Genomic DNA, 194,566 nt, shown 5'->3' with positions numbered 1-194,566 from the left:
CTCAGCCGTGAAACAGACCAGCGCCGATGGTAGTGTGGCTTCTGCCCATGTGAGAGTAGGTCATCGTCAGGCTCTTAATACTAAAAACCCCCTCCGGCTTTGCCGGTGGGGGTTTTTTATTTATGCTGGCACATTTACCAGGCGAAATTGAATGAAATCCAGAGCGTTACTCGGCCTTCTTGCTGATGGGCAGGTCCATTCCGGAGAATCTCTCGCTGCCGCCCTCGGGGTCAGTCGCACAGCCGTCTGGAAACAGGTCAGGCGGGCCATCGAGGACGGTTACTCCATCGATACAATCAAGGGTAAAGGGTATCGGTTGATGACGCCGCTGGATCTGCTAGATGCTGACGCCATTCTTGATCAGTTGCCTGACAACCTGGTTTCCAGCATTTCCAGCCTCCAGGTTCACGACCAACTCGACTCCACCAACGCCGAAGTTATTCGCCAGCGGGCTCTGAAGCGTAATAGTGGCGTTCTGGTCTGCCTAGCAGAGCATCAGACCGCTGGCCGGGGTCGCCGTGGCCGCCAGTGGCAGAGCCCTCGTGGTGAGAATCTGTATCTGAGTCTTGGTCTGACCTTCCGGGGTGGCTTTGCGATACTCGACGGCCTGAGCCTGGCGCTTGGTCTGGCTGTTGCCGAGGCTCTTGATAGGCAAGGTGCGAAACGTGTTGGTCTCAAATGGCCAAACGACCTGTTTATCGACGACTGCAAACTGGCGGGCATTCTTGTGGAATTGCAGGGAGAGCTCGAAGAAGGGCTGATTGAAGTGGTCGCCGGCATTGGTATTAATGTCCACATGTCGCAGGCTGACGGCGTGGAACAGGCCTGGACGAGTCTGTCTCGCTCGATGCCCGACCTCACCTGGCAGCGGAATGAAATTGCAGCAGGTGTGATTGAGTCTGTGCTTCAGTTCTCAGAAGAATTTGCCGCGAACGGTTTTGAGAGTTTTCGTTCGCGGTGGCAGGATCGCGATATATTCAGAGGGCAGCCACTAGCAACCGCCGATGGCAGCCTACTGGGCAAGGGATCTGGAGTGGATCAACAGGGAAACTATCTGATCGATGTGGACGGAGAGATTGAAAAAGTCCGCGCAGGTGAAATCAGTTTGCGAGCTTCTCCATGAGACTGTTGATTGACGCCGGGAATACAAGGCTGAAATGGCGGCTCGATCAACAGGGCGATGTCGTGACCGGAGGTGCCTGTCTGTTCGATAGTCGGCAGTGGTTAGACGAGCTGTCGCCCTTTGGCGCCCGAATTGAGAGTATATCTGTCTCGACGGTTATTTCCGAGGCCAGGCGTTCGGTGCTGGTCAGTCAGTTAGTCGACTTGTCCGGTGCGCCGATATCTTTTTATTGGGCCGAAAGTCTTCGTGGTGGTCTTCGTAATGCCTATTCAGACGTTGAAAAAATGGGTGCGGATCGTTGGCACGCCATGTACGCGGCGTGGCAGCAGGGGCTCGATGGTTTTGCGGTGGTAGACGCCGGTAGTGCCATTACCGTGGATTATGTTACCGGTGACGGTGACCATCTCGGTGGCTATATTCTTCCGGGTAAGCAGATGATGCTGCGCTCTCTACAGCAGGACGCCGCCAGAATAGGATTTGAGTCAATTGATGCAGGTGCTGGAGACCCTGGCAGGTCGACGACTGAGTGTGTGCAGCATGGGCTGGTCTGGCTCTGGGAGGGGCTGATTCGCCATCTTGTCGCCGACTGTGAGCGCTACCGTCTCCAGCGTATCGTCTGTACGGGTGGAGACGCCGTGGCCCTTCTGGCGGCTGGACTTCCGGGGCAGCATGAGCCGGACCTCGTGCTCTCAGGTCTGGCCGCAATTGACTCAGAGGCGGCCGGTTCATGAAATGGCTGCTGCTGGTGATCCTGGCTGCGAACGCACTGGTGTGGCTTGCGGGTGATTTCTGGATACCTGCGAGGACGAATATAGTCGCCGAAAACCAGACCCTGCCCCGGGTCTCTACTTTAAAGGTCGATGGTGACTCAGGAATTCCAGCGGACGATCAGCCTGTCGAGCCTAAAGCGCCAATGACGCCTTTGAAAGCAATGAGTGAGCCGGACACTGAGGCTAGGGCTGAGGCTGCAAACGTACCTGTTGTCGAGCTGGATGCTTCAGTGGCGGATGGGCAATCCGGCGACCCGGTGGTGCCGACCTGCGTCCGGCTCGGATGGTTTGAAACCGCAGAAGCGGCTCGTAATGCATACCAGTCCCTTGGTAGTCCGGGTGCCGTCTACGCTGTCACGGAACAGGAGCGGGCGCTTGAACCCCTGCACTGGGTGATCATCCCTCCCCAGCCTGAAGATCGGGCTCTGAGCCTGTTCCGGGACTTGCAGCAGCGGGGCATTGACTCCTACCTCGTGACCCAGGGAGAAAACCGGAACGCCATTTCGTTGGGGCTGTTTCAGTCCGAAGACGCCGCAAAAAGAGTGTTGGCGGCAAAAAAACGCCAGAATCTCAATGCAGTACTGGCCAACTTCCCGCGTAATCAGCTAAGCTACGCCCTCGTTTTTGAAGTACCCCCGGCAGATGGAGAGGATGCTGGGGATGGGTTGGTCAGAGATTATCCGGGGGATTTCGAAATGGTCGAAATCAGCCGTTGTGAAGGTATTGCAACGACTCCCGAAAATCCGTAGTATACCGCCCTCGCTGAAGAGGCGAATGTGGGCTGGCGTAGCTCAGTTGGTAGAGCAGCTGACTTGTAATCAGCAGGTCGGGGGTTCGATTCCGTCCGCCAGCTCCATTTTTAGTTTTAGCGGGTGCGCCAAGTGGCGTGCTCGTACGGGAGGGGTTCCCGAGTGGCCAAAGGGATCAGACTGTAAATCTGACGCGAAAGCTTCGCAGGTTCGAATCCTGCCCCCTCCACCACTTATTGCTCGCGGGCATCGTATAGTGGCTATTACCTCAGCCTTCCAAGCTGATGACGCGGGTTCGATTCCCGCTGCCCGCTCCAATTTGAAGTGTTGAATCGCTCATGTAGCTCAGTCGGTAGAGCACATCCTTGGTAAGGATGAGGTCACCGGTTCAATTCCGGTCATGAGCTCCATTATTTGTCCGGTCAACGTTTCGGTCCAGTTGATTAGGGAGATAGGTCGAATGTCTAAAGCAAAATTTGAGCGTAATAAGCCACACGTAAACGTGGGCACCATTGGTCACGTAGACCATGGCAAGACCACGCTGACAGCCGCACTGACTCGTGTATGTCACGAAGTGTGGGGAACGGGTAGCGCGAGCGCATTCGACTCGATCGATAACGCGCCGGAAGAAAGGGCTCGTGGTATTACTATCGCGACGTCTCACGTTGAGTATGATTCGCCGGCGCGTCACTACGCGCACGTAGACTGCCCGGGCCACGCTGACTATGTGAAGAACATGATCACGGGTGCGGCGCAGATGGACGGCGCTATTCTGGTTTGCTCCGCTGCAGACGGCCCCATGCCGCAGACCCGTGAGCACATTCTGCTGTCCCGTCAGGTTGGCGTACCGTTCATCGTCGTGTTCCTGAACAAGGCGGACATGGTCGATGACGAAGAGTTGCTTGAGCTGGTTGAAATGGAAGTTCGTGAACTGCTGAGCCAGTACGACTTCCCGGGCGACGATACCCCGATCATTACCGGTTCTGCGCTGATGGCGCTGGAAGGTAAGGATGACAACGAGATGGGTACTACCGCTGTCAAGAAGCTGGTAGAAGCCCTGGACGAGTACATCCCGGATCCTGAGCGTGCGATTGATCAGCCGTTCCTGATGCCGATCGAGGACGTCTTCTCTATCTCGGGTCGTGGTACTGTTGTGACCGGTCGTGTTGAGCGTGGTGTTATCAAGACTGGCGAAGAGATCGAGATTGTTGGTATTAAAGATACCGTCAAGACGGTCTGTACCGGTGTTGAGATGTTCCGCAAGCTGCTGGACGAAGGTCGTGCAGGTGAGAACATTGGCGCGCTTCTGCGTGGTACCAAGCGCGAAGACGTCGAGCGTGGTCAGGTTCTGTGTAAGCCGGGCTCGATCAAGCCGCACACCAAGTTTGAGTGTGAAGTGTACGTTCTGTCCAAGGAAGAAGGTGGTCGTCATACGCCGTTCTTCAAGGGCTATCGTCCACAGTTCTATTTCCGTACCACCGACGTCACAGGTTCCTGTGAGCTGCCGGACGGTGTGGAAATGGTTATGCCGGGTGACAACGTCAAGATGAGTGTTACCCTGATCGCTCCGATCGCCATGGAAGATGGCCTGCGCTTCGCGATTCGTGAAGGCGGCCGTACCGTTGGTGCCGGCGTGGTTTCAAAGATCATCGAGTAATTTGCTCGAAGTAAGTGCGCTGAGTTGTTTCGGTGCAGGCCAGTAGCTCAATTGGCAGAGCAGCGGTCTCCAAAACCGCAGGTTGGGGGTTCGATTCCCTCCTGGCCTGCCATTTTTTAACATCCGGATAAAGCTGATTCCTATGGAGTCAAAAGCCGAACGTTCAACCAGTAGCTTCGATACCATCAAGTGGCTGGTCGTATTTGTTCTGATTGCCGTCGGTGTTGTAGGCAATCAGTATTTCAGTGCCGAGTCATTACTGTATCGGGTGCTGGGTCTTGTTGTGCTCGCGCTGTTGGCGACACTTGTTGCGCTGCAGACGGACCGCGGTCGTCGGTTTGCGGCACTCCTGAAAGAAGCACGGGTTGAAATCCGGAAAGTCGTATGGCCCACCCGGCCAGAGCTGATTCAGACCACGGCCATCGTAGTGGTGTTCGTGTTGTTTGTAGCTCTTGTGCTGTGGGGTATGGATTCGTTGATCAGTTGGCTGGTCTCCGGAGTTATCGGGTAACAGGAGTGGGCAATGGCTAAGCGCTGGTACGTCGTACATGCGTATTCTGGCTTTGAAAAGCACGTAATGCGCACTCTGGGTGAGCGCGTTGCGCTCAACGGAATGGAAGACAAGTTCGGCGAAATTCTGGTTCCGACCGAAGAAGTCGTCGAGATGCGCGACGGTAAGAAGCGCAAGAGCGAGCGTAAGTTCTATCCTGGCTATGTTCTGGTTCAGATGGAAATGGACGACGCCACTTGGCACCTGGTGAAGAACACGCCGCGGGTTCTGGGCTTTATTGGTGGAACCAAGGACAAGCCGGCGCCGATCACCGAGCGCGAAGCCGAAGCAATTCTGCGCCGCGTGGAAAGCGGTGCTGATAAGCCCAAGCCGAAGACTCTGTTCGAGCCTGGCGAAGTTGTTCGCGTCACTGAAGGTCCGTTTGCTGACTTCAATGGCGTTGTTGAAGAAGTTGACTACGACAAGAGTCGGGTCAAGGTTGCCGTACTGATTTTCGGCCGTTCAACTCCAGTAGAGCTGGAGTTCGGGCAGGTCGAAAAGGACTGACCGGCGATCTCGAGTGCTCTAAGCTCGCGCGCTATGGCGACGCGGGCTTTTTGTGTCTGCAATTGGCAGTCTTAAAAACCGGGGAGCCGAAAGGCGTTTGCACCCACAGGAGACGTAATCATGGCTAAGAAGATTGACGCTTATATCAAGCTTCAGGTTGCTGCCGGTAAGGCCAACCCGAGTCCTCCCGTTGGCCCTGCACTGGGTCAGCGTGGCGTAAACATCATGGAATTCTGTAAGGCATTCAATGCCCAGACTCAGGACATGGAACCTGGTCTGCCGATTCCGACTGTGATCACAGTCTACAGTGATCGCAGCTTTACGTTTATTACAAAGACCCCGCCGGCGCCGGTTCTGCTGAAAAAAGCAGCTGGCATCAAGAGTGGTTCCGGTCGTCCGAATACCGAAAAAGTCGGCACGGTTACCCGTGAGCAGCTCGAAGAGATCGTCAAGACTAAAGAGCCCGACCTGACAGCTGCCAACATGGACGCAGCTGTTCGTACCATTGCCGGAACTGCCCGTAGCATGGGCCTCAACGTGGAGGGCCTGTAACATGGCAAAGCTTAGCAAGCGTCAGAAGCTGATTCGTGAAAAAGTTGATGCCACTCGTACCTATTCGGTTGATGAGGCCGTTGCGCTGCTCGTTGAACTCGGCGGAACCGTCAAGTTCAAGGAGTCTGTAGACGTTGCGATCAACCTTGGTGTTGACGCCCGGAAATCTGACCAGGTTGTCCGTAGCAGCACCGTTCTGCCCCACGGCACTGGCAAGACCGTTCGTGTCGCTGTATTCACGCAGGGTGCCAACGCCGAGAAGGCAACCGCTGCTGGTGCCGACATCGTCGGCATGGACGATCTGGCAGAACAGGTCAAAAAAGGCGTGATGGATTTTGACGTGGTTATCGCCACTCCGGATGCCATGCGCGTTGTCGGTCAGCTGGGCCAGATTCTTGGTCCCCGTGGCCTGATGCCAAACCCGAAAGTCGGCACTGTTACGCCGGACGTTGAGACTGCCGTTAAGAATGCCAAGGCAGGTCAGGTTCGCTACCGTACTGATAAGAACGGTATTATCCATGCGCCAATGGGTAATGTTGAGTTCTCTGCGCAGAACATCAAGGAAAACATTGAGGCTCTGATTGCAGATCTGAAAAAGGCCAAGCCCTCTTCTTCGAAAGGCGTTTACCTCAAGAAGGTAACCCTGTCGTCGACGATGGGTCCTGGTCTGGCTATCGACCAGAGTGCTTTGAGCATTTAAGTCTTTGGTTGGTAGTGCTTTGTAGTCTAGGCGGAAGCCAAGGCTGTCAAAGACCGCAGGCCCCCGAGGCTGCCTTTTGAGGTGGCCGGAAGGGTTAAAGCAACGCCTGCGCAGACGGTGTGAAGACGTTCTCTCTGAACCCAAACACCGTTAGGAGCCCCGCGAGGGGTATATGTGGGTTTGCCGGGATGAGCCCGGCGAAATCGAGGAGAAATCCAGTGGCAATTAGACTCGAAGGCAAGAAAGCGATCGTCGCTGAAGTCAACGAGACTGCCGGTGGTGCTCTGTCAGTGGTTATGGCTGATTACCGTGGTGTCACCTCTGGTGATATGACGGCGCTTCGTGCCAAGGCTCGCGCTGAGAATGTAATCCTGAAGGTTGTTCGTAACAACCTTGCCAAGATTGCGATTCGCGGTACCGAGTACGAGTGCATTGATGAAGTATTGGTCGGCCCAACCATTCTGGCGTTCTCAATGGAAGATCCGGGTGCGGCTGCACGCCTGCTGAAGGATTTTGCCAAAGAGAAAGAGGCGTTCGAGATCAAAGGCCTGGCTGTCGGCGGTGAGCTGATGGGCGCGGACCAGATTGATCGCCTTGCCAAGCTGCCAACGCGTCACGAGGCGTTGACTATGCTGGCTATCGTCACACAGGCACCGATTACCAAGCTTGCGCGGACACTGAACGAAGTTCCAACCAAAGTGACCCGTGCAGTAGCGGCAGTTCGAGACCAGAAGCAAGAAGCTGCTTGATTCTGTTGAACACCATTTTTAAACATTTCGGAGAAAGTCATGGCTCTGTCTAACGAAGACATTTTGAACGCAATTGCAGAAATGAGCGTAATGGACGTTGTTGCTCTTGTTGAAGCAATGGAAGAGAAGTTTGGCGTATCTGCCGCAGCAGCCGTTGCCGCTGCGCCAGCCGCTGCCGGCGAAGCCGCAGCTGCTGAAGAGCAGACTGAATTTGACGTTGTTCTGACCGGTCCTGGTGAGAAGAAAGTCAACGTGATCAAGGCCGTTCGTGAATTGACTGGCCTGGGTCTGAAAGAAGCCAAAGAAATGGTCGACAGCGCTCCTTCCGTTGTTAAAGAAGGCGCGAGCAAAGACGACGCCGAAGCAGCCAAGAAGAAGCTTGAGGAAGCAGGCGCTTCTGTTGAGCTCAAGTAAGCGTTGGTTGTTGATTGAAACCGTGCAATAAGCATGGATAGGCTGGTGGCCGAGTGCCACCGGCCTTTTTCTGTTGTATATGCTGCAGGTTCGGAACGTCAGGACCAAAGTGCTGTCGGAACCCTGAACCTACAGCAACGGTCGTGCTCAAGACGGCGCAGTAAGCCGAGCAATTCGGCCCCGAAGCAGAAAAATGGTTGCTTCTTGATACCAGGTATCAGGTCTAAAGCTGGGGAATGCAGATGACTTACTCCTATACTGAGAAAAAGCGGATTCGCAAAGATTTTAGTAAATTGCCGTCCGTGATGGATGTTCCCTATTTGCTGTCTATACAGCTGGATTCGTTCCGGGACTTCCTCCAAAGTGAAGCCGAACCCGATAGTCGTCGGGAAACCGGTCTCCACGCAGCATTCAAATCCGTATTCCCGATTGTCAGTTATTCTGGCAACGCCGCGCTCGAATACGTGAGTTACCGCATCGGCGAGCCGGTATTTGACGTCAAGGAATGCCAGCTTAGGGGCGTAACCTACGCAGCACCGCTGCGGGTCAAAGTAAGACTTATCATTTATGATAAGGAATCGTCGAACAAGGCGATCAAGGATATTAAAGAGCAGGAAGTCTACATGGGCGAAATGCCCCTGATGACCGAGAACGGTACCTTCGTCATCAACGGTACTGAGCGGGTTATCGTTTCCCAGCTCCATCGTTCACCGGGTGTGTTCTTCGATCATGACAAGGGCAAGACCCACTCTTCAGGCAAGCTGCTGTATTCGGCGCGGGTTATTCCTTACCGTGGCTCATGGCTCGACTTCGAGTTCGATGCCAAGGATTCCGTGTTTGTCCGTATCGACCGTCGTCGTAAGCTGCCGGCATCTATCCTGCTTCGTGCCCTGGGGTATACCTCCGAGCAGATGCTGGAAATGTTCTTTGATACCAGTAAGTTCAGCATTGGCCCTGAAGTCTGCAAACTGGAGCTGGTGCCTAGCCGCCTGCGCGGTGACATCGCAACCTTCGACATCAAGGACAAGAAGGGCACCGTCATTGTTGAAGAAGGTCGCCGCATTACCGCCCGTCACATCAAGCAGCTTGAAAAGGCTGGCCTGACTGAGCTGGAAGTGCCGACTGAGTACCTGTACGGGCGAGTTCTGGCCAAAGACATGGTCGACAAGAAATCCGGCGAAGTGCTGGTTGAATGTAACTCCGAGCTGACCGAAGAAGTGGTCACCAAGATTCTGGATTCCGGTGTAAAGGATATTGAAACGCTTTACACGAACGATCTGGACTGTGGTCCGTTCATGTCGGACACCCTGCGCATTGATCCGACCCGCAGCCCGCTTGAGGCGCTGGTCGAAATCTATCGCATGATGCGTCCTGGCGAGCCGCCCACCAAGGAATCTGCCGAGAACCTGTTCAACAACCTGTTCTTCTCCGAAGAGCGGTATGACCTGTCCTCTGTTGGCCGGATGAAGCTGAACCGTCGTCTGCGTCGGGAAGAAAGCACCGGCGAAGGCACCTTGACCCATGACGACATCATCGACGTCCTGAAGACGCTGATCGATATCCGTAACGGTGAAGGCAATGTCGATGACATCGACAACCTGGGTAACCGTCGCGTCCGTTGTGTGGGCGAGATGGCCGAGAACCAGTTCCGTGTTGGCCTGGTGCGTGTTGAGCGTGCCGTCCGTGAGCGTCTGAGCCTGGCCGAAAGCGAAGGCCTGATGCCGCAGGACCTGATAAATGCCAAGCCGGTTGCGGCGGCAGTAAAAGAGTTCTTCGGCTCCAGCCAGCTGTCCCAGTTTATGGACCAGAACAACCCGCTGTCGGAAGTGACCCACAAGCGCCGTATCTCGGCTCTTGGCCCAGGTGGTCTGACCCGTGAGCGTGCCGGTTTTGAGGTTCGTGACGTTCACCCGACTCACTATGGTCGGGTCTGTCCCATCGAGACGCCGGAAGGTCCGAACATCGGTCTGATCAACTCGCTGGCAACCTATGCCCGCTCTAATTCCTACGGCTTCCTTGAGAGCCCGTACCGGAAAGTGGTTGAAGGCAAGGTCACCGACGAAGTGGTCTATCTTTCGGCAATCGAGGAAAGTAATTACATCATCGCCCAGGCCAGCGCGGCGATGGATGACAATAACCGCCTGTCTGACGAACTGGTTACTGTTCGCCACCAGAACGAATTCACGGTTACGCCACCGGAAAACGTCAATTTCATGGATGTGTCACCGCGCCAGGTTGTGTCGGTAGCGGCTTCCCTGATTCCGTTCCTGGAACACGACGACGCCAACCGCGCACTGATGGGCTCGAACATGCAGCGCCAGGCAGTTCCGACTCTGCGTTCTCAGGTGCCGCTGGTCGGTACCGGTGTTGAGCGGACGGTTGCCCAGGATTCGGGTGTCTGTGTATCTGCCCGTCGCGGTGGTGTCATCGAGAGCGTCGATGCGGCCCGTATCGTGGTTCGTGTGAATGACGGCGAAACCGAAGCCGGTGATGCTGGTGTGGATATCTATAACCTCACCAAGTACACCCGTTCTAACCAGAACACCTGTATCAACCAGCGTTCCATTGTGAACGAAGGTGATCTGGTGGCGCGCGGTGACGTGCTGGCCGACGGTCCTTCGGTGGATCTGGGTGAACTGGCTCTGGGTCAGAACATGCGCATCGCGTTTATGCCCTGGAACGGCTACAACTTTGAGGATTCCATCCTTATCTCGGAAAAAGTGGTCCAGGAAGATCGCCTGACCACCATACACATCCAGGAACTGACCTGTGTGGCCCGGGATACCAAGCTGGGCAGCGAAGAAATTACGGCGGATATTCCGAACGTCGGCGAGAGCGCGCTGTCCAAGCTGGATGAGTCCGGTATTGTCTACATTGGTGCAGAAGTTGGTGCCGGTGACATCCTGGTCGGCAAGGTTACACCGAAAGGTGAAACCCAGCTGACGCCTGAGGAGAAGCTCCTGAGGGCTATCTTTGGCGAGAAGGCTTCGGACGTAAAAGACACGTCCTCACGTGTGCCCACCGGCACCCGTGGCACGGTTATCGACGTACAGGTCTTTACCCGTGATGGTATCGAGAAAGACACTCGTGCCCAGGCCATCGAAAAAGAACAGCTGGACGAGTACCGTAAGGATCTGAAAGACGAGTACCGCATTGTTGAAGGCGCCACCTATGAGCGTCTGACCAGTGCGTTGAACGGTCAGGAAGTGATCAGCGGTCCGGGCCTGAAGAAAGGCGCCAAGCTTGACGAAGCCTACCTGGCAGAACTGCCACGGGATGACTGGTTCAAGCTGCGGATGAAAGACGAAGCGCTGAACGAGCTGCTGGAGAAATCCGAGCAGGGTCTTGAGGATCGCAAGAAAGAGCACGAAGCTCGCTTTGATGACAAGAAAGGCAAGCTTCAGCAGGGTGATGACCTTGCTCCCGGTGTTCTCAAGATCGTCAAGGTTTACCTCGCGATCAAGCGTCGGATTCAGCCAGGCGACAAGATGGCTGGCCGTCACGGTAACAAGGGTGTTATCTCGGCGGTTATGCCGATCGAAGACATGCCTTACGACGAGTTCGGCAACACCGTTGATATCGTGCTGAACCCCCTGGGTGTTCCGTCGCGGATGAACGTAGGTCAGGTTCTTGAGACTCACCTGGGTGCTGCCGCCAAGGGGCTGGGCGAGCGTATCAGCCAGATGCTGGACGAGCAGCGTAAAGTTGCCGAGCTGCGCAAGCTGCTGGACGAGATCTACAACCACTCGGACGAGGTCACCCAGGTTGACCTGGATTCGCTGAGTGACAAGGAGATCTTTGCCCTGGCCAACAACCTGCGTACAGGTGTTCCCATGGCGACGCCGGTATTCGACGGTGCCAAGGAAGCCGAGGTCAAGCATATGCTTGAGCTGGCAGGCCTCAGCACGACAGGTCAGACAGTGTTGTACGACGGCCGTACCGGCGATGAATTCGATCGACCGGTGACTGTTGGCTATATGTACATCCTCAAGCTGAACCACCTGATCGACGACAAGATGCACGCTCGTTCCACCGGTTCGTACAGCCTGGTTACCCAGCAGCCGCTGGGTGGTAAGGCGCAGTTCGGTGGTCAGCGCTTCGGTGAGATGGAAGTGTGGGCCCTTGAGGCTTACGGTGCAGCGTATACGTTGCAGGAAATGCTCACCGTTAAGTCTGATGACGTGAATGGTCGGACCAAGATGTACAAGAACATTGTCGATGGCGATCATCGTATGGAGCCGGGCATGCCCGAATCCTTCAATGTTCTGGTCAAGGAAATCCGCTCGTTGGGTATCGACATCGAGCTGGAATCCGAGTGAGCCGAATTGTTTTTGGCAGCGAGAGCGGGCACCGTCGGTGCCCGCCCGAGAATAACGCCATCCGGAGCTGTTACTGATGAAAGATTTGCTGAATCTTCTCAAAAACCAGAACCAGAAGCAGGAATTTGACGCCATCCGTATTGGATTGGCGTCGCCTGACATGATCCGATCATGGTCTTTTGGTGAGGTCAAAAAGCCTGAGACCATTAACTACCGTACGTTCAAGCCTGAGCGTGACGGTCTGTTCTGCGCCAAGATCTTCGGCCCGATCAAGGATTACGAGTGTCTGTGCGGCAAGTACAAGCGCCTCAAGCACCGTGGTGTAATCTGCGAAAAGTGCGGTGTTGAAGTCGCACTGGCCAGTGTGCGCCGTGAGCGCATGGGCCATATCGAGCTTGCCAGCCCGGTTGCCCACATCTGGTTCCTGAAATCACTGCCGTCTCGCATCGGCCTGATGCTGGACATGACCCTGCGCGACATTGAACGGGTTCTGTACTTCGAATCCTTCATCGTGATCGAGCCTGGCATGACCACCCTCGAGAAAGGTCAGCTGCTGAACGACGAGCAGTATTACGAGGCACTGGAAGAGTTCGGTGACGAGTTCGACGCCCGCATGGGTGCCGAAGCCGTTCAGGAACTGCTGGAAGGTATTGATCTGCAGGCCGAGGTTGAAGCCCTGCGGGAAGAAATTCCCCAGACCAACTCCGAAACCAAGATCAAGAAATTCAGCAAGCGTCTGAAAATTCTTGAGGCGTTCCTGTATTCGGGCAACAAGCCGGGCGACATGGTCATGACCGTGCTGCCGGTGCTGCCGCCGGATCTGCGTCCGCTGGTACCGTTGGACGGTGGCCGTTTCGCAACGTCCGACCTGAACGATCTGTATCGTCGGGTGATCAACCGGAACAACCGTCTCAAGCGCCTGCTGGAGCTCAATGCTCCGGATATCATTGTGCGTAACGAGAAGCGGATGCTGCAGGAAGCTGTGGACGCACTGCTGGACAATGGCCGTCGTGGTCGCGCCATTACCGGCACCAACAAGCGCCCGCTGAAGTCCCTGGCTGACATGATTAAGGGTAAGCAGGGCCGCTTCCGTCAGAACCTGCTCGGTAAGCGCGTAGACTACTCTGGCCGTTCGGTCATCGTGGTAGGTCCATACCTGCGTCTGCATCAGTGTGGTCTTCCCAAGAAGATGGCATTGGAGCTGTTCAAGCCGTTTATTTTCTCCAAGCTTGAGCATCGTGGTCTGGCGACGACGATCAAGGCCGCCAAGAAGATGGTCGAGCGCGAGGAAGGCGTGGTCTGGGACATCCTGGACGAAGTCATCCGCGAGCACCCGATCATGCTGAACCGGGCGCCCACGCTTCACCGTCTGGGAATACAGGCGTTTGAGCCAGTGCTGATTGAAGGTAAGGCCATCCAGCTTCACCCGCTGGTCTGTGCCGCCTACAACGCCGACTTCGACGGTGACCAGATGGCGGTTCACGTACCGCTGACACTGGAAGCGCAGCTCGAAGCTCGTGCGTTGATGATGTCCACCAACAACGTGCTGTCGCCGGCGAATGGCGAGCCAATCATCGTTCCCTCGCAGGACGTGGTTCTGGGTCTTTACTACATGACCCGTGACCGCAAGAGTGCGAAAGGTGAGGGCATGGTGTTTGCCGACGTTAAAGAGGCGCACCGCGCCTATGGTGCCGGCAAGGTTGATCTTCAGGCCATGGTCAAGGTCCGTGTCAAGGAAGTGACCTATGACGAAAATGGCGAGAAAGTAGAAGTGCAGAAGATCGTGGACACCACGGTCGGCCGTGCTCTGCTGTTTGATATCGTGCCTGACGGCCTGTCTTACGACATCGTCAACAAGCCGATGGTCAAGAAGGCAATTTCCAACCTTATCAACACCTGCTACCGCGATGCGGGTCTGAAAGACACCGTTATCTTTGCGGACCAGTTGATGTATATGGGCTATCACTTCGCAACGGTTTCCGGCATCTCAATCGGCTTTAACGATTTCGAGATTCCTCCGGAGAAGTACGAGCTGGTAGATGCTGCTTCTGAAGAAGTAAAAGATATCGAGACCCAGTACGCGTCCGGTCTGCTGACCCAGGGCGAGAAGTACAACAAGGTTATCGATATCTGGTCCCGCGCCAACGACAAAGTCTCCAAGGCGATGATGGACCGGCTGTCCCAGGAACAGGTTATCGGCCCTGACGGCAAGCCCGTCAAAGGCGAGGATGGCAAGTTCCTGATGCAGGAATCTTTTAACTCCGTCTACATGATGGCCGACTCTGGCGCCCGGGGGTCCCCCGCGCAGATTCGTCAGCTGGCTGGTATGCGTGGTCTGATGGCGAAGCCGGACGGCTCCATCATCGAGACGCCGATCACCGCCAACTTCCGTGAGGGTCTGAACGTACTCCAGTACTTCATCTCTACCCACGGTGCCCGTAAAGGTCTGGCAGATACGGCTCTGAAGACCGCGAACTCCGGTTACCTGACCCGTCGTCTGGTAGACGTTTCCCAGGATCTGGTCGTGACCGAGGAAGATTGCGGTACCGACGACGGCCTGCTGATGACGCCGCACATCGAAGGTGGCGACGTGGTAGTGCCGCTGGGTGATCGTGTACTGGGCCGTGTAACTGCACGCGCTGCCTACACGCCGACGGATAAAGACAACGCTGTTGTGGAAGTGGGCACACTGCTCGACGAGAAAGCCGTCGAAGCGCTTGAGCGTGCCGGTGTGGACGAAGTCTGGGTTCGCTCTGCGATCACCTGTGAAACCCGCCACGGCATCTGCTCCAAGTGTTACGGTCGTGACCTTGCCCGCGGGCACCAGGTCAACGTCGGTGAGGCTGTGGGCGTTATTGCAGCCCAGTCTATCGGTGAGCCGGGCACCCAGCTGACCATGCGTACCTTCCACATTGGTGGTGCGGCCAGCCGGGCGTCTGCGGTCGACAATATCCAGGTCAAGCACGGCGGCACTGTTCGTCTGCACAACCTCAAGTCTATCGAGAAGACCGACGGTTCCCTGGTTGTGGTTTCCCGTTCCTCCGCACTGGCCATTGCCGACGAGCAGGGCCGTGAGCGTGAGTGGTACAAGCTGCCTTATGGCGCAGTGCTGTCCGTGAAGCACGGTGACACGGTTGAGGCCGGTGTCGCGGTTGCCAAGTGGGACCCGCACACTCACCCGATCATTGCCGAAGCGGAAGGTACCGCCAAGTTTGTCAACATGGATCAGGGCATTACTGTCCGCACCCAGACTGACGAGCTGACCGGTCTGTCGACCATGGAAGTGATCGATCCGAAAGAGCGCCCCGCTGCTGGTAAGGACATCCGTCCGGCGATCCAGCTGGTGAACGACAAGGGCGAAGAAGTGGAGCTGCCGGGTGGTGGCACCGCAATCTTCTTCCTGCCGGCCAACGCTCTGGTGACCATGGCCAACAGTGCCAAGATCGAGCTGGGTGACGTAGTTGCCCGTATTCCGCAGGAAAGCTCGAAAACACGGGACATCACCGGTGGTCTGCCACGGGTTGCTGACCTGTTCGAAGCCCGTCGTCCGAAAGAATCCTCCATCCTGGCTGAGATCAGTGGTGTGGTTTCCTTCGGTAAAGAGACCAAGGGCAAGAAGCGTCTGGTGATTACGCCGAAGGATGCAGATCCCTATGAGGTTCTGATTCCCAAGCACCGTCAGATGAACGTGTTCGAAGGTGAAACGGTCGAGAAGGGTGAGGTTATCTCCGATGGTCCGTCCAACCCCCACGACATCCTGCGCCTGCTGGGCGTGGTAGCACTGGCGAAGTACATCACCAACGAAATTCAGGACGTGTATCGTCTGCAGGGTGTTGTCATCAACGATAAACACATCGAGGTTATCGTTCGCCAGATGCTGCGCAAGGTCGAGATCACCGACGCCGGCGATACCAGCCTGCTGGGCGGCGATCAGGTCGAGATCACCCAGTTCATGGAAGAGAACGAGAAAGCGGAAGCGGCGGACAAGGAACCGGCACGGTGCGAGCGCCTGTTGCTGGGTATCACAAAGGCCTCGCTGGCAACCGAATCGTTCATTTCTGCGGCGTCGTTCCAGGAAACCACGCGGGTACTCACCGAAGGTGCGGTTACCGGCAAGCGTGATTACCTGCGCGGCCTGAAAGAGAACGTTGTGGTTGGTCGTCTGATTCCCGCGGGTACCGGCCTCGCTTACCACGCCGAGCGCAAGCGCAAGCGTGAGCTTGGCGAGCAGGGTGTGACTGCAGCCGATGTGGAAGAAGCGCTGAGCGCAGAGCTTAACCGCGAGAGTTAATTCGCGGAAAAGCAGCCACCCGCCGGAAGATACCTATCCGGCAGGTGGTCAAAAAGAGATCAGTCATCTTGACTGTTCGGGGGTGCAGGCTTAAACTTGCGACCCTCAAATTTTACCCCCGCATGTCGGGGGTAAGTTTCATTGATACGGTTTTTTGGAGTTTGCTTACATGGCAACGATTAATCAGTTGGTGCGTAAGCCTCGTAAACGCAAAGCGGCCAAGAGCGACGTTCCTGCTCTGCAGGCTTGCCCGCAGCGCCGTGGTGTGTGCACTCGTGTATATACCACTACGCCGAAGAAGCCGAACTCAGCACTGCGTAAAGTGTGCCGTGTTCGTCTGACCAACGGCTTCGAGGTTTCCTCATACATTGGTGGTGAAGGTCACAACCTTCAGGAGCACAGTGTTGTGCTGATCCGTGGCGGTCGAGTAAAAGACCTTCCGGGTGTGCGCTATCACACTGTTCGCGGAACGCTGGACACCCAGGGTGTGCAGAACCGTAAGCAGGGTCGCTCCAAGTACGGTGCAAAACGACCCAAGTCCTGATGTCCCAAGTGGGTGTCTTTTATCGTTGCTATTGAAAACAGCGGTAAGAGTAAGGCTGAGTAGCTGGTGCTATCTCAGGGGTTCCTGAAGACCTTTTAACAGATAAGGGCTTATCGATGCCTAGAAGAAGAGTTGCTGCAAAACGGGAAATCATCCCGGATCCGAAGTTCCACAGTGCGCGACTGGCCAAGTTCATCAACCACGTTATGGAAAGTGGTAAGAAGGCCGTTGCAGAGCGCATTGTTTACGGCGCGCTTGATATCGTCGCCGACAAATCCAAGGAAGAGCCGATCGAGATGTTCGAGAAGGCCCTGGAAAACATCCAGCCGATGGTGGAAGTTAAATCCCGTCGTGTGGGTGGTGCTACCTACCAGGTGCCGGTCGAAGTGCGGCCTTCACGTCAAAACGCGCTGGCCATGCGCTGGCTCGTAGAATTTTCACGGAAGCGTGGTGAAAAGTCCATGGCGCAGCGTCTGGCAGGAGAAATCCTGGATGCCGCTGATAGCAAGGGCTCCGCTGTTAAGAAGCGCGAAGACGTTCATCGCATGGCAGAAGCCAACAAGGCGTTCTCTCACTTCCGTTTCTAATCAGCCGAGGTTCAAACAGTGGCACGTAAGACTCCGATCAAGAGATACAGAAACATTGGTATTTGTGCGCACGTTGATGCGGGCAAGACCACAACCACCGAGCGGGTCCTGTTCTACACAGGTATTTCCCACAAGATCGGTGAAGTTCACGATGGCGCGGCCACCATGGACTGGATGGAGCAGGAGCAGGAACGTGGTATTACCATTACCTCTGCTGCTACCACCTGCTTCTGGCAGGGCATGGACAAGCAGTATCCGGAACACCGGATCAACATCATCGACACCCCGGGTCACGTTGACTTCACCATCGAAGTAGAGCGCTCGCTGCGCGTACTCGACGGTGCGGTTGTCGTGTTCTGTGGTTCGTCAGGTGTTGAGCCCCAGTCCGAAACAGTATGGCGTCAGGCCAACAAGTATGAAGTTCCCCGCATGGTATTCGTCAACAAGATGGACCGTGCCGGCGCCAACTTCATTCGTGTGGTTGAGCAGATCAAGAAGCGCCTTGGCGCAACGGCTGTTCCGATTCAGCTGCCTATCGGCTCTGAAGAAGATTTCGCCGGTGTAATCGACCTGATTCGTAACAAGGCCATCTACTGGAACGAAGACGATGCCGGTGCAACCTATGACCAGCGCGATGTTCCGGAAAACATGGTTGAAGAAGTGGCCAAGTACCGCGAAGAGATGGTGGAAGCGGCGGCTGAAGCCAACGAAGAGCTGATGGAGCGCTACCTCGAAGAAGGCGAGCTGAGCATTGAAGACATCAAGAAGGGTCTTCGTATGCGCACACTGGCCAACGAAATCGTGGTTGCAACCTGTGGTTCTGCGTTCAAGAACAAGGGTGTTCAGGCGGTGCTGGATTCGGTGATCGAATTCCTGCCGGCACCGGATGAAGTCAAGGCTATCCGCGGTGAAGTCGACGAGGACGGTACCGAAGAGACTCGTGTGGCTGATGATGACGCACCCTTCTCGGCGCTTGCTTTCAAGATCGCAACGGATCCGTTCGTTGGGACACTGACCTTCTTCCGTGTTTACTCGGGCAAGCTTGAGTCTGGTAGCGCTGTGTACAACTCGGTCAAACAGAAGAAAGAGCGTGTCGGCCGTATGGTTCAGATGCACTCCAAAGACCGTCAGGAAATCAAAGAAGTTCTGGCCGGCGACATTGCTGCCGCCATCGGTCTGAAGAGCGTGACTACGGGTGACACCCTCTGTGACGAGAACCACAAGATCATCCTCGAGCGCATGGAATTCCCGGAGCCGGTAATTTCGGTCGCCGTGGAGCCCAAGTCCAAGGCGGATCAGGAAAAGATGGGTGTTGCTCTGGGCAAGCTGGCTCAGGAAGATCCTTCGTTCCAGGTGCGTACCGATGAAGAATCCGGCCAGACGATCATTTCTGGTATGGGTGAGCTTCACCTTGACATCATCGTTGACCGCATGCGTCGCGAGTTCAAGGTAGAGGCCAACATTGGTAAGCCTCAGGTGGCCTACCGAGAGTGCATCCGCAAGAACGTGGATGTTGAAGGTAAGTTCGTTCGACAGTCTGGTGGTCGTGGTCAGTATGGTCACGTCAAACTGAAGCTTGAGCCGCTACCTCTCGATGAGGAAGATGGCGAGAACTTTATCTTCGTCAACGAAATCGTTGGTGGTGTGGTTCCGAAGGAATACATTCCGGCGGTCCAGCAGGGCATTGAAGAGCAGATGAAAAACGGCTGTCTGGCCGGTTACCCACTGCTGCGGATCAAGGCCACGCTGTACGACGGTTCTTACCACGACGTTGACTCCAACGAGATGGCGTTCAAGGTTGCCGGTTCCATGGCAATGAAGAAAGGCGCTCTGGAGGCCAGTCCGGCACTGCTCGAGCCGCTGATGCGGGTCGAAGTTGTCACTCCGGAAGATTATATGGGTGACGTTGTCGGCGACCTCAACCGTCGTCGTGGCCTGGTTCAGGGCATGGAAGACGGCCCGTCGGGCAAGACGATCAATGCTGAGGTTCCGTTGTCGGAAATGTTCGGTTATGCCACCGATCTGCGTTCCGCAACACAGGGTCGGGCGTCCTATTCGATGGAGTTTTCCCGCTATATGGAAGCGCCATCGAACATTGCCGACGCGATCATTAAAAAGGGTTGATCCCCAGGACTTAAGAAACAGGAAGAGGTGTAACCGTGTCTAAAGCAAAATTTGAGCGTAATAAGCCACACGTAAACGTGGGCACCATTGGTCACGTAGACCATGGCAAGACCACGCTGACAGCCGCACTGACTCGTGTATGTCACGAAGTGTGGGGAACGGGTAGCGCGAGCGCATTCGACTCGATCGATAACGCGCCGGAAGAAAGGGCTCGTGGTATTACTATCGCGACGTCTCACGTTGAGTATGATTCGCCGGCGCGTCACTACGCGCACGTAGACTGCCCGGGCCACGCTGACTATGTGAAGAACATGATCACGGGTGCGGCGCAGATGGACGGCGCTATTCTGGTTTGCTCCGCTGCAGACGGCCCCATGCCGCAGACCCGTGAGCACATTCTGCTGTCCCGTCAGGTTGGCGTACCGTTCATCGTCGTGTTCCTGAACAAGGCGGACATGGTCGATGACGAAGAGTTGCTTGAGCTGGTTGAAATGGAAGTTCGTGAACTGCTGAGCCAGTACGACTTCCCGGGCGACGATACCCCGATCATTACCGGTTCTGCGCTGATGGCGCTGGAAGGTAAGGATGACAACGAGATGGGTACTACCGCTGTCAAGAAGCTGGTAGAAGCCCTGGACGAGTACATCCCGGATCCTGAGCGTGCGATTGATCAGCCGTTCCTGATGCCGATCGAGGACGTCTTCTCTATCTCGGGTCGTGGTACTGTTGTGACCGGTCGTGTTGAGCGTGGTGTTATCAAGACTGGCGAAGAGATCGAGATTGTTGGTATTAAAGATACCGTCAAGACGGTCTGTACCGGTGTTGAGATGTTCCGCAAGCTGCTGGACGAAGGTCGTGCAGGTGAGAACATTGGCGCGCTTCTGCGTGGTACCAAGCGCGAAGACGTCGAGCGTGGTCAGGTTCTGTGTAAGCCGGGCTCGATCAAGCCGCACACCAAGTTTGAGTGTGAAGTGTACGTTCTGTCCAAGGAAGAAGGTGGTCGTCATACGCCGTTCTTCAAGGGCTATCGTCCACAGTTCTATTTCCGTACCACCGACGTCACAGGTTCCTGTGAGCTGCCGGACGGTGTGGAAATGGTTATGCCGGGTGACAACGTCAAGATGAGTGTTACCCTGATCGCTCCGATCGCCATGGAAGATGGCCTGCGCTTCGCGATTCGTGAAGGCGGCCGTACCGTTGGTGCCGGCGTGGTTTCAAAGATCATCGAGTAACTCTCGTTCGATCCAGCAAAAAGGGGCTGAAACTCAGCCCCTTTTTCTGTTTTTGTCGCAGAATCTGTCCCACGCGAGTGACTGCTGAACGCAGTTGACACTACTGGGTATTATGCATACAATGCGGCTCCTTTTTTTGAAGGTCGGCTAGCTAGCTAGCTGCTACGTACGAGTGGAGTTTGGTGCATCATGCAAAGCCAAAAAATTCGAATTCGGTTGAAGGCGTTCGACTATCGCCTGATCGACCAGTCAACGCAGGAAATCGTCGATACCGCCAAGCGGACCGGCGCCCAAGTGCGTGGACCAATCCCTCTGCCGACGCGGAAGGAAAAGTACACCATTCTGATTTCACCGCACGTCAACAAGGACGCGCGCGATCAGTATGAGATTCGTACACACAAGCGTTTGCTGGACATCGTCGAGCCGACGGAAAAGACAGTAGATGCTTTGATGAAGCTGGATCTGGCAGCAGGTGTAGACGTTCAGATCAGCCTCGGCTAACGCTCGGCGTTAGTCTGTGTAACTGTCATAAGGCCATAGAGGGTGAGAGCCCCGTACACACTAAGAGGTGAAACATGGCAATTGGTATTGTCGGTCGCAAGGCCGGTATGACCCGTATTTTTACGGAAGATGGGCAAGCAGTGCCCGTCACGGTAGTTGAGGTTGAACCCAACCGCATTACCCAGCTTAAAACTCTTGAAAGCGATGGCTATCGTGCGGTTCAGGTAACCGTGGGTAAGCGTCGTTCCTCTCGTGTGACCAAAAGCGCAGCAGGCCATTTCGCGAAAGCCGGTGTTGAGGCTGGTCGTGGACTGTGGGAATTCCGCCTCGCCGATGGCGAAGGCGATGACCTGGCCGCTGGCGGCGAAATTACCGCCTCTATCTTTGAGGATGGCCAGGTTGTTGACGCCACTGGTCAGTCTAAGGGTAAGGGCTTCCAGGGCGGCGTAAAGCGCTGGAATTTCTCCATGCAGGACGCCACACACGGCAACTCCCTTTCTCATCGTGCTCCGGGTTCCATTGGTCAGAACCAGACTCCGGGTAAGGTATTCAAGGGCAAGAAAATGGCGGGCCAGATGGGTAACGCGCAGGTGACTGTGCAGAACCTTCAGGTTGTCCGTGTTGACGCCGAACGCAACCTTCTGCTGATTCGTGGCGCCGTTCCCGGTGCGACCGGTGGAAACGTTGTCATCAAGCCTGCAGTCAAAGCCTGAGGAGCGGTGCGATGGAATTAACAATTACAGGTAGCGGCAAGGGAATCTCTGTTTCCGACGTTGCCTTTGCCAAAGAATTTAACGAGTCGCTGGTTCACCAGGTCGTTACTGCCTATATGGCAGGCGGTCGTCAGGGTACCAAGGCTCAGAAAACTCGCTCTGAGGTGTCCGGTGGCGGTAAGAAGCCCTGGCGCCAGAAGGGCACAGGCCGTGCACGTGCCGGTACCATCCGGAGCCCGATCTGGCGCGCCGGTGGTGTTACTTTCGCTGCCAAGCCGCGCAGCTACGAACAAAAAGTAAACCGCAAGATGTATCGCTCGGCCATGCAGTCCATTTTTTCCGAGCTGGTGCGTCAGGAGCGTCTGGTGGTGGTTGATGACATGACTGTCGAAACTCCCAAAACCAAGGCCTTCACCGCCAAGCTGAAAGATCTCGGTGTCAGTAACGCGCTGATTCTGTCCGACAGTGTTGAGCAGAACCTGCATCTGGCATCCCGCAACATTCCTCACGTCGATGTGCGTGATGTTGCCGGCCTGGATCCGGTCAGCCTGGTCGCCTTCGAAAGCGTTGTGGTGACTGTTCCCGCTCTTAAGAAGATTGAGGAGATGCTGGGATGAATCAGGAACGTATTTATCAGGTTCTTCTTGGGCCGCACGTATCAGAGAAAGCTTCAATGGTTGGCGAAAAAGGCCAGGTGGTTTTCAAGGTTGCGTCCGACGCGACCAAGCCCGAGATCAAGAAAGCCGTTGAACAGCTGTTCAACGTCACCGTCGAAGGTGTTCAGGTTCTGAACCGTAAGGGTAAGCTCAAGCGTACCGCTCGCGGCTTCGGCAAGCGTAATGATCTTCGCAAGGCTTATGTGAAGCTTGCTGAAGGTCAGGACATCGATTTTCTGGATGTGGAATAAGGTAAAGGGGTCGTAAAATGCCGATCGTCAAAACCAAACCAACATCTGCCGGCCGCCGTCACGTTGTTAAGCTCTTTAACCCTGATCTTCACAGGGGGCGCCCTCACGAGCCGTTGGTAGAAGTACTGAAAAAATCTGGTGGCCGTAATAATGTTGGTCGCATTACTACGCGTCACATCGGTGGTGGTCACAAGCAGCACTACCGTGTAATCGACTTTAAGCGGACCAAAGATGGTATCCCGGCGACAATCGAGCGCCTGGAATACGATCCTAACCGCTCGGCGCACATTGCGCTGATCAAGTACGCCGATGGCGAGCGTCGTTACATCATCGCTCCCAAAGGAATGCAGATCGGTGATCCTGTGCGCTCCGGCATCGACGCGCCGATTAAAGTAGGAAGCACGCTTCCGCTCCGGAACATTCCGGTCGGTTCTGTGATTCACTGCGTCGAAATCAAGCCTGGCAAAGGTGCTCAGCTGGCTCGCTCTGCGGGCGCATCCGTACAGCTGGTTGCTCGGGAAGGGGCTTATGCCACTATCCGCCTGCGCTCAGGTGAAATGCGTAAGGTGCTTGTGGACTGTCGTGCAACGTTGGGCGAAGTGTCCAACAGCGAACACAGCCTCAAGCAGCTTGGTAAAGCGGGTGCATCACGTTGGCGCGGTAAACGTCCAACAGTACGTGGTGTTGCTATGAACCCAGTTGACCACCCACATGGTGGTGGTGAAGGGCGTACCTCTGGCGGGCGTCACCCGGTTACTCCGTGGGGTGTTCCGACCAAAGGGCATAAGACTCGTAAGAACAAACGTACTGACAAGATGATAGTACGTCGTCGTTCAGCCAAGTAAACGACTACATAGAGGTAATTGCTGTGCCACGTTCTTTGAAGAAAGGTCCTTTTATAGACCTGCATCTGTTGAAGAAGGTCGAGGCAGCTCTGGAAGCGAACGACAAGCGACCGATCAAGACCTGGTCGCGCCGTTCCACGATTTTTCCGGAGTTCGTAGGCCTGACCATTGCAGTCCACAACGGCAAGCAGCACGTGCCGGTTTATGTCACCGAAGATATGGTTGGACATAAACTGGGTGAGTTCGCGGCAACGCGTACTTATCGTGGTCATGCGGCCGACAAGAAAGCTAAACGCTGATTTGAGGTAATAAAAATGGAAGTAGCAGCCAAGTACAAGGGCGCTCGCCTCTCAGCTCAGAAAGCACGTCTTGTCGCTGACCAAGTACGCGGCAAGGCTGTTGAGGACGCCCTGAATATTCTGACTTTCAGCCCTAAGAAGGCAGCGGTCATTCTCAAGAAAGCGCTTGAGTCTGCCATTGCCAACGCTGAGCACAACGAAGGTCTGGACGTAGATGATCTGCGGGTATCCACCGTGATGGTGGATGAAGGTCCGACGCTCAAGCGAATCAAAGCTCGAGCCAAGGGGCGCGCTGATAGAATTTTCAAGCGCACCTGTCATATCACCGTCAAGGTCGCCGACAAGTAGGAGATGCTCAGATGGGTCATAAAGTAAATCCAACCGGCATGCGCCTGGGTGTGATCAAAGAGCACAACTCAGTGTGGTACGCCGAAAAAGCGGAATACGCGAACAACCTGTTGAACGATATTCAGGTTCGCGAATTCCTCGACAAGCGTCTGGTAAAGGCGTCTGTCAGCAAGATTGTGATCGAGCGCCCAGCTCAGAACGCCCGTATCACGATCCATACCGCCCGCCCCGGTATCGTTATCGGTAAGAAGGGTGAGGATGTTGACCGTCTTCGTCGCGAAGTTAGCGACATGATGGGTGTGCCTGTGCACATCAACATCGAAGAAGTCCGCAAGCCGGATCTGGATGCCCGCCTGGTAGCGCAAAACGTTGCCGGCCAGCTTGAACGTCGTGTCATGTTCCGTCGTGCCATGAAGCGCGCGGTACAGAACGCCATGCGTCAGGGTGCCAAGGGTATCAAGATCCAGGTAGGCGGTCGTCTCGGGGGCGCTGAAATTGCCCGTTCCGAGTGGTATCGCGAAGGTCGCGTTCCGCTGCACACACTGCGTGCAGATATCGATTACTCGACCTACGAAGCGAAAACCACCTACGGCATCATCGGCGTCAAGGTATGGATCTTCAAAGGTGAGATTCTTGGTGGTATGGAGCAGGTCCGTGCTGACAAGAAAGCCTCTGGGAAGAAAGGTTCTAAGTAAAGGGGCACTCTTATGCTGCAACCAAAACGCACCAAATTTCGCAAGGTAATGAAAGGCCGTAACACCGGTCTTGCACACCGCTCGAACAAGGTGAGCTTCGGTGAATACGGATTGAAGGCGACAACTCGTGGACGTATAACTGCGCGCCAGATTGAGGCAGCGCGTCGTACCATGACACGTCGCATCAAGCGGGGCGGGAAGATCTGGATCCGGATTTTCCCGGACAAGCCGATCTCCAGCAAGCCGCTGGAAGTACGAATGGGTAAAGGTAAGGGTTCTGTCGAGTATTGGGTGGCTGAAATTCAGCCAGGCCGTATGCTCTACGAGATGGAAGGTGTTTCTGAGGAAATTGCTCGCGAAGCCTTCACTCTCGCTGCGGCGAAACTGCCCGTACAGACCACCTTTGTAACGAGGAAGGTGATGTGATGAAAGCAACAGAGCTGCGTGAAAAGTCAGTCGAGGAGCTGAACCAAGAGCTGATCGACCTCCTGAAGGAGCAGTTCAACCTGCGCATGCGTAAAGCGACAGGTCAGCTGAATCAGTCTCACCTTCTTCCGAAGGTGAAACGCGACATTGCTCGTGTGAAGACAGTTATGAACGAAAAGGCAGGACAGTAACATGACTGAAGCTACCCAAACTGCCAGAACCCTGAGCGGCAAGGTCGTGAGCAACAAGATGGAGAAATCCATTGTGGTTCTGGTTGAGCGCCAGGTGAAGCATCCTCTGTACGGTAAGTACATGAAGCGCTCGTCCAAGATCCATGCTCACGATGAAAGCAATCAGTGCAACATTGGTGACACCGTTACAATCCAGGAAACCCGTCCGGTCTCCAAGACCAAGAGCTGGGCTCTGGTTGAGGTCACCGAGCGTGCATCCAAGGTGTAATTCGCCCGGAGAACAACCATGATTCAGACTCAAACAATGCTTGAAGTCGCGGACAACAGCGGTGCACGGCAAGTTATGTGCATCAAGGTCCTGGGCGGTTCACACAGGCGTTACGCCAGCGTCGGGGACATCATTAAGGTGACCGTTAAGGAAGCCATACCCCGCGGCAAAGTGAAGAAAGGCCAGGTCCTGAAAGCTGTTGTAGTACGTACCCGCAAGGGTGTGCGTCGTCCCGACGGGTCGCTGATCCGTTTTGACGGAAACGCGGCAGTACTTCTGAACAATCAGGACGCTCCCATTGGTACCCGTATCTTCGGACCGGTTACCCGTGAACTGCGAAATGAGAAGTTCATGAAAATTATTTCACTGGCACCCGAAGTACTTTAAGGACCAGAGGCCGGTTATGAAAAAGATCAAACGAGATGACGAAGTTATCGTCACTACGGGTAAAGACCAAGGCAAACGTGGTAAAGTCCTGAAAGTTCAGGACGATGGTCGAGTGCTTGTTTCAGGGATCAACATGATCAAGAAGCACACGAAACCAAACCCGATGCTTGGCACCCAGGGTGGCATCGTCGAGAAAGAAGCACCTATCCAGGCTTCCAACGTGGCTATTTTTAATCCGCAGACCGGCAAAGCCGATCGCGTAGGCTTCCAGATCAAGGAAGACGGCGCCAAAGTGCGGATTTTCAAGTCCACGAAAGAAGTCGTCGATAACCAGTAAGCGGTGGTGGTTACGATGCTTAATATGAAAGAGCAGTACAGTCAGGAAGTGGTACCCGCCCTGCAGAAAGAGTTCAGCTACAAGAACATCATGCAGGTGCCGCGTATCGAGAAAATCACCCTGAACATGGGTGTCGGCGAAGCGGTCGGTGACAAGAAGCTTATTGAGAATGCTGTGGCGGATCTAGAGCGCCTGGCAGGTCAGAAAGCAGTTGTCACCCTGGCACGTAAATCCGTTGCGGGTTTCAAGATCCGTGAAGGTTGGCCGATTGGTTGCAAGGTTACCCTGCGCGGTGAGCGTATGTGGGATTTCTTTGATCGCCTGGTTCACATTGCGGTTCCCCGCATTCGTGACTTCCGCGGCCTGAATCCCAAGTCCTTCGATGGTCGTGGTAACTACAGCATGGGCGTGCGTGAGCAAATCATATTCCCCGAGATCGAGTACGACAGAGTCGACAAGATCCGCGGTCTTGATATCACCATTACCACCACTGCCGGTACCGACGATGAAGGTCGCGAACTGTTGAAAGCGTTCGGCTTTCCGTTCAAGAAATAAGGAACGAGTGTAATGGCTAAGGTTTCCATGAAGAACCGGGAGTTCAAGCGCGAAGCGACGGTTGCGAAGTTTGCAGCCAAGCGTGCTGAACTCAAGGCGATTATCAAAAACCCGAATACCAGCGATGATGACCGTTGGGATGCCCAGGTGAAGCTGCAAAAGCTTCCCCGCAATGCAAGCCCGTCGCGTCTTCGTAATCGTTGCCAGGTGACAGGTCGTCCCCACGGCGTTCTGCGCAAGTTCAAGCTGTCTCGCATTAAATTGCGTGAAGCTGGTATGCGCGGTGACGTACCGGGTCTGACCAAAGCAAGCTGGTAAGGCAGGTATCAGGCCATAGGCCCGATACCCGTTGGTAAGCGGTGTAGCGCACCGCTGCACAACTAAAAAGAGCAGGAGTCTCATACCGATGAGTATGCAAGATACGCTTGCGGATATGTTCACACGTATTCGTAATGCACAGATGGCACAGAAGGTCGACGTGGCCATGCCATCTTCAAAAATGAAGATCTCCGTAGCCCAGGTCCTGAAGGACGAAGGTTACGTGTCAGATTTTTCCGTTTCAGCTGATGCCAAGCCCCAGTTGACGATTAATCTCAAGTATTTCGGCGGCAAGCCGGTCATTGAGAAAATCACGCGGGTAAGTCGTCCAAGTCTGCGCCAGTACAAGGGCACAGGGGAACTGCCGAAGGTTTCCGGTGGTTTGGGAGTCGCGATTGTTTCTACGTCGAAGGGCGTTATGACAGATCGCGCTGCACGTGCTGCCGGCGTAGGTGGCGAAGTCATCTGCACCGTATTTTAGGAGAACACTATGTCCAGGGTTGCCAATAATCCTGTCGTTCTGCCTTCCGGTGTTGAAGTTAAGCTGAACGGACAGGAAATCAATGTGAAGGGTTCCAAAGGAGCGCTTCAGATTACTATCCATCAGGCGGTCGAGGTAAAGCAGGAAGAGAACGTCCTGCGTTTCGCAGCTCGTGATGGCGCCAAACAGTCCCGCGCTCTTGCTGGTACGACCCGTGCGCTGGTGAACAACATGGTTACCGGTGTCACGACAGGTTGGGAGCGCAAGCTCGCACTGACGGGCGTAGGTTACCGAGCCCAGGCGCAAGGTAAGAAGCTCAATCTGACACTGGGTTTTTCGCACCCGGTTGAATACGAGCTGCCCGAGGGGATTACCGCTGAAACTCCGTCCAATACGGAAGTTGTGATTCGCGGAATCGACAAGCAACAGGTTGGCCAGGTCGCTGCTGAAGTCCGCGCGTTCCGTCCGCCCGAGCCTTATAAGGGCAAGGGTGTTCGTTATGCGGATGAGCAGGTCAGACGCAAAGAAGCCAAGAAGAAATAAGGCGGGACTATGAGCGCGAATAACGAAAGATTGCGTCGCGCACGTAAAGTGCGCATGAAAATCCGTAGGCTGGGTACTGACCGTCTGTGCGTTCACCGCACGCCGCGTCATATGTACGCCCAGGTTACGACTGCAGACGGCAGCAAAGTGATTGCCGCTGCCTCCACGTTGGATAAGGACCTGCGCCAGGGTGCAACCGGTAACGTGGACGCCGCCAAGAAAGTCGGTCAGCTGATTGCTGAGCGTGCCAAGGCGGCAGGAGTGGAGCGGGTTGCTTTTGACCGTTCCGGTTACCGTTATCACGGTCGTGTACAGGCTCTGGCCGACGCAGCCCGTGAAGCTGGCTTGCAATTCTAAGAGGTGGAGAAGATGAGCGTTAACGAACAGAAGGCGCCTGAGCTCCAGGAGAAGCTGGTCCAGGTCAATCGCGTTGCCAAGGTGGTCAAGGGTGGTCGTATCTTTGCGTTTACCGCACTGACTGTTGTCGGCGATGGCAAAGGTCGCGTTGGTTTTGGTCGTGGCAAGGCGCGTGAAGTGCCGGTTGCGATCCAGAAAGCGATGGAAGCTGCGCGAAAGAATATGGTTGATGTTCCGCTGGACGGAAATACCCTGCAATACGCCGTCAAGGCGCAGCACGGTGGTTCCAAGGTCTACATGCAGCCTGCATCCGAAGGTACCGGTATTATCGCCGGTGGCGCCATGCGCGCCGTACTGGAAGTTGCCGGTGTGCAGAACGTACTGTCCAAGTGTTACGGGTCAACCAACCCGGTGAACGTGGTACGTTCCACCATCAAGGGTCTCCAGGCAACTCAAGCGCCTGAAGATATTGCAGCCAAGCGCGGTAAATCCGTGGAAGAGATTCTGGGTTGAAGTCATGGCGAACGCAAAAATGATCAAAGTAACTCTGACCCGCAGCCCGATCGGCTGTCAGCCCAAGCACAAGCTTTGTGTGAAGGGCCTGGGTCTTCGCAAAATCGGTCACACCGTTGAAGTGGAAGATACACCTTCCGTTCGCGGCATGATCAACCGGGTTAACTACCTGGTTCGGGTAGAGGAGAACTAGGATGCGTCTGAACGAACTTAGTCCAGAGCCCGGTTCACGCCCCGCCGCAAGGCGAGTAGGTCGTGGTATCGGTAGCGGTCTCGGTAAGACCGGTGGCCGTGGTCACAAAGGTCTGAAAGCCCGGTCCGGTGGCAGTGTAGCTCCCGGTTTCGAGGGTGGTCAGCAGCCGTTGGCCCGTCGTCTGCCGAAGTTCGGCTTTACATCGCGTCAACAGCGCTATGTGGCTGAAATTCGTCTGAACGAACTGGCGAAAGTGGATGGCGACGTTGCCGATCTGGAAGCTCTGAAGAAAGCAGACATCATTCGCGACGAAATTCGTGAAGCCAAGGTCATCCTGTCCGGCGAGCTGGACCGTGCGGTGACTGTCAAGGGTCTGAAAGTGACCAAAGGCGCACGCGAGGCGATTACTGCCGCGGGCGGTAAAGTCGAAGACTAAGGCGAGTCGAGGACTAAATGGCCAAGACAGCATCATTGCCTGCGGGCGGGGGAAAAGGACTGGCAGAGCTGCGTTCGCGGCTCTGGTTTGTCTTCCTGGCACTGTTGGTGTACCGGATCGGTGCCCATATACCAGTTCCGGGCATCAACCCTGAGCGCCTGGCAGCACTGTTTGAGCAGAATCAGGGCACAATCCTGAGCATGTTCAACATGTTTTCCGGTGGTGCGCTTGAGCGCATGAGTATCTTCGCGCTTGGCATCATGCCGTACATCTCTGCCTCTATTATCATGCAGCTCATGACGGCGGTCAGTCCGACGCTTGAGCAACTGAAGAAAGAGGGCGAAGCTGGTCGCAGGAAAATCAGCCAGTACACTCGCTACGGCACAGTGATCCTTGCGCTTGTTCAGGGTACTGGTATTTCGGTAGGGCTTGCGTCCCAGGGCGTAACTTTTAACGATAGTTTCAGCTTCCACTTTGTGGCGGTTGTGTCCTTTGTCAGCGGTGCCGTGTTCATGATGTGGCTCGGTGAGCAGATCACCGAGCGCGGCGTTGGTAACGGGATTTCGTTGCTGATTTTCGCGGGTATTGTGGCAGGTCTGCCCGGTGCGATCGGCCAGACCCTTGAGCAGGCCCGCAATGGCGAAATGAGCCTTTTGCTTGTTCTGGGCATTGGTATCCTGGCGGTTGCGGTCATTGGATTCGTGGTCTTCATGGAGCGCGGGCAACGACGGCTTACGATCAACTATGCCAAGCGACAGCAAGGTCGACGGGTTTTCGCCCAGCAGTCCAGCCATCTGCCGCTGAAGGTGAACATGGCGGGGGTTATTCCGCCGATCTTTGCCTCTTCCATCCTTCTGTTCCCGGCTTCGCTGGGTCAGTGGTTTGGCCAAGGCGAGGGTATGGAGTGGCTGAGCGATGTGTCTCAGGCACTGGCGCCAAGCCAGCCTCTGTACATCATTCTGTTCGCTGCGGCCGTCGTGTTTTTCTGCTTCTTCTATACGGCGTTGATGTATAACCCGAAAGAAGTTGCCGACAATCTCAAGCGCTCAGGCGCCTTTATTCCGGGCATTCGTCCGGGCGATCAGACCGCCAAGTATATTGACGGTGTGCTGACCCGCCTGACCCTGTTCGGTGCAATGTACATTGCAGCAGTGTCCCTGTTCCCACAGTTTCTGATGGTGGCGGGTAATGTGCCCTTCTATCTGGGCGGCACGTCACTGCTGATTGTTGTAGTCGTGGTGATGGATTTCATGGCTCAGGTTCAGTCGCATCTGATGTCGCATCAATATGATTCGTTGATGAAGAAATCCAATCTCAAGGGCTATGGTCGGAACGGTTAAAGCCGTTCCCCTTGAAAACTGGAGTCGACAATGAAAGTACGCGCTTCGGTAAAGAAAATTTGCCGTAACTGCAAAGTAATTCGTCGCAATGGCTCAGTACGGGTCATTTGCTCGGAGCCTCGTCACAAGCAGCGCCAGGGTTAAATCCGCAAGGGTTCAGCACTGACATTGCAGAGGGTACGAATAATAGCGCTTGACCTCGCACGGGGTCAGGCGCTATTATTTCGCGCCCTTTTATAGTGGCGGAAAATTCACACAGCAAAGCTTTGAACGCGGAGTAATTTGGATGGCACGTATAGCCGGTGTCAATATACCCGATCACAAACATGCTGTTATCTCACTGACTTATATTTTCGGAGTCGGTAAGACAGCAGCCCAGAAGGTTTGCGATGCAACCGGCGTCAAGCCGGACGTCAAGGTCAAAGACCTGTCCGACGAGCAGCTTGAGTCACTTCGTACAGAAGTAGGCAAGCTGGCTGTCGAAGGCGATCTGCGTCGTGAACTTCAGATGAACATTAAGCGTTTGAAGGATCTCGGTTGCCACCGTGGTCTGCGTCATCGTCATGGGCTTCCCGTCCGTGGCCAGCGCACCAAGACCAACGCACGCACCCGTAAAGGTCCTCGCAAACCGATTCGTAAGTAACAGGTAGGCAAACATGGCAAAGCCAGGTACACGTACCCGTAAAAAGGTGAAGAAGACGGTTGTTGATGGCGTCGCGCACATTCACGCGTCCTTCAACAACACTATCGTGACCATTTCTGACCGTCAGGGCAATGTATTGTCCTGGGCCACCTCTGGTGGTTCCGGTTTTCGTGGGTCGCGTAAAAGCACACCTTTTGCTGCGCAGGTAGCAGCTGAAAGAGCCGGTAATGCGGCTGCTGAATACGGCCTTAAAAACCTGGACGTAGAGGTTAAAGGTCCGGGGCCCGGACGTGAATCCGCTGTACGCGCGCTTAACGGCTGCGGGTACAAGATCACCAACATCACTGATGTGACGCCGATTCCCCATAACGGTTGTCGTCCGCCCAAAAAGCGCCGCGTCTAACACAGGAGACAGTGAATTATGGCTCGTTATATAGGCCCGAAGTGCAAGCTGTCTCGTCGTGAAGGGACAGATCTTTTTCTGAAGAGCGGTGTTCGCGCGCTCGATACGAAGTGCAACATCGAGACTCCGCCGGGTATGCACGGCGCGCGTCGCGGTCGTCTGTCCGAATATGGCGTACAGCTTCGTGAAAAACAGAAAGTCCGTCGTATCTACGGCGTTCTGGAAAAGCAATTCCGCAACTATTACAAAGAGGCCGCCCGCGGCAAAGGTGCAACGGGTGAAAACCTGCTGCAGCTGCTGGAAGGTCGTCTGGATAACGTTGTTTATCGCATGGGCTTTGGTTCCACCCGTGCAGAGTCCCGTCAGCTCGTTTCGCACAAGGCGATTCTGGTGAACGATAAGCTGGTGAACATCCCGTCTTATCAGGTCAAGCCAGGTGATGTCGTGAGCGTACGTGAGAAGGCAAAAAACCAGCTGCGCGTCAAAGGCGCTCTGGATCTGTCTTCCAGCCGCGCACCGGTGAGCTGGGTAGAGGTCGACGCCAGCAAGATGTCCGGCGTTTACAGTTCAGTACCTGAGCGTACTGAGTTGCCGGCCGACATCAACGAGAACCTCATCGTCGAGCTTTACTCCAAGTAAAGCCTGATTTGCAACGATAGCAATAGGGGCGTCTATGCAGCGTTCAGTACATGAGTTATTGACACCTCGTACCATTGACGTGAAAGAGTCCAGCGCAATGCGCGCCAAGGTGACGCTTGAGCCTCTCGAGAGAGGCTTTGGCCACACCCTGGGCAGTGCCCTGCGTCGCATTCTTTTGTCTTCAATGCCGGGCTGCGCGATCACCGAGGCACAGATTGACGGTGTTCTGCACGAATACAGCGCGATTGAAGGTGTCCAGGAAGACGTCATCGAGATTCTTCTGAATCTCAAGGGCGTTGCGGTAAAAATGGGCAGCCGTGATGATGCCGAGGTCACTCTGAACAAGAAGGGCCCGGGTGTTGTCACCGCAGGCGATATCACACTGGATCACGACGTTGAGATTACCAACCCGGATCATGTGATCTGTCACCTCAGCGCCAAAGGCGAGATCAACATTCGTCTTAAGGTCGCTCGCGGTCGTGGCTATGAGCCAGCGGATCAGCGTGGCCTTGAAGAAGACGAGACTCGCGCTATCGGGCGCCTGCAGCTGGACGCCACCTTCAGTCCTGTTCGCCGCGTCGCCTACGCCGTAGAGAGCGCGCGTGTTGAGCAGCGCACTGACCTGGACAAGCTGGTTATTGATCTGGAAACCAATGGCACCATCGATCCGGAAGAAGCGATTCGCCGGGCCGCGACTATTCTCCAGCAGCAACTGGCAGTATTTGTCGATTTTGATCATGAGAAAGAGCCAGAGCGCGTTGAGGAAGAGGAAGAAATTGATCCGATCCTCCTGCGCCCGGTTGATGATCTGGAACTGACAGTGCGTTCAGCGAATTGCCTGAAAGCTGAAAATATTTACTACATCGGCGATCTGATCCAGCGCACAGAAGTTGAGCTGCTTAAGACGCCTAACCTTGGTAAGAAGTCGCTCACTGAGATCAAGGACGTACTGGCCTCACGTGGTCTGTCCCTGGGTATGCGTCTTGATAACTGGCCGCCGGCTAGCCTTCGTGGCGATGACCGGGTACTGGGCGGTTAATCGCCGATTAGTTTAAGGTAAGGAATTAGAGCAATGCGTCATCGTAAGAGTGGTCGTAAGTTCAGCAGGACCAGTGCGCATCGTAAAGCCATGTTCCGTAACATGACTTCGTCACTGGTTGAACACGAGCTGATCAAAACTACTTTGCCCAAAGCGAAAGAGCTTCGCCGAGTAGCAGAGCCTTTGATCACGCTGTCAAAGAATGATTCGGTCGCGAATCGTCGTCTGGCGTTCTCACGCCTGCGTGACGATGCCGCCGTAGCCAAGCTGTTCAATGAGCTTGGCCCGCGGTTTAGTGAGCGTCCGGGTGGATACCTCCGTATCCTGAAGTGTGGCTTCCGTGCAGGCGACAATGCCCCAATGGCATATGTCGAAGTGATCGGTCGTCCGCTGGATGTGGAAGTAGAAGAAGTTGAGGAAGGCGAAGGGTAAGAATCTTTGCCGGAATTAGAAAAACCGGAGGCTAAGGCCTCCGGTTTTTTTATGCCTGTTTGCTTTACCTTGTCAGCAGGGGCTTCAGGTAGTGGCCGGTATGGGAAGCGCTGTTCCGAGCAACCTCTTCCGGCGTACCTTCGGCAATAATCCTGCCGCCGCCGGAACCACCTTCGGGACCCAGGTCCACGATCCAGTCAGCCGTTTTGATCACATCCAGGTTATGCTCGATCACGATCACGGTATTGCCGTGGTCCCGAAGACGCTGCAATACGTTCAGCAGTTGCTGGATGTCATAGAAGTGCAGACCCGTGGTGGGCTCATCCAGGATGTAAAGTGTCTTACCCGTGTCGCGCTTGGAAAGCTCTTTGGCCAGTTTCACCCGCTGGGCTTCGCCTCCGGACAGGGTAACGGCGCTCTGGCCCAGGCGTATATAAGATAGCCCCACGTCCATCAGGGTCTGTAGCTTGCGCGCCAGAAAGGGCACCGGCTCGAAGAACTCTCGAGCTTCTTCCACGGTCATTTCCAGAACCTCGTGGATGTTTTTGCCCTTGTATCTGACCTCCAGGGTTTCGCGGTTGTAACGCCGGGCCTTACAGACATCGCAGGGCACATACACATCTGGGAGGAAGTGCATTTCCACCTTGATGACGCCGTCACCCTGACACGCTTCACAGCGCCCGCCTTTGACGTTAAAAGAAAAACGTCCCGGCTTATACCCTCTTGATCGGGCCTCCTGGGTGCCCGCAAACAGCTCCCGGATCGGCGTGAAGAGTCCGGTATAGGTTGCCGGGTTGGATCTCGGAGTCCGTCCAATGGGGCTCTGATCGATATCGATGACCTTGTCCAGATGCTCCAGCCCTTTCAGGTGTTCATAGGGCGCGTGGCTCAGGCTGGTCGCCTTGTTCAGCTTGGCAGCGCAGACAGGGTAAAGTGTGGCGTTGATCAACGTCGATTTGCCAGAGCCGGAAACGCCTGTAACGCAGGTCATGACACCCAGTGGAATGGACAAGGATACATTCTGAAGATTGTTGCCTGTGGCACCGGTCAGCGTCAGGTGCTTGCCGTTACCTTTCTGGCGAACGCCCGGAATGGCAATTTTCTTGGTGCCGTTCAGGTACTGCCCGGTCAGTGAGTTTGCGTTGGCAATGATTTCTTCCGGCGTTCCCTGGGCGATTACATGGCCGCCGTGGACACCGGCCCCCGGCCCGATGTCGATTACGTGGTCCGCTGCGCGAATCGCATCCTCGTCATGCTCGACTACGATGACGGTATTGCCGAGGTCACGGAGATGGGTCAGGGTAGCGAGCAGTCGGTCATTGTCCCGCTGATGCAGGCCAATTGATGGCTCATCCAGAATATACATAACCCCGACCAGCCCAGCACCAATCTGGCTAGCAAGGCGGATACGCTGGGCCTCACCGCCGGATAGAGTGTCGGCGCTGCGCTCGAGGGTCAGGTACTCCAGGCCTACGTTCACCAGAAATTGCAGGCGCTGGCGAACTTCTTTCAGAATTTTCTCGGCGATTTCACCTTTGCGCCCGGGCAATGCCAGGGTCTGGAAATAATCGTAAGCCTCGCCCACCGGCAGATGGGTCAGGTTGGAAATATTGTTCTGCTCAATGAATACGTGCCGTGCGCTTTCCCGCAGGCGTGAGCCGGAGCAGGTCTTGCACCATTGCTGGCTCAGGTGCCGCGCAAGTTCTTCCCGCATGCTTTGGGAGTCAGTCTCACGGTAGCGGCGTTCAAGATTTGGCAGAATGCCTTCAAATGGATGCGCTTTTTCCATGATGTGACCGCGAGAGTTTACGTAGCGGAAGGGCACGTCTTCGTCAGTCCCATAAAGCAGGACCTCGCGAAAGTCTTCTGGAAGTTCCTGCCAGGGCGTATCCATATCAATGCTGAAATGGTCCGCAACGCTGGCCAGCATCTGGAAATAATAAACCGCACGTCTGTCCCAGCCCTTGATGGCGCCTTCGGCCAGGGTGGCTTCCGGGTGCTGAACAATTTTCTCTGGATCGAAAAACTGCTTCACTCCCAGCCCGTCGCAGGTTGGGCAGGCGCCAGCGGGGTTGTTGAAGGAGAACAGTTTGGGTTCCAGTTCGCTAAGCGCGTAGCCGCACTGGGTGCAGGCATAGCGGGCAGAAAAAGTGTGTTCCTCTCCTGCGGGTTCACCGTCCATGGGCGCCACCAGGGCAATGCCATCGGCAAGGCCGAGGGAGGTTTCGAAGCTTTCCGCCAGGCGCTGCTCCAGACCGGCTTTGACCTTGAAGCGGTCCACCACCACATCAATCTGGTGTTTGCGTTTCTTGTCCAGGGCGGGCACGTCATCAATGTCGTAAACAGTACCGTCGACCCTTATTCGGATAAAGCCCTGGCTTTTCATGGAATCGATGACGTGCTGGTGTTCGCCTTTACGGTCCCGGATCACCGGAGCCAGAATCATCAGCTTGCTGCCTTCCGGCATCGCCAGGACCTGATCCACCATCTGGCTGACCGTCTGGGCTTCCAATGGCTGGCCGTGCTTGGGGCATCTTGGTTCCCCGGCCCTGGCAAACAGCAACCGCAGGTAGTCGTAGATTTCGGTGATCGTGCCGACGGTGGAGCGGGGGTTATGAGAGGTGCTTTTCTGCTCAATGGAGATGGCAGGCGACAGACCTTCAATATGATCCACATCAGGCTTTTCCATCATCGACAGAAACTGACGGGCGTAAGTGGACAGGGATTCAACGTAGCGCCGCTGACCCTCGGCGTAGAGCGTATCGAACGCCAGAGAGGATTTTCCCGAGCCGGACAGGCCGGTAATCACGATCAGCTTGTCCCTCGGCATATCCAGGTCAATATTTTTCAGATTGTGGGTTCTGGCCCCTTTGATCTGGATATGATCCATAACACTCCTCGGCAAAGAAAAACGATAAGTATACCGCGTTTGGGCCCCGGGCTGCTAAAGCTCTAACCGGCAGGCAGAACTGCCCCGGGTTCATCGGTTCTGGTACAATGCGCGGCCGGAAGACGCACCACTGGTGCCGAACTCATCCTTTAAAAGGCAAACCATGAATTCTCTCGAAAGGCGCTCGGTAGCGGCACTGGCATCGGTTTACGCCATGCGTATGCTCGGGCTTTTCATGGTAATGCCGGTGTTTGTACTGCTGGGTGATGACCTTGACGGTGCCACTCCCATGTTGATTGGCCTGGCCATCGGCATTTACGGCCTGGGCCAGGCGCTGCTACAAATTCCATTCGGCATGCTGTCTGACCGCTTCGGCCGTAAGCGGATGATCTATATTGGTCTTGCACTGTTCGCCATGGGCAGCCTGCTGGCTGCTTCCGCTGATTCGATATACGTTGTAATCGCGGGTCGGATTCTTCAGGGTGCCGGCGCCATCGCCAGTGTGCTGATGGCACTGCTCAGTGATCTGACCCGGGAGGAAGAACGCACCAAAGCGATGGCGACGGTGGGCGTGTCCATCGGGCTTTCTTTCTCGCTCTCTCTGGTGGTTGGTCCTTTGCTGGGCTCGGCTTTCGGCCTTGCGGGCATTTTCTATGTCACCGCGGGGCTGGCGCTGATCGCAATGCTGATTGTGTCAAGGCTGGTCCCTACACCTCATCTGCACACCGTCAGTGCAGATACCCAGCCGGCCAGGAAAATGCTGGGCCGGGTAATGGCAGACCCCCGGCTGTTGCGGCTTGATTTTGGCATTTTTGCGCTGCATCTGGTGCTGACTGCAATATTCCTGGTTTTCCCAACCCTGCTTCAGGACCAGTTCAACCTGCCCTCAGCTTCGCACTGGTGGTTTTATCTGACGGTTATGGTCACCTCCTTTTTTGCCATGGTTCCTTTCATCATCATTGGCGAGAAAAAGCGCAAGATGAAGCCGGTCCTCTGTGGTGCGATTGTCATGCTTACCCTGAGCACTGCCGCTATCGGTTACCTGTCCAGTTCCCTGATGGCCGCGTGGGCGGTGCTGTTCTTCTTCTTCATGGCATTCAACCTGTTGGAGGCGAGCCTGCCGTCCCTGGTGAGCAAGGAGTCGCCGGCCGCTGCCAAAGGCACGGCCATGGGCGTCTATTCCACGGCCCAGTTCATGGGAGCGTTTCTGGGCGGTTCGTTGGGTGGCATATTGCTTGAACAGGCCGGATTACAGGGCGTGGTCTGGCTGATGGTTGGGGTGCTTATGTTGTGGTTGTTGGTGGCGCTCACCATGCCCGCCCCGGGCCATACCGCCAGTTTCGTGGTACAGTTGCGACACGAAGCGCCGACGCAGTTCGATGATATCGACGAGAGCCTGCGACGGCTGCCGGGCGTGCAGGATGTTGTTATTCTGGAAGGCGCTGACACAGCCTATCTGAAGGTTGACCGGCGGCAGTTTGATGCAATGCGGCTTGCGGACTTTCCTTTTGTCCTGCCAGTAAACGAAACTTGAACTCAGGTGGCCCGAAGGGATGACGGGCTGACCAAAGACGCACAATCAGGAGTGAATCATGGCACGAGGCGTAAACAAGGTTATTCTGATCGGTAATCTGGGCCAGGATCCGGACACCCGTTACACCCCGAATGGCAATGCGGTGGTGAACCTGAACCTTGCAACCGACGAAAGCTACAAGGACAGACAGACCGGCCAGCTGGTGCCGAAAACTGAATGGCACCGGGTTGTGATGTTCGGCAAGATTGCCGAGGTTGCCGGCCAGTATCTGCGCAAGGGCTCGAAGGTCTACATCGAAGGCAAACTGCAGACCCGCAAATGGCAGAACAAGGAAGGTCAGGACGTCTATACCACTGAGGTTGTGGTGGATATCAACGGCCAGATGCAGATGCTGGACAGCCGCGGCGGCGACGGTGGTGGTGCCAGCCAGGGTGCGCCAGCAGGTCGTCCCCAGCAATCAGGCGCGGCGCCGGCACAGAATCAGGCGCCTCAGCAACAGCCATCCCAGGGAAGCATGCCCGAGCCGATCGACGACTTCGACGACGACATTCCATTCTGAAGGTAACCTTGCCCGCCAACCAGGCTCCGAATAATCGGAGCCTGGTTGTGTTACCGACTTGCAAAAAGTGAGTTAAATCGAACGAAAAACATGGAATTAGAGTGAATAGTTCAACTACTATTCAAGAGGAATCCATAATTGCTCATTTTTTGACTCCCGAGGCTGGCGAGTGATCCGTGGCTTTATAACAAAAATAACTGGTCGTTCTAGTCGTCGACAGCGGCTCTTTCTCGAGATCCGCCCTGACGGTATTGCCTGGGCGACAGCCGGGGCAGAGACTGGTTTTATAGAGTGCCCGTCCGCCAGGCGAGAGCAGGAATTAAGCTCGGTTGTCGATCAGATGGGCTGGGCCGGCGCCCGGGCCACACTGGTGCTGCCACTGGATCAGTACCAGGTTTTCCAGCTTGAGCGCCCCGACGGCGTTGATCAGTCTGAGTTGGGCGATGCGCTCAAGTGGAAACTCAAGGACCTCCTGGACTACAGCCCGTCTGAAGCCGTTTCCGACGTTTTCCCATTCCCTGAAGATGCCTCTCGCGGTCGTGGCGACCTGGTCAACGTGGTCGCGGCCCGCAAATCGCTGGTTCGAGACCTGGTCGACCTGGTCAGCGCCTGCGACCTGGAACTTGTTTCCATTGATATCGCCGAGCTGGCGCTGAGCCATCTCGTCGCGCTGCTGGATGAAAATCAGCGTGGCGCTGCACTGGTTCACATGCGTGGCCGATATGGCCAGATGGTGGTGGGAAAGGGCAACACCCTGTATCTCTCCCGCCGGCTGGATGTTTCGGTTGATGATCTGCACGATGCCTCGCAGCAGGAGAATGCGGTTCAGTCACTCGCACTGGAAATGCAGCGCTCACTGGACTATTACGAGAGCCAGTTGGGGCAGGTGCCACCGACGAAAATCCGGTTTGTGACCCGTGATACCTCGTTACCCTTGTCTTCCATGCTTGGCTCCTATGTGGCCAGCACTGTCGAAACTCTGGACTGGGCTGATCTGGGCCATGACGATTCCATTGACAAACGTTGTCTGTCTGTCTGGAGCGCCCGCCTGGGCGAGGCTGACCCGAAGCTCGCTTCGCAGAAGCATCAGCACATCAATCTGTATACCGATGAACTTCGGCCGGTTAAAGAACACCTGCAGGCTGGGACCGCTGCAGCGGCGTTGACACTGGTGCTTGTCGGGCTGGTGTTTGCCGCAGGATTCGTACGCTACCAGAACGCTGAACTGGATAACCTGCTGCTGCAGCGCCAGCAGCAGGTAGACCGGCTGGAGCAGTCGGTTGCCCAACTGACTCAGGAGGCCCAGTCGCGGCAGCCAGACCCACAGGTCGAAGCCGCCCTGGACCGGGTGAGTGAGACTCTGGTTCGCCGTGAACGGCTGCTTGCGCAGGTCGAGGGTTTGATGTCGGAAGACACGACAGGCTTTGCAGAACCTCTGTCAGCCTTGGCCCGCCAGGTCCCCGGTGGGCTCTGGCTGACACGGATCCGGCTGAATGCCCAGAATGGTGATGTCGCTCTGGATGGGCAGGCCCAGTCGGGAAGGCTGGTGCCTTCCTATCTCGAAGCGCTGGGGGAAGAACCGGCGTTTCAGGGCAAAACCTTTGGCGCCTTCCGGATGGACCGGAGTGAACAGGGCAACTGGATCGAGTTCCGGGTAGCGACGGATGAAAGCACCGGGGAGGACTCATGAGCCAGGGTCTGAAGCAGTCCTGGGAAAAAGGCGCGGTCTGGTTCAACCAGCGACCCATTCGTGAGCGGGTATTGATTACCCTCACCGGAGTCGTGCTGCTGTTGGTGATTGTGTGGGAGCTTGCAGTTACGCCCGTGGTGGTCAGCAATAACGGACTCAAGATTCAACTGAAGAATCTGGATCAGCAACAGCAGGCGCTGCTTGATCAGCAACAAGCGCTCATTGAGCGCCTGTCGTCGGATCCTTCCCGGGAGCTGAGGGAGCGTCTGGCCTCCCGTCAGTCCAGGCTGGACCGCCTGGATGCAGAGCTGGCGGAAACCACCGGGAAACTGATTGCACCCCGCGCCATGGTCAGGCTGCTTCAGGAGATTCTGGTTGCCCAGAAAGGGCTTGAGCTGGTGACTGTAGAGCTGTTGTCACCGACGCCCATTTTTGATCAGCAGGCAGAATCAGACGGCACCAACGCCCCGGCCGACGATTCCGGAACCACAACCGGGCCGCTGCTTTACGCCCACGATGTCGAGCTGGTAATCCGGGGCGGTTATCTGGATGTGCTCAGCTACCTTGAAACACTGGAAGGCATGGATAACCGTCTGGGCTGGGTGTCGCTGGACTACCGGATGCTCGACTACCCGAACAATGAAATCCGCATTCGGGTTCGCACGCTGAGCCTTGACCGGGCCTGGTTAGGAGTCTGATATGGCAAGCCATGGTTACCGTTTTTGCTGGATACCTGTGGTTGTCAGTCTGATGCTGCTGGGTGCCGATGTTCATGCCCTGCAGGATCCTACCCGGCCGAATGGTTTCAGGGTGCCGCAGGCAGAACCGGCACAGCAAAGGTCCTTTGATCTGGCGTCGATTATTATCGGCACTGATCGCAGGATTGCAGTTATCGACGGTCAGGCCCGTCGGGAAGGCCAGACCTTTGACGGGGTCCGCCTCCGGCGGATACACCCGGACCGGGTAGAGCTGGTCGATCAGGGACGAGTACGTATTTTAAGGCTTGATACCCTTCCGCAAGTGCGGAGTTCTCAATGAGCTGGAAACTGAGAAACAGACGAGCAGCTATGACACTCAATCAGACAATGATCAGCCTGTTGCTGGCAGGCGTCCTGGTGGGCTGCAGCAGCAACCCGCTGATGCGAACCAGCCAGGCCACATCGACCGACGCCGCTCAGGCCATCGATGATGAGCTGGCAGAAGCAGAGGGCAACGCCCCTGACTCCCAACCTGAACCGGACAGTCGGGCAGGCATGGACGAATCCCTGAGCCAGGCACTTCTGCCGCCGCTAGCTCCCAGTGCCAGCAGCGATGACCGGTTCGACATTAATGCCAGTGGCGTGGCGGCCGCGCCTTTCTTCCAGGCTCTGGTTGAGGGCAGCCGGTACAACGTGGTGGTGTATCCCGAGGTGGACGCGCTAATTGATCTGCGCCTGAGGGATGTTACCGTGCCTGAGGTGATGGCCATCGCCGGCGACCTTTATGATCTTGATATAGAGCGCCAGGGGCGTCTGTTTCAGGTCAAGGTCAACGGCATCCAGACCCGGATCTTTCCCATTGATTACCTGAACTTCAAACGCCGCGGGGGCTCCGAAACACGGGTCAGTTCGGGTCAGGTGAGCAGTTCCCGGGATAATTCCAGTGGTGCTGGCAGCTCCGGGCGTGCATCCCGGGATGGCGGGGAAACCGCCAATCTTGTGGGCACCCGGATCTCCACCGAGACCCAGTCCGATTTCTGGCAGGACATTGAAAGAGCGCTAGCGATGATTGCCGGCACAGATTCAGCCAGCCAGGTCATTGTGAACCCGGGGGCCGGTCTGGTGATGGTACGTGCCAACAGTCAGGCGATGGGACAGGTGGAAGAATATCTGCGCCGTACCCAGTTGATCATGCAGCGCCAGGTGGTGCTGGAGGCCAAGATTCTTGAAATCGAGCTGAACGAGGGCTACCAGCAGGGCATCAACTGGGCGGATGTGCAGCGGGGGTCCAGAATCACGGCGGCTGACGGTCTGCCTGAGGATTTCACCGCCCAGGCACTGGCCGGGCAGGCCATCCAGACGTCCGATATTGGCGGGCTTTTCTCGGCCAGTGTCCGCGCCGGTGATTTTACCGGGCTGATTGAGCTTCTGGGTGAACAGGGCAATGTACAGATTCTGTCCAGCCCGCGTATCGCGACCGTGAATAACCAGAAGGCGGTGATCAAGGTCGGAACGGACGAGTTCTTCGTGACCGACATCGATTTTCAGGACGACAACAACGTAAACAGCGCGTCCGACAGCACCTCGACGTCCGTCGAACTGACCCCGTTTTTCTCTGGCATTTCTCTGGATGTGACGCCTCAGATCGCTGAGGACGGCACCATCATCCTGCACGTTCATCCGTCAGTCAGTGAAGTGAATGACCAGGAAAAACTGATCACCGTTGGCAACCAGGATGTCACCCTGCCACTGGCCAGAAGCACGGTGCGGGAAACCGACAGCGTGATTCGCGCGGAGAGCGGGCAGATCGTGGTGATCGGCGGCCTGATCCAGAACAGCAGCGAGGACAACAATTCCGCGGTGCCGTTTTTCAGTGAGATACCGGTGTTGGGCGAGCTGTTCAAGCAGCGCCGCTTCCAGTCCACCAAAAGCGAGCTGGTGATCCTGCTTCGCCCGGTTGTCGCCGGTGCTGAGGAAATGAAGGCCGACGTCTCTGCAAGCCGGGAACGCATGAACGTGCTGCGTGACGTACTGGAATCATCACAATCCACCATCCCCCAGGCGGAGAAAGCCGACCGATAGCATGTACGAATCCCATTTCGGACTGCAGGAAGCACCGTTTGCATTGACGCCCAATACCCGCTATTTCCTGCGGGCGCGCAGCCATAATGATGCGCTGGAATTACTGCTGGTTGCCCTGCGGGAGCGGGAAGGCTTTATCAAGATCACCGGCGAGGTTGGCACCGGTAAAACCCTGCTTTGCCGCCTGTTGCTGAACGAGCTGGAGCAGGAAGCGTTCACCGCCTATATTCCCAACCCGCATTTGAGCCCGGAAACCCTCTACGCCGCAGTTGCTGAAGAGCTCGGCGTTGATGTAAACGCCTGCGCCAATACCCATCAGATCCTCAAGGCCCTGAACGAGCGGCTGATTGCCCTGGCGATGGAGCAGCGCCCGGTTGTGCTGGTGATTGATGAAGCTCAGGCCATGCCCGAGGAAACCATCGAAGCGTTGCGACTGCTGACCAATCTTGAAACCGAGAGTATCCGCCTGTTGCAGGTGGTGCTGTTTGGTCAGCCGGAACTGGATCAGCTATTAAAGCGGGACAGCCTTCGTCAGCTGCGCCAGCGCATCACCTTTCAGTATCGCCTGGCACCGCTGGACAAAGTGCTTGTGGCCCAGTATCTGCGTCATCGCCTTGCCCAGGCGGGCTACAACGGCGGAGATCTGTTTTCGCCGCCGGCACTGCGCCTGATCACCCGTTCGTCCGGTGGTATTCCCCGGTTGGTGAATATCCTGGCCCACAAGTCGCTGCTGGCGGCCTGGGGCAAGGGCGACCGGCAGATCAGCCGTGGCCACGTAATCGCTGCTATTCGGGACACCGACAGCGCTGAACTGCCTAACCTGCTGGTGAGGTGGCTATGAGCCTGCTTAATAATGCCCTCCGTGAAGCCGAACAGCGTCAGCGCCGACCGGGTGTCAGCAGTGCCTATACAGGGGCTGTTCAGGAAAGCCGTTCTGGCAAAGGCTGGCTTCTTGTTCTGTTGGCAGTGCTGTTGATCGGGTTGCTGGCGGCGGGTATTTACTACGCCTTCATGATGAGCCCGACAACTCCGGATCTGACTGGCGACAGTGTCCTGGCCAGCGTGGAAAACGGTCAGGTCGACCGGCCCCAGCCCGAGCCGGAAGTTTTGCCGCCGCCCTCGATTGAACCCGAACCGGAACCTGTTCAGGCCCAGAGAACTCCCGAACCAAAAGCCCCGGCGCCGGAATTCGCCAGAACAGAGCCCTCTGAGCCCGTGGCCGCGACAAAGCCTGAAATCAGGCCTGAGCCTAAACCGGAACCCAGGCCTGAGTCAGCATCCAGCCCAGAGCCACCGCCAGAGCCAGAGCCCGAACCAGCTGCGCCAGTTGTGAAAACCGCGCCCCAGAGCCCCGATGCGATTGACCGGACGACTGCAAAAGAACTTGAAACCCTGATCGCCAGCGGCCGTATGGTTGAGGCAGAGGGCCGTCTGAAAAATCTTGCCCAGACTCAGCCTGCGCCTCGCAGCCGTTTCACCGTGGCGCGGGCGTTACTGGTGGGTGGCGAAGTGCAGCGGGCCCTGGACTGGCTGCCGGAAGCCGCAGCGGCGAAGGATCCAACACTGAGAATGTTGCGCGCCAGGGCACAGCACGCCGATGGCAGGCTGGATGCCGCCGTAGCAACCCTGGCATCAAGCGTGCCGCCAGTAGCAGACCAGCCGGAGTACCGGGTTACTCTGGCGACCCTGCTGCAACAGCAGGGGCAGAGCCGGGAAGCAGCTGCCCACTGGGCTGAGCTGATTGCCTGGAACGATAGCCGTGCGCCCTGGTGGGTCGGCCTGGCCGTAGCGCTGGAAGAGCAGGGTGAAACCCGAAGCGCGGTGCGGGCTTATGAACAGGCAGTGGCGTTGCCGGGCCTGCCGCCGTCGCTTGCGGATTACGTGCAGCGCCGGTTGCAGTCACTGAGGGCAGGATGATTCATGGCTGAAGCAAAGAAAAAGATCCGGATTGGCGACCTGCTGGTGCAGAACGAGGTCATCACAGAGCAACAGTTGATGACGGCACTGAAAGAACAGAAGAATACCGGCCGCAAACTGGGCCGCACGCTGATCGATCTGGGCTATGTGGAGGAGGATAATCTCCTCAATATTCTCTCGCGCCAGCTTGAAGTGCCCTTCGTGCAGCTCCGCAATTACCAGTTCAATAACGAGCTGGTAAAAAAGCTTCCAGAGGCCCTGGCCCGGAGGTTCCGAAGCATTGTGCTTGCGGAACAGAAAGGCGAACTGCTGGTAGGCATGGCGGACCCGCTGGATATCTTTGCTTACGACGAGCTGGTGCGGGTGTTGAAGCAGCCCATCAAGCAGGCCGTTGTGCGGGAAAGCGAACTGCTCAGCACCCTGGACCTGGTTTACCGACGGACCGATGAAATTGCGTCGCTGGCAGAAGAGCTCGAAGACGAGCTGGGCGACGATGCCTTTGACCTGGCAGATCTGTCTGCCGAATCCGAAAGCGCGGAAGCGCCGGTGGTCAAACTGCTGCAGACCCTGTTTGAAGATGCCGTTCAGGCGCGGAGCTCGGACATCCACATCGAGCCGGACGAGACCGTTGTGCGGATTCGTCAGCGGGTCGACGGTGTGCTGCAGGAACAGGTAATGAAAGAAAAGCGGGTGAACTCCGCGCTGGTGCTGCGCCTGAAGCTGATGGCGGGGCTGAACATTTCTGAAAAACGTATTCCCCAGGACGGTCGCTTCAACGTGCGCGTTAAAGGCCGCAGCATCGACGTGCGGGTATCCACCATGCCGGTGCAGTACGGCGAATCGGTGGTGATGCGTCTGCTGGACCAGAGCCAGGGCATGCTGAACCTGGATGGCACCGGCATGCCGCCTTTGCTGCTGGAGCACTTCCGCCGAATGATCAAGAAGCCCCACGGCATGATTCTGGTCACTGGGCCTACCGGTAGTGGTAAAACAACCACACTTTACGGCGCGCTGACCGAGCTCAACCGCCCGGAAGTGAAAATCATTACCGCAGAAGACCCGGTGGAATACCGCCTGCCAAGGATTACCCAGGTACAGGTGAATCCCAGAATCGGCCTGGAGTTCGCTACGGTACTGCGAGCCGCCCTGCGTCAGGACCCGGACGTGATCCTGGTAGGCGAGATGCGGGACCACGAAACCGCCGAAATTGGCCTGCGGGCGGCGATGACTGGCCATATGGTGCTCTCTACATTGCACACCAACGATTCAATCAGCAGCGCCATGCGGCTGATTGATATGGGCGTTGAACCTTTTCTGGTAGCAAGTTCGCTGCTGGGTGTTGTGGCCCAACGGCTGGTCCGCAGGGTCTGCGAGAACTGCGTCGAAGCCTATGAACCATCAGATCAGGAAAAAGCCTGGCTTCGCGGATTCGATCTCGACCCGCTGGATCTGGAGGCGGGTTTCGTGCACGGGCGAGGTTGTTATCAGTGCGGCAACAGTGGTTATCGTGGGCGCCTGGGCGTGTATGAAATGCTTGAAATGAACGAAAGCATGCTTGATGCCTTGCGGCGCCAGGACATCTCCCTGTTCACCCGGGAAGCACGGAAAAGCCCGCTGTATCGACCGCTGGGACTGTGTGCCATGGACTTTGCGTTGCAGGGCGTTACTACCCTTGAGGAAGTGTCGCGGGTAGCGGCGACCTCGGAGGGCGATGTCTCGCTTGAAGACATCCCGGAACTGACCGAAGAAACCCATGAGCAGTTCATTCCCGGAGGTAACGCCTGATGCAGTTTTCCTATCGGGGCAAAGACAGCCGGGGTGCGGTCCAGCAGGGGGCACTGGCGGCTCCGAACGCGGATGCAGCGGCATCCGACCTGATGCGGCGGGGCATAACCCCGCTTTCCATTCAGGAAGTCCAGCAGAACAACACCCTGGGAGATCGGCTGTCGAAGTCGCCTCTGTTCAGAAAGAAGATCGCCCTGGATGAGCTGATTGTTTTCTGCCGGCAGATGTACGCGCTGACCAAGGCCGGCATTCCCCTGATCCGCACCATGCGTGGCCTGGCAGATACCACCCGGTCGCCGGAACTGGGGGAAGTGCTGGATGACGTCACCTCGCGCCTCGAGGGTGGCTCTACCATGGCGACGGCCATGCAGGCACACCCGAAAGTGTTTTCGGACCTGTTCATCGCGATGATTCACGTGGGTGAAAACACCGGCCAGCTGGACGACGCCTTCAAGCGGCTTTCGGAAATCCTGGAACTGGAGAGGGACACCAAGCGGCGGCTGAAGCAGGCCCTGCGGTATCCCACCTTCGTCATCATCGCGCTGTTTGCCGCCCTGATGGTGGTGAATTTCCTGGTGATTCCCAAGTTTTCTGCGGTTTTCAGTAAGCTGGGCGCGGACCTGCCGTTTCTGACCCAGGTACTTGTAGGAACGTCCAATTTTCTGCTGACCTACTGGTATTTTCTGCTGGGCGTGGTCATTGCCGGCACCCTAGCGCTCAAGCAGTGGAAGAACACGGAGCAGGGGCGACTGATCTGGGACAGGTACAAGCTGAAAATCCCCATTATCGGCCCGCTGGTGGAACTGATCACCCTGAGCCGGTTCGCGCGGAATTTTGCCAGCATGTTGTCGGCAGGGATGCCGGTCACCAATGCCTTGACCGTGGTTGCCGATGCCACCGATAACGCCTGGATATCGAAACACATAAAGGACATGCGCCTGGGTATCGAGCGGGGCGAAAGCCTGCTGCGTACCGCCAGGAACAGCAATATGTTTACCCCCCTGATTCTGCAGATGATCGCGGTGGGGGAAGAAACCGGTTCGGTCGACGACATGCTGAACAATGTCGCGGATTTTTACGATGAAGATGTGGATTACGGCCTGAAACGGCTGGCGGAATCCATCGAACCCATACTGATTGTCGCCATGGGCATACTGGTGCTGATTCTGGCACTGGGCGTGTTCCTGCCGATCTGGGATCTGGGTGCGGCAGCCATGGGGCGGGGATAGTCCGTGACCGGGCGGCCACTGTCGGATGCCAGCAGCATCAGCAATGCCCGCTGGCTCCGGAACAGTGTGGCGGTGCTCCTGCTGCTTATCTTCCTGTGGTTCCTGCTGGACGCACTTGAGCGGGAGTTGCAGAGGGCTGAACAGCAGGCGGTTAACACGGTGCTGAGCCAGCTGCGGTCAGCGCTGGTGATCAAAGGGGCGGAAGTCATGCTGGACCGGCGGTCCAGCCTGGAAAGTCAGGAAGGGATCAACCCGTTTGAGCTGATGGACCATCAATGGGGCCGTTATTCCGGGCCATGTACCGGGGCCAAACCTGAGCCAGGCAACTGGTGCTTCAGGGAAAGGTCACAAAAAGAAACAGTAAAGCCGGGCAGGGGGTGGTTAATTTATAACCCAAGGCAGCCGATAAGCGCACAGAACCATACGGTAGATGCGGCTGAGCCCCTGGCCTGGAGAGTGACAACTGAATTTGCAGACCGCAACGGAAACGGAGAGCGGGAGCAGGACGAACGGTCGACTGGCCTCAAACTTGTGCCAGTGCCGTTAACAGAAGAATCAGCGGATGCGCAAAGCCCATCACGCTGACGCAACACAATCAGAAACCAGGAAAGAGGCTCAGTATGAAAGAACGTAACCGCACACAGAAGCAGCAGGGCTTCACGCTGATTGAGCTGGTGGTGGTGATTGCCATCCTGGCCATTCTGGCGGCTTTTGCCTTGCCAAGATTTGCACAGCTTTCCGAGCAGGCGCATCAGTCCACTATCCGGGCCACGGCTGGCGCGCTGGCGGCCGGTGTGGCGCTGACTAAAACCCAGTGGGTGTCCAACGGGTTTACTGCCGCGACTACGGATGTTGAGGGGTTCGGTAATGACGATGTGGATGTCAGCGACGACGGCTGGCCCACTGCGACCAACGACATCACCAGTGCCGATATGACGGTTGCCCGCTGCCAGCAGGTATGGGCCGGCGTTCTGCAATCGAACGCTCCCACAATTGTAGGCGCGAATGCCGATTACACGGTTACTGTACAGCCAGATGCTGACGGCGACCCCGGCGCTGACTGCGTGTTCACCTACGAGCTGGATGGGCAGGGCAGCACCATTGAATACGATGCCGACACCGGCGAAATCACATCAACGATCATTTGATAGCACACACTTAAACGGTAAAACGGAGAAACATCATGAACGCGATGACGGCAATTTCAGCAAGAAAAGAAAAAGGTTTCACCCTGATTGAACTGGTTATGGTGATTGTAATTCTCGGCATTCTGGCGGCGTTTGCGTTGCCGCGGTTTGCGGACTTGAGTGGCGAGGCTGAAGTCGCCTCGGTTGAAGGTGCGCGGGGCAGTGTGAAGTCGGCTCTTGGGATTGTTCGATCCAAAGCGCTCGCGACTGATACCACTACGGGCGCGGGAACAGTGTCTCTTGAAGGTGTGGATGTCACCGTAAGTGATGGGTATCTCGCGGGTAGCTCGCTAAACGAGGCTGCGCAACTGGATGATTTTGAGATTATTGGGGCTGCTTCACCATACATCGTCACTATTTCGGATGAAGAAGGTAAGCCCTGTTTTGTGTTCACAGACGCAGATACATCTACCGACCCTACTACTCCGGCTAATGTTTCCGCCATTCAGACCATGGATGCTTCCTCCAACTGTGGGACGACAGCAGCAGGGTAAATTCGGTCTTAATATGCAGGTCGGATGACGGCTTCGCCTGATCCGACCTACGTTTTACGGTTCGGGTGGGAATCTGGGAGGGGGCATGAAAACAGTGAGCGCCCCGCGGTCGTCGGGGTTTACCCTGGTTGAGCTGGTCATGGTCATCATTCTGATTGGTGTCCTGTCTGTGCTTGGTATCGGCCTGTTCGCAGGCCGTTCTGCGTTTTCCCCCATTCTTGCCACCCAACAACTGGCTTCCGCCACGTTGCTTGCCCAGCAGGCGGCGCTGGCGGGTAATGCTGGCGGGTCACTGACCATCTCCCAGGATTCTGAAAACTTCACCTTCACGGTGGGGGCGGGCGCCCTGCGGGTGTTTTCCATGCCGAGAGAGGGCACGTCTCTGGCGGTGGCGGGTGGTCTTCCCTTCACAATTGATTTCGATGCCTCGGGCGCACCCGTGTCCGGCACCAACACCAGCCTGACGTTTTCAGGTGAAAGCAGCTTCCAGACCTGCATCAGTTCCCTGGGTGCGGTCTATCGTGGGAGCTGTCAGTAATGATGGGTTTTCAGCGCGGGGCAACACTGGTTGAACTGGTGATGACGATTGTGATCATCAGCGTTGCGATTGCCGGTGTCACCGGTGCTTTTGCACTGATCTCCGGCCGCAGCGCGGACCCGCTCAACCAGACCCGTGCGGTCGAGCTGGCTCAGCTTTACATGGATGAAATCATTGCCAAGAAATACGACGAAGCGACGCCCCCGGGGGGCCAGCCACCTTATTCCGGCGCTACCTGCAACATTGGGCCAGACGCCGGTGAAAGCCGCGCTACCTTTGATGACGTCGACGACTATAACGGCGTAAGCGATAGCCCCCCGGCCAATGTCGACGGCGCGCTTGACGGCTACAACGGGTTTACGGTGGACGTGGCCGTCGCCTGTGCCGGTGACGACCCGGATATTGGGTTGCCCTCCACGGAAGCAAAGCGGATCGACCTGACAATCACCGTCCCCGGCGGTCAGTCGTTTGTATTCTCCGCCTACAAGGCGAATTTCTGATGCGGCGCCTGAGCGGGTTTACCCTGATCGAGCTGATTATCGTGATTGTGCTGCTGGGCGTCGTGGCCACGGTGTCGGTCAGGTTTGTGGCCCTGTCTACCCAGGGTGCCATCGACGTGAGTTCCCGACAGCAACGGGCGCTTGCGGGGGTGGTCATCAGCGAACAGATCAGCCGGCAGCTGCGGGAAGCCCTGCCAACGTCGGTGCGGCCTAATGGGGATGGCAGCTGTATTGAGTTTATTCCCATTGTGGCCGCCTCCAACTATCTCACGCTGCCATCCGGCTCGGCGCCCACCTCGTTTGAGGCGGTGCCGCTGCCGGATGGCCAGTCTGCCAGTGGCCGCGTTGTGGTGTATGGCTACGGCAGCAGCGTTTACAACCTGACCAGCCCGGGGCCAATGTCGCCGCCGGCAAGCATGCCTGCGTCCGCCACCGCACCGGTCACCGTTACTTTCGATAGTGGCACTACCCACCGATTCTCGGCAAAGTCGCCGGAAAAGCGTTTCTACGTTGTCAGCGACCCGGTGACTCTGTGCCAGGCCGGGCGTTTTCTCTACCGCTATCGAAACTACGGTGTTAAGCCAACCATTGGCGCTGATCTGCCCGGCCCCGGCCCGGATCGCGAGGTGCTGGCAGCAAGCCTGTTGCCCGACTCGCTGGAATTTGACGTGATACCGCCCAATTTCCGGCGTGGTGCCGTGGTGTCTTTCAGAATGGTCCTTGGAGATACCGATTTGGAAGAAACCACCGCAATCAGCCAGGAGGTACAGATCCGCAATGTTCCCTGACCACCCACTGATTCCACAAAAAGGCGCAGGCCTGCCGGTGGCGCTGTTCATTATCACGGTGCTGGCACTGATCGTGTTCGGCATGGCCCAGCTGCAGGATTCCAGCAGCCAGTCCATCAGCCTGCAGATACAGTCCCAGCGGGCATTCTATGCGGCGGAAAGCGGGGCACAGGTGGGGGTGCGAAATGCGCTGGTTTCGGGTACCTGCGCGGCTGCAACAATCGAATTTGAACGGCCCGGCCTGTCATCCTGCAGCGCGTCACTGACCTGTGAATCCGTCACCGCCAATATCGGCGGCGGGGGCAATACCGTCTATTCCATTGAAAGCACCGGCCAGTGCGGCGACGGGGCTGATCAGGCCGCCCGGGTAATCGAGGTACGTGTGCGATGAAAGGCTCCAGACACTTTGCCGTCTTGCTGATACTCGTCATTCTGATGGGTGCGCCAACGCTTGCGGTGGCGGGTCTCTGCTCGGCCATTTTTAGCCAGCCCTCCGGCATCAATGAAAACCTTACAGGTACTGGAAACGTCCTGAATCCGGATGCCCTGCAATTTCAGGGGGGCGCCTGGCCGGCTTCCGGCGTGCCCGTAGACTCAGAGCAACCGGTGACTGTCTCGGATCCATTGCCCGATGATTATCGGCTCAACATCAGCCCGGGTGAAGAAGTGGTGATCTATGTCAGTGGCAACCTCACTATTCCCAGAGGCACCCGGCTCAATGAAGATGGGTCCCCGGGCCAGCTGCTGATCATCGTAGAGGGCAATCTGACAATCGAAGGCGGCGGTAATAACCAGGCCGATCAGATTCTGATTAACGGCTTCCTTTATGCCGGCGGCGATACCAGTGGAAATATTGATGTTGGCAATAATGTGTTTATCGACGGTGCCCTGGCTTCGGGTGGCAATACCGAAGAAGGAAACCGGTCTGTCCAGTTTTCGCCGGCAGACCTGAACCCGGATCTGTTCGATGGTCTGTGCGATGTGGGCGTTTCGATCTCGGTCAATGGCGATTCGTTTGGGCCGGTTGACGTTGATGTGGATCAGCCCAGCACTCTCAGCGCTTCTTCGGCCAGTTGCATGGATGCGGGTTTTTTACAAACGCGGTTCTGGCGGGAAGTCTGGACCATCGATGGTCAGGTGATCGTTGCCAGTGATTTCCAGACCACCTCAAGCTGTGATCGATCTCCGGTTGACCTGCCATGGACGTTCGACACAGCCGGCCTATTTGAGGTCGGCGTGGACGTACAGTACGTCGACTGTAATTTGTTTTTGGGCCAGCCCTTTAACTGCAGCGAACTTCAATCCTTTGGCTCTGACGTGATTGAGGTCAATGTTGAAAGTGCACTGACCTGTTTCTCAGACGACTACGCAGAAGGCACTCTCAACCCCGATGACTGGGTAGCTTCAGTGGCCCGTGGTTCCTTTACTCCCAGCGTGGTGCAGGGCAGGCTGCGAATGACCGAAGCCTCCTCAAACCAGTCCACTGCCCTTACCCTGCAGCGGGAAATACCGGGGGCAGACAATCTGGTGATTCTGCAGTTTGACTATTACGCCTACGGCGGCAGCGGGGCGGATGGCGTTTCGGTGGTGCTGTCAGACGCCTTGATAACACCCCAGCCCGGCAGCTTCGGTGGGTCGCTAGGCTATGCCCAGAGAAACAATGGTGACCCTGGGTTTGCCGGTGGTTGGCTGGGAATTGGTCTTGATGAGTACGGCAATTTCTCAAACCCCAGTGAAGGCCGTCAGGGTGGCCCGGGTCGGATTCAGCAATCGGTTTCCATTCGAGGATCAGGTTCAGGAGCGTCAGGGTATAAATATCTTGAGGGTACAACCGGCCTGACTCCGGGGGTCGACTCAACCGGCGCCAGCAACCCTCATCGCTACAGGATTACGGTTGATTCCAGATCCGCGGGGCAGGCGATGGTTTCTGTTGAGCGGGATACTGGCTCCGGGTCGGGGTTTGAGATGCTTATCGATCCGTTCAATGTCCTGGCTGATGCTGACCAGGCCGCTGTGCCGGAGAATTTCCTGCTTTCGTTGACCGGTTCAACCGGCGGTTCCAACAACATCCACGAACTGGATGACCTGGAACTGTGCGCGTTGCAGTTGAACCCGATTGGCGAACAGGTCGACCATTTCGAGATCGTTCACGATGGCGTTGCGCTGACCTGCCAGCCGGAAACCGTGACCATACGTGCCTGCGCCAACGCCGACTGCAGTGACCTGTTCACCGACCCGGTCGAAGCGACACTGTCACCAACTGACGGCTGGGTAGGTGGCAATGTAGTAAGCATCAGCGGCGGCACTGGCCAGGCCAGTCTGCAGAACACCACGGCGGGCGATGTTGAGCTGGACGTGATTGGCTCCCAGCCATCGGCACGGCCCCAGTCTGTCACCCTTTGTGAAGAGGCTGGTAGCAATCCCTCTGCCGCCAACTGCGTGCTGAGCTTCCTGGATGCCGGGCTTGCTTTCGATATACCGGACATGATTTCCCATCGAGAGGAACAGAGTATTCAGGTCAGGGCGGTTGAGCGTGATGCTGAAACGGATCAATGCGTACCGGCGTTCGAGAATGTGGATCGCACCGTTGGTTTCTGGTCGACCTACATTGACCCTGACAGTTCGGGCCGGCCGGCGAGTCGGCCCGTATCGGTAGACGGAACAGAGGTCAGTGGCAGTGCGTCATCACCCACACTGCTGACGCTGAACTTTGGTGCGGGCGGCGTTGCCGAGATTGATGTGCGCTATCCGGACGCCGGCCATATACAGCTGGGTGCGCTCTATCAGGGTTCTGTCACCAATGAAGATGAGGGCTTGATGATGCCCGGAGCGGACATCTTTACCAGCCGCCCGGCCGGGCTCTGCGTGGCGACAGCAGGAGCATGCGCGGCCGCGGATGCTTCCTGCCCGACTTTTGTGAAAGCCGGTGAATCTTTCGATCTATCGGTGACTGCGGTGGGCTGGCAGAGCGATTCAGATACAGACTTCTGCGCCGGCAACCCGACGACGCCCAATTTCGCCATGCCGGATATAGCACTGGCTTCGCAGCTGGTCGCGCCTTCGGCCGGTGTGTCGGGTACGCTTGATCCGCTGGATTATGATCATCTGCCATCAGCGGATGCCACCACGGTTGTTCCATCCACAATGTCCGAAGTGGGAGTCTTTCGTTTCAATGCCACACCCGTGGCCGGGGGATATTTCGGACAGACTGTGCCACCGGGTACCAGCTTACCGGCCGGGCGCTTCTACCCAGACCGTTTTATTGTGAGCGTTGACCCTGGTGAATTCGAATCAGAATGCGTTGGACCTCCATCATTTACCTATACCGGGCAGGATTTCGGGTGGCTGATGGCGCCAAGCCTGCTGATCGAACCGGTGTCGGTGTCCGGAAACCGCACCCGGAACTACGCCAACCCGGCGTTTACGGACCCGGCGGACAGGGCATTCCAGAAGCTCTCTCTGGCCGACATTTCAAGCACCGTGCCCGCAGCTGACCGCGCGGCTGTCAATGCAAACGGGGATCCGCTGGCTGTGACGATTTCATCCGGCACAGGCACCCTGAGCGCCGTTGGCCCGGGACTGCTGGAATTCGTATACAGTGCTGGCGTCACAGCTAGCTATGACAAAGTGGTTGAGGCGAAGGTGGCGCCAGTGGCCAACCCGACGCTCGATTTTGTGATCGACAGTATTGAAGATTCAGACAATGTGGCTGGGGTGGGCGCGCCCTACACGGTTTCCCCAGTGATGGATTTTGAACTGCGTTACGGCCGTCTGGAGATGGACAACGTTTATGGGCCAGAGAACCTGACGTCCAATGGCGTCAATAACAGCCTGTTCATGCCGTTCCGGGTGGAATACTGGAATGGCAGCCGGTTCATACTCAACCAGGCGGACAACAACTGCACCACCTGGGATACGGCGACTATTACCGATACCGAGAATTTTCATGCTTTGCAGGCGGCCAACGGCAGCTTTTCCGCTGGCGAGGGCGGGCCACTGGCGCTTGACCCCAATGGCACCCCTGGTGAGGATACCCTGACCTGGGCTCTTCCCCTCTGGTTGTGGGACGACCAGGACGGTGACGGCACTCTGGAGCAACCTTCCGCCCTCGCAACCTTTGGCGTATACCGGGGCAACGACCGCGTCATCTACTGGCAAGAGCGCTAGCGCTCTGAAAAGGCGCTAGTCCTCCTCGGTCTCCGGGTGGTCCATGTCCAGCTCGTTGATCTTCCGGGTCAGAGTGTTTCGGCCCCATCCCAGAAGAATTGAGGCATCCCGGCGGCGACCGCCGGTGTGTTTCAGGGCTGTCTCGATCATGATGCGCTCGAATTCCGGCACGGCGGTGTCGAGAATGCCTTTGCGTCCCCGTTTTAATTCCTGATCGGCCCAGTTGCGCAGGCCATCCTGCCAGGTCTGGCCGGTGGCCGGGGCTTCTGCCTGCTGCATCAACTCCGGCGGCAGGTCATCAATGTGCACTTCCCGGCCACTGGCCATTACTGTTAGCCAGCGACAGGTATTTTCCAGCTGGCGGACGTTGCCCGGCCAGGGCAGGGTAGTGAGGTATTCTTCCGCTTCCGGGCGTAGCAGTTTGGTTTCCACCGCCAGTTCTTTGGCCGCCCGTTTGAGGAAATGCTGCATCAGGCGGGGAATGTCTTCCCGGCGTTCGGCCAGTTTTGGCAGGTGAACCCGGATGACATTCAGGCGGTGAAACAGGTCCTCCCTGAAGCTGCCGGCCTGCACCAGTTTTTCCAGGTCCTGGTGCGTGGCGGCAATGATCCGCACGTCTACCTTGATCGCGGTTGTACCGCCTACCCGGTAGAACTCACCATCGGCCAGTACCCTTAAAAGTCGGGTCTGGGTATCGGCGGGCATATCGCCTATTTCATCCAGGAACAGGGTGCCACCGTTGGCCTGCTCAAAGCGGCCCTGGCGAGCTGCGCCGGCGCCAGTGAAGGCGCCTTTTTCGTGGCCGAAAAGCTCCGATTCAATCAGGTCTTTGGGAATGGCCGCCATGTTCAGGGCGATAAACGGGTGGTTGGCTCTGGGGCTGTGATTGTGCAGCGCCTGGGCCACCAGCTCTTTACCGGTGCCGCTTTCGCCGTTGATCAGTACCGTGATGTTGGAGTGGGAAAGTCGGCCAATGGCCCGGAAGACCTCCTGCATGGCCGGCGCTTCGCCTATGATTTCGGCATTGCGCTGGGCGCTGTCGGGCTGAGGCTCGCTGGTTGCCCGGCGTTCATGGCTGTGGGCTACCGCGCGTTTGGCCAGCGCGACGGCGTCATCAACGTCAAAGGGCTTGGGCAGGTACTCAAAGGCCCCGCTCTGGTAACTGGTCACGGCGCTTTCGAGGTCGGAATGCGCAGTCATGATGATCACCGGCAGGTCCGGCAGTTTTTCCACAATCTGGGCAAGCAGGGTGATGCCGTCAACGCCCGGCATGCGGATATCACTGATAATGGCGTCCGGTTGCTCGTGGTCCAGCCGCATCATGATGCTTTCGCCGCTGTCAAAAACCCGGGGCTGCATACCGGCCTGGTTCAGGGCGCGCTCCAGCACCCAGCGAATACTGCGGTCGTCGTCGATGATCCAGACGTTTGCCGGTTGGCTCATTAGCTGTCCTCCAGGGGCAGGAAGATGATGAAGTCGGTTCGGCCGGGCTCGCTTTCGCATTCAACAAGCCCGTGATGTTGGCCGATGATGCTCTGGGTGATTGACAGGCCCAGGCCGGTGCCGCTCGCCCGGCCACTGATCATCGGGTAAAAGACGTTCTGCAGCAGTTCCGGGGGAATGCCGGGGCCGTTGTCGATGACTTCCACGCGGCCGACCAGGCGATGGCGCTTGTGGCCAATGGTGAACTGGCGCAGTGCCCGGGTCCGGAACGTAATAGTGGGCGGTTCTTTGGCGTCGTGTTCGGAGCGGTTTTCGAACGCCGCTTCCATGGCGTTGCGGGCAATATTCAGAAACGCCTGGATAAGCTGCTCCTTGTCGACCTGGAACTCCGGCAGGCTGGGGTCGTAGTCCCGGTGAAAACTCAGCCGGCCCCGGCTCTCGGCCTCCAGCAGGGTTCTCACCCGCTCGAGCACCTCGTGAATATTGGTGGCGGCCAGTTTTGGTGCCTTATTGGGGCCGAGCATCCGGTCTACCAGCGAGCGTAGCCGATCAGCTTCATCAATGATCACCTGGGTGTATTCCCGCTGGTCCTCGTCGTTCAGTTCCCTATCCAGAAGCTGTGCGGCGCCACGGATGCCGCCCAGTGGATTCTTGATCTCATGGGCCATGCCCCGCACCAGGATGCGGGTGGTTTCCTGCTGGGAAATAATGTCTTCTTCACGGCTGATGCGAAGCAGACGATCCCGGGGCTGGATCTCGATGATGACCTCAGAAGGGTCAAGATTAACGGTGGTGACTGAGTAATCAACGGTCAGGCGGGAGCCGCTGGCCAGGACAAATTCTGCTTCGCGGCGGGTATAGCTGTGGCCGGTATCGGCCGCCGCGTAAAGGGTTTTAAGTGCGTCTTCCGAATCAATCAGGATGTCTTTGATCGGCTGTCCTTTGCTTCGGGTGATGCTGGTTTCAAAAAGACTTTCCGCCGCCGGGTTCAGGTATTCCACTCGCAGGCCGTCCCTCAGCACCAATATGGCCGTTGTCAGGCTATCGAGTATGTTCTTGTATTCGGCCGGCACCGCCATGCTTCTTCCTTTTGAGATTGGCATCCCAGATCATTCTTGAATTGCAAAAACCGAACCACATTCAGCAATTGGCAGTTCGGGAGTGCGCGTTTTACGGGCATTTGGGCTGCAGGGCGGATCTTGACGCCGTTCGGTAGTGCAAATGACCGCCCGAATGGGTGGAGGACGGCGGAATCCGCCCTGCGAAAGAACAGAGTATCGCCAGTTTATGGTGCGCTTGCACCAAAATAAAGCACATGTCGGTTTTGGGGTTTCGCAGGTCGAGAGAAACGCAGGAGTGATCGGGCCTCAGACGGGGGAGCAATCGAGGCTCCCCCTCACGGACTAATTCAGTACGCTGGGCCGATGGATGGTGAAGGTGATAGTGTCGCCGGTTTTGATGGTGACGCCACTGCTATCGACAATGTTGACACCGGCACGGTGGGTACCGCGGTCAATATTACGCACTGAGACGGTGCCGGATGTTGATTGGCCCACCGGCTGGCCATCCAGAGTCACTTCGTATTTGTGGCCGTTTTTCAGCCCGGGAGAACTCGCAACCTGAAAGGCAACATCACCACTGCCGCTGTGAAATGCCTGATCGTCTTCGGGTGCAGTGAAGCGTAGATCAGAATAAGCGGCGCCTTCTTTTTCAACTTTCTCGCGCAATTGTTCAGGTTCGCGAACGGCCTCAGGTTTGGGAAGAGTCACTGTGGTGACTGGCTTTATCCTGACCGTTTCAGCCGGTGCCTGATCCGACGGTTCATCGGTGTAGGTCACGTTGCCCTGGGCGTCTACCTGCCGGTAGATTTCGGCAGCGACGGGGAAAGACAGCAACGCAGTGATGCCGGTTACAAGAATGAGCTTGCGCGTCATATGGCCTACCTTTTGCGGATTTCTTCCGATTATCTGCGCGCTGGTGCTGTATTTCAATCCTGCCATAACAAAAAGCCCCGCACTGGGCGGGGCTTCAGGCTGCTGGTCCCGGCGAACCGGGTCAGCAGAGCACTACTTATCAATACTGTTCAACTGAAACAGTAGCTTAGCATGAATAGTAGAGGTCGAACTCAACCGGATGGGTTGTCATATTCAGGCGCTGAACTTCTGAACGCTTCAGCTCCACATAACCGGCGATCATGTCTTCAGTGAAGACGCCACCACGGGTCAGGAACTCGTGATCCTTCTCGAGAGAATCCAGGGCTTCCGCCAGGGTTTCTGCAACGGTCGGGATGTTGAGCGCCTCTTCTTTCGGCAGATCGTACAGGTCCTTATCCATGGCATCGCCAGGATGGATCTTGTTCTGGATGCCGTCCAGGCCAGCCATCATCAGGGCAGCGAATGCCAGGTACGGGTTCGCAGACGGGTCCGGGAAGCGAACTTCGATACGACGTGCCTTGGCGCTGTTAACCCACGGGATCCGGATCGAAGCTGAACGGTTACGGGCCGAGTAGGCCAGCATGACCGGGGCCTCGAAGCCCGGAACCAGGCGCTTGTAGGAGTTGGTCGACGCGTTAGTAAAGGCGTTGATTGCGGTCGCATGCTTGATGATACCGCCGATGTAGTACAGGGCAGTTTCGCTCAGACCAGCGTAGCTGTCGCCGGCGAACACGTTCTTGCCGTCTTTGGCCAGGGACATGTGAACGTGCATGCCTGAACCGTTGTCACCAACCACTGGCTTGGGCATGAAAGTCGCCGTCTTGCCGTAAGCGTGAGCAACATTGTGAACGCAGTACTTGAGGATCTGAACTTCGTCCGCTTTCTTGGTCAGGGTGTTGGCGCCAACGCCGATTTCACACTGGCCGGCGGTGCCCACTTCGTGGTGGTGTACTTCAATTTCCAGCCCCATGGATTCCATGGCCGCACACATGGCGCCACGCAGGTCGTGCAGGCTGTCTACCGGTGGAACCGGGAAGTAACCGCCTTTAACACCCGGACGGTGGCCGATGTTGTTGCGCTCAAAGTCGTCGCCGGATACCCAGGCAGCTTCTTCAGAGTGAATTTCGTACATGGCGCCCTGCATGTCGACTTTCCACTTCATGGAGTCGAATACAAAGAACTCGGGCTCCGGGCCGAACAGCGCGCTGTCGGCAATACCGGTGGACTTGAGGTATTCTTCCGCGCGACGTGCAACAGAGCGTGGGTCACGCTCGTAGCCCTGCATGGTGGAGGGCTCAACGATGTCACAAGTCAGGTTCAGGGTGGTTTCTTCGGTAAACGGGTCCAGAACAGAAGTGCTGTCGTCCGGCATGAGGATCATGTCGGATTCATTGATGCCTTTCCAGCCGGCAATTGAAGAGCCATCAAACATCTTGCCGTCGGTGAAGAAATCTTCGTCAACCTCGGAGGCGGGCAGGGTCACATGCTGCTCTTTGCCGCGGCTGTCAGTGAATCGAAGATCGACCCATTTGACTTCGTGTTCTTTAATAAGATCAGTTGTTTTGGACATTGTGCATGCTCCGTTTGTTATCCCGCTGCGCGGGCCATTTCTGTGTAGATGCTTGCCGGATCGATCAGCGTGGCTGACACCCGATCTTGTTCAGGTCTGGCAGCTTAACAAAAGCTATCGCCGGTTACCTAGAATTTCGGCTGATAGTGTCAAAGCAATAGGCTTGCCAGTTTTTCGGGCAGTCGGGGCTGATGCGCCAGAACTGCGCAGTTCAAGGGGTTTCGAGCTTTTTTGGCGCGGACGCACCGGTTTGTGGCTGATGCCCGCCCTGTTGTGGTGCGTTAATTTGGTGCGAACTCCCATTTATTGCACCAAAACAAGGCGTCGCCAAAAAGCCTGAGGCATCGGGCTGGCAGACGCGATTGGTCATATAAACGTCAGCACTATTGCTATATACTGCGCGCCACCAATTTCCACCACTATTTTCGCCCCAACGGTTTTCGCGCCGGTGGTGCATTTTTCAGGATTAAAGTTGTGATTGAGAAACTACGTAACGTCGCCATTATCGCCCACGTCGACCATGGCAAAACCACACTGGTTGACCAGCTGCTGCGCCAGTCTGGCACTCTTGACCGCAAAGAGCTCGAGAACGAGCGGGTCATGGACTCCAATGACCAGGAGAAGGAACGGGGCATTACCATCCTCGCCAAAAACACGGCGCTGAAATGGCACGACTACAACATCAACATCGTTGACACCCCCGGCCACGCGGATTTTGGTGGTGAAGTCGAGCGGGTTATGAGCATGGTTGATTGTGTGCTGCTGGTGGTGGACTCCATCGACGGCCCCATGCCGCAGACCCGTTTCGTCACCCAAAAAGCGTTTGCGGCCGGATTGCGCCCGATACTGGTGGTGAACAAGATTGACCGCCCCGGCGCCCGCCCTGACTGGGTTGTGGATCAGGTTTTCGATCTGTTTGATAATCTTGGCGCTACTGATGAACAACTGGACTTCCCCATTGTATTCGCCAGCGCCCTGAACGGCATTGCCGGACTGGACCATGAAAAGCTTGACGACAACATGGATGCGGTCTTTCAGTCCATCGTGGATCACGTGCCAGCGCCTGACGTTGATCCAAACGGCCCCTTCCAGATGCAGATTTCCCAGCTGGATTACAGCAGCTTCCTGGGTGTGATCGGTATTGGCCGGATTGCCCGGGGCAAGGTAAAAACTAACTCGCCGGTCACTGCGATTGGGGCTGATGGCAAGAAGCGTAATGGCCGGATCCTGAAAATCATGGGCCATTCCGGCCTTCATCGCGTGGAAGTCGAAGAAGCCCAGGCAGGCGATATCGTCTGCGTCAGCGGTATGGACTCACTGTTTATCTCTGACACGCTGTGCGACCAGTCCAACGTTGAAGCGCTGCCTCCTTTGACCGTTGACGAGCCCACCGTATCCATGACGTTCCAGGTCAACGATTCACCCTTCGCCGGTAAAGAAGGCAAGTTCGTGACCAGCCGTAACATCAAGGAACGACTTGAAAAAGAATTGCTGCACAACGTAGCCCTGCGGGTTGAGGAAGGCGAATCGGCAGACAAGTTCAAGGTATCCGGCCGTGGCGAGCTTCACCTGTCGGTACTGATTGAGAACATGCGTCGCGAGAACTTCGAGCTGGCTGTCGGTCGTCCGGAAGTGGTTATCCGTGAGATCGATGGCGTAAAGCAGGAGCCCTACGAAAACGTGATCGTGGATATCGAAGAGCAGCACCAGGGCGCCGTTATGGACCAGATGGGCCTGCGCCGTGGCGATATGACCAACATGGTTCCGGATGGAAAGGGCCGTATGCGCCTGGACTACACCATCCCGGCCCGTGGTCTGATCGGTTTCCGGAACACCTTCCTGACGATGACGTCGGGTAGCGGTATCCTGACGTCAACGTTCAGCCACTATGGCCCGATCAAGGTGGGTGACGTCACCAGCCGCCAGAATGGCGTGCTGGTCTCCATGGCAACGGGTACAGCCCTGACTTACTCGCTGGAAACCCTGCAGAGTCGCGGCAAGCTCTTCCTCGATCCCGGCCAGGAAATCTACGAAGGTCAGCTTTGCGGTATCCACAGCCGTGAAAACGATCTTGTGGTCAACCCGACCAAGGGCAAGAAGCTCGATAACATGCGCGCATCCGGTAAAGACGAGGTGATTGCTCTGGTTCCGCCGATCAAGCACACCCTTGAGCAGGCGCTTGAGTTCATTGACGACGATGAGCTGGTGGAAGTCACGCCCAAGTCGCTTCGACTGCGTAAGAAGCTGCTGACAGAGAACGAGCGTAAACGCGCGCACAAGAAATAAAGCCTGATTGGCCCCGGTAAAAGGGGGTCTGACCCCGAACGGGGTCAGACCCCAACCTGCCTCCCGAATCTCAGCTAGACTTTCGTTACCCCCGAAACGGAGTTTGCCATGCTGACCCTCTACCCCGAAATCAAGCCTAACGCTCAGCACCGCATTGCGGTAGATCCGCCACATGAACTCTACGTGGAGGAAAGCGGCAACCCTGACGGCATTCCGGTGCTGGTGGTGCACGGCGGCCCTGGCGGCGGCTGCGAGGATTATCATCGGCGGTTTTTCGATGCGGAGCGCTACCGGATCATTCTGATGGACCAGCGCGGGGCCGGGCGTTCCCAGCCGCTGGCGGAACTGGAGGGCAATACCACCCAGACCCTGGTCGCGGATATCGAGGTGATTCGCAATTTCCTCGGCATTGACCGCTGGATGCTGTTTGGCGGTAGTTGGGGATCGACCCTGTCCCTGGTTTACGCGCAGACGTATCCGGAGCATGTGTCTGGCCTTGTGTTGCGCGGCATTTTCCTGTGTCGACCGGAGGATATTGAGTGGTTTTATCAGTACGGGGCAAGCCGCGTTTTTCCGGATTACTGGCAGGATTTTCTGGCCCAGATTCCGGAGCCGGAGCAGTCCGACATGGTCAGCGCCTATTATCAAAGATTGACCAGCGCCAATGAGCTTGAGCAGATTCAGGCCGCCAAAGCCTGGTCAATCTGGGAAGGCCGCTGCGCAACCCTGCACCCAAATCCGAGAGTGGTTGAGCATTTTGGTCATCCCCATGTGGCCATTGCCCTGGCACGGATAGAATGCCACTACTTCATGAATCATGCGTTTCTCGAGCCGGATCAGATTATCCGGAATGCACAGAAGCTGAAGGACATCCCGGGCATTATTGTCCATGGCCGGTATGACATGGTGTGCCCGCTGGATAACGCACTTGCCCTCAGCAAGGCCTGGCCGGAAGCAGAGCTGCAGATTATTCGGGATGCCGGGCATTCGGCGTCAGAGCCGGCGATTGTGGATGCGCTGGTGCGGGCGGTTGATGAAGTTGCAGAACGCATCAAAAACCTTGCGAACCGGAGCTGACCCGCCTACACTCTCGGGCGCAAAGTTTAGACCCCCTCTGAATAGGGAAGTTAATGAAAGGACTGATCCAGCGAGTAACCAGCGCAGACGTTAGCGTTGACGGTGTCCGGATAAGTCAGATTGAGCAGGGACTGCTTCTGTTTCTCGGTGTTGAAAAGAACGACAACAGTGAAAGCGCAAAGCGTCTGTGCAGGCGGATTGTTCGCTATCGCGTGTTCCCCGATGACGCTGGCCGCATGAACCTAAGTGTTGCCGATGCCGGCGGCTCACTTCTTGTCGTGCCTCAATTTACACTGGCTGCCGACACCCGTTCCGGAAACCGTCCTGGTTTTTCCGCCGCGGCAGCACCGGATGAAGCACGATCTCTCTACGAGCAGTTTATTGACGATGCGCAATCGCTTCTGGGTGAGTCTCGTGTGGCCGCTGGTCAGTTTGGTGCGGATATGCAGGTTTCCCTGACGAATAACGGGCCTGTAACTTTTATGCTGGAGTCAGCTGAGTGAGACGATGGTCGGATGGTTGCACTGCGATGATGCGCTATGGTTTCTTGCGTTCGCTTCTGGTGCGTGAACCGCAGTGCCAGCCAGAGCTCAGAACCCGTGGCACAAAGGTTTTTCTTCGCAAAATGCTGTTTTTAAAAGAATTAACTCAAACTGGCCCCGGATTTGTAAGATTAGCCCCAAGTTTGGGCGCTGGCTGTCTTGCGAGCTGTAATGTCATAAAGCATTGCATTATTGCTTCAAAATGAGCTAAAAAGGCCGTAATGGAAATTTGCATTAGCAAAGGTCCTGTATTACAAAGAGCGTAACGCAGTTTGTGAACAACAAGCTGTAAGTATTTGACAGAAAAAGGCGCAGTGCGCTCGATGTTCAATCAGAAAACGATGAACACAAAAACGAAAAAGACTGGTGAACGGCATGTCATGGAAATGTCATGCTTTTCGCACAGGATAGGGTTCATCCAGCACGCCTGGTGAAGTCTGAAGACCGGGAAAATGACCCGTCGCTCAAACCTGAGTTAACTCAAAAAGGAAGACGCAACATGAAAAAATCGCTCCTCGCTTCTGCAATTGCCGCCGCAACCTTCTCAGGCGCTGCTGTTGCTCAAGATATGAACATGCCTACCTTCTACGGTAACATTCAGTACGTTTACAACTACAACGATTCTGATATCGATCAGCCCAACGCTGACGGACGCGGTGGATCGTCCAGCCAGCACGCTGACAACGGCACCACCGTTGGTCTGACTCACCAGCACGCTATTACGCCGGGCGTCGAAGCTTTCTTGAAGATCGAGATGGAAGTTGCTGCAGCAGACGAGAAAGGCGCTGGTAACGGCCTGACCGATCTGGATGAAGCCTACATTGGTGTTCGCGGCGACAGCTTTGGTCAGGTGTGGATCGGTTCTGACGATTCCATCTACGAATCACAGCTGGGTGACTACGGTAACTGGGTGTTCGAGTACGCTGGTCTGAACCCCTACGCCAGCTACACCACCGGTGAAGGCGACCTGATCCAGTACATGTCTCCAAGCTTCGGCGGCCTGACCTTCAGCGGCGCTGTTCAGATCCAGGGCGACGGCGATAGCTCCTACGGAACCAACGACGAAGAGCGTCCTTACCAGCTCGGCGTAAGCTACAGCGCTGCAGGCCTGACTGCGTCACTGGTCATGGACTCCAACGACGGCAATGCCGACACCAGCAACGAGAACAGCTACGGTGTTGCGCTTGAGTACGCCATCGATGCGCTGGTACTTGACGCCTATTACGACACCCGTGCTGGTCTGGACGGCGCTGAAAACGGCGACTTTGAACTGGACGGCGAAGAAGGTCGTGATCAGTTCGGTGTAATGGCTACCTACAACCTGGGTGCCAATACCTTCCGTGCAGCTTACGAAATCGCTGAAGCGGACACTTCCGATCTGGAAGTTGACGTAATCACCCTGCAGGCTCTGCACAACGTGTCTGACAACCTTTACGTCTACACCGAAGCGGTCCGTCGTAACAACGACAACAGCTCTGCGAACATCGCCACTACTGGCGGTGACGACGAAGAAATCAACGAACTGAACGTTGGTGCTGTTTACTACTTCTGATCTCTGAATCAGATAAAGTAAGCTGAAAACCGGCTCCTTCGGGAGCCGGTTTTTTTATGCCTTTTTGAAACACACACTACCGTTTCGGAGTAGAAAGCCGATGGCACAGGATGCAAACGTCGAGCTGGAAGTAAAACTGACCCTTGATCCACAAGACCTGGGGCGGGCGAAGGCTGCCCTGGAAACACTGACAGGCTGTGAAACGGCACCTCCCGTGGTGCTTCGCAACATCTACTACGATACGCCAGGCTTCACCCTGAATCGCGAACGCATGGCTTTACGGGTTCGCCAGAAGGGCTCGCGTTTTATCCAGACCCTCAAAACCCGAGGGGATTTCGTTGACGGCGGCCATCGCCGGATGGAGTGGGAGTGGCTGTTGGAATCCGCAGAACTGGATCTGGCGCTGCTGGCGGAAACGCCGCTTGGCGACCAGGTGAGCCTTGATCAGTTGAAACCGGTGTTTGAGACCAACTTTGAGCGTCAGGTGCTGATGGCGACCGAGTCGGGATCGGATAGAGACACGCTAGTGGAAGTGGCGATTGATCAGGGCCGTATTCTGAGTGGCGATCAGCTTAGTGCATTGAGTGAAATAGAGTTCGAACTGAAGTCAGGCAATCCCTCGGCGCTGAGAGATATGGCGGTGAAGCTCGCCGAGTCGGTGCCGGTGTTTCTCAACGTGATCAGTAAGGCGGAGCAGGGCTACCACCTGGCAGGCGTTGAATCGCCGTTCCCTGAAAGCACTGGCGACTTGAATGTATATGGATTCTTCCATTGCCTGAGTGCCTGCTGGTTGCGCCGGGTCGCTTTCCCCTCCGTTGCAGACATTTCAAGGTTGCGCCGGGCGGCTGTAACAGCTGGTGTATCTGAAGACTTTGAGCGTTTATTCACCCAGTTGCACTCAGGCAGACCGGTCAATGAGCTGGTTGCAGATGGGCTGATGGGTCGAGTCCAGCTAGCCCTCGCCGGTGTCCAGGGCTTTTAGTGTCCCGGCGCCGGTGAGATTTCTTTTCCTTTTTGTTCCACCTGGTCCCGCGCGGCCTGTTCATCCTGTAATACATGCCATTTATGGATGAACTCCCGGTAGTTCTGGAGGGCATCTTCAACGACCTCTACTGCCGGTGTGTCGCTGGATTTCACCAGCACGATCAGGCCTTTTCCTTCCACTTCTCTGTCTGCAGCTGGGTGGCAGACGACTTCATTGTTTTCATCGATGTAGGCCAGTGCGGTGCCAATCCCATGGCGTATCAGGGCACTGACAATATCCGCCCAGGTAAGATCGTCCAGCGTGAGTTCGTACCGGTGGGGGTGGTCGTGCTGATAGTTGAACAGGTCCTCGAGCACCTGCTCTGTTCCCGGAGCCACCACCGAGCGCACCATGATCTCCGGGTAAGTCCGAACCGGTCTGATGATTGTCCTGACCCCGACGGACTTGAACCTTGGCCGGTTCTCATCGCTCACGCATTCAACGGTCACGTGGTGGCCAAGGTTGGACTCGCTTAACCGGTGGGCAATATCAAACGTCAGGCTGTCGGAAGCAGGGTCTGCTTCATCTGCCGAGAGCACAATAATGTGGCGTGCACTGCCTGCGTGTACCGCTTTCAGCGCGACCGGGTCGCTACCGGAGCCGTGAAAATGCACCAGCCCGTTGTCGGACAGGTCCGGCGGCAGGCCGTTGGGAAACTGTCGGGTAAGGATCATGATCGGTACGGCTTCATAGCCGGGCACGGCCCTGACCTGCGAAGCGAAACGGGCGAAGTACTGCTCACCCCCGGTTTGAGGGGTATTGATGATCACTATGTGGTCTTGCATTTTGTATATCCAGCGTCCGGTTAAAATGCGTTCCCGGCGGTAGAACCGGTACTCGATGTAGTCACTGACGATCAGCGTCATCACGGTAATCGCCGAAATGAACATCAGCACGATGGTGCTGAGGCGACCGACGGTGGTTTCCGGTGCGAAGTCGCCGTAGCCGACGGTGACCAGGGTCGTCATGGTCATCCAGGCAGATTCAAACAGGGTGAGGTCTTCAACGGTCCAGATCAGCAGAATCTGGAACACCAGCAGGCCAGCGAGAACAGCGAACAGCCGCTGTATCCGGGCCCGGATCATGCCTGACATTGGCAGATGGGACAGCTGGTGTTCCGGGTTCAGTGGCCGGCGGTTTCTCTGCATGGAGTTTCCTGTGGCGGTTCAGTCGGCGGAGCGTTCGTTATACAGTACGCGAAATATAACAGACACACAGGGGTTTGCATTATGTCCGAGCCATGGCGCGCTTTACCACAACCGTTGGCGCAAGAGGTTGCCGGTATCTGGCCATCGGTTTTCCCCACGGGTGTGCCTGAGTTCCTGTCGGCCGACGGTGGCGTTTCCGAGCGGGATGCGGCCCAGGCCATTGCCCGCAGTATTTTTCTGCGCCGCACGATTGAGGCCCATGGCGAAACGGTTCAGGCCCTGTGTCAGTCGCAACCGCTGACCGAACGCACAACCGAACAGTACCTCCGGCAGCGGTGGGCGGAGTTTCTGGAACAGGTGAGCAGCGAACAGGAACTTCACAGCGCACTGCGGAAGTTTCGAATGGAGATCCAGTTCCGGATTATCTGGCGGGATCTGATGCGCTGGTCCGACCTGGCCGAGACTATGGCAGCGACCAGTGATTTTGCCGATGTCTGCCTTCAGGGGGCGCTGGACTGGCTTTACGACGATTGCTGCTCCCAGTACGGCACGCCCTGGGGGGTGAGCCCGGCGACCGGTCAGGAAGGCCCGCAGCCGCTGATTGTGCTGGGCATGGGCAAGCTGGGCGGCCACGAGCTTAATGTGTCTTCTGACATCGACCTGATTTTCGCCTATCCGGGGAAAGGAGAAACCCGGGGGGCCAAACGTACCATCGATAACCAGCAGTTCTTCACCCGCCTGGGCCAGAAGTTGATTCAGGCGCTAGATCAGATCACCGCCGATGGCTTTGTGTTCCGGGTGGATATGCGCCTGCGGCCATACGGCCAGAGCGGTGCCCTGGCGTTGAGTTTTTCTGCTCTGGAAACCTATTACCAGGATCAGGGCCGTGACTGGGAACGCTACGCCATGGTCAAGGCCCGGGTAGTTGCCGGCGATCAGCGTGAAGGACAGGTGCTGATGGACAGCCTGAAGCCGTTTGTCTATCGCAAGTACATCGATTTCAGCGCGTTTGAATCACTCCGTAGCATGAAATCCATGATCAACCGTGAAGTCCGCCGTAAGGGGCTGGAGAACAACATCAAGCTCGGCAGTGGTGGTATCCGGGAAATCGAGTTTGTGGTGCAGGCGTTCCAGCTTATCCGCGGCGGGCGTGACCGGGAGCTCCAGCAGCGGGAGTTGCTGACCATTCTGCGAGAGCTCGAAGCACTGGAGCTGTTGCCGTCGGTGGTGGTTAACGAGCTTGCCGCCGCCTACGTCTTCCTTCGCAATCTCGAGCATGCCCTGCAGGGCATGGAAGACAAGCAGACACAGCTGCTGCCGGATAATGACATCGACCAGTTGCGGGTTGCACTGATCATGGGTTTTGACGATTGGCAGAGCTGTCTGGATACCCTGAACAACCACAGACAGAGGGTGGCAACTCACTTTGCCGACATCATTGCCACAGAGGATGAAGATGGCGACCGCATTGACCTGGCCGAGGAGTGGCAGGAATTGTGGATGGGGGAAACGGACGAGGCAACGGCGGTCCAGTGGCTGGGTTCGCAGCAGTTCGAGGACCCCCAGGCCAGCCACAGGGAACTGGTTACCCTGCGTGATTCCAGAACCGTGCAATCACTTCAGACCCAGGGTCGCCAGCGCCTGAACCGGTTCATGCCGGTACTGCTGGAAGCGCTCAGCCATGTGGAAGAACCGTCACAGACCCTGACCCGGGTACTACAACTGGTGGAAGCGATTCTCCGCCGCACCGCCTACATGGTTCTACTGCTTGAGAATCCCGGTGCCCGGGCCCAACTGGTGAGGCTGTGCAGCGAAAGCCCCTGGATTGCGGCCCAGCTTGCGGAAACGCCTCTGCTGCTGGACGAGCTGCTTAACGCAGAGAGCCTTTACAGTCCGCCTGCCAAGGAGGAGCTGCGGGATGACCTTCGCCAGCAGATGCTGCGGATTCCGTTTGAAGATCTGGAAGAGCAGATGGAAACCTTGCGGCACTTCAAGAAAGCCCACATTCTGCGGGTCGCGGCTTCCGAACTACGGGGCACGCTGCCGTTGATGAAGGTCAGTGACTATCTGACCTGGATTGCCGAGGTGGTTCTGGACCATGTGGTGGATGTGGCCTTTGCCAACCTGACCAGTCGACACGGCTATCCCCGTCGCGCTGACGGCTCCGCCGAGGAGACCGATTTTGCCATTGTCGGTTACGGCAAGCTGGGCGGAATAGAGTTGGGGTATACCTCAGACCTGGACCTGGTGTTCATCCACAGTGGCGACCCGGAAGAATCTACGGACGGCGAGAAGTCCATCGACAATGCGGTGTTTTTTACCCGCCTGGCGCAGCGGGTTGTGCACATCCTGAACACCCAGACACCGGCGGGGCAGCTTTACGAAGTGGATATGCGCCTGCGGCCTTCGGGTAACTCCGGATTGCTGGTCAGCACCCTCACCGCCTTTGAAAAATATCAGCTGAACGATGCCTGGACCTGGGAGCATCAGGCCCTGGCACGGGCCAGAGGTATCGCCGGTTGCGTTGGCACCCTGGAAGGATTCGAAGCCATCAGGAAGTCTATTCTTTGCCAGCAGAGAGACAGGGATGCCCTGCGCCAGGAAGTGATCGCGATGCGCGAGAAAATGCGCTCGGCGCTTGGCAGCCCGTCGAAGTCGGGTCAGGCGCAGGAGGTTTTCCATGTCAAACACGACAACGGCGGAATCATCGATATCGAGTTTATGGTTCAGTACCTGGTACTTGCCTACTCATCTGAGTTTCCGGAGCTGACCCAGTATTCGGACAATATCCGGCAGATGGAGGAGCTGGGCCGCGTTGGTGTCATTCCCGTCGAGGATGTCCAGGAATTGAGGGAATGCTACATCACCCTGCGCTCAACCATTCATCGCCGGGCGCTGCAGAATCTGAACAGCCAGGTGCCTGACGATGCCTTTCGGGATGAGCGAGCCTACATCCAGGCGACCTGGAACCGTGTCATGTTGGACGAGCAGGGCTCTTCGTAGCTCTTCGTAACGGGGATTTTTCCTGCTAGAATGCCGCCTTTACGTTAAGCGCGCTTAGGAGCAAGAACAATGTCGATGGCTGATCGCGATGGCCTGATCTGGATGGATGGCGAGATGATTCCCTGGCGGGACGCCAAAACCCACGTGCTCACTCATACCCTGCATTACGGGTTGGGCTGCTTCGAGGGTGTGCGCGCCTACAGCACTTCGAAAGGCGCCGCGATTTTCCGGCTTCAGGACCACACGGACCGGTTGTTCCGCTCCGCCCACATTCTGAACATGAAAATGCCGTTTACGAAGGAACAGTTGAACGCTGCCCAGTGCGCTGCCGTGATGGAAAACGGGCTTGATGAAGCCTACCTGCGGCCGATGGTGTTTTACGGATCCGAGGGCATGGGCCTGCGCGCAGACAACCTCCAGACCCACGTTATCGTGGCTGCCTGGAGCTGGCCGTCATACATGTCGCCGGAAGCCAAGGAGCTTGGCATCAAGGTGCGCACATCCTCCTACACCCGGCACCACGTCAACATTACCATGTGCAAAGCCAAGGCCAACGGCAATTACATCAATTCCATGTTGGCGCTGAATGAAGCGATTGCCAGTGGTTGCGAGGAAGCACTGCTGCTGGATAACGAGGGTTACGTGGCGGAAGGCTCCGGCGAAAACATCTTCATTCTGCGGGACGGGGTTCTGCATACGCCCGAGTTGACCTCCTGCCTGGAAGGCATCACCCGCCAGACCATTCTGGATTTCGCCCGTGAGCTGAATGTGCCCGTTCGTGAGCGCCGCATTACCCGCGACGAGGTGTATATCGCTGACGAAGCCTTCTTCACTGGTACTGCCGCCGAAGTGCTACCGATTCGTGAACTGGACGGCCGGGTTATTGGCGCTGGCAAGCGCGGCCCGCTGACCGAGCAGTTCCAGACCATGTATTTCGATGCCGTTAAAGGCAAGAGCGAAAAGCACGGAAACTGGCTCACACACGTTAAAGGTTAAGAGGTTAGGAAACGAATATGGCAGACGTCATTACTGTTCCGGTGTCCTTCGGCGAAGTGCTGGACAAGATCACCATTCTGGAGATCAAATCCGAACGCATCGCCGACCCGGAGAAAGTAAAGAATGTCCGGCTGGAACTGGATGAACTGACCGCGACCTGGAACCAGGCGGTTCAGGACCCGTCAGCCATTGCAGATCTGCGTAAGCAACTGAAGGCGGTGAACGAGGAACTCTGGGTGATCGAAGACGACATCCGGGACCAGGAAGCCGCGCAGGATTTTGGCTCGAAGTTCATCGAACTGGCCCGGGCGGTCTATGTCACGAACGACAAGCGTGCTGCCATCAAGAAAGAAGTGAACCTGGCTCTGGGCTCGCGTTTTGTGGAAGAAAAGTCCTACCAAGACTACACCGCGCGCAAGTGACGGTCGTGCATGGCGTAAGCCGATAAACCAGAAACGGCGCCGGATCAGGCGCCGTTTTTCTGTCTGGGCCCTCGCTGTGTCGCAATCCACCGATCCAGCATTCCGGTAACATCCTCCACTGTCACCAGCTCCATCGCCCCCTCAAATTCTGCCTTGGCACCCCAGCGGGCTTGTTCAACCTGTTTGCCAGTGAACTGCTCCAACGCTTCCGGATAACGATTCACGCACCACTCCAGGGAATTGTAAGGTCCCGACCGGTAAGGGTTGCTGGCGGCAAAAATCCCCAGTACATCTGTGCCGACGGAGCTGGCGATGTGCGCTGGCCCGGTATCCGGAGCTACCGCCAGGTCGGCGTGGGTAAGCAGGGCGGTTAGTTGTTTGAGGGTATCCTTGCCACAGATATTGTGGGCCTTTTCTTCCATGCTCTTTTCGATGGCCGCGCAGTACTCCGCTTCGAACGGCGCCGGGCTGCCCACCAGAATCACCTTCATGCCATGGGTGCGGACCGCGTGATCCGCCAGTCGGGCATACCTCTCGGCGGGCCAGTTGCGCAGGGTGTGGCTGGCGCAGGGGCTGATCACCAGGTTCATTCTGTCCGTCGCTAACTGCTGGCGGGCAAACGCGTGATCTTCCGGAGTCAGTGGAATGCTCCATTTTGGTGCGGCTGGTTCCAGCGCCAGCGGCACCAGAAAACTGGCCAGGCAGTCCCTCACGTGCTGTTGCGGTGCCGGGGCAATACGCCGGTTGATGAACAGGCTGTGAAGGTCTTTGCTGCGGGCCTGATCGTAGCCGATTTTCACCTTCGCGGGGATCATCGCCGCCGCCAGGTTAGCGCGGAAAGCCACCTGCATATGCAGCAGGGCATCGAATTTTCGGCTCTTGAGCGTGTTTCGCAGGTCGGCATAACCCTTGCGGCCGGCTTTCTTGTCGAAAATTACGAACTCGACGCCGGGCAGGTCACCGACCAGTTTCGCCTCAATCTTGCCGATCACCCAGGTGATTTTTATTCCAGGGACCTGCTCCTGAAGGCTGAGGACAACCGGGATGACATGGGTGACGTCGCCAATGGCGGAGAGACGTAGTATGCAGATGGAGTTGATCAATGTGTTACCTTACAAAAGCGGTTCTGGACCGGATGACTGGAGGCCCCTGAGACGGTCTTGGTAAACTTCGGATTAGTCTAGCCCAGCAGGCCGCCGGGTGTCTTTTGAGATGGCTATGATTCCCTTAGCCAGATAAAGGTCTTTCGATGCTTATTGTAAATCCGGCCTATAAAGCCGTAACCGAACGCTGGTTTGATCCTGATTTTTGGGGAGCGGCGGCTCAACCGGTCGACACAGGTGGGCGAGGCGGTGCCTGGTTTATTGAAACCGATGATGGGGCAATGGTGCTCAGGCATTACCTGCGGGGTGGGTTGATCGCCTATTTTTCCGAGAGAAGCTACTTTTATTCCGGGGCCGAGCGAACCCGTTCCGCCAATGAGTTCCGTCTTCTGCTGAGGCTGTTTGAAGCCGGGTTGCCGGTTCCCGAGCCAATTGCTGCCTGGTCGGGCCGGCATCTTGGCCTGTGGTATCGCGCTGCTATCATCGTCCGGCGGATTGAGGGCGCTGTTCCCATGCCCAATGCCCCGGCTCTTGAGGACGCGGCGCTATGGGAGCGGGTTGGGCGTATGATTCGTCGCTTTCATGATTTTGGTCTGGATCATATCGATTTGAACTGCGACAACATCCTGATCGCCGGCGATCGGGCGTTTCTGATCGATCTTGATCGATGTCAGGTTAAAGCTGATGGATCCACTTGGAAAACGAGTAATCTGAACCGTTTGTGGCGCTCCGTCGAAAAGCGTATGGAAACACTTACCAAACGGCAGAAGCTCGGTCTTTGGCAGAGTCTGCTTGTAGGTTACAATTCCGATCCACATAACGTGTGATTCTTGAGCTGCCCGCCGGGCTGTTCATAAACGCCGCGCTGCTCACCCAAGTTTTTTGAGAACACGTAGAGATGCCGGAAACTGCCAGGCCAAGAGTCGGGATAATCAACCAGCTTGCCTACCTGCTGCGCCGAAGAAAACTCAGCCGTAGGAGCTATCGGGCCGGGATTCTTTATGAGCTTTTCAGGCAGGCATTGGCCGAGAGCGCTGATAAAAATAACGTTATCCAGCGGATCCAGGCGGCTCTTGTAAAAACAGGAAACCGGGCTTTATTGCAGCTTCCTCTGGAGTGGTGGTTCAGCTACGTTCAGTTGGTTCTCTCGGACGATGAAAACCATCTGGAAATCGAGCGCCGGCTGATCGGCCAGACTGAATCCATACCGGTTGACCGGTTGTCGCCTTCAGCCTGGCACGAACTGTTCAGAATCTGCATGTTCTCGGGTCTGTTTATCCTTGGCCAGGCGGTTCGCCTCAAGGCATCTCACGCCTATCTTGGCTGCGCTGAAATGAGCTCAGCCCAGGCGCCGAACGTGAAACTTGCACTTTCCCAGTGTCTGGAGAACGGAGATGCGGAGGGCTCAAAGCGATTACTGGAGCGATTGGCGAGTCTCGGGGAATCCGAGCGTAAGCTCCGTCAGGGACACTGGTTCAGGGAGCTACTCTGTTTCGGGAAACTGCAGCCCCTGATCTTTGATGCGTCAGCAGACTCCGTCGAAAACCGAATGCTGGAAGCGACCTCTGGCCAGAATATTGCCATTGTGGGGCCAGCGCCAACGTCTACACCTAACGGTGCTGAGATTGATTCTTTCGGGCGGGTTATCAAGTTCAATTATCGGGGTGGGGAGCAGGGTTGTGACCCCTCAACCCAGGGAACTCGCGTCGATATTTCCTATTACAACAACGGTCAGGCGGAATATATATCGAAGAACGCGGGGCAGGAATTTCCCGGTGGATTGCAGTTCCCAGTCTTTATCAAACCAAGAGGCCTCAAGTTACTTCATAACAGGGTCAGTTATGGACGTGTTATCGAGAGCCCAAAGAGTTTTCTTTTTAATTCAGAATTTCATGCTGGAACTTCCGCTGCGGTTGATACGCTCCGTTTCTGTCCTGCGCGCCTCAAGATTTTTAACTCGGACCTTATGCTCAGTGCCGGGCGTTACAAGGGCTACTGGCGCCCGGGAACCAAGCCCGTCAACTATTGCCTTTCCTTTGCCAAGACCCACGACCCTTTTATGCAGTATCACGTGCTACACCGCTTGTGGTCATTGGGCGTTCTCGAAGGAGATGCCCGCTTCACAGAGATTATGGCGGGGGGGCTGGATCAATATATCCAGGAACTGCAGGCGGCTCATGGCTCGCAGGGAAAAGAAACCCTTTGCTTGCCTGAACAGGTAATTTGATTCATGAATATTCTAAGTCAGCGCAACGATACGACGATTTTCGATTTGAGCTCGAAACGCGCCCCTCGTGTTATTGGTTCAGTGCTCTTTCTCCTCTCGATCTGCTACATCGCTGTTTTTCTTTTCGATGTGGAGCCGGGCGAGAAAATTTCTCTCGGAATTCTGTTGTTCGGATTAATCTCTTTTTTCTTCCTCCCGAAAAGCATCTGGTTCAAGCCGCCCCTGATATTGATGGTTCTGTCCATTCTCTGGCTTGTTGCCGCCTGGGCGGTGGTGTCTTCTGATTTTCCAGACCGCGCCAGATCAGGGCCTGCGGTTGAAGATTTTATTGATAAATTCCTTTTCCTTTTTATCGGTTTAGCGCTGGCCGGATCCAGGTATCGGGAGCGGGTTTTCGCAGCTGTCCTTGGCGCGGTTATTGTGCTGCTCCCGTGGATTTCAGGTGACGGATTCTCAGCGCTAATGGCCGGGCTTCAGGGGCACCGGGAGGGCTTCGGGCTGAACCCGATCCGAAGTGGCATGTTGGCAACCTTTGTGTTCATGTTTGCCTCGGTCTTTCTGCTGTTTGAAGTGTTTTCTGAACGCAAACGAAAAGCGGTAATGGCCCTTGCGGCAGTCGCTGTTGTCTGGTCACTGATTCTGGTCTCCGTATCCCAGACGCGGGCCGTTTTTGTCGCTCTGCTTGTTGTGCTGATCACTGGTGTTCCTTTCGTTCTACACCGGATCGGAGTTATGCAGAACCGAGCTGGCCGCAAAAAATTTCTCATTATCATCGCGATAGCGTTGATGGCTTTGGTCAGCCTTGATTATGGGCTTGGCGGAAAAAATATTGATCGGATCAAACAGGGATTTTCTATCATTCCTCTTGTGGCCACTGAGGGTGTTGATGAACTGCCACAGTCGAGTTGGGGCATCCGGGTCATCATGCTGAACATTGGTCTTGAGCAATCGGCGGAAAGGCCGTTCTGGGGATGGGGGTATCGCAGTTCCGACCTGATTCTTGAGGATGCTCACAGTGCCGGAGTCCTCGATCAGGAATTCAGTCAATTCCATAACAGTTATCTGGAGGTTCTGGTCGAATACGGCATTGTCGGTGTGGTGTTGCTGCTGGCCGTTTTTCTTTACCTTCTGTCCAGGCTGGTTGCATTGATCAGGCCGGAGAGTCAGGATTTACGTTTGGCAACGGCGTCATTCCTGTTCCTTCTTTTTATGCTCGTTTTCTCGTTCTTTGACGGTATTCTGGTTCAGGGTAGCTATGGCCAGTTTATCTTTAATGCTGTTGGCGGGGTTGCCTTGTCTTTGCATTTCCGCCGGGCATTTCTCCAGCCAGCGGACGTCGCCACAGCGGGCTAATCGGGACATTCCTCTGAAAAGGTCAGGTTTGATTGGATATCAGAAGCACCGAGGAAGATCAGAACGAGTGTCGTGAAACGCGGATTGATTCCTGGCATCTCCTGTACACGCAGGAAGATGACAAGGCCCGGGCTTTTTTGACGGCTTATCTTGCTGAGGGACTACAGCGGGAACAGACATTTCGGGATAACTGGCGAACTCTGAGCGCCCAGATCCGCTTTGAAAATGAGTCCCTGCTGCTGAAAATACCACGCGCGAGAAACGGAAGGCGCTGGGAACGATTGCTTTCTTTTTTTCGTGGTAGTGATGCCGTCCGCTCTTTTCGCCAGTTGCAGCTTATGCCGTCCCTTGGTCTGGACTCGCCGCAACCGGTCATTGCCGGAGAAGCCAGGCGCAGAGGTTTTGTTGTCGATTCCTTCCTTTGTTACCGGTTTGTAGACGCCCGTCGGGCTGAGAAGCAGGACGCGCCGCTGGTATTGAAGGCCATCCTGAGATTACATAGCCAGGGCTACCTTCGCTCAGATGCACAACTTGCAAACTTTCTGATCCGGCCTGATGGAAGTGTTGTTTTTATTGATTTCCGCCTGAAAAAGCCCCGGATTCTGTCCGGGCTGAGCAAAGCGAAAGAGCTGGATCGGTTTTTCAGAAGCTGTCCCGAAGCTCGCGCTGATTATGCTAACGAGGAAAAAGTGACCGTGTGGTTGATGATTGCCCGTTACCTTGGTGATTTTGAGTTCGCGACGCGTGCGTTGAAGCGCCGTTTAAGAAATAAGAAACGCTTATGACCCAGCTCAATGCTCTCGTCAGTGTGGTGATGCCGGTGTACAACGCCCTCCCATGGCTTAAAGAGGCGGTTGACAGCATCCTTTCGCAGACCTACCCGAATCTGGAACTGGTGGTGGTGGATGATTGTTCGACTGATGGTTCTCTCGCGGTTCTGAACGAATACGCGCAACGTGATTCAAGGGTAAGAGTGATTGAGAACGCCGTGAATTCAGGTGTTCCGGCAAGCCTGAACAAGGGCGTTGAGTTATCCCGTGGCACGTATATCGCGCGAATGGACGCGGATGACATAAGCGAGCCGCAGCGCCTTGAGGTACAGGCCGCACATCTCGAATCACACCCGGAATGCGGTGTTGTAGGAAGCTGGATCCACAGGATGAGGCAGAAAGGAGACGTTCGTCTGAAGACCTTTCCCGAGCATGATCAGGATCTGAAATTGATGCTGATGTTCGAATGCTGCTTCTCTCATCCTGCCGTCATGATTCGGAAATCAGCGTTAAAGGATCTGGCCCATATATACGATGAGATGTTCCGAAGTGCCCAGGATTACGAGCTGTGGTCCAGGCTCCAGGGCACATGTGATTTCTATTGCATTCAGGCGCCTTTGCTCTGGTATCGGGAGCTTGCATCGAGTGTCAGTAAGCAGGCAAAGAAAAAAAATCTCAAGAGGGAGCGGGTCCGACAGATTCATGCTTTTCTGTTCAAGGCCAATGGGATCAACCAGAACTGCTCGCTTGATCTGCACGAGATGATAGTGAATCGCGAGTCCCGGGGGACCCTTCGACCCCGGGATATTCAACGCCACCTCGATTATATTTTTGCAGCTTTTCCCGATGCGTCATACCAGCAAGAGGTTCAAGATCATATTTTTAGTCAGTTCTCCAAGAATCCGGTGTTCCGAGTTCGCCGATGGCTTTCCCGTCTTCGCTCAGCAATGTCTTCAAATGACGGGTAACAGCCTTTTCCGCGGGTATATAGGGCGCGAGAGACAAGGCCATGTCTAATATTAGATATCTTGTCCGAGCGTTGCTGATCGATAATGTGAACCGGTTGAAGTTCGGATTTTCAGCGCCGAGGTATGGTGAGCAGATATGGGTTCGACCGGGGGACCTTCGACACTATATTGAATCGGCAGACCTGGGTAAGCGCCTCGGGAGACCTGTCAGGAAGTTGTCCGGTCGAGTGCTCAATGAGTGGCCAACGGATCTTCAGCAGAGAATCAGTGATAATCCGAAAATCGGTTACTGTTTCGATCATTGGGTACAGGGAAAAACCTGGGCTGAAGCGGGGGCGATCAACTTCATGCTGGAAAAAATAGCGAGTTCCCCGGCGGGTGTTTCTGATGAATGCCGCGACTACGGCGATGTTATTGAACGTTTCGAGACATTAGACCGTATATGGGCGGACCTGGGCAAGAGAGGGAGTCTGCCGAGCCGCCAGGAATTGATTCCAGGTAACTTTCGGGAAATCGGCGGGGTTCTGATTCATATTGGTCCTGGCGGCGAGCCGATCTTTTCGGGTGCCGGCTGTCATCGATTTGCCATGGCTCTCATTATGGGTGCACCGTTTCCGGCACAGCTGGGATGCGTTCATGAGTCTGCGCTGGATCAGTTGCCAGAATTCAGATCAAGGCCATGTGCCCCAATCTTTTGATCCCAGAATAAGGGAGTTTGCTAAAGGTGCCGTTCCCAGGGTTGAGCAAATGTTCGACCGGATCGCTGACCTTGCGCGGGATCAGTTAAGTCAGACCGACTCTAGCCGGCCTCGGTCGCCGGCCTGAGAAAAGCGTCAACGACTGTTTTGGACTTGAACGGCGCAAGCCAGTCTGGCTTGATCCTGATCGGGAGCTTGTTAATCGCCGATTCCAGACCGTTTGCCAAACCTTCGGGAGTGTTTGGCGTCAGGTATTGCTCAAGTTCCCCCTTGAACACAAACCGCACGCCACCTCTGCTGTCTGTTGCCAGAATTGGGGTATCGCAGGCAAGCGCTTCCGTTAGTACAATGCCGAGGCCTTCGTACTCGGATGCCAGTACAAACAGGTCAGCTCGATACATCCACGCATATGGGTTGGCTCTCTTGCCTGTAAACATTACTCGATCTTCTATCCCCAGAGACCGAGCCTTTTCCTCAAGTTCCTTACGCAATGGACCCTCTCCAACGATGACAAGTAGGTGGGGCACCCTGGCTTTAGCAAACGCTTCCAGTAGCAAAGCGTGCCCTTTCTGGGGGACGAGGCGGGCAACGTTTACTATGAATGGATCTGAAGGTATGTCTGGCTCTTTCTCCTGGGCCAAAGCTCGGATTTGCTCCACCGGACAGGGGTTGGTAATCACCCGCAGGCTCTTGGGTTCAATGTCACCTCGGGCAAAGGCTTCCTCGGCGGACTCCATCACCCCTGACGAAACACAAGCCAGGTGCCGGTTGTGGAACACCAGTTTCCACTCCCACTTTTTCTGCCAAAGTGGCCGGTCGTAGTGAATAACGTTCTCGAGCACGTAGATGTTGCGGTCGTCCCGGAAGGACCAGAAATATTTGTAGGTGCCCAGTCCCCGGAAAATGATGCGGTCAAAGCGTCCGTAGCGCTTTTCGAGGGCGCGGATGTGACGCTTCAGCAGCCAGCCGCTGAGCCATCCCACCCAGATGAAGTGGGAGCGGGGCAGCAATACGCCGAGCAGCAGCCGTGATAACAGAAACACCGGAATACCGATGACGGACTTCATCAGTGCCCGGAACTGGTCGAAGTGATGCAGGTGAACCGCCGGATTGGCAGGGCTCAAGTCATTGGGGCGGCTGCGGCAGGACAGCAGGTGGCTTTCATGGCCCTGGTCAGCAAAGGCGTCGGCCAGGTTCACGGCAACCCGCTCCATGCCGCCCATTTTCAGGCTGTGGATGACCACCAGGGTTCTCATGGGTCCTTGGTCTGTCATGCAGCCGGGCTCTTCTGGATGCCGTTTTCTGCCCAAAAGGTATGGTTGTCTTTAACGGCTTTGCGGATGGCCCGGTTTTTCGCCCAGATTTCCGGTTTGGAATAACCGCGGGCGTGGTCCAGGTGCAGGCAAACCGTGCTGTAGCGAATCTGCTTTGACTTTTGGCCGTAATTCCACAGCCGTTCGCCCAGCTCCCGGTCCAGGCCCCCGTACTGCATGTCTTCATTGAAGCCGTTGACCGCGATCAGATCTCTGGTCCAGGTGGAGCTGTTCATGCCGTTCCAGCTGGCAGCGGCCGGGGTGATGGCGTTAAGCAGCTTCTTTTTCAAAGCGGAGCGGGACAGTTTCCAGAGCTTGTGATTCTTCGGCTGGCCGTTGCTGGCCAGCCACTCGGGATCAAAGATCACGCCGCTGCGGATGTCTTCATCCGCAATCGCTTCGGAGACCGGCATGGTGAGTTTGATGTAGCCACCTGACAGAAAGACTCCGGGTTCGGCCAGGCGTTGATGGGTTTCAATGAACGTGGGTTCGGGAATGCAGTCACCGTCGGTGAAAATCAGGTAGTCGCAGTCGGTCTCGGCAATGGCCTTGTTCAGAATCTGGCATTTGCGGAAGCCGTCGTCTTCATGCCACACGTGGTCAATATGAAGGATGCCACGCTCGCGGAAATGGTCGATCAGCGCGCGAGTTTCATCAGTAGAGCCGTCATCGGCGACGATTACCTGGAAGTCTTTCTGGCTCTGGTTCTCATAGCCCGTCAGCACCTTGCTGAGCCACAGCGGGGAATTGTAGGTGGTGATCACAACACCAATGCATTCTGGGGACATGAATCCGGTCCGGCCTTAATCAGGGAAAACAGTCAGTCGTTGAGACTGGTTTGATACGCGGATTATACAGCTTTGGGCCACGGCGGGCATCGGCTGCGGCCGCGGGATTTACTTACACACCCGTCCCGGCTTGTAAGGGTGCGGCAGGCCCGGCGGCCGATGGCGGAAGCGTTTGTATTCCCACTGGTACTGCTCCGGCACTTCCCGCACCACCTTTTCGATGGAGGCGTTAAGCGCCGTTGTGGCGGTGACTGGGTCCGGGTCGTTGATGCCCGGTTCGCATTCGCGAATGATCAGTTTGAAGCCCTGGCCGTCTTTCAGCCGCTTTGAGTAAGTGATCAGGGGTTTAGCGCCGGACTTTTGAAGAAGCTTGGACACCAGTGTCATGGTGCGAACATCGATGCCGAAGAAGGGCGCATAAGCATTGCCTTTGCCTCTGGGGCTCTGGTCCGGAAGAATACCGGCGACTTCGCCTTCCCGTAACAGGGCAATCAGCCGTGCCAGCCCGCGACGGTCGCCACGGACCAGTTCAGAACCCATGCGCCCGCGAACGCGGATCATATAATCCTCGAATTCCTGAATGCGTGGCGGGCTGTAGAGGGCGGCCATGCGGTAGCGGGATGAAAAAAACAGGCCTGTGAGTTCCCAGTTACCCAGGTGCGGTGCCAGCAATAGCAGGCCCCGGCCGTCTTTCTTGGCGTCTGCCAGCAATTCCTCGCCTTCAATCTCCCGGATCAGTCCCATACAGCGTTCCACCGGCCACTCCCACATCAACGGGATTTCCATCATGGTCTGGGCAGTGTGGCGCAGGCTTGAACGCACCATCTGATCATGTTGCTCACCGGTCAGTTCCGGCATACACATTCTCAGATTGATGTCGGTCACGGTGCGGTACTTGGACCGGGACAGCCAGCTGATCATGCCCAGAAAGCGGCCAATAGCCTGGGCAGCGCGCAGGGGCAATTTTCCGGCCAGGCGAAGAACGGTAATCAGAAAGGTTGCTTTGGTCAGGGCCATAATCCAGAGGGCAGTCAACGGGTAAAAGCGTTTCCGGAAGCTATCACCATAAGGCGCATGTGGCAACGCTGGTGAGGTTTGGTGGGCTGCTTACAATTTCTGGGACTCAGCCCAGGATCTGTCGCGGTCACCGGTCTCCCAGTCGATTCGCAGGTAAAAGCGCCGGATGCGGCGGGTGATATAACGCTTGCGCCAGGCCGGCACAGCGGCGAGTCTGTTTGGCACGGATGGCGCACCCAGTCCGTCCACCAGAAACAGTTCGGGTTGCCCCCGCCTGTCTGCAATTACCAGGTTATGGGGCAGCAAATTACGGGTGAGGATACCGGTTTCCAGCAGCCAGCTGCAGAATCTTTCGACAGCAGCCTGTGCGCGCTGATCAAACCCACGCTGTCGCAAATAGTGTTCGAGAGTTTGGGCCGGCGTGCCATCGGCGTTGGCCAGGAATTCGCTAACGTTGGCTGTGCCTAGAGAGGTCTCAACCGTGCCGTAAAAACGGGGCAGGTGAGCCCAGATAAGGTCCTCTCTACCCCTTGAAATGAGTGTTCTAAGGGCCTGCTGGCGATGGGCCCTGATTTCCTGATGATTGTCATTGATTCGGTCGCGGCCGAGCGCTTTTTTGGGCCATGCCTGCCGCTGGAAACGGGCCTCAATGTTTTCAGGTCGCAGCACTTTCAGACACAATGCGGGATCCTGCGGGTGAAGGTAACAGTGCCGGTTGTAGCCAGAGGCAAAAGGTTTGCAGGCTGACAGGTCAATCATCAATGAGAAGCCACATTATGGACGGTTGTATTGCCTACGGTGATTGTAATACCGAAGGGCTGAAAGGTTACCGGGAAAAGCTCTGGCCGGAAATGGTAGCAGAACAGGCTGGCCTGGCGCTGACCAACTGTGGTCACACCATGTGTACAACCCGTGAACTGCGTCACTATGCGGCAGATTTTCCGCCTGGCAACTTCCAGCTGGCGTTTATTCAGTATGGTCTGGTGGACTCGTGGGTGACCTTTCGCGGTGCACCCTATGTGCTGTATTACCCGGATAGCCCAGGCCGAAAAATCGCCAGAAAGCTGGTCAAGAAGCTCAAGAAATGGGCGCGCAAGTTCCGGTTGCAGCAGCGTCTGGGCGAAAGGGAGCAGGTGCCACTGGATAAATACCTGGCCACTATTGCGGCGGTCGTCCGGTCGGCTCCACAAACCCGTTTTGTGCTGGTCGCCACGCCTTTTAATCTGGATGAGCCCCGAAATCCGCGAATCCGCCGCTACAACCAGGCCCTGGAATCGCTCGCTGGGCGTGAGCCAAACGCGGTATTTGCGGATGCATCGGAGCGGTTATGGGAGTCCAGAAAACGAACCATGATGGCTGACGGGACGCATCTGGCCGCAGACGGGCATCGCATCATGGCAGAGGCGGTCATCAACGCCCTGTCGCATTAGCGCCCAGCAGCTCCCGATAGAAGTGTTCGGTCTTCGATACCATTGTCTCAAGGCTGAGCTGTTCCGCGGCACGCTGAAAGCTGCTCTGAAAGCGTGCTGAAAGTGAACCCGGGGTTGAGTCACCGACCCCAAGGTTAGCCGTGACGAGATCTGCAATATCCTCGACGCTGTCTGAACTGGCAATAGCGCTATCCGGCAGAAAATCCCTGACCCCGCTGACCGGCGTGGACAGCACGGGGCACTCGGCCCGCAAGGCTTCCACCATGATGTAGGGAAACCCTTCGCGGCTGGAACTGATGATGCAGGCGGTGGCGGCCTTCAGCCAGGGAAGAACCCTGGGTTCATGGCCGGGCAGCAGAATCCTGTCACCGGCGCCTGACTGGCTGATCAGTGATTCAAGCTGCGATCTTTGGCTGCCGTCCCCCAGAATTACCAGCGTGCCAGGGCTGGCGCTCTGGGCCCAGGCCCGGATCAGCCGGTCGAATTGTTTGACCGGCTCGAGTCGACCTGCGGCCAGCAGCAGGGGTCGCTCCCGGGGAATCGGGAAACCGGGGTTCGGGTCGGGGCTGTCAGGCTCTTTATCTTTCAGGCCGTTGTAGATTAGCCGTTTGTTGGGATGGTTAACGGCGCTCTCTATTTCGCGGCTGACCCCGATCACTCCGTCCAGCTGATTGAATGCTCGGTGAGAACTCTTGGTGCCATGAAGTGTGCCCAGGATGCGGGTTGACCTGTTGCCAGACGTCCGGGGAATACTGCCGACCAGACTGGCGGCCTTGTTGCCCTGTGCATGCACAATGTCCGGCGTGATGGATTTCAGCGCGCGCCGGAGCCGGTGCTTTAGCCAGGGATTGCGGCGGTCAAGCTGGACCGGTAGCGAATGCACCTGAACGGATTCCGCAAACCGATGGCTGTACGCCTTATGGGCCAGGAGATGAACCTTGTGGCCACGCTCTGAAAGTGCCGCTGCCAGATCCGCTGTGTGCTTTTCCATACCGCCCCAGCCGGTGCCGGGGGTGGCCATAACCAGGGCGATTGTCAGCGGACCGGTGGTGTTCATTCAGTTTGCCTGACGCTGCGCAAGCAGATTCTCATACACTTCCAGCGTCGAATCGGTCTGGGCTTCCAGGCGGAACCGCCATGGAATTGTGATTGACGGGAAGGGGTCGTCCAGAAGCCGTATTGCAGTCTTTGCGAAGCCCTCAACGTCATCGGGCGGCACCAGACCTTCCTTGAAACAGGCCTGCAGCGTTTCCGCCACACCTCCGCGGTCGTAGGCGACAACCGGGGTGCCAGAGGCCAGTGCCTCGGTAACCGTTCGGCCGAAAGGTTCCGGTTTGGTACTCATGTGGCAGACCAGATCGGCCAGCAGATAGAGCGTTGTCATGTCATTTCGCTGACCCAGAAAACTGACCTTCTCAGTCAGGCCCAGGCGAGCCCGCTCTTTCTCGAGTTCTTCCAGAAAATGCTCTTTCCCAGGCTCGGCGCCGCCTACGATGATGCCGTGGCAATCCGACCTGTCTCCAATCAGCTGAGCCATCATGGCCAGGAAATCCAGTTGGCCTTTCCAGCGCGAAATCCGGCCTGGCATCATAATGATTTTCTGGCCGTCCAGTTGGGGGTATTGTCGGAACCAGCGATCCCGCCATTGTTGGCTCAGCTCCCGCTGCCGGAAAGCATCCACATCCACGCCTCGCTGGATGACGGTAAGTTTCTCTTCCGGCACTGAATAGTAGTTACGAACATACTCCTGCACGCACCTGGATACGACGATGACGTGATCAGCCCGGGTCATGATGGCACTGTAGGGGGTCACGGAGTACATGCCGTGGAAAGTGGAGACCACCGCCGGGCGTTCACGGGCAGGCAAGCTTTTCAGGGCCAGAAAAATGATCCAGGCCGGCATGCGGGAGCGCACATGCACGATGTCGGGCTTCAGCTCCAGCAGCAGTTTCCGCATTGGCAGAATCTGCCCGAAAGATGCCGGGTTTTTCCGGTGAATGGGCATGAAGATATGGGTCGAGCCCTGGCCGCGTAGCTGTTCGGCCATGGGCCCGCCTTCGGAGACTACAAAGGATTCATGGCCGCGTTTGACCAGATCCGCTGCAAATTCCACGGTGCCGCGCTCTACGCCGCCGCTGTGTAGGGCGGGAAGTGCCTGCAATACCCTCATGCGCCGGTTCCTGGTGTCAGATTCCGGATCAGCCATCGGGCGGCGCGGTCTGCTTCCCAAAGCTGGCCGGAGTCGGAGATTCTTCCGGCCATCACAGTGGCATGATTGGCCCAGGATGCCACATAGCCCTTTTCCAGGAGCCGGTTGATGCCATTGGCGACGCGGCTTCCCGGTTTCGATGCCAGTTCAAAAATCCCGGTGGGTACACTGGAGGTGATGGCTTCGCAGACCATAGAGCCGCTGTCCGGAGTGACCCAGGCGGCCCGGGATGCGGACAGTTGGTGGGTCAGCCAGTTTTGATGAGTACGAGTGTGATCAACCACAGTTACCTTCAGGTTTGCCATTTCGTTCAATCGTGACACTACCGAATCCGGAGTCCGTCTTGAAGCGCTGATGGTCCATCGCCACTCCCGGTAGCGCCCCATGAGTTCAGTAATTTGGCCGACCACTAGGTCGTCGTCCCACTGGAAATGATCCGATGGTCCTCCCACCAGAATGAGCGCCTCCGGCTTTTCGGTGATTCTTGCCAGTGGGGTGACAGCGTTTATGACGCCCTCTGTCACCAGAATGTTTTTGGGATCTGCCGGCGGGTTGTCGTGGGCCGGGATGATCGCTGCAGTGACCCAGCCAAGGGGAAACCCGGGTTTCATCAGTACGACGGTTTTTGCATTTTTCCGGCGCCTGAGTGCCAGGAGCAACCGGTGGGTGCCGTGCCCGGCGGCGATAACAAGGTCGGGCCGGTTTGGCGGTGCATCCAAAGCCGGGGCAACACCCAGTAGAGCACGCCAGAGGGGTACCTTTACCTGTGTGGCGTCAATGCTGCTGATATCGGCGCCAGCCAGAACCCGCAGCCGATTGCCCAGGCCTCTCAGTTGGCTGATGTGGCCGGGTCTGTCGTCCTGTAGCAGCCATACCACGGGGGGCCGGAAATCTGGCGCAGCCATTCAGTGATCACCCTTCCTATACAGGCTGGGGTCCTGCTTTGAAGGCCGGGTCTTGAAGCGGCGATGCATCCACAGGTACTGGTCCGGCTGCTTCCGGATTTCGTTTTCGATGGTCTGGTTGACCAGGGTGGCGTCTGCCAGATCGTCGCCGCTGGGGAAATTCTGCAACGGGGGCTGGAAGTAGATGTCGTAACCCAGACTGTCTGTGCGCCGGAAGTGGCTGAACGGCACAATGGCACATCCGCTACTTTTTGCGATCCGCGAGGTGGCTGTAATAGAGCCGGCGGGGACGCCAAAAAAGGGCGCAAACACGATGTCCTTGCGACCGTAATCCTGATCGGTGGCGTACCAGACGATCCGGTTCTTCTTCAGCTGCCGCAGCAGGCCGCGCAGGTCTCTGGCATCCAGCGCCTGGCCATATCGCCGTTCCCGGGCGCGGGTCATGACCGCGTTGATCAGCGGGTTGTTGTGGTCCCGTTGCATCACGTCGGCCTGAATAAACTCTGTGACCAGGCTGCCTCCAAGATCCAGCGTGCTGTAATGGCCGCCAAGCAGCAGCACGCCTTTGCCCTTGGCCAGGGCATTGTCCAGATGGTGCAGGCCGTGGACTTTGGTGATTGGCAGGAAAGATTCAGGATTCCGGAACCAGGCCACCCCCAGCTCCATCACCCCGATGCCGTTGGCCCGGAAAGACTGTTTTACCAGTGCCTGCTTTTCTTTCTCGGACAGCTCCGGGAAGCAAAGCCGTAGGTTGACTTCGGTGATATGTCGGCGGCCTTTGATAAAGCGCCAGGTCAGGTCGCCGATCCTCTCGCCCAGCCACCACTGAAATCGCAAAGGAAGCTGCGCCACCGCCCAGATCAGGAAAATCAGAAGCCAGGTTGGCCACCAGCGGGGGTGAAGGTAGCTGGAGTATCGGGTGTCACGCTGTTTCTTTTTAGCCACAGAGATTTGTGCTCGTTCGGGTTTGTCAGGAGTGAAGTCTAGCAGGGTCCCGGTGATGGGCTAAAGCACGGCACTCGGCAGACGTTCCGGATGGCTTTATGTAGAATGTTGTCCGCACCGTTCCTGCCTGGGGTAACAATGCTTCATTTTCTCTATTCGCTGTTCTTCCGCATCGCCTTGCCGTTTGTGATTCTTCGGCTCTGGTGGAACGGCCGAAAGAACGCCGACGGTTTTGTTCATTGGCAGGAGCGCCTGGGTTATGTCACGCCCGCCCCGAAACCGGTTATCTGGGTGCATGCGGTTTCGGTGGGGGAGACCATTGCCGCGGCGCCGCTGGTAAAGGCTCTGCTCAGACGGAATCCGGATATTCCCATTCTGATGACCGCCATGACTCCGACTGGCTCAGCCAGGGCCAAAGCGATGTTCGGCGATCAGGTTTTATACGCGTTTTCACCCTATGACACCCCGGGAGCCGTCCGTAGGTTTGTGGACCGCGTTCAACCCAGGGCTCTGGTCATTATGGAAACCGAACTGTGGCCGAACATGATCAGCCTCAGCCACCGGCGGAATGTACCGATTTTCCTGATCAACGCCCGGCTGTCCGAGCGATCGGCCAAAAAGTACAGTCGAGTGGCTTCATCCGTTCGTCCGCTGCTTCGGAGCATCCGATGGATTGCCGCCCAGGCAGAGGAAGACGCCAACCGGTTTCTTAAAATAGGGGCAACGCCATCCTCGGTGTCGGTCACCGGCAGCATCAAATTTGATGTGGAAATCTCTGAAGATACGCGGAATGATGCAACTGCCCTGCGGGAAAAGCTGGGTGAGGATCGGCCCATCTGGATTGCGGCGAGCACCCACGAGGGGGAGGATCGCCAGATTCTTGAGGCCCACCGGGCTCTGCTGGAAAAACATCCGACGGCGCGGCTGATTATCGTACCGCGACACCCGGAACGGTTCTCGGCGGTGGCGGCGTTGATCGCTTCCATGGGGTTGGGCGTTCAGCGACGTTCAGAGGCGCAGGAAGAAGCTGAAGGCTGCGACATCGGGGGGTGTCAGGTTTACCTCGGGGATACCATGGGCGAATTGCTGATGCTGTACGGGGTGGCGGATGTCGCTTTCGTCGGCGGCTCGCTGATTGAGCGGGGCGGGCATAATCCGCTGGAGCCAGCCGCCTGGGGGTTGCCGGTGGTGTCGGGTCCTCACATTTTCAATTTCGAGACGATCTACAATCAGTTGGACGCCGGCAAGGGCTTTTTCATGACACCTTCCGCCGAGTCTTTAGCCGATTGCGTCAGCATGCTTTTCGATGACCCGGAAAAAGCGGTCGAGACAGGGCAGAACGCTCTGGATGTGGTCAATGCCAACCGCGGCGCATTGCAACGGGTCGTGGATGGCATTGTCGAGCGAGTCTGAACCCCTTATTGAGTGGGGTCGTTCAGAGTGTCTTCTTCATTGGCCAGCGCTTCGATGCCGGGGGCCGAGGCGCTTAGCCAATTGTTCAGATCGGCCAGGTCCTGGGGGTTGAGGGTTCCTGCTGACTGCTTCAACTGCAGGGAGTTGACGACATAGTCATACCTGGCATCGGCGAAATCCCTCAGCGCGACGTAGTAATTTCGCTCGGCATCGAGAACCTCAACGATATTCCTCGTGCCCACCTCATAGCCTGCTCGGGTTGCGTCCAGCGCGCTGCGGCGGGAAATAATGGTTTGCTCCAGCGCTGAGGCGGACTCGATGTTGGTGTTCACTGTGCGGTAAAGGCTACGGGTGTTTACCCTAATATCCCGGCGAATGGTTTCCAGCGTTTGTTCAGCTGCGATAACCAGCGATCTCTGCTGACGCACGCCCGCCTTTGTGCCACCACCCAAGTACAAGGGGATATTCAGGGTAACGCCGATCTGGGCTTCGGTCGTGGTGCCGTCCCGCTGCCCCTGGGCAGTGGCTGTCTCGATGCCGTCGATGTCAGATCTGCCATAAGATGCATTCAGGTCCAGCGTCGGCAGGTGGCCGGATTTTGCCGTCTTGAGGTTGGCTTCCGTGGAGTTCAGCTCATAAATTGCAGACTGGATCTGCCAGTTCTGCTCCAGGGCCAGGTTTTCCCAGGCCGAGGGGTCCATCGGTTCGGGGCGACCCAATGGAAAATTACGGCGCAGGTTATTCAGATCTTCCTCATATTCGCCGGTCAGCCGCGCCAGCTGTTCCCGAGCAATGGCCAGGTCGCTTTCGGCTGCAATGCGCTGGCTTTTGCTGGCATCGTAGGTGGCTCTGGCTTCATAGACTTCAGTAATGGCAATCAGGCCGACATCAAAGCGCTCCTGGGCCTGTTCGTATTGGCGCTGAAACGCGGCCTCTGCTGAACGTGACACGGTCAGGCTGTCTGCCGCACGTAGAACCCCAAAGTAGGCTGTAGCGACATCGAGAATCAGTTGTTGTTGAGCCAGGTTGTATTCGGCCCGTGCGGATTCAGTCTGAAACTGGCTGGCGTCATACCTGAACCATTCGTCGGCACGGAACAATGGCTGTGTAAGGCGAACACCATAGGCCAGTGTGGTGTAGTCAGCATCCTGATTCGGGCCGTCTACATCGTTCCAGTTTCCTTCACCGAAACCGACTATTTCCGGCAGAAGTGCGCTGCGGGTAACGTCGCTGGCGGCCTGCTGGGCTTCAAAGGTGGCCTCGGCAGTGGCGATGCCGGAATCGTAGGAGAGCGCTTTCCGGTAGGTCTCCACCAGATCCATGGACAGAGCGGGCTGGGCTGCCAGAAGGCCAATAACCCCGGAAAGCAGACGTTTGTTCATGATATCTCCTAATGTTAGCGCGCGCGACGAGCCCGCATTATGGACAATAATGGGGTTGACCTCTACACTTGTGAATGACACTGATTAACACTGTCATCTATTTGAATTCGCGTCTTGACGGGGTGCTGACGCCAGAACATCTAAAACGTTCTGGCAGCTGGCTGAGATTGCATCGCAGAACCCGCGACCTGATCCGGATAATACCGGCGTAGGGATTAAGACTTCTGAACGCGCATTACGCCATCCAGCGTGAATCCGCCTCCGTCATACGCGACCCGAAATCCAACCTTCAGGGGGCGCAACATGACCGAACTTCCTTCTTACCTCAGCGATTCTGCCAAAGTCGATTCAGCCGCGATCACTCCGCTGCCTCAATCCCGCAAAATATACGTACAGGGTAGCCGACCCGATCTTCGGGTGCCTATGCGGGAAATTACCGTGGGTGACACGCCAACGGATATGGGTGGCGAGAAAAACGCACCGGTTCTGGTCTATGACACTTCCGGCCCCTACAGCGACCCGGAAGCTACCATTGATCTTCGCAAAGGCCTCAAGCCAATCCGCTCGGCCTGGATCGAAGAGCGCGGCGATGTGGAGCAGCTTGAAGGCTACACCTCCGAATTTACCCGTCGCCGGATGAAAGATCCCCAGCTTGATCCGCTTCGATTCATGGACGAGCGCAAACCCCTGAGAGCCAAACCGGGCAAGAACGTCAGCCAGATGCACTACGCCCGCCGGGGCATCATCACGCCGGAAATGGAATTCATCGCGATTCGCGAGAACATGAAACTGGAAGAGGCGCGGGAGCAGGGGCTGCTGAAAGACCAGCATCCGGGACAGTCTTTCGGTGCGTCTTTGCCTCAGCAAATTACCCCGGAGTTTGTCCGTGACGAGGTCGCCCGCGGCCGCGCCATCATCCCGAACAACATAAACCACCCGGAAACTGAACCGATGATCATTGGTCGCAATTTTCTGGTGAAGATCAACGGCAATATTGGTAACTCTGCGGTTAGCTCCTCTATCGAGGAAGAAGTTGAAAAACTGACCTGGGGCACCCGCTGGGGCTCCGACACCATCATGGATCTGTCCACCGGTAAGAACATCCACGAAACCCGGGAATGGATCATCCGCAACTCGCCGGTCCCGATTGGCACCGTACCCATCTACCAGGCACTGGAAAAAGTCGGCGGTGTGGCCGAGGACCTGACCTGGGAGATATTCAAGGACACGCTGATTGAACAGGCAGAGCAGGGTGTGGATTACTTCACGATTCATGCGGGTGTTCGCCTGCATCACGTGCCTATGACCGCCAAACGTACCACCGGCATTGTTTCCCGGGGTGGCTCCATCATGGCCAAGTGGTGCCTGGCTCATCACAAGGAAAGTTTCCTGTACGAGCACTTCGAAGACATCTGTGAAGTCATGAAGGCCTACGATGTTGCGTTCAGCCTCGGCGACGGCCTGCGCCCCGGCTCGATTGCCGATGCCAACGACGAAGCCCAGTTCGGCGAACTGGAAACCCTGGGCGAACTCACCAAGATTGCCTGGAAGCATGATGTCCAGTGCATGATCGAAGGCCCTGGCCATGTGCCCATGCAGTTGATTAAGGAAAACATGGACAAGCAGTTGGAATGCTGTGATGAGGCACCTTTCTATACCCTCGGGCCGCTGACCACGGACATTGCTCCAGGCTATGACCACATCACATCGGGCATTGGTGCCGCGATGATCGGCTGGTTCGGTTGCGCCATGCTCTGCTATGTCACCCCGAAAGAGCATCTAGGCCTGCCCAACAAGGATGATGTGAAAACCGGCATCATCACCTACAAAATCGCCGCCCACGCGGCCGACCTGGCCAAAGGCCACCCCGGTGCCCAGATTCGTGACAACGCCTTGTCCAAGGCCCGTTTCGAGTTCCGCTGGGAAGACCAGTTCAACCTCGGTCTTGACCCGGACACCGCCCGCGCGTTCCACGACGAAACCTTGCCGAAGGATTCCGCCAAAGTGGCCCACTTCTGTTCCATGTGCGGCCCGAAGTTCTGTTCCATGCAGATTTCCCAGGAAGTTCGGGAGTATGCCAAAGAGCATGGCATTGATGAGGTTTCCGCGGTGGACGTTGGTATGAAGGAGAAATCCCGGGAATTTGTGGAGGCTGGGTCTAAGCTTTATGACAAGGTCTGAGTTGGGTGCCTGGTTTACGCAGGACTGATAGTGTCGAGTCTGAGCCTGGCAGGCACCCCTGTTCAAGAAACGCTCCTTGCGGCCCATCCCTGGGTCGCTTGGGTTCCGCCATCCATGGCTCCGCACATTCTTGAACAGGGGTGCCCACCAGGCCCTTTCGATACTTCGCGGAATTCGCTTTAAAATGACAATTATTAACGAGGCCCGTTGAAATTCTGTCGTCTGCCACGTGTTTGCTCTCCTTGCGTTACCATGCGGATAGCCCATTGCCAGATAGGCCGCGGCGGGGTGATCTTCCCAAAACTGTGCGGAGCCATGGATGGCGGAGCCCAAGCGTCACATGAATGTGCCGAAGGAGCGTGTTTTGGGAAGATCACCTCGCCGCGGCCAAGCACCAAAACACGCAGGCTGGTGCAGAAGCTTGCAGCACTACCAAAGCAACGGCTATCGTTCAAAATCGATCCATAGCCAGGTGCAGTATGACCAAACCATTCCAGTTTAACGCCAGCGACGTGACTGTCGAAAAACGCGAAACCGTTTTCCAGGGATTCTTCCGCATGGACAAGCTCTGGCTGACCCATCGGCGTTTTGATGGCGAAGAAATGCCCACCTTTACCCGGGAACTCTTCATCCGCGGCGACGCCACCTGCGTACTACCCTACGATCCTGATCGGGACGAGGTCGTCCTGCTGGAACAGTTTCGGCTGGGCGCCCTGGGCCGCGATCAGTCGCCATGGCTGCTGGAACTGGTTGCCGGCATGAACGAAGAAGGCGAGTCGCCCGAAGAAGTGGCCCAGCGTGAAGGCCAGGAAGAAGCGGGGCTGACCTTCAAGCCACTGGATAAAATCTGCGATTATCTTGTCTCTCCCGGGGGAACCACGGAACTGATCCATCTGTATTGCGGTCGTATCAGCACTGAATCCGCTGGTGGGCTGTTTGGCATGGAAGACGAGCACGAAGACATCCGAGCTCACGTATTCAGTGCCGACGAAGCCATCGCAATGATTTATGATGGACGCATCAACAACGCTGCCGCGATTATTGCGCTGCAGTGGTTGCAACTGAACCGCCCGCGCCTGCGGGAAGGCTGGAGTTAGAATGACCGAATGGGCAATGAAGCCCCGCCGCTATGTACCGGACCTGAAACGGTTCGGGGCGCTGTGCGACGGCAATTACATGCGACTGCACCGCCTTCGAAAACTGGAGGCGGGCGGCCAACCCGTTTGTGAATTCGAACTTCACAGGCAGGACCAGTATCTGGGCAGGGTGCGCATTCAGGTTTTGCAGGTGGCGAAGTTCACCGAAACCCTGCTTCTTGAACAGATCCACAACGCCGGGCGCTGGCTGAACAACCCGCAACTGACCGTTCGCGTCTACCACGATGCCGCGATGGCAGAAGTGATCAGTTGCTATCGCGACCGCCAGATTGCACCGGTGAATGATTACCCGAACCGTTTTATGCACCACCCCGACGAAAAAGTGCAGGTGAACAGCTTTCTGGCTGACTGGCTCGATTATTGTCTGCGATTCGGGCACCTGCCGATGGAGCACTCCGTCTGGTCGGGTGAAGGCGTGGACTAAGGTTGTATGTCGGGATAATGGCCTTCTGCCATAGGATTGACGCCTTCGGAGTGTGTCGAAGTTGTCAAAATCGGCAATTGGAAAGGGCAGTCTGAACGGAATGTGATGGGATTCGGGACGCTGAGGCTTAATCCCCATAATCTGAACACCATTCCTTTTAAAGTGCTCAATGAGCGCAAGCGTTGAAGCCAAGAGTGTCATGACAGAAAACGACCACCAATTGCCTCTTCGGGTATTGCAGATCACAGACCCCCACTTGATGGCTGATCCGGCCGGTGCGCTTTTGGGCGTAAACACCCGAGACAGCCTGGCTGCAGTCATCGATAAGGTGCTGCAGGACCACGGCCAGCCTGATCTGATTCTGGCAACCGGTGATATTGCCCAGGATGCTTCGGAAGAGGCCTATCGTTTTTTCGGCGAAAAGCTGGAGGTTTTTGACTGTGAGTCCGTCTGGATTGCGGGCAATCATGACGATTCCAGGGTATTGACCCGGATCGCCACCGAGCTGAATACCAGTTCGCGCCACGTGATAACGGGTGGCTGGCAATTTGTGCTTCTGGATAGCTCTGTGCCAGGCAAGGTCCACGGCGAACTTGCAGAGTCAGAGTTGGAGTTTCTTGAAAAAACCCTGACAGAAAATCCCGATCAACCTGCGATGGTCGCGCTTCATCACCATCCGGTGGATATTGACGCCCGGTGGATGTCCACCATCGGCTTGCGGAACAACGATGATTTCTGGCGGATTGTGGACCGCTTCCCCCAGGTAAAAACTGTTTTGTGGGGGCACATCCACCAGGTTTATGACGAGTACCGCAAAGGTGTCCGATTGCTGGCGACGCCATCGACCTGCATCCAGTTCACTGCCGGCTCTGAAAAGTTTTCGGTGGAAGAAAAGTCGCCGGGATATCGCTGGTTTGAAATGATGCCCAATGGCGAATTCAGTACAGAAGTGAAGCGTTCTGAGGACTTCACCTTTGAACTGGATATGAACAGTACCGGATACTAGTCCGGTAATCCGCTTCCGGCGGGGTACTGTCATCGATAGATTAACCTGTATATAATTGCGAGGCTGCGCAGGAAGCGCACATGTAAAAGCCATCTGGATCTTCAAGGACCGAAGACATGCCCCAGGCAAGTGGACTGCAGTTCACCGCCACCATTGGCGGACTCCCCCGGGATTTTTTCAGCGTCGTCGGCTTCGAGCTGACCGAAAGCCTGTCGAGCCTGTTTGTCGGCCGGCTGGACCTGGCCAGTACCTTCTCGGATATTTCCGCGTCTGACGTACTGGAAAAGCCCGTCGACCTGGTGGTCTGGCAACACGGCGAACCCCTGCGTCGATTTACCGGCGTGGTCAACGAATTCGCCCGGGGCGACACCGGCCACCGCCGTACCCGCTACGAAGTCATCATCCAGCCGCCGCTGTGGCGTTTGGGCCTGATGCACAACAGCCGCATCTTCCAGACCCAGACCACCGACGCCATTGTAAAAACCCTGCTGGAAGAGCGGGGCATCATCGACACCACCTTCGATCTGAAACGGGTTCCCGAAGAGCGGGAATACTGCGTCCAGCATCGGGAAAGCGATTTATCCTTCCTGGAACGCCTTGCTGCCGAAGAAGGTTGGCACTACCGGTACAGCCACGGCGACGTCAACGGCGAAGAACAGCCCCAGCTGATCATCGCCGACCACCACGGCGATGCCCCGAAGCTTCCAGATTCCGAATACAACGCCAAAGCCGGCGGCAGCACCCAGCAACCCGCCATCTTCCGTTTCAGCTATCAGGAACGGGTCAGAGCCGCCTCCGTGGCCATGAAGGACTACACCTTCAAGAACCCCGCCTACGCCCTGATGCACGAACACCAGGCCGATAAGCTGGACGCCCAGCGGGAAGACTACCAACACTACGATTACCCCGGCCGATTCAAAGCCGACGCCAGCGGCCAGCCGCTTACCGAATCCAGGTTGGATGGCCTTAGAAACGACGCCAGCACCGCCACCGGCAAAAGCAACCGCCCGGACTTCACCCCCGGCGCCAAGACCGAACTCACCGAACACGACAACGACACCCTGAACCGGGAATGGCTGTTCACCAGCGTTACCCACAAAGGCGAACAGCCCCAGGCTCTGGAAGAAGAGGGGGGCAGTGGCCCCACCACCTATCACAACGACTTCCAGGCCATTCCGGCAGACCGAACCTGGCGGCCAAACCCCAACACCATCAACCGCCCACTCATGGACGGCCCCCAGATCGCCATCGTCACCGGCCCGGACGGGGAAGAGATTCATTGCGATGAACATGGAAGAGTCAAAGTAAGATTCCCTTGGGACAGATACTCCAAAAATGATGAACACTCCAGCGCCTGGCTAAGAGTCAGCCAGGGTTGGGCCGGCGGCCAGTATGGATTCATGGCCCTGCCCAGAATCGGCCACGAAGTCATCGTGTCCTTCCTGGACGGCGACCCGGATCAGCCGATCATCACGGGCAGAACCTATCACGCCACCAACACACCACCCTACGCGCTGCCGGAACACAAAACCCGTTCCACCTTAAAAACCCAGACCCACAAGGGCGAGGGCAGTAACGAACTGAGATTCGAAGACGAAGCCGACAAACAACAGATCTACGTCCATGCCCAGAAAGACCTGGACCTGCTGACGGAAAACAACCGCACCGAAGTTGTCAAAAACGACAGCCACCGCACGGTGGAGAACAACGACTTCAGCCATATCAAAGCCAACCAGCACAGCACGGTGGGTGGTGAGAGACGGGATTCCATCGGCGGGGATTACAGTCTCACCGTTAACGGCAGCCACCACAGCAAACAGGGCAAAAACCAGCTCATCGAAGCCGGCAGCGAGATTCATCACAAAGCTGGTATGAAGATTGTGATCGAAGCTGGCGCTGAAGTGACTCTTAAGGCCGGTGGTAGTTTTGTGAAGGTGGATCCGAGTGGCGTGACGGTGTCCGGGCCTATGGTGAAGATGAATTCCGGGGGTGGGCCGGGGAGTGGAAGTGGCGTTTCAGCGCAGGCGCCAGATCTACCCGGCATTGTCTCAACGATCGGTGAAAAGGTTACGCCGGACTCTCTTGAAGAGGTGGGTCAGAGGTCAAACTTTGAAGGTTCACTGATCCAGTCTTCTTCGCTGGTTCCGGAAAAAACCGTTGTGGCAGCGGCCAAAGCGGGTGGCCTGCTCGTCGCCGCATGTGAATTTGATGATGATGGAAACTGTAAGCTTCATGACCACGCCTGAGATCAAGACAGTAGAACAGCCTGCCAATGTCGATTTCGCCATCATTGACCTCGCAATTGATGAGTCAATGCTCGGATGGGTTTACGAACAAATGCTGCAGCAGCCCATCCAATGGGGCAGTCTCTATCAGGGAACCGAGTGGCGTGAGCGCTGGAGGGCTGGCCCTATACTGGTCGAACTCCGTGGCGTTGAGGATAGTATTCCAGAATTGGCAAAAGAGTTTTCCAAAGAGCCGAAGGGTTTATTTGTCAGCGCTACAGAGATGCCCTTCGATGAGATTCTAGAGCGCTTCACGCAACAAGCCCTTGTTGATTACCACGGGAAACTGGCGGCTTTCCGGTTCTATGAACCCCGGCACTTCACAGAATTTCTCACGGCTCTGACCACCGACCAGAGGGAGTTACTGGTTCTGCCCGGTAGCGAATGGTCATGGCATGATTCTGAAAGCTGGCAGCTTTATGCGTCGTCGCACCCGGCATCCTGGAGTGACACGAAGGTCGGCTCGATCAAGCTGTCAGACGAACAGATTGGGCATTTTGAGAAACTCAAACGGCTGAAAAGAGCCAGGTCTCTGGCGACATACTATCGGGGCTGGATCTCGGCGGAGGAGCCGGAAAAGGCGGTTTATGAGCATCTGGAAACTGCCAGAAAGGAAGGTCTGGATCGGACTGCAGACCAGGAACGCTGGCTCAGGCTTGCGCTGGCTTTGTCCAGCCCGGTAGAAAAATCCGCGGCATGGCGTGAACTGGCAGGGAATGACCAACTCACGCCTCGTCAGAAGCTCGCCAAAATGGAAGAGACCGTTTAAAAGGACGCAAGGATGCAGACTTATATCGTTCAGTCAGGTGACACGCTTTCGGACATTGCCTCTCGTTTCAATACGTCCGTCGATGAGCTGTTGAAAAAGAATGAACAGGTGAACAACCGGGATTACATTCAGGTTGGGTGGAAGATCCGGGTTCCGTCTGCTCAGGATCGGGCGGGTTTTCCCGAACCGAAGACGGATGCGGCTGACCCAGCATCAGACAGCGCGGTTTCTGCACCCTGTTCCGAGTGCGTGGTTGATGTGATTCACGTGACGGGCAGCCCCGACGAAACTTGGTGCGAAGCCCTGCCAGAGAGTGCTGCCGAAGAATTTCACCGCGAAGTTGACGCTGTTCAGGCGCTGATGGATGAGTACCGCGCTCTTAGCAAGGAGGTACCAGAACCCGATTCGGCAGACTATGAACAGAAAATTATTGAGCATCGCGGAAAGAAGTCCGAATGGTTGAAGAAAGCTGTGGATGCCGGACTTCTCGAAAGGAATGAGACCGATGAGGCTGGTGAAGCGCTCCAAATAAGTGAGCGCCAAAAACTTGAGGCTCAGCTTGCTGAGATCCGGGAGGAGATCCGATTTTACGAAAATTATCGCCCATTCAGCATGCTATCGCCCGGCAGAATTCAGTCTGACGCCAACACCGAAAATGAGAATTGGAAACTGCTTCAGCAAGAAAAGCTGAATGCCCTTGCCCATGACGAAGCGAATATCGAGAGAGCGCTGTCAGCTCACCCGGCTGATTCCTCATTGCAAAAGCAACAGAAACTAACAGAAACCGGCCCGAAAAAAAGTTCAGAAGATGGAGCTTCTGAGTATGCGCCGTTTTCCGATGGGGTAGCCGCTGAGGACATGTCCGGTAAAGGTGCGGCAGCAAGCTCAACCAGGAAGTCCGGCAAAGGCGGGCAGGCCCGTATCGTTGAAGTGATGTTGTTCAGCCGGGGGAATCGTCTGAGCTATGTGCGTGCGGACTTCCTGCAGCAATTCCGCACAAAGCACCGCTTACTGGCGATACGTAAAACGGTGAAGATCGCTTCGATGCTCACCGGTGGTCGATCAAAATTGAGTATCGGTGATCTTGTAGGGCAGGTGAAAGAGCAAATCGAGGCGGACCGTCGCAAAGGGAAGCTCGGTGATGTTGGCGTCAAGCTGGCTGAGTGGACGCTCAATGGCAAGGATAATCCGGAATGGGTTCAGTTTTTACAGAGCGAACATGAAACCCTTTGGAAAACAAACCTTGTCAATGGAACCTCAGATGAAACGACAACCATGGCGCTGGACAGCGAGGGGCATTTCATGCGCTTTGCGGCGGCCGCCAGTGCAGACATAGAAGGCCTGGACCCATCAACCGGCAGCTTTGATGTCGGATTCAATGCCAATGCATCGATGAGTCTTCTTGAAGGGAAAGTGGAATTTACCGGTTACATGCCTAACAAAGCAGGCTGGGACTGCAACTGGACCTACATTGATGCGAACGGACAACAGGCCAGACAGTCGTTTGGCAAGTTTCGCTTTGAGGGGCAGACGGTGCTGTCCTGCTTTGTTGGCGCAAAAGTATCAGGCCAGGCCAAGGTAGGTGTTTCCGGTGCAAACATGCTTCTGTCCAGCGCGCCAGGGATTGAATCCGAGGCCTCAGAGTTGGGCGCCGGCGCAAAAGTATCGGGTAATGCCTTTGCGGGCGCGGAAGCGGGTGGTGAGCTTGCAGGAAAGTTGGGATGGAAACCGCCAGTCAAAGCCGGTGAGGATAAGAAAGCATTTTCTGATCTGCTGGAATTAAAGGCATCTGGTCTTGTGGCGTTCGGGGCGGGGGCAGGTTTAGATTTTGAGTTCAAGGTTGGCAATGACTTTAAAACCGAGATCCACAGTCGGGCAAAGGTCGTGTTTGGTCCCGGCGCCAGTGGTGGATTTGGAACCGTAATTGATGGGGCCAAAGTCTGGACGCTCAGTCAGATGATTTGGGATATTCTTCAAGATGCAGACTATCGATTCCTCATGAATGTTCAAAAAGATCTTTTCGCAATGCTTGCAAAAGGTTTGGCGATTTCGCTCGTTGAACACGGTTTGTATATCAGAGATCTTTATGAAGAAGGACTTGTGGCAATCAACAGCCACTGGAGCGACTATCTCAACGAGGAAAGAGCCGCGTCGAAGCTCGCAGAGCAATTGCTATCTGGGGGATGGAGGCCAAACGTTCGAAGAGACGATGGGTCTTCATTACCACTCGGAAAATTACCGCCTGAAACTTTGGGGCCTCTCTGCTGGCGACTATCCGAAAGCTTTGCGTTTTCTTTTGAAACCAACCAAGAAAAGGCGTTGATTTATCTTTTGTCTCACATCAATTCCTGGCGCCAATTTATCGAAGTTCTAGAGCACATGGAGAAAGAAGGTAAAAAGGTGGGGGCATTCGAAAGCTTGGCTCGACTGCAGGCAATACTGGACTTCCGTCAGCAAGAAGAATTTGACCGTTGGATTCACCGGCTGCAAGCCGCTCGTTCCGGGCGGAAAAAACTGGAGATGATTTGGAGTCCCGTATCTCCAGGCTCCAAGCTAAACCAGGTCAAAGAGCAGTTGGCATACCTCGAGAACATTGATACCAGAATCGTTTAGCAACACTCCTATTTGGGTGCTCTTGTGGTACATCTGAATCCCAGCAAACGAGTATATTCCTTCTGGTTCGGTGGCAGTGCCGTCCTGCTGACTGTAAATGAGGAGTCGGGTGATACACCGTTGAACCCTCCCCGGAGCACTTTTTTGTCCGCCGAGGAGGGTCCGGTAGGATCTTTGATCGGGGACTCCGAATAGTAGGTTTCCGAGTACCAGTCAGAAACCCATTCTTTTGAGTTTGCCGCCATGTCATAAATACCAAGAGGGTTTGGTGGATAGCTACCGACCTTTTGGGTTTCTCCAAAACCATCACCGTCTTTGGGAAAATTTCGACCGGGATCAATCTCCCCATTATCCGTAGCCCAGATCAACCACCGTCCGCGACTCCGGGCCGCATACTCCCATTGCGCCTCGGTGGGTAGATCCATTTCCACACCTGCGAACTCCCCAACCCACTGGCAGTAATCCTGCGTTTCCTGCCAGTCTTTGGTCCAGGCAGGTTTTCTGGGATGGAACAGATCAGCTAGCTCTTCAGATTCTCGCCAGTCTTCGCGGTAGGGTTCTTTACCCTGCAATTCGCGGTACAGATCAAAGTCACCCATGGTGGTTTCATACTTGGAAATGCTAAATGAGGATAACTTCACTTCATGGACATGGTCGTTGCTGGTGTCCATGTCCATTCTGCAGCCTTGGCTTTTATCCCATTGGCACTCGATCACCCAGTCGCCCATCTGGAATGTGCCGCCTTCCACATAAACCATGTTTTCAAGGGCACGAACGGCCAGCTTTACGACTTCGCGTTCTTTATCGGCGGAAATGTCGGGGTATGTGTTCTCGACGCGTTGATAAATCGACTGGATTTCTTTGTCGCTCAGAGTGTTGCTGGTAACAGGTGGGGGAGATGAGCACCCCCAGATGGTGAGCAGTGCCAGGCAGGTGAAGATTGATCGCAACTGAAAGTCTCCGCTTTGTTTGATGGATTTCCTTATCCTGATTCTGATGTTACCAGAGAGGGGCGTTTCTGGCAGCGTCGGGATGAGTCCACTGCAAAAATTGCCTTCAGAATTCGCCAAAATCCGTGAGCCGGTTCAAATTAAATGCAGCTCCGGTTATCTTCTCGGTCGGACTGTTTTATAATTTCGACCGGCGACAGGACGTTGCCAGCGCCTGCTAGCAGGCGCCGCTGAGGCCACGGATGGATTTGCTTTAGAGTCCCTTCTTTTCGCCTAACGGCATCTGCTTTGCAGCGCAATTTCTGTTTGTCCTGTTGTCCGTCCAAATTGATGCCTGCCTGGAACTCGGGCTGGTTTACTTGTTCACGGAGGAATAATTGTGAATCAAACGGAACAACGCAAGAACCGGATTTTCGCTCTTCTGCTTGGCCTGCCACTTGGCTTTCTGGGCGCAGATCGTTTTTATCTTGGCAAGTGGAAGTCAGGCGTGTTGAAAGCCATTACTCTGGGTGGGCTGGGACTCTGGTGGTTTTTTGATAACGCCGCCATGCTCATTGACGCGTTTCTGCACTCTTTTGGCAGAGACACAGGATTCGTCAAGGATTCACAGGGGCAAGACCTGAATTACGGCCTGTCTTTCTGGAGAATCAAGAACGGACAGCTGGTCCGGGACTGGTTCTGATATGCGCGTCTACGATTTTCTGAAACTTGTATTCTCGATTGTGGGCGGAGCCCTGCTTCTGGGGGCTTTCGCGGCCTATCAGAGTACCTCGGGCTTTCTCGTTGATGCTCTTGAAGTTCCCGGAACGGTGACGGATCTTGTTTATGACCGTTCGGGAGATTCCAGTGCTTATTATCCTGTTGTTCAGTTCGAGGACGCGACCGGTCGCCCGATTGAATTCCGGTCTTCGTCCGGAAGTAACCCGGCCTCTTACAACGTTGGCGAGAAGGTCCCAGTGCTTTACACACCGGGTGAGCCGGAAAGTGCCCGAATCAACGGCTTTTTCTCGCTGTGGGGGCTGCCGTTGATTGTTGGCATTCTGGGAGGTGCCTTCTTTCTGGTCGGTGTTCTGATGATTCTGGTGCCCCTGATCCGCCGGAGCCGTGGCGCCAGGCTGCGCGAAACGGGCCAGCTTGTGGTGGCGAAGATCCAGGGGGTCGAGCAGAACACGGGGCTGGTGATGAATGGCCAGAGCCCGTTTCGAATCGTCACTCAATGGCAGAACCCAGCAACCGCGAGCGTTCATGTCTTTCGCAGTGACAACATCTGGTTTGACCCGACTGATCACATTCCCGGTGAGTCCGTGAACGTTTATATCCACCCGGATAATCCAAAGCGATACTGGGTTGATACATCGTTCCTGCCGAAAATGGCGTCCTGACAGTGTAGGTTAGCCCGTTCATCGTTCTTCGGTTAAACTGCCCGAAATTAGTCACCGGGGAGACCGACCATGAGTGAAACACCTCCAGATCTGAAATACATCGAAACCCATCAGTGGGTACGTGCGGCGGATGACGGCACCGCGACCGTCGGCATCACCGATTTCGCCCAGGACCAACTGGGCGATGTGGTTTTTGTGGGCGTTCCCGAGGTGGGTGTGACGGTCAATGGTGGCGAGGAAGCTGGCGTTGCCGAGTCGGTGAAATCCGCGTCGGATGTGTTCAGCCCAGTCACAGGTGAAGTCATCGAGGTGAACGAGGCTCTGGAAGAAGAGCCGGAGCTGGTCAATGAAGATCCCTATGGTGATGGCTGGCTGTTCAGGGTCAGACTAAAAGATCAGGGTGAGCTTGACGGGCTTATGGATGCCAGCGCCTATGCGGCTCATGTTGCAGACGCGGAGTAGCATCGGCCGCCAGGGCTGCGCCTGATCTTGCCAATTATTGCCGAAGAGATGCCAGTTCTTGCAAGTCGCTGAAGCTCTCCTCGAAATAGCGGGTTACCTGGTTAGGGTCATTTATCATCTGACTGTCGGCAATGACCCCAAACTGGACGGATCCCGCGTAACTGAGGATGCTGAAACCTACCCCCAGGTGTCCTGACTGGGGCACCCAGACCAGCGGCTGCAGTATGAGCGCCCCCGCTATTCTGAACGGTGTTACTGGTCCGGGCACGTTGGTCATGACCAGTGATGCTTTGTTGCTGAGGGTGTCCAGCGCAAACTTTTCAACGGCGACCGGGCCTTTGCCCAGCAGGTCAAGCAGTCCGAAGGTTACCTGGGGTTGCACGGAGTTCTTGATGTCCGTCATTGCCTGTTGGACTCGGCGGAAACGTTCTAGTGCATCAGGCTCCCCGATCGGAAGCGGAACAATCACCAGGCCGAATTGGTTGCCCAGTCTATTAATCGGCTGGTCTCGCGGACGTAGGCTGAAGGGCACGGCAACGTGGAGCTCCCTGTTAAGGTCATTGTCGGATGCGGACAGATAACGCCGCAGCGCGCCTGCAGCGGCAGTCATCAACACATCATTGACCGTGCCTCCAAGCTGGTGAGCGCTTTCTTTAACCGCCGTCAGATCGAGCGGCTGAGCCCAGGCAATGCGCTTGCGCCCCGCCAGAGGCGCGTGCAAGCAAGTCCCTGGGTCGGGTGGTGAAAGCCCCAGATGTACCAGTTCCCGCACGATGTCTTCCGCGTCCTGAGCCCATTGGCGGACCTTTTCGGGGTGTCGGGCCAACTCCATGCCCTCACTGATCAGGTTGTGCCCCAGATGAGTTCCCGCCTCAACAGCCTGTCGCAAAGGCCTGTAAAGTCGCTCGAATAGTGAGCCCTCACCTGGCGGGAAATGATCCGCCGTATCCGGGGTAACGGCCTCGTCCGCCAGCGACATCAATACCTGAACCAGTGCCAGGCCATCGGCGATGCAATGATGGATCCGGGAAATCAGGGCGGCGCCGTTTTCGTAGCGGTCGATCAGGTGGAACTGCCACAGAGGATGGTGAAAATCCAGAGGTTCTGAGGCGAGGTCCGCCACCAGTTCCTGTAGTTCCGCCTGGCCCGCAGGCTCCGGCAGGCCAATGCGGTGAAGGTGGTTGTCCAGATTGAAATGCGGGTCGTCTTCCCAATAGGTTTTATTGTCACGCTCAATTACCCTTTGGCGGAAGCGGTCAAAGTGAAGCAGGCGGGTTTCCAGTACCCTCCTGAACAGGGTCAGGTCCAGCGGCCGATCCAGTATCAGCACGCCTACGATCATCATGTGGTTCTCGCCCTGATCCATATGCAGCCAGGCCGTGTCCACACTGCTCATGGGTTCCATTCCCCTGTCCATCCGCTGAGCCTCCCTGATGAATGTTTTTGTTACTTTGGCAAAGACTCTGTGATATTCAGATTAAAGAGGATTTGATGGGGATCCTGCAACTGATGTTTGGACGTAGCTCCGGATCCTGGTTCACGGGCGCAGCCACAAAGGAAGGTGCGACTATGAAAACCATTGTCAGTGTCAGTCAGGGGTCCAGCGAGTTTGACTACGATCTGGAAACCGAGTTCCTCGGCCAGCTTTTCCGCATTATCCGCATCGGGACAGACGGCGATCTCTCTCGGGCAGAGGCGATGCTGGAATCGGTCCATCCCCGGGCAGACGCTATTGGGCTGAGCATGCTACGTGATCACTACCAGGTGGGTGGGGCGCAGCTCCGGCACCCGATTACGGCCCGGCTGGAGGCCTGCGTTCCAGATAAGCCGATCACCACCGGCGCTGGCCTGAGAGCGATCCTTCAGGAATGGGCCGTTCGCCACACCCAGTCCGAACTCGGGCATTTCTTCGATAACGCCCGGGTGTTGTTCATGGACGGTCAGGCTGGCTATCGAATCGCCAGGGCTCTGTCGGAACACACTGAAAACCTTTTTTTTGCCGATCCTTACATCGACTTTGGCGTGCCGCGGCTGCTGACGTCGTTGAAGCAGCTCGAGACCTATACCTTGCTCACGGCGCCGGTTCTGCGCCGGTCGTTGGCGGTGAAAGCGGTGGACACCTTCCGGCATACTCCGCTTTATCACCTTGGTGAGAGGCTTGTTGCCGGCTCTTTACATAAGGCGGTTTCTGACGCCCAGGTCCTGGTGTCGTCTATTGCTGACCTGGCGGATTTCAGCGACAAAGAGCTGGATGGAAAAACGGTGATCACCTCCCGGGTCACTGAGTCCGCCCTGGACTGGATGCGTTCCAGACGCGTTGCAATGGTTGTGGATTACAGTCCCTGGCTGGCGGGCCGTCCCGTTGGTGTAAATGTGATGGAGGCGCTGATCAGTGCGTCACGTTCCAGGACGCCGGAACAACTGGGGCCGGATGATTACCTGGATGTGATTCAGAGCCTGGGTATAGTGCCCAGGATCCTGTATCCCAATGGCTACCGCAGGGTGAACCGCTTCGCGTTTGTGATTCACCCGCTGTCGCAGCAGTACCTCACCAAAACCTCGCCCCTGGACTGGATTGCCAGTGTGTCGCCGCCCTTGGTGATGAACCTTGTTGAGAAAGCAGTGGCTTATGCGCCGCCGTTTATTTATTCGAAAGTGTCTGGCATCCGCTCGCCCACGGGTGATGAAGCAGAGGGCTGGCTGATTACCGTAGGAGGCACGCCCCGGGAAATCATGGCGCACGACCCTGAGTTTACCTACGCGCGACTGCTTCAGGCGGCGGAACTGGGAAAGAAACTGGGGGCCCAGATCATGGGCCTTGGTGCGTTTACCAAAGTGGTAGGTGATGCCGGTATTACAGTGGCCAAGCGTGCGCCCCTGCCGATTACCACTGGCAACAGCTACAGCGCTTCTGGCGCCCTCTGGGCGGCCCATGAGGCAATGCAGCGAATAGGGCGCATCGACATCGGCCCCAGCGGTAAGGCGTCGGGGAAGGCCATGGTTGTGGGTGCCACGGGTGCCATAGGTTCTGTCTGTGCGCGCCTGTTGGCAAAAGCGGTTGATGAGGTGTTTCTGGCGGCTCCAGAACCGGCGAAACTGTTGGCCCTTAAGGAAACCATCGAGCAGGAAACGCCAGGGGCTGTTATCCATGTCATTGGCGCCGCAGACAGGGATCTTGCGGACATGGACATGATCGTGACCGCCACCTCCGGGGCAGGAAAACGGATTCTGGATATCATGAAAGTGAAGCCGGGCTGTGTGATCACAGACGTTGCCCGACCCCTGGATATTCCTCCGGAAGATGTGGCCAGACGGCCAGACGTACTGGTGATCGAATCCGGTGAAATCCAGTTGCCCGGGGACGTTCAGATGAAGGACATAGGCTTGCCCAAGAACATTGCTTATGCGTGCCTGGCGGAAACCATTGTGCTCACCCTGGAAGCGCGCTTCGAAAATTTCACTCTGGGCCGTAATATTGAGTGGGAAAAGGTGCGGGAGATCTACAAGCTGGGCCTGAAACACGGTATGAAACTGGCGGCGATCTCCGGTGTAAACGGTATTTTCACTGAAGAAGATTTCGAGCAGGTTCGGGACCGGGCTGGAATCGGCCATTCAATCCCTCAAGTCGTTGCTTGCAATAGCCCAAGCAACTAACCTCTACCATTTTCTTCAGGCGGTTTATTTATGAGTTTCCCGGTTTTATACCTCCGTAAAGGCGCGGAGCGCAGGCTCAGGGCCGGTCACCTTTGGGTTTACAGCAACGAGGTCGATATCCGGCGTTCGCCACTCGCCGATTTTGAAGCGGGTGCCCAGGCGGAGTTGCGAGCGGCTAACGACAAGCCGATGGGCACGGTGTTCGTCAATCCCCATGCGCTGATCTGCGGTCGTCTGATTAGCCGGAATTCCGGGCAGGGCATGACCCCACAACGGCTGACTGATCGTTTGGAAACGGCGCTAGCGCTGCGGCAGCGGCTGTTCGATAAGCCGTTCTATCGCTGGGTATTCGGCGACAGTGACGGACTCTCCGGGCTGGTGATTGACCGGTTTGATGATGTTGTAGTGGTCCAGATCTCCACCGCCGGTATGGAGCTGATGAAAGAGTCGGTCGTCCGGGCGGTTCAGCGGCTTGCGCATCCTCGTGCAATCATCCTGAAGAACGACGGCAAGATGCGAAAGGTGGAGGGACTGGACACCTACGTCGAACAGGCCCATGGCCGGGAGATTGATCTGTTGCCGGTTGAGGAAAATGGAGTGCGCTTTGAAGTGCCCATGGAAGGCGGCCAGAAAACTGGCTGGTTCTATGATCACCGCATGAACCGGCAGCGGCTGCAGGCATACGCCCCGGGTAAAAGAGTGCTGGATGTGTTCAGTTACGTCGGCGGCTGGGGTATTCAGGCGGCCTGTGCGGGAGCCACCCAGGTTACCTGCGTGGACAGCTCTGCGGGCGCCATCGAGTCTGTCCATCACAATGCACGAATTAACGGGCTCGACAATATCGAAACCATTGAAGGCGATGCGTTTGATGCGCTTAAAGCTCTGGCAGAAGAAAAAGAAAAGTTCGATATCGTCGTGCTGGATCCACCGGCGTTGATTCCCAGACGACGTGACCAGAAAGCCGGGGAAGAGGCCTATGCGCGCCTTAACCAGTTGGGGTTGCGGCTGCTCGACCGTGACGGACTGCTGGTGTCGGCGTCCTGTTCCATGCATTTGTCACAGGAAAAGCTGACGGACATTATTCGAAGCAGTGGTCGGAAGATTGACCGATTTGTGCAACTGCTGGAACAGGGCCATCAGGCGCCGGATCATCCGGTTATTCCGGGGATTCCGGAGACGGACTATATCAAGAGTTGTTTTGTTCGGTCCTTGACGGGGTTTCTGTAGGTCAGCCGCGAAGGCTCATCACCGGCCAGCCGTTTTCCCGCGCAACCGCTTCCAGATTCGGGTCAGGATCAACCGCAACCGGGTGGGCGACCTGTCTGAGTAGCGGTAAATCATTGTGGGAATCACTGTAGAACCAGGCGCCGTCAAGGGTTTCGCCGGTGCTCGCGAGCCAGTCATTCAGGCGTTCTACCTTGCCGTGCTGAAAACTTGGAATGCCCGCAACACCGCCCGTGAAGCGGCCGTTAACCAGCTCAGGGTCAGTCGCAATCAGATGCTCCACACCCAGTAATTGAGCTACCGGCTCGGTCACGAACCGGTTGGTCGCAGTAATAATCATCAGTGTGTGCTGCTGGTCACGATGGTATTCGAGCAGATCGGCCGCTTTTTTCTGCAACATTGGCCGAACCTTTTCTTCGATGAACTGGTCCCGCCACAGCAGTAATTCATTCATGTCATGACGTGCCAGCGGCTGAAGCGCAAAACTCAGGTAGCGCATGATGTCCAGTTCGCCGTTCAGGTATTCCTGATAAAAGCGATCATTGGCGCGCCTGTATTCTTCAGCATCGACGATGGATTCCTCTACCAGAAATTCGCCCCAGGCGTGATCGCTGTCCCCGGCAAGCAGGGTGTTATCAAGGTCGAATAATGCAAGCGTCACGTTTTGTTCCTCCGGATACGCGGGGCCGATGTAAAGTCCGGGATTCTAACATGACCTGCCGCTAACAGCTGCGTTTGCCGTACCCTTGGGTTTCTGTAAGAATGAGGTCAACTTGGACAATTCTGGCCGGTAAATTTTGAACCGGCCAACCGACTTAAAAGGACTGTGCCGTGATCGATTCAGACGGTTTCAGACCCAACGTCGGAATCATTCTGGCCAATCACAGGGGCGAAGTACTCTGGGCAAGGCGAATCGGGCAGGACTCGTGGCAGTTCCCTCAAGGTGGGATCAAACAGGATGAATCACCGGAAGAGGCGCTGTATCGGGAACTTGGAGAAGAAATCGGACTGGTGGCCAGCGACGTGGAGATCGTCAGCTGTACCCGAGGCTGGTTAAGGTATCGCCTTCCGCGCAGGATGGTGCGGCACAACTCGCACCCCATCTGCGTGGGACAAAAACAGAAATGGTTCCTTCTGAGGATGTTATCGCCGGACGCACAGGTACGTGTGGACGGTACAGACTCTCCCGAATTCGACGGCTGGCAGTGGGTCAGCTACTGGTATCCACTTGGTCAGGTTGTATCGTTCAAGCGGGAAGTCTATCGACGGGCGTTAAGAGAGCTCGCACCACGGTTATTCCATAATATGGATCAGTGGCAGCGGCGCGAGCAACCAGGGCGCGCGAGCGACCAACAGAGGTGACGGATTGAAGCCACCATGCTGAGCATTCTGCGAAATATTGTACAAGAAGTGAACAGCGCCCGCGATCTGCAGGAGGCGCTGGACGTTATCGTTTCGCGTGTTCAAAAAGCGATGGATACCGAGGTGTGTTCGGTGTACCTGCTGGACCCGGCCACCAATCGCTACATTCTGATGGCGACGGAAGGCCTCTATCAACAGGCGGTCGGCCAGGTCAGTCTGGGGTACTCAGAAGGTCTGATCGGCCTTGTGGGTTCCCGGGAAGAACCCATCAACCTTGAAGATGCGCCCTCCCACCCGCGCTACCGCTATTTTCCCGAAACTGGCGAAGAGCGTTTTCGCTCGTTTCTGGGTGTGCCCATTATTCACCACCGCCGTGTACTGGGCGTACTGGTGGTTCAGCAACGGGAAAGCTCGCGCTGTTTTAATGAAGGTGAAGAAGCCTTTCTGGTTACGGTCTCGGCACAGCTTGCGGGCGTTATTGCCCACAGTGAAGCGACGGGCGCCATCAGCGGCCTTTCATTAACCGGTGAAGAAGCGAAAGACGTCAGCTTCAGTGGTGTTCCGGGCTCGCCCGGCGTGGCCATCGGTCAGGGTGTTGTGGTTTATCCCGCGGCCGACCTGGATGTGGTACCCGAAAAACCAACCGATGATGTTGAAGGTGAACTGGTTCTTTTCCGGGGCGCCGTTACAGCCGTGCGTGAGGATATTGAACGGGTGGCAGAGCGGTTGGCGTCGCAGCTGCGCCCGGAAGAGCAGGCACTGTTCGATGTCTACCTGAGAATGTTGGGTGACGACGCCATGCCTGGCGAAGTTGCCAACCGGATTAGCGAAGGGTTCTGGGCCCAGGGTGCGCTCAAGCAGGTGGTCCAGCAGTATATCCGCCACTTTGAAATGATGGACGATCATTACCTTCAGGAGCGGGCCGTTGATATCCGTGATCTGGGCCGGCGACTGCTGTCTCATCTTCAGGAAGGGGAGCAGAAAGATCTGGTTTACCCGGAACGCACGGTGCTGGTCAGTGAAGAGCTCACGCCTGCCATGCTGGGGGAAGTGCCGAAGGGCCAACTGGTTGGTCTGGTGTCGGTGAAAGGGTCCAGTAACTCCCACGTCGCGATTCTTGCCCGGGCCATGGGTGTACCAACGGTGATGGGGCTGGTGGATATTCCGGTTAACCAGCTTGATGGCCGCGAGCTGATTGTGGATGGTTTCGAAGGCCAGATTTTTGCTTCGCCCTCTGTCGATCTTCTGGCGTATTACCAGGAGATCTGTGACGAGGAAAACGAACTGATCCGCGGCCTGGAAGCGCTAAGGGACCTGCCCTGTGAGACCACCGATCATCATCGGGTATCGCTACTGGTCAACACCGGCCTGATGACGGATGTGGTGAGGTCACTCAGTCACGGTGCCGAAGGCATTGGCCTGTACCGGACTGAAGTGCCCTTCATGATCAAGGACCGTTTCCCGTCAGAGCAGGAGCAGCGGGAATATTACCGCGAACAGCTTGAAGCCTTTGCCCCCAGCCCGGTGACCATGCGTACACTCGATATCGGCGGCGACAAGGCGTTGACCTACTTTCCGATACAGGAAGAAAACCCGTTTCTGGGCTGGCGTGGTATCCGGGTCACCCTGGACCACCCGGAAATTTTCCTGGTTCAGGTCCGTGCCATGCTCAAGGCCAGCGAAGGCCTGAATAATCTTCAGATCATGCTGCCGATGATCAGTAACATCTCTGAGGTCGAGGAATCCCTGCACCTGGTATACCGGGTCTACCACGAGGTTCGAGAAGAGGGGTACAACATCCACATGCCCAAGGTCGGGGTAATGGTGGAAATTCCCGCGGCGGTCTACCAGATTCGCGAATTGGCAGACCGGGTTGATTTCCTCTCTGTGGGCTCCAACGATCTGACCCAGTATCTCCTGGCGGTTGACCGCAACAATCCCCGGGTAGCGCAGCTTTATCATTCCTACCACCCGGCTGTGCTGCAGGCGCTGGTCCGCGTTGCCCAGGACGCCCATTCGGTGGGCAAGCCGATTGGTATCTGCGGCGAGTTGGCAGGCGATCCCGGTGGTGCGCTGCTGCTGATGGCCATGGGTTACGATTCGCTGTCGATGAACGCTGCGAGTCTGCCGAAAGTGAAATCAGTTATTCGCAGCGTCAGTCGAGAATGGTCCGTGCAGCTGCTTGAAGACGTGCTGCTGCTGGATTCCCCCCATGTCATCAAGAGTTGCGTTGACCTTGCCTTGCGTAATGCCGGCTTCGGCCGCTATCTGAGACCGTCGAAATCCGCGGTCGCCCTGCGAAGTGACCGCGCCGACACCCAGGCACCCATTGTATGAGTTGTGCAATTGTAGGGTGTGAACTCTAAATCCTGCTGCTAATGTGAGTATAACGACGGTCAGGTTCCGAATTCGAATCTGACCTGAATCTTGCTGGTAAAGACCACTGCTGGAAAGGACCACTGAATGACGGCAACGACCACGGCAATCAAGCCCGGCCCCCGGATCGGCCTTGCCCTCGGCGGCGGTGGCCCTCTGGGTGGTATCTATGAAATCGGGGCGTTGCGGGCGCTTGATGAGGCGCTGGACGGGCTGGATTTCAATAATATCGATGTCTATGTGGGTGTGAACGCCGGTTCTTTTGTGGCGGCAAATCTGGCTAACCAGATGACCACAGCCCAATTGTGCCGGATCTTCGTCCGTAATGAGGCGGAAGTTCACCCCTTTCACCCGGAAGTTTTCTACCGCCCTGCGTTCCGTGAGATCGGCGGCCGCCTGCTAGCGGTTCCCGGCCTGGTATCAACGGCACTTCGACGCTTTATCAATAATCCTTACGATCAGAGCTTTCTGGAGGCCATGACCATACTGGCCGAGGCAGCCCCGGCAGGTCTGTTTGATAACGAGGGCCTTCACGAATACCTGCAGCGCGCCTTCAACATGCTGGGCCGGACCAACGACTTCCGCCAGTTACGCCGCAGCCTTTATATCGTTGCCGCTGATGTGGAAAGCACTGAAGCGGTCTGCTTTGGCGCGCCAGGTTTTGACCATGTGCCCATATCCAAAGCCATTCAGGCAAGCACTTCGTCGCCAGGACTCTATGTTCCGGTAACGGTTGATGGTCGTTATTATGTGGATGGCACACTGCGTAAGGGGTTACATGCCTCAGTTGCCTTTGAAGATGGCGCAGATCTGGTTTTTGCAGTGAATCCCCAGGTGCCCATCGACGCCAGTGCTGCGGTTCGGGCAGGTAGCATGGCCCCGGGGGATCTGACCCGTTCCGGCATGCCAAACCTGTTGTCCCAAATGTTCCGCACCATGGTGTACTCGCGGATGCAGTCAGGTATCGCCCAGTACGCCCGGGATTACCCGGAAAAGGACATTCTGCTGTTCGAACCCACTCGTGACGACGCCAAGCTGTTCTTCTCAAACGTGTTCAGTTTCCAGTCGCGGCGGATGGTGTGTGAACACGCCTACCAGATGACCCGCCGGGATCTGCTGAACCGCGCGGATGAGCTGGAACCGAAACTGGCGAAATATGGCATTCGCCTGCGCCGGGATCGCCTGGAAGACGAACAGCGCACGATCAGTACCAGTCTTTACGGTGAGATGCTGCCGCTATATGTGGCCAAGGGTCGCAAGAAGCGGGCACAGCGGGGCAGGATTGCGTCAGGTCTGGGCAACGTCAGTGAGCTGTTCAGCAAAGCCCTCTGAACTGAACAGCTCTCTGTCGACAGCGCTCCCGACAATACCTGTCTGAAACGCTGTCGGCCTGGGTGATCAGAGAATATACCGGCTCAGATCCTCATCCTCTGCCAGCTCTCCCAGTTTTTCGTCGACAAACTCAGCGGTGACTTCAAAGGCTTCTGTTACCTGATCACCGGCCTCGTAGGACAGGCTTTCAAGCAGCCGTTCAAGCACCGTATGCAGCCGCCTTGCGCCGATATTCTCGGTAGTTTCGTTAACCTTGAACGCCACCTCGGCAATACGGGTAATGGCCTCATCGGTAAAGTTCAGGTTGACCCCTTCCGTGCCCATCAAGGCCACGTACTGCTGAACCAGCGAGGCATCCGGCTCGGTCAGGATGCGCTTGAAATCATCCGGCGTCAGTGCGTGCAGTTCCACTCGAATCGGTAACCGGCCCTGCAGCTCCGGAATCAGATCTGATGGCTTGGACAGATGAAAAGCGCCGGACGCAATGAACAGGATATGATCTGTGCGCACCGAGCCGTACTTGGTGCTGACGGTGCTGCCCTCAATCAGCGGCAGCAGGTCGCGTTGAACGCCTTCCCGGGAAACGTCTGATGAGGTATTCTCAGACCGCTTTGCCACCTTGTCGATCTCATCGATGAACACGATGCCGTTCTGCTCAACTGTGGAAATGGCTTTCTGCTTGATTTCTTCTTCATTGACCAGTTTGGCGGCTTCCTCGTCACGAACCTGCTTGAGCGCATCCGCCACCTTCATTTTCCGGGTTTTGCGCTTGTCGGAGGACATGCTGGAGAACATGTTCTGCAACTGGCTGGTCATCTCTTCCATGCCAGGCGGTGCCATGATCTCTACGCCCGCGCCTGAGTTGCGAAGGTCGATTTCAATTTCCTTGTCGTCCAGCTCGCCTTCCCGCAGTTTTTTGCGGAACAGTTGGCGGGTTGTTGAACCATCCGTGCGCTGACTGTCCTCCTTCAGGTCCCGGGGTGGCGGCAACAGGGCGTCCAGAATCCGCTCTTCGGCGGCGTCCATGGCCCGGTGTTCGTGCCGCTTCATTTCTTTTTCCCGAAGCATCTTGATCGCCATATCGGCCAGGTCACGGATGATGCTTTCGACGTCGCGGCCGACATAGCCTACTTCGGTAAACTTGGTGGCTTCCACTTTCAGAAAGGGTGCGTCCGCCAGTTTGGCCAGGCGGCGGGCGATTTCGGTTTTGCCCACGCCGGTCGGCCCAATCATCAGGATGTTCTTGGGGGTAATTTCATCACGAAGGTCGGAGTCCAGCTGCATCCGGCGCCAGCGGTTACGAAGTGCGATGGCGACCGAGCGCTTTGCCTCTTCCTGGCCGACGATGTGTTTGTTGAGCTCGTGAACAATTTCACGGGGGGTCATTGCAGACATGTTGGCTCCAGATCAGTCGTTGGCAGAGAGCGTTTCAAGGGTGCGATTGTGGTTGGTGTAGATACAGATGTCGGCCGCGATATCCAGGCCTTTTTCCACAATGGCAGTTGCGCTCAGTTCGGTGTTTTCCAGCAGGGCCCTGGCGGACGCCTGGGCAAAAGGGCCGCCTGAACCAATTGCAATCAGACCTTCCTCTGGCTCAATCACGTCGCCATTACCGGTAATGATCAGGGAAGCCGTTTTATCGGCAACCGCGAGAAGGGCTTCCAGGCGCCGCAGTGCACGGTCGGTACGCCAGTCCTTGGCCAGTTCCACGGCGGCTCGGGTGAGGTTGCCCTGGTGCTTTTCAAGCTGGGCTTCGAAACGCTCGAACAGCGTGAACGCATCCGCCGTACCACCGGCGAAACCGGCCAGTACCTGACCGTTGTAAAGGCGCCTGACCTTGCGGGCGTTGCCTTTCATAACGGTGTTTCCAAGGGATACCTGGCCGTCGCCACCCATGGCAACTTCGTTATCACGCCGGACAGAAAGTATGGTAGTCATTCGGGCTCCACTTGCCTGATTTAGAACGTATCCACAGGTAATGGAGGCAGGCGTACGGTTTTCAAGGGGCTGACTCATGGGCCATGTTAAGGCCCTTGAGTCAGTTATCTTCGGCCTTGTCTTTGGGTACTTTGCGCACCAGCGGCTCTATGTTGATGGACACCAACTTGTCCACGGCCGAATTCATCTGGCTGCGGGAAGTAAAAGGCCCGACGTTAACCCGGTACCAGGTGCTGCCGCTGTCCAGGTCAATCTGGGTCACGAAGGCCCGCAGACCCTGGAACGCAATCTCGGCGCGTTGCCGCTCTGCATCCTTTTCCGTTCTGAAGGAACCGGTCTGGACCAGGTAGTCAAAAGTGGTCTGGCCCGGGCCGGGTGTGTACTCATCAACCTTGGGAGGAACTACTTCGGAATCCGGCAACATGTCATAGAATTTGAATCCGGGTTTTTTGTTTTCCGGGTTTTTTGCGGGCGACTCCGTAGTGGTTTCTGCCTGATCCTGGCCACCGGACGGAGTGCGGGTCTGATCAGGTGTCGGCAACGAGTTCAGATAAACGATAAATCCGATGAATCCACCGACGGTGGCCAGTGACAGGATCCATTTCAGTGACAGACCGCCGTGCTGAGCTTTTGCCACAGATTTCCGGGCCGGCTGGGCGTCCCGCTTGCGCGGAGCCGCCTTCGCCTGTTTCCTGGGTGTGGCCGCCGGGCGGTTTTTCTGCGGCTTGCGGGAATAGTCTCTCGACATGGTTACATCTCTTCCGGCGCGCTGACACCAAGCAGTTCAAGCCCGTTGGCGATGACCTGGCGCACGGCAAGGTAGAGTGACAGGCGCGCGTCGCGCACGGCGGTATCTTCAATCAATACCTTGTGTGCGTTGTAGTAAGTGTGGAACTGCCCGGCCAGTTCGCGCAGGTAATGGGTCAGGTGATGCGGCTCGCGCTGGTTGGCCGAGTTTTCAATCAGTTCCGGGTAGCGGGCCAACTGATTGGCCAGGTCTTTTTCTTCGTCCAGCGTCAACAGTGAAAGATCGCCCAGGTTTTCGTTCCGTCCGCGGCTTACGCCTTCTTCTGCCAGCCTGCGCAAAACGCTGCAGATTCGTGCATGGGCATACTGAATGTAGTACACCGGGTTTTCGTTGGTCTGGGAGCGGGCCAGGTCAATATCAAATGTCAGTTGGGAATCCACCCGTCGTGCCGCAAGGAAGAAGCGGGTGGCATCGCGGCCCACTTCATCAATCAGGTCGCGCACGGTGACGTAGCTGCCAGCCCGCTTGGAAATCTTCACCTCCTGGCCAGAGCGGGTCACCATCACCATCTGATGCAGGACATAATCCGGCCAGCCGCTGGGGATACCGGCATTGAGAGCCTGCAGCCCGGCGCGAACCCTGGTGACGGTGGAATGATGGTCAGCGCCCTGTTCATTGATCACAGTGGTAAAACCGCGCTGCCATTTATCGAGATGGTAGGCAACGTCTGGCAGGAAGTAGGTGTAGCCGCCGTCCTGCTTGCGCATGACCCTGTCCTTGTCGTCGCCGAATTCCGTGGTTTTAAGCCACATGGCGCCGTCCTGCTCGTAGGTGAAGCCATTGTTTTTGAGCTGTTCAACGGTTGCTTCAACCTTGCCATCTTTATACAGCGAGGACTCGAGAAAATAGACATCGAATTCGACACCGAAGGCCTTCAGGTCCAGGTCCTGCTCACGTCTGAGATAGGCCACGGCAAATTCCTGGATGGCCGCCCGGTCTTCCGGATCCGCCTTGCCCGTCACTTCACGGTCGTCCGCGACTACCGTTTCCCCGGCAAGATAGGAGTCGGCAACATCGATTATGTAAGCGCCGCGGTAGCCATCGGCGGGCCAGCTCTCGTCTTCCGGGGTCAGGCCTTTCACGCGGGCCTGCACCGACAGGGCCAGATTGGTGATCTGCGCGCCTGCGTCGTTGTAATAGAATTCCCGTGTTACGTCATAGCCGTTGGCTTCCAGAAGACGGCTGAGGCAGTCACCAATAGCGGCCCCCCGTCCATGGCCCACGTGCAGTGGTCCGGTAGGATTAGCTGACACAAACTCAACCTGAACCTTTTCGCCTCGGCCGTTCTGGTTCCGGCCGTACTGATCGGCCTGCTCCAGAATCGTGTTCACCACCTCAAAGGCGCTGGCAGTGCTCATGAAGAAGTTTATAAAACCCGGGCCAGCAATCTCGACTTTGGCTACAGCGGCGCTTGTTGGCAGCTTCTCTACCAGTGCCTCGGCCAGTTTACGCGGGGCACAGCCCGCAGCCTTCGACGCCACCAGTGCAATATTGCAGGCATAGTCACCATGGGCCTTGTCTTTGGTATTGCCCACCTGCGGGGTGAAAGTCTGGTCGGCGGGTAGAACACCTTCGGACTGTAGGGTAGCCAGTGAAGACTGAAGCAGGTCGATTACGGTTTCTTTCATGCTGTCGGGTGACTCGGTTTGCAGGAAAATGGGTCATTGGCGGCAGGCTTTGCCGCATCTGGATAAAGCCGAACATTATCGCGGAATCTGCGCTGGCAAGCAAAATCCTGTGGCTGCTCTGTCAACGGCTACCCGGTTTCCTGGGGGTCGACATCGATCATCCATTTCAGGCCGCGGGGCAGCCTGGTTTCATCCAGGGCCTGGCAGAGGCCTGCCAGTATCGAGCTCAGATGTTTCCGGTTGTCGCTCAGCAACACCAGTTGCGCCCGATGTCGGTCAGCCCGGCGGGCAATTAACGCCGGCAGCGGGCCCCACATCTCGAGCCGGTCATGGCGGGCCAGTGGTTTGATCTGGTCGAGGATTTGCAGGCTTTTGGCCATTGTGTCTGCCTCAGCACGGAATATAGCCATGGCACGAAACGGGGGCAGGGCGCCGGTTTTTCGTTCTTCCAGAAGCTGGTCGGCAACGGGAAGGTAGTGGCCCCGCGCCAGGGATTGAAGCAGAGGGTGGTCGCTATGGCAGGTCTGAACCAATACTTCCCCGGCGAGTTCGCCCCGGCCCGCTCGGCCACTGACCTGGATCAGGGTCTGGATAAGCTGCTCCGGCGCCCGGAAGTCAACGCTGAAAAGGCCGCCATCGGCGTTGATGACCAGCACCAGCGTGACCTTGGGGAAATCGTGACCTTTGGCCAGCATCTGCGTGCCCACAAGAATGCACGGTGCGCCACTGTTTACCTGTTTCAGAATGCTCTGGATGCTGCCCTTGCGCTGGGTGCTGTCTCTGTCCACCCGCACGATGGGTGTGTCTGGAAACTGTTCCGCCAGGTAATCTTCCGCTCTTTCTGTGCCCTGACCAACTGGCCGGAATGCATCACTGTCACACTTCGGACAAATCTCCCGGGCGGCCACCTGATAATCGCAGTGGTGACAGCGCATGGCGCGGTCGCGGCGGTGAAAGGTCAGGCGGGTATCGCAGCGGGGGCATTCAACCATGTGGCCGCAGTCAAAGCACATCATGACTGGAGCGAAGCCGCGGCGGTTAACATACACCAGCGCCTGTTGCCCGTTCTCCAGGGTTCTGCGGACCGCATCCAGGGCCGGTCGGGAGAACCCGGCCTGTAATGGGCGGCTACGGATGTCCAGCAGCTTGATCTGCGGGGGCCGTGACTTTCCGGCCCGCTCTTCAAGTTTTACGAGCTGGTATTTTGCAGCCTGCACATTATGAATGGATTCCAGGGAAGGGGTCGCAGAGCCAAGAATAACCGGGCAGTTGTTCAGGAATCCCCGGTATACCGCAGTATCCCGGCCGGAATAACGAAATCCCTCGCCCTGCTTGTAAGAGCTGTCATGTTCTTCGTCGACGATGATGGTTTTCAGCTGTGTAAAAGGAAGCAGGACAGCCGAACGCGTGCCAATAAGAATCACCGGCTCGCCATTGCGGACTTTCAGCCAGGCATTGAGCCGTTGGGCATCGTTAAGCGCTGAATGCCAAACGGCAATGCGCCCACCGAAATAGCGCTCGAAACGAGCGACGGTCTGGGGTGTCAGGTTGATTTCTGGCACCAGCACCAGCGCCTGCGCAGAGGCATCCAGATACTGCTTGAGGTAGTCCAGATAGATCTCTGTCTTGCCACTGCCAGTGATTCCGTACAGCAACGTGGTTGAAAAACCGTTGCCGGGTTTCGCAAGTTCCCGTGCCGCCTTTGTCTGGGCTTCTGACAGGTGAGGACCGTCAATGTTCGGAACGCATGGTTTGTCGGCCTTTGGCGGATCGGTTTCTTCAATCAGGTGTCGTTCCTTGAGCGCGCGAATCTGGGCATGAGAGAACCCGGCCTGGGTAATTTGCCGGGTTGCGGCGCCGGATGAATGTCGCCTCAGCCATGCCAGGAGGGCTCTCTGCTTTGTTGCGTTGGCGGGCAAAAGTTCTTCGCCGGCCAGGGCTACCCAATGGGGGTCTGCTTTTTCTTTCGCTGGTTGGCCACGACGCAATGCCGGGGGCAGGGCGGTAAACAGACACTCACCCAGCGGGTGCTGGTAGTAGTTGGCTGCCCAGCTCAGCAGCTGGAAGGTTTCCGGTGGCAGTGCTGGCCAGTCTTCGCAGGTAGACTGGATGGTTTTCAGGGTGATGCCTTCCGGTGGCGGCGTGCCCAGAGCGGCCACCAGCCCCGTTGCCGAGGCGCGGCCAAACGGGACTGTGACACGTTGGCCGCAGGCCAGATCCATTCCGTCCGGAACCCGATAATCGAATAGCCGCCTGAGTGGGCGGTTCAATGCGATGCGCGCAGTGCGGGGCACGTTTGGCTCCAGTGGAGAGATGGTATAGGTACAAATGCTTGACAGCAGCGATAAGGGCTTGCCTGCAACTCTGTTTGTCAGTAAGATTCGCGGTCTGTTTCAGGCAGGGCATGATTGTGCCCCGTCTTGCCATTTGATTCAAACATGCGGTGCCTGACGCCAGGGTCAAATCCGATCCCGCGATCTGGTAGCGGCATGACCGACCGAGGTTAGCCATGAAAGAAGGTATTCACCCCAAGTACGAAGAGATTTCCGCAACCTGTTCCTGCGGCAATACATTCAAGACCCGTTCAACCTTCACCCAGGATCTGCAACTGGATGTCTGTTCCCAGTGCCATCCGTTCTACACCGGCAAGCAGAAGGTGATGGATACCGGTGGCCGTATTGATCGCTTCCAGAAGCGCTTCGGCGGCAGAATCGCTGGCAAGAAATCCTGATCCCCGATCCTGGATCCAAAAAGCGCCCAAGGGCGCTTTTTTTGTGCCTGTTGCACCGTACGGCAGGCTTGGTCGCTGGAACCGGTATACGCGATATGGCTTATTGACTGTACAGGAAATGCTCAGTGGGGCCTTGTCTGCGTTCGGGCTTCGCGCCATAATGTCGCGCTCCGCTGGGAACTCCCACCACAGTGGTCCCCTTTCTATAAACGTTAAAAAAACGGAACAGTGGCAATGTCTCAAGATCTGAAAGAAGCAGCCCTTGAATATCACGCCAAGCCGCGGCCTGGTAAGCTGAGTGTTGAAATCACCAAGCCCACCAAAACCTCCCGCGACCTTTCCCTGGCGTATAGCCCCGGGGTTGCCGAGCCGGTCCGCGAGATCGCTAAAGACCCGGAGAACGCATACAAGTACACAGGTAAGGGCAACCTGGTTGCCGTTATTTCGGACGGCTCTGCGATTCTTGGGCTGGGTAACCTGGGTCCGCTGGCGAGCAAGCCGGTAATGGAAGGCAAAGGCGTACTGTTCAAGCGCTTTGCCGGTATCGATGTTTTTGATATCGAGGTCAATTCCGAAAGCCCTCAGGCTTTTATTGAAACCGTCGAGCGCATTGCCGATACCTTTGGTGGTATCAACCTTGAGGACATCAAGGCGCCAGAGTGCTTTGAAGTTGAGCGTGCGTTGATTGAAAAGTGCAATGTGCCGATTTTTCACGATGATCAGCACGGTACCGCGATCGTGACCGCTGCCGGTATGATCAATGCACTGGAGCTTCAGGGCAAGAAAATCGAAGAGGCCAAAGTGGTCTGCCTGGGGGCTGGTGCCGCTGCGATTGCCTGTATGAAGTTGCTTGTAAGCTGTGGCGTTCGGTCCGAGAACATCTTTATGCTGGACCGCAAGGGTGTGATCCACTCTGGTCGTGATGACCTGAATCAGTACAAGGCGATGTTTGCGAACGACACTGATCGTCGCACCCTGGATGACGCGATGAACGGCGCTGATGTGTTTCTCGGTCTTTCCGGTCCCGACCTGTTAACTGCTGATCAACTCAAATTGATGGCGCCAAATCCCATCGTTTTTGCCTGCTCCAATCCTGATCCTGAAATCAGCCCGGAAGTAGCGCTGGCAACCCGAGACGATCTGATTATGGCGACAGGTCGCTCTGATTACCCGAATCAGGTCAACAATGTGCTTGGTTTCCCGTTCATCTTCCGCGGCGCGCTCGATGTTCGTGCGACAGCGATAAACGAAGAGATGAAAGTTGCGGCGGTTCATGCCATTCGTGAACTGGCAAAAGAGCCTGTGCCACAGGAAATCTGTGAGGCCTATGGCGTTGCAAGCTTCGAGTTTGGCCGTGAATACATCATTCCGAAGCCGATGGACGTACGCCTGCTGGAAGTGGTTCCAGCAGCGGTTGCCCGGGCAGCCGTGGACTCGGGGGTTGCGCGCAACCCTTACCCGGCGCATTACCCGCTTAAGTCGATGGACGATATCATCTAGGCGCCTTTCGGGGACAAAAAAACCGACGGTTAGAGCCGTCGGTTTTTTTATGGACGTCTATTAGTCGCCGCCATTGTTCAGAAGATCTGGCGCGAAAAATCTCCTCCGCCGCCATTGTCCCCGGATTCGTTGGGCTCGTCGTCCGGATCCAGCTGCGGTGGTGCGTCTTCCTCACGGAACACTTCGAAGATAGCGCCTTCCTGTCCCGGCCGGGCACGTTTGCCGGTTTCGGAGTCAATTCGTACGTTCACGATGCCATTGGGGCGAGGCATCAGCGATGATGGTTGGCCTTTCAACGCATCTTCCATATAGTCGAGCCAGATCGGGAGTGCGGTGCTGGCGCCGAATTCGCTACGGCCCAGGGGTGCCGGCTGGTCGAATCCGACCCACACAGTCGTGGCCATGTCGTGATTGAAGCCGCCAAACCAGGTGTCGCGCTGTTCATTGGTGGTGCCGGTTTTTCCGCTGATGTCATCGCGTCCCAGTGCCAGTGCACGGCGCCCTGTGCCCAGGCGGATCACGTCCCGCATCATTGAATGAAGAATATAGACGGCGCGTTCGTCTGCCAGGCGTTCGGCCAGTCGTGTCTCCGGTTCTTTTTCGCCTGCGTCATCATTGAGTTCAGCCTGCTTTTTCTCGCAGTCCCGGTCGCAAAGCACGGTGTCCGGAGCGGTGTAGAGCGCTTCGCCGTTAACGTCGGTAATGCTTTCTATAAAGTAGGGCTCCACGTCGTAGCCGCCGTTGGCAATCACCGCGAAACCCCGGGCCAGATCCATAGGAGTCAGCAGGCCGCTGCCGAGCGAGAGCGACAGGTCTTTCTGCATATCGTCGGTCGGAATTTTCAGCTGCTTGAGGTAGTCGATGGTTGATTCGATGCCAAGGTCTCGAAGCAGGCGAATGGATACCAGGTTGCGCGAGCGGTAAAGTGCTTCCCGAAGCCTCGTCGGACCATAGAACTGCCCGGATGAATTCTGTGGTCGCCAGGTGGTTTCCAGCTCCGAATCATCAAATACAATGGGTGCATCGTTGTAGATGCTGGCCGGGGTTTTCCCCTTTTCCAGAGCGCTCAGATAGAGGAAGGGTTTAAATGTTGACCCTGGCTGGCGACGCGCCTGAGTTGCCCGATTGTACTTCGTCTGGCTGAAGCTGTAGCCGCCCGACAGAGCCTCAACCGCACCGGTTTTTGCCTCAAGCGAGATCAGCGCGCCCTGAACCTTCGGCACCTGGGATAGCGCAAGCTGCAGCCGGTTGTCGGTCTCCGGAGCTTGCTCGGGCGAATTTTCTGTCGGGGCCTGGACCGGCTGGATTTCCATGGTTTTTACGTAAACGATGTCGCCAACATCAACCACGTCCGAGGGTTTTTCCGGCTCTGGCCCGGTAAGATCTTCGGTTTTGTAGCGTCGGGCCCAGGTCATGGTTTCAAACGGTATGATCGCTTCCCCCAGGGTACGCGCATAGATCTCGGCAACGGCGTCTTCATCCTTAACGGCAGTCACCACGGCGGGGATCAGACTGGCGACTCTCGGGTAGCCGGCCATCAGTCCGGGCAGATTGTCCGGGGCAAGGTCGGCTTCGGATACCTGGCCAATCGGGCCCCGAAAGCCGTGCCGCTGGTCATAGGCTTCGAGTCCGGCACGCAACGCATCGGTGGCTTCCTGCTGTCGTTTGCTGTTCACGGTCAGCTTGACCGTATAGCCATCGGTGTAGGCAGCATCACCGAAACGGTCGACCATCTCCTTTCGGGCCATTTCGGCGATATGGTCGGCGTCCACTTCGGTCGACGGCGCATAGTAGCTGGCGGTTATCGGCGCTGTTGATGCCTGCTCGAAGGCATCGTCTGTGATGTAACCAAGGTCCCGCATGCGCCCCAGGATCCAGTTTCTCCGGATACCCGCCCGCTCAGGATTGGCAATCGGGTTAAAGGCAGAAGGGGCTTTCGGTAGACCTGCAAGCATGGCCATCTGGGCCAGGGACAATTCGGCAACCGGTTTATCGTAGTAAACCTCCGATGCAGCCTCTATTCCATAAGCCCGGTTACCCAGATAGATTTTGTTCAGGTACAGCTCCAGGATGCGGTCTTTATCCAGTTCACGTTCAATCTGAAGAGCCAGAAGTATCTCGTTGAACTTGCGAATAAACGTCCTGTCGCGTGACAAAAAGTAATTTTTTGCAACCTGCATTGTGATGGTGCTGCCGCCAGACTGGATCTCGCCGGTGGAGACCAGTTCGATTGCAGCCCGCATCAGGCCTTTGATGTCGACCCCGAAGTGCTCATAGAAACGGGCGTCTTCCGCCGCGAGAAACGCATGTAACTGAATTGTAGGGATCTGTTCTATTGTGACTGGTGCCCTTCTCTTTTCACCGAATTCTGCTATTAATCTGTCGTCTGCGCTGTAGACCCGTAGTGGGGTCTGAAGTTTAATGTCCAGAAGCTGTTCAACCGCTGGCAAACCGGGTCGAAGGTAAAGATAGAATCCGGAACCAACCAGGGTGGCGATACTGAGACCGACAACAAAGAACCAGGCAAAGAGGCGAGATGTGCGCAACAAATGAGACATTTTTTTCTGACAACTGTTGGATATAGGTCTATCATTTGAGAAATTGCTTTAGGAAGGAAGAGACACTTCCGGGCAGCACTGCTCATGATAAAAGAAGAATGGGCATTGTAGACGGAAAGATAAAGAAATTCTCTTAAATAAAAAACACATATGAAACGGTTTTAACAAACCATTCATGACCCGGTGCGTGTAACCAGGTATAGGGTGAGCCAGTGTTCGGATTGTTAGGAAAAAAATCCAGTGCGGTTCTCGGGTTGGACATCAGCTCCAGCTCGGTCAAGTTACTGGAATTATCAAAACAGGGTGACCGCTACAAGGTCGAGAGCTACGCGGTAGAGCCGTTACCGGCCAATGCCGTCGTAGAAAAAAACATCACTGACGTTGAGGCGGTCGGAGAGGTCCTGAAACGGGTCGCTTCCAAAGCCCGCACCGGCGTCAAACAGGTTGCCGTGGCCGTTTCCGGCTCCGCCGTGATCACCAAGCTGATCCAGATGGACGGTGGTCTCAATGAATTTGAGATGGAAGACCAGATCACTCTCGAGGCGGATCAGTACATTCCTTATCCTTTGGATGAGGTGGCCATTGATTTCGAAGTCCAGGGCCCATCTGAATCAAACCCTGATCAGGTAGACGTGCTACTGGCAGCTTGCCGGAAAGAGAACGTGGACATCCGGGAAGATGCGCTGGAAATTGCGTCATTGACGACCAAGGTGGTCGACGTTGAGGCTTACGCTCTGGAACGCGCATTTTCGCTGATTGAACCGCAGCTCGACTCCCAGGGCGAAGAACTGGTTGTCGCCATTGTTGATATTGGCGCCACCATGACGACTCTGAGCGTCCTCGCTGAAGGCAAGACCGTTTACACCCGCGAACAGATTTTTGGTGGTAAGCAGCTTACTGAAGAAATCCAGCGCCGCTACGGTCTCTCTCTCGAGGAAGCTGGCCTGGCGAAAAAACAGGGCGGCCTTCCTGACGATTACGAGTCCGAAGTACTGACGCCGTTCCGCGAAGCGGTTGTTCAGCAGGTTGCCCGGGCGCTGCAATTCTTCTTCGGCGCAAGCCAGTACAACGCCGTGGACTATGTAGTGCTTGCCGGTGGGACAGCTTCGATACAGGGTCTGACCGAAATGGTTGAAGAAAAGACAAGCACGCCAACGCTGGTTGCCAACCCGTTTGCGGATATGGCGGTTGGCTCCCGTGTCAATGCGTCTTCGCTGAGTAACGATGCCCCGTCGCTGATGATTGCGTGTGGCCTGGCAATGAGGAGCTTTGACTAATGGCAAAGATTAACCTCAGACCCTGGCGCGAAGAGCTACGGGCGGAAAAGCAGAAGCAGTTCGTTGTGATGATTTTTGGCGCCGCTATCATTGCGGGCGGCCTGGCGTTTCTCTGGAAAAGCGATATGGATGGCCGGATTGCCTATCAGGAATCGCGCAATGCCTATATCGAAACCGCGACAAAGCAGCTGGATCAGCAGATCAAGGAAATTGAAGACCTCAAGCGCAAGCGTGATGAACTGCTGGCACGTATGCGGGTCATTCAGGATCTCCAGGGCAAGCGCCCGGTGATCGTGCGGGTTTTCGATGAACTGGTCAGAACGCTGCCAGACGGACTTTATTACACTGACCTGAGCAAGACTGGCGAGCGGTTGAGCATTGTGGGCATGTCCGAATCCAACAGCCGGATCGCTTCCCTGATGCGTCGCTTTGAGGACTCCGAGTGGTTTACCAATCCCAATCTCTCAAACGTTGCATCTGCCGACAGTCGCAGGGCTGGGTATAGCCAGTTCAACCTGACCGTACAGCAGAAAACGCCAGAGCCCGAAAAGGGGGATGAATAATGAGCCTCGCGGACTCCATGCAGAAACTGAATGAATTCGATATCAATGATCTTGATATCAACAACGCCGGAATCTGGCCGGCACCTGTCAAGGCGATTGTTGCGTTGCTGGTGTTTGGCCTGATTCTGGGCGGTGGCTACTGGTTCTTTATAAAGGATCAGTATGTGGCACTTGAGCGCGTCAAACAGGAAGAGCAGCAACTGCGTGAGCGCTACGAAAGCAAGGCCTACCAGGTTGCCAACCTCGAAGTCTTCAAGTCCCAGATGGTGGAGATGGAGGAAACCTTCGGGGCGCTCGTGCGCCAGTTGCCGAGCGAGACAGAAGTGCCCGGGCTGCTTGAGGACATTACCAATACTGCACTCGGTAGTGGTCTGGAGCTGCAGGAAGTCGCGCTTCAGGGGGAGGTTCAGCGTGACTTCTACTCAGAACTGCCGATCAATATTCGCGTCGATGGCTCTTATCATGAGCTCGCAAGTTTTGTCAGTAGCGTTGCCGGCTTGCCCCGGATCGTAACGCTGCATGACCTCAAGATAACACCGGCTGCCGGTGACGGAGAGCGATTGAACATGCAGGTGGTTGCGCGCACCTATCGATACAGGGCAGGGGAGTGAGCATGAGTCTGAAGCATGCAATGAAAGCCTGTTTTGGTATTGGTCTGGTTTCACTGCTGACGGCGTGTTCCCAGGGTAACGGATTCTCCGACCTTGACCAGTTCATGGCCGAGACACGGGCAAAGCCAAGGGGGTTCGTAGAGCCCCTCCCGGAATTCAAATCCTATGAAGCCTTCACCTATTCGGCTGCAGATCGCAGAGCGCCTTTCGAGCCGCCGGTGGACGTTCAGCTCACCATGATGGATGAGGAGCCCATCAGTGACATTGAGCCGGATCTGGACAGGCCAAAAGAGGTGTTGGAAAACTTTGGGCTGAAAGAGCTGACGATGGTCGGAACCCTGAACAGAGAAGCGGGTGAAGATTCGGGTTCTGGATCAGGCAATCTTTTTGCGCTGATCCGGGATAACACCGGCGGCATTCATCGGGTCAGGACTGGTAATTATATGGGTCAGAACTATGGCCGGATTATTGGTGTCAACGAAACCCGGGTTGAGTTGATCGAGATCGTTCCCAATGGTCGCGGCGGATGGGTCGAGCGTCCGCGCTCGCTGACGCTGGACGGCGAGGCAGAGGGCTAAGGAGCGGCACAATGAATAGTGAAAGAAACATGCACGAACAAAAAAGTTTAGGGTCGAGGCTAGCGATGTTTAGAAAACTCAATGTATACGTCAGCATGATTGCTCTTGGGTTGTTGTCCGGCCTGGCCAATGCGGTCACTCTGGAAGACGTGTCGTTTTCGTCACTGTCCGGCGACCGAACGGAGGTTACTCTGTCTTTTGACGGTGCCCCACCGGAACCGACCGGTTATACCATCGAGCGACCGGCGAGAATCGCCGTGGATCTGCGGGGTACAACCAGCGGCCTTGATTCCCGGAATATCTCCCTTGGCTCCGGTAATGCCCAGAGCATGACAGTGGTAGAGACCAGTGACCGCACCCGCCTGATTTTCAACCTGGCGGAGCTGGTTCCCTATGAAACCGTCCGCAACCAGAACAGTCTCGTTATGGTTATCGGGTCTGAATCCGGCGGATCGACTTCGGTTTCTTCCTCTTCCTCGTCTGCTGTGATGGGCGCCAGCGCCAGCGCGTCGTCTGGTGCCGATGAGCTTGCCGGTGTCGACTTCCGCCGCGGCAAAGATGGAGAAGGACGTGTCATTGTCGATCTTGGCAGTGCAGGTGCCCCCGTTGACCTATCCGAGCTCGGTGGCAAGATTCGTCTTACCATGGATAGCCTCACAGTCCCGGAGAATCTCCGTCGCAGGCTGGATGTAACCGATTTCGCAACACCCGTGACCCGCATTGATACTTTCATCGAGAATGGCAGTGCCGTGGTCGAGATTCGTCCTGAAGGCAACTACGACTATATCGCCTATCAGTCAGGCAGTGAGTTCACCGTCAGCGTTGAACAACTGACCGAGCAGGAAGCCGAATCCCGTCGTGAAGAGAAGTTCCCGTATACCGGTGACAAGCTCTCCCTGAATTTCCAGGACATCGAAGTGCGTTCAGTGCTGCAGCTGATTGCTGACTTTACTGGCCTCAACCTGGTAGCCAGCGATACCGTCAGCGGCAGCATCACACTTCGCTTGCAGAACGTGCCATGGGATCAGGCGCTGGATCTGATTCTCAAAACCAAAGGTCTGGACAAGCGCCAGATCGGTAATGTCCTGCTGGTAGCACCGGCTGACGAAATTGCGGCTCGTGAGCGCCTCGAGCTTGAAACCAACAAGCAGATTGCGGAACTGGCTCCGGTTCGTCTGGACATCATTCAGGTGAACTATGCCAAAGCGGCCGATGTGGTTTCCCTAATCCAGGCGGACGAAGAGCTTATTTCCTCGCGGGGCTTTGTTTCCTCTGACGCCCGAACCAATACCATCAGCGTTCGTGAAACGGCGGAGAAGCTGGATGAAATCCGTCGTCTGGTCACCACCTGGGACGTGCCTGTTCGCCAGGTGTCTATCGAGGCGCGAATCGTTCGCGCCCAGACCAACGTTGCCGAGGACCTTGGTGTTCGCTGGGGTGGTGCTGCTTACGATATCCGCGGCGACGGCAGTGTAGTGTCCGTTGGCGGTTCACTCGACGGCGTTCAGGATGGTCGGGATTCATCGGCTCCGGGTGTTGGATTTGAAACGACGTTCCCGGGAGCGCTTGCAGTTGATCTGGGTGTAACCGGACAAGGCGCCTCTTCCTTTGCCCTCGGCTGGGGCAGCGATGATTATCTGGTTGATCTGGAACTCTCGGCGCTCGAGAGCGATGGTCAGGCCGAGGTTGTGTCGCAGCCTCGAGTAGTCACTGCAGACCGCCAGACCGCGTCCATCAAATCCGGTGAAGAGATTCCCTATCAGGAAGCGTCTTCAAGCGGTGCAACGTCAGTTTCGTTCAAGGAAGCGGCACTGTCCCTGGAAGTCACCCCGCAGATCACACCGGACGACAAGATCATTATGGATCTGGTGGTGAATCAGGATTCGCGAGGCGAAGTGACCGGTGGTATTCCCTCTATCAATACCAACTCGGTGACCACTCAGGTACTGGTTGGTAACGGCGAAACAGTCGTGCTCGGTGGTATCTTCCAGTCTGAAGTGGCAACCACCACGACCAAGACACCGTTCCTGGGGGACATCCCCTACCTCGGCCGACTGTTCAAGCGCACTGAGCACATCGACGAGCGCAGCGAACTGTTGATCTTTATCACGCCCAAGATCATCAAGAGCGACCTGATTCAGTAACGGGTCTCACTGCAAAAAAAACCGCCGTCTCCACGGCGGTTTTTTTTGGTGGTTGATTTGTGGAAACTTATGGAAAGGCTGACCCTGTGATATTCTCACCCGCCTGAACATACGTGAGCATGAGCTATGTCCCTGCCTAAACGAGTTGTCCTGGTTGGCCCAATGGGCGCCGGCAAAAGCACCATTGGCCGAATGCTGGCCAGGGAGCTGGGCTACCGCTTTATGGATTCTGATCGGATCATTGAAGAGCGATGTGGGGCCAACATTCCCTGGATCTTCGATGTCGAGGGCGAGGACGGTTTCAGGCAGAGAGAGACAGCCATGCTCAATGAGCTTGCCGATGAGCCCGAGTCTGTTCTGGCGACCGGCGGAGGTGCAGTGATGCGGGAAGAAAATCACCCCCATCTCAAACGCGACGCCGTCGTTGTCTACCTGAAAACATCAATTGAACAGCAGGTTGAGCGAACCCGCAAAGATAAGAACCGGCCCCTGCTTCAGAACGACAATCCTGAGGCGGTGCTGCGGCGACTGTTCGCGCTGAGAGATCCGCTTTACACCCAGCTTGCGGATATTGTGATGTTTACAGATCGAAAAAGTCCGCGCCTGGTCGTTCGCCAACTGATCAACCAGATGAACCCGAAATCGCCCAGGCAGGTAAGAAAGGTTGGCAAAGAGGGTAAGAAACATGCATGAGATTACCAGAGAGCTGAACGTTGATCTGGGCGACCGCAGCTACCCGATTCTGATTGGTCAGGGTCTGCTGGGCACTGCGGATCTGACCCCCTGGGTTGTTGGCTCCCAGGTCATGATCGTCACCAACGACACCGTCGCGCCGCTGTATCTGGAGTCCGCCCGGGCATGTTTTCCGGGCAAGCAGGTGGATACCGTTGTTCTGCCTGATGGCGAGAAATTCAAGGACTGGCAAACCCTCAACCTGATCTTCGATGCGCTGCTTGAGAAGCGCCACTCAAGAAAAACCACGCTGGTGGCGCTCGGTGGTGGCGTAGTCGGTGATATGGCGGGCTTTGCCGCGGCCTGCTATCAGCGCGGCGTTGCTTTTATCCAGGTGCCAACGACGCTTCTGTCGCAGGTGGATTCGTCGGTTGGTGGAAAAACCGGCATCAATCACCCGCTTGGCAAGAATATGATTGGCGCGTTTCATCAGCCGGAAATGGTGCTGATTGATACCGAAAGCCTGCAATCCCTGCCTGCGCGCGAGGTTTCCGCGGGCCTGGCAGAGGTGATCAAGTACGGGTTGATCCGCGCCCCGGATTTTCTGACCTGGCTGGAGTCTTCCATCGCCGAATTGCTTGATCTGGACCAGCAAACCCTTGCGGAGGCCATTTACCGTTCCTGCGCCTGCAAAGCTGAGGTGGTCGCTCTGGACGAGCGTGAGAGTGGCCTGCGGGCAATCCTCAACCTGGGGCACACCTTTGGTCACGCCATCGAAACCTTCGCCGGCTACGGCACCATACTTCATGGTGAGGCAGTCGGAACCGGAATGATGATGGCAGCCGATCTGTCAGCCAGGCAAGGTTGGATTACAGAGGATGACCGGGATCGTGCAATTCGGTTGATTACCGGCGCCAGGCTGCCTGACCGGGCGCCTCCGGGCATGACGCCAGAGGATTTTCGGTCGTTGATGGCTGTCGACAAGAAAAACGTGGATGGTAGTCTTCGACTTGTTCTGCTGACCGCCCTGGGTGAGGCAGTGATCACTGAGGATGCCGGCGCCGGGCATCTTCAGGATACCCTGCAAGCCTATTGTCAGCCTGCCGTCTGATGAGCGCTGACCGTTCAACGGCCAATTCAACTTGGAAAGGGAGCAGGGCTGGAAATGACCCTAGCGGATGATGAGCTGGTAGGTCCTGGCGAGACGGAGTTGCACGCCGATCTCGAGGCGAGGCTTGGGCTCAATTCGAACCCGCTGGCCATGGATCTTCCGTTTTTTCCGGACGCAGCTCGGCATCACGCACTTGAGACGCTTCGTCATCTGAGTGGTTTTGGCGATCTTGCACTGGTTCTGACCGGAGATACAGGCGCAGGCAAGAGCAGGCTTCTGGCTGAGCTGGTTCGCAGTGAGTCATCCCGGCTTGACTTCCACCAGATATCGGCCGGTTCACTGACCAGCACACAGGCGTTGGCCAGCGCCCTGGTGAGGCTGGCTTATCGAGGCCTGGAGGCCACCGAGGGTGCCCGCGATTCGGTTTACGGCTTCTTTCGCTGGTCAGAAACCCGGGCCCGGAAAGGACGGCGCATGGTGTTGCTGGTTGATGATGCCGATCAGGTGCCGGCAGATGTGCTGCGCCTGTTACTGTCCGCCTATCATGCCGCTGAACGTGCATCAGCAGCGGTCGTCGTATTTAGCGGCACGGATGAGCTGATTGGGCTTCTCGGGCTGACGGGTGATAGCGAGGGTGTTTATCAGATTCATTTGCGCCCCCTTTCAAGCGATGAGATGCTTGCCTATCTTGAGCCACGAATCCACAAGGCCGGTGGCGATGTGAAAGTGATGCTGTCGTCACCCCGTCTTGCGCTTCTTCATAGTCTCAGCCACGGTAGTTTTGGCCGGCTGAAACGTATTGCGCCGGCCGTGTGGCTCGACAGAGTCCCTGCAGAAAACCCGCCTGCGCAGCGCTACCGCTGGGTTACCAGTGCCCGTTGGCCGGCCCTGGCGCTGGTGTTGCTGGCGGTTTCGTGGTGGCTGGTTTCCCTCCAGTACGACGCGTCAGTCGAGCGGGAGCAGATGCCGTCGAGCCCAGAGCCCGTGCGGAAAAGCGTGACCATCGGTCCAGATAATCCGGTTGTTGACATAACCGGGCAGGTGGCGCCCGCGGCTCCTGCCCCCGAGTTGCCTATCGAGCCGCAAATACCGGATCCTGCTCCAGAGCCAGAGCCAGAGCCAGAGCCAGAGCCAGAGCCAGAGCCAGAGCCAGAGCCAGAGCCAGAGCCAGAGCCAGAGCCAGAGCCAGAGCCAGAGCCAGAGCCAGAGCCAGAGCCAGAGCCAGAGGCCTCATTTACTCCCATGAAACCCTCTGCCTTCGTGCCGCTAGCGGAAGTTCGTGCCTGGAACGCCTGGACCATTCAGGTCATTGCCGGCAACCAGGAGCAAACGGTTATCAATGTTATAGACCAGCACGAATCCGTGCTCAGTATCCGGTATACTGTGTCCACACGGCAGGGAAGCGACTGGTACATCGGTTTTTTTGGTAATTTTGCGACCAAAGACGCGGCCAGAGAGGCGATCAGCCAGTTGCCCCGATCACTGAAGCGCCAGTCCCCATGGATCAGACAGTTGAGCGGATTCTGATCGGAAAGTACCTTTATTAGCAGGGGAATCCTGTTTGAAAACAAAAGGTTCTGCTCTTCATTACCTCAAGGCGTAACGTCCGGTTACCCTCGTAACTGACCTTTTGTCGCCCTAGTATTAAACCTCTTTGGTTTGAGTACGTATTTGTACGCGTGTAAAATGGCCAGCCCTCATTTTCAGTGTCGAAGAGTGCACGTTTTGTGAACGCAGTTTAACTCTTTGATTGAAAAGCATTTCTACTCGAGAGAACGCTTATGACGACAGGTTTGTATCATCCCGATGAATTCAGGGACAACTGCGGCTTTGGTCTGATCGCCCACATGAAGGGAGAGACCAGCCACAAGTTGTTGCAAACTGCCATCGAGTCTCTGACCTGTATGACCCACCGTGGTGGTATTGCTGCAGACGGCAAGACCGGCGACGGTTGTGGTCTCTTGATCCAGAGCCCTGACGCCTTTCTGCGCAAGACTGCCAAGGAATGCTTTGGTAAGGCGCCGGAGGGCGAATTCGCTGTTGGCCAGGTATTTCTGAGCCCGGACGAATCTCAGGCTCAGGCGGGGCGGACAGCCATTGAAAAGCGTCTGACTGAGCAGGGTCTGGAAATCATGGGCTGGCGCAAAGTTCCTACAGACGATAGTTGCCTGGGCCCAATGGCGCTCGACTGCCTGCCCTGGATCGAGCAGGTCTTTGTAGTGCCAACTAAACAGACTGAGCAGGAATTTGCCATTGCTCTGTTTGTCGGTCGCCGTCATGCCGAACGGGACATGGCCGAAGACCCTGAATTCTACATCTGCAGCCTGTCCCACCGTACGCTGGCCTACAAGGGCCTGATGATGCCCGCGGATCTGGCCAATTTTTACAAGGATCTGGGCGATCCGGACCTGGCGACGGCTATCTGCGTGTTTCACCAGCGCTTCTCCACCAATACAGCGCCCAAATGGCCGCTGGCTCAGCCGTTCCGCTACCTGGCCCACAACGGCGAGATCAACACAGTGGACGGCAACCGCAACTGGGCCATCGCCCGGGCGGCCAAGTTCAGTTCACCGTCACTGCCAGATCTGCAGACCCTGCAGCCCCTGGTTAACCTGACCGGTTCCGATTCCTCAAGCATGGACAATATGCTTGAGGTACTCCTGGCTGGCGGTGTCGACCTTTTCCGTGCTGTGCGCATGATGATTCCGCCCGCCTGGCAGAACGTTGACACCATGGATTCCCAGCTGCGTGCCTTCTACGAATACAACTCCATGCACATGGAGCCCTGGGATGGCCCGGCCGGGCTGGTGCTCTCTGATGGTCGCTATGCCGTCTGTATGCTGGACCGGAATGGCCTGCGCCCAGCGCGCTGGGTTATCACCAAAGACGACTTTATTACGCTGGCCTCTGAAATCGGAACCTACGGCTACAAGCCGGAAGACGTGGTGGCAAAAGGCCGGGTAGGCCCCGGACAGATGCTGGCCATCGACACGAAATCCGGCGAAGTTCTTCATACCAAAGATATAGATCAGCGCCTGAAAACAGCGCAGCCCTACAAGCAATGGTTGAGGGACAACTCCCTGCGGGTTGAGGCAACACTTAATCAGGAAACACCTGAATTCAAACTGATGAAGTCGGAAGACCTGCAGGTTCATCAGAAGATGTTCATGGTGTCTTACGAAGAGCGCGATCAGGTTCTGCGTCCGCTGGCAGAGAATGGTCAGGAAGCTGTGGGCTCAATGGGTGACGATACACCCATGGCGGTGCTTTCCAGTCGTGTCCGCCATGTGGCGGACTATTTCCGCCAGAAATTTGCCCAGGTCACCAACCCGGCGATCGATCCTCTGCGTGAGTCCATTGTCATGTCCCTTGAGACCTGCATTGGCGCCGAGCGCAACGTATTCGAGGAAACCCCGGAGCACGCGAACCGGATCATCCTGACCACGCCCGTTCTGTCACCGGCCAAGTTCCTGAAGATCGCCAACAATGATCGTCCCGGCTTTGAGGTTGCGAAGATTCCGCTGGGCTATCGTCCGGAGATGGGACTGGAAAAGGCCATCGAACAGATCTGCCAGACCGCTGAGCAGGCGGTACGTAATGGCAAGGTCATTCTGATATTGAGCGACAAAGACCTTGCGGAAGGTGAAATTCCCGCTAATGCCCTGATGGCAACTGGCGCGGTGCATCACCATCTGGTCAAGAACGGCCTGCGCTGTGACTCCAACATCCTGGTTGAAACCGGCTGGGCAAGAGATCCGCATCACTTTGCCGTGCTCTTCGGCTTTGGCGCGACTGCGGTCTATCCGTACCTTGCGTTCCAGGTGCTGAACGACCTGATCCGCACTGGTGAAGTCATGATGGACCCCATCGATGCGAAGAATAATTACCGCAAGGGCATCAACAAGGGGCTTTTGAAGATCCTGTCCAAGATGGGTATCTCCACCATTACCTCCTATCGCGGTGCGCAACTGTTTGAAGCGATTGGTCTGGCGGATGAAGTTGTCGATCTTTGCTTTAAAGGCGTTCCCAGCCGAATTCAGGGTGCCGGGTTCTACGATTTTCAGCAGGATCAGGAGGAATTGGCGAAAGTGGCCTGGAAGCCGCGCAAGCCAATTTCCCAGGGCGGCCTGCTGAAGTATGTTCACGGCCAGGAATACCATGCATTCAATCCGGATGTGGTGGCCAGGCTGCAGGAAGCCGTCACCAGCGGCGACTATGGTCAGTACATGGAATATGCGGGACTGGTAAACGAGCGCCCGGTGGCTACGCTTCGGGACCTGCTGGTTTTCCGTAAAGATTTGAAGCCCATCGATCTTTCCGAAGTTGAGCCGGTTGAAAACATTTTCCCGCGCTTTGATTCAGCGGCCATGTCGCTTGGCGCTCTGTCGCCGGAAGCCCACGAGGCGCTGGCGGTTGCCATGAACACCCTGGGAGGACGTTCCAACTCGGGTGAAGGCGGTGAAGATCCGGCCCGTTACGGCACCAACAAGCGCTCCAAGATCAAGCAGGTGGCTTCTGGCCGCTTTGGTGTGACTGCAGAATATCTGCGCAGTGCAGACGTCATGCAGATCAAGGTTGCCCAAGGCGCCAAGCCGGGTGAGGGCGGACAGCTGCCGGGCGGTAAGGTCAACGACCTCATTGCCCGTTTGCGTTACTCCGTGCCTGGCGTCACCCTGATTTCGCCACCGCCGCACCACGATATCTACTCGATTGAGGATCTGGCGCAGCTGATTTTTGACCTGAAGCAGGTCAATCCGAAAGCGCTGGTATCTGTCAAGCTAGTTTCCGAGCCCGGTGTCGGCACTATTGCCGCGGGCGTTGCCAAGGCTTACGCCGACCTGATTACCGTATCCGGGTACGATGGCGGCACAGCGGCCAGTCCCCTGACCTCCATCCGTTACGCCGGATCACCCTGGGAGCTTGGTTTAAGCGAGACCCAGCAGGCGCTGCGGGCCAATGACCTGCGTGGCAAGATCCGCCTGCAGACAGACGGTGGTATCAAGACCGGTCTGGACGTGGTAAAAGGCGCTATTCTGGGTGCAGAAAGTTTTGGTTTCGGCACCACGCCGATGGTGGCGCTGGGTTGCAAATACCTGCGCATCTGCCACCTGAACAACTGTGCCACCGGTGTGGCAACCCAGAACGAGCACCTGCGTGAAGAGCACTTCAAAGGCACAGTGGAAATGGCCATGAACTTCTTCCGCTTTGTGGCGGAAGAAACCCGCGGCTGGCTGGCCCAGTTGGGTGTTCGCAGCCTGGAAGAGCTGGTGGGTCGCGTCGACCTGCTCGAGCGCCTGCCGGGCAATACGCCGCGTCAGCAGAAGCTGGATCTGAGCCGCCTGCTGCACAATGAACATATTCCGGCGGACAAACCCAACACCTGCCAGGTGGAACGGAACCATCCGTTTGACCCGGGTACCCTGGCCGAGCAGATGGTCAAGGATACGGCAGAGACCATTGCCGAGAAGAAGGGTGGCGAGTTCAGCTACCGGGTGACTAACTGTGATCGCTCCATCGGTGCGCGCCTGTCCGGAGAAATCGCCGACCTGCACGGCAACCAGGGCATGGTGTCGGCGCCGGTCACTCTGAACCTGACCGGCACTGCGGGCCAGAGCTTCGGTGTCTGGAACGTGGGCGGCCTCAATCTGATCCTCGAAGGCGATGCCAACGACTACGTCGGCAAAGGCATGACTGGCGGCAAGCTGGTTGTCCGCCCACCGGCGAGCAGCAGCTTCAAGTCCCAGGAGACATCGATCGTCGGTAACACCTGTCTATACGGCGCCACGGGCGGCAAGCTGTTCGCGGCGGGCACGGCAGGTGAGCGCTTCGGCGTGAGAAATTCCGGCGCCCACGCGGTGATCGAAGGTGTCGGTGACCACTGCTGCGAATACATGACTGGTGGCCTGATCACGGTTCTGGGCAGCACCGGACATAACTTTGGTGCCGGTATGACCGGCGGCTTCGCTTACGTGCTGGACATCAACAACACCTTCGTGGACAAGTACAACCACGAACTAGTGGAAATACAGCGGATTTCCAGTGAAGAGATGGAGTCTTACCGAAACCACCTTCGGGGTGTGATCCGTGAGCACATTTCTGAAACGTCCAGCGAATGGGCAGATCACATTTTGGACAATTTCGACGATTACATCGGCCGTTTCTGGCTGGTCAAGCCTAAGGCTGCGAATCTGCGCAGCCTGCTGGCCAGCACCCGGGCTCGCCCGGAATAAGCGGCACATTAGCCAAATAGAGGCGCTGCAGTGGACGCAGCGCCGCCGTCGAAATTGAGTTTGATGAGAGCTTCATAATGAAAGAACGACTGAGTAACGACTTCCAGTTTGTCGAGGTCGGGCGTGTTGACCCGAAAAAAGTGCCCGCTAAGAAGCGCAAGAAAGAGTTTGGTGAGATCTATCACCAGTTCACTCAGGATCACGCCTCTTCCCAGGCCCATCGCTGTCTCGAGTGTGGCAATCCGTACTGTGAGTGGAAGTGCCCGGTGCACAACTACATTCCGAACTGGCTGAAGCTGGTGTCGGAAGGCAACATCATGAAAGCCGTCGAGCTTTGCCACCAGACCAACTCACTGCCGGAAGTATGTGGCCGTGTCTGTCCCCAGGATCGCCTGTGTGAGGGTGCCTGTACGCTGAACGATGGCTATGGTGCGGTAACCATTGGCTCGGTGGAAAAATACATCACCGATACCGCCTTTGCCCTGGGCTGGAAGCCGGATATGTCGGCGGTGAAATGGACCGACAAGAAGGTGGCTGTCATCGGCGCCGGGCCCGCCGGTCTCGGTTGTGCCGACGTACTGGTCCGGAACGGCGTAAAGCCGGTAGTTTTCGATATTTACCCGGAAATCGGGGGCCTGCTGACCTTCGGTATTCCTGAATTCAAGCTGGAAAAGTCGGTCATGACTCGCCGCCGCAAGATTTTTGAGGAAATGGGCGTGGAATTCCGCCTGTCCACGGAAGTGGGCAAGGACGTGGCCATGGCTGACATTCTGGAAGAGTACGATGCGGTTTTCATGGGCATGGGTACCTACACCTACATGAAGGGTGGTTTCCCGGGTGAAGACCTGGATGGCGTACACGACGCGCTTCCGTTCCTGGTGTCCAACGTCAATCGCCGTCTCGGTTTCGAGAAAGACGCCGAAGATTTTATCGACATGAAGGGCAAGCGTGTGGTGGTGCTTGGTGGCGGCGACACGGCCATGGACTGCAACCGCACATCAATCCGTCAGCAGGCGGCCAGCGTAACCTGTGCCTATCGTCGTGATGAGAGCAACATGCCCGGTTCCCGCCGCGAAGTGGCAAACGCCAAGGAAGAGGGCGTGAAGTTCCTGTTCAACCGTCAGCCCATCGCGGTTATCGGTGAAGACAAGGTGGAAGGCGTCAAGGTGGTGCGGACCCAACTGGGCGAGCCCGATGAAAACGGCCGCCAGCGTCCGGAAGTCGTGCCGGGTAGTGAAGAAGTGATCCCGGCGGACGCCGTACTGGTTGCCTTTGGCTTCCGGCCCAGCCCCGCCGACTGGTTCGACGAGCAGAAAGTATCCACGGACGAATCCGGCCGCGTCAGCGCGCCGGAAGAAGTCGAGTTCCCATTCCAGACCAGCAACGCGAAAATTTTCGCCGGTGGTGACATGGTTCGGGGCTCTGATCTTGTAGTCACCGCAATCTGGGAAGGCCGCCAGGCCGCCGAGGGCATTATGGATTATCTGGACGTATGACCGAACTAAAGAACGATCGCCTGCTGCGTGCCCTGATGCGCCAACCCGTCGACCGTACGCCGGTGTGGATGATGCGTCAGGCCGGGCGTTACCTGCCGGAATACCGTGCTACCCGGGCAAAAGCCGGTGACTTCCTGAGTCTGTGCAAGAACACGCCGCTGGCTTGCGAAGTGACACTGCAGCCTTTGGAGCGTTATCCGCTGGATGCAGCCATCCTGTTTTCGGACATACTGACCATTCCCGATGCTCTGGGCCTGGGCTTGTATTTCGAAACTGGGGAAGGGCCCAAGTTCCGCAACACCATTCGCTCCGCTGCCGATGTGGATGCCCTGCCGACGCTGAAGGCCGATGTGGATCTGGATTACGTGATGAACGCGGTGTCCACCATCCGTGGCGCTCTGGGCGGCTCAGTGCCGCTGATTGGTTTCTCTGGCAGCCCCTGGACCCTGGCCACCTACATGATTGAAGGTGGCTCATCCAAGGACTTCCGGGAAGCGAAAAAACTGATGTATGGCCAGCCGGAGGCCATGCACCGGTTGCTCGACCACCTGGCTAACTCAGTAATAGACTATCTGAACAGCCAGATCCGCGCAGGCGCCCAGGCCGTTCAGATTTTCGATACCTGGGGTGGTGTGCTGAGCAGCTGGGCCTACGAAGAGTTTTCGCTGCGCTACATGAAGAAAATCGTGGACGGGCTGATTCGAGAAAACGACGGTCGCCATGTTCCGGTCATCCTGTTCACCAAGAACGGTGGCCAGTGGCTGGAATCCATCGCCGCATCCGGCGCCGACGCCGTCGGCCTGGACTGGACCACCGACATCGGCGAAGCCCGCAAACGCATTGGCGACAAAGTAGCCCTGCAGGGCAACATGGATCCGGCCATGCTGTTTGCGCCACCGGAGCGAATCCGCGAAGAAGTGGCCGACATCCTGTCCCGCTACGGCAATGGTCCTGGTCACATCTTTAATCTGGGCCACGGCATAACGCCGGACGTTGACCCGGAACACGCCGGAGCCTTCATCCGCGCCGTCACTGAGCTGAGCCCCCGATACCATAACCAGAGCTGATGATTGACTAGTAACATTGCCGCGTGGGGTCTATATTCCCTGAGAGCCCAGAGTTTTCAGGGAAACAGGGCCCCACCGGCCATTGAAGACAGTCAGGAGCAGCCCCTTGCCAGCCAAATCCGCTGAAAAACGCCGTTTTCACAGAATCTCCTTCGATGCCGGCTGCGAACTGCACTGCAGGGATTCCGTGTGGTCGAGCGAAGTGCTGGATATTTCCCTCAAAGGTGTTCTGGTTGCGCGTCCCGAGAACTGGGACGTGCCATTAAAAGAACCCTGCGAAATAGTGATAATGCTGGACGACCACGAAACCGGCATCGTTATGGCCGTTGAACTCCGACATGTTGAAACTCATCGCCTGGGTTTCAAGTGCCAGTACATTGATCTTGAAAGCGCTACACATCTGAAGCGGTTGGTGGAACTGAATCTTGGGGATCAGGCATTGCTAGAACGTGAATTTGCGCATCTTATTGATTAGGCTCATAAATCCTCCAGAGCCGAAAGCGCATCACTCAGCTTGGCAACCGGAATCACTTTCATCCCCTCAATGGCCTTCCGCGGTGCATTGGCCTTGGGCACCAGTGCTCGGGTAAATCCGTGTTTGGAGGCCTCATAAATCCGCTCCTGGCCACTGGGCACTGGCCGGATCTCGCCAGACAGACCCACCTCCCCGAAAATCACCAGATCCTGGGGCAAAGCCCGATCCCGGAAAGACGACACAACAGCCGAGAGTAAGGCAAGGTCAGCGCTGGTCTCATTGACCTTTACGCCGCCAACCACATTCACAAACACATCCTGATCCGACACATGAAGGCCACCATGGCGATGCAGCACCGCCAGCAACATCGCCAACCGGTTCTGATCCAGCCCCACCGCCACCCGGCGCGGATACCCACCTTGTGCTATGTCCACCAGAGCCTGAATTTCCACCAGCATCGGCCGCGTGCCTTCCCAGACAACCATCACCACACTGCCGGGTGCGGCTTCCTCGCCACGGTTCAGGAAAATCGCGCTGGGGTTCTTAACTTCTTTCAGGCCCTGTTCCAGCATGGCAAATACGCCGAGCTCGTTCACCGCGCCAAACCGGTTCTTGATGCCCCGGAGCGTGCGGTAACGGCTGTCGCTGGAACCTTCCAGCAGAATTGAGCAGTCGATCATATGCTCAAGCACTTTCGGCCCCGCCAGGCTGCCGTCCTTGGTGACGTGGCCCACCAGAAACAGAATGGTGCCGGTCTGCTTGGCAAACCGGGTGAGGTAAGCGGCGCTTTCTCGCACCTGGGACACGCTGCCCGGAGCCGACTCGGACTCGGCCACGTGCATGACCTGAATACTGTCCACCACAAGGATCCGGGGCTTTTCCGCCTCCGCCACCTGCATGACCCTTTCAACACTGGTTTCCGACAGCATCTTCAGGTCTTTGGTGGGCAGGCTGAGGCGTTTGGCGCGCATGGCCACCTGCTGCAGGGATTCCTCGCCGGTGACATATAGGGCCGGTGTGCTGGCCGCCAGATGGCAGACGGCCTGAAGGAGCAGGGTGCTTTTGCCAGCGCCTGGATGGCCGCCCATCAGTACGGCGGAACCTTCCACCAGCCCGCCGCCCAGAACCCGGTCGAATTCGGCCATGCCGGAACTGATTCTTGGTTGTTCCGCGAGACTGACATCGTCCAGGCTCTGCACTTCTGACAGACTACCTGCAAACCCTTCAAAGCGCTGCCCGCGGCTGCCCTTGGCATTGCCGCTTACACCGCGAACCTCGGTAATTGTATTCCAGGCCTGGCAGGCCGTGCACTGGCCCTGCCACTTGGAATAGTCTGAACCGCATTCGGTGCAGACAAAGGCGGTTTTCGCTTTGGCCATCAGGCCAGCTTCTTATACTTCATGCGCTGGGGCACCATGGCGGAATCCCCCTTGCGCTTTTTGTGGTCTTCATCGTAATCCGTGAAGTTACCTTCGAAGTAAACCACCTCACCGTCGTCCTCAAACGCCAGAATGTGCGTGGCCACCCGGTCCAGGAACCAGCGGTCGTGGGAGATAACCAGGGCAGATCCGGGGAAGTTCAGCAGCGCTTCTTCCAGCGCCCGCAGGGTTTCCACGTCCAGGTCGTTGGTCGGTTCGTCCAGCAGCAACACGTTGCCGCCTTCCTTCAATAGTTTCGCCAGGTGCAGGCGGTTACGCTCACCACCGGACAGGTCGCCCACCCGCTTCTGCTGGTCAGAGCCCTTGAAGTTGAAGCGCCCCACGTAAGCGCGGGAAGGAGTCTCGTAGTTGCCGATTTTAATGATGTCGTTGCCGTCACTCAGTTCTTCCCAGACGGTTTTTTCGTCATTCAGGTCGCGCATCTGGTCGACATAGGCAAGCTCGACAGTTTCACCCACAACAATGTTGCCGGAATCCGGCTTGTCTTTTTCAGCAATCATCCGGAACAGGGTGGACTTACCCGCACCGTTACCACCGATAATACCCACGATGGCGCCCGGCGGCACACTGAATGACACGTCTTCATAGAGCAGTCGGTCATCAAAGGATTTGCTGATGCCGTCAACTTCAATCACCTTGTCGCCAAGACGCGGTCCGGGCGGAATGTAGATTTCGTTGGTCTCGTTTCGCTTCTGGAATTCCTGGGAGCTCATTTCCTCAAAGCGGGCCAGACGAGCTTTGCTCTTGGACTGACGTCCCTTGGCGTTGCTGCGAACCCACTCCAGCTCCTGCTTGACCGCTTTCTGATGAGAGGCTTCCTGCTTGGACTCCATCTCCAGGCGCTTTTCCTTGTTCTCCAGCCACTGGCTGTAGTTGCCCTCAAACGGAATACCCTGGCCACGGTCCAGCTCCAGAATCCAGCCGGCGACATTATCCAGGAAGTAACGGTCGTGGGTGATGGCTACAACGGTGCCATCGAAATCGTGGAGGAATCTCTCCAGCCACGCCACAGACTCGGCGTCCAGGTGGTTGGTGGGCTCGTCCAAAAGCAGCATATCCGGCGCGGACAGCAACAGGCGACACAGCGCTACACGGCGGCGCTCACCACCGGACAGGTTCTTGACCATGGCATCCCAGGCGGGCAGTCGCAGGGCATCGGCGGCCACTTCCATCTTGCGCTCAATATCATGGCCGTCCGTGGCCTGAATCAATGCTTCCAGCTCGCCCTGGCGCTTAGCCAGGGCGTCAAAGTCGGCATCCGGTTCGGCGTAATCCGCGTACACCTGATCAAGTTCAGCCAGGGCGTTATGGACGCTGGCAACCGCTTCGTCGACAATTTCCTTGACGGTCTTGGTGTCGTCTAGCTCCGGCTCCTGGGGCAGATAGCCCACATTGATGCCAGGCTGCGGGCGGGCTTCGCCGATGTAATCCTCGTCGATCCCGGCCATAATGCGAAGAAGGCTGGACTTACCCGAGCCGTTCAGGCCCAGAACGCCGATCTTGGCGCCGGGAAAAAAACTGAGAGAAATATCTTTGAGAATCTCGCGCTTGGGAGGAACAACCTTCCCAACGCGGTTCATAGTGTAGACATATTGCGCCATGTGTCGGAATCCTTCTTGCTGATCTGGGCTGTTGAATGGCGGAATGACTGAAGGAGTCTGGATAAGGCCATCGTACATGGACGTATTCACAGCGTATCCCGGATCGCCCTGGCCGATGGCCGGTAGTCTACAGTCAGTGGCCGCAAGCAATGAACATTGACCGAGTAAGGTATCGAAACCAATCAGCGATAGCAATTGAGAGGAAATAGCCATCGGCTTCATACCGGTTTCTACGGAGCATTCCACTGAACAACCAGAAGATGATTTTGTACCCCTTTTCAGGCTAGAATAGGCGCCCAAATTTCAGGGCAGCTAAGCACATAGAGGCAGCGCATCCATGTTTAATCGTGATATGAAAATCGCCGGCTACGACGACGAACTCTGGAACGCCATGCAGGCGGAAACCGAACGGCAGGAAGCTCACATCGAGCTGATCGCCTCGGAGAACTACACCAGCCCACGGGTCATGGAAGCGCAGGGCAGCGTGCTGACCAACAAGTACGCCGAAGGTTACCCCGGCAAACGCTACTACGGTGGCTGCGAATTCGTTGATATTGCTGAAGATCTGGCCATTAGTCGCGCCAAGGAACTGTTTGGGGCGGCTTATGCCAACGTGCAGCCCCATTCCGGATCACAGGCCAACTCTGCGGTTTTCATGGCCCTGCTCAAGCCGGGCGACACCGTGCTGGGCATGAGCCTTGCTCACGGCGGACACCTGACTCATGGTGCCAGCGTTAATTTCTCTGGCAAGATTTACAACGCCGTTCAGTACGGTATCGACACTGACACCGGGCTGATCGACTACGACGATGTCGAGCGCCTGGCCCTTGAGCACAAGCCCAAGATGATCATCGCCGGCTTCTCCGCCTACTCACAGGCGCTGGATTTCGCCCGCTTCCGCGCCATTGCGGATAAAGTCGGTGCTTACCTGTTTGTGGATATGGCTCACGTTGCAGGCCTGGTGGCCGCAGGCGTCTATCCGGATCCGGTTCCCCACGCGCACGTGATTGCGACCACGACTCACAAGACCCTGCGTGGCCCACGCGGTGGCCTGATTCTGGCCTGCGACGACGCCGACCTGCAGAAGAAGTTGAACTCCTCGGTGTTCCCCGGCGGCCAGGGCGGCCCACTGATGCACGTGATCGCCGCTAAAGCGGTCTGCTTCAAGGAAGCCATGAGCGACGAATTCAAGGCCTACCAGAAGCAGGTGATCAGGAACGCCAAGGCCATGGCCGACGTGTTTGTTTCCCGCGGTTTTGACGTGATTTCCGGTGGCACCGAGAACCACCTGTTCCTGGTCAGCCTGATCAAACAGGACATCACCGGTAAAGACGCCGATGCGGCCCTGGGCAAGGCTCATATCACCGTTAACAAGAACGCGGTGCCTAACGATCCGCGCTCGCCCTTCGTTACTTCCGGCCTGCGCATCGGTACGCCTGCTGTGACTACCCGTGGCTTCGGTGAGTCCGAGTGTCGGGACCTGGCTGGCTGGATGTGCGACGTGCTGGATAACCTGGAAGATGAAACCGTTAATGACCGTGTGCGCGAGCAGGTAGAAGGCCTGTGCAAGCGCTTTCCGGTATACGCCGGCTGAATAGGGCTGAGCCCGCCGCCGTGTCAGCCATGTGGCTGCTGCGGTGGCCCTCTGGAGTTCCGACTTATGCATTGTCCTTTCTGTGGTGAAGCGGATACCAAAGTGATCGACTCGCGGCTGGTGGCCGAGGGTGATCAGGTCCGTCGTCGCCGGGAATGCCTGTCGTGTCGGGAGCGCTTCACCACCTTCGAGTCTGCCGAGCTGGTAATGCCAAGGGTGGTCAAACAGGATGGCACGCGCCAGCCGTTTGACGAGGAAAAACTACGGTCCGGGCTGATGAAAGCTCTGGAGAAGCGCCCAGTCAGTATTGAAGAGATTGAAGCATCGCTGAACCGGATCAAATTCCGCCTGCGGGCAACCGGCGAGCGTGAAATCAAATCCATGTATCTGGGTGAGGAAGTGATGACTGAACTGCGGCAGTTGGACAAGGTTGCCTATGTCCGCTTTGCCTCAGTCTATCGTAGCTTCCAGGACATTAACGAATTCAAGGAAGAGATTGAGCGCCTGTCTGCGTCATCCGGCGAAGATCCGGTTGATGTTGCCAAGGCACTGGCAGATACCAAGCCGCCCAAGGGAAGTGCATGACCGACAGCCTGGACAGGGCAATGATGGCGCGGGCGGTCCAGCTTGCATGGCGCGGCCGCTATTCGACGCATCCGAACCCCAGGGTCGGCTGCGTGATTGCCCGTGGTGATCGGATTCTCGGGGAGGGTTGGCACGAGCGCGCGGGTGAAGCCCACGCGGAGATCCGGGCGTTGAGCCAGGCGGGCCCAGACGCCCGTGGCGCCACTGCCTACGTAACACTTGAGCCGTGCAGTCATTTTGGCCGTACTCCGCCCTGCGCCAAAGCGCTGGTAGAAGCCGGCGTTGCCCACGTTCATGCCGCCACCGAAGACCCTAACCCGTCGGTGTCTGGCCGCGGGCTGGCCATGTTGAGGGATGCGGGCGTGAAAGTGACACTTGGCCTGCTTGCGGACGAGGCGATGCGGCTGAATCCGGGTTTTATGAAACGTATGAACACCGGTAGGCCGTTTGTGCGCCTGAAGATGGCCGCCAGCATTGATGGCAGAACCGCGATGGCGTCCGGTGAAAGCCAGTGGATTACTGGCCCACAGGCCAGGCAGGATGTTCAACGGCTACGCGCCATCAGCGATGCGATTCTGACCGGGGTCGGCACGGTGCTGGCGGATGATCCGTCACTGACGGTACGACGGGAAGAGCTTGGCGAAATTGGTGATGCGACTGAGCCCTCGCGGCAGCCGCTCAGGGTCATTGCCGACCGGGACGCAAGAACACCGGCAGACGCCACCATACTCCGGGGCGGTAACGTGCAGGTCTTCTGTGCATCGCCAGCGCTGGATACAGCGCCAGCCCAGGACCTGGCAGCATTGGGTATCAGTCTCAGTGGTGTGGCCTGGAAAGACAACGGTATTGATGTCGGCGAACTTCTGGACAGCCTGGGCGAGCTGGGTATCAATGAGCTTCTGGTAGAAGCCGGTCCAACGTTGGCTGGAACCTTTATCAATGAGCGGCTGGTGGACGAGCTCTGGCTTTACCAGGCACCGGTATTCCTCGGCAGTACCGGGCGGCCAACGGCCCATCTGCCGCTGGAATCTATGGCCGATAAAGTGCAATGGAAGGTGCTGGATCGCCGTCAGATTGGTGAGGATCAAAGGTTGATACTCGCCCCGGTCTGACGGACTTACACTCATGGTCTGCGCGGGCGTCGAAACGCGGCCGGCAGACCGCCAAGGTATTTACACAGTATGGCACTGAACAGCATTGAAGAAATCATCGAGGATATCCGCCAGGGCAAAATGGTCATCCTGATGGATGATGAGGACCGCGAGAACGAGGGCGACCTGGTGATGGCGGCGGAGCACTGCACGCCGGAAGCCATCAACTTCATGGCTCGTTATGGCCGTGGTCTGATATGCATGCCCATGACCCGTCAGCGCTGTGAGCAGCTGGGCCTGCCATTAATGGTGGAGCGCAACGCCTCCGGGTTCGGCACCAAGTTTACCCTGTCGATTGAGGCCACTGAAGGCGTAACCACTGGCATTTCTGCGGCCGACCGCGCCAGAACGGTACAGGCTGCGGTCGCCCGCGACGCCAAGGCGTCTGATCTGGTTCAGCCAGGCCACATCTTCCCCCTGATGTCAGATCCTGGCGGGGTACTCAGCCGCGCCGGGCATACCGAAGCCTCCTGCGATCTGGCATCCCTTGCAGGCAGTGAGCCGGCCGGTGTTATCTGTGAAATCATGAACGATGACGGCTCCATGGCCAGGCGCGAGGATCTGGAACGTTTCGCCGAGCAGCATGATCTGAAAATTGGCACCATCGCAGACCTGATTCACTATCGGACCATGAACGAGCGCACGGTCGAATGCGTTGAGCAGAATGACCTGGACACCGAATACGGTGTGTTTAATTTGCGCACCTATCGCGACAGTATCCAGGGCTCAACCCACCTGGCGATGGTGATGGGCAAGATAACGCCAGACGAGCCGGTACTGGTCAGAGTGCACATTACTGACACACTGCGTGACCTGCTGGGCGCGCGGCGGGTGGACTCCCGCAGCTGGCCCCTGCACAGGGCCCTGGCGAAAGTCGCCGATGAAGGGCGGGGCGTGGTGGTGCTGCTTAACAGCGCTGAAGACAGCTACAATCTTGAAGACCGGATTCATGAATTTTTTGAGCAGGGCAACAAATCTGCTGGCAAGGGTAGCTCTGGCGTTTACTTCACCGTCGGCACCGGCTCCCAGATTCTGCGGGATCTTGGCGTTGGCAAGATGCGCCTGCTGAGCCCGCCAATCAAGTTTTCTGCGATCTCCGGGTTTGACCTGGAAGTTGTAGAATACATGCCCTATAACCACCAATGATCTAACCCTGTGGCGCCGGCGAGCGCTTGGCCGGGTCGCAATGAAGGAGCCATTCATGGCAGATGTAAAAATAATTGAAGGTGATTTCACGAACTGCAGCGGTCGTTATGCCCTGGTGGTTGGCCGGTTCAACGGTTTTGTGGTGGAAAGCCTGGTTGAGGGTGCGCTGGATACATTGCGCAGGCACGGTATTGCCGATGCGGACGTCACCATCGTTCGCGTTCCCGGTGCCTACGAAATGCCCCTGGCGGTAAAACGGGTGGCAGAGACCGGAAATTTCGACGCCATTATTGCCCTGGGCGCCGTCATTCGCGGTGGCACACCCCACTTCGAATATGTGGCCGGTGAAGCTGCAAGCGGGCTTGGGGCTGTCAGCCTGGATACGGACGTACCGGTAACCTTCGGTGTGCTGACGGTGGATTCCATCGAGCAGGCCATCGAACGGGCAGGAACCAAGGCGGGCAATAAGGGTGCAGAAGCCGCAATCACCGCGCTGGAAATGGTCAGCCTGTTCAATAAGCTGGGTGAATAATGACCACATCTGACGAAAGCGCCGCCCAACCTGCGCCGACTGGCCAGCCCAAGGCCGGCGATCGCCGTCGTGCTCGAGCGCTTGCAATGCAGGGGCTTTACCAGCGCCATTTTTCCAAGAGCTCAATCACCGACATCGAATCGGAATTTATTGTCGATAACGATATGTCGAAGGTCGATTCTGCCTATTTCCGGGACATCCTCAGGGGCGTCCACCGTGAACAGGAAGAACTGGATCGGCTTATCGGGCCCTTTCTCGATCGCCCGATCCACGAAGTGGACGCCATTGAGCTTGCGATCGTGCGCCTTGGCACCTACGAGCTGAAGCACCGTCTGGACGTGCCTTACCGGGTTGTGATCAACGAAGGCATTGAAATGGCGAAAAAATTCGGTGGCACTGAGGGGCACAAGTTCGTAAACAGCGTTCTGGACAAGCTGGGCCACCGCCTTCGTCTTGCCGAGACCCGTCAACGCTGATCGATGGGTGAATTCGACCTGATTCGTCGGTACTTCCTGCCCGTGGCAAACGCGGAGCGGCATCCATCGCTGGTTCTGGGCCCCGGTGACGACTGCGCGATTCAGCGGGTCGATCAGGGTCAGGAACTGGTGTTTTCAGTGGATACCCTGGTTGAAGGCGTCCATTTTCCGGCAAATTACCCCCCGGAAAAGCTCGCCCGGCGTAGCCTGGCCGTGGCCGCCAGTGATCTGGCTGCCATGGGCGCGGAGCCGGTCTGTTTCACCCTGGCGTTGACCCTGCCGAAAGCCAGTACTGACTGGCTGAAAGCCTTTAGCGCGGGTCTGGCGACGGCATCCCGCGAATTCGGGCTCAGCCTGGCCGGCGGAGATACCACGCGGGGCCCGCTTAGCCTGACGCTTCAGGTGCATGGCACGGTGCCGATTGATGGCGCCATCAAACGCTCGGGCGCACAAGTGGGTGATCTGGTCTGTGTGTCCGGTACCCTCGGTGATGCCGGCGCGGCTCTGTCCCTTCTTGACCAGCCCTCGCCCACGGCCGAACAGGCAGCCCTTCTGGCACGATACCATTCGCCTCAACCCCGGCTCGCGTTGGGTAAGGCGCTACGGGGGTATGCGTCGGCGGCTATCGACATTTCCGACGGTCTGGTCGCCGACCTGGGGCACCTGCTTGAGGCTTCCGGCGCCGGTGGTGTTATCGATACGCACAAACTGCCTTTATCGGATGCCCTGACTGCACTAAGACCCGATGCCCTGCAACTGGCCCTGAACGCCGGGGACGATTACGAGTTGTGCTTCACGATATCAGAGCCATCCCTGGACTCCCTGAATTCGCAAAAAACCCACCCCGAGGCCATGCTTGAGCGACTAACGGTCATTGGTCGCGTGCGGGAAGGGCCCGGTCTTTCACTTGATGGCGTTTCCACTCAGGTGCAATCGGGAGGGTACGATCATTTTGGGAGTCAGTGAATGAATCAGAATGACCAGAGCCCAGAAACAGAGGTCCCAGAGCAGATTCTGCCGCCGGGCTTCCTGAGAGACCCGATTCATCTTCTGGCCTTCGGTTTCGGCAGCGGTGCGGCTGCGCGGGCGCCTGGAACCTGGGGCAGTCTGGCTGCAATTCCGCTATGGCTGGGTTTTGCCTGGGTGCCGCCGGCCGTCTACTGGCTGATTGTGGGCCTTGCCTTTCTGGTGGGTGTCTGGCTGTGCGGTAAAACCGCGTCAGACCTGAAGGTTCATGACCACGGCGGGATTGTCTGGGACGAGTTCGTGGGGATGTGGATTGTTCTGGGCCTGTTCCCGGACAATGTCTTCGGTGTGTTGATGGCGTTTGCGCTGTTCAGGCTGTTCGATGTGGTGAAACCCTGGCCGATCAGTTGGCTGGACCGTTACATGCCCGGCGGGCTCGGTATCATGGTTGACGATGTGGTGGCAGGGTTTATGGCGATGGCATGCCTGTACTCCCTAGACCGGTGGTTGATGCCGGTCCTGGTCTGACGCAGACAGTGCGGACAGTCACCTGCCCCGGCGCTGTTAGTGAATCTGCTGTTCTTCCGGCAATAGCTTCACAACATGCAGAAAGCGCCTGAGCCCAACTTCAGCTCGCTCGCGTGAAGCAAAGGGGCCGCTGTCAAAGCCTTCTCTGGTGGTGAAATACCATTTGCCACCGACACAGAAATAACGGCTGCTGCGAAATGGGGCCGGGCCCTGCTCACCGGTTCGACGTTGCGTATCCATGACTGCTCCTGAGCCTGACCTCGAGTGGACAAAGATCGGGCGACGCGAAATTTCGTAATTCGACTGTTTAAAATTAAATCAATTCCCGCCGAATTCAACATTTTTTTACATTTCTTTGTTCAAGATACTTGATGCAAAAAATTAACCGGTCTTGCTCTGTCGGGTCTGTCTGGTCAGAATGCCGATTCAGGCATTTTTTAACAGCCAACAGGCTGATCATCCGGATAAGGGTACACCCATGAAGAGGCGACACATTCTGTTATCTGTTGAGCGCGTGCGAACCACCTTTCTGGCCCTCCTGGGACTGGCCGTGATCACCGGGTGCAGCTCGGGCATGTCCAGGGTGCAGACCTGGGAAGGCTCCGTTGAAAACAGTGGCCAGGCTGCCGTGCTATCGGCACCGGGAGCGGTCAATATAAGTGAGGTTAACGGTCGTTCCATGACCAGCTTCATGATCGACGACCTGAGCGTAGATTATGAGCTGCTCCCCGGGGAAAATCTGGTGGTATTTACTTACAAGACGATCTGGTCCAAAGCCGAGCGAGTGGATGACGGTGAGTCCAAAGTACACGTTGTGGAAACCCCGAAGCAGACCCTGACGATCAATGCCGAGCCTGGCGAAACCTATCAGTTTGACATTGAAAGGCCGCAGACCCGCGAACAGGCGATGGCTCAGGCGCAGGATTTTCAGGTGGCTCTGGTAGACTCCAGTGGTAACACTGTTGCCACGTCTTCACCCTGGGTTGCCTCGGACAGTCGCCAGGTGGCAAACAGGGCACCAGTCCCGGCTTCCAGAAAACCGGCTGCATCCGCAGACAGCTCGGCCGATTCGACACTTGATCAACTCAAGGCCCTCTGGGGTGATGCTTCTGAAGATGAAAAACGCGAGTTTCTGCGCTGGGCTTTCGAGTAGCCCAGGCTGCGCCCAGGAAAACCGGCCGAAACCTAACTCCGGAATCGGTTAACGGTTTTGCGCAGTGCGCCCTCCATCAGATTCAGGGCGTCATCCATCAAGGTAGGGTGAACCTCAGTATCGAACCCGGTCTCTGCGGGTTCATCCTCAAGGCTGACGGCTGACCGCTCGATTGCATCGAGGCTTTCTTCCAGTAATCCCGCCAGTGTTTCGCCCTTTGCCACCACGTCCGGGCAGAGGGTGAAATTGATCGTCAGTGTCCCCTGATAGCTGACTGCCACAATAACCAGACCCATGCTGTCGAACAGAGGCGCCGTGTTGAACTGGGCGGTCAGCCTGGCTCCCTGTAAATAAAGCGGAACCTGGGGCCCAGGCACATTGGTGATCGGCAGGTTGAAAACCGGCTGGTACCGTTGGGCAATCTGGAGCTCTGAGTACAGCCTTGCCGACAGTGCCAGCATGGTGGAAGGCAGAAGCTCGGTAAGGCGGTCAGCGGCAATGGCTTCACGGTAGGGTTCGGATTCGACGGCATTCCAGTGAATCCGGCGGATGCGCCGGGCAGGGTCCGGTTCACTGGTGGCCAGGTCCAGCAGCATTGCCGACATCTGGTTTCCCGTCGCCTTGCGCAGGCTACTTGAACGTACCGAGATGGGCGTCATGGCCACTAGCGACCGATCCGTTTTCATGCCCTGCGCCTGCATATAGCGCCGCAGGGTCTCTGCACACAGGCCCAGCACCACATCATTGAGCGTGACGTTGCCAAGGGTTGCCTTGATGGCCTTGAGGCGCGACAGGTCGACACTGCTGGACACAATTTCCCTGTTGGCGGTGATCTGGCGGTTGAATGGGCTCTGCGGCGCCGAAAACAGAGGAAAGGGCAGCGGCAGTTTTCGCATCTGTTTCTGGATAATGCCCCGTGCTGTTGCTTCGGCCGCGCTGAATGCCACCGAGGTAATCTGCAATGGTTTACGGGCCAGATTTGCTCCCGCCTGCAACATGACCCGCTCGTCCGATGGCGCCGGTCTCGCCGACCAGGCCCGGGGCGGATCAATTCGGCGTGGGTCGGGGCTGTATTCCAGTAACTTGGCAATGATTTCCTCGCCGCTGAACGCATCGATGGCGGCGTGGTGCAGCTTGACGATCAGGGCAAATCCCCTCTGACTGTCAGCTGCCCCGGCATTGCGGAATCCGTCAACGAAGGTGATGTGCCAGAGCGGCCGATCCCTTTTCAGGGGCTGCTCCAGAATGCGAGACGCCAGTTTCATCAGGCTGGACTGATCGCCGTTTTCCCCGAGGTTCACATAGGCCAGGTGCCGCTCGATGCTGAAATCCGGGTCGTCAATCCAGTAGGGGCGGCCCAGGCGGAAGGGTATCTCTTTAAGGCGCTGGCGAAATAGCGGAACAACGTGCAGCCGGCTGCGTAGATAGGCCACAAAAGTACTGAATGCCAGCGGTGTGTCGCGGTCTGCGGCATCAAACAGATAGATGCCGCCGATGTGCATAGGGGCGGTTTCGGACTCCAGATAGAGAAAAGAAGCGTCCAGTTCCGACAGCTGCCGCATGGTTTGAGAACTCCGTTCAGTGTAAGCGCGTCGGAGCAGTATAAACGAGCCGGGGGCAGGGCTGTTAATCAGTGGGCGCTATCCAGCCAGTCGGAGATGGCCGGGGAGCTGGTCAGCCTTTCCCAGAACCACATCAGTGCCTTGCCCTGATCTTCAGAATGGCGGGCAAGATGCAGCATGATGGGCTGTCTCGGCTCGTGGACCTCGAGGCCGATCAGGTCACCGCTTTCCAGAAGTGAGCGCACCCGGGGTTCTGGAAGCCAGCCCACGGCCAGCCCGGCTTTCTGAACGGCGATTTTCTGTTCGATATTGGCAACGGTCAGCGTGCGCTGGCGGCGGAAGATCCCGGCATTGCCCGGTGGCAGAGATCGGGACGTGTCTGCTGCAACGGCGGCCGGGAATGCCGCTATGTCGGCTTCCGTTAACGGTTGCCTGGCGCTGGTAAGGGAATGGCCCGGCGCAACAGCGTAAACGAACGACATTTTGCCCAGAGGACTGGTGGTGAAGGCTCCGGCCGGCTTGCTCATCTGGTCGGCGCCCACGATCATGTCAATCCGGCGGCTTTGCAGAGCGTCCCAGGAGCCGGCGAACACTTCCTCGACCAGCTGTACCTCCACCGGTACGCCAAGGTCGTAGAAATCACGAACCGCATCGAACAGGCATTCTGCTGGCAGCAGGGAATTGAAACCGATCCGCAGCCTGGTTTCCCAACCTTTGGCCACCTGTTGCGTGGTGTGCGCCAGGGTTTCTGCGGCTTCAAGCAGGCTCCGCCCCTCTTCCAGCAGATAACGGCCGGCCGGCGTAAGCGCTGCCCGGTGTCCGGTGCGGTCGAAGATGGCGACGTTCAGGTCTTCTTCCAGTTTCTGGACGGTGTAGCTGATGGCCGAAGGTACCCGGAAAAGTTCGCTGGCTGCCCCGGCGAAGCTACCTTTGCGGTCGATGGCGTCGAGAACCTTGAGGGCGTCTATGGTAATGGCTGTGTGCATGTTCGAATTATCTGATTGTGTTGGCCAGAATTGATTGTTTGAGAGCGTAGCAGGGTCCTCGGTATTCTGCCTTCACTTTCTAATGAACAGACCTTGAGGGCTTTATGGGACTTCTCGTTGACGGCAAATGGCACGATCAGTGGTACGACACCTCAAAAACCGGCGGCAAATTCGAACGCGAAGCTGCCAGATTTCGCAACTGGGTAACGGCTGATGGCTCAGCCGGGCCTGACGGTGAGGGAGGCTTTCCCGCAGTGCCCGGGCGTTACCATCTCTACGTGTCCATGGCCTGCCCCTGGGCCCACCGGACGCTGATTTTTCGGGCGCTTAAAGGGCTTGAGAAACACATTTCAGTGTCTGTTGTGCACCCGGACATGGTCGAGAACGGCTGGGAGTTTCGGCCGGACGACCCCACACACCGGGACGATGTGAACGGTAAGCGGTTTATGTACGAGGTGTATCTGGAAGCTGCGCCAGACTATTCCGGTCGGGTAACTGTGCCAACCCTCTGGGACAAGGAAAAGCGAACCATTGTCAGCAATGAGTCCGCAGACATTATCCGGATGTTCAATTCGGCCTTCGACGGGCTGGAAGGCGTGCGCAGCGACCTGGACTTTTACCCGGAAGCCTTGCGCGGCGAAATTGACGAGGTGAACGAGCGGGTCTACCACACGGTGAACAATGGCGTTTACAAGTCCGGCTTTGCAACGGCGCAGGACAAGTACGAGGAGGCTTACAACGCTCTGTTTGACTCGCTGGACTGGCTGGAAGACCGGCTGTCTTCCCAGCGCTATCTGGCAGGTAATCGGCTGACCGAGGCGGACTGGCGCCTGTTCACCACGCTGATCCGCTTTGATGCGGTCTACTACAGTCACTTCAAGTGCAATCGTCAGCGAATTTCGGATTTCCCGGCGCTGTCCGCTTATGTGCGGGATCTTTATCAGGTGCCAGGCGTGGCGGAGACGGTGGATATCCGCCAGATCAAGCAGCATTATTACGTGAGCCAGCGGACCATCAATCCGACCCAGATTGTGCCGGTGGGACCGGCGTTGGATTTTGAATCGGCCCATAACCGCGGAACTCTGGGGCCGGATTTCAAGGTTTGATTAGCTAACCCGCGCGACCGCCACATCAGTCAGCAGCGCCAAGGCCTCTTTGTGGTCAGAGTCCGGGAGGATCTGAAGGCAGGCGGCAGCCAGCCTAGCCTGCTCTTTGGCCTTGGCCATGGTGTATTCCAGGGCGCCTGAGCTTCTGACAATGTCCAGAATTGCCGGCAGGTCATCCAGCCCGCCCTTGCGGATGGCCTGACGGATCAACTGCTTTTCGTCTGCCGTGCCTTTAGCCATGGCGTAAATCAGTGGCAGGGTGGGCTTGCCCTCGGCCAGGTCATCCCCGACATCCTTGCCCATTTCCTCGGCGTTGCCCTGGTAGTCCAGCAGGTCGTCCACCAGCTGGAATGCCAGGCCGAGGTGTTTGCCGTAGTCCCGCAGGGCGTTTTCCTGTTGCGGGTTTGCGCCAGCGAGCAGGGCGCCGGTATGTGAAGCGGCCTCGAACAGCATGGCCGTCTTGTTGTGAATAACCTCCATGTATTTGGCCTCGGATACATCCGGGTTCTTCACGTTCATCAACTGAAGCACTTCACCTTCGGCAATCACGGCGGTGGCGTGCGACAGCACGTCCATAATGCGCAGATTCTGCAACTCCACCATCATTTCAAAAGCCCGGGCGTAAAGGAAATCACCGACAAGCACACTCGGGGCATTGCCCCAGCGGGCATTGGCGGTGCTGCGGCCACGACGCAGGTCTGAGGTGTCGACAACGTCATCGTGAAGCAGGGTCGCGGTGTGCAGGAACTCAATCACCGCCGCAAGCTTGAGATGATCGTGACCTTTGTAACCAACCGCTTGGCTGGATAGCAGAACCAGCAGCGGGCGAAGACGCTTGCCACCGCTTTCAATGATGTACTGGGCAATTTTTTCAACCAGAGGGACGTCTGAGGCGAGACGCTTGATAATCAGATCATTGACCCGGCTGAAGTCGTCCGTGACGGTGTCGTAGATTCGCTGGGCTGTCATGGGGTTGATCCGGTTCCTTTTTTGGTCCTGCGGATGGCAGTAACCGTAATGTTGGCAGGTCGCGCAATGCTAGGTATTGCACACATCAGTGTCAACTTGGCTTGTGTTGCCCTGAGTCTTTTCGTACAATCACGCGCCCAACTCATCCCAACCTGCGCTCCCTGCTATAGGGTTGCCAAAGCGCTTCCCTTAGAACCAGGTGGAAAAGAGCAGGGATGGGTCAATCGCGGAGAAGATTAATGTACGCAGTTATTGTTAGCGGTGGCAAGCAGCACCGGGTAAAGGAAGGCGAAACGCTGAAGCTTGAAAAGCTGGAAGTGGAAACAGGTGGAAGCATCGATTTCGATCGCGTTCTGCTGGTTGCCGATGGTGACAAGGTTCAGGTTGGCGCGCCGGTTGTAGACGGTGCCAAAGTGACCGCTGAAGTGGTTAGCCACGGCCGTCACGACAAGATCCAGATCATCAAGTTCCGTCGCCGGAAGCATTCCATGAAGCGTCAGGGCCACCGTCAGTGGTTTACTGAAGTCAAGATCACGGGTATCAAGGGCTGAGGCTCTGAAACACCCCTTAGATAAGGAGGCTTGTAATGGCTCATAAAAAAGCAGCAGGTAGTACCCGTAACGGTCGCGATTCCGAGTCGAAACGACTTGGTGTGAAGCGCTACGGCGGTGAAACCGTTTCCTCGGGCAGCATCATTGTTCGTCAGCGAGGAACCCGTTTCCACGCCGGCCAGAACGTTGGCCTGGGCAAGGACCACACCCTGTTCGCAACCGCGGAAGGGCAGGTCAAGTTCGAAGTCAAAGGTCCCGACAACCGTAAGTTTGTGAGCATCGTTCCAGCGGCGTAAGTCGCGGCGATCTCAGGTTCTGTCGAACCTTGGGCGGTGCTGATAGGATAACCTGTCAGCGCCGCCCGGAGCCCCGCAAAGCTTCCCAGAGGCTGCGGGGCTTTTTAGTTTATGCGCCAGGCGCAAAGGGTTGATCATGAAATTTGTAGACGAAGCCACCATCATTGTTGAGGCGGGCAAGGGCGGCCACGGTTGCCTGAGCTTTCGCCGTGAAAAATACGTGCCCAAAGGCGGCCCCGATGGTGGCGATGGCGGCGACGGTGGGTCTGTGTTCCTGGAAGCCGACAGTGCACTGAACACGCTGATTGACTACCGGTTCCAGCGCAAGCACAAAGCCGAAAACGGCCAGCCGGGTTCTGGCCGCAATTGCAACGGCATCAAGGGCGAAGATCTGGTGCTGCCGGTGCCGGTTGGCACCACCGTTGTGGATATGGATACCCACGAAGTACTGGGCGACCTGACGCACGCCGGTGAGCGTCTGAAAGTAGCCCAGGCCGGGTTTCACGGACTAGGGAACACCCGCTTCAAATCCTCAGTCAACCGCGCCCCACGTCAGACCACCAAAGGCTCCGAAGGCGAACTTCGCAACCTGCGTCTGGAACTGAAAGTGTTGGCCGACGTCGGTCTATTGGGTATGCCCAACGCCGGTAAATCCACCTTTATCCGTTCGGTGTCGGCGGCCAAGCCCAAAGTGGCCGACTACCCGTTCACTACCCTGGTGCCAAACCTGGGTGTTGTCAGCGTTCAGGCTCACCAGAGCTTTGTCATTGCCGACATCCCAGGCCTGATTGAAGGAGCCGCAGAGGGCGCTGGGCTGGGTATCCGGTTCCTGAAGCATCTGGTGCGTACACGCCTGCTGCTCCACCTGGTCGACGTGGCGCCCTACGACCAGTCATCGCCCGTGGACAGCGTTCGCGCGATCGAGCACGAACTGGAAAAATTCAGTGAAACCCTGGCCAACCGCGAGCGCTGGCTGGTGCTGAACAAAGTCGACATGCTGTCCGAAGAAGACCGTGACGCCCACTGCCAGGCGATTGTCGATGAGCTTGACTGGAAAGGCCCGGTATTCTGGATTTCTGCGCTGAGCGGTGAGGGCACCAAGCCGCTGACCCAGGCGGTGATGCGCTGGATCGAAGATCTGGCCCGGGAAGAGGCAGAGAACCCAGAGTTCGCAGAACGCGAAGCGGCACGCCGTCGCCAAATGGATGAAGAGGCACGCGCAAGAATTGAAGCCGAACGTCAGATCCGCCGCGAAGCCCGTCAGGACGGCGATGATGACTTCGACGACGATGATTACGATGTGGAAGTAGTTTACGCTCCTGAGTGATAGGGCTTGTTGTTTGAATTAACTGCAAAGTACCGCCGGGCGGGCAGGCATCTGCCCGCCCGCTCCCGTGGACTGGAATCCAATGAGCAAACGCACCCAACTTCGCCAGGCACGCCGCCTGGTGGTAAAAATCGGAAGCGCACTATTAACCAATGATGGCCGCGGGCTGGATGTGGCCGTTCTGGGGCTATGGGTCGACCAGATTGCGGAGCTGGTTGAAGCTGGCGTGGAGGTCGTGATCGTTTCTTCCGGCGCCGTGGCGGAAGGCATGAGTCGACTGGGCTGGACCGCACGCCCTGAGCGCCTGCACGAACTGCAGGCAGCCGCCGCCGTTGGCCAGATGGGTCTGGTGCAAACCTGGGAAGCCCAGTTCAAACGTCACGATCTGCACACTGCGCAGATCCTCCTGACTCACGATGATCTTTCCGACCGCAGACGCTACCTGAACGCTCGCAGCACCCTGAGGGCGTTGCTGGATTTTGGCGTGGTACCAATCGTCAACGAAAACGACACAGTGATCACCGACGAAATCCGCTTCGGCGACAACGACACCCTGGGTGCTCTGGTGGCCAACCTGATCGAAGCCGACGGCCTGATTATCCTGACTGATCAGCTTGGCCTGTTCGACAAAGACCCGCGCAAAAATGCCGATGCGGCGCTTATCGAACAACGCCAGGCCATTGATTCCGAACTGGACGCCATGGCCGCTGGCGGTGCCGGTGCCCTGGGCCGTGGTGGCATGCAGACCAAAGTCCGCGCCGCCCGCCTGGCCGCCCGATCCGGCGCTTTCACCGTCATCGTTGGCGGCAAGATCGAACAGGTCATCACCCGCCTGCGAGACGGCGAGCCTATCGGTACCCTGCTGTTACCGGAACAGGGCCGCATCGCCGCCCGCAAACAGTGGCTCGCCAGCCACCTGCAGACCCGCGGCAAACTCACCCTGGATCAGGGAGCCGTGGCTGTTCTTTGCCGAGGCGGTCGCAGCCTGCTGCCAGTCGGGGTCAAAGGCATCTCCGGCCAGTTCCGTCGGGGCGAAATGGTTTCCTGCGTCGATGAAGACGGCAAAGAAATCGCGCGCGGCCTGGTCAATTACGACGCTGAAGAAGCAAGAGCGATTGCTGGTTTGTCCAGCAAGCGAATTACCGAAGTATTGGGTTACATCTCTGACGAGGAAATGGTGCACCGAGACAACTTGGTGATTGTGTAAAATTCAGACACAAAAAAAACCGGCCACAAAGGCCGGTTCTTTCATTCAGGATCCGAAAAACGCTTTAAGCGCTTGCCAGAGCCTTGATGCGGGCATTCAGGCGGCTCTTCTGGCGAGCAACCTTGTTCTTGGCAAAAATGCCCTTGTTAACCATGCTGTCCATGATCGGCTGAGCCTTCTCGAAAGCCGCCTTGGCTTCTTCCGGCTTGCCAGCTTCAATGCTGGACTGAACTTTCTTGATGTAAGTACGCGCCATGGAACGCAGGCTAGCGTTGTGCTTGCGGTTCTTCTCGTTCTGACGTGCGCGCTTCTTGGCTTGTGGGGAATTTGCCACCGTTAAACTCCTGAGATCTGAAATTCGTTGTGAATCGATTCGTAAAAAATCGCGGGCGCGCCAACCAGCGCGTCGAATTAAATGACGCGGAACTATGCCGCTACAGCCCCCGAATGTCAAGGTTAAAACCTTTTTAGCGCGAGACACCGCAAGGGCTGTGCTAAACTCCCCGCACCTTCCAGCAACATCCTGGGACATTCCCGGAACACGCTACGGAATTACCGAAACGAGCCAGTCATGTCGACCGAACCCGAACAGGCCGATCAGCAGAAAAAACTCCCAAAGCCGCCGGGGCTGCTGCGCTCTTCGGGGCTTGTGGGCATGATGACCATGCTATCGAGGGTGTTGGGCCTGGTGCGCGACATGGTGATCGCCCGCTATTTTGGCGCGGGCGCCGGTGCAGACGCCTTTTTTGTTGCCTTCAAGATCCCCAACTTCCTCCGCCGCCTGTTTGCCGAAGGTGCTTTCAATCAGGCGTTTGTGCCCGTGCTGTCCTCCTATCGTCAGCAGGAATCCATTGGCGAAGTGCGCCGACTGGTCAACGCCGTTGCGGGCTCGCTGGGGCTGGTATTGTTGGGCGTAACCATCGCTGCGGTGCTGGGCGCGCCGCTATTGACGGCACTGTTCGCGCCAGGCTTTGTGGGCGACGAGCTCAAGTTCGACCTTGCCAGCGACATGCTGCGCATTACCTTTCCCTATCTGTTCCTGATTTCCCTGACTGCCTTTGCCGGGTCGATCCTCAACAGCTATGACCGCTTTGCGATTCCAGCGTTTACCCCGGTGCTCCTGAATCTGGCGATGATCGGCGCCGCCATCTTCCTGTCGCCGTTGATGGACACCCCGGTGGTCGCGCTGGCGTGGGGCGTATTCATCGCCGGGGCACTACAGCTGTTCTTTCAGTTGCCCTTTCTGATGCGTCTGGGGTTGCTGCCAAGGCCGCGGGTGGATTATCGCCACGAGGGCGTAAAGCGGATCATGCAACTGATGCTTCCCGCCCTATTCGGTGTATCAGTCAGCCAGATCAACCTGCTGCTGGATACAGTGCTGGCGTCTTTCCTGCAGACCGGCAGCGTGTCCTGGCTGTATTATTCCGACCGGCTTTCTGAGCTGCCTCTGGGCGTATTCGGCATTGCTATCGGCACCGTCATCCTGCCCAGCCTGTCCCGCAAGCACGCAGATGCCTCGCCCGACCAGTTTGCGGCCACGCTCGACTGGGCAGTGCGGGCAGTATTGCTCATTGGTCTGCCCGCCGCGCTGGCCCTGGCCCTGTTGGCGGAACCGCTGATTGCGACGCTGTTCTACTACGGGGAAGTGACCAGCCGGGATGTGATGATGTCCGGCCAGGCGCTGCGGGCGTACTCCGCCGGCCTGCTGGCTTTCATGCTGATCAAGGTGCTGGCGCCGGGCTATTTTGCCCGCCAGGACACCAAAACCCCGGTGAAGATCGGCATTTTCGCCATGGTGGCAAACATGGTGTTCAACCTGGCGCTGGTGTTCCCCTTGGCCCATGCGGGCCTTGCGCTGGCCACATCGCTGTCGGCCTGGCTTAACGCCGGTCTGCTCTGGCGCGGGCTGATCAAGGAAGGCGCCTGGCGCTGGCAGTCCGGCTGGCCCGTGTTCCTGTTCCGGATCGGCGTTGCCAACGCTGCGCTGGCGGGGGTGATCCTCTGGTTCCAGCCGCCGCTGGAGCAATGGCTGGCGGCCGACGGCTTCCAGCGCTCGGCGGATATGGCGATTCTGGTGACCGCTGGCCTGGCAGTGTATTTCATTGCGCTGGCCGCCGCCGGGGTCCGGGTAAGACATTTCCGCCACAGGTAGGGTATAATCGCGCGTTTTCTCACCGCTGGAAATCAAGGGTTCGCCGTTACATGCGTCTCATCCGGGGCCTGACCAATCTGAAGCAGTTTTCACAGCAGGCGGAAGCGCCGTTGGCCAACGGCTGTGTGGCAACGATCGGTAATTTCGACGGTGTCCACTTGGGCCATCAGACCATCATCGACCAGGTTCGCGAAAAAGCCCGGGAACTGGGTGTGCCTTCGGTTGTCATGGTGTTCGAGCCCCAGCCTCGCGAATTCTTTCAGGGCGACGAAGCGCCACCCCGGTTGATGCCTTTCCGCCAGAAATTTGAATCCCTGCTGGCCTCCGGCATCGACATAGTGCTTTGTCTTCGTTTCAACGAGAAATTCCGCAGCTATTCCGGCATGGGCTTTATTGAGGAGGTATTGATCGACGGCCTGCGGGTTCATCATCTGGTGGTGGGCGATGATTTCCGCTTTGGTTGCGACCGTGCCGGGGACTTCGCCCTTCTTAAAAGCGTGGGTGATAAGCGTGGCTTTGCCGTCGAGAATACGCGCACCGTTGAAGTGGCCGGTGACCGGGTAAGCAGTACACGCATTCGCCAGGTGCTGGGTGAGAATCGGCTGGCTGACGCGGAAGACCTGCTCGGGCATCCGTATCGGATTCGCGGAAGGGTCGTCTACGGCCAGCAGTTGGGGCGTCAGATAGGCGCACCAACGGCCAACGTGCTGTTGCCCAGAATGCCCGCCCTACGCGGCGTCTATGTAGTGTTCGCGACCCTGGAAGATGGTCGAACGCTGGACGGCGTGGCGAATATTGGTGTGCGGCCCACGGTCGACGGCAAGCAGCCGTCCCTGGAAGTGCACCTGCTGGATTTTGCTGGCACACTTTATGGCCAGCGCATCGACGTCGTGTTTCGCCATTTTCTGCGCGGCGAAGTGAAATTTGATTCCGTAGACGACCTCAAACATCAGATTGCCCGGGATTTTGAAGACGCCCGGGCCTGGCTCGACATTTCTACAACCTGAGTTACCCACAACGACCATGAGCGATTACAAGCACACTCTGAATCTGCCTGACACCGCCTTTCCCATGCGCGGTAACCTTGCCAAGCGCGAGCCGGACATGCTCAAGCACTGGCAGGATCTGGATGTCTACGGCAACCTGCGCAAGCAGCGCGAAGGCCGGGAGAAGTTCATTCTTCACGATGGTCCTCCCTATGCCAACGGCAGCATTCACATTGGTCACGCGGTCAACAAGATTCTCAAGGACATGATCGTAAAGTCCCGCAGCTTCATGGGCTATGACGCGCCCTACGTGCCGGGCTGGGACTGCCATGGCCTGCCCATTGAGCACAAGGTGGAACAGGAAATCGGTAAGGCTGGAGTAAAAGTAGACTTTAAGACCTTCCGCCAGGCTTGTCGCGACTACGCCACCAAACAGATCGCCGGGCAGAAAGAGGACTTTATTCGCCTGGGCGTGATGGGTGAGTGGGACAAGCCCTACCTGACCATGGACCCGAAAGTGGAGGCCGGTATTGTTCGGGCGCTTGGCAAGATTGTCGCCAAGGGTCATCTGGTACGTGGTTTCAAGCCGGTTTACTGGAGCGTGGTTGGCCAATCTGCGCTGGCGGAAGCCGAAGTGGAGTATCAGGACAAGGTTTCGGTGCAGATCGACGTGCGCTTTACTGCGGTTGACCAGAAAAAGGTACTGGACCTGTTCAGTACCAGCGAAGGGCAGGGTGATGTCTCGGTAGTGATCTGGACCACCACCCCCTGGACCATCCCCGCTAACCAGGCCGTGTCGATCCACCCCGAGCTGGAATACGCGCTGGTTCAGACAGACGCCGGTAACGGCCCGGAACGCCTGATCGTGGCCGCGGAAATGGTCGACGACATCATGGCCCGCTGGGGCGTCGAGAATTTTGAAGTACTGGCGACCGTCATTGGCGAGAAGCTGGACAAGCTGGCCCTGCAGCACCCGGTTTTCGACAAGCAGGTTCCGCTGATTCTGGGCGACCATGTGTCTACCGACGCCGGTACCGGTGTGGTTCATACCGCGCCGGATCACGGCATGGAAGACTTTGAAGTGGGCAAGGCAAATGGCATTGGCACCATCAGTCTGGTCAAGGCTGACGGCACCTACACCCAGGCTGCTGGCGAATTTGCCGGGGTTCACGTCTACAAGGCGGACGACCCGGTGTGTTCAGCACTGGAGCGGGAAGGCAAGCTGGTGCGCGCAGAGAAATTCAGCCACAGCTATCCACACTGCTGGCGGACCAAAACGCCGCTGATCTACCGCGCCACGCCCCAGTGGTTTATCAGCATGGACAAGGAAAACCTGCGTAATGATGCCCTGGAAGCCATCAAGGGCGTGCGCTGGATCCCTGGCTGGGGCCAGAACCGCATTGAAGCAATGTTCAAACAGTCTCCGGACTGGTGCGTGTCCCGCCAGCGGACCTGGGGCGTGCCAATTACCCTGTTTATCCATAAGGAAACCCAGGAGTTGCACCCGGACACCCAGAACCTGATCGAGGCAGCCGCGAAGCAGATCGAGAAGGGCGGTATCGATGCCTGGTACGACATGGATGCCAAAGAGCTTCTGGGCAGCGACGCCGAGCAGTATGAAAAGGTAACAGACACTCTGGACGTCTGGTTTGATTCCGGGGTGACCCACGAATCCGTGTTGCGCCCGCGCCCTGAGCTGGGCCAGTTTCCGGCGGATCTTTATCTGGAAGGTTCAGACCAGCATCGCGGTTGGTTCCAGTCGTCTCTGAAAACCTCCATCGCGATGAACGGTGTTGCGCCCTATAAAGAAGTGCTGACTCATGGTTTTACCGTTGATGGCAAGGGCCGCAAGATGTCCAAGTCCCTGGGTAATGTGATTGCGCCCCAGGAAGTCATGAACGAGCTAGGCGCGGACATTCTTCGCCTGTGGGTATCGGCCACCGACTACAGCGGCGAGATGACGGTGTCCAAGGACATCCTCAAGCAGACCGCAGACGGTTATCGCCGGATTCGCAACACCGCCCGCTTCCTGCTCAGCAATCTGACCGGATTCGACCCCAAACAGCACGCACTGGCGCCGGACGACATGATCGCCCTGGACCGCTGGATGGTGGACAAGGCCCTGCAACTTCAGAAAGAGCTGCACGAGGATTTCCAGAACTACGCCTTCCTTAAGATCTATCAGAAGGTGTACAGCTTCTGCGAAGCAACCCTCGGTGGTTTCTACCTGGACATCATCAAGGACCGCCAGTACACCACCCAGGCGGACAGCCGTGAAAGGCGTTCCTGCCAGACGGCGCTCTATCACGTAGCGGAAGCCCTGGTTCGCTGGATTGCTCCGATTCTGAGCTTCACCGCCGACGAAATCTGGCAGCACTTGCCCGGCCAACGCGGCGATACGGTGTTCTATGAAACCTGGTATGAAGGCCTGACGGCGCTGCCGGATAACGCTGAATTGGGCCGTGACTACTGGGGCCGTATTCACGCGGTGAAGGAAGCGGTGAATAAGTGCCTGGAAGAGGCCCGCAGCCGTGGCGAAATCAAGGGCTCCCTGAGTTCGGAAGTGACCCTGTTCTGTGATGGCGATCTGGCGAAAGACCTGAACCATCTGGGTGAAGAGCTTCGTTTCGTGCTGATTACTTCAGAAGCTACGGTGAAACTACTGGCTGATGCTGGTGATGCCGAGCAGACGACCCACGAAGGCCTGAAAGTGAAGGTTATTCCTGCGGCCCACGACAAGTGCGAGCGCTGCTGGCACCACCGCGCGGATGTGGGCCAGAATGAGCATTACAGCGACCTGTGTGGCCGCTGCGTTACCAACGTGGAAGGCGAGGGTGAGGCGCGTTCATTTGCCTGATGTTCAGAGTTCGCCGGAGTCTGTAATGAGCCAGAATGAAGCGCAGGGTTCCAAACTTCGCTGGCTTTGGCTGGCGGGTCTGGTCATCGTACTGGATCTGGGCACCAAGGCCATGGCCACGGCCATGCTGACCTATGCGGTGCCGGTGCCAGTGATGCCCAGCTTCAACTTCACGCTGCTGCACAACACCGGGGCCGCCTTCAGCTTTCTGGCAGGTGAGTCTGGCTGGCAACGGTGGTTCTTTGTCACCCTGGCGGCGGTGGTCAGCGTGATACTGTTTCGCTGGCTGAAATCCCTGAAGCCGGATGAAACCTGGTCGGCCATTGCCATCGTATTGATACTCGGCGGCGCCCTGGGCAACGTTTACGACCGCGTTGTTCACGGCTACGTAGTGGATTTCCTGCATTTCTACTGGAACGACTACCACTTCCCCGCCTTCAATATTGCCGATACCGCCATCACCATCGGCGCCGGCATGATGATTCTCGATATATTCCGCAAGCCCGCTGAGTCACAGGATAAAGCGGACTGACCGGACCCGGAGCAGGCAAGATGAAAGAACTTCCCATAGACCAGCAAACACGAGTCACCTTGCACTTCGCCCTAAAGTTCAGCGACGGCGAGGTGATTGACTCCACCTTCGATAAAGCCCCGGCTACCCTGGAAATCGGGGATGAAAATCTTCCTGAGAACTTCGAGGCCTACCTGATGGGCATGAAGGCAGGGGAGAGCAACAGCTTCCAGGTGCCGCCGGAAAAGGCCTTTGGCCAGCACAACCCCAGCAACGTTCAGACCTTCAAGCGCAGGGAATTCAGCCCGGACATGGTGCTGGAGAAAGGCGTGATGATCTCCTTCGCCGATGCGCGCCAGAGCGAACTGCCCGGTGTGGTCAGCCGGGTTGAGGGTGACGAAGTCGAAGTGGACTTTAATCACCCTCTGGCGGGGCGTACACTGACGTTTGACGTTGAAATCATTGATGTGGAGCCCGTCGGGGCTGCGCACTAGGGCAATATTGCAGGGCATTGTTTATGCAGATCAGACTCGCCAATCCCCGTGGTTTCTGTGCCGGTGTCGACCGCGCCATCGAGATCGTGAACCGTGCCCTGGACGTGTTTGGCGCGCCCATCTACGTGCGCCACGAGGTTGTGCACAACAAGTTTGTGGTGGATAACCTGCGTGAACGCGGCGCCATCTTCGTGGATGAACTGGAAGAAGTGCCGGACGACAAACTGGTGATCTTCAGCGCCCATGGTGTATCCCAGGCAGTGCAGAAAGAGGCGGCGCGCCGTGGCCTGAAAGTGTTCGACGCCACCTGCCCTCTGGTCACCAAGGTTCACCTGGAAGTGATGAAGTACAGCCGCGAAGGCCGCGAATGCATCCTGATCGGCCACCATGGCCATCCGGAGGTAGAAGGCACCATGGGGCAGTATGACCATTCGAACGGTGGTGAGATCTATCTGGTTGAGGATGAAAAAGACGTGGCGGCGCTGGCGGTTAAAGACCCCGCCAAACTGTCTTACGTCACCCAGACCACCCTGTCCATGGATGACACTGCCCGGGTGATCGACGCCCTCAGGGCGAACTTCCCTGAAATCCAGGGCCCCCGCAAAGACGACATCTGCTACGCCACCCAGAACCGTCAGGATGCGGTGAAGCAGCTAGCCGGCGATTGTGACCTGATGCTGGTCGTTGGCTCCCCCAACAGCTCCAACTCCAACCGCCTGCGTGAGCTGGCGGAGAGAATGGGCACCCCTGCTTACCTGATTGACCAGGCTTCCCAGATTGAACCCCAGTGGCTGGAGGGCAAGCAGTCCGTTGGCGTAACTGCAGGCGCCTCCGCCCCCGAGGTGCTGGTGAATGATGTGATTTCCCGGCTGCGTGAGCTCGGCGGTGACCTGCCTGAGGAGATTGCTGGGCGGGAAGAGAACATTGTGTTCTCTATGCCGAAAGAGCTCAGGATTGAGGCGGTGGAGGTTTCCTGACTTCTCGCAAGGGCCGCTGCCTTTGATTTTTTTGCTTTGATTCGTCGTTGATTTTCCGTAAAGCTTGATCCCGGTCACAATCTCCTGCCTGTTTGCGCCGCTTGTCTCCCTCCTTTTGCCGCTCGTCGCTGTGCCCTCGTATCAGTTGCTGTGCTCTTCTATGCTTCATTAAGGTAAATTTAGGAAGTTGTCATGATTGACCGAAATGCCCACAGAGGTTTTACGATTATTGAGCTGATGGTGGTCGTCGCCGTTCTGGCCATTGTTGCGACCGTAGCGGTACCTTCGTTTCAGCAGATAATCGAGAATAATCGCCTGGCCACGGAATCCAACCGCATATACTCGGCAATGAGCTTTGCCCGGAGTGAAGCCGTTCGTATTGGCGATGATGTTTCGCTGAGCGCGAAGACTGGTGGCTTTGATGAGGGTTGGTGTGTGCACCTTGGTGCAGCCTGCACGGGCACAGATATCCTGCGGCAGTTTGATGCGGGCGACGAGCTTGATTATTCCGGTTCAGCGAACACCCTTACGTTCAACGCCCGCGGTGAAATGACCAACACGACTTTTAATTTGAGCATTGAACCAAGTAACTGCGAGTCTGGCGAAACCGATAAAACCCGCACAATCAGCGTGAGTCTTTCTGGGCGTGGTTCCATTCAGAAGGGAGATTGTGCATGAGCCGCCATCCTGTGCCACGTCATTTTATCGCCCCCAGGCGCGCCGAGGCATTTCCGACTAGCAGACATAAAGGTTTCGGCCTTATTGAAATACTGGTTGCCCTTCTGATTCTCGCAATTGGCCTGCTGGGTATGGCATCGCTGCAAACCACTAGCCTCCAACAGACAACGGGAAGCCAGGCTCGGACACAGGCAATATTTCTGGCGGAAGATATCGTCGAAAGAATCCGTGCGAACCGACCGAACAGGACGTCTTATGTCCTGACTGATCCGGATGCCGTTGACTGCGATTCGGATTTCGCCATTACCAACGCCGATATTGTGGACGATGATCTCGACGAATGGCGCAATGCCCTTGCCTGCCTGCTACCTGGTGGTAACGGGGAGATTGCGGTCAACGGGGATGTGGTTACCGTTGACATTACCTGGAGTCCGCGTGAGGAAGTCGATGATCTGGACGAAGGCGAGTTCACCCTGGAGGTAACGTTATGAGGTTCTTGAACTGTAATCCCAGGGCACGGCAAATGCAGACAGGCTTGTCGCTGATCGAACTTCTAATTGCCTTAGCGCTTGGCCTGATATTGACCCTTGGGGTGGTTCAGGTTTTTCTCGGATCAAGTCAGACTTATCGCCTGAGCGATTCCCTCGGCAAGACCCAGGAGAATATCCGGTTCACGCTGGGTACCCTTCAGTATGATGCTCGAATGGCCGGTCATTTCGGTTGTTTGATCGGTGAGCCGTTTAATCAGCTCGATGAAACCGATGATGATTACGACGAAATTTCATATGGCGGTGGGGCAATTATCGGATGGGAAGCTGGAGATACCGGACTCGGCGAGGAGTTTGAGATTACATCGCTTACCGCTGGCACTGGTAGCTGGAGCAACGGAAGCGGTGATGCTATTCCGGACCAGATTGAAGATCAGATGTTACCGGGCACAGACTTTTTTATTGTGAATTCTGGTGAGAGGTCGCCGGTTGAGCTGGATATCAATCCGAGTGCGGCCGCCAATACTCTCGGCACAACGGGTAATGTTGATATTGACCAGGATACGATCCTGCTTGTCATCGCGGGGGATTGCAGCGGTGGGGATCTTTTCCAGAAAACCAACCAATCCGGTGACACGCTTACCAAGGGCTCTGGAAACGCCCCGGGTAACAAAACGCCAGTGAACGAAAAGTTCAACGGAGATTATGACGATGATGCGTCGATTTATCTGTTCAAAAGCGCAGCCTATTTTATAGGTGAGGGCGCGAGCGGTGAACCTGCACTGTTTCGTGAGCGCCTGGACGCAGGTGACACCAGTGGCGCCGTTGAGTTGGCCGAGGGCGTAGAGAACATGCAGATTCTTTACGGTGTCGCCAGTGGCGTTGAGGCGGCAGCTGACTCCTATGTTACAGCGGAAAATGTAACCAACTGGGACAACGTGGTAAGCGTGCGTATGGCACTGCTATATCGCACGGGCGACTTCATCACCGACGTTGCAGAAGCCCGGGAATTCAATCTCGCCGGCACAGAAATCACGACCCAGTCAGACAGACGGTCCCGGGTCGTGGGCATGTCTACCGTTGGTATTCGGAACAGGTTGGAGTAGATCAATGTTGGAAACTCGTTCGGACCACAACAGTTTGTTGGGAAAGCGTCAGCAAGGTAGCGTTTTGCTCGTTTCCCTGATCATGCTTCTGTTGCTGACGCTGGTAGCGGTGGGAGGGATGCAGGGAACCATCCTTCAGGAGCGCATGACAGGCAATTTGCGTGACAGGGACCTGGCGTTCCAGGCTGCTGAGGCAGCTCTGAGGGAAGCCGAGGATTTCGTTCGGAACAATCCCAACCAGATTTACAACAATAATAATGGCTTCTACCAGGTCACCAGTGACGACCATCCTGACTGGCGTACCCGAACAACCACGGCCGGAAATGGATCGATAACCTATGGTGGAAGTTTTCCGGGAGTTGCGGCTCAGCCGACTTACTACATAGAACAGATAAATACATTTCAGCCAGCAGGCACGGAAACGGAAGCAGGAACCGCAGTTCCGCCGCCGCCGTTTTACAGAATTACAGCGCTGGGGACCGGCGGTTCGGATAGCACTACCGTTGTCCTCACCAGTGTTTACCGGTCTCAGTGACGCAACAGGCAATACCCTTGAAGAGGAATTTTGTGATGGTTAATCAATCTGTTCCATCCAGCTATGGTAAGCGCATCGCCGGCGGACTTGTCGCTGGTCTACTCTGGTTGACTGCTGCCTCGGCGGCGAACGCCAATATATCACAGGCGCCGCTGTTCCTGACCCAGGGTGTTGAACCTCAGGTAATGCTCTCGCTTTCCAACGACCATCAGCTGTTTTTTGAGGCCTACCCTGATTACCTCGACCTTGATGGCGATGGCGCTGCAGATCAGACTTACAAACACTCAAATGACTATTATGGCTATTTCGATAGTTACAAGTGCTATGACTACGATACTTCTCTGGGGCGCTTTCAGCCGGAGGCGATCACGAGCAATAAGTACTGTGATACCGTCAGTGGCGCCTGGAGTGGAAATTTTCTTAATTATCTGACGATGTCCCGAATGGACGTTGTTCGCAAAATTCTGTTTGGTGGGTTTCGTCGAACAGACTCTTCATCTCTGACTGTTCTTGAGCGCGCCTATTTTCCTACCGACGCTCACTCCTGGGTCAGATATTACAATGGTAGCGATCTGCCCAAGTTGACGCCATTTGCCAAACCAGAGGAAGTGGTGTCTACAAGCTCGTCTTCCGTGACTGTCGGCAATGGAGATAAATTATTTGTGCTCGACAGCAATCAGTCGATCTTTTTCAACTCTGTTCAGATTGGGGATCAGGTTCTGGCTTACAAGGGGAGCACCCGGCCCGATATCAGCGATCCAGGCACGACGCCAGTCATGCTTGGCCGAATAAGTAGTGAAAATGATTTGACAAATGTCATCGCGGTTCAGGTTCAGGGAGCGAATACCGGTGTTAATACGTCAGCAAACTGGACGATTGTAAACCTCTCCAGGAGTGGGGTCTCATTTTGCAACACAACCATGAACTCGCGGCTCAGCGGTGGCGAAAGGGTGCCAGACACCAAGCCGCCAAGAATGAGTGTCGCCAGTGGTAATTACAGTCTGTGGAATGCCAACGAACGCTGGCAGTGTACCTGGAGCAGTGAAAAGAGTGCCACTAACGGCAATAACATAGGCCTCACCGAATTTGCCGCCAATGACCGAAACCCGAATAAAACGGCTGTGTCACTTGGTCAAGCGGACTATAACGTTCGTGTTGAGGTTTGTGATCCAACGCTTATTCACGAAGAGCGCTGTAAGCAATACCCAGACGGGAACTACAAGCCGGTAGGTCTGCTTCAGCAATACGGTGACGATGAGGAAATCCTGTTTGGCTTGCTAAGCGGTAGTTACCTCAAGAACAAGTCAGGCGGTGTGGTAAGGAAAAATGTGTCCGCATTTACTGACGAAGTGGCGGCAGAGACGGATGGTAGATTCAGTTCGCCGCCGACAACTGGCGGTATAGTGGATTCGCTGAATTTGCTGAGAATGTTTGGTTACGATAACGCAGGAACCTATTCTCAGAGCCCTGAGAGCTGTACTTTCAATCTCAGCCTTGAAGATATTGCTGATGGTCGATGTGCAAGTTGGGGTAATCCTCAGTCCGAGATCTTCCTCGAGGCGATCCGGTATTTTGCAGGCCAGAGTCCAACAGGAGATTTCACTTTCGAAGGGGATGACCGCTTAACAGGGTTGAAAAGTCAGCCCTGGCAGGACACTGTTTCGGAAGACCTGTATTGTGCCCCGCTGAACGTTATCAATTTCAACAGCAGTTCGGCATCGCTTGATAGGGATGAGCTTGGTAGCGTTTCTAACCTATCGGGGCTGGATTCTCTTGATGATCTTAGGGCCATTGTTGGCGAGATTGGCTCTGCCGAAGGTATTAACGGAAATGACTGGTTTGTGGGCGCCACGTCGAGTGAAACCAATCAGCTATGTACATCGAAAACCGTAGGAACTCTGGCTGAAGTTGCAGGATTGTGCCCTGAAGCTCCCCGGCTATCTGCGGGATATGACGCAGCAGGTATTGCAAATCATGCCTATACAACCGATCTCAGGCCCGGCATTACCGGAGACCAATTCGTCAAAACGTTTGCGGTCTCGCTGGCACCGGCTGTTCCCAGAATCGATATCAGAAAGCCTGGATCCGATGAAGTTGCCGTGACTATTCTGCCTGCCTGTCGTAATCAAACCAGCGGCGGTAACTGTGCGCTTGTCGATTTCAAGGTTGTTAGGCAGGACGTGGAAAACGGCACCGGCCTGTTCCTCGTCAATTGGGAGGACAGCGAGCAGGGTGGTGACTATGACCAGGATATGTATGGCACGATCAGATATGAGATTACGGATAGTGAACTGACGGTTACAACCGATGTGGCAGGGCAGTCGACGCCCTTTATTCTGGGCTTTGGTTATGTCCTGAATGGCACGACAAAGAATGGTTTCCACGCCCACTCTGGGATCAATAATTTCACCTACTCTGACCCGGGGGTCACTTCTTGTAGCGGTTGCCAGAGTAGTAATGGCGAAACTTCCCACACGTATACCCTGAGTTCATCAGAAACGTCTGAAGGCCTGCTTGAGAGCCCCATGTTCTACGCGGCCAAATGGGGTGGCTATGACAAGCAGGCTGATTTCCCCAGTGATCCAGCTTCCTGGGATGCGGACGGTGATGGACTTCCCGATAACTATTACTTTGCAATTGACCCTTCCAAGCTGGCAACGGATCTGGAGTTGGTCTTTGCCGATATTCTCCGGTCATCCTCTGCTGCGGCGTCGGTTGCGGCAAGTTCCTCCAGTCTGAGCACGGATACTGCCGTCTATCAGGCGTCGTTCAATAGTGAAAACTGGAGCGGTGATTTACGGGCTTTTTCCATCGAAGATGATGGAAGTGTGTCAGAAACGTTCGACTGGAGCGCCGCTGCGATGTTGGACAACCTGACAGCGGGCGACATTGAAGACAGAAACATTATAACCAACCAGAGTCTGTCGACGGCAGATCAGGTGGCTGGAGAGCTGTTATCGACTACGGGTAATGCGTTCGAATGGGATGCGCTTGATGACGCACAGCGCCTATCGCTGAGGCAGAACCTTGATGGCAGTGAAGCTTCCGAAAGCATCGGCGAGCTTCGGCTCGAGTATCTGCGAGGAGATCGCAGTAACGAACGGACTCTGACGAATACCAGTGGCATATTTCGTGAACGGGATAGCCGTTTGGGAGATATTATTAACTCGAACCCGCAATTTGTTCACCAGCAGAATTTCGGTTACGGGGGGCTCGACGCAGTATCGGCATTCTCGACCGTTGGCGACTATAACGCTTTCAGGGCCACTACTGCCTATCAGGAAAGACCTCCACTAGTCGTTGTGGGCGCCAATGACGGAATGCTGCACGGCTTCAACGCTTCCTCTGGTGAGGATGGCGGTAAGGAGCTCTTCGCCTATATTCCCTCGGAAATTATCCCGAATCTGGCGGAGCTGACTGAGCAGGACTACGCGCATCGCTATTATGTTGATGGCTCGCCCAGAGTCGCTGACGCCTGGTTGGGAACCTCTCTGGGGTGGCGCACTTTGGCAGTTGGTGCGACAGGTGCCGGTGGCGGCAGTATTTTCGCATTGGACGTGACCGACCCCGAAAATATGACGGCGGATCAGTTCCTCTGGGAGTTTTCACATCCGGACCTTGGTCGCACGCTTCAGCAGCCTGCTATTGTGCCGATGCCGAACGGTGAGTTTGCGGTTGTGGTTTCCAGCGGATTCTTTGATACCGCTCCAGCCGGTGGAGGCAAGATATGGCTTCTGAACGCCAGCAGTGGTCGCCCATTCAGGACCTTCGATTTGCCGGACAGCGGTCAGTTGGGCTCACCCCTTGCGGTCGATCTTGATAACGACCGGATTGTCGATCGAATTTATGTTGGCGATTCTGAGGGTCAGGTCTGGAGGATTGATACTGAGGGAACCAACGCTTCCCAGTGGGATGCGCCAAATGGTCTCAAGTCAGGGTCCGATCTGATTCCGCTGTTCACTGCACCAGCCGGGCAACCTATCACTGCACCTTTAACCTCCGCATTTAATGAGAAAGGTGAGCACATGGTGTTTTTTGGCACGGGAAGCTTTATCCGTCAGGGGGATAATGTCGTTGGCGAGGACCCGGACGTCCAGGCTTTCTATGGCATTGTTGACGATGATGAAGCCTCTGGAACCCTCACGGTGAGCGACCTCCTGCAACAGGAGATTCTGACCCGGGTTACCCAGGTAGAGATTGCAGGCGAAGAAGAGGGTGAAACGGAGATCGTCAATGTGGGCCTTACCGCAGTTTCCGCCAATCAAATCACGAATCAGAAGGGCTGGTATCTGAATCTTGAGTGGGAAACCGACCTTGGTGGCCCGGGACCGGAGGGTGAGCGTGTTACAGCAAGGGCTCTGGTCCGAGGGGATAGGGTGATTTTTACGAGCCTGATACCTTCAGCAGATGCCTGCGCAGCCGGTGGTACAAGCTGGCTATATGAGCTTGATACTTTCAGCGGTAGTCGCCTGTCCTACTCGGTCTTTGATATCAACAACGATAACAAGTTTGATGAGGGTGATTTCATTGAGATTGTTATTGAAGGGGAGACCGTTCGTATCCCGGCGTCTGGTTTTAATCCAGAAGTTGGCATTATCAATACGCCAACTGTTTTGATCGATCCAGAAAGCGGTGATGAGCGCAAAGTGTTCACAGGATCATCCGGTCAGATAATCAGTGTGCCTGAAGCCGGTTCGATAAGCCGCGGCCGACAGAACTGGGAACAGATTCGCTGATCAGCGTTCAAGTTGTATAACCGGCAGAGGCTGTTGAGGCTTCTGTCGGCCTGAAGATAACTGAGAGGTCTCAACCTGATGCAGGCATCAACCAGACACAAAGGTTTCACACTGATCGAACTGATGATTGTGGTCGCCATCATTGGCATTATTGCGGCCATAGCTTTTCCATCTTATCGAGCGTATGTCGAGAGAACCCAGCGAGGCCAGGCGCAGGCGGACCTGTTGGAGTTGGTGCAATATATGGAGCGGCGTTACTCCAATGGCTTTGATTACCGGACAACGGACAGCGACGGTAATGCCGTAGCTCCAACCCTTCCCTTTGATACTTCTCCGCGTAGTGGCGATTCTGTGGCCTACAACATCAGTTTTTCGGGAACAGTTGGCAGGGATAGCTTTACACTTCAGGCAGTTCCCCAGGGCGCGCAGGTTGACGACGAGTGCGGCACCCTTTCGATTGACGAAGAGGGGAACCGGTTGCCGGCAACCGCCGGCTGCTGGAAGTAGTTGCAAGGCGTCAACTGCAGGCAAGCGCTTGCCCTTGAGCATCCTCGCGGATGCCGTCATTGTCTTGGTCCAGAGCCCAGGTAATCCGCCCTCCAAAGTTCATTCTTAGCTGAATGGCCAAGGAGGCATTCCCATCTTCAGGACACCAAACGATGTTGCCAATGGTCCCTTTGGCCGTACCATCCGGGTTGTACTGAAAATATCGTCTTTCAGCAGGCCCGGATTTGCTGGCTGTCAGTGAACCATTGGGGATGGGGTGGTGGACGCTCAGAATTTCCGTATCGCTCGTGATAGCACGGTCATTGTTTGGATCCAGGAACACGGATATTGGCTGGTTCCAGTTGGCGGTACAGACCTGATTTGCATCGAGCGGGCACAGCGTCGTGGTCTGGTTCTGGGTAACGGCGTGGCTGCGCGCGTCCGCGAATGAGTTGACCAGTGTCGACCGCACTCTCTGGCTGCTAGTGCTTTCAATCAGGCTTTGCCAGCCGGCGGTTGCTGCGGAGGCTATGATTACAGCAATGGTAATTGTGATCATCAGTTCTAGCAGAGTGAATCCGCTCTGCTTTAAGCGCTTTGGAATCATCCTTGAATCCTTCTTGAATGGCAGACCATCCTGGTCTGAAATGTTTTTGAGGTGTGGCCGAGTATATCTCCGGGATTTTTGATCGCTGTCGGCAGAATCGGTGCTCAGACGTAAGAAATCGCCTATTCCATCCCCAACTTCTTCAACCGATACCGCAACGCCCTAAAACTGATCCCCAGCCTTTTGGCTGCCGCTGTCTTATTCCATCGGGTCGCTTCCAGCGCTTTTTCGATGGCCGTGCGCTCAATGGTTTCCAGGTAACCCTCGAGGTCCATCTCGCCTTCCGGTACGTTTGACGCCCCGCCGTTGTTCCGGGCCTCGTCCGCGTCTGCGGATGACCGGCTGTCCGCGATTATCGGCGCATTGCCCATATGAAGGTCGTTTTCGCCGATCAGTTCCGCGTCACACAGGGTAAAGGCCCGTTCCAGGATGTTCTCAAGCTCCCGCACGTTGCCGGGAAAATTATAGGCTTGCAGGCGGGCGATGGCCTCTGCGGTCAGGGTGGCGGGCTCGCACTCATACTCCCGGGCGATCCGCCCCAGGATGTGGTTGGCCAGCAGTTTGACGTCGTCCGGGCGGTCCCGCAGGGCGGGTACGGCCAGTTCAATCACGTTGATGCGATAGAACAGGTCTTGGCGGAAGTCGCCATTTTGCACCAGTGCTGGCAGGTCCTTGTGGGTAGCGCTCAGCACCCGGATATCCACCGGGAACTCCTTGGTTTCCCCCACCGGGCGCACGGCTTTTTCCTGAATCGCGCGCAGCAGTTTGACCTGCATCGCCAGTGGCAGGTCCGCCACTTCATCCAGAAACAGGGTGCCGCCGTCAGCGGATCGGAACAGGCCATCCTTGTTGTCGGTGGCGCCGGTAAAACTGCCTTTCTTGTGTCCGAAAAATTCACTTTCCATAAGCTCAGATGGAATAGCACCGCAGTTCACGGCAACAAAGGGGGCGTCCCGCCTTGGGCCCTGGAGGTGAATCATCCGGGCCACCAGCTCCTTGCCGCTGCCCGATTCTCCGCTGATGAAAACCGGAGCCTGGCTTCGGGCGAGTTTGCGGACCTGGTTCCTCAGCCGTTTGATTTCCTGCGAGTTGCCAAGCAGCAGGCCGGGTTCGTCGTCTGTCGTGTCCGGGGCAAGCGCAGGCTCTGACAGTTTCAGGGCGCTGCTGACCAGTTCCCGCAGGCGCGGAAGTTCAACGGGCTTGGATACGAAATCAAAGGCGCCGGCTTTAAGGGATTCGATGGCCGTTTCCATATTGCCGTAGGCGGTAATCACCGCGACGGGCGTCGCCGGGGCGTGTTGTTGAATCCACTGAACCAGTTCAATTCCGTTGCCGTCGGGCAGGTTCATGTCGGTAAGACAAAGCTGTGGCGAATGCTCTTGCAGCAGGGTTCTAGCCGTACCCACGTCCGGTGCTGTCAGGGTGTTAATACCCATGCGGCTGAGGGTGATCTCAAGAAGGTCGCGGATATCCGGTTCATCATCGACAATGAGGACTGTATGCGTGGTCATGGGTTTGGACTGGACTCCGTGTCGTGGGTCATATCATGCGCCCATGGTGGGCAAAGGTAATGCGGAAACAGCAGCCAGGGTTCTTGCTGTCCACCAGGGAAAGGTGGGCCTGATTAGATTCGCACAGTTCCCGGGCCAGATAAAGACCCAGGCCGGTGCCGCTCTTGTCTGTGGTGAAGAAGGGTTCGAAAACCGAGGCCCTGTTTTCCTGGGGAATGCCTACCCCAAAATCGCGCACATCAATATAGGTCCGTTCGCCATCGGCTGTTGCCCCGGCATGCAGCCGGATTTCCGGCTGGCCGGTGTGTTCGAGGCTATAGCGAAGGCCATTATCGCAAAGGTTGACCAGCACCTGCTCCAGCTGGCTGATATCGAATCGGGCCTGGGGCAGGTTATCTTCGATTTCCAGGTGGATCACGGGTGGGTTTCCGTCAGTACCATCCAGCGTTTGTAGATAATCATCACGGAAAGCCTGGAGCCACTGGTCCACCTGCACCAGATCGCTGCTTGCCTCGCGCCGGCGGGAAAGATCAAGCACGTTTTCGATGATGCCGTTTACCCGTTTTGAATGTCGCTGAATAATATCGAGCATTCTGCGGTCGCCGTCATCGAGATGCTCCGATTCCCGCATTAACTGTGATGCGTGGCTGATGGCTCCCAGCGGGTTGCGGACTTCATGGGCGATACCGGCGGTCAGGCGGCCGAGGGAGGCCAGCTTCATCTGTTGCGCCTGTTGGGTGACCTTGCTGAGGTCGTCGATAAACACCAGAATCTGGTCGCCCCGCTCCTGATCCAGCTGCGTGAAGTTTGCCTGCACCATGGGGGCCGTTGGCATGGCCTGAAAAGGCTCGGTGCGCTCTCTGGGATTTTTCAGCCAGCTTTCCAGTCCCCGGCGCAGGGGTTTTGGCAGGGTGCGGCCGCGGCTGAGGGTTTCCTCGCTAGGGGCAGATCCAAAAAGCAGCTCTTCGGCCGCCGCATTCGCCAGGCGGATGGCACCGTAGCGGTCGAGTACCAGAATGCCGGTGCGCATACGCTGGATAATCTGCCGGTTGATCTGTTCCAGCTCGGCAATGCTCTTGGCCCTTGAGCTGGCCAGGGCTTCGCTTCGAACCATGCGCCGTGAGATGTATTGAAGGATGAACGCAGCGGCAAAATAAAGAATACCAAGCGAACCGGCCCGTACGATTTCATCCGCTGAGGCGAACATGGAAAGCACCGACCATGACGCAATACCCAGGGAGCAGATGGCGCCCAGCGCAGCGTAGAGAGTACCGATTCGGGTAGGTGTCAGGATATTGCCTGCCGCCACGGTAACAATGACCAGATTCGCCAGCCCGCTGGTCATGCCACTGCTGGTCAGCAGCAGCCCGTGCAGGATCAGGATATCCATGAAAATGGACAGGATGATATGCCGGTTGCGGGGCTGGAACCCTGCCAGAAGGATCAGTGCGATCAGAAGGTTGATGGCCAGGTAGGTAAAAATGCTGGCCTGATAATATTCCGCAGCCCGCATGCGGGTGTCGAATTCCGTGGGCGCGATGAACAGCAGTGCCACCAGAAGAAGGCTGAGAACCACCCGGTAATGGTTATATATTCTGAACAGCCTCGCGCGCTGGCGGCTGGGCGGTGCGCTGGCGTTGATGTTGGGGGCGCTGTCGATGTTGTTTTGCATGATCCGTGGGTATCCCGGAAGAATTCTTGGGCGCTGCGTGGTTATAATAGCCTTTTAACGGCAATGAGTTACAGGAGCGGTAGTTTATGTCTGCGCAATCCGGTCAGTCACCTACAACACTCAGGGTGGTGATGGCACAGCTCGATTTCCTGGTGGGCGATATTCCGGGCAATACCCAGAAGGTCATCGATGCGGCTCGCCGCGCGGGCAAAGAGCTGGCCGCAGATATTGTGGTCTTCCCTGAGCTCTGCCTGACCGGCTATCCGCCGGAAGACCTGTTGTTGCGCCCCAGTATGGACCTTAGAGTGGCCAAGGCTCTGGAAACGCTTCAGGCGGAAGCCTTTGCGCCGGCCATCGTCGTGGGGGCGCCCATTCGCCAGGGCGGGCTGCTCTACAACGCGGCACTGGTGATCGATCAGGGCGCAATCGCGGCGCAGTACTTCAAGCGCTTCCCGCCGAATTATCAGGTATTTGATGAAAAACGGTATTTCGCAGAGGGCCGGGAGGTCCTGGTTCAGAACATCCGCGGCGTTTCCGTGGGGCTGACCGTGTGTGAGGATATCTGGAGCGACGGCCCGGTGGAGGAGGCCGCTGCACGGGGTGCCAAGCTGATTCTCAACCTCAATGCCTCGCCCTATGACATCGGCAAACAGGCCCGGCGAAAGGCGCTGCTGGAGCGTAAGTCCAGCGAAAACCGGGTCACTATTGCCTATGTGAATCTGGTCGGGGGGCAGGACGAGCTGGTGTTCGATGGCGGGTCCATGGCCTTTGATCACTCCGGCGCGCTCTGCGCCGAAGCGCCACAGTTCAGCGAAGGGCTTTTCCCCGTCGATCTGATCTGTGAGCACCACTGCCAGCCGGTTTCCCAGCCGGCATTGCCGGAACCGTCGGTGGAAGAAAACGTCTATCATGCGCTGGTTCTGGGAGTCCGGGATTACGTCAACAAGAATGGCTTCAAGTCCGTTGTTCTGGGCTTGTCGGGCGGTATTGATTCAGCGGTGACGCTGGCTGTTGCGGTGGATGCTCTGGGCGCTGATCGGGTGCGGGCGGTGATGATGCCGTTCCGGTATACCTCAGGTATGAGCATAGAAGATGCCGAGCTGCAGGCTCGGGCGCTGGGTGTGCAGTACGATGTATTTTCGATTGAGCCCATGTACGACGCCTTCATGGAAACTCTGGCGGCGCCCTTTGAGGGAACAAAGCCCGACACAACGGAAGAGAATCTGCAGGCGCGTCTGAGGGGCGTGTTGTTAATGTCCCTGTCGAATAAATTCGGCGCGCTGGTGCTGACAACCGGCAACAAGAGCGAAATGGCCGTGGGTTATTCCACCCTGTATGGCGACATGGCCGGCGGTTTCGATGTGTTGAAAGATGTGCCAAAAACCCTGGTGTTCAAGCTGGCATGGTATCGCAATAGTGTGGCGCCGGTGATTCCGGAACGGGTCATTACACGCCCGCCGTCAGCGGAGCTTGCACCGGATCAGAAGGACGAGGACAGTCTGCCGGGTTATGACATTCTGGATCAGATTCTTAATCTGTACGTAGAGCGGGACCTGAGCGCAGACGCCATTGTGGCTCAGGGATTCAATCGGGAAGATGTGGACAGGGTGGTTCGCCTGGTGGACATCAACGAGTACAAACGCCGGCAGGCGCCGATTGGCGTCAGGATCACGGAGCGCGGCTTCGGGAAAGACCGGCGCTACCCGATCACCAATGGCTGGAAGAGCGGCGCATAAGCGCCGCCCCACTCTTGGGTAGGCGCCCAGATGGACTTCTTGGCCTATTCGTCGCCCATCAGCCCGAAGGTGACAACACTGGCCAGCGAACGGTCTTCCCGATCCAGAATATCGGATTCAAACTCGCCATTTTCATTGAACGCTGCGCTTTCCGGGAAGTTTTCTTTGAGCATGGCAACCGCGTCTGACGCACCCTTTTTCAGATCAAGAAAACGGAAGGTTTCCGCAAGAATGATCAGTGCATCCTCGACCGGGGGTGTGGATGGATAGTTCTCAATCAGGTATCGCGCACGGGTGTTTGCGGCCACATAGGCTTCGCGGCTGATGTAATACTGCGCGGCCAGCAACTCCAGCCGGGCTAGCCGGTTGCGGATGGCAATCATTCGCTGGCGGGCATCCGGCGCGTATTCGCTGCTCGGATAGCGGTTCAGCAGCTGTGAAAAATCCTGAAAGGCCTGGCGCTGCTCGCCGGGGTCGCGGGCTTCAATGTCAATGGGCAGGTAGCGCGCGCCAAGGCCAATATCCAGATTGTAGGAGGCCAGTCCGCGCATATACAGTGCATAATCGGCGTGCTCGCTTTGGGGGTTCAGGCGGAGGAAGCGGTCGGCGGCTGCCCGGGCGCCCTCAAGATCCAGATTCTGGTAGCGGGCATAGATCAGGTCGAGTTGGGCCTGTTCGGCATAGCGGCCAAAGGGATAGTAGGTTTCCAGGGCGTCAAGGTTGGTCTCGGCCTCGTTGAAATTGCCAGCGGTCATGGCATCACGAGCATTCTCGTAATAGGTTTCTTCCGCGAGTACTTCTTCCTGCCCTTTATTGGAGGCACAGGCGCTGATCAACAACGCTGTGGTAAAGAGCAAGATTAATCGAGCAACTGATCTCATGCCGGAATCCCGTATAATGGCAAAACTGAAATTGCGGGTCGAAATTGAACGCCATTGTAACGGGGTTATCCCTGATTGTGCAGTGGCAGGTCCGTTGGATTCCGCCTTTTTGACTCAAACGTAACTTTATAAACGGCCCCGGGGGCTTAATGTCATCTGAATCACGTATCATCGCCCGCTTCTCCATTCCGCCGGAACTCAGCGATCGGCGGCTGGATCAGGCCGCTGCCGAACTCATGCCCGAACACTCCCGTTCTCGGCTGCAGGGCTGGATCAAGTCAGGGGCTTTAACGGTTGATGGGAAAACCTGCAAGCCCAGGGACAAAGTGATGATGGGCGATGTGCTGTTGCTGGACGCGGAGCCGGAAGCACAGGTTAGCTGGGAAGCTGAAGCGATCAGCCTGGATGTGGTTTATGAAGACGAGCATCTACTGGTAATCAACAAGCCAGCCGGGCTGGTGGTTCACCCTGCGGCAGGGCATGCCGATGGCACCCTGGTCAACGCGTTGCTGAATTACGCCCCGGAAGTGGAAAACCTGCCCCGGGCTGGCATCGTTCACCGTCTGGATAAGGATACTTCCGGCATCATGGTGGTGGCCCGCAGCCTGATCGCCCATACGTCGCTGGTTGATCAGTTGCAGACCCGAACCATGGGCCGTGAATACGAAGCGGTGATTGTTGGAACAATTACCGGTGGGGCGACGGTAGATGCGCCGATCGGGCGACACCCGCAGGAGCGTAAAAAGATGGCCGTGGTTTCGTCCGGTAAGCCGGCAGTGACGCACTACCGGTTGGCGGAACGCTTTGCAGCGCACACCCACGTTCGTTGTACGCTGGAAAGCGGGCGAACCCACCAGATCCGGGTTCATATGGCCCACGTGAAGCATCCACTTGTGGGCGACCCGCAATACGGTGGGCGCCTGAGGTTGCCCAAGGGTACAACAGACGAGTTGCGCGAGGCCTTGTCCGCGTTTCATCGTCAGGCCCTGCATGCCCGTAAATTGACCCTTGAACACCCACAGACCGGTGAAACCCTGAGTTGGGAAGTGCCCATGCCTCAGGATATGGTGGATTTGCTCGCAGCGCTGCGAAAACACTTCAGTGAACTGAACAGCAATGAATTCTGAGCTGAACCTGATTTTCCCAGAATGGCCGGCACCGGCCGGGATTAGAGCAGTTTCTACCACCCGGGCTGGGGGTTTCAGTCCGGCACCCTGGGATAGCTTCAATCTTGGCGGCCACGTTAGCGATGAACCCGCGCGGGTTGAACAGAATCGTCGGCAACTGGCCGACGCCATGGGGCTTTTGCCGTCCGCCTTCTGTTTCATGAATCAGGTTCATGGCACGGATGTGGTCACGTTGCCTCAGAGGGCGCCCGTTACCGCCGATGGTTGCGTAACAACGCGGCCTGGCGTTCCCTGCTTGATCATGACCGCCGACTGTTTGCCAGTGCTCTTCTGTAACTACGAAGGGACCCGTGTGGCGGCTGCCCATGCGGGCTGGCGGGGGCTGTGTGACGGCGTATTAGAGAAGGTGTTGGCACAGTTTGATGACCCATCGGAGGTGATGGCCTGGCTTGGTCCCGCTATTGGCCCGAGTCAATTTGAGGTAGGTGGGGAAGTGCGGGAGGCGTTTATCCGTGAGCATCCTGACGCTGGTGATGCCTTCGTGCCCGGGTCGCGAGCCGGCCACTACATGGGCGACTTATACCTGCTTGCCCGACAGCGCCTGAAAGCGCAGGGGGTCATCCAGATCTATGGCGGGACAGAGTGCACGTTTTCTGCGCCTGAGCGCTTCTTTTCCTACCGCCGCGACGGTGTGACCGGTCGTATGGCCAGCCTGATTTTCATTGCCTGAACACCCTCGAATCCCCTTGCCGGGGTTTCGCGTCAAATTTCTGACACTTATTTCAGTCTGCCGCTTGAACTCCCGTTAAACGCCCCTACATTGACGTTATCAGACGAACGAAAGTTTGTGGGCGCGCTTATGTTTAAAGCGCGCCAGCACAGAAGGGAACAGGATTATGAGAATCGACAAACTGACCAGTAAATTGCAGACGGCGCTGGCCGATGCCCAGTCCCTTGCGGTGGGAAAAGACCACAATTTCATCGAGCCCGTGCATCTCATGCTGGCGCTGATGGATCAGCAGGGCAGTTCAATCAAGCCCTTGCTCAAACAGGCAGGCGCCGAGCCCGGTCGTATTCGCCAGGAGATTGCCAGGGAAATTGGCAACCTGCCGGAAGTTCAGGGCACCGCAGGCGATGTCTCCATGTCCAATGACATGGGTCGGCTGTTCAACATGGCCGACAAACTGGCCCAGAAGCGGGGTGATCAGTACGTTTCAAGCGAACTGGTGCTGCTGGCGGCCCTGGAGGATCGCGGTACTCTGGGGCGAGTGCTACGGGAGCAGGGCGTCGACAAGGCGGCGCTGGAAAAGGCGATTGACGATGTGCGCGGTGGCGAGGCCGTCAAGGATGCGTCTGCGGAGGAGAACCGTCAGGCCCTCGATAAATACACCATTGATCTGACCGAGCGGGCCGAAGCCGGCAAGCTGGACCCGGTGATCGGCCGCGACGATGAGATTCGCCGTACCATCCAGGTATTGCAGCGCCGTCGCAAGAATAACCCGGTGCTGATCGGCGAGCCCGGCGTTGGCAAAACCGCCATTGTGGAAGGCCTCGCCCAGCGCATCGTCAACGGTGAAGTGCCGGAAGGGCTGAAAAACAAGCGTGTACTCTCGCTGGATATGGGCTCTCTTATCGCTGGTGCCAAGTTCCGTGGTGATTTTGAAGAACGTCTGAAAGCGGTTCTGAGCGAGCTGGCAAAACAGGAAGGCCAGATCATTCTGTTCATTGACGAGATTCATACGGTGGTTGGCGCCGGTAAAGCCGAAGGCTCGATGGACGCCGGTAACATGCTCAAGCCTGCGTTGGCGCGCGGTGAGCTGCACTGTGTCGGCGCGACGACTCTTGATGAATACCGGGAAAATATTGAAAAAGACGCCGCGCTGGAGCGCCGGTTCCAGAAGGTGTTGGTCAGCGAGCCCAACGAAGAAGACACCATCGCCATTCTCCGCGGCCTTAAAGAGCGCTATGAGGTGCACCATGGGGTAGAAGTAACCGATGGCGCTATCATTGCTGCGGCCAGGCTGTCCCATCGCTACATCGCGGACCGGCAACTGCCCGACAAGGCGATCGATCTGGTGGACGAGGCAGCCAGCCAGATCCGTATGGAAATGGATTCCAAGCCAGAGGCTCTGGACCGCCTTGAGCGCCGCCTGATCCAGTTAAAGATCGAGCGTGAAGCACTGAAAAAGGAAACGGACGCGGCCTCGAAAAAGCGGCTTTCTGAACTGTCGGCTGTCATCAGTGGGGTTGAACGGGAATACGCCGACCTGGAGGAAATCTGGAATACTGAAAAGGCCGCCCTGCATGGTTCCCAGAAGATCAAGAGCCGGCTCGAACAGGCCCGGATTGATCTGGAGAATGCCCGCCGAGCAGGCGACCTGGGAAAGATGTCTGAGTTGCAGTACGGGCAGATTCCGGAACTTGAGCGTCAGCTCGATATGGCCAGCCAGGCCGAGATGATGGAAATGAAGCTGCTTCGCAACCGGGTGACGGATGAAGAAATCGCTGAAATCGTCTCCAAATGGACGGGTATTCCGGTCTCCAAGATGCTGGAAGGCGAACGGGATAAGCTGATGCGCATGGAAGAGGCGCTTCACGGCCGGGTGATTGGTCAGGACGAGGCGGTTGAAGCGGTGTCTAATGCGGTGCGCCGCTCAAGGGCGGGGCTCTCTGATCCTCATCGCCCGAACGGCTCGTTCCTTTTTCTCGGACCCACCGGCGTTGGCAAGACCGAGTTGTGCAAGGCCCTGGCGTCTTTCCTGTTCGATACCGAGGAGGCGATGGTTCGGATTGATATGTCCGAGTTCATGGAAAAACACTCGGTGGCGCGGCTGATTGGCGCGCCTCCGGGTTATGTCGGTTATGAAGAGGGCGGTTACCTGACCGAAGCAGTCCGTCGGCGGCCCTATTCAGTGCTGTTGCTGGACGAAGTGGAGAAAGCCCACCCGGATGTTTTCAATATCCTGTTGCAGGTATTGGAGGACGGCCGGCTCACAGATGGTCAGGGCCGCACGGTGGATTTCAGAAATACCGTGATTGTCATGACCTCCAACCTGGGTTCGGACATTATTCAACAGAAAGCGGGAGAAGCAAACTACGAGTCTATGAAAGCGGATGTCATGGAGGTAGTGGGTACTCACTTCCGGCCTGAGTTCATCAACCGTGTAGACGAGGTTGTGGTCTTCCATCCGTTGGCTGAAAACCAGATCCAGGGCATTGCCAGAATCCAGATCGAGATTCTCAGCAAGCGCCTGAAAGAGCAGGAGATGAAGCTGGAGCTGGACGATTCGGCCATGGAATTGCTGGCGGAAGTGGGTTACGACCCGGTGTATGGGGCGCGGCCGTTGAAGCGGGCAATCCAGCGGATGATTGAGAATCCTCTGGCACAACGGCTGTTGCAGGGCGATTTTGTGTCGGGCGACACCATCCGGGCAGAGGTGAAGGGCAATGCCCTGGTGTTCAGCAAGACGTGAGCACTGGTTGGTGATTTGATAGGGGGCCTGCTGGCCCCCTTTTCTGTTACGGCGATTATTGCTGGGTTTCTTCGTTGCAGTTCAGCTCAGCGATCTCTTCGAACTGCTCACGTTTCTCGGCTTTTTCTTCCTCGGTCAGATACCGTTCTTCACCATTCTCTTCAACTCTTATGCGGCTGCCGCTGCGGATCAGGCTAAGGTTACTTCTTGCGGTCTGGCAGTTTGCCGCGCGTTGCTTCTGCCTGGCTTCTTCCGCGGCGCTGAGCTGTTCGCGTTCAGCGCTCTGTGCTGCCTGCTCATCCATTTGTTGAACACGTTGTTGGGGGCTTGCTGAGTCAGAGTCGCCCGAGCCGGCTCTCTTGCCGGTGCGGATGCTGACAGATTCGGACTCTGTTCCACTGGGCGCACGGTCACCAAAATGCACGATTCCGTTTTCGTCTGTCCATTTGTAGACCGACTGCGCTGAAGCGGAGGCCGGAATCACCATGATGCATACTGCGAGAGCGAGGATTTTCCTGTTCATGCCTTTACTCTTTTGCGTAGGCCTATACTGCGTCGGCCTGTTTGTTTTAGCCTGATCAAAGCGCCCGGGAGCGCATCGTTACCACTAAGCCTAAAGCGATCCTGCCATTTGTAAAGCCAACTTTCTTCGGGCTGGTTCAAATCCTGACTGAATTGCTGACGGAAATCTTTGCCAAAAGTATGGCAGACCTGAGCCAGGATAGGGCATAGAATGCGGCGGTTGCTATTGACAGGGAGTTTCCCGCTGTCAAAATTACGCGTTGCCTGAAGACTGGGGTCAATACGGCAGGAAATCCCGTGCAGGTATCCCCCATCAGCAACCACACTGGACGCTCGTCGATTGGTCGTTCTCCGCAACCCTCAGGAGGGCGGCTGGCCAGGAGACAACCTCTTTCATCAGTGTGGCACAGAATCCGTTTCCGCTTTCAAAAGAAGCGCGAAGGCCGGATACCCAGGCACCCGGCCGGAAGCAGTCCGGCTCATTCACCTGTAGAAGAGGGTAGAACATCGTGGAGTTATTGTCTGGCGCTGATATGCTGATTCGGTCCCTGCAGGACGAGGGCATCGAATACATATATGGCTATCCGGGTGGTGCGGCATTGCATATCTATGACGCGCTTTTCAGACAGGATAAAGTAAAACATATCCTGGTGCGGCATGAGCAGGCCGCCGTGCACATGGCTGATGGTTACGCGCGCGCATCCGGAAAACCTGGCACCGTTCTGGTTACATCTGGCCCTGGGGCCACCAACACCATCACCGGTATTGCAACCGCGTTCATGGATTCCATTCCTATGGTCGTGCTTTGTGGCCAGGTGGCATCGACTCTGATTGGCGAGGATGCTTTCCAGGAAACGGATATGATGGGTGTGTCCCGGCCGGTGGTAAAGCACAACCTGAGCGTTCGCCACCCGGAAGAAATTCCTGAAATTATCCGCAAGGCCTATTATATCGCTTCGACCGGCCGGCCCGGACCTGTGGTTGTGGATATCCCGAAGGATATGACGACCCCGAACGAGCGGTATGAGTACAGCTTCCCCAAGAAAGTGAAGCTGCGTTCCTATAACCCGGCGATCCGGGGCCATGCTGGTCAGATCAAGAAAGCTGTGGACATGCTGATGGCGGCCAAGCGGCCGATGATCTACGCCGGTGGCGGTGTCATTCTGGGCAAGGCGTCGGATCAGTTGACAGAGCTGGTGCAGATGCTGGGTTACCCGATCACCAATACCATCATGGGTATCGGTTGCTACCCCGCTTCGGACAAGCAGCATCTAGGCTGGCTGGGTATGCATGGCACCTATGAGTCGAACATGGCCATGCACCATGCGGATCTCATCCTGTGTGTCGGAGCGCGGTTTGATGACCGGGTGACTAATGCCACCGAGAAGTTCTGTCCGGGCGCGCGCATTGTTCACATCGACATAGACCCGGCTTCCATTTCCAAGACGATCGACGCCGACGTTCCCATCGTCGGGCCCGTTGATGCCGTGCTCAAGGAAATGATTACCCTGGTCAAGGAAAGCAAAGAAAAGCCGGACGCCGATGCCATTGCGTCCTGGTGGAAGCAGATCGAAGAATGGCGCGCCTTCCATGGCATGCGCTATGAAACCAGTGATGACACTATTAAGCCGCAGGAAGTGATTGAAGCGCTCTGGCGCCTGACGAATGGCGACGCCTATGTGACGACAGACGTTGGGCAGCACCAGATGTTTGCCGCTCAATACTACAAGTTTGATCGCCCCAACCGCTGGATCAATTCCGGTGGCCTGGGAACCATGGGCTTCGGTCTGCCGGCCGCCATGGGCGTCAAGCTGAACTATCCGGACGATGAAGTGCTGTGCATTACCGGTGAGGGCAGTATTCAGATGAACATTCAGGAGCTGTCCACCTGCAAGCAGTACAATTTGCCGGTGAAGATTATCAATGTGAACAATCAGGCACTGGGTATGGTCAAGCAGTGGCAGGACATGAACTACGAGTCCCGCCATGCGGAGTCTTACATGGAATCCCTGCCGGACTTCATCAAGCTGGCCGAAGCCTATGGTCACGTTGGCGTGCGGATCGACAAGAAAGAAGATCTTGAGCCAAAACTCAAAGAAGTGCTGGCCATGAAAGACAAGCTGGTGTTTGTCGATATTTACGTTGACCGCTTCGAGCATGTGTACCCAATGCAGGTGGCCCGTGGTTCGATGAAAGACATGTGGCTCAGCAAAACGGAGAGGGTCTGATCATGCGTCGAATCATATCCGTTCTTCTGGAAAATGAGCCGGGCGCGCTGTCGAGGGTCGTGGGCCTTTTCTCCCAGCGCAACTACAACATCGAAACATTGACAGTCGCCCCAACAGAAGATGAAACCCTGTCCAGGTTGACGGTTACAACAACCGGCTCTGACCGGGTGATTGAGCAGATCACCAAGCAGCTGAACAAGCTGATAGAAGTGGTGAAGCTTGTTGACCTGACAGAAGGTGCTCACATCGAGCGGGAGCTGATGCTGGTGAAGCTCAAGGCGACCGGTTCCCAGCGGGCTGAAATCAAGCGCACGGTTGATATCTTCCGCGGCCAGATTGTCGACGTGACCAGTTCCGTCTACACGGTTCAGTTGGCGGGCGACAGTGAGAAGCTCGATGGATTTATTCAGGCGATAGGCACGTCCGGTGTCCTCGAAGTGGTGCGTTCCGGTGTTTCTGGCATCGCCCGGGGCGAAAAGGTACTGAGCCTTTAACAGGTATCGCCAATATTCTGTACAATCGCGGGCCAATAATCGGTCCCTATAAAACACAGAGGTTTTTATGCAGGTTTATTACGATAAGGATTGCGATCTTTCCATCATTCAGGGCAAGAAAGTTGCCATCATCGGTTTCGGCTCGCAGGGGCATGCTCACGCCTGTAACCTGAAAGAGTCCGGAGTTGACGTTACGGTTGGCCTGCGCCCCGGGTCATCTTCCATCGCCAAAGCCGAGGCCTACGGTCTGAAAACCAATGACGTACCTTCTGCCGTAGCCGCAGCGGACGTTGTTATGGTTCTCACGCCTGACGAATTCCAGGCTCAGCTTTACAAGGCCGAGATCGAGCCCAACCTGAAGCAGGGTGCGACTCTGGCATTCGCCCACGGTTTTGCGATCCACTACAACCAGATCGTTCCCCGGAAAGATCTGGACGTTATCATGATCGCGCCGAAAGCGCCTGGTCACACAGTTCGCACCGAGTTCACCCGTGGCGGCGGTATCCCTGACCTGATTGCGATTTTTCAGGATGCGTCTGGAACGGCGAAAAACCTGGCCCTGTCCTATGCCAGCGGTATCGGTGGCGGTCGGACCGGCATCATTGAAACCACCTTCAAGGACGAGACCGAAACCGATCTGTTTGGTGAGCAGGCCGTTCTTTGTGGTGGCACAGTTGAGCTGGTTAAGGCGGCGTTTGAAACACTGGTAGATGCCGGCTATGAGCCCGAAATGGCCTACTTCGAATGCCTGCACGAGCTCAAGCTGATCGTTGACCTGATGTATGAAGGCGGCATCGCCAACATGAACTACTCCATCTCCAATAACGCGGAATACGGTGAATACGTGACTGGACCGGAGATTATCAACGAGCAGTCCCGCGAAGCTATGCGCAACGCACTGAAGCGCATTCAGACCGGTGAATATGCCAAGATGTTCATTCAGGAAGGCAGCAGCAACTACCCGTCAATGACGGCCCGTCGCCGCATCAATGCCGAGCACCAGATCGAAACGGTTGGCGAAAAGCTTCGCTCAATGATGCCCTGGATCTCTGCGAACAAGATTGTCGATAAAGAGAAAAACTAGGTTGATTGGCGGAGACCAATAACAGAGCGCGGCCCTAGAGGCCGCGTTTTTCGTATATACTCCGCACAAATGCTATCCGGAGTGATTGAGGATGAGTGAACAAAAACCACAGGCGCATTCCAGGTCAGGAGCTGATTCAAAGCAGGCTGCGGACTTCGATGCTGAGCCGGGCGAAGTTGTTGAAGAAGAGCTGGTCGAAGGCGCGCCGGTAAGACGCAAAGGCATCTACCTTTTGCCGAATGCCCTGACAACGGCGTCACTCTTTTCCGGCTTTTACGCCATTGTGTCGGCGGCCAATGGTGTCTTCGACAACGCCGCCATTGCCATTTTCGTCTCCATGATCCTTGACGGTCTGGACGGTCGCGTCGCACGGCTCACGAATACCCAGAGCAAATTTGGCGAAGAGTATGACAGTCTTGCAGATATGGTGGCGTTCGGTGTCGCGCCTGGTCTGGTCGCATTCTTCTGGTCTCTCAACAATCTGGGTCAGTTTGGTTGGGCTATTACCTTTATCTATGTGGCTGGCGCTGCACTTCGGTTGGCCCGATTCAATACCCAGATAGGTTCTGTGGATAAGAAATTCTTCGTCGGGCTTGCCAGCCCTGCCGCGGCGGCCTGTGTGGCCGGTGTTGTCTGGTGTTTTCATGCGTTTGAGCCGGCAGCATGGCTGACTGCGATGACCATTGTTGTTGTGGGCGGTTGCGGTGTGCTTATGGTCAGCAACATTCTGTACAAGAGTTTCAAGGATCTGGACCTGCGGGGACGAGTCCCGTTTGCCGCCATCCTGCTGGTGGTGCTGACCTTTGTGATTGTCGCACTTGATCCTGCTACCGTACTTTTTGTTGGGTTCCTGGCTTACGCCCTGTCTGGCCCTTTATTTTCACTATTTCGTCGTTCCCGCAAGCCGGAAGAACCTGCGGACGAAAATTGAGCAGGTTTTGCTGCCAATTGGTTGCTGAATAACCAGCATGTAAGGGCTAACCGAAGTAAAAAAAGATATTTGTTTTAACGTCGTTGACACAGTCTTCGGTGTCTGTAGAATGCCGGTTCACTTGAGGGGAGCAGCCAGTTTTAACGCAGCGCTCTACCTCAGAAAACAATTGACAAGGTCACGATTCGCTGTAGAATACGCGGCCTTGATCAGGGAACGGAAGTTCCCACTGCTCTTTAAAAAGTTAACCAAGTAATTCGTGTGGGCGCTGGCCGAGGTATTTCGGATACGAAATATCAGGA

Annotated in this window: 178 protein-coding genes, 5 tRNA genes and 1 riboswitch; of the genes, 146 read left to right on the top strand and 37 right to left on the bottom strand. The window is 56.6% G+C overall.

From position 1 onward, the window contains the following. Positions 1–151: 151 nt before the first annotated feature. From E5Q11_RS15685 to rplQ, 49 genes are all read left to right on the top strand, one after another. The gene (locus tag E5Q11_RS15685; RefSeq protein ID WP_135804387.1) at positions 152–1,123 is read left to right on the top strand and encodes a biotin--[acetyl-CoA-carboxylase] ligase; all 972 of its coding nucleotides are present in this window, start codon (positions 152–154) and stop codon (positions 1,121–1,123) included. After that, a complete protein-coding gene (locus E5Q11_RS15680) occupies positions 1,120–1,854 on the top strand; it encodes a type III pantothenate kinase (protein WP_135804386.1) in 735 nt (244 codons plus the stop codon). The genes E5Q11_RS15685 and E5Q11_RS15680 overlap by 4 nt, the downstream gene beginning before the upstream one ends. Further along, entirely contained in the window at positions 1,851–2,642 is a 792-nt protein-coding gene (locus E5Q11_RS15675; protein WP_135804385.1) for a hypothetical protein, read from the top strand. Before E5Q11_RS15680 ends, E5Q11_RS15675 begins: the two co-directional genes overlap by 4 nt. A 31-nt stretch (positions 2,643–2,673) precedes the next feature. Continuing rightward, positions 2,674–2,749: transfer RNA gene (locus E5Q11_RS15670), tRNA-Thr, on the top strand. A 41-nt stretch (positions 2,750–2,790) separates the two neighbouring features. Next, positions 2,791–2,874 (top strand) — tRNA-Tyr (locus E5Q11_RS15665). Between the two features lie 10 nt (positions 2,875–2,884). Then, positions 2,885–2,959 (top strand) — tRNA-Gly (locus tag E5Q11_RS15660). Between the two features lie 17 nt (positions 2,960–2,976). Then, positions 2,977–3,052: transfer RNA gene (locus E5Q11_RS15655), tRNA-Thr, on the top strand. 50 nt (positions 3,053–3,102) lie between these two features. Beyond that, positions 3,103–4,299 (top strand): elongation factor Tu, encoded by a 1,197-nt coding sequence (tuf, locus tag E5Q11_RS15650; RefSeq protein WP_135804374.1) that lies wholly within the window; start codon positions 3,103–3,105, stop codon positions 4,297–4,299. 36 nt (positions 4,300–4,335) lie between these two features. After that, a tRNA-Trp gene (locus E5Q11_RS15645) sits at positions 4,336–4,411 on the top strand. 30 nt (positions 4,412–4,441) lie between these two features. Next, positions 4,442–4,810, top strand: a complete 369-nt coding sequence (secE, locus tag E5Q11_RS15640; protein ID WP_135804384.1) for a preprotein translocase subunit SecE — start codon at positions 4,442–4,444, stop codon at positions 4,808–4,810. 12 nt (positions 4,811–4,822) lie between these two features. Continuing rightward, positions 4,823–5,356, top strand: a complete 534-nt coding sequence (nusG, locus tag E5Q11_RS15635) for a transcription termination/antitermination protein NusG (protein ID WP_135804383.1) — start codon at positions 4,823–4,825, stop codon at positions 5,354–5,356. Positions 5,357–5,476: 120 nt separating this feature from the next. Next, entirely contained in the window at positions 5,477–5,908 is a 432-nt protein-coding gene (gene rplK, locus E5Q11_RS15630; RefSeq protein ID WP_135804382.1) for a 50S ribosomal protein L11, read from the top strand. Between the two features lies 1 nt (position 5,909). Then, the gene (rplA, locus tag E5Q11_RS15625; RefSeq protein ID WP_135804381.1) at positions 5,910–6,608 is read left to right on the top strand and encodes a 50S ribosomal protein L1; all 699 of its coding nucleotides are present in this window, start codon (positions 5,910–5,912) and stop codon (positions 6,606–6,608) included. Between the two features lie 218 nt (positions 6,609–6,826). Then, positions 6,827–7,357 (top strand): 50S ribosomal protein L10, encoded by a 531-nt coding sequence (gene rplJ, locus E5Q11_RS15620; protein WP_135804380.1) that lies wholly within the window; start codon positions 6,827–6,829, stop codon positions 7,355–7,357. A gap of 39 nt (positions 7,358–7,396) precedes the next feature. Then, positions 7,397–7,771, top strand: a complete 375-nt coding sequence (gene rplL / locus E5Q11_RS15615) for a 50S ribosomal protein L7/L12 (RefSeq protein WP_135804379.1) — start codon at positions 7,397–7,399, stop codon at positions 7,769–7,771. A 242-nt stretch (positions 7,772–8,013) separates the two neighbouring features. Continuing rightward, entirely contained in the window at positions 8,014–12,090 is a 4,077-nt protein-coding gene (rpoB, locus tag E5Q11_RS15610; protein ID WP_135804378.1) for a DNA-directed RNA polymerase subunit beta, read from the top strand. Positions 12,091–12,166: 76 nt separating this feature from the next. Continuing rightward, positions 12,167–16,381, top strand: coding sequence for a DNA-directed RNA polymerase subunit beta' (rpoC, locus tag E5Q11_RS15605; protein ID WP_135804377.1), 4,215 nt, complete (start codon positions 12,167–12,169; stop codon positions 16,379–16,381). Between the two features lie 169 nt (positions 16,382–16,550). Next, entirely contained in the window at positions 16,551–16,925 is a 375-nt protein-coding gene (gene rpsL / locus E5Q11_RS15600) for a 30S ribosomal protein S12 (RefSeq protein ID WP_106670730.1), read from the top strand. A gap of 116 nt (positions 16,926–17,041) precedes the next feature. Further along, complete coding sequence (gene rpsG / locus E5Q11_RS15595) at positions 17,042–17,512, top strand: 30S ribosomal protein S7 (protein WP_135804376.1); 471 nt, start codon at positions 17,042–17,044, stop codon at positions 17,510–17,512. An 18-nt stretch (positions 17,513–17,530) separates the two neighbouring features. Next, positions 17,531–19,636, top strand: a complete 2,106-nt coding sequence (gene fusA / locus E5Q11_RS15590; RefSeq protein ID WP_135804375.1) for an elongation factor G — start codon at positions 17,531–17,533, stop codon at positions 19,634–19,636. A gap of 35 nt (positions 19,637–19,671) precedes the next feature. Continuing rightward, positions 19,672–20,868 (top strand): elongation factor Tu, encoded by a 1,197-nt coding sequence (tuf, locus tag E5Q11_RS15585; RefSeq protein WP_135804374.1) that lies wholly within the window; start codon positions 19,672–19,674, stop codon positions 20,866–20,868. Positions 20,869–21,057: 189 nt separating this feature from the next. Further along, entirely contained in the window at positions 21,058–21,369 is a 312-nt protein-coding gene (gene rpsJ / locus E5Q11_RS15580; RefSeq protein ID WP_077529290.1) for a 30S ribosomal protein S10, read from the top strand. Between the two features lie 74 nt (positions 21,370–21,443). Next, positions 21,444–22,082 carry a 50S ribosomal protein L3 gene (rplC, locus tag E5Q11_RS15575; RefSeq protein WP_135804373.1) on the top strand — a complete coding sequence of 213 codons (639 nt, stop codon included), beginning with the start codon at positions 21,444–21,446 and terminating at the stop codon, positions 22,080–22,082. An 11-nt stretch (positions 22,083–22,093) separates the two neighbouring features. Then, positions 22,094–22,699: a 50S ribosomal protein L4 gene (rplD, locus tag E5Q11_RS15570; RefSeq protein ID WP_135804372.1), complete on the top strand. Its 606-nt coding sequence runs from the start codon at positions 22,094–22,096 to the stop codon at positions 22,697–22,699. Then, the gene (rplW, locus tag E5Q11_RS15565) at positions 22,696–22,989 is read left to right on the top strand and encodes a 50S ribosomal protein L23 (RefSeq protein WP_135804371.1); all 294 of its coding nucleotides are present in this window, start codon (positions 22,696–22,698) and stop codon (positions 22,987–22,989) included. The genes rplD and rplW overlap by 4 nt, the downstream gene beginning before the upstream one ends. Positions 22,990–23,006: 17 nt before the next feature. After that, a complete protein-coding gene (rplB, locus tag E5Q11_RS15560; RefSeq protein ID WP_135804370.1) occupies positions 23,007–23,834 on the top strand; it encodes a 50S ribosomal protein L2 in 828 nt (275 codons plus the stop codon). A gap of 23 nt (positions 23,835–23,857) precedes the next feature. After that, a complete protein-coding gene (gene rpsS, locus E5Q11_RS15555) occupies positions 23,858–24,133 on the top strand; it encodes a 30S ribosomal protein S19 (protein ID WP_012139770.1) in 276 nt (91 codons plus the stop codon). Positions 24,134–24,148: 15 nt separating this feature from the next. Beyond that, a complete protein-coding gene (gene rplV, locus E5Q11_RS15550; protein WP_007154010.1) occupies positions 24,149–24,481 on the top strand; it encodes a 50S ribosomal protein L22 in 333 nt (110 codons plus the stop codon). A gap of 11 nt (positions 24,482–24,492) precedes the next feature. Next, the gene (rpsC, locus tag E5Q11_RS15545) at positions 24,493–25,176 is read left to right on the top strand and encodes a 30S ribosomal protein S3 (protein ID WP_007154009.1); all 684 of its coding nucleotides are present in this window, start codon (positions 24,493–24,495) and stop codon (positions 25,174–25,176) included. Positions 25,177–25,188: 12 nt separating this feature from the next. Beyond that, positions 25,189–25,602: a 50S ribosomal protein L16 gene (gene rplP, locus E5Q11_RS15540; protein ID WP_135804369.1), complete on the top strand. Its 414-nt coding sequence runs from the start codon at positions 25,189–25,191 to the stop codon at positions 25,600–25,602. Beyond that, positions 25,602–25,793 (top strand): 50S ribosomal protein L29, encoded by a 192-nt coding sequence (rpmC, locus tag E5Q11_RS15535; protein WP_135804368.1) that lies wholly within the window; start codon positions 25,602–25,604, stop codon positions 25,791–25,793. Before rplP ends, rpmC begins: the two co-directional genes overlap by 1 nt. Position 25,794: 1 nt before the next feature. Continuing rightward, a complete protein-coding gene (rpsQ, locus tag E5Q11_RS15530) occupies positions 25,795–26,061 on the top strand; it encodes a 30S ribosomal protein S17 (protein ID WP_007154006.1) in 267 nt (88 codons plus the stop codon). Between the two features lie 18 nt (positions 26,062–26,079). Beyond that, entirely contained in the window at positions 26,080–26,448 is a 369-nt protein-coding gene (rplN, locus tag E5Q11_RS15525) for a 50S ribosomal protein L14 (protein WP_007154005.1), read from the top strand. A 16-nt stretch (positions 26,449–26,464) separates the two neighbouring features. Further along, positions 26,465–26,785 carry a 50S ribosomal protein L24 gene (rplX, locus tag E5Q11_RS15520; RefSeq protein ID WP_135804367.1) on the top strand — a complete coding sequence of 107 codons (321 nt, stop codon included), beginning with the start codon at positions 26,465–26,467 and terminating at the stop codon, positions 26,783–26,785. A gap of 15 nt (positions 26,786–26,800) precedes the next feature. Continuing rightward, positions 26,801–27,340, top strand: a complete 540-nt coding sequence (gene rplE / locus E5Q11_RS15515; protein ID WP_135804366.1) for a 50S ribosomal protein L5 — start codon at positions 26,801–26,803, stop codon at positions 27,338–27,340. Between the two features lie 12 nt (positions 27,341–27,352). Further along, on the top strand, positions 27,353–27,658 hold the full coding sequence (gene rpsN / locus E5Q11_RS15510) for a 30S ribosomal protein S14 (protein ID WP_135804365.1): 306 nt from the start codon (positions 27,353–27,355) through the stop codon (positions 27,656–27,658). Between the two features lie 88 nt (positions 27,659–27,746). Beyond that, positions 27,747–28,139 carry a 30S ribosomal protein S8 gene (gene rpsH / locus E5Q11_RS15505; protein ID WP_135804364.1) on the top strand — a complete coding sequence of 131 codons (393 nt, stop codon included), beginning with the start codon at positions 27,747–27,749 and terminating at the stop codon, positions 28,137–28,139. 9 nt (positions 28,140–28,148) lie between these two features. Then, positions 28,149–28,682, top strand: a complete 534-nt coding sequence (gene rplF, locus E5Q11_RS15500) for a 50S ribosomal protein L6 (protein ID WP_135804363.1) — start codon at positions 28,149–28,151, stop codon at positions 28,680–28,682. 9 nt (positions 28,683–28,691) lie between these two features. Continuing rightward, positions 28,692–29,039 carry a 50S ribosomal protein L18 gene (gene rplR, locus E5Q11_RS15495; protein ID WP_135804362.1) on the top strand — a complete coding sequence of 116 codons (348 nt, stop codon included), beginning with the start codon at positions 28,692–28,694 and terminating at the stop codon, positions 29,037–29,039. A gap of 12 nt (positions 29,040–29,051) precedes the next feature. Then, the gene (gene rpsE / locus E5Q11_RS15490) at positions 29,052–29,552 is read left to right on the top strand and encodes a 30S ribosomal protein S5 (protein WP_135804361.1); all 501 of its coding nucleotides are present in this window, start codon (positions 29,052–29,054) and stop codon (positions 29,550–29,552) included. A gap of 4 nt (positions 29,553–29,556) precedes the next feature. Continuing rightward, positions 29,557–29,745, top strand: a complete 189-nt coding sequence (gene rpmD / locus E5Q11_RS15485; RefSeq protein ID WP_135804360.1) for a 50S ribosomal protein L30 — start codon at positions 29,557–29,559, stop codon at positions 29,743–29,745. Position 29,746: 1 nt separating this feature from the next. After that, positions 29,747–30,181 carry a 50S ribosomal protein L15 gene (gene rplO, locus E5Q11_RS15480; protein WP_135804359.1) on the top strand — a complete coding sequence of 145 codons (435 nt, stop codon included), beginning with the start codon at positions 29,747–29,749 and terminating at the stop codon, positions 30,179–30,181. Positions 30,182–30,198: 17 nt separating this feature from the next. Then, positions 30,199–31,521 (top strand): preprotein translocase subunit SecY, encoded by a 1,323-nt coding sequence (secY, locus tag E5Q11_RS15475; protein ID WP_135804358.1) that lies wholly within the window; start codon positions 30,199–30,201, stop codon positions 31,519–31,521. A 30-nt stretch (positions 31,522–31,551) separates the two neighbouring features. Next, the gene (rpmJ, locus tag E5Q11_RS15470) at positions 31,552–31,665 is read left to right on the top strand and encodes a 50S ribosomal protein L36 (protein WP_008174902.1); all 114 of its coding nucleotides are present in this window, start codon (positions 31,552–31,554) and stop codon (positions 31,663–31,665) included. A gap of 142 nt (positions 31,666–31,807) precedes the next feature. Beyond that, positions 31,808–32,164 (top strand): 30S ribosomal protein S13, encoded by a 357-nt coding sequence (gene rpsM / locus E5Q11_RS15465; protein WP_135804357.1) that lies wholly within the window; start codon positions 31,808–31,810, stop codon positions 32,162–32,164. A 13-nt stretch (positions 32,165–32,177) separates the two neighbouring features. Next, complete coding sequence (rpsK, locus tag E5Q11_RS15460) at positions 32,178–32,567, top strand: 30S ribosomal protein S11 (RefSeq protein WP_004580767.1); 390 nt, start codon at positions 32,178–32,180, stop codon at positions 32,565–32,567. An 18-nt stretch (positions 32,568–32,585) separates the two neighbouring features. Continuing rightward, the gene (gene rpsD, locus E5Q11_RS15455; RefSeq protein ID WP_135804356.1) at positions 32,586–33,206 is read left to right on the top strand and encodes a 30S ribosomal protein S4; all 621 of its coding nucleotides are present in this window, start codon (positions 32,586–32,588) and stop codon (positions 33,204–33,206) included. A gap of 34 nt (positions 33,207–33,240) precedes the next feature. Continuing rightward, positions 33,241–34,245, top strand: a complete 1,005-nt coding sequence (locus tag E5Q11_RS15450; protein ID WP_135804355.1) for a DNA-directed RNA polymerase subunit alpha — start codon at positions 33,241–33,243, stop codon at positions 34,243–34,245. Positions 34,246–34,278: 33 nt separating this feature from the next. Beyond that, positions 34,279–34,677 (top strand): 50S ribosomal protein L17, encoded by a 399-nt coding sequence (gene rplQ, locus E5Q11_RS15445; RefSeq protein WP_135804354.1) that lies wholly within the window; start codon positions 34,279–34,281, stop codon positions 34,675–34,677. A gap of 64 nt (positions 34,678–34,741) precedes the next feature. On the opposite strand, the gene uvrA is transcribed toward rplQ, so the two are convergent. After that, entirely contained in the window at positions 34,742–37,567 is a 2,826-nt protein-coding gene (gene uvrA / locus E5Q11_RS15440; protein WP_135804353.1) for an excinuclease ABC subunit UvrA, read from the bottom strand. A gap of 163 nt (positions 37,568–37,730) precedes the next feature. Between uvrA and E5Q11_RS15435 the strand changes: the two genes are divergently transcribed. The 18 genes from E5Q11_RS15435 to E5Q11_RS15350 all read left to right on the top strand — a co-directional run bounded on the left by E5Q11_RS15435 (position 37,731) and on the right by E5Q11_RS15350 (position 56,735). Continuing rightward, positions 37,731–39,101: an MFS transporter gene (locus E5Q11_RS15435; RefSeq protein WP_135804352.1), complete on the top strand. Its 1,371-nt coding sequence runs from the start codon at positions 37,731–37,733 to the stop codon at positions 39,099–39,101. Between the two features lie 58 nt (positions 39,102–39,159). Continuing rightward, on the top strand, positions 39,160–39,660 hold the full coding sequence (ssb, locus tag E5Q11_RS15430) for a single-stranded DNA-binding protein (protein WP_135804351.1): 501 nt from the start codon (positions 39,160–39,162) through the stop codon (positions 39,658–39,660). A 340-nt stretch (positions 39,661–40,000) separates the two neighbouring features. Beyond that, positions 40,001–41,350: a PilN domain-containing protein gene (locus tag E5Q11_RS18035; protein ID WP_225315049.1), complete on the top strand. Its 1,350-nt coding sequence runs from the start codon at positions 40,001–40,003 to the stop codon at positions 41,348–41,350. Then, positions 41,347–42,048 (top strand): type II secretion system protein GspM, encoded by a 702-nt coding sequence (gene gspM, locus E5Q11_RS15420; protein WP_135804350.1) that lies wholly within the window; start codon positions 41,347–41,349, stop codon positions 42,046–42,048. Before E5Q11_RS18035 ends, gspM begins: the two co-directional genes overlap by 4 nt. Position 42,049: 1 nt before the next feature. Next, complete coding sequence (locus tag E5Q11_RS15415) at positions 42,050–42,388, top strand: general secretion pathway protein GspB (protein ID WP_225315050.1); 339 nt, start codon at positions 42,050–42,052, stop codon at positions 42,386–42,388. Between the two features lie 29 nt (positions 42,389–42,417). Next, positions 42,418–44,130 (top strand): pilus (MSHA type) biogenesis protein MshL, encoded by a 1,713-nt coding sequence (mshL, locus tag E5Q11_RS15410; RefSeq protein WP_135804349.1) that lies wholly within the window; start codon positions 42,418–42,420, stop codon positions 44,128–44,130. A 1-nt stretch (position 44,131) separates the two neighbouring features. Then, complete coding sequence (locus E5Q11_RS15405) at positions 44,132–44,971, top strand: ExeA family protein (RefSeq protein ID WP_135804348.1); 840 nt, start codon at positions 44,132–44,134, stop codon at positions 44,969–44,971. Further along, the gene (locus E5Q11_RS15400; protein WP_135804347.1) at positions 44,968–46,047 is read left to right on the top strand and encodes a tetratricopeptide repeat protein; all 1,080 of its coding nucleotides are present in this window, start codon (positions 44,968–44,970) and stop codon (positions 46,045–46,047) included. The genes E5Q11_RS15405 and E5Q11_RS15400 overlap by 4 nt, the downstream gene beginning before the upstream one ends. Before the next feature lie 3 nt (positions 46,048–46,050). Continuing rightward, positions 46,051–47,832: a GspE/PulE family protein gene (locus E5Q11_RS15395; RefSeq protein ID WP_135804346.1), complete on the top strand. Its 1,782-nt coding sequence runs from the start codon at positions 46,051–46,053 to the stop codon at positions 47,830–47,832. Further along, positions 47,832–49,061: a type II secretion system F family protein gene (locus E5Q11_RS15390; protein ID WP_135804345.1), complete on the top strand. Its 1,230-nt coding sequence runs from the start codon at positions 47,832–47,834 to the stop codon at positions 49,059–49,061. Before E5Q11_RS15395 ends, E5Q11_RS15390 begins: the two co-directional genes overlap by 1 nt. A gap of 3 nt (positions 49,062–49,064) precedes the next feature. Further along, positions 49,065–49,646 (top strand): hypothetical protein, encoded by a 582-nt coding sequence (locus E5Q11_RS15385; protein WP_225315051.1) that lies wholly within the window; start codon positions 49,065–49,067, stop codon positions 49,644–49,646. A 35-nt stretch (positions 49,647–49,681) separates the two neighbouring features. Further along, positions 49,682–50,209 (top strand): prepilin-type N-terminal cleavage/methylation domain-containing protein, encoded by a 528-nt coding sequence (locus E5Q11_RS15380; RefSeq protein WP_135804344.1) that lies wholly within the window; start codon positions 49,682–49,684, stop codon positions 50,207–50,209. Positions 50,210–50,244: 35 nt separating this feature from the next. Further along, positions 50,245–50,742, top strand: coding sequence for a type II secretion system protein (locus tag E5Q11_RS18130; RefSeq protein WP_135804343.1), 498 nt, complete (start codon positions 50,245–50,247; stop codon positions 50,740–50,742). Between the two features lie 85 nt (positions 50,743–50,827). Then, positions 50,828–51,280, top strand: a complete 453-nt coding sequence (locus tag E5Q11_RS15370) for a type II secretion system protein (protein WP_135804342.1) — start codon at positions 50,828–50,830, stop codon at positions 51,278–51,280. Next, complete coding sequence (locus E5Q11_RS15365) at positions 51,280–51,780, top strand: type II secretion system protein (protein ID WP_318527277.1); 501 nt, start codon at positions 51,280–51,282, stop codon at positions 51,778–51,780. The genes E5Q11_RS15370 and E5Q11_RS15365 overlap by 1 nt, the downstream gene beginning before the upstream one ends. Then, positions 51,780–52,568: a PulJ/GspJ family protein gene (locus tag E5Q11_RS15360; RefSeq protein WP_135804341.1), complete on the top strand. Its 789-nt coding sequence runs from the start codon at positions 51,780–51,782 to the stop codon at positions 52,566–52,568. The genes E5Q11_RS15365 and E5Q11_RS15360 overlap by 1 nt, the downstream gene beginning before the upstream one ends. Continuing rightward, the gene (locus E5Q11_RS15355; RefSeq protein WP_135804340.1) at positions 52,558–52,959 is read left to right on the top strand and encodes a hypothetical protein; all 402 of its coding nucleotides are present in this window, start codon (positions 52,558–52,560) and stop codon (positions 52,957–52,959) included. The genes E5Q11_RS15360 and E5Q11_RS15355 overlap by 11 nt, the downstream gene beginning before the upstream one ends. Next, entirely contained in the window at positions 52,956–56,735 is a 3,780-nt protein-coding gene (locus E5Q11_RS15350) for a DUF6701 domain-containing protein (protein WP_135804339.1), read from the top strand. The genes E5Q11_RS15355 and E5Q11_RS15350 overlap by 4 nt, the downstream gene beginning before the upstream one ends. A gap of 15 nt (positions 56,736–56,750) precedes the next feature. Here the strand turns inward: E5Q11_RS15350 and ntrC are convergent, their stop codons facing one another. The 4 genes from ntrC to glnA all read right to left on the bottom strand — a co-directional run bounded on the left by ntrC (position 56,751) and on the right by glnA (position 61,682). Continuing rightward, positions 56,751–58,178, bottom strand: a complete 1,428-nt coding sequence (ntrC, locus tag E5Q11_RS15345; protein WP_135804338.1) for a nitrogen regulation protein NR(I) — start codon at positions 58,176–58,178, stop codon at positions 56,751–56,753. Next, positions 58,178–59,257 (bottom strand): nitrogen regulation protein NR(II), encoded by a 1,080-nt coding sequence (gene glnL, locus E5Q11_RS15340; protein WP_135804337.1) that lies wholly within the window; start codon positions 59,255–59,257, stop codon positions 58,178–58,180. The genes ntrC and glnL overlap by 1 nt, the downstream gene beginning before the upstream one ends. A gap of 324 nt (positions 59,258–59,581) precedes the next feature. Next, a complete protein-coding gene (locus E5Q11_RS15335) occupies positions 59,582–60,112 on the bottom strand; it encodes a DUF4124 domain-containing protein (RefSeq protein WP_135804336.1) in 531 nt (176 codons plus the stop codon). Positions 60,113–60,278: 166 nt separating this feature from the next. Next, a complete protein-coding gene (gene glnA / locus E5Q11_RS15330) occupies positions 60,279–61,682 on the bottom strand; it encodes a glutamate--ammonia ligase (RefSeq protein WP_135804335.1) in 1,404 nt (467 codons plus the stop codon). A gap of 474 nt (positions 61,683–62,156) precedes the next feature. Here glnA and typA point away from each other — a divergent pair, with 474 nt between their 5' ends. The 5 genes from typA to E5Q11_RS15305 all read left to right on the top strand — a co-directional run bounded on the left by typA (position 62,157) and on the right by E5Q11_RS15305 (position 68,121). After that, the gene (gene typA / locus E5Q11_RS15325) at positions 62,157–63,968 is read left to right on the top strand and encodes a translational GTPase TypA (RefSeq protein ID WP_135804334.1); all 1,812 of its coding nucleotides are present in this window, start codon (positions 62,157–62,159) and stop codon (positions 63,966–63,968) included. A gap of 108 nt (positions 63,969–64,076) precedes the next feature. After that, entirely contained in the window at positions 64,077–65,045 is a 969-nt protein-coding gene (gene pip, locus E5Q11_RS15320; RefSeq protein ID WP_135804333.1) for a prolyl aminopeptidase, read from the top strand. A 53-nt stretch (positions 65,046–65,098) separates the two neighbouring features. Next, the gene (dtd, locus tag E5Q11_RS15315) at positions 65,099–65,548 is read left to right on the top strand and encodes a D-aminoacyl-tRNA deacylase (protein WP_135804332.1); all 450 of its coding nucleotides are present in this window, start codon (positions 65,099–65,101) and stop codon (positions 65,546–65,548) included. A 538-nt stretch (positions 65,549–66,086) separates the two neighbouring features. Continuing rightward, positions 66,087–67,139 carry a porin gene (locus E5Q11_RS15310; protein ID WP_135804331.1) on the top strand — a complete coding sequence of 351 codons (1,053 nt, stop codon included), beginning with the start codon at positions 66,087–66,089 and terminating at the stop codon, positions 67,137–67,139. Between the two features lie 100 nt (positions 67,140–67,239). After that, positions 67,240–68,121 (top strand): CYTH domain-containing protein, encoded by an 882-nt coding sequence (locus E5Q11_RS15305; RefSeq protein ID WP_135804330.1) that lies wholly within the window; start codon positions 67,240–67,242, stop codon positions 68,119–68,121. Here E5Q11_RS15305 and E5Q11_RS15300 read toward each other — a convergent pair. After that, on the bottom strand, positions 68,118–69,311 hold the full coding sequence (locus E5Q11_RS15300; protein ID WP_135804329.1) for a potassium channel family protein: 1,194 nt from the start codon (positions 69,309–69,311) through the stop codon (positions 68,118–68,120). The genes E5Q11_RS15305 and E5Q11_RS15300 overlap by 4 nt on opposite strands. 81 nt (positions 69,312–69,392) lie before the next feature. On the opposite strand from E5Q11_RS15300, the gene glnE reads away from it, so the two are divergent. From glnE to E5Q11_RS15285, 3 genes are all read left to right on the top strand, one after another. Next, a complete protein-coding gene (gene glnE, locus E5Q11_RS15295) occupies positions 69,393–72,314 on the top strand; it encodes a bifunctional [glutamate--ammonia ligase]-adenylyl-L-tyrosine phosphorylase/[glutamate--ammonia-ligase] adenylyltransferase (protein ID WP_135804328.1) in 2,922 nt (973 codons plus the stop codon). A 69-nt stretch (positions 72,315–72,383) separates the two neighbouring features. Further along, positions 72,384–73,310 (top strand): branched-chain amino acid transaminase, encoded by a 927-nt coding sequence (locus tag E5Q11_RS15290; RefSeq protein WP_135804327.1) that lies wholly within the window; start codon positions 72,384–72,386, stop codon positions 73,308–73,310. Between the two features lie 17 nt (positions 73,311–73,327). Then, entirely contained in the window at positions 73,328–73,732 is a 405-nt protein-coding gene (locus E5Q11_RS15285) for a DUF6165 family protein (protein ID WP_135804326.1), read from the top strand. A gap of 44 nt (positions 73,733–73,776) precedes the next feature. On the opposite strand, the gene E5Q11_RS15280 is transcribed toward E5Q11_RS15285, so the two are convergent. Beyond that, positions 73,777–74,832, bottom strand: a complete 1,056-nt coding sequence (locus E5Q11_RS15280; protein ID WP_135804394.1) for a glycosyltransferase family 9 protein — start codon at positions 74,830–74,832, stop codon at positions 73,777–73,779. A 149-nt stretch (positions 74,833–74,981) separates the two neighbouring features. Between E5Q11_RS15280 and E5Q11_RS15275 the strand changes: the two genes are divergently transcribed. The 6 genes from E5Q11_RS15275 to E5Q11_RS15250 all read left to right on the top strand — a co-directional run bounded on the left by E5Q11_RS15275 (position 74,982) and on the right by E5Q11_RS15250 (position 80,851). Continuing rightward, positions 74,982–75,662, top strand: a complete 681-nt coding sequence (locus tag E5Q11_RS15275; protein WP_135804325.1) for a 3-deoxy-D-manno-octulosonic acid kinase — start codon at positions 74,982–74,984, stop codon at positions 75,660–75,662. Between the two features lie 272 nt (positions 75,663–75,934). Continuing rightward, positions 75,935–77,062, top strand: coding sequence for a hypothetical protein (locus E5Q11_RS15270; protein WP_135804324.1), 1,128 nt, complete (start codon positions 75,935–75,937; stop codon positions 77,060–77,062). Between the two features lie 3 nt (positions 77,063–77,065). Further along, positions 77,066–78,415 (top strand): O-antigen ligase family protein, encoded by a 1,350-nt coding sequence (locus E5Q11_RS15265; protein WP_135804323.1) that lies wholly within the window; start codon positions 77,066–77,068, stop codon positions 78,413–78,415. A 32-nt stretch (positions 78,416–78,447) separates the two neighbouring features. Continuing rightward, positions 78,448–79,200 (top strand): protein kinase family protein, encoded by a 753-nt coding sequence (locus tag E5Q11_RS17880; RefSeq protein ID WP_150960243.1) that lies wholly within the window; start codon positions 78,448–78,450, stop codon positions 79,198–79,200. After that, positions 79,197–80,153 carry a glycosyltransferase family 2 protein gene (locus E5Q11_RS15255; protein WP_135804321.1) on the top strand — a complete coding sequence of 319 codons (957 nt, stop codon included), beginning with the start codon at positions 79,197–79,199 and terminating at the stop codon, positions 80,151–80,153. The genes E5Q11_RS17880 and E5Q11_RS15255 overlap by 4 nt, the downstream gene beginning before the upstream one ends. 227 nt (positions 80,154–80,380) lie before the next feature. After that, complete coding sequence (locus E5Q11_RS15250; RefSeq protein ID WP_225315052.1) at positions 80,381–80,851, top strand: hypothetical protein; 471 nt, start codon at positions 80,381–80,383, stop codon at positions 80,849–80,851. A 101-nt stretch (positions 80,852–80,952) separates the two neighbouring features. Here E5Q11_RS15250 and E5Q11_RS15245 read toward each other — a convergent pair whose 3' ends face one another. The 4 genes from E5Q11_RS15245 to E5Q11_RS15230 form a co-directional block, all read right to left on the bottom strand. Further along, complete coding sequence (locus tag E5Q11_RS15245) at positions 80,953–82,125, bottom strand: glycosyltransferase (protein ID WP_225315053.1); 1,173 nt, start codon at positions 82,123–82,125, stop codon at positions 80,953–80,955. Then, positions 82,122–82,952, bottom strand: coding sequence for a glycosyltransferase family 2 protein (locus E5Q11_RS15240; protein WP_135804319.1), 831 nt, complete (start codon positions 82,950–82,952; stop codon positions 82,122–82,124). Before E5Q11_RS15240 ends, E5Q11_RS15245 begins: the two co-directional genes overlap by 4 nt. A gap of 108 nt (positions 82,953–83,060) precedes the next feature. After that, positions 83,061–83,969, bottom strand: a complete 909-nt coding sequence (locus E5Q11_RS15235) for a lysophospholipid acyltransferase family protein (protein ID WP_135804318.1) — start codon at positions 83,967–83,969, stop codon at positions 83,061–83,063. Between the two features lie 90 nt (positions 83,970–84,059). Further along, positions 84,060–84,728, bottom strand: a complete 669-nt coding sequence (locus tag E5Q11_RS15230; RefSeq protein WP_135804317.1) for a YrbL family protein — start codon at positions 84,726–84,728, stop codon at positions 84,060–84,062. A 2-nt stretch (positions 84,729–84,730) separates the two neighbouring features. Between E5Q11_RS15230 and E5Q11_RS15225 the strand changes: the two genes are divergently transcribed. Next, complete coding sequence (locus E5Q11_RS15225; protein WP_225315054.1) at positions 84,731–85,399, top strand: SGNH/GDSL hydrolase family protein; 669 nt, start codon at positions 84,731–84,733, stop codon at positions 85,397–85,399. Here the strand turns inward: E5Q11_RS15225 and E5Q11_RS15220 are convergent. Genes E5Q11_RS15220 through lpxL form a run of 4 tightly spaced genes read right to left on the bottom strand, consistent with a single transcriptional unit; the run spans position 85,380 to position 89,458 of the window. Continuing rightward, positions 85,380–86,456 carry a glycosyltransferase gene (locus tag E5Q11_RS15220; RefSeq protein ID WP_135804316.1) on the bottom strand — a complete coding sequence of 359 codons (1,077 nt, stop codon included), beginning with the start codon at positions 86,454–86,456 and terminating at the stop codon, positions 85,380–85,382. The genes E5Q11_RS15225 and E5Q11_RS15220 overlap by 20 nt on opposite strands. Continuing rightward, complete coding sequence (locus E5Q11_RS15215; protein WP_135804315.1) at positions 86,457–87,569, bottom strand: glycosyltransferase family 4 protein; 1,113 nt, start codon at positions 87,567–87,569, stop codon at positions 86,457–86,459. Continuing rightward, positions 87,566–88,513 (bottom strand): mitochondrial fission ELM1 family protein, encoded by a 948-nt coding sequence (locus E5Q11_RS15210; protein WP_135804314.1) that lies wholly within the window; start codon positions 88,511–88,513, stop codon positions 87,566–87,568. Before E5Q11_RS15210 ends, E5Q11_RS15215 begins: the two co-directional genes overlap by 4 nt. Next, a complete protein-coding gene (lpxL, locus tag E5Q11_RS15205) occupies positions 88,514–89,458 on the bottom strand; it encodes an LpxL/LpxP family Kdo(2)-lipid IV(A) lauroyl/palmitoleoyl acyltransferase (protein ID WP_225315055.1) in 945 nt (314 codons plus the stop codon). Positions 89,459–89,596: 138 nt separating this feature from the next. Here lpxL and waaA point away from each other — a divergent pair, with 138 nt between their 5' ends. Beyond that, on the top strand, positions 89,597–90,871 hold the full coding sequence (gene waaA, locus E5Q11_RS15200; RefSeq protein WP_135804312.1) for a lipid IV(A) 3-deoxy-D-manno-octulosonic acid transferase: 1,275 nt from the start codon (positions 89,597–89,599) through the stop codon (positions 90,869–90,871). A gap of 5 nt (positions 90,872–90,876) precedes the next feature. On the opposite strand, the gene E5Q11_RS15195 is transcribed toward waaA, so the two are convergent. Continuing rightward, complete coding sequence (locus E5Q11_RS15195) at positions 90,877–92,253, bottom strand: TolC family outer membrane protein (RefSeq protein ID WP_135804311.1); 1,377 nt, start codon at positions 92,251–92,253, stop codon at positions 90,877–90,879. A gap of 108 nt (positions 92,254–92,361) precedes the next feature. Next, a riboswitch (TPP riboswitch) is annotated at positions 92,362–92,485 on the top strand. Between the two features lie 71 nt (positions 92,486–92,556). Between E5Q11_RS15195 and thiC the strand changes: the two genes are divergently transcribed. The 7 genes from thiC (at position 92,557) to E5Q11_RS15160 (ending at position 102,688) form a co-directional block, all read left to right on the top strand. After that, positions 92,557–94,434 carry a phosphomethylpyrimidine synthase ThiC gene (gene thiC / locus E5Q11_RS15190; RefSeq protein WP_135804310.1) on the top strand — a complete coding sequence of 626 codons (1,878 nt, stop codon included), beginning with the start codon at positions 92,557–92,559 and terminating at the stop codon, positions 94,432–94,434. Positions 94,435–94,913: 479 nt separating this feature from the next. After that, a complete protein-coding gene (locus tag E5Q11_RS15185; protein ID WP_135804309.1) occupies positions 94,914–95,531 on the top strand; it encodes an NUDIX domain-containing protein in 618 nt (205 codons plus the stop codon). A 1-nt stretch (position 95,532) separates the two neighbouring features. Further along, complete coding sequence (locus E5Q11_RS15180; RefSeq protein WP_135804308.1) at positions 95,533–96,015, top strand: DUF1249 domain-containing protein; 483 nt, start codon at positions 95,533–95,535, stop codon at positions 96,013–96,015. A 199-nt stretch (positions 96,016–96,214) separates the two neighbouring features. After that, a complete protein-coding gene (cpdA, locus tag E5Q11_RS15175) occupies positions 96,215–97,021 on the top strand; it encodes a 3',5'-cyclic-AMP phosphodiesterase (protein WP_135804391.1) in 807 nt (268 codons plus the stop codon). 116 nt (positions 97,022–97,137) lie between these two features. Then, the gene (locus E5Q11_RS15170) at positions 97,138–99,267 is read left to right on the top strand and encodes a type VI secretion system Vgr family protein (RefSeq protein ID WP_135804307.1); all 2,130 of its coding nucleotides are present in this window, start codon (positions 97,138–97,140) and stop codon (positions 99,265–99,267) included. After that, a complete protein-coding gene (locus E5Q11_RS15165; RefSeq protein WP_228260643.1) occupies positions 99,230–100,075 on the top strand; it encodes a DUF4123 domain-containing protein in 846 nt (281 codons plus the stop codon). Before E5Q11_RS15170 ends, E5Q11_RS15165 begins: the two co-directional genes overlap by 38 nt. Positions 100,076–100,087: 12 nt before the next feature. Continuing rightward, positions 100,088–102,688, top strand: a complete 2,601-nt coding sequence (locus E5Q11_RS15160) for a LysM peptidoglycan-binding domain-containing protein (RefSeq protein WP_135804305.1) — start codon at positions 100,088–100,090, stop codon at positions 102,686–102,688. A gap of 8 nt (positions 102,689–102,696) precedes the next feature. On the opposite strand, the gene E5Q11_RS15155 is transcribed toward E5Q11_RS15160, so the two are convergent. Beyond that, the gene (locus E5Q11_RS15155) at positions 102,697–103,758 is read right to left on the bottom strand and encodes a formylglycine-generating enzyme family protein (protein WP_135804304.1); all 1,062 of its coding nucleotides are present in this window, start codon (positions 103,756–103,758) and stop codon (positions 102,697–102,699) included. A gap of 259 nt (positions 103,759–104,017) precedes the next feature. On the opposite strand from E5Q11_RS15155, the gene E5Q11_RS15150 reads away from it, so the two are divergent. The 3 genes from E5Q11_RS15150 (at position 104,018) to gcvH (ending at position 105,482) form a co-directional block, all read left to right on the top strand. Beyond that, on the top strand, positions 104,018–104,320 hold the full coding sequence (locus E5Q11_RS15150; protein ID WP_135804303.1) for a TM2 domain-containing protein: 303 nt from the start codon (positions 104,018–104,020) through the stop codon (positions 104,318–104,320). Between the two features lies 1 nt (position 104,321). Then, positions 104,322–105,020 carry a DUF3592 domain-containing protein gene (locus E5Q11_RS15145; protein WP_135804302.1) on the top strand — a complete coding sequence of 233 codons (699 nt, stop codon included), beginning with the start codon at positions 104,322–104,324 and terminating at the stop codon, positions 105,018–105,020. 69 nt (positions 105,021–105,089) lie between these two features. Beyond that, positions 105,090–105,482: a glycine cleavage system protein GcvH gene (gene gcvH, locus E5Q11_RS15140; RefSeq protein ID WP_135804301.1), complete on the top strand. Its 393-nt coding sequence runs from the start codon at positions 105,090–105,092 to the stop codon at positions 105,480–105,482. Between the two features lie 34 nt (positions 105,483–105,516). Here the strand turns inward: gcvH and E5Q11_RS15135 are convergent, their stop codons facing one another. Next, positions 105,517–106,887: a wax ester/triacylglycerol synthase family O-acyltransferase gene (locus E5Q11_RS15135; RefSeq protein WP_225315056.1), complete on the bottom strand. Its 1,371-nt coding sequence runs from the start codon at positions 106,885–106,887 to the stop codon at positions 105,517–105,519. A 164-nt stretch (positions 106,888–107,051) separates the two neighbouring features. On the opposite strand from E5Q11_RS15135, the gene E5Q11_RS15130 reads away from it, so the two are divergent. Next, the gene (locus E5Q11_RS15130) at positions 107,052–109,136 is read left to right on the top strand and encodes a dehydrogenase (protein ID WP_225315057.1); all 2,085 of its coding nucleotides are present in this window, start codon (positions 107,052–107,054) and stop codon (positions 109,134–109,136) included. A gap of 30 nt (positions 109,137–109,166) precedes the next feature. Beyond that, on the top strand, positions 109,167–110,363 hold the full coding sequence (locus E5Q11_RS15125; RefSeq protein WP_135804299.1) for a class I SAM-dependent rRNA methyltransferase: 1,197 nt from the start codon (positions 109,167–109,169) through the stop codon (positions 110,361–110,363). Position 110,364: 1 nt separating this feature from the next. On the opposite strand, the gene E5Q11_RS15120 is transcribed toward E5Q11_RS15125, so the two are convergent. Then, complete coding sequence (locus tag E5Q11_RS15120; RefSeq protein ID WP_135804298.1) at positions 110,365–111,021, bottom strand: histidinol-phosphatase; 657 nt, start codon at positions 111,019–111,021, stop codon at positions 110,365–110,367. Positions 111,022–111,191: 170 nt separating this feature from the next. On the opposite strand from E5Q11_RS15120, the gene E5Q11_RS15115 reads away from it, so the two are divergent. From E5Q11_RS15115 to E5Q11_RS15105, 3 genes are all read left to right on the top strand, one after another. Further along, on the top strand, positions 111,192–111,722 hold the full coding sequence (locus E5Q11_RS15115) for an RNA pyrophosphohydrolase (protein WP_135804297.1): 531 nt from the start codon (positions 111,192–111,194) through the stop codon (positions 111,720–111,722). Positions 111,723–111,737: 15 nt separating this feature from the next. Next, on the top strand, positions 111,738–114,059 hold the full coding sequence (gene ptsP, locus E5Q11_RS15110; RefSeq protein ID WP_135804296.1) for a phosphoenolpyruvate--protein phosphotransferase: 2,322 nt from the start codon (positions 111,738–111,740) through the stop codon (positions 114,057–114,059). A gap of 126 nt (positions 114,060–114,185) precedes the next feature. Next, the gene (locus tag E5Q11_RS15105) at positions 114,186–115,430 is read left to right on the top strand and encodes a patatin-like phospholipase family protein (RefSeq protein ID WP_135804295.1); all 1,245 of its coding nucleotides are present in this window, start codon (positions 114,186–114,188) and stop codon (positions 115,428–115,430) included. A gap of 66 nt (positions 115,431–115,496) precedes the next feature. On the opposite strand, the gene hslU is transcribed toward E5Q11_RS15105, so the two are convergent. The 5 genes from hslU to E5Q11_RS15080 all read right to left on the bottom strand — a co-directional run bounded on the left by hslU (position 115,497) and on the right by E5Q11_RS15080 (position 122,098). Next, positions 115,497–116,825 (bottom strand): ATP-dependent protease ATPase subunit HslU, encoded by a 1,329-nt coding sequence (gene hslU / locus E5Q11_RS15100; protein ID WP_135804294.1) that lies wholly within the window; start codon positions 116,823–116,825, stop codon positions 115,497–115,499. Positions 116,826–116,837: 12 nt separating this feature from the next. Then, on the bottom strand, positions 116,838–117,368 hold the full coding sequence (gene hslV / locus E5Q11_RS15095; protein ID WP_135804293.1) for an ATP-dependent protease subunit HslV: 531 nt from the start codon (positions 117,366–117,368) through the stop codon (positions 116,838–116,840). A 100-nt stretch (positions 117,369–117,468) separates the two neighbouring features. Next, positions 117,469–118,116 carry an SPOR domain-containing protein gene (locus E5Q11_RS15090; RefSeq protein ID WP_135804292.1) on the bottom strand — a complete coding sequence of 216 codons (648 nt, stop codon included), beginning with the start codon at positions 118,114–118,116 and terminating at the stop codon, positions 117,469–117,471. A 2-nt stretch (positions 118,117–118,118) separates the two neighbouring features. Continuing rightward, positions 118,119–119,804 carry an arginine--tRNA ligase gene (argS, locus tag E5Q11_RS15085; protein ID WP_135804291.1) on the bottom strand — a complete coding sequence of 562 codons (1,686 nt, stop codon included), beginning with the start codon at positions 119,802–119,804 and terminating at the stop codon, positions 118,119–118,121. Positions 119,805–119,932: 128 nt separating this feature from the next. Continuing rightward, positions 119,933–122,098 carry a primosomal protein N' gene (locus E5Q11_RS15080; protein ID WP_135804290.1) on the bottom strand — a complete coding sequence of 722 codons (2,166 nt, stop codon included), beginning with the start codon at positions 122,096–122,098 and terminating at the stop codon, positions 119,933–119,935. Between the two features lie 215 nt (positions 122,099–122,313). On the opposite strand from E5Q11_RS15080, the gene rpmE reads away from it, so the two are divergent. Together rpmE and E5Q11_RS15070 are read left to right on the top strand one after the other, a co-directional pair. Beyond that, complete coding sequence (rpmE, locus tag E5Q11_RS15075) at positions 122,314–122,535, top strand: 50S ribosomal protein L31 (RefSeq protein ID WP_135804289.1); 222 nt, start codon at positions 122,314–122,316, stop codon at positions 122,533–122,535. Positions 122,536–122,769: 234 nt separating this feature from the next. Continuing rightward, complete coding sequence (locus E5Q11_RS15070) at positions 122,770–124,035, top strand: malic enzyme-like NAD(P)-binding protein (RefSeq protein ID WP_135804288.1); 1,266 nt, start codon at positions 122,770–122,772, stop codon at positions 124,033–124,035. Between the two features lie 77 nt (positions 124,036–124,112). On the opposite strand, the gene E5Q11_RS15065 is transcribed toward E5Q11_RS15070, so the two are convergent. Further along, a complete protein-coding gene (locus E5Q11_RS15065; RefSeq protein WP_135804287.1) occupies positions 124,113–126,593 on the bottom strand; it encodes a penicillin-binding protein 1A in 2,481 nt (826 codons plus the stop codon). A gap of 212 nt (positions 126,594–126,805) precedes the next feature. Here E5Q11_RS15065 and E5Q11_RS15060 point away from each other — a divergent pair, with 212 nt between their 5' ends. The 12 genes from E5Q11_RS15060 (at position 126,806) to E5Q11_RS15005 (ending at position 142,817) form a co-directional block, all read left to right on the top strand. Beyond that, positions 126,806–127,870 carry a pilus assembly protein PilM gene (locus tag E5Q11_RS15060; RefSeq protein WP_135804286.1) on the top strand — a complete coding sequence of 355 codons (1,065 nt, stop codon included), beginning with the start codon at positions 126,806–126,808 and terminating at the stop codon, positions 127,868–127,870. Further along, positions 127,870–128,433, top strand: a complete 564-nt coding sequence (locus E5Q11_RS15055; protein ID WP_135804285.1) for a PilN domain-containing protein — start codon at positions 127,870–127,872, stop codon at positions 128,431–128,433. The genes E5Q11_RS15060 and E5Q11_RS15055 overlap by 1 nt, the downstream gene beginning before the upstream one ends. Continuing rightward, positions 128,433–129,044: a type IV pilus inner membrane component PilO gene (locus E5Q11_RS15050; protein WP_135804284.1), complete on the top strand. Its 612-nt coding sequence runs from the start codon at positions 128,433–128,435 to the stop codon at positions 129,042–129,044. Before E5Q11_RS15055 ends, E5Q11_RS15050 begins: the two co-directional genes overlap by 1 nt. Positions 129,045–129,046: 2 nt before the next feature. Continuing rightward, complete coding sequence (locus E5Q11_RS15045) at positions 129,047–129,622, top strand: pilus assembly protein PilP (protein WP_135804283.1); 576 nt, start codon at positions 129,047–129,049, stop codon at positions 129,620–129,622. A gap of 65 nt (positions 129,623–129,687) precedes the next feature. Next, a complete protein-coding gene (gene pilQ, locus E5Q11_RS15040) occupies positions 129,688–131,766 on the top strand; it encodes a type IV pilus secretin PilQ (RefSeq protein WP_225315059.1) in 2,079 nt (692 codons plus the stop codon). A gap of 126 nt (positions 131,767–131,892) precedes the next feature. After that, positions 131,893–132,459 (top strand): shikimate kinase AroK, encoded by a 567-nt coding sequence (gene aroK, locus E5Q11_RS15035; RefSeq protein ID WP_135804281.1) that lies wholly within the window; start codon positions 131,893–131,895, stop codon positions 132,457–132,459. Next, the gene (gene aroB, locus E5Q11_RS15030) at positions 132,452–133,549 is read left to right on the top strand and encodes a 3-dehydroquinate synthase (RefSeq protein ID WP_135804280.1); all 1,098 of its coding nucleotides are present in this window, start codon (positions 132,452–132,454) and stop codon (positions 133,547–133,549) included. Before aroK ends, aroB begins: the two co-directional genes overlap by 8 nt. Positions 133,550–133,603: 54 nt before the next feature. Next, a complete protein-coding gene (locus tag E5Q11_RS15025; RefSeq protein ID WP_228260641.1) occupies positions 133,604–135,076 on the top strand; it encodes an AAA family ATPase in 1,473 nt (490 codons plus the stop codon). A gap of 254 nt (positions 135,077–135,330) precedes the next feature. Then, entirely contained in the window at positions 135,331–139,779 is a 4,449-nt protein-coding gene (gltB, locus tag E5Q11_RS15020) for a glutamate synthase large subunit (protein ID WP_135804279.1), read from the top strand. Positions 139,780–139,856: 77 nt separating this feature from the next. After that, entirely contained in the window at positions 139,857–141,275 is a 1,419-nt protein-coding gene (locus E5Q11_RS15015) for an FAD-dependent oxidoreductase (RefSeq protein WP_135804278.1), read from the top strand. After that, a complete protein-coding gene (gene hemE, locus E5Q11_RS15010; protein WP_135804277.1) occupies positions 141,272–142,342 on the top strand; it encodes a uroporphyrinogen decarboxylase in 1,071 nt (356 codons plus the stop codon). Before E5Q11_RS15015 ends, hemE begins: the two co-directional genes overlap by 4 nt. 106 nt (positions 142,343–142,448) lie before the next feature. Further along, entirely contained in the window at positions 142,449–142,817 is a 369-nt protein-coding gene (locus tag E5Q11_RS15005) for a PilZ domain-containing protein (RefSeq protein WP_135804276.1), read from the top strand. 2 nt (positions 142,818–142,819) lie between these two features. Here E5Q11_RS15005 and radA read toward each other — a convergent pair whose 3' ends face one another. After that, positions 142,820–144,196 (bottom strand): DNA repair protein RadA, encoded by a 1,377-nt coding sequence (gene radA, locus E5Q11_RS15000; protein ID WP_135804275.1) that lies wholly within the window; start codon positions 144,194–144,196, stop codon positions 142,820–142,822. Further along, positions 144,196–145,857, bottom strand: coding sequence for an energy-dependent translational throttle protein EttA (gene ettA / locus E5Q11_RS14995; protein WP_135804274.1), 1,662 nt, complete (start codon positions 145,855–145,857; stop codon positions 144,196–144,198). Before ettA ends, radA begins: the two co-directional genes overlap by 1 nt. Positions 145,858–146,194: 337 nt before the next feature. Here ettA and glyA point away from each other — a divergent pair, with 337 nt between their 5' ends. The 8 genes from glyA to E5Q11_RS14955 all read left to right on the top strand — a co-directional run bounded on the left by glyA (position 146,195) and on the right by E5Q11_RS14955 (position 152,835). Beyond that, entirely contained in the window at positions 146,195–147,451 is a 1,257-nt protein-coding gene (gene glyA / locus E5Q11_RS14990) for a serine hydroxymethyltransferase (protein WP_135804273.1), read from the top strand. 66 nt (positions 147,452–147,517) lie between these two features. Beyond that, on the top strand, positions 147,518–148,036 hold the full coding sequence (gene nrdR / locus E5Q11_RS14985; RefSeq protein ID WP_135804272.1) for a transcriptional regulator NrdR: 519 nt from the start codon (positions 147,518–147,520) through the stop codon (positions 148,034–148,036). Continuing rightward, positions 148,033–149,148, top strand: coding sequence for a bifunctional diaminohydroxyphosphoribosylaminopyrimidine deaminase/5-amino-6-(5-phosphoribosylamino)uracil reductase RibD (gene ribD, locus E5Q11_RS14980; RefSeq protein WP_135804271.1), 1,116 nt, complete (start codon positions 148,033–148,035; stop codon positions 149,146–149,148). The genes nrdR and ribD overlap by 4 nt, the downstream gene beginning before the upstream one ends. 69 nt (positions 149,149–149,217) lie before the next feature. Beyond that, positions 149,218–150,333 (top strand): bifunctional 3,4-dihydroxy-2-butanone-4-phosphate synthase/GTP cyclohydrolase II, encoded by a 1,116-nt coding sequence (gene ribBA, locus E5Q11_RS14975; RefSeq protein WP_135804270.1) that lies wholly within the window; start codon positions 149,218–149,220, stop codon positions 150,331–150,333. Positions 150,334–150,388: 55 nt separating this feature from the next. Further along, positions 150,389–150,865, top strand: coding sequence for a 6,7-dimethyl-8-ribityllumazine synthase (gene ribH, locus E5Q11_RS14970; protein ID WP_135804269.1), 477 nt, complete (start codon positions 150,389–150,391; stop codon positions 150,863–150,865). Then, a complete protein-coding gene (gene nusB, locus E5Q11_RS14965; protein WP_135804268.1) occupies positions 150,865–151,341 on the top strand; it encodes a transcription antitermination factor NusB in 477 nt (158 codons plus the stop codon). Before ribH ends, nusB begins: the two co-directional genes overlap by 1 nt. 3 nt (positions 151,342–151,344) lie before the next feature. Continuing rightward, positions 151,345–152,307 carry a thiamine-phosphate kinase gene (gene thiL / locus E5Q11_RS14960; RefSeq protein WP_135804267.1) on the top strand — a complete coding sequence of 321 codons (963 nt, stop codon included), beginning with the start codon at positions 151,345–151,347 and terminating at the stop codon, positions 152,305–152,307. Beyond that, complete coding sequence (locus tag E5Q11_RS14955) at positions 152,308–152,835, top strand: phosphatidylglycerophosphatase A family protein (protein WP_135804266.1); 528 nt, start codon at positions 152,308–152,310, stop codon at positions 152,833–152,835. A gap of 36 nt (positions 152,836–152,871) precedes the next feature. Here the strand turns inward: E5Q11_RS14955 and E5Q11_RS14950 are convergent, their stop codons facing one another. Further along, positions 152,872–153,075: a DUF6316 family protein gene (locus E5Q11_RS14950; protein WP_135804265.1), complete on the bottom strand. Its 204-nt coding sequence runs from the start codon at positions 153,073–153,075 to the stop codon at positions 152,872–152,874. 238 nt (positions 153,076–153,313) lie between these two features. Between E5Q11_RS14950 and E5Q11_RS14945 the strand changes: the two genes are divergently transcribed. After that, positions 153,314–153,988 carry a DUF2057 family protein gene (locus E5Q11_RS14945; protein ID WP_135804264.1) on the top strand — a complete coding sequence of 225 codons (675 nt, stop codon included), beginning with the start codon at positions 153,314–153,316 and terminating at the stop codon, positions 153,986–153,988. Positions 153,989–154,020: 32 nt separating this feature from the next. Here E5Q11_RS14945 and E5Q11_RS14940 read toward each other — a convergent pair whose 3' ends face one another. Together E5Q11_RS14940 and E5Q11_RS14935 are read right to left on the bottom strand one after the other, a co-directional pair. Next, positions 154,021–155,550 carry a WS/DGAT/MGAT family O-acyltransferase gene (locus E5Q11_RS14940; protein WP_135804263.1) on the bottom strand — a complete coding sequence of 510 codons (1,530 nt, stop codon included), beginning with the start codon at positions 155,548–155,550 and terminating at the stop codon, positions 154,021–154,023. A 68-nt stretch (positions 155,551–155,618) separates the two neighbouring features. Beyond that, positions 155,619–156,536: a LysR substrate-binding domain-containing protein gene (locus E5Q11_RS14935; protein ID WP_135804262.1), complete on the bottom strand. Its 918-nt coding sequence runs from the start codon at positions 156,534–156,536 to the stop codon at positions 155,619–155,621. A 104-nt stretch (positions 156,537–156,640) separates the two neighbouring features. On the opposite strand from E5Q11_RS14935, the gene E5Q11_RS14930 reads away from it, so the two are divergent. After that, positions 156,641–157,642, top strand: coding sequence for a glutathione S-transferase family protein (locus E5Q11_RS14930; protein WP_135804261.1), 1,002 nt, complete (start codon positions 156,641–156,643; stop codon positions 157,640–157,642). On the opposite strand, the gene ispB is transcribed toward E5Q11_RS14930, so the two are convergent. Continuing rightward, complete coding sequence (gene ispB, locus E5Q11_RS14925; RefSeq protein WP_135804260.1) at positions 157,643–158,611, bottom strand: octaprenyl diphosphate synthase; 969 nt, start codon at positions 158,609–158,611, stop codon at positions 157,643–157,645. 239 nt (positions 158,612–158,850) lie between these two features. Here ispB and rplU point away from each other — a divergent pair, with 239 nt between their 5' ends. The 4 genes from rplU (at position 158,851) to proB (ending at position 161,992) form a co-directional block, all read left to right on the top strand. After that, entirely contained in the window at positions 158,851–159,162 is a 312-nt protein-coding gene (gene rplU / locus E5Q11_RS14920) for a 50S ribosomal protein L21 (protein ID WP_135804259.1), read from the top strand. A 35-nt stretch (positions 159,163–159,197) separates the two neighbouring features. Further along, positions 159,198–159,458 (top strand): 50S ribosomal protein L27, encoded by a 261-nt coding sequence (rpmA, locus tag E5Q11_RS14915; RefSeq protein WP_135804258.1) that lies wholly within the window; start codon positions 159,198–159,200, stop codon positions 159,456–159,458. 136 nt (positions 159,459–159,594) lie between these two features. After that, complete coding sequence (gene cgtA, locus E5Q11_RS14910; protein ID WP_135804257.1) at positions 159,595–160,785, top strand: Obg family GTPase CgtA; 1,191 nt, start codon at positions 159,595–159,597, stop codon at positions 160,783–160,785. A gap of 82 nt (positions 160,786–160,867) precedes the next feature. Continuing rightward, positions 160,868–161,992, top strand: coding sequence for a glutamate 5-kinase (proB, locus tag E5Q11_RS14905; protein WP_135804256.1), 1,125 nt, complete (start codon positions 160,868–160,870; stop codon positions 161,990–161,992). Between the two features lie 64 nt (positions 161,993–162,056). Here proB and rpsT read toward each other — a convergent pair whose 3' ends face one another. Then, positions 162,057–162,326: a 30S ribosomal protein S20 gene (gene rpsT / locus E5Q11_RS14900; protein WP_135804255.1), complete on the bottom strand. Its 270-nt coding sequence runs from the start codon at positions 162,324–162,326 to the stop codon at positions 162,057–162,059. A 237-nt stretch (positions 162,327–162,563) separates the two neighbouring features. Between rpsT and murJ the strand changes: the two genes are divergently transcribed. The 12 genes from murJ to E5Q11_RS14840 all read left to right on the top strand — a co-directional run bounded on the left by murJ (position 162,564) and on the right by E5Q11_RS14840 (position 178,019). Then, complete coding sequence (gene murJ / locus E5Q11_RS14895) at positions 162,564–164,144, top strand: murein biosynthesis integral membrane protein MurJ (protein ID WP_135804254.1); 1,581 nt, start codon at positions 162,564–162,566, stop codon at positions 164,142–164,144. A gap of 50 nt (positions 164,145–164,194) precedes the next feature. Continuing rightward, the gene (gene ribF / locus E5Q11_RS14890; protein WP_135804253.1) at positions 164,195–165,151 is read left to right on the top strand and encodes a bifunctional riboflavin kinase/FAD synthetase; all 957 of its coding nucleotides are present in this window, start codon (positions 164,195–164,197) and stop codon (positions 165,149–165,151) included. Between the two features lie 16 nt (positions 165,152–165,167). Then, a complete protein-coding gene (gene ileS / locus E5Q11_RS14885; protein WP_135804252.1) occupies positions 165,168–167,987 on the top strand; it encodes an isoleucine--tRNA ligase in 2,820 nt (939 codons plus the stop codon). 25 nt (positions 167,988–168,012) lie between these two features. Beyond that, a complete protein-coding gene (gene lspA / locus E5Q11_RS14880; protein WP_135804251.1) occupies positions 168,013–168,519 on the top strand; it encodes a signal peptidase II in 507 nt (168 codons plus the stop codon). A 20-nt stretch (positions 168,520–168,539) separates the two neighbouring features. After that, on the top strand, positions 168,540–168,992 hold the full coding sequence (gene fkpB / locus E5Q11_RS14875; protein WP_135804250.1) for an FKBP-type peptidyl-prolyl cis-trans isomerase: 453 nt from the start codon (positions 168,540–168,542) through the stop codon (positions 168,990–168,992). A gap of 23 nt (positions 168,993–169,015) precedes the next feature. After that, complete coding sequence (gene ispH / locus E5Q11_RS14870; protein ID WP_135804249.1) at positions 169,016–169,969, top strand: 4-hydroxy-3-methylbut-2-enyl diphosphate reductase; 954 nt, start codon at positions 169,016–169,018, stop codon at positions 169,967–169,969. Positions 169,970–170,161: 192 nt separating this feature from the next. Then, positions 170,162–170,647 carry a GspH/FimT family pseudopilin gene (locus E5Q11_RS14865; RefSeq protein WP_135804248.1) on the top strand — a complete coding sequence of 162 codons (486 nt, stop codon included), beginning with the start codon at positions 170,162–170,164 and terminating at the stop codon, positions 170,645–170,647. Continuing rightward, positions 170,644–171,138, top strand: coding sequence for a type IV pilus modification protein PilV (gene pilV / locus E5Q11_RS14860; RefSeq protein WP_135804247.1), 495 nt, complete (start codon positions 170,644–170,646; stop codon positions 171,136–171,138). The genes E5Q11_RS14865 and pilV overlap by 4 nt, the downstream gene beginning before the upstream one ends. A 32-nt stretch (positions 171,139–171,170) precedes the next feature. Continuing rightward, on the top strand, positions 171,171–172,241 hold the full coding sequence (locus E5Q11_RS14855; RefSeq protein WP_168215673.1) for a PilW family protein: 1,071 nt from the start codon (positions 171,171–171,173) through the stop codon (positions 172,239–172,241). A 4-nt stretch (positions 172,242–172,245) separates the two neighbouring features. Continuing rightward, complete coding sequence (locus E5Q11_RS14850) at positions 172,246–172,776, top strand: pilus assembly PilX family protein (RefSeq protein WP_135804245.1); 531 nt, start codon at positions 172,246–172,248, stop codon at positions 172,774–172,776. A gap of 35 nt (positions 172,777–172,811) precedes the next feature. Further along, positions 172,812–177,512 carry a pilus assembly protein gene (locus tag E5Q11_RS14845; protein ID WP_135804244.1) on the top strand — a complete coding sequence of 1,567 codons (4,701 nt, stop codon included), beginning with the start codon at positions 172,812–172,814 and terminating at the stop codon, positions 177,510–177,512. Between the two features lie 78 nt (positions 177,513–177,590). Further along, entirely contained in the window at positions 177,591–178,019 is a 429-nt protein-coding gene (locus E5Q11_RS14840) for a type IV pilin protein (protein ID WP_135804243.1), read from the top strand. A 10-nt stretch (positions 178,020–178,029) separates the two neighbouring features. Here E5Q11_RS14840 and E5Q11_RS14835 read toward each other — a convergent pair whose 3' ends face one another. The 3 genes from E5Q11_RS14835 to E5Q11_RS14825 all read right to left on the bottom strand — a co-directional run bounded on the left by E5Q11_RS14835 (position 178,030) and on the right by E5Q11_RS14825 (position 181,788). Next, positions 178,030–178,605, bottom strand: a complete 576-nt coding sequence (locus E5Q11_RS14835) for a GspH/FimT family pseudopilin (protein WP_135804389.1) — start codon at positions 178,603–178,605, stop codon at positions 178,030–178,032. Positions 178,606–178,727: 122 nt separating this feature from the next. Beyond that, complete coding sequence (locus E5Q11_RS14830; protein WP_135804242.1) at positions 178,728–180,116, bottom strand: sigma-54-dependent transcriptional regulator; 1,389 nt, start codon at positions 180,114–180,116, stop codon at positions 178,728–178,730. A gap of 28 nt (positions 180,117–180,144) precedes the next feature. Continuing rightward, complete coding sequence (locus tag E5Q11_RS14825) at positions 180,145–181,788, bottom strand: sensor histidine kinase (protein ID WP_135804241.1); 1,644 nt, start codon at positions 181,786–181,788, stop codon at positions 180,145–180,147. 86 nt (positions 181,789–181,874) lie between these two features. Here E5Q11_RS14825 and E5Q11_RS14820 point away from each other — a divergent pair, with 86 nt between their 5' ends. Beyond that, on the top strand, positions 181,875–183,524 hold the full coding sequence (locus E5Q11_RS14820; protein WP_135804240.1) for an NAD+ synthase: 1,650 nt from the start codon (positions 181,875–181,877) through the stop codon (positions 183,522–183,524). 44 nt (positions 183,525–183,568) lie between these two features. Here the strand turns inward: E5Q11_RS14820 and E5Q11_RS14815 are convergent, their stop codons facing one another. After that, entirely contained in the window at positions 183,569–184,405 is an 837-nt protein-coding gene (locus E5Q11_RS14815) for an outer membrane protein assembly factor BamD (RefSeq protein WP_135804239.1), read from the bottom strand. Between the two features lie 149 nt (positions 184,406–184,554). Here E5Q11_RS14815 and rluD point away from each other — a divergent pair, with 149 nt between their 5' ends. The 3 genes from rluD to clpB all read left to right on the top strand — a co-directional run bounded on the left by rluD (position 184,555) and on the right by clpB (position 189,005). Beyond that, positions 184,555–185,532: a 23S rRNA pseudouridine(1911/1915/1917) synthase RluD gene (rluD, locus tag E5Q11_RS14810; protein ID WP_135804238.1), complete on the top strand. Its 978-nt coding sequence runs from the start codon at positions 184,555–184,557 to the stop codon at positions 185,530–185,532. Further along, positions 185,522–186,262, top strand: coding sequence for a peptidoglycan editing factor PgeF (pgeF, locus tag E5Q11_RS14805; RefSeq protein WP_191964484.1), 741 nt, complete (start codon positions 185,522–185,524; stop codon positions 186,260–186,262). The genes rluD and pgeF overlap by 11 nt, the downstream gene beginning before the upstream one ends. Before the next feature lie 166 nt (positions 186,263–186,428). Next, positions 186,429–189,005: an ATP-dependent chaperone ClpB gene (clpB, locus tag E5Q11_RS14800; protein WP_135804237.1), complete on the top strand. Its 2,577-nt coding sequence runs from the start codon at positions 186,429–186,431 to the stop codon at positions 189,003–189,005. 55 nt (positions 189,006–189,060) lie between these two features. Here the strand turns inward: clpB and E5Q11_RS14795 are convergent, their stop codons facing one another. After that, complete coding sequence (locus E5Q11_RS14795; protein ID WP_135804236.1) at positions 189,061–189,528, bottom strand: DUF4124 domain-containing protein; 468 nt, start codon at positions 189,526–189,528, stop codon at positions 189,061–189,063. A gap of 508 nt (positions 189,529–190,036) precedes the next feature. Between E5Q11_RS14795 and E5Q11_RS14790 the strand changes: the two genes are divergently transcribed. From E5Q11_RS14790 to pssA, 4 genes are all read left to right on the top strand, one after another. Beyond that, entirely contained in the window at positions 190,037–191,755 is a 1,719-nt protein-coding gene (locus E5Q11_RS14790; RefSeq protein ID WP_135804235.1) for an acetolactate synthase 3 large subunit, read from the top strand. A gap of 2 nt (positions 191,756–191,757) precedes the next feature. Continuing rightward, positions 191,758–192,249: an acetolactate synthase small subunit gene (gene ilvN, locus E5Q11_RS14785; protein WP_135804234.1), complete on the top strand. Its 492-nt coding sequence runs from the start codon at positions 191,758–191,760 to the stop codon at positions 192,247–192,249. 67 nt (positions 192,250–192,316) lie between these two features. Then, entirely contained in the window at positions 192,317–193,333 is a 1,017-nt protein-coding gene (ilvC, locus tag E5Q11_RS14780; protein ID WP_135804233.1) for a ketol-acid reductoisomerase, read from the top strand. 91 nt (positions 193,334–193,424) lie between these two features. Further along, positions 193,425–194,264: a CDP-diacylglycerol--serine O-phosphatidyltransferase gene (gene pssA / locus E5Q11_RS14775; RefSeq protein WP_135804232.1), complete on the top strand. Its 840-nt coding sequence runs from the start codon at positions 193,425–193,427 to the stop codon at positions 194,262–194,264. The last annotated feature ends 302 nt before the right edge of the window (positions 194,265–194,566 follow it).

Source organism: Marinobacter confluentis, from assembly GCF_004785685.1.
Taxonomy (GTDB): domain Bacteria; phylum Pseudomonadota; class Gammaproteobacteria; order Pseudomonadales; family Oleiphilaceae; genus Marinobacter; species Marinobacter confluentis.
Note: the sequence above shows the minus strand (reverse complement) of the source record. Positions and strands in the feature narration are given on the sequence as shown.

Coding starts and splice junctions, on each gene's coding strand:
- lspA (WP_135804251.1), top strand. CDS start 168,013: ATGAGCCAGAATGAAGCGCAGGGTTCCAAACTTCGCTGGCTTTGGCTG.
- E5Q11_RS15675 (WP_135804385.1), top strand. CDS start 1,851: ATGAAATGGCTGCTGCTGGTGATCCTGGCTGCGAACGCACTGGTGTGG.
- E5Q11_RS15395 (WP_135804346.1), top strand. CDS start 46,051: ATGGCTGAAGCAAAGAAAAAGATCCGGATTGGCGACCTGCTGGTGCAG.
- glnL (WP_135804337.1), bottom strand. CDS start 59,257: ATGGCGGTGCCGGCCGAATACAAGAACATACTCGATAGCCTGACAACG.
- E5Q11_RS15135 (WP_225315056.1), bottom strand. CDS start 106,887: ATGGAACCCATGAGCAGTGTGGACACGGCCTGGCTGCATATGGATCAG.
- rpmA (WP_135804258.1), top strand. CDS start 159,198: ATGGCTCATAAAAAAGCAGCAGGTAGTACCCGTAACGGTCGCGATTCC.
- nusG (WP_135804383.1), top strand. CDS start 4,823: ATGGCTAAGCGCTGGTACGTCGTACATGCGTATTCTGGCTTTGAAAAG.
- E5Q11_RS15365 (WP_318527277.1), top strand. CDS start 51,280: ATGATGGGTTTTCAGCGCGGGGCAACACTGGTTGAACTGGTGATGACG.
- rplR (WP_135804362.1), top strand. CDS start 28,692: ATGAGCGCGAATAACGAAAGATTGCGTCGCGCACGTAAAGTGCGCATG.
- E5Q11_RS15185 (WP_135804309.1), top strand. CDS start 94,914: ATGACCAAACCATTCCAGTTTAACGCCAGCGACGTGACTGTCGAAAAA.
- pip (WP_135804333.1), top strand. CDS start 64,077: ATGCTGACCCTCTACCCCGAAATCAAGCCTAACGCTCAGCACCGCATT.
- E5Q11_RS15235 (WP_135804318.1), bottom strand. CDS start 83,969: ATGGCCCTGACCAAAGCAACCTTTCTGATTACCGTTCTTCGCCTGGCC.
- glnE (WP_135804328.1), top strand. CDS start 69,393: ATGTCCGAGCCATGGCGCGCTTTACCACAACCGTTGGCGCAAGAGGTT.
- rpsK (WP_004580767.1), top strand. CDS start 32,178: ATGGCAAAGCCAGGTACACGTACCCGTAAAAAGGTGAAGAAGACGGTT.
- proB (WP_135804256.1), top strand. CDS start 160,868: ATGAGCAAACGCACCCAACTTCGCCAGGCACGCCGCCTGGTGGTAAAA.
- E5Q11_RS15240 (WP_135804319.1), bottom strand. CDS start 82,952: ATGTCCCCAGAATGCATTGGTGTTGTGATCACCACCTACAATTCCCCG.
- E5Q11_RS15255 (WP_135804321.1), top strand. CDS start 79,197: ATGACCCAGCTCAATGCTCTCGTCAGTGTGGTGATGCCGGTGTACAAC.
- rpsH (WP_135804364.1), top strand. CDS start 27,747: ATGAGTATGCAAGATACGCTTGCGGATATGTTCACACGTATTCGTAAT.
- ptsP (WP_135804296.1), top strand. CDS start 111,738: ATGCTGAGCATTCTGCGAAATATTGTACAAGAAGTGAACAGCGCCCGC.
- E5Q11_RS15300 (WP_135804329.1), bottom strand. CDS start 69,311: ATGCAGAGAAACCGCCGGCCACTGAACCCGGAACACCAGCTGTCCCAT.
- E5Q11_RS15415 (WP_225315050.1), top strand. CDS start 42,050: ATGGCAAGCCATGGTTACCGTTTTTGCTGGATACCTGTGGTTGTCAGT.
- E5Q11_RS15220 (WP_135804316.1), bottom strand. CDS start 86,456: ATGAACACCACCGGTCCGCTGACAATCGCCCTGGTTATGGCCACCCCC.
- ntrC (WP_135804338.1), bottom strand. CDS start 58,178: ATGAGCCAACCGGCAAACGTCTGGATCATCGACGACGACCGCAGTATT.
- clpB (WP_135804237.1), top strand. CDS start 186,429: ATGAGAATCGACAAACTGACCAGTAAATTGCAGACGGCGCTGGCCGAT.
- E5Q11_RS14815 (WP_135804239.1), bottom strand. CDS start 184,405: ATGAGATCAGTTGCTCGATTAATCTTGCTCTTTACCACAGCGTTGTTG.
- E5Q11_RS15265 (WP_135804323.1), top strand. CDS start 77,066: ATGAATATTCTAAGTCAGCGCAACGATACGACGATTTTCGATTTGAGC.
- rpmE (WP_135804289.1), top strand. CDS start 122,314: ATGAAAGAAGGTATTCACCCCAAGTACGAAGAGATTTCCGCAACCTGT.
- glnA (WP_135804335.1), bottom strand. CDS start 61,682: ATGTCCAAAACAACTGATCTTATTAAAGAACACGAAGTCAAATGGGTC.
- rplU (WP_135804259.1), top strand. CDS start 158,851: ATGTACGCAGTTATTGTTAGCGGTGGCAAGCAGCACCGGGTAAAGGAA.
- E5Q11_RS15245 (WP_225315053.1), bottom strand. CDS start 82,125: ATGACAGACCAAGGACCCATGAGAACCCTGGTGGTCATCCACAGCCTG.
- gltB (WP_135804279.1), top strand. CDS start 135,331: ATGACGACAGGTTTGTATCATCCCGATGAATTCAGGGACAACTGCGGC.
- E5Q11_RS15680 (WP_135804386.1), top strand. CDS start 1,120: ATGAGACTGTTGATTGACGCCGGGAATACAAGGCTGAAATGGCGGCTC.
- rplF (WP_135804363.1), top strand. CDS start 28,149: ATGTCCAGGGTTGCCAATAATCCTGTCGTTCTGCCTTCCGGTGTTGAA.
- rpsJ (WP_077529290.1), top strand. CDS start 21,058: ATGCAAAGCCAAAAAATTCGAATTCGGTTGAAGGCGTTCGACTATCGC.
- E5Q11_RS15305 (WP_135804330.1), top strand. CDS start 67,240: ATGGCACAGGATGCAAACGTCGAGCTGGAAGTAAAACTGACCCTTGAT.
- ribH (WP_135804269.1), top strand. CDS start 150,389: ATGGCAGATGTAAAAATAATTGAAGGTGATTTCACGAACTGCAGCGGT.
- E5Q11_RS18130 (WP_135804343.1), top strand. CDS start 50,245: ATGAACGCGATGACGGCAATTTCAGCAAGAAAAGAAAAAGGTTTCACC.
- rplP (WP_135804369.1), top strand. CDS start 25,189: ATGCTGCAACCAAAACGCACCAAATTTCGCAAGGTAATGAAAGGCCGT.
- rpsL (WP_106670730.1), top strand. CDS start 16,551: ATGGCAACGATTAATCAGTTGGTGCGTAAGCCTCGTAAACGCAAAGCG.
- E5Q11_RS15230 (WP_135804317.1), bottom strand. CDS start 84,728: ATGATTGACCTGTCAGCCTGCAAACCTTTTGCCTCTGGCTACAACCGG.
- secY (WP_135804358.1), top strand. CDS start 30,199: ATGGCCAAGACAGCATCATTGCCTGCGGGCGGGGGAAAAGGACTGGCA.
- E5Q11_RS14940 (WP_135804263.1), bottom strand. CDS start 155,550: ATGCGGCAGCTGTCGGAACTGGACGCTTCTTTTCTCTATCTGGAGTCC.
- E5Q11_RS15290 (WP_135804327.1), top strand. CDS start 72,384: ATGTCGATGGCTGATCGCGATGGCCTGATCTGGATGGATGGCGAGATG.
- E5Q11_RS15165 (WP_228260643.1), top strand. CDS start 99,230: ATGATGATGGAAACTGTAAGCTTCATGACCACGCCTGAGATCAAGACA.
- E5Q11_RS15130 (WP_225315057.1), top strand. CDS start 107,052: ATGAAAACCATTGTCAGTGTCAGTCAGGGGTCCAGCGAGTTTGACTAC.
- E5Q11_RS15225 (WP_225315054.1), top strand. CDS start 84,731: ATGAGAAGCCACATTATGGACGGTTGTATTGCCTACGGTGATTGTAAT.
- E5Q11_RS14935 (WP_135804262.1), bottom strand. CDS start 156,536: ATGCACACAGCCATTACCATAGACGCCCTCAAGGTTCTCGACGCCATC.
- E5Q11_RS14930 (WP_135804261.1), top strand. CDS start 156,641: ATGGGACTTCTCGTTGACGGCAAATGGCACGATCAGTGGTACGACACC.
- hslV (WP_135804293.1), bottom strand. CDS start 117,368: ATGACTACCATACTTTCTGTCCGGCGTGATAACGAAGTTGCCATGGGT.
- E5Q11_RS15045 (WP_135804283.1), top strand. CDS start 129,047: ATGAGTCTGAAGCATGCAATGAAAGCCTGTTTTGGTATTGGTCTGGTT.
- rplQ (WP_135804354.1), top strand. CDS start 34,279: ATGCGTCATCGTAAGAGTGGTCGTAAGTTCAGCAGGACCAGTGCGCAT.
- E5Q11_RS15025 (WP_228260641.1), top strand. CDS start 133,604: ATGACCCTAGCGGATGATGAGCTGGTAGGTCCTGGCGAGACGGAGTTG.
- E5Q11_RS15370 (WP_135804342.1), top strand. CDS start 50,828: ATGAAAACAGTGAGCGCCCCGCGGTCGTCGGGGTTTACCCTGGTTGAG.
- murJ (WP_135804254.1), top strand. CDS start 162,564: ATGTCGACCGAACCCGAACAGGCCGATCAGCAGAAAAAACTCCCAAAG.
- E5Q11_RS15215 (WP_135804315.1), bottom strand. CDS start 87,569: ATGAGGGTATTGCAGGCACTTCCCGCCCTACACAGCGGCGGCGTAGAG.
- waaA (WP_135804312.1), top strand. CDS start 89,597: ATGCTTCATTTTCTCTATTCGCTGTTCTTCCGCATCGCCTTGCCGTTT.
- E5Q11_RS15355 (WP_135804340.1), top strand. CDS start 52,558: ATGTTCCCTGACCACCCACTGATTCCACAAAAAGGCGCAGGCCTGCCG.
- thiC (WP_135804310.1), top strand. CDS start 92,557: ATGACCGAACTTCCTTCTTACCTCAGCGATTCTGCCAAAGTCGATTCA.
- hemE (WP_135804277.1), top strand. CDS start 141,272: ATGACCGAACTAAAGAACGATCGCCTGCTGCGTGCCCTGATGCGCCAA.
- rpsD (WP_135804356.1), top strand. CDS start 32,586: ATGGCTCGTTATATAGGCCCGAAGTGCAAGCTGTCTCGTCGTGAAGGG.
- rpoC (WP_135804377.1), top strand. CDS start 12,167: ATGAAAGATTTGCTGAATCTTCTCAAAAACCAGAACCAGAAGCAGGAA.
- ribBA (WP_135804270.1), top strand. CDS start 149,218: ATGGCACTGAACAGCATTGAAGAAATCATCGAGGATATCCGCCAGGGC.
- E5Q11_RS14835 (WP_135804389.1), bottom strand. CDS start 178,605: ATGATTCCAAAGCGCTTAAAGCAGAGCGGATTCACTCTGCTAGAACTG.
- rplO (WP_135804359.1), top strand. CDS start 29,747: ATGCGTCTGAACGAACTTAGTCCAGAGCCCGGTTCACGCCCCGCCGCA.
- gcvH (WP_135804301.1), top strand. CDS start 105,090: ATGAGTGAAACACCTCCAGATCTGAAATACATCGAAACCCATCAGTGG.
- E5Q11_RS14845 (WP_135804244.1), top strand. CDS start 172,812: ATGGTTAATCAATCTGTTCCATCCAGCTATGGTAAGCGCATCGCCGGC.
- E5Q11_RS14865 (WP_135804248.1), top strand. CDS start 170,162: ATGATTGACCGAAATGCCCACAGAGGTTTTACGATTATTGAGCTGATG.
- rplN (WP_007154005.1), top strand. CDS start 26,080: ATGATTCAGACTCAAACAATGCTTGAAGTCGCGGACAACAGCGGTGCA.
- E5Q11_RS15310 (WP_135804331.1), top strand. CDS start 66,087: ATGAAAAAATCGCTCCTCGCTTCTGCAATTGCCGCCGCAACCTTCTCA.
- rpmJ (WP_008174902.1), top strand. CDS start 31,552: ATGAAAGTACGCGCTTCGGTAAAGAAAATTTGCCGTAACTGCAAAGTA.
- hslU (WP_135804294.1), bottom strand. CDS start 116,825: ATGTCTGCAATGACCCCCCGTGAAATTGTTCACGAGCTCAACAAACAC.
- rpsG (WP_135804376.1), top strand. CDS start 17,042: ATGCCTAGAAGAAGAGTTGCTGCAAAACGGGAAATCATCCCGGATCCG.
- ettA (WP_135804274.1), bottom strand. CDS start 145,857: ATGGCGCAATATGTCTACACTATGAACCGCGTTGGGAAGGTTGTTCCT.
- nusB (WP_135804268.1), top strand. CDS start 150,865: ATGACCACATCTGACGAAAGCGCCGCCCAACCTGCGCCGACTGGCCAG.
- rpsE (WP_135804361.1), top strand. CDS start 29,052: ATGAGCGTTAACGAACAGAAGGCGCCTGAGCTCCAGGAGAAGCTGGTC.
- E5Q11_RS15050 (WP_135804284.1), top strand. CDS start 128,433: ATGAGCCTCGCGGACTCCATGCAGAAACTGAATGAATTCGATATCAAT.
- ispB (WP_135804260.1), bottom strand. CDS start 158,611: ATGACAGCCCAGCGAATCTACGACACCGTCACGGACGACTTCAGCCGG.
- E5Q11_RS15380 (WP_135804344.1), top strand. CDS start 49,682: ATGAAAGAACGTAACCGCACACAGAAGCAGCAGGGCTTCACGCTGATT.
- E5Q11_RS15070 (WP_135804288.1), top strand. CDS start 122,770: ATGTCTCAAGATCTGAAAGAAGCAGCCCTTGAATATCACGCCAAGCCG.
- E5Q11_RS14840 (WP_135804243.1), top strand. CDS start 177,591: ATGCAGGCATCAACCAGACACAAAGGTTTCACACTGATCGAACTGATG.
- E5Q11_RS15405 (WP_135804348.1), top strand. CDS start 44,132: ATGTACGAATCCCATTTCGGACTGCAGGAAGCACCGTTTGCATTGACG.
- ileS (WP_135804252.1), top strand. CDS start 165,168: ATGAGCGATTACAAGCACACTCTGAATCTGCCTGACACCGCCTTTCCC.
- rluD (WP_135804238.1), top strand. CDS start 184,555: ATGTCATCTGAATCACGTATCATCGCCCGCTTCTCCATTCCGCCGGAA.
- E5Q11_RS18035 (WP_225315049.1), top strand. CDS start 40,001: ATGGGCTGGGCCGGCGCCCGGGCCACACTGGTGCTGCCACTGGATCAG.
- pilQ (WP_225315059.1), top strand. CDS start 129,688: ATGTTTAGAAAACTCAATGTATACGTCAGCATGATTGCTCTTGGGTTG.
- rplX (WP_135804367.1), top strand. CDS start 26,465: ATGAAAAAGATCAAACGAGATGACGAAGTTATCGTCACTACGGGTAAA.
- tuf (WP_135804374.1), top strand. CDS start 3,103: ATGTCTAAAGCAAAATTTGAGCGTAATAAGCCACACGTAAACGTGGGC.
- rpmC (WP_135804368.1), top strand. CDS start 25,602: ATGAAAGCAACAGAGCTGCGTGAAAAGTCAGTCGAGGAGCTGAACCAA.
- E5Q11_RS15015 (WP_135804278.1), top strand. CDS start 139,857: ATGAAAGAACGACTGAGTAACGACTTCCAGTTTGTCGAGGTCGGGCGT.
- rplA (WP_135804381.1), top strand. CDS start 5,910: ATGGCAAAGCTTAGCAAGCGTCAGAAGCTGATTCGTGAAAAAGTTGAT.
- rplD (WP_135804372.1), top strand. CDS start 22,094: ATGGAATTAACAATTACAGGTAGCGGCAAGGGAATCTCTGTTTCCGAC.
- E5Q11_RS14850 (WP_135804245.1), top strand. CDS start 172,246: ATGTTGGAAACTCGTTCGGACCACAACAGTTTGTTGGGAAAGCGTCAG.
- E5Q11_RS15055 (WP_135804285.1), top strand. CDS start 127,870: ATGGCAAAGATTAACCTCAGACCCTGGCGCGAAGAGCTACGGGCGGAA.
- E5Q11_RS15210 (WP_135804314.1), bottom strand. CDS start 88,513: ATGGCTGCGCCAGATTTCCGGCCCCCCGTGGTATGGCTGCTACAGGAC.
- aroK (WP_135804281.1), top strand. CDS start 131,893: ATGTCCCTGCCTAAACGAGTTGTCCTGGTTGGCCCAATGGGCGCCGGC.
- ilvC (WP_135804233.1), top strand. CDS start 192,317: ATGCAGGTTTATTACGATAAGGATTGCGATCTTTCCATCATTCAGGGC.
- nrdR (WP_135804272.1), top strand. CDS start 147,518: ATGCATTGTCCTTTCTGTGGTGAAGCGGATACCAAAGTGATCGACTCG.
- cgtA (WP_135804257.1), top strand. CDS start 159,595: ATGAAATTTGTAGACGAAGCCACCATCATTGTTGAGGCGGGCAAGGGC.
- rplL (WP_135804379.1), top strand. CDS start 7,397: ATGGCTCTGTCTAACGAAGACATTTTGAACGCAATTGCAGAAATGAGC.
- E5Q11_RS14955 (WP_135804266.1), top strand. CDS start 152,308: ATGAATCAGAATGACCAGAGCCCAGAAACAGAGGTCCCAGAGCAGATT.
- E5Q11_RS15105 (WP_135804295.1), top strand. CDS start 114,186: ATGACGGCAACGACCACGGCAATCAAGCCCGGCCCCCGGATCGGCCTT.
- fkpB (WP_135804250.1), top strand. CDS start 168,540: ATGAAAGAACTTCCCATAGACCAGCAAACACGAGTCACCTTGCACTTC.
- ribD (WP_135804271.1), top strand. CDS start 148,033: ATGACCGACAGCCTGGACAGGGCAATGATGGCGCGGGCGGTCCAGCTT.
- E5Q11_RS15145 (WP_135804302.1), top strand. CDS start 104,322: ATGCGCGTCTACGATTTTCTGAAACTTGTATTCTCGATTGTGGGCGGA.
- E5Q11_RS14820 (WP_135804240.1), top strand. CDS start 181,875: ATGTCTGCGCAATCCGGTCAGTCACCTACAACACTCAGGGTGGTGATG.
- rplK (WP_135804382.1), top strand. CDS start 5,477: ATGGCTAAGAAGATTGACGCTTATATCAAGCTTCAGGTTGCTGCCGGT.
- E5Q11_RS15450 (WP_135804355.1), top strand. CDS start 33,241: ATGCAGCGTTCAGTACATGAGTTATTGACACCTCGTACCATTGACGTG.
- secE (WP_135804384.1), top strand. CDS start 4,442: ATGGAGTCAAAAGCCGAACGTTCAACCAGTAGCTTCGATACCATCAAG.
- glyA (WP_135804273.1), top strand. CDS start 146,195: ATGTTTAATCGTGATATGAAAATCGCCGGCTACGACGACGAACTCTGG.
- cpdA (WP_135804391.1), top strand. CDS start 96,215: ATGACAGAAAACGACCACCAATTGCCTCTTCGGGTATTGCAGATCACA.
- E5Q11_RS14950 (WP_135804265.1), bottom strand. CDS start 153,075: ATGGATACGCAACGTCGAACCGGTGAGCAGGGCCCGGCCCCATTTCGC.
- uvrA (WP_135804353.1), bottom strand. CDS start 37,567: ATGGATCATATCCAGATCAAAGGGGCCAGAACCCACAATCTGAAAAAT.
- E5Q11_RS15090 (WP_135804292.1), bottom strand. CDS start 118,116: ATGTCGAGAGACTATTCCCGCAAGCCGCAGAAAAACCGCCCGGCGGCC.
- E5Q11_RS15285 (WP_135804326.1), top strand. CDS start 73,328: ATGGCAGACGTCATTACTGTTCCGGTGTCCTTCGGCGAAGTGCTGGAC.
- mshL (WP_135804349.1), top strand. CDS start 42,418: ATGACACTCAATCAGACAATGATCAGCCTGTTGCTGGCAGGCGTCCTG.
- E5Q11_RS15360 (WP_135804341.1), top strand. CDS start 51,780: ATGCGGCGCCTGAGCGGGTTTACCCTGATCGAGCTGATTATCGTGATT.
- pssA (WP_135804232.1), top strand. CDS start 193,425: ATGAGTGAACAAAAACCACAGGCGCATTCCAGGTCAGGAGCTGATTCA.
- rplC (WP_135804373.1), top strand. CDS start 21,444: ATGGCAATTGGTATTGTCGGTCGCAAGGCCGGTATGACCCGTATTTTT.
- E5Q11_RS15170 (WP_135804307.1), top strand. CDS start 97,138: ATGCCCCAGGCAAGTGGACTGCAGTTCACCGCCACCATTGGCGGACTC.
- ribF (WP_135804253.1), top strand. CDS start 164,195: ATGCGTCTCATCCGGGGCCTGACCAATCTGAAGCAGTTTTCACAGCAG.
- E5Q11_RS15065 (WP_135804287.1), bottom strand. CDS start 126,593: ATGTCTCATTTGTTGCGCACATCTCGCCTCTTTGCCTGGTTCTTTGTT.
- rplV (WP_007154010.1), top strand. CDS start 24,149: ATGGAAGTAGCAGCCAAGTACAAGGGCGCTCGCCTCTCAGCTCAGAAA.
- E5Q11_RS15180 (WP_135804308.1), top strand. CDS start 95,533: ATGACCGAATGGGCAATGAAGCCCCGCCGCTATGTACCGGACCTGAAA.
- E5Q11_RS14855 (WP_168215673.1), top strand. CDS start 171,171: ATGCAGACAGGCTTGTCGCTGATCGAACTTCTAATTGCCTTAGCGCTT.
- E5Q11_RS15390 (WP_135804345.1), top strand. CDS start 47,832: ATGCAGTTTTCCTATCGGGGCAAAGACAGCCGGGGTGCGGTCCAGCAG.
- gspM (WP_135804350.1), top strand. CDS start 41,347: ATGAGCCAGGGTCTGAAGCAGTCCTGGGAAAAAGGCGCGGTCTGGTTC.
- rpsN (WP_135804365.1), top strand. CDS start 27,353: ATGGCTAAGGTTTCCATGAAGAACCGGGAGTTCAAGCGCGAAGCGACG.
- E5Q11_RS15400 (WP_135804347.1), top strand. CDS start 44,968: ATGAGCCTGCTTAATAATGCCCTCCGTGAAGCCGAACAGCGTCAGCGC.
- E5Q11_RS15335 (WP_135804336.1), bottom strand. CDS start 60,112: ATGACGCGCAAGCTCATTCTTGTAACCGGCATCACTGCGTTGCTGTCT.
- pilV (WP_135804247.1), top strand. CDS start 170,644: ATGAGCCGCCATCCTGTGCCACGTCATTTTATCGCCCCCAGGCGCGCC.
- E5Q11_RS15195 (WP_135804311.1), bottom strand. CDS start 92,253: ATGAACAAACGTCTGCTTTCCGGGGTTATTGGCCTTCTGGCAGCCCAG.
- argS (WP_135804291.1), bottom strand. CDS start 119,804: ATGAAAGAAACCGTAATCGACCTGCTTCAGTCTTCACTGGCTACCCTA.
- E5Q11_RS14795 (WP_135804236.1), bottom strand. CDS start 189,528: ATGAACAGGAAAATCCTCGCTCTCGCAGTATGCATCATGGTGATTCCG.
- thiL (WP_135804267.1), top strand. CDS start 151,345: ATGGGTGAATTCGACCTGATTCGTCGGTACTTCCTGCCCGTGGCAAAC.
- rplW (WP_135804371.1), top strand. CDS start 22,696: ATGAATCAGGAACGTATTTATCAGGTTCTTCTTGGGCCGCACGTATCA.
- E5Q11_RS15685 (WP_135804387.1), top strand. CDS start 152: ATGAAATCCAGAGCGTTACTCGGCCTTCTTGCTGATGGGCAGGTCCAT.
- E5Q11_RS15125 (WP_135804299.1), top strand. CDS start 109,167: ATGAGTTTCCCGGTTTTATACCTCCGTAAAGGCGCGGAGCGCAGGCTC.
- E5Q11_RS15275 (WP_135804325.1), top strand. CDS start 74,982: ATGCTTATTGTAAATCCGGCCTATAAAGCCGTAACCGAACGCTGGTTT.
- rplE (WP_135804366.1), top strand. CDS start 26,801: ATGCTTAATATGAAAGAGCAGTACAGTCAGGAAGTGGTACCCGCCCTG.
- E5Q11_RS15350 (WP_135804339.1), top strand. CDS start 52,956: ATGAAAGGCTCCAGACACTTTGCCGTCTTGCTGATACTCGTCATTCTG.
- rpsC (WP_007154009.1), top strand. CDS start 24,493: ATGGGTCATAAAGTAAATCCAACCGGCATGCGCCTGGGTGTGATCAAA.
- ispH (WP_135804249.1), top strand. CDS start 169,016: ATGCAGATCAGACTCGCCAATCCCCGTGGTTTCTGTGCCGGTGTCGAC.
- E5Q11_RS14825 (WP_135804241.1), bottom strand. CDS start 181,788: ATGCAAAACAACATCGACAGCGCCCCCAACATCAACGCCAGCGCACCG.
- rpsM (WP_135804357.1), top strand. CDS start 31,808: ATGGCACGTATAGCCGGTGTCAATATACCCGATCACAAACATGCTGTT.
- E5Q11_RS14945 (WP_135804264.1), top strand. CDS start 153,314: ATGAAGAGGCGACACATTCTGTTATCTGTTGAGCGCGTGCGAACCACC.
- rpmD (WP_135804360.1), top strand. CDS start 29,557: ATGGCGAACGCAAAAATGATCAAAGTAACTCTGACCCGCAGCCCGATC.
- rpsQ (WP_007154006.1), top strand. CDS start 25,795: ATGACTGAAGCTACCCAAACTGCCAGAACCCTGAGCGGCAAGGTCGTG.
- ilvN (WP_135804234.1), top strand. CDS start 191,758: ATGCGTCGAATCATATCCGTTCTTCTGGAAAATGAGCCGGGCGCGCTG.
- rpoB (WP_135804378.1), top strand. CDS start 8,014: ATGACTTACTCCTATACTGAGAAAAAGCGGATTCGCAAAGATTTTAGT.
- pgeF (WP_191964484.1), top strand. CDS start 185,522: ATGAATTCTGAGCTGAACCTGATTTTCCCAGAATGGCCGGCACCGGCC.
- radA (WP_135804275.1), bottom strand. CDS start 144,196: ATGGCCAAAGCGAAAACCGCCTTTGTCTGCACCGAATGCGGTTCAGAC.
- dtd (WP_135804332.1), top strand. CDS start 65,099: ATGAAAGGACTGATCCAGCGAGTAACCAGCGCAGACGTTAGCGTTGAC.
- E5Q11_RS15435 (WP_135804352.1), top strand. CDS start 37,731: ATGAATTCTCTCGAAAGGCGCTCGGTAGCGGCACTGGCATCGGTTTAC.
- rplB (WP_135804370.1), top strand. CDS start 23,007: ATGCCGATCGTCAAAACCAAACCAACATCTGCCGGCCGCCGTCACGTT.
- aroB (WP_135804280.1), top strand. CDS start 132,452: ATGCATGAGATTACCAGAGAGCTGAACGTTGATCTGGGCGACCGCAGC.
- E5Q11_RS15160 (WP_135804305.1), top strand. CDS start 100,088: ATGCAGACTTATATCGTTCAGTCAGGTGACACGCTTTCGGACATTGCC.
- E5Q11_RS14830 (WP_135804242.1), bottom strand. CDS start 180,116: ATGACCACGCATACAGTCCTCATTGTCGATGATGAACCGGATATCCGC.
- ssb (WP_135804351.1), top strand. CDS start 39,160: ATGGCACGAGGCGTAAACAAGGTTATTCTGATCGGTAATCTGGGCCAG.